Origin of the sequence: Streptomyces sp. NPDC053750, from assembly GCF_044544295.1 — a bacterium.
In the GTDB taxonomy this organism is placed as follows: domain Bacteria; phylum Actinomycetota; class Actinomycetes; order Streptomycetales; family Streptomycetaceae; genus Streptomyces.
Genome location: NZ_JBITXB010000012.1, coordinates 112,955 through 288,583 on the forward strand (window position 1 = coordinate 112,955; position 175,629 = coordinate 288,583).

General features: G+C 71.8%; 159 protein-coding genes, 8 tRNA genes and 2 pseudogenes. 116 read left to right on the top strand and 53 right to left on the bottom strand.

Annotation, left to right across the window (positions count from 1 at the left end; genetic code table 11):
- Positions 1-2 precede the first annotated feature (2 nt).
- Positions 3-896 (bottom strand): DMT family transporter, encoded by an 894-nt coding sequence (locus tag ACIGO6_RS29425; protein WP_399881583.1) that lies wholly within the window; start codon positions 894-896, stop codon positions 3-5.
- Positions 897-965: 69 nt separating this feature from the next.
- On the opposite strand from ACIGO6_RS29425, the gene ACIGO6_RS29430 reads away from it, so the two are divergent.
- Positions 966-1,298 carry a hypothetical protein gene (locus ACIGO6_RS29430; protein ID WP_399881585.1) on the top strand — a complete coding sequence of 111 codons (333 nt, stop codon included), beginning with the start codon at positions 966-968 and terminating at the stop codon, positions 1,296-1,298.
- On the opposite strand, the gene ACIGO6_RS29435 is transcribed toward ACIGO6_RS29430, so the two are convergent.
- Entirely contained in the window at positions 1,295-2,692 is a 1,398-nt protein-coding gene (locus ACIGO6_RS29435; RefSeq protein ID WP_073730971.1) for a GntP family permease, read from the bottom strand. The two genes, ACIGO6_RS29430 and ACIGO6_RS29435, sit on opposite strands and share 4 nt — an antisense overlap.
- 99 nt (positions 2,693-2,791) lie before the next feature.
- Positions 2,792-3,328: a gluconokinase gene (locus ACIGO6_RS29440; protein WP_399881587.1), complete on the bottom strand. Its 537-nt coding sequence runs from the start codon at positions 3,326-3,328 to the stop codon at positions 2,792-2,794.
- Positions 3,329-3,465: 137 nt separating this feature from the next.
- Between ACIGO6_RS29440 and ACIGO6_RS29445 the strand changes: the two genes are divergently transcribed.
- Entirely contained in the window at positions 3,466-4,167 is a 702-nt protein-coding gene (locus ACIGO6_RS29445; protein WP_399881589.1) for a FadR/GntR family transcriptional regulator, read from the top strand.
- A 17-nt stretch (positions 4,168-4,184) separates the two neighbouring features.
- On the opposite strand, the gene ACIGO6_RS29450 is transcribed toward ACIGO6_RS29445, so the two are convergent.
- On the bottom strand, positions 4,185-4,568 hold the full coding sequence (locus ACIGO6_RS29450) for a YchJ family protein (RefSeq protein WP_399881873.1): 384 nt from the start codon (positions 4,566-4,568) through the stop codon (positions 4,185-4,187).
- 60 nt (positions 4,569-4,628) lie between these two features.
- Positions 4,629-4,716: transfer RNA gene (locus tag ACIGO6_RS29455), tRNA-Leu, on the bottom strand.
- Positions 4,717-4,889: 173 nt separating this feature from the next.
- Here ACIGO6_RS29455 and ACIGO6_RS29460 point away from each other — a divergent pair.
- The 3 genes from ACIGO6_RS29460 to ACIGO6_RS29470 all read left to right on the top strand — a co-directional run bounded on the left by ACIGO6_RS29460 (position 4,890) and on the right by ACIGO6_RS29470 (position 7,556).
- Entirely contained in the window at positions 4,890-6,215 is a 1,326-nt protein-coding gene (locus tag ACIGO6_RS29460) for a M20/M25/M40 family metallo-hydrolase (protein ID WP_399881591.1), read from the top strand.
- Positions 6,216-6,355: 140 nt separating this feature from the next.
- Positions 6,356-6,589, top strand: a complete 234-nt coding sequence (gene chpH, locus ACIGO6_RS29465; protein ID WP_399881593.1) for a chaplin ChpH — start codon at positions 6,356-6,358, stop codon at positions 6,587-6,589.
- Between the two features lie 229 nt (positions 6,590-6,818).
- A complete protein-coding gene (locus ACIGO6_RS29470) occupies positions 6,819-7,556 on the top strand; it encodes a chaplin family protein (protein ID WP_399881595.1) in 738 nt (245 codons plus the stop codon).
- A 58-nt stretch (positions 7,557-7,614) separates the two neighbouring features.
- Here ACIGO6_RS29470 and ACIGO6_RS29475 read toward each other — a convergent pair whose 3' ends face one another.
- Positions 7,615-7,803, bottom strand: coding sequence for a DUF5703 family protein (locus tag ACIGO6_RS29475; RefSeq protein ID WP_122617339.1), 189 nt, complete (start codon positions 7,801-7,803; stop codon positions 7,615-7,617).
- Between the two features lie 47 nt (positions 7,804-7,850).
- Here ACIGO6_RS29475 and ACIGO6_RS29480 point away from each other — a divergent pair, with 47 nt between their 5' ends.
- Positions 7,851-8,531, top strand: a complete 681-nt coding sequence (locus ACIGO6_RS29480) for a hypothetical protein (RefSeq protein ID WP_399881597.1) — start codon at positions 7,851-7,853, stop codon at positions 8,529-8,531.
- A 29-nt stretch (positions 8,532-8,560) separates the two neighbouring features.
- On the opposite strand, the gene ACIGO6_RS29485 is transcribed toward ACIGO6_RS29480, so the two are convergent.
- Complete coding sequence (locus ACIGO6_RS29485; protein WP_399881599.1) at positions 8,561-11,134, bottom strand: helix-hairpin-helix domain-containing protein; 2,574 nt, start codon at positions 11,132-11,134, stop codon at positions 8,561-8,563.
- On the bottom strand, positions 11,131-12,117 hold the full coding sequence (locus ACIGO6_RS29490; RefSeq protein WP_399881601.1) for an aldo/keto reductase: 987 nt from the start codon (positions 12,115-12,117) through the stop codon (positions 11,131-11,133). Before ACIGO6_RS29490 ends, ACIGO6_RS29485 begins: the two co-directional genes overlap by 4 nt.
- 111 nt (positions 12,118-12,228) lie before the next feature.
- Between ACIGO6_RS29490 and ACIGO6_RS29495 the strand changes: the two genes are divergently transcribed.
- Both ACIGO6_RS29495 and ACIGO6_RS29500 read left to right on the top strand, forming a co-directional pair.
- Positions 12,229-13,284 (top strand): LLM class F420-dependent oxidoreductase, encoded by a 1,056-nt coding sequence (locus ACIGO6_RS29495; protein ID WP_399881603.1) that lies wholly within the window; start codon positions 12,229-12,231, stop codon positions 13,282-13,284.
- Between the two features lie 245 nt (positions 13,285-13,529).
- Positions 13,530-14,327 (top strand): ferritin-like domain-containing protein, encoded by a 798-nt coding sequence (locus ACIGO6_RS29500; protein WP_399881605.1) that lies wholly within the window; start codon positions 13,530-13,532, stop codon positions 14,325-14,327.
- On the opposite strand, the gene corA is transcribed toward ACIGO6_RS29500, so the two are convergent.
- On the bottom strand, positions 14,305-15,294 hold the full coding sequence (gene corA, locus ACIGO6_RS29505; protein WP_399881607.1) for a magnesium/cobalt transporter CorA: 990 nt from the start codon (positions 15,292-15,294) through the stop codon (positions 14,305-14,307). The genes ACIGO6_RS29500 and corA overlap by 23 nt on opposite strands.
- Before the next feature lie 61 nt (positions 15,295-15,355).
- On the opposite strand from corA, the gene ACIGO6_RS29510 reads away from it, so the two are divergent.
- From ACIGO6_RS29510 to mshC, 4 genes are all read left to right on the top strand, one after another.
- On the top strand, positions 15,356-16,042 hold the full coding sequence (locus ACIGO6_RS29510) for a histidine phosphatase family protein (protein WP_399881609.1): 687 nt from the start codon (positions 15,356-15,358) through the stop codon (positions 16,040-16,042).
- 86 nt (positions 16,043-16,128) lie between these two features.
- Entirely contained in the window at positions 16,129-16,719 is a 591-nt protein-coding gene (locus tag ACIGO6_RS29515; protein WP_399881611.1) for a DUF3090 domain-containing protein, read from the top strand.
- Positions 16,683-17,513 carry an SCO1664 family protein gene (locus tag ACIGO6_RS29520; protein WP_399881613.1) on the top strand — a complete coding sequence of 277 codons (831 nt, stop codon included), beginning with the start codon at positions 16,683-16,685 and terminating at the stop codon, positions 17,511-17,513. The genes ACIGO6_RS29515 and ACIGO6_RS29520 overlap by 37 nt, the downstream gene beginning before the upstream one ends.
- A gap of 113 nt (positions 17,514-17,626) precedes the next feature.
- Positions 17,627-18,856 (top strand): cysteine--1-D-myo-inosityl 2-amino-2-deoxy-alpha-D-glucopyranoside ligase, encoded by a 1,230-nt coding sequence (gene mshC / locus ACIGO6_RS29525; RefSeq protein ID WP_399881615.1) that lies wholly within the window; start codon positions 17,627-17,629, stop codon positions 18,854-18,856.
- A 64-nt stretch (positions 18,857-18,920) separates the two neighbouring features.
- On the opposite strand, the gene parJ is transcribed toward mshC, so the two are convergent.
- The 6 genes from parJ to ACIGO6_RS29555 all read right to left on the bottom strand — a co-directional run bounded on the left by parJ (position 18,921) and on the right by ACIGO6_RS29555 (position 25,986).
- Positions 18,921-19,913, bottom strand: coding sequence for a filament polymerization regulator ParJ (gene parJ, locus ACIGO6_RS29530; protein ID WP_399881617.1), 993 nt, complete (start codon positions 19,911-19,913; stop codon positions 18,921-18,923).
- 153 nt (positions 19,914-20,066) lie between these two features.
- Positions 20,067-20,738 carry a FadR/GntR family transcriptional regulator gene (locus ACIGO6_RS29535; RefSeq protein ID WP_399881619.1) on the bottom strand — a complete coding sequence of 224 codons (672 nt, stop codon included), beginning with the start codon at positions 20,736-20,738 and terminating at the stop codon, positions 20,067-20,069.
- Between the two features lie 88 nt (positions 20,739-20,826).
- Positions 20,827-22,443, bottom strand: coding sequence for an FAD-dependent oxidoreductase (locus ACIGO6_RS29540; RefSeq protein ID WP_399881621.1), 1,617 nt, complete (start codon positions 22,441-22,443; stop codon positions 20,827-20,829).
- A gap of 8 nt (positions 22,444-22,451) precedes the next feature.
- On the bottom strand, positions 22,452-23,990 hold the full coding sequence (gene glpK / locus ACIGO6_RS29545) for a glycerol kinase GlpK (protein ID WP_399881623.1): 1,539 nt from the start codon (positions 23,988-23,990) through the stop codon (positions 22,452-22,454).
- Positions 23,991-24,074: 84 nt separating this feature from the next.
- The gene (locus ACIGO6_RS29550) at positions 24,075-24,869 is read right to left on the bottom strand and encodes an MIP/aquaporin family protein (RefSeq protein ID WP_399881625.1); all 795 of its coding nucleotides are present in this window, start codon (positions 24,867-24,869) and stop codon (positions 24,075-24,077) included.
- Positions 24,870-25,221: 352 nt separating this feature from the next.
- A complete protein-coding gene (locus ACIGO6_RS29555) occupies positions 25,222-25,986 on the bottom strand; it encodes an IclR family transcriptional regulator (protein WP_399881627.1) in 765 nt (254 codons plus the stop codon).
- A gap of 340 nt (positions 25,987-26,326) precedes the next feature.
- Between ACIGO6_RS29555 and metH the strand changes: the two genes are divergently transcribed.
- From metH to ACIGO6_RS29570, 3 genes are all read left to right on the top strand, one after another.
- Positions 26,327-29,839: a methionine synthase gene (gene metH / locus ACIGO6_RS29560; RefSeq protein WP_399881629.1), complete on the top strand. Its 3,513-nt coding sequence runs from the start codon at positions 26,327-26,329 to the stop codon at positions 29,837-29,839.
- A 137-nt stretch (positions 29,840-29,976) separates the two neighbouring features.
- Complete coding sequence (locus ACIGO6_RS29565; protein ID WP_399881631.1) at positions 29,977-30,678, top strand: HAD family hydrolase; 702 nt, start codon at positions 29,977-29,979, stop codon at positions 30,676-30,678.
- 445 nt (positions 30,679-31,123) lie between these two features.
- Positions 31,124-32,725, top strand: coding sequence for an ABC transporter substrate-binding protein (locus ACIGO6_RS29570; protein WP_399881633.1), 1,602 nt, complete (start codon positions 31,124-31,126; stop codon positions 32,723-32,725).
- Positions 32,726-32,820: 95 nt separating this feature from the next.
- On the opposite strand, the gene ACIGO6_RS29575 is transcribed toward ACIGO6_RS29570, so the two are convergent.
- Both ACIGO6_RS29575 and ACIGO6_RS29580 read right to left on the bottom strand, forming a co-directional pair.
- Positions 32,821-33,492 carry a response regulator gene (locus ACIGO6_RS29575; RefSeq protein WP_399881635.1) on the bottom strand — a complete coding sequence of 224 codons (672 nt, stop codon included), beginning with the start codon at positions 33,490-33,492 and terminating at the stop codon, positions 32,821-32,823.
- A 14-nt stretch (positions 33,493-33,506) separates the two neighbouring features.
- On the bottom strand, positions 33,507-34,487 hold the full coding sequence (locus tag ACIGO6_RS29580) for a RecB family exonuclease (protein WP_399881637.1): 981 nt from the start codon (positions 34,485-34,487) through the stop codon (positions 33,507-33,509).
- Positions 34,488-34,661: 174 nt separating this feature from the next.
- On the opposite strand from ACIGO6_RS29580, the gene ACIGO6_RS29585 reads away from it, so the two are divergent.
- From ACIGO6_RS29585 to ACIGO6_RS29595, 3 genes are all read left to right on the top strand, one after another.
- Positions 34,662-36,170, top strand: a complete 1,509-nt coding sequence (locus ACIGO6_RS29585; protein WP_399881639.1) for a site-2 protease family protein — start codon at positions 34,662-34,664, stop codon at positions 36,168-36,170.
- Between the two features lie 67 nt (positions 36,171-36,237).
- Entirely contained in the window at positions 36,238-37,140 is a 903-nt protein-coding gene (locus ACIGO6_RS29590) for a tRNA (adenine-N1)-methyltransferase (protein ID WP_399881641.1), read from the top strand.
- A gap of 192 nt (positions 37,141-37,332) precedes the next feature.
- Positions 37,333-37,911: a hypothetical protein gene (locus ACIGO6_RS29595; protein WP_399881643.1), complete on the top strand. Its 579-nt coding sequence runs from the start codon at positions 37,333-37,335 to the stop codon at positions 37,909-37,911.
- An 86-nt stretch (positions 37,912-37,997) separates the two neighbouring features.
- On the opposite strand, the gene ACIGO6_RS29600 is transcribed toward ACIGO6_RS29595, so the two are convergent.
- Positions 37,998-38,303: a ferredoxin gene (locus ACIGO6_RS29600; RefSeq protein ID WP_399881875.1), complete on the bottom strand. Its 306-nt coding sequence runs from the start codon at positions 38,301-38,303 to the stop codon at positions 37,998-38,000.
- A gap of 246 nt (positions 38,304-38,549) precedes the next feature.
- On the opposite strand from ACIGO6_RS29600, the gene arc reads away from it, so the two are divergent.
- The 6 genes from arc to prcA all read left to right on the top strand — a co-directional run bounded on the left by arc (position 38,550) and on the right by prcA (position 44,614).
- A complete protein-coding gene (arc, locus tag ACIGO6_RS29605; RefSeq protein ID WP_399881645.1) occupies positions 38,550-40,316 on the top strand; it encodes a proteasome ATPase in 1,767 nt (588 codons plus the stop codon).
- A gap of 232 nt (positions 40,317-40,548) precedes the next feature.
- On the top strand, positions 40,549-42,060 hold the full coding sequence (gene dop, locus ACIGO6_RS29610; protein WP_399881647.1) for a depupylase/deamidase Dop: 1,512 nt from the start codon (positions 40,549-40,551) through the stop codon (positions 42,058-42,060).
- A gap of 178 nt (positions 42,061-42,238) precedes the next feature.
- Positions 42,239-42,457: a ubiquitin-like protein Pup gene (locus ACIGO6_RS29615; RefSeq protein ID WP_053128307.1), complete on the top strand. Its 219-nt coding sequence runs from the start codon at positions 42,239-42,241 to the stop codon at positions 42,455-42,457.
- A gap of 309 nt (positions 42,458-42,766) precedes the next feature.
- Positions 42,767-43,000, top strand: coding sequence for an endonuclease VII domain-containing protein (locus tag ACIGO6_RS29620; RefSeq protein WP_399881649.1), 234 nt, complete (start codon positions 42,767-42,769; stop codon positions 42,998-43,000).
- Positions 42,952-43,797 (top strand): proteasome subunit beta, encoded by an 846-nt coding sequence (gene prcB, locus ACIGO6_RS29625; protein WP_399881651.1) that lies wholly within the window; start codon positions 42,952-42,954, stop codon positions 43,795-43,797. Before ACIGO6_RS29620 ends, prcB begins: the two co-directional genes overlap by 49 nt.
- A 64-nt stretch (positions 43,798-43,861) precedes the next feature.
- Positions 43,862-44,614, top strand: coding sequence for a proteasome subunit alpha (gene prcA / locus ACIGO6_RS29630; protein ID WP_399881653.1), 753 nt, complete (start codon positions 43,862-43,864; stop codon positions 44,612-44,614).
- A gap of 58 nt (positions 44,615-44,672) precedes the next feature.
- On the opposite strand, the gene ACIGO6_RS29635 is transcribed toward prcA, so the two are convergent.
- Positions 44,673-45,683 (bottom strand): LacI family DNA-binding transcriptional regulator, encoded by a 1,011-nt coding sequence (locus ACIGO6_RS29635; RefSeq protein WP_399881655.1) that lies wholly within the window; start codon positions 45,681-45,683, stop codon positions 44,673-44,675.
- Between the two features lie 150 nt (positions 45,684-45,833).
- On the opposite strand from ACIGO6_RS29635, the pseudogene ACIGO6_RS29640 reads away from it, so the two are divergent.
- The 16 genes and pseudogenes from ACIGO6_RS29640 to ACIGO6_RS29715 all read left to right on the top strand — a co-directional run.
- Positions 45,834-46,988, top strand: a pseudogene (locus ACIGO6_RS29640) (MFS transporter); the annotation flags it as partial.
- A gap of 9 nt (positions 46,989-46,997) precedes the next feature.
- Entirely contained in the window at positions 46,998-48,359 is a 1,362-nt protein-coding gene (gene pafA, locus ACIGO6_RS29645; protein WP_055416065.1) for a Pup--protein ligase, read from the top strand.
- Positions 48,360-48,518: 159 nt separating this feature from the next.
- Positions 48,519-49,517 carry an FKBP-type peptidyl-prolyl cis-trans isomerase gene (locus ACIGO6_RS29650; RefSeq protein WP_399881658.1) on the top strand — a complete coding sequence of 333 codons (999 nt, stop codon included), beginning with the start codon at positions 48,519-48,521 and terminating at the stop codon, positions 49,515-49,517.
- 60 nt (positions 49,518-49,577) lie between these two features.
- Positions 49,578-49,949 (top strand): FKBP-type peptidyl-prolyl cis-trans isomerase, encoded by a 372-nt coding sequence (locus ACIGO6_RS29655; protein WP_399881660.1) that lies wholly within the window; start codon positions 49,578-49,580, stop codon positions 49,947-49,949.
- Between the two features lie 184 nt (positions 49,950-50,133).
- Positions 50,134-51,087, top strand: coding sequence for a helix-turn-helix transcriptional regulator (locus ACIGO6_RS29660; RefSeq protein ID WP_399881662.1), 954 nt, complete (start codon positions 50,134-50,136; stop codon positions 51,085-51,087).
- Between the two features lie 18 nt (positions 51,088-51,105).
- A complete protein-coding gene (locus tag ACIGO6_RS29665) occupies positions 51,106-52,161 on the top strand; it encodes a helix-turn-helix transcriptional regulator (RefSeq protein ID WP_399881664.1) in 1,056 nt (351 codons plus the stop codon).
- A 29-nt stretch (positions 52,162-52,190) separates the two neighbouring features.
- Entirely contained in the window at positions 52,191-52,451 is a 261-nt protein-coding gene (locus tag ACIGO6_RS29670; RefSeq protein ID WP_399881666.1) for a hypothetical protein, read from the top strand.
- Positions 52,452-52,461: 10 nt separating this feature from the next.
- Positions 52,462-52,665 (top strand): hypothetical protein, encoded by a 204-nt coding sequence (locus tag ACIGO6_RS29675; protein WP_399881668.1) that lies wholly within the window; start codon positions 52,462-52,464, stop codon positions 52,663-52,665.
- Positions 52,666-52,942: 277 nt separating this feature from the next.
- Positions 52,943-53,230: a Sec-independent protein translocase subunit TatA gene (gene tatA / locus ACIGO6_RS29680; protein ID WP_217141429.1), complete on the top strand. Its 288-nt coding sequence runs from the start codon at positions 52,943-52,945 to the stop codon at positions 53,228-53,230.
- 47 nt (positions 53,231-53,277) lie between these two features.
- Positions 53,278-54,228 carry a twin-arginine translocase subunit TatC gene (gene tatC, locus ACIGO6_RS29685; RefSeq protein ID WP_399881670.1) on the top strand — a complete coding sequence of 317 codons (951 nt, stop codon included), beginning with the start codon at positions 53,278-53,280 and terminating at the stop codon, positions 54,226-54,228.
- A 79-nt stretch (positions 54,229-54,307) separates the two neighbouring features.
- Positions 54,308-57,160, top strand: a complete 2,853-nt coding sequence (locus ACIGO6_RS29690; RefSeq protein WP_399881672.1) for a DEAD/DEAH box helicase — start codon at positions 54,308-54,310, stop codon at positions 57,158-57,160.
- 338 nt (positions 57,161-57,498) lie between these two features.
- Positions 57,499-59,118 carry a sensor histidine kinase gene (locus ACIGO6_RS29695; RefSeq protein ID WP_399881674.1) on the top strand — a complete coding sequence of 540 codons (1,620 nt, stop codon included), beginning with the start codon at positions 57,499-57,501 and terminating at the stop codon, positions 59,116-59,118.
- A 26-nt stretch (positions 59,119-59,144) separates the two neighbouring features.
- Positions 59,145-59,522, top strand: coding sequence for a roadblock/LC7 domain-containing protein (locus tag ACIGO6_RS29700; RefSeq protein ID WP_399881877.1), 378 nt, complete (start codon positions 59,145-59,147; stop codon positions 59,520-59,522).
- Complete coding sequence (locus tag ACIGO6_RS29705; RefSeq protein WP_399881676.1) at positions 59,519-59,935, top strand: DUF742 domain-containing protein; 417 nt, start codon at positions 59,519-59,521, stop codon at positions 59,933-59,935. Before ACIGO6_RS29700 ends, ACIGO6_RS29705 begins: the two co-directional genes overlap by 4 nt.
- Positions 59,916-60,536, top strand: coding sequence for a GTP-binding protein (locus ACIGO6_RS29710; protein ID WP_399881678.1), 621 nt, complete (start codon positions 59,916-59,918; stop codon positions 60,534-60,536). Before ACIGO6_RS29705 ends, ACIGO6_RS29710 begins: the two co-directional genes overlap by 20 nt.
- A gap of 61 nt (positions 60,537-60,597) precedes the next feature.
- Positions 60,598-62,118, top strand: coding sequence for a cytochrome P450 (locus tag ACIGO6_RS29715; RefSeq protein WP_399881680.1), 1,521 nt, complete (start codon positions 60,598-60,600; stop codon positions 62,116-62,118).
- On the opposite strand, the gene ACIGO6_RS29720 is transcribed toward ACIGO6_RS29715, so the two are convergent.
- The gene (locus ACIGO6_RS29720) at positions 62,119-63,093 is read right to left on the bottom strand and encodes an RluA family pseudouridine synthase (RefSeq protein ID WP_399881682.1); all 975 of its coding nucleotides are present in this window, start codon (positions 63,091-63,093) and stop codon (positions 62,119-62,121) included.
- A gap of 89 nt (positions 63,094-63,182) precedes the next feature.
- On the opposite strand from ACIGO6_RS29720, the gene ACIGO6_RS29725 reads away from it, so the two are divergent.
- A complete protein-coding gene (locus ACIGO6_RS29725; protein WP_399881684.1) occupies positions 63,183-63,764 on the top strand; it encodes a GNAT family N-acetyltransferase in 582 nt (193 codons plus the stop codon).
- 189 nt (positions 63,765-63,953) lie between these two features.
- Here the strand turns inward: ACIGO6_RS29725 and ACIGO6_RS29730 are convergent, their stop codons facing one another.
- Positions 63,954-64,796: a siderophore-interacting protein gene (locus ACIGO6_RS29730; protein ID WP_399881686.1), complete on the bottom strand. Its 843-nt coding sequence runs from the start codon at positions 64,794-64,796 to the stop codon at positions 63,954-63,956.
- Positions 64,797-64,971: 175 nt separating this feature from the next.
- A complete protein-coding gene (locus tag ACIGO6_RS29735; RefSeq protein WP_399881879.1) occupies positions 64,972-65,892 on the bottom strand; it encodes a 5'-3' exonuclease H3TH domain-containing protein in 921 nt (306 codons plus the stop codon).
- 194 nt (positions 65,893-66,086) lie between these two features.
- Between ACIGO6_RS29735 and ACIGO6_RS29740 the strand changes: the two genes are divergently transcribed.
- From ACIGO6_RS29740 to ACIGO6_RS29755, 4 genes are all read left to right on the top strand, one after another.
- On the top strand, positions 66,087-67,175 hold the full coding sequence (locus ACIGO6_RS29740) for a glycine betaine/L-proline ABC transporter ATP-binding protein (RefSeq protein WP_399881688.1): 1,089 nt from the start codon (positions 66,087-66,089) through the stop codon (positions 67,173-67,175).
- The gene (locus ACIGO6_RS29745; protein WP_399881690.1) at positions 67,168-69,783 is read left to right on the top strand and encodes an ABC transporter permease/substrate binding protein; all 2,616 of its coding nucleotides are present in this window, start codon (positions 67,168-67,170) and stop codon (positions 69,781-69,783) included. Before ACIGO6_RS29740 ends, ACIGO6_RS29745 begins: the two co-directional genes overlap by 8 nt.
- 406 nt (positions 69,784-70,189) lie before the next feature.
- Positions 70,190-70,759, top strand: coding sequence for a helix-turn-helix domain-containing protein (locus tag ACIGO6_RS29750; RefSeq protein ID WP_399881692.1), 570 nt, complete (start codon positions 70,190-70,192; stop codon positions 70,757-70,759).
- Positions 70,756-71,475, top strand: coding sequence for a helical backbone metal receptor (locus ACIGO6_RS29755; RefSeq protein WP_399881694.1), 720 nt, complete (start codon positions 70,756-70,758; stop codon positions 71,473-71,475). Before ACIGO6_RS29750 ends, ACIGO6_RS29755 begins: the two co-directional genes overlap by 4 nt.
- Here the strand turns inward: ACIGO6_RS29755 and ACIGO6_RS29760 are convergent.
- On the bottom strand, positions 71,402-72,559 hold the full coding sequence (locus ACIGO6_RS29760) for a TDT family transporter (protein WP_399881696.1): 1,158 nt from the start codon (positions 72,557-72,559) through the stop codon (positions 71,402-71,404). The two genes, ACIGO6_RS29755 and ACIGO6_RS29760, sit on opposite strands and share 74 nt — an antisense overlap.
- Before the next feature lie 70 nt (positions 72,560-72,629).
- On the opposite strand from ACIGO6_RS29760, the gene ACIGO6_RS29765 reads away from it, so the two are divergent.
- Positions 72,630-73,598: a LysR family transcriptional regulator gene (locus tag ACIGO6_RS29765; RefSeq protein ID WP_399881698.1), complete on the top strand. Its 969-nt coding sequence runs from the start codon at positions 72,630-72,632 to the stop codon at positions 73,596-73,598.
- 638 nt (positions 73,599-74,236) lie between these two features.
- Here ACIGO6_RS29765 and ACIGO6_RS29770 read toward each other — a convergent pair.
- Both ACIGO6_RS29770 and ACIGO6_RS29775 read right to left on the bottom strand, forming a co-directional pair.
- On the bottom strand, positions 74,237-74,929 hold the full coding sequence (locus tag ACIGO6_RS29770) for a gamma-glutamyl-gamma-aminobutyrate hydrolase family protein (protein WP_399881700.1): 693 nt from the start codon (positions 74,927-74,929) through the stop codon (positions 74,237-74,239).
- Between the two features lie 79 nt (positions 74,930-75,008).
- Positions 75,009-75,743, bottom strand: a complete 735-nt coding sequence (locus ACIGO6_RS29775; RefSeq protein WP_399881702.1) for a FadR/GntR family transcriptional regulator — start codon at positions 75,741-75,743, stop codon at positions 75,009-75,011.
- A gap of 73 nt (positions 75,744-75,816) precedes the next feature.
- Here ACIGO6_RS29775 and glnA4 point away from each other — a divergent pair, with 73 nt between their 5' ends.
- Genes glnA4 through ACIGO6_RS29795 form a run of 4 tightly spaced genes read left to right on the top strand, consistent with a single transcriptional unit; the run spans position 75,817 to position 80,445 of the window.
- Entirely contained in the window at positions 75,817-77,181 is a 1,365-nt protein-coding gene (gene glnA4, locus ACIGO6_RS29780; protein ID WP_399881704.1) for a gamma-glutamylethanolamide synthetase GlnA4, read from the top strand.
- An 8-nt stretch (positions 77,182-77,189) separates the two neighbouring features.
- Complete coding sequence (locus ACIGO6_RS29785) at positions 77,190-78,581, top strand: aldehyde dehydrogenase family protein (RefSeq protein ID WP_399881706.1); 1,392 nt, start codon at positions 77,190-77,192, stop codon at positions 78,579-78,581.
- A gap of 6 nt (positions 78,582-78,587) precedes the next feature.
- Positions 78,588-79,370, top strand: coding sequence for a 3-oxoacyl-ACP reductase (locus ACIGO6_RS29790; protein WP_399881708.1), 783 nt, complete (start codon positions 78,588-78,590; stop codon positions 79,368-79,370).
- A 37-nt stretch (positions 79,371-79,407) separates the two neighbouring features.
- Positions 79,408-80,445, top strand: coding sequence for a DUF2510 domain-containing protein (locus tag ACIGO6_RS29795; RefSeq protein ID WP_399881881.1), 1,038 nt, complete (start codon positions 79,408-79,410; stop codon positions 80,443-80,445).
- A 23-nt stretch (positions 80,446-80,468) separates the two neighbouring features.
- On the opposite strand, the gene ACIGO6_RS29800 is transcribed toward ACIGO6_RS29795, so the two are convergent.
- A complete protein-coding gene (locus tag ACIGO6_RS29800) occupies positions 80,469-81,671 on the bottom strand; it encodes an amino acid deaminase/aldolase (protein WP_399881710.1) in 1,203 nt (400 codons plus the stop codon).
- A 285-nt stretch (positions 81,672-81,956) separates the two neighbouring features.
- On the opposite strand from ACIGO6_RS29800, the gene ACIGO6_RS29805 reads away from it, so the two are divergent.
- Together ACIGO6_RS29805 and mycP are read left to right on the top strand one after the other, a co-directional pair.
- Positions 81,957-83,687 (top strand): hypothetical protein, encoded by a 1,731-nt coding sequence (locus ACIGO6_RS29805; RefSeq protein ID WP_399881712.1) that lies wholly within the window; start codon positions 81,957-81,959, stop codon positions 83,685-83,687.
- Positions 83,684-84,862 (top strand): type VII secretion-associated serine protease mycosin, encoded by a 1,179-nt coding sequence (mycP, locus tag ACIGO6_RS29810; RefSeq protein WP_399881714.1) that lies wholly within the window; start codon positions 83,684-83,686, stop codon positions 84,860-84,862. The genes ACIGO6_RS29805 and mycP overlap by 4 nt, the downstream gene beginning before the upstream one ends.
- Here the strand turns inward: mycP and ACIGO6_RS29815 are convergent.
- Positions 84,847-85,593: a serine hydrolase gene (locus ACIGO6_RS29815; RefSeq protein WP_399881883.1), complete on the bottom strand. Its 747-nt coding sequence runs from the start codon at positions 85,591-85,593 to the stop codon at positions 84,847-84,849. The two genes, mycP and ACIGO6_RS29815, sit on opposite strands and share 16 nt — an antisense overlap.
- 159 nt (positions 85,594-85,752) lie before the next feature.
- On the opposite strand from ACIGO6_RS29815, the gene ACIGO6_RS29820 reads away from it, so the two are divergent.
- Positions 85,753-86,496 carry an SseB family protein gene (locus tag ACIGO6_RS29820; protein ID WP_399881716.1) on the top strand — a complete coding sequence of 248 codons (744 nt, stop codon included), beginning with the start codon at positions 85,753-85,755 and terminating at the stop codon, positions 86,494-86,496.
- Here the strand turns inward: ACIGO6_RS29820 and ACIGO6_RS29825 are convergent.
- Positions 86,487-86,843: a DUF1844 domain-containing protein gene (locus ACIGO6_RS29825; RefSeq protein WP_399881718.1), complete on the bottom strand. Its 357-nt coding sequence runs from the start codon at positions 86,841-86,843 to the stop codon at positions 86,487-86,489. The two genes, ACIGO6_RS29820 and ACIGO6_RS29825, sit on opposite strands and share 10 nt — an antisense overlap.
- Before the next feature lie 398 nt (positions 86,844-87,241).
- Here ACIGO6_RS29825 and infC point away from each other — a divergent pair, with 398 nt between their 5' ends.
- The 9 genes from infC (at position 87,242) to ACIGO6_RS29870 (ending at position 97,072) form a co-directional block, all read left to right on the top strand.
- On the top strand, positions 87,242-87,895 hold the full coding sequence (gene infC / locus ACIGO6_RS29830; RefSeq protein ID WP_399881885.1) for a translation initiation factor IF-3: 654 nt from the start codon (positions 87,242-87,244) through the stop codon (positions 87,893-87,895).
- Positions 87,896-88,005: 110 nt separating this feature from the next.
- Positions 88,006-88,200: a 50S ribosomal protein L35 gene (gene rpmI, locus ACIGO6_RS29835; protein ID WP_003977225.1), complete on the top strand. Its 195-nt coding sequence runs from the start codon at positions 88,006-88,008 to the stop codon at positions 88,198-88,200.
- Positions 88,201-88,297: 97 nt separating this feature from the next.
- Complete coding sequence (gene rplT / locus ACIGO6_RS29840; protein ID WP_003977226.1) at positions 88,298-88,681, top strand: 50S ribosomal protein L20; 384 nt, start codon at positions 88,298-88,300, stop codon at positions 88,679-88,681.
- Between the two features lie 182 nt (positions 88,682-88,863).
- Positions 88,864-89,712, top strand: coding sequence for a TrmH family RNA methyltransferase (locus tag ACIGO6_RS29845; RefSeq protein WP_399881721.1), 849 nt, complete (start codon positions 88,864-88,866; stop codon positions 89,710-89,712).
- Positions 89,713-89,762: 50 nt separating this feature from the next.
- Complete coding sequence (locus ACIGO6_RS29850) at positions 89,763-90,902, top strand: ATP-binding protein (RefSeq protein WP_399881723.1); 1,140 nt, start codon at positions 89,763-89,765, stop codon at positions 90,900-90,902.
- Positions 90,903-91,071: 169 nt separating this feature from the next.
- The gene (gene pheS / locus ACIGO6_RS29855) at positions 91,072-92,193 is read left to right on the top strand and encodes a phenylalanine--tRNA ligase subunit alpha (RefSeq protein WP_399881725.1); all 1,122 of its coding nucleotides are present in this window, start codon (positions 91,072-91,074) and stop codon (positions 92,191-92,193) included.
- Entirely contained in the window at positions 92,193-94,706 is a 2,514-nt protein-coding gene (gene pheT / locus ACIGO6_RS29860; RefSeq protein ID WP_399881727.1) for a phenylalanine--tRNA ligase subunit beta, read from the top strand. The genes pheS and pheT overlap by 1 nt, the downstream gene beginning before the upstream one ends.
- Positions 94,707-95,048: 342 nt before the next feature.
- Positions 95,049-96,389, top strand: a complete 1,341-nt coding sequence (locus ACIGO6_RS29865; protein ID WP_399881729.1) for a transcriptional regulator — start codon at positions 95,049-95,051, stop codon at positions 96,387-96,389.
- Between the two features lie 119 nt (positions 96,390-96,508).
- A complete protein-coding gene (locus tag ACIGO6_RS29870; protein WP_399881731.1) occupies positions 96,509-97,072 on the top strand; it encodes an NUDIX hydrolase in 564 nt (187 codons plus the stop codon).
- A gap of 14 nt (positions 97,073-97,086) precedes the next feature.
- On the opposite strand, the gene ACIGO6_RS29875 is transcribed toward ACIGO6_RS29870, so the two are convergent.
- A complete protein-coding gene (locus ACIGO6_RS29875) occupies positions 97,087-100,230 on the bottom strand; it encodes a tetratricopeptide repeat protein (protein ID WP_399881733.1) in 3,144 nt (1,047 codons plus the stop codon).
- A 96-nt stretch (positions 100,231-100,326) separates the two neighbouring features.
- On the opposite strand from ACIGO6_RS29875, the gene ACIGO6_RS29880 reads away from it, so the two are divergent.
- The gene (locus ACIGO6_RS29880; RefSeq protein WP_399881735.1) at positions 100,327-101,232 is read left to right on the top strand and encodes a hypothetical protein; all 906 of its coding nucleotides are present in this window, start codon (positions 100,327-100,329) and stop codon (positions 101,230-101,232) included.
- A gap of 53 nt (positions 101,233-101,285) precedes the next feature.
- On the opposite strand, the gene ACIGO6_RS29885 is transcribed toward ACIGO6_RS29880, so the two are convergent.
- Positions 101,286-102,158: a 3-hydroxybutyryl-CoA dehydrogenase gene (locus ACIGO6_RS29885; RefSeq protein ID WP_399881737.1), complete on the bottom strand. Its 873-nt coding sequence runs from the start codon at positions 102,156-102,158 to the stop codon at positions 101,286-101,288.
- A gap of 173 nt (positions 102,159-102,331) precedes the next feature.
- Between ACIGO6_RS29885 and ACIGO6_RS29890 the strand changes: the two genes are divergently transcribed.
- Positions 102,332-103,609: a glycoside hydrolase family 10 protein gene (locus ACIGO6_RS29890; protein ID WP_399881739.1), complete on the top strand. Its 1,278-nt coding sequence runs from the start codon at positions 102,332-102,334 to the stop codon at positions 103,607-103,609.
- Between the two features lies 1 nt (position 103,610).
- On the opposite strand, the gene ACIGO6_RS29895 is transcribed toward ACIGO6_RS29890, so the two are convergent.
- Positions 103,611-103,805 carry a DUF1918 domain-containing protein gene (locus ACIGO6_RS29895; protein ID WP_399881741.1) on the bottom strand — a complete coding sequence of 65 codons (195 nt, stop codon included), beginning with the start codon at positions 103,803-103,805 and terminating at the stop codon, positions 103,611-103,613.
- A 39-nt stretch (positions 103,806-103,844) separates the two neighbouring features.
- Complete coding sequence (locus ACIGO6_RS29900) at positions 103,845-104,771, bottom strand: DMT family transporter (RefSeq protein WP_399881743.1); 927 nt, start codon at positions 104,769-104,771, stop codon at positions 103,845-103,847.
- Here ACIGO6_RS29900 and ACIGO6_RS29905 point away from each other — a divergent pair.
- The 3 genes from ACIGO6_RS29905 (at position 104,770) to ACIGO6_RS29915 (ending at position 107,371) form a co-directional block, all read left to right on the top strand.
- The gene (locus tag ACIGO6_RS29905; RefSeq protein ID WP_399881745.1) at positions 104,770-106,209 is read left to right on the top strand and encodes a PLP-dependent aminotransferase family protein; all 1,440 of its coding nucleotides are present in this window, start codon (positions 104,770-104,772) and stop codon (positions 106,207-106,209) included. The two genes, ACIGO6_RS29900 and ACIGO6_RS29905, sit on opposite strands and share 2 nt — an antisense overlap.
- A gap of 69 nt (positions 106,210-106,278) precedes the next feature.
- Complete coding sequence (locus ACIGO6_RS29910; protein ID WP_399881747.1) at positions 106,279-106,719, top strand: GNAT family N-acetyltransferase; 441 nt, start codon at positions 106,279-106,281, stop codon at positions 106,717-106,719.
- Between the two features lie 73 nt (positions 106,720-106,792).
- Entirely contained in the window at positions 106,793-107,371 is a 579-nt protein-coding gene (locus ACIGO6_RS29915) for a histidine phosphatase family protein (RefSeq protein WP_399881749.1), read from the top strand.
- On the opposite strand, the gene ACIGO6_RS29920 is transcribed toward ACIGO6_RS29915, so the two are convergent.
- Positions 107,368-107,820 carry a DUF6314 family protein gene (locus tag ACIGO6_RS29920; RefSeq protein WP_399881751.1) on the bottom strand — a complete coding sequence of 151 codons (453 nt, stop codon included), beginning with the start codon at positions 107,818-107,820 and terminating at the stop codon, positions 107,368-107,370. The genes ACIGO6_RS29915 and ACIGO6_RS29920 overlap by 4 nt on opposite strands.
- Positions 107,821-107,958: 138 nt before the next feature.
- Between ACIGO6_RS29920 and ACIGO6_RS29925 the strand changes: the two genes are divergently transcribed.
- The 6 genes from ACIGO6_RS29925 (at position 107,959) to ACIGO6_RS29950 (ending at position 115,410) form a co-directional block, all read left to right on the top strand.
- Complete coding sequence (locus tag ACIGO6_RS29925) at positions 107,959-110,445, top strand: alpha-L-arabinofuranosidase C-terminal domain-containing protein (RefSeq protein ID WP_399881753.1); 2,487 nt, start codon at positions 107,959-107,961, stop codon at positions 110,443-110,445.
- A gap of 125 nt (positions 110,446-110,570) precedes the next feature.
- Positions 110,571-111,599, top strand: a complete 1,029-nt coding sequence (gene argC, locus ACIGO6_RS29930) for an N-acetyl-gamma-glutamyl-phosphate reductase (protein ID WP_399881755.1) — start codon at positions 110,571-110,573, stop codon at positions 111,597-111,599.
- On the top strand, positions 111,596-112,747 hold the full coding sequence (argJ, locus tag ACIGO6_RS29935) for a bifunctional glutamate N-acetyltransferase/amino-acid acetyltransferase ArgJ (protein WP_399881757.1): 1,152 nt from the start codon (positions 111,596-111,598) through the stop codon (positions 112,745-112,747). Before argC ends, argJ begins: the two co-directional genes overlap by 4 nt.
- Positions 112,744-113,661, top strand: coding sequence for an acetylglutamate kinase (gene argB / locus ACIGO6_RS29940; RefSeq protein WP_399881759.1), 918 nt, complete (start codon positions 112,744-112,746; stop codon positions 113,659-113,661). The genes argJ and argB overlap by 4 nt, the downstream gene beginning before the upstream one ends.
- Positions 113,658-114,863 carry an acetylornithine transaminase gene (locus tag ACIGO6_RS29945; protein WP_399881761.1) on the top strand — a complete coding sequence of 402 codons (1,206 nt, stop codon included), beginning with the start codon at positions 113,658-113,660 and terminating at the stop codon, positions 114,861-114,863. Before argB ends, ACIGO6_RS29945 begins: the two co-directional genes overlap by 4 nt.
- Positions 114,864-114,870: 7 nt before the next feature.
- The gene (locus ACIGO6_RS29950) at positions 114,871-115,410 is read left to right on the top strand and encodes an arginine repressor (protein ID WP_399881763.1); all 540 of its coding nucleotides are present in this window, start codon (positions 114,871-114,873) and stop codon (positions 115,408-115,410) included.
- A 215-nt stretch (positions 115,411-115,625) separates the two neighbouring features.
- Here the strand turns inward: ACIGO6_RS29950 and ACIGO6_RS29955 are convergent, their stop codons facing one another.
- The 5 genes from ACIGO6_RS29955 to ACIGO6_RS29975 form a co-directional block, all read right to left on the bottom strand.
- Complete coding sequence (locus ACIGO6_RS29955) at positions 115,626-116,369, bottom strand: FAD:protein FMN transferase (RefSeq protein ID WP_399881887.1); 744 nt, start codon at positions 116,367-116,369, stop codon at positions 115,626-115,628.
- 55 nt (positions 116,370-116,424) lie between these two features.
- A complete protein-coding gene (locus ACIGO6_RS29960) occupies positions 116,425-117,201 on the bottom strand; it encodes an FMN-binding protein (RefSeq protein WP_399881765.1) in 777 nt (258 codons plus the stop codon).
- 27 nt (positions 117,202-117,228) lie between these two features.
- Positions 117,229-118,566 carry a ferric reductase-like transmembrane domain-containing protein gene (locus ACIGO6_RS29965; protein ID WP_399881889.1) on the bottom strand — a complete coding sequence of 446 codons (1,338 nt, stop codon included), beginning with the start codon at positions 118,564-118,566 and terminating at the stop codon, positions 117,229-117,231.
- A gap of 153 nt (positions 118,567-118,719) precedes the next feature.
- A complete protein-coding gene (locus ACIGO6_RS29970) occupies positions 118,720-119,427 on the bottom strand; it encodes a L,D-transpeptidase (RefSeq protein WP_399881767.1) in 708 nt (235 codons plus the stop codon).
- Positions 119,428-119,430: 3 nt separating this feature from the next.
- On the bottom strand, positions 119,431-120,018 hold the full coding sequence (locus ACIGO6_RS29975; protein ID WP_399881769.1) for a pyridoxamine 5'-phosphate oxidase family protein: 588 nt from the start codon (positions 120,016-120,018) through the stop codon (positions 119,431-119,433).
- Between the two features lie 118 nt (positions 120,019-120,136).
- Here ACIGO6_RS29975 and argH point away from each other — a divergent pair, with 118 nt between their 5' ends.
- The 4 genes from argH (at position 120,137) to ACIGO6_RS29995 (ending at position 124,778) form a co-directional block, all read left to right on the top strand.
- Positions 120,137-121,564, top strand: a complete 1,428-nt coding sequence (gene argH, locus ACIGO6_RS29980) for an argininosuccinate lyase (RefSeq protein WP_399881771.1) — start codon at positions 120,137-120,139, stop codon at positions 121,562-121,564.
- Positions 121,565-121,637: 73 nt separating this feature from the next.
- On the top strand, positions 121,638-122,609 hold the full coding sequence (locus tag ACIGO6_RS29985; protein ID WP_399881773.1) for an aldo/keto reductase: 972 nt from the start codon (positions 121,638-121,640) through the stop codon (positions 122,607-122,609).
- 87 nt (positions 122,610-122,696) lie between these two features.
- On the top strand, positions 122,697-123,242 hold the full coding sequence (locus ACIGO6_RS29990; protein ID WP_399881775.1) for a TetR/AcrR family transcriptional regulator: 546 nt from the start codon (positions 122,697-122,699) through the stop codon (positions 123,240-123,242).
- Positions 123,243-123,245: 3 nt separating this feature from the next.
- Positions 123,246-124,778: an MFS transporter gene (locus ACIGO6_RS29995; RefSeq protein ID WP_399881777.1), complete on the top strand. Its 1,533-nt coding sequence runs from the start codon at positions 123,246-123,248 to the stop codon at positions 124,776-124,778.
- A gap of 114 nt (positions 124,779-124,892) precedes the next feature.
- Here ACIGO6_RS29995 and ACIGO6_RS30000 read toward each other — a convergent pair.
- A pseudogene (locus tag ACIGO6_RS30000) lies at positions 124,893-125,637 on the bottom strand (lysophospholipid acyltransferase family protein).
- Between the two features lie 446 nt (positions 125,638-126,083).
- Here ACIGO6_RS30000 and ACIGO6_RS30005 point away from each other — a divergent pair.
- The 3 genes from ACIGO6_RS30005 (at position 126,084) to ACIGO6_RS30015 (ending at position 128,384) form a co-directional block, all read left to right on the top strand.
- The gene (locus ACIGO6_RS30005; RefSeq protein ID WP_399881779.1) at positions 126,084-127,259 is read left to right on the top strand and encodes a glycerophosphodiester phosphodiesterase; all 1,176 of its coding nucleotides are present in this window, start codon (positions 126,084-126,086) and stop codon (positions 127,257-127,259) included.
- Between the two features lie 74 nt (positions 127,260-127,333).
- A complete protein-coding gene (locus ACIGO6_RS30010) occupies positions 127,334-127,828 on the top strand; it encodes a sigma-70 family RNA polymerase sigma factor (protein WP_399881781.1) in 495 nt (164 codons plus the stop codon).
- 58 nt (positions 127,829-127,886) lie between these two features.
- Positions 127,887-128,384: a GNAT family N-acetyltransferase gene (locus ACIGO6_RS30015; RefSeq protein ID WP_399881891.1), complete on the top strand. Its 498-nt coding sequence runs from the start codon at positions 127,887-127,889 to the stop codon at positions 128,382-128,384.
- Positions 128,385-128,403: 19 nt separating this feature from the next.
- Here ACIGO6_RS30015 and ACIGO6_RS30020 read toward each other — a convergent pair whose 3' ends face one another.
- The gene (locus tag ACIGO6_RS30020) at positions 128,404-128,820 is read right to left on the bottom strand and encodes a hypothetical protein (RefSeq protein ID WP_399881783.1); all 417 of its coding nucleotides are present in this window, start codon (positions 128,818-128,820) and stop codon (positions 128,404-128,406) included.
- A gap of 1 nt (position 128,821) precedes the next feature.
- Entirely contained in the window at positions 128,822-129,181 is a 360-nt protein-coding gene (locus ACIGO6_RS30025; protein WP_399881785.1) for a hypothetical protein, read from the bottom strand.
- Positions 129,182-129,813: 632 nt separating this feature from the next.
- On the opposite strand from ACIGO6_RS30025, the gene ACIGO6_RS30030 reads away from it, so the two are divergent.
- From ACIGO6_RS30030 to ACIGO6_RS30065, 8 genes are all read left to right on the top strand, one after another.
- Positions 129,814-130,872, top strand: a complete 1,059-nt coding sequence (locus ACIGO6_RS30030; protein ID WP_399881787.1) for a methionine ABC transporter ATP-binding protein — start codon at positions 129,814-129,816, stop codon at positions 130,870-130,872.
- Entirely contained in the window at positions 130,869-131,606 is a 738-nt protein-coding gene (locus tag ACIGO6_RS30035) for a methionine ABC transporter permease (protein ID WP_399881789.1), read from the top strand. Before ACIGO6_RS30030 ends, ACIGO6_RS30035 begins: the two co-directional genes overlap by 4 nt.
- 74 nt (positions 131,607-131,680) lie before the next feature.
- Positions 131,681-132,508: a MetQ/NlpA family ABC transporter substrate-binding protein gene (locus ACIGO6_RS30040; RefSeq protein WP_399881791.1), complete on the top strand. Its 828-nt coding sequence runs from the start codon at positions 131,681-131,683 to the stop codon at positions 132,506-132,508.
- 141 nt (positions 132,509-132,649) lie between these two features.
- Positions 132,650-133,288, top strand: a complete 639-nt coding sequence (locus tag ACIGO6_RS30045) for a GNAT family N-acetyltransferase (protein WP_399881793.1) — start codon at positions 132,650-132,652, stop codon at positions 133,286-133,288.
- Positions 133,289-133,409: 121 nt separating this feature from the next.
- Entirely contained in the window at positions 133,410-134,630 is a 1,221-nt protein-coding gene (cbiE, locus tag ACIGO6_RS30050) for a precorrin-6y C5,15-methyltransferase (decarboxylating) subunit CbiE (RefSeq protein WP_399881795.1), read from the top strand.
- Positions 134,631-134,974: 344 nt separating this feature from the next.
- Complete coding sequence (gene cobT, locus ACIGO6_RS30055; protein WP_399881797.1) at positions 134,975-138,835, top strand: nicotinate-nucleotide--dimethylbenzimidazole phosphoribosyltransferase; 3,861 nt, start codon at positions 134,975-134,977, stop codon at positions 138,833-138,835.
- A 176-nt stretch (positions 138,836-139,011) separates the two neighbouring features.
- Positions 139,012-140,247: a uroporphyrinogen-III C-methyltransferase gene (gene cobA, locus ACIGO6_RS30060; protein ID WP_399881799.1), complete on the top strand. Its 1,236-nt coding sequence runs from the start codon at positions 139,012-139,014 to the stop codon at positions 140,245-140,247.
- A 1-nt stretch (position 140,248) separates the two neighbouring features.
- A complete protein-coding gene (locus ACIGO6_RS30065; RefSeq protein WP_399881801.1) occupies positions 140,249-141,067 on the top strand; it encodes a TrmH family RNA methyltransferase in 819 nt (272 codons plus the stop codon).
- Between the two features lie 58 nt (positions 141,068-141,125).
- Here the strand turns inward: ACIGO6_RS30065 and ACIGO6_RS30070 are convergent, their stop codons facing one another.
- Positions 141,126-142,592, bottom strand: coding sequence for a protein kinase (locus ACIGO6_RS30070; RefSeq protein WP_399881894.1), 1,467 nt, complete (start codon positions 142,590-142,592; stop codon positions 141,126-141,128).
- Between the two features lie 589 nt (positions 142,593-143,181).
- Here ACIGO6_RS30070 and ACIGO6_RS30075 point away from each other — a divergent pair.
- From ACIGO6_RS30075 to ACIGO6_RS30085, 3 genes are all read left to right on the top strand, one after another.
- A complete protein-coding gene (locus ACIGO6_RS30075) occupies positions 143,182-143,364 on the top strand; it encodes a hypothetical protein (RefSeq protein ID WP_399881803.1) in 183 nt (60 codons plus the stop codon).
- Between the two features lie 179 nt (positions 143,365-143,543).
- On the top strand, positions 143,544-144,473 hold the full coding sequence (locus ACIGO6_RS30080) for a phosphotransferase family protein (RefSeq protein ID WP_399881805.1): 930 nt from the start codon (positions 143,544-143,546) through the stop codon (positions 144,471-144,473).
- A gap of 101 nt (positions 144,474-144,574) precedes the next feature.
- On the top strand, positions 144,575-144,874 hold the full coding sequence (locus tag ACIGO6_RS30085) for a zf-TFIIB domain-containing protein (RefSeq protein WP_399881807.1): 300 nt from the start codon (positions 144,575-144,577) through the stop codon (positions 144,872-144,874).
- 54 nt (positions 144,875-144,928) lie between these two features.
- Here the strand turns inward: ACIGO6_RS30085 and ACIGO6_RS30090 are convergent.
- The 5 genes from ACIGO6_RS30090 to ACIGO6_RS30110 all read right to left on the bottom strand — a co-directional run bounded on the left by ACIGO6_RS30090 (position 144,929) and on the right by ACIGO6_RS30110 (position 145,398).
- Positions 144,929-145,000: transfer RNA gene (locus tag ACIGO6_RS30090), tRNA-Val, on the bottom strand.
- 33 nt (positions 145,001-145,033) lie between these two features.
- Positions 145,034-145,105: transfer RNA gene (locus tag ACIGO6_RS30095), tRNA-Val, on the bottom strand.
- 35 nt (positions 145,106-145,140) lie between these two features.
- A tRNA-Val gene (locus ACIGO6_RS30100) sits at positions 145,141-145,212 on the bottom strand.
- A 1-nt stretch (position 145,213) separates the two neighbouring features.
- Positions 145,214-145,287 (bottom strand) — tRNA-Cys (locus ACIGO6_RS30105).
- A gap of 38 nt (positions 145,288-145,325) precedes the next feature.
- Positions 145,326-145,398, bottom strand: a tRNA-Gly gene (locus ACIGO6_RS30110).
- A 177-nt stretch (positions 145,399-145,575) separates the two neighbouring features.
- Between ACIGO6_RS30110 and ACIGO6_RS30115 the strand changes: the two genes are divergently transcribed.
- The 3 genes from ACIGO6_RS30115 (at position 145,576) to ACIGO6_RS30125 (ending at position 148,375) form a co-directional block, all read left to right on the top strand.
- The gene (locus tag ACIGO6_RS30115) at positions 145,576-146,628 is read left to right on the top strand and encodes a chorismate-binding protein (protein WP_399881809.1); all 1,053 of its coding nucleotides are present in this window, start codon (positions 145,576-145,578) and stop codon (positions 146,626-146,628) included.
- Positions 146,625-147,446 (top strand): aminotransferase class IV, encoded by an 822-nt coding sequence (locus tag ACIGO6_RS30120; RefSeq protein ID WP_399881811.1) that lies wholly within the window; start codon positions 146,625-146,627, stop codon positions 147,444-147,446. Before ACIGO6_RS30115 ends, ACIGO6_RS30120 begins: the two co-directional genes overlap by 4 nt.
- Before the next feature lie 74 nt (positions 147,447-147,520).
- Positions 147,521-148,375: a GNAT family N-acetyltransferase gene (locus tag ACIGO6_RS30125; protein ID WP_399881813.1), complete on the top strand. Its 855-nt coding sequence runs from the start codon at positions 147,521-147,523 to the stop codon at positions 148,373-148,375.
- Positions 148,376-148,446: 71 nt separating this feature from the next.
- Here the strand turns inward: ACIGO6_RS30125 and ACIGO6_RS30130 are convergent, their stop codons facing one another.
- Positions 148,447-148,971 carry a DsbA family protein gene (locus tag ACIGO6_RS30130; protein WP_399881815.1) on the bottom strand — a complete coding sequence of 175 codons (525 nt, stop codon included), beginning with the start codon at positions 148,969-148,971 and terminating at the stop codon, positions 148,447-148,449.
- Positions 148,972-149,135: 164 nt separating this feature from the next.
- Here ACIGO6_RS30130 and ACIGO6_RS30135 point away from each other — a divergent pair, with 164 nt between their 5' ends.
- A complete protein-coding gene (locus ACIGO6_RS30135) occupies positions 149,136-149,591 on the top strand; it encodes a hypothetical protein (protein ID WP_399881817.1) in 456 nt (151 codons plus the stop codon).
- Between the two features lie 123 nt (positions 149,592-149,714).
- Complete coding sequence (locus ACIGO6_RS30140) at positions 149,715-149,894, top strand: hypothetical protein (RefSeq protein ID WP_399881819.1); 180 nt, start codon at positions 149,715-149,717, stop codon at positions 149,892-149,894.
- A gap of 82 nt (positions 149,895-149,976) precedes the next feature.
- Here ACIGO6_RS30140 and ACIGO6_RS30145 read toward each other — a convergent pair whose 3' ends face one another.
- Complete coding sequence (locus ACIGO6_RS30145; RefSeq protein ID WP_399881821.1) at positions 149,977-150,537, bottom strand: CGNR zinc finger domain-containing protein; 561 nt, start codon at positions 150,535-150,537, stop codon at positions 149,977-149,979.
- A 288-nt stretch (positions 150,538-150,825) separates the two neighbouring features.
- A complete protein-coding gene (locus ACIGO6_RS30150; RefSeq protein ID WP_004002642.1) occupies positions 150,826-151,239 on the bottom strand; it encodes an SsgA family sporulation/cell division regulator in 414 nt (137 codons plus the stop codon).
- A gap of 191 nt (positions 151,240-151,430) precedes the next feature.
- On the opposite strand from ACIGO6_RS30150, the gene ACIGO6_RS30155 reads away from it, so the two are divergent.
- The 9 genes from ACIGO6_RS30155 to ACIGO6_RS30195 all read left to right on the top strand — a co-directional run bounded on the left by ACIGO6_RS30155 (position 151,431) and on the right by ACIGO6_RS30195 (position 159,688).
- The gene (locus ACIGO6_RS30155; protein WP_399881823.1) at positions 151,431-151,886 is read left to right on the top strand and encodes a TIGR02611 family protein; all 456 of its coding nucleotides are present in this window, start codon (positions 151,431-151,433) and stop codon (positions 151,884-151,886) included.
- Between the two features lie 79 nt (positions 151,887-151,965).
- Positions 151,966-152,037: transfer RNA gene (locus tag ACIGO6_RS30160), tRNA-Val, on the top strand.
- Positions 152,038-152,404: 367 nt separating this feature from the next.
- Positions 152,405-153,706: an ABC transporter substrate-binding protein gene (locus ACIGO6_RS30165; RefSeq protein ID WP_399881825.1), complete on the top strand. Its 1,302-nt coding sequence runs from the start codon at positions 152,405-152,407 to the stop codon at positions 153,704-153,706.
- Entirely contained in the window at positions 153,706-154,707 is a 1,002-nt protein-coding gene (locus tag ACIGO6_RS30170) for a carbohydrate ABC transporter permease (protein ID WP_399881827.1), read from the top strand. The genes ACIGO6_RS30165 and ACIGO6_RS30170 overlap by 1 nt, the downstream gene beginning before the upstream one ends.
- Positions 154,704-155,597 carry a carbohydrate ABC transporter permease gene (locus tag ACIGO6_RS30175; protein WP_399881829.1) on the top strand — a complete coding sequence of 298 codons (894 nt, stop codon included), beginning with the start codon at positions 154,704-154,706 and terminating at the stop codon, positions 155,595-155,597. Before ACIGO6_RS30170 ends, ACIGO6_RS30175 begins: the two co-directional genes overlap by 4 nt.
- A gap of 12 nt (positions 155,598-155,609) precedes the next feature.
- The gene (locus tag ACIGO6_RS30180) at positions 155,610-156,209 is read left to right on the top strand and encodes a hypothetical protein (RefSeq protein WP_399881831.1); all 600 of its coding nucleotides are present in this window, start codon (positions 155,610-155,612) and stop codon (positions 156,207-156,209) included.
- 146 nt (positions 156,210-156,355) lie between these two features.
- On the top strand, positions 156,356-159,091 hold the full coding sequence (locus ACIGO6_RS30185; protein WP_399881833.1) for a Tat pathway signal sequence domain protein: 2,736 nt from the start codon (positions 156,356-156,358) through the stop codon (positions 159,089-159,091).
- 39 nt (positions 159,092-159,130) lie between these two features.
- A complete protein-coding gene (locus ACIGO6_RS30190; RefSeq protein WP_399881835.1) occupies positions 159,131-159,577 on the top strand; it encodes an SRPBCC family protein in 447 nt (148 codons plus the stop codon).
- A gap of 39 nt (positions 159,578-159,616) precedes the next feature.
- Positions 159,617-159,688: transfer RNA gene (locus ACIGO6_RS30195), tRNA-Val, on the top strand.
- 55 nt (positions 159,689-159,743) lie between these two features.
- On the opposite strand, the gene ACIGO6_RS30200 is transcribed toward ACIGO6_RS30195, so the two are convergent.
- Positions 159,744-160,469, bottom strand: a complete 726-nt coding sequence (locus ACIGO6_RS30200; RefSeq protein WP_399881837.1) for a 3'-5' exonuclease — start codon at positions 160,467-160,469, stop codon at positions 159,744-159,746.
- A gap of 171 nt (positions 160,470-160,640) precedes the next feature.
- Between ACIGO6_RS30200 and ACIGO6_RS30205 the strand changes: the two genes are divergently transcribed.
- From ACIGO6_RS30205 to ACIGO6_RS30220, 4 genes are all read left to right on the top strand, one after another.
- A complete protein-coding gene (locus ACIGO6_RS30205; RefSeq protein ID WP_399881839.1) occupies positions 160,641-161,207 on the top strand; it encodes a DUF4365 domain-containing protein in 567 nt (188 codons plus the stop codon).
- Positions 161,204-162,466, top strand: coding sequence for a hypothetical protein (locus tag ACIGO6_RS30210; protein WP_399881841.1), 1,263 nt, complete (start codon positions 161,204-161,206; stop codon positions 162,464-162,466). Before ACIGO6_RS30205 ends, ACIGO6_RS30210 begins: the two co-directional genes overlap by 4 nt.
- A 118-nt stretch (positions 162,467-162,584) precedes the next feature.
- Positions 162,585-164,561: a threonine--tRNA ligase gene (gene thrS / locus ACIGO6_RS30215; RefSeq protein ID WP_399881843.1), complete on the top strand. Its 1,977-nt coding sequence runs from the start codon at positions 162,585-162,587 to the stop codon at positions 164,559-164,561.
- A gap of 87 nt (positions 164,562-164,648) precedes the next feature.
- The gene (locus tag ACIGO6_RS30220) at positions 164,649-165,197 is read left to right on the top strand and encodes an HIT family protein (protein WP_399881845.1); all 549 of its coding nucleotides are present in this window, start codon (positions 164,649-164,651) and stop codon (positions 165,195-165,197) included.
- Positions 165,198-165,326: 129 nt separating this feature from the next.
- On the opposite strand, the gene ACIGO6_RS30225 is transcribed toward ACIGO6_RS30220, so the two are convergent.
- Positions 165,327-166,988: a hypothetical protein gene (locus ACIGO6_RS30225; protein ID WP_399881847.1), complete on the bottom strand. Its 1,662-nt coding sequence runs from the start codon at positions 166,986-166,988 to the stop codon at positions 165,327-165,329.
- A 215-nt stretch (positions 166,989-167,203) separates the two neighbouring features.
- The gene (locus ACIGO6_RS30230; RefSeq protein ID WP_399881849.1) at positions 167,204-169,399 is read right to left on the bottom strand and encodes an elongation factor G-like protein EF-G2; all 2,196 of its coding nucleotides are present in this window, start codon (positions 169,397-169,399) and stop codon (positions 167,204-167,206) included.
- Between the two features lie 208 nt (positions 169,400-169,607).
- Here ACIGO6_RS30230 and pgsA point away from each other — a divergent pair, with 208 nt between their 5' ends.
- The 7 genes from pgsA (at position 169,608) to ACIGO6_RS30265 (ending at position 175,482) form a co-directional block, all read left to right on the top strand.
- A complete protein-coding gene (pgsA, locus tag ACIGO6_RS30235) occupies positions 169,608-170,333 on the top strand; it encodes a phosphatidylinositol phosphate synthase (protein ID WP_399881896.1) in 726 nt (241 codons plus the stop codon).
- Positions 170,330-171,259 (top strand): phosphatidylinositol mannoside acyltransferase, encoded by a 930-nt coding sequence (locus ACIGO6_RS30240; protein ID WP_399881851.1) that lies wholly within the window; start codon positions 170,330-170,332, stop codon positions 171,257-171,259. Before pgsA ends, ACIGO6_RS30240 begins: the two co-directional genes overlap by 4 nt.
- Positions 171,256-172,419 (top strand): glycosyltransferase family 4 protein, encoded by a 1,164-nt coding sequence (locus tag ACIGO6_RS30245; RefSeq protein WP_399881853.1) that lies wholly within the window; start codon positions 171,256-171,258, stop codon positions 172,417-172,419. The genes ACIGO6_RS30240 and ACIGO6_RS30245 overlap by 4 nt, the downstream gene beginning before the upstream one ends.
- Before the next feature lie 63 nt (positions 172,420-172,482).
- Positions 172,483-173,025: a hypothetical protein gene (locus ACIGO6_RS30250; protein WP_399881855.1), complete on the top strand. Its 543-nt coding sequence runs from the start codon at positions 172,483-172,485 to the stop codon at positions 173,023-173,025.
- 124 nt (positions 173,026-173,149) lie between these two features.
- Positions 173,150-174,061 (top strand): pyridoxal 5'-phosphate synthase lyase subunit PdxS, encoded by a 912-nt coding sequence (pdxS, locus tag ACIGO6_RS30255; RefSeq protein ID WP_399881857.1) that lies wholly within the window; start codon positions 173,150-173,152, stop codon positions 174,059-174,061.
- Between the two features lie 12 nt (positions 174,062-174,073).
- Positions 174,074-174,682 (top strand): pyridoxal 5'-phosphate synthase glutaminase subunit PdxT, encoded by a 609-nt coding sequence (pdxT, locus tag ACIGO6_RS30260; RefSeq protein WP_399881859.1) that lies wholly within the window; start codon positions 174,074-174,076, stop codon positions 174,680-174,682.
- A gap of 47 nt (positions 174,683-174,729) precedes the next feature.
- Positions 174,730-175,482 carry a YebC/PmpR family DNA-binding transcriptional regulator gene (locus ACIGO6_RS30265; RefSeq protein ID WP_399881861.1) on the top strand — a complete coding sequence of 251 codons (753 nt, stop codon included), beginning with the start codon at positions 174,730-174,732 and terminating at the stop codon, positions 175,480-175,482.
- Positions 175,483-175,629 lie beyond the last annotated feature (147 nt).

The window sequence follows — 175,629 nt, forward strand, 5'->3', positions numbered from 1 at the left end:
GGTCAGCGCCGCTGCAGGGCCCGATCGTGCCCGCTCTCGCCCGTGCCCTGCGGCATCGCCGGGTGCAGGCCCAGCAGGACGACGCCCGTCACCGCCGCCGCGAGCCCGCCCGCCGCCCATGCCAGCGCCCCGGCGTCGGTCCGCAGCCGGTCGCCGAGGAAACCGACCCCGCACGCGATGCCCGCGAGCGGCTGGGTGGCCGTCAGGGCGGGCAGCGACCTGCGCAGCGGGGCCGTCTCGAAGGCGCTCTGGACCAGGACCAGCCCGGTGACGCCCAGCACCACCACCGCGTACGGCTCCCAGCCGGTCAGCAGTTCCGCCGGGCCGCCCGCGGTGAAGCGCCGGCCGCTGACCCGGGTCAGCGCGTCCTGTACCCCGTACACCAGCCCCGCGGCCAGTGCCAGCAGCGTAGGGCCCCAGGTCAGCCGGAGACGCCCGGCGCACGCCGTGAGCAGCAGGGCCAGCCCGAGCATCACCCCGATGAGCAGCCAGTGACGCACCGGGTCGGTCACCGCGCTGCCCCCACGCGGCTCACCCGCCACGATGAACGCGCTGACCCCGCCCGCGAGCAGCGCGAGCCCCGCCCAGCCCTGGCGACCCAGCGGTTGCCGGGTCTGCACACGGGAGAGGGCCAGGGCGAAGAGGAGGTGCGTGGCCAGCAGGGGCTCGACGAGGGTGATCTCGCCGCCGGCCAGCGCGACCGCGCCCATCACCATCCCGGCCACCATCAGCGCCGTCCCGTACAGCCAGCGCGGCACCCGTACGAGGTCCAGCAGGAGGCGGGGCGAGAGGAAGTCGCCCAGCGGAGCGCGCTGAGCGGCGTTCTGCTGGAGGACGAAACCGCAGCCCAAGCAGCACGCGGCGCTCACGGCGAGGACCAGAACCAGAACCGACACGCTGCGTACCTCGATCGTCAGTCGGGCCACGGGTGCGTAGGAGCCGACTCTAAGCGCGCTGGGGCCGGGGTGCCGGGTGAGTGCCGCATCCGGGTCTCCGGGCTGCTCGCCACCTGCGCCGACCTCGAGGTCGCCTGGTGGACACCGGCGCTGCCGGCCGTGCTCGCGGTCGGCACGCTGGGACGGCTGAAGATCGACGTCGACGCGCGCGTGCTGGGCGTGCTGCTGCTCATCGAGGTCGTACGGGTCGTCGCCATCGACGCCGCCGACACCCGCCCGTGCATGCCGAGACGGCCCGCCCCCTCCTGGAGGAGAGGGCGGGCCGTCGTCGTCGTATCCCTGGGCGTCGGGGCGTACTCCTGGATCACCAGACCGTACTCCTGGACGACCAGGCGTCCCTAGATGACCAGTGAGAGGAGCAGGACCAGAGCGCCCGCGACCACCGAGATGATCGTCTCCATGACGGACCAGGTCTTGATGGTCTGGCCGACGTTCAGGCCGAAGTACTCCTTCACCAGCCAGAAGCCGGCGTCGTTCACATGGCTGAAGAACAGCGAGCCGGCGCCGATGGCGAGAACCAGCAGGGCGGCGTGGGTCGTCGACATGTCGGCCGCGAGCGGGGCGACCAGACCGGCCGCCGAGACGGTCGCCACTGTCGCCGAACCGGTCGCCAGCCGGATCGCCACCGCGATCAGCCAGGCCAGCAGCAGCGCCGGGATCGACCAGTCCTCGGAGATCTCCAGGATCATCTGGCCCACACCGGAGTCGATGAGCGTCTGCTTGAAGCCGCCGCCCGCGCCGACGATCAGCAGGATGCCCGCGATGGGCGCCAGGCCCTTCTCGACCAGGCCCGAGAGGCGGTCCTTGCCGAAGCCGGCCGGGCGCAGCAGCGTGAAGATGCCGACGATCACGGCGGCGAGCAGGGCGATCAGCGGGTTGCCGATGACGTCGAAGGTGCGCTGCACCACGTTGTCCGGGTCGTCGATGACGATGTCGACGAGCGCCTTGGCCAGCATCAGCACGACCGGCAGCAGGATCGTCGCCAGGGTGGCGCCGAAGCCGGGACGCTTCTCCAGCTCCTCGGAGGCGCGCTGCGGGATCATGCGGTCGGGAGCGGGAACGTCCACCCAGCGGGCCGCGTACTTCGAGAACAGCGGACCGGCGATGATCACCGTCGGGATGGCGATCAGGACACCCAGCGCGAGCGTGACACCGAGGTTGGCGCCCAGCGCGTCGATCGCGACCAGCGGGCCGGGGTGCGGCGGGACCAGACCGTGCATCACGGACAGACCGGCCAGCGCCGGGATGCCGATCCGCATCAGGGAGTAGTTGCCGCGCTTGGCGACCATCAGCACGACCGGGATCAGCAGCACGATGCCGACCTCGAAGAACAGCGGCAGTCCGATGACCGAGGCGATCAGCACCATCGTCCACGGCATCGAACGAGGCGTGGCCTTGGCGAGGATGGTGTCCACGATCTGGTCGGCGCCGCCCGAGTCGGCGAGCATCTTGCCGAGGATCGCGCCGAGGGCGATCAGGACGCCGACGCCCGCCACGGTGGAGCCGAGGCCGGCGGTGAAGCTGGTGATGACCTTGTCCAGCGGCGCCCCGGCGAACGCGCCGAGCGCCAGTGACCCGATGGTCAGCGACAGGAAGGCATGCAGCTTGAACTTGGTGATGAGCAGGACGATGACGGCGATGCCCAACAGCACGGCGATGCCCAGCTGGGCGTGGCCGGCCGAGGTGATCGGCTCGACGGTGTCCGCTGCCAGCATCTCGACGCTGAGTCTGGTCACGGTGATTCCCTTGCGGTGATGGGGATGCGGGGGAGACGGGACCGTGCACACCGGTGGGCGTGGCACGGCCCCGGGGGAGGTCGTGGGGGGTGTACGGGACTACCGGGTCACGGGGCCGGGTTCGGGGAGGGCCTTCAGGGCCTGAACCGCCCGTTCGGTGATCTCCTCGGGGCTGCCGGCGACGTCCACCGCGACCCCCGCCTCGTCCTGCTCCAACGGCTGGAGCGTGGCGAACTGGGAGTCGAGCAGGGCCGTCGGCATGAAGTGCCCCTGGCGGTGCGACATCCGGTCCTCGATCAGCTCGCGGCTGCCCGTGAGATGCACGAAGACGACACCGGGAGCGGCGGCCCGCAGCCGGTCGCGGTAGGACCGCTTCAGGGCCGAGCTGCTCACCACCCCGCCGAGACCCGCCCGCCCGTGCGCCCAGCCGCCGATGGCGTCCAGCCACGGCCAGCGGTCCTCGTCGGTGAGCGGGGTGCCGGCCGTCATCTTGGCGATGTTGGCCGGCGGGTGGAAGTCGTCGCCCTCGGCGTAGGGAACGCCGAGCCGGGCCGCGAGCAGGGGGCCGATGGTGGTCTTCCCGGTGCCCGCTACGCCCATGACCACGACGACATGGGGGGTGTGCAGTTGCTGCATCGCACTCTCGCTGTCTGCTGTCTTCGTCGACACGTGATGTCGACGCAACTGAAACCCATTAGGTACGACGAATTCAAGAGTCTGTGACATATAAGTCTGACTTTTTCTTCCCGTGACCTGCCCCGTACGCTGAGTGCATGAGCACACCGGGCCGGGGGCTGCACGGCCGCGTACTGGACACCCTCGGCCCCGCGATCACAGCGGGCGAGTATCCGGCGGGCAGCGTCCTGCGCACCGACGAGATGGCACAGCGCTTCGAGGTGTCGCGCTCCGTGATGCGCGAGGCGGTCCGGGTGCTGGAGTCCATGCACCTGGTCGAGTCGCGCCGCCGCGTCGGCGTGACCGTCCTGCCCGAATGCGAGTGGAACGTCTACGACCCCCAGGTCATCCGCTGGCGCCTGGCCGGCTCCGAGCGCCCGCGGCAGCTGCGCTCTCTGACCGTGCTGCGCTCGGCGATCGAACCGGTGGCCGCGGGGCTGGCCGCGCGCCTCGCCACGCCGGAACAGTGCGCCGAGCTGACCGAGTGCGCGCTCGGCATGGTCGCCAACTCACGCGGTCACCAGCTGGAGGGGTACCTCTTCCACGACGTGGCCTTCCACCGCGTCATCCTGACCGCCTCCGGCAACGAGATGTTCGCCCGCCTGGGCAGCGTCGTCGCCGAGGTCCTGGCCGGCCGTACGCACCACGCCGTGATGTTCGAGGACCCCGACCCGGCCGCCGTCACCCTGCACGTCCAGGTGGCCGAGGCGGTGCGCGCACGCGACGCCGAGCGCGCCGAACGGCTGACCCGGGAGATCACGGTCGGGGCGCTGCAGGAACTGGACATCCTGGCGCCGTAGGACCCCGTCCGGCGCTCCTACGCCAGGAACTCCCCGTCGACGTACACCCACGCACCGTCGACCCGCTCGAAGCGGCTCCGCTCGTGCAGCGAGCCCCCGCGGTAGGACGCCCGGAAGGTCACGGTCCCGGCGGCGTGGAAGGCGGACCCCTCGGTCGTGTCCAGGATCTCCAGACCGGTCCACCGCATGCCCGGGTCGAGGTTCAGTTGGGCCGGCCGCGTCCGCGGATGCCAGGTGCGCAGCAGATAGCCCGCGTCCAGACGCACGAAGGCGCTGTACCGCGAGCGCATCAGGGCCTCGGCGGTCGGCGCGGCGGCGGCACCGGAGTGGAATCGGCCGCAGCACTTCTCGTACGGCTCGGACAGCCCGCACGGGCAGGGACGCGTGGTCATGGCGGCCATTGTGCCCGCTGCGCGCATGGTTGGGAAAGCAGAAGACCCCTGCTCAGCAGGGGTCTCAGCTGGTGTCCGAGGGGGGACTTGAACCCCCACGCCCGATAAAGGGCACTAGCACCTCAAGCTAGCGCGTCTGCCATTCCGCCACCCGGACAAGGTGTCTGTCGTGCGGGGCGTTGCCCGCGGCGACGACGTAAACATTACCAGGCTTTCCAGGGTGGCCGATCACCCCCTCCTTGGGCGCCGACGACCGGAGGGGGAGGATGAGGGGTACCGACCAGCACTGACACCAGCAGTGACTTCAGCAGCGACCGCGGGAGGAAGCACGTGAGCGAGTCGGACACGGCCAGGAGCGTCACCGGCGAGGACGAGGTCGTCGACCTCTGCCGCGAGCTGATCCGGATCGACACCAGCAACTACGGCGACCACTCGGGTCCGGGCGAGCGCAAGGCGGCCGAGTACGTCGCCGAGAAGCTCGCCGAAGTGGGACTCGAGCCGCAGATCTTCGAGTCCCACCCGGGACGCGCGTCCACGGTGGCCCGGATCGAGGGCGAGGACCCGTCCCGGCCCGCGCTCCTCATCCACGGGCACACCGACGTCGTCCCCGCCAACGCGGACGACTGGACCCACCACCCGTTCTCCGGCGAGATCGCCGACGGGTGCGTGTGGGGGCGCGGCGCGGTCGACATGAAGGACATGGACGCGATGACCCTCGCGGTCGTCCGCGACCGGCTGCGCAGCGGGCGCAAGCCGCCGCGCGACATCGTGCTGGCGTTCCTCGCGGACGAGGAGGCCGGCGGGACGTACGGCGCCAAGCACCTGGTGCACAAGCACCCGGAGCTGTTCGAGGGCGTGAGCGAGGCGATCGGCGAGGTCGGCGGGTTCTCCTTCACGGTCAACGAGAAGCTGCGGCTCTACCTCGTCGAGACCGCCGAGAAGGGCATGCACTGGATGCGGCTCACCGTGGACGGCACGGCGGGCCACGGCTCGATGACCAACGACGACAACGCGATCACGGAGCTGTGCGAGGCCGTGGCGCGACTCGGGCGGCACAAGTGGCCGGTCAGGGTCACCAAGACCGTACGGGCGTTCCTGGACGAGCTGTCCGACGCGCTCGGCACCGAGCTCGACCCCGAGAACATGGAGGAGACGCTCGCCAAGCTCGGTGGCATCGCCCGCATGATCGGCACGACGCTGCGCAACTCGGCGGCGCCCACCATGCTCGGCGCCGGCTACAAGGTCAATGTGATCCCCGGCCAGGCCACCGCGCACGTCGACGGACGGTTCCTGCCCGGCTACGAGGAAGAGTTCCTCGCCGACCTCGACCGCATCCTCGGCCCGCGCGTCAGGCGGGAGGACGTGCACGCCGACAAGGCGCTGGAGACCGACTTCGACGGCAGGCTCGTCGACGCCATGCAGACCGCCCTGCGCGCCGAGGACCCGATCGCGCGGGCGGTGCCGTACATGCTCTCCGGCGGCACCGACGCCAAGTCCTTCGACGACCTCGGCATCCGCTGCTTCGGCTTCGCGCCGCTCAAGCTGCCGCCGGAGCTGGACTTCGCGGGCATGTTCCACGGGGTGGACGAGCGCGTGCCGGTGGAGGGGCTGCAGTTCGGGGTACGGGTGCTCGACCGCTTCATCGACGCGTCCTGAACTCGCCGGAATTCGGCCGCGCGTACGGGACGCGACCTGGAAGGGTGAATACGCTCATAAGCTCGTAGCCTCATTACTCCCTCCTCGTTACAAGTGATGCGATCAGCAACCTGGATCGCTTTTGCCAACTAGGAGGAATAATGCTCAAGAAGGTCGTAGCCGTCGTGGCGGCCACCGGTGGTCTGGTTCTCGCGGGCGCGGGCATGGCCGCCGCGGACTCCGGTGCCCAGGGTGCCGCCGTGCACTCGCCCGGCATCGTTTCCGGCAACGTCGTGCAGGTGCCCGTTCACGTCCCGGTGAACGCCTGCGGCAACACGATCTCCGTGATCGGCCTGCTGAACCCCGCCTTCGGCAACACCTGCGTCAACAAGTGACGTTGAGCCTCGCCCCATGAGGTCCTGAGTCCGCCGGCCCCGGAGCGCGCGCCACGCGCTCCGGGGCCGGCGGCCTTCCAGGGACCCCGGGCGGGGAAGCGACGGCAACTCGGAATTCTCGGCATTCTCCGCACTCGGGAATCGCCGTACTCGGGATTCTCCGTACTCCGGAATCGCCCTACTCGGGCTTCCCGGTACCACGGACCAGGGCAAGGCAGGGATTCAGGAAATGCGACAGGTCACCCGCAAGGGCCTGATGACGATGGCGGCGGCCACCGGCGTGATCGCCGCCGCGGGCGGCGCCGCCCACGCGGATTCGGGGGCGCACGGCTCGAGTTCGAATTCACCCGGCGTACTGTCCGGCAACACGGTTCAGGCGCCGGTGCACGTGCCCGTGAACGTCTGCGGCAACACCGTCGACGTCGTCGGCATCCTCAACCCGGCGATGGGCAACGCGTGCGCCAACCAGGGCGGCGGATCGTCCGGCGGACAGGGCGACTCCGGGAGCCACGACGGCTCCCACGCGGGCTCGCACGCCGACGGGCACGCCACCGACTCGTCCGGGGTCGGCTCCGGCAATCATGTCGAGGTGCCGGTCCATGTGCCGGTGAACGTGTGCGGCAACAGCATCGACATCATCGGCGCCCTCAACCCGACCACCGGCAACGACTGCGCCAACGCAGGCGGCGGGGATCACCCCACCCCGCCCGGCGGCGACCATGAGACGCCGCCCGGTAACCCCGGAAACCCCGGGGAGCCGGACAACCCGGGCGGCCCCGGCGACGAGACGCCGGGCGGCTCCTCGCACGTCAACCAGCCGGGCGCCCAGACCGTCGCCCAGCCGCGGGGCGACGCCCAGCTCGCCCGTACCGGCAGCGACCTGCCCCTGGGCCTCGCCCTGCCGGTGGGCGCGGGCGCGCTGCTCGCGGGCACGGTGCTCTACCGCAAGGCGCGCGCCTCGGCGTGACGCGGCGAGACCGGCACACGCAGCGGGCCCCGCATCGGCGGGGCCCGCTCCGTTTCCGTCACCAGGTGGCGCGTACCTGGCGGATGATCCGCCGGCGCAGCCGCACCTTGCGGCTGCCGTCGCGCAGCAGGGTCAGGCGGTACAACTCCCAGTGTCCGTACTCGGCGTGTTCGGTCAGCAGACGTGTCGTCTCCTTGCGGGTGACCCCGCGCGGCACGTACACGTCGACAAATTCGTATTCCGGCATCGAATCTATTGTGCGGGCTGGGGCCCGGTACGGATAGCGTCTGCACTATGTCTGATGCTGCGCAGCCCACCGCTGCCGAGGTACGCGCCGCCGCCGAGGCGGTCAAGACAGCGCTCGACCGCCACCTGGCCGCGGTCGAACACAGGTCGGGGGAGGACGACCCGACCGTCTACGAGGCGTTCAACGAGCTGGCCGCGGCCGCGGAGGCGTACGACGAACTGCTCTACGACCGGTACGACGAAGTCACCCCCTTCGAGATTCCCGGGGCGGAGGACACCCTCCCGCCGTACACGGGCCCCGAGGAGCCGAACGCGCTGAGCGTCCTGATCCGCCGTGACTACGCCGTGGCCGAGCCGCAGCGGCTGATGGCCCAGGCCCGGCGGATCGAGGCCGCGGACGACGAGGGGGCGGGAGCGGACGCCTCGGCCACGGTCCACGGGGCGCTCGGCATCCTGTTCGGCGAGTTCGAGGCGGACGAGATCGCCTCCCGGCACAAGGAGTTCGGCCTGGAGGAGGCCGACTCCACACTCTGGGTGACGGCCGCGGACGAGCCCGCCGACCCCGGCGAGTGGCTGGAGGCCCCGTTCGAGCAGGTCGATCCGCAACGGGTGGTCTGCCGCTTCGACGTGAGCACGGTGTTCGACGACGAGTTCGAGGACGACATCGAGGACATCGAGGACGACGTCGACGACGACGGTGCGCCGGCGCGGCTGGAGGCCGATCGCTGAGGCCGGGGTGACGGAGCGGGGTGCCCGGATCAGTCGGCGGCAGGCACCTGCGGGGCGAGCAGCACCGGCAGCCGGGTCGTGCGCGGCTTGGCCGGAACCTCGGCCACGGCACGCGGCAGTGCCTGCTCCACACCGTGCACCACGGACAGATGGCGGGCGGCCCGGCCGAACGCCGTGTAGACCCAAGGACGGCTGAGGGACTGCGCGGCATCCCCGGGCAGGACCACGACCACCGCGGGCCACCGGCCGCCCACCGCCTGGTGCGCGGTCAGCGCCCATCCGTGCCGTACGGACTGCTCCACCCGCTCCTTCGGTACGACGACGGTCTCGCCCGCGCACGACAGGTGCAGCCCGTCGGCATCGGCCTTCACCACCCGGCCCGGCAGGGTACGGCCCGGCGCGGGGGAGTAGGCGACCCGGTCGCCGGGGTCGAAGCCGCCGAACCGGCCGGGGCCCGGGTTCAGCCGCTCCTTCAGCGCCGCGTTGAGCGCGCGGGTGCCGGCCGCGCCGCCGTGGCCCGGCGTGATCACCTGGGTCTCCTCGGCGGGGACGCCGATCGCGCGCGGCACCGAGTCCGCGACGAGCTGGACGGTGCGGTGCACGGCCTCGCCCGCGTCCCGCACCGGCACGATCACGACCTCCTTGCCGGGGGCCTCCACCTGGCCGAGCTCTCCGATGCCGACGCCGGAGACCAGTTCGCCGAGGGGGCCGGGGTCGGGGCGCCGTGAGGCGATCTGGGGGCAGATCCGAGCCGCCAGCAGATCCGCGAAGACCCGCCCGGGTCCGGCGGACCACAGCACCGACGGATCCCCGGCCAGCACCAGCCGTGCCCCGTCCGGCAGCGACTCCGCCAGCAGGGCGCCCGTCTCGACGTCCAGCTGCGGCGCGTCGGGCACGACGAGCAGATCGAGGTCCAGCGCTCCGTCGGCGTCCCGTCCGGGCCCCGCGGTCCCGGCCAGCAGCCCGGCGACGGTGGCGACGGCGGGGCCCTCCGGAACAGAGCCGTCCGCACCGCTGTCGCCCGGTGTGCCGGAGTCCGGGTCCGGCTCGGGCGTCCGGTTGCCCAGCAGGGCGGCGAAGCGGTCCCGGCCGAGCGCGCCGGGCGCGGCGGCCCAGGCACGCAGACCGAGGACGTGCGCGGCGTGCAGCAGGGCTGCCGGCTCGGCCAGGGACGCCTCCCCACCGGTGTGCAGGACCAGCCCGTGCTCGGCGACCGCGCGGATCAGGTCGCCGGCGGAACCCTGCGCGGAGGCGGCCACCCGCTCCCAGTCCGCCACGGAACCGCCCTGCTTCGGCGTCGAGACGACCAGCCGGGCCAGCGCGTCGGCGAGGCTCTCCTCCGCGAGCGCGTACCGCTCCAGGCCGACCAGCACCCGGACCGGGCGCTCCTCGCCCTCACCCTCCTCCTCGTCCGCTCCGGCCGCCGGACTCGGGCTCGGCGTGCGGACCCCGGGCTCCTCCAGGGCGTCCTGGAAGGCCAGCGCCTCGGCCTCGGCGAGCGTGCTCTGTACGGCGGCGTCGGGGTCCGGCACGCCCCGCTGGGCCAGCGCGGCCGTGAGCCGAGGCAGTTCGACGGCCGTGTGCCCGGCCAGGGCCGCCTGCTCCAGCAGCCACACGGTGACCGCACGGCCGCGACGTTCGTCGTCCGGACCGCATTCCGCGCCGAGCAGCGCCCGGGCGAACCCGTCGGCCTGCTCCGGCCGGACCCCGCCGACCCGGAGCAGCTGCCAGGGGTCCGCGCGCAGCGCGTCCTGCGCGCCCTCGCCGAGCAACGCGGCGGTCTGCGGTGCGAGCGACTCGGGGGCGCCGCCCTCGGCCAGCACGCGGCCCACGGCCTGGACGGTCTCGGGCGCCGGTCCCGCGTGCACGACGGAGGGCTCGGCCGGCGCCGGCTGTGGCCGCCGCACCGGCTCGGGGGCGGGACGGCGCGGCGGGGGTGCGGAGTCGCCGAAGACCGTGGCCGCCGGCTTCGCGCCGCTCTCCACGGCCCGCACGGCGGCGAGCAGGTCGGCCGCCGTGCCGCTGAGCTTGCCCCCGGCGTCGATCGGTGCCTGCTTCTCCGCCTTCCGGCGCTCGATCCGCTCCCGCTCGACCCGCTGAGCAGCCAGCTCGGCCTCAGCCTCGGAGGCCTGAGCCGCCGCGCCGTCAGTTGCGGCGCCGTCGCCCGCCGTCTCGTCGTCCGCCGCACGGTCGTCCGCCGTGTCGTCGCCCGTCATGGCGGCCGGCGCCGTGTCGTCGTCCGCCGCGCGGTCGCTCGCCGAGCCGTCTGCCGCCGAGCCGTCTGCCGCCGAGCCGTCTGCCGCCGAGCCGGCGGCCTCCGTGCCTTCGTCGGCAGGTTGCTCGGTCTTCCCGTCGTCCACCGGGTCGGCGGCCCCCGCGCCCTCGCTGCCCGGCTGCCCTGCCTCGGCGGCCTGAGCGCCCGGGGCCGCACCGGCCTCCTCGGCCGTACCGTCGCCCTCCGGACCGGCGACGTCGTCCCGGGTCTCCCGGCCCGGCTGCCGCGCCCCGGCGGGCGCCTCGTCCTCGGCGGCGCCCGGCGTCCCCGGCCCGGCGTCCACGGCGTCCGTGGGGTCCTCAGAGGCGGCCTCGGGCTCCGTGCTCACAGCGTGCTCCAGTCGTGATCGGGATAGCGGTGCACGGGCGTCGACACATCGTCGAGCGCCCGGCAGATCTCGTCAGGAAGACTAAGGGTCTCCACTGACAACGCCGCCGTGAGCTGCTGCGCAGTGCGCGCGCCGACGATCGGGGCGACCACCCCGGGCCGGTCCCGCACCCACGCCAGCGCCACCTGCAGCGGCGTCACCGCCAGCCCGTCCGCCGCCGTCGCCACCGCTTCCACGATGTGGCCGGCCGTGTCGTCGAGGTAGGGCGCGACGAACGGCGCCAGGTGCTCCGAGGCACCCCGCGAGTCCGACGGCGTCGCGTCCCCCCGGTACTTGCCGGTCAGTACCCCGCGGCCCAGCGGCGAGGAGGGCAGCAGACCGACGCCCAGGTCCAGCGCGGCCGGCAGCACCTCGCGCTCGATGCCCCGCTGGAGCAGCGAGTACTCCATCTGCGTACTCGCCACCCGGTTCCGTACGCCCGGCGCCGCCAGCTGCCAGGTCGCCGCCTTGGCCAGCTGCCAGCCGCAGAAGTTGGACACCCCCGCGTAGCGGGCCCGGCCGCTGCTCACCGCCACGTCGAGGGCGTGCAGCGTCTCCTCCAGCGGAGTGTCCGGGTCGAAGGCGTGCAGGTGCCACACGTCGACGTGGTCCGTGCCGAGGCGGGCCAGCGAGGCGTCCAGCGCGGAGAGCAGATGGGCGCGCGAACCGTCGAAGCGGCGGTCGGGGTCCGGCACGCTGCCGGCCTTGGTCGAGATCACCAGGTCCCGGCGCGGCACCAGGCCCTCCATGAGCCGGCCGAGGAGATACTCGGCCTCCCCGTCGCCGTACACGTCCGCGGTGTCGACGAGGGTCCCGCCCGCTTCCCAGAAGGTCTTCAAGAGGTCGGCGGCGTCGTGCTCGTCGGTGTCCCGGCCCCAGGTCAGGGTACCGAGACCGATGCGGGACACGCGCAGGCCGGTGCGGCCGAGATGCCTCTGCTCCATGAACGCCGACATTACTGGCCACGGCTTGCCCTGTGGGGGCCTGTGGACAACCGATTTCGGCACGCTAAGGTCGGCCCAACGGACGTTACTGATCGGTAAGGGGAATCGGCCATGCAGCTCGGGATCAACCTCGGCTACTGGGGTGCCGGAATGGACGCGGACAACCTGGCCGTCGCACAGGAGGCCGACCGGCTCGGGTACGCCGTCTGCTGGGCCGCCGAGGCCTACGGCTCCGACGCGGCCACCGTGCTCACCTGGGTCGCCGCACAGACCGAGCGCATCGACGTCGGCTCGGCCATCTTCCAGATCCCGGCCCGCCAGCCCGCGATGACCGCGATGACGGCGGCCACCCTGGACTCCCTCTCCAAGGGCCGCTTCCGCCTCGGCCTCGGCGTCTCCGGCCCCCAGGTCTCCGAGGGCTGGTACGGCGTCAAGTTCGACAAGCCGCTCGCCCGCACCCGCGAGTACGTCGAGATCGTGCGCAAGGCGATGACCCGGGAACGCCTCTCCTACGAGGGACAGCACTGGACGCTGCCGCTGCCCGGCGGCCCCGGCAAGCCGATCAAGCTGACCGTGCACCCGGAGCGCGAGCACATCCCGCTGTACATCGCCGCGATCGGCCCGAAGAACCTGGAGCAGACCGGCGAGATCGCCGACGGCGCCCTGCTGATCTTCCCCTCCGCCGAACACCTGGAGGACACCGCGATCGGGCACCTGCGTGCCGGACGCGAGAAGGCCGGCAGGACCCTCGACGGCTTCGACGTCTGCCCGACCCTGCCGCTCGCCCTCGGCGACGACAAGGACGTCACCACGCTCGCCGACACCTTCCGCCCCTACACCGCCCTCTACGTCGGCGGCATGGGCAGCCGCAAGCAGAACTTCTACAACCAGCTCGCCCAGCGCATGGGGTACGAGCGGGAGGCCGCCGAGATCCAGGACAAGTACCTGTCGGGCGACAAGCAGGGCGCCGCGGCCGCCGTACCCCACGACCTGATCGACAAGACCACGCTGCTCGGCTCCGTCGACCGCATCGCGGACCGCATGAAGGCCTATGCCGCGGCCGGTGTCACCACGCTGACCCTCGCCCCCGCGGGCTTCACCCTGGACGAGCGGATCGCCGCGCTCCGCGCCGGCACCGACGCCCTGGAGCGCGCCGGGCTGGCTTAGGGCCTGTCCGGCCTGTCGTAGGTCTCTGCGGCCGTGGTGGGGGCTCGGGGGTCTACCCCGCCACGGCCGTCACGGGAACAACGCCCCCGCGCGCGTGTGGTTACGCCTCCTCGTGCCGGTGGTCGTCCGTCTTTTGGCGGAATTGGGCGCCGTACCTGTTGCCGAGCCTCGCCTCCCGCACTTGACTCGTTCTTTGCGGAGTCTGCGGAACCTGCGGAACTTGCAGAGGCAGAGAGGTGCCACCGATGCTTTCGGCCAAGAGTCTGTTCCAGGAGATCGTCGACAACGACGAGTCGTTCCGTCTCTTCTGCTCCATCGCGGCCAGCGGAGAGTCGCAGGGCGGCTGGGAGAACGCGCGCATCGCCGCCCTGGTGCCGGAGAGCGAGCGCGCCCTCGCCCCCCGGATCACCCGGCACGGCGCGGACGAGGACAAGCACGGACGGATCTTCAACGCCCTGCTGAAGAAGCGCGGACTGGAACCCGTCGAGGTGCCCCCCGAGACCGACTACACCATGCTCCTGGAGCGGCGCGGCATCGGACTGGCGCACGAGAAGCTCAAGGCCGAGCAGCCCCTCACGGTGCGGGACATCATCACCTACCTCGCCCACAGCAGGGTCACCGAGCAGCGCGCCGCCGAGCAGATGGCGATGCTCCGCACCCACTTCGCGGACCACCCGGACCTGGGCCGGGCCGTCCGGATGATCTCCGCCGACGAGGACAACCACCTCGCCTACTCCCACGAGGAGCTGCTGCGCTTCGCCGCCGCCGGGCACGGCCGGTACATCCAGTCGACCCTGCGTGCATGCGCGCTCGCCGAGATCCGCGTCCACCGGGACGTCAGCCTCGCGGTGATGGCCCACATGGGGCGCGTCCTCGGCTGGCCGAGGCACCGGTCGGCGCTGCTCGCGGCGGGCATCCGCGCGGTCTACGCCTACGAGCGGCTCGGAGGCTGGCGCCGCATGGTGACGCTGCGGATGCCCGAACGACGCGACGCGCTCGGCGGACCGGACACCGCGACACCTACAGCCAGCCCCGGCGTTTGAACTGCCGGAACAGCAGGACCTCCAGAACGGCCATCAGCACGATGACCGCCGGGTAGCCCCATGCGTGGCGCAGCTCCGGCATGTGCTCGAAGTTCATCCCGTAGACCCCCGCGATCATCGTGGGGACCGCCGCCATGGCCGCCCACGCGGAGATCTTCCGCATGTCGTCGTTCTGCCGGACGCCGGTCTGCGCCAGATGCGCCGCCAGGATGTCCGAGATCAGCCGGTCCAGGCCCTCCACCGACTCGTTCACGCGCGTGAGGTGGTCGTTGACGTCCCGGAAGAACGGCCGCGCCTTCTCGTTCACGAACGGCACCCCGGCGCCGAACGCCCCCGACAGGCGGGCCAGGGGCGGCGCCAGCGGACCGGTGGCCCGGCGGAACTCCAGGACCTGCCGCTTGAAGGTGTAGATCCGGGACGCGGTGTGCCGCGAGCCGCCGCCGTCCGGTGAGAAGACCTCGGCCTCCAGCTCCTCCAGGTCGTTCTGCAGCTCGACCGCCACGTCCAGATAGTGGTCGACCGTGGCGTCGGCTATCGCGTACAGCACCGACGTCGGACCCTTGCCGAGCAGCTCCGGCTCGTGCTCCAGGCGCTGCCGTACGGCCTTCAGCGGCGAACCCTCGCCGTGCCGGACGACGACCACGAAGGAGTCGCCCAGGAACAGCATGAGCTCGCCGGAGGAGACGGCGTCGCTGTCCGGCTCGTAGACCACCGGCTTGAGGACGACGAAGAGCGAGTCGTCGTACACCTCCAGCTTGGGCCGCTGGTGCGCCTTCAGGGCGTCCTCCACGGCCAGCGGGTGCAGCCGGAACTCCTCGGTGACCAGGTCGAACTCCTCCTCCGTGGGCTCGTACAGCCCGATCCACACGAACCCGCCCGCACTCCGCGCCTCGTCGACCGCGTCGGAGAAGTCGTCGGGCCCGTCCGTGCGGCGCCCGTCCCGGTAGATGGCACAGTCCACGATCACCGAACGCATTCTCCCCTCGCCCCGGCGCCCTCGCACCGTGTCGTACCCCTACCCTGGCCGCATGCCCACGCTGATCCTGGTTAGGCACGGACGTTCCACCGCCAACACCGAGGGGCTGCTCGCCGGCTGGACGCCCGGCGTCGCCCTCGACGAACGCGGGGCCGCACAGGCCGCCGCGCTGCCCGGGCGGCTCGCCGGCCTGCCGCTCTCCGAGATCGTCACCAGCCCGCTGCAGCGCTGCCAGGAGACGATCCGCCCGCTGCTGGACGCCCGGCCCGAGCTGCGCCCGCACACCGACGAACGGATCGGGGAGTGCCACTACGGCGACTGGTCCGGCCGCAAGCTCGCCGAGCTCAAGGACGAACCCCTGATGGAGGTGGTGCAGGCGCACCCCTCCGCCGCGGCGTTCCCCGGAGGCGAGTCGATGCGCGCGATGCAGACCCGCGCCGCCGAAGCGGTACGCGAGTGGAACGCGCGCGTGGAGCGCGACCACGGCGCCGACGCCGTGTACCTCATGTGCTCCCACGGCGACATCATCAAGTCCCTCGTCGCGGACGCGCTCGGCCTCCACCTCGACCTCTTCCAGCGGATCTCCGTCGAACCGTGCTCCGTCACGGCGATCCGCTACACCCGCCTGCGGCCCTACCTCGTCCGCCTCGGCGACACCGGTGACTTCGCCGCCCTGGCCCCGCACGAGGAGCCCACGGGCGACGACGCCCCGGTCGGTGGTGGTGCGGGCGCACCGTGATCGTCGCCCGCAGTAGGGTGAAGCGATCGCAGCAGTGCCCAGCCCCCCCGCCTTCCGCTTCTTACGACTTCTCATGGAGACAGGACGTGTCCCGTCAGGTGTTCCTCTACGACCAACCGGAACGTTTCGTGGCCGGTACGGTCGGACTGCCCGGGCGGCGTACGTTCTTCCTCCAGGCTTCCGCCGGCTCCCGGGTGACCAGCGTGGCCCTGGAGAAGACCCAGGTCGCCGCTCTCGCCGAGCGCATGGACGAGCTCCTCGACGAGGTCGTACGGCGCAGCGGCGGCAGCCCCGTCGTCCCCGCCATGGCCCCCACGGAGACCGTCGACACGGCCCCGCTGGACACCCCCGTCGAGGAGGAGTTCCGGGTCGGCACGATGGCACTGGCCTGGGACGGCGAGGACCAGCGCATGATCGTCGAGGCGCAGGCCCTCGTGGAGCTGGACGCCGAGTCCGAGGAGGACCTGGCGGAGGCCGAGGAGCGGCTGCTCCAGGACGAGGAGAACGGCCCCCCGATGCTCCGCGTCAGGCTCACCGGCGCGCAGGCCAGGGCCTTCGCCAAGCGCGCCCTCGACGTCGTCAACGCCGGGCGGCCGCCGTGCCCGCTGTGCAGCCTCCCGCTCGACCCGGAAGGACACGTATGTCCGCGCCAGAACGGATACCGCCGCGGAGCGTGACCACCGACGCGGCGGCCGCCGAACTGCTCGCCCTGGGCGAGCTGACCGTGCGCGGACGCATCCGTGACGCCTCCAACGCCGCGCTGTACTGCACGGTGACGCACGAGGGACGCGAGGCGGCCTGCATCTACAAGCCGGTCGCCGGGGAGCGCCCCCTGTGGGACTTCCCCGACGGCAACCTCGCCCGGCGCGAGGTCGCCGCCTACGAGGTCTCCGAGGCGACCGGCTGGGGCCTCGTCCCGCCCACCGTGCTGCGCGACGGGCCGTACGGCGAGGGCATGTGCCAGCTGTGGATCGAGGCGGTGCCCGGGACGGAACTGCTCGCCCTGGTGGACGAGGAGGAACCCGGCCCCGGCTGGAAGGCGATCGCCTTCGCCGAGGTCGGAGAGGGCCGCACCGCGCTCCTCGTGCACGCCGACGACGAGCGGCTGCGCCGGCTCGCGGTCCTGGACGCCGTACTCAACAACGCCGACCGCAAGGGCGGCCACCTGCTGCCCGGCGGCGACGAACGGCTGTACGGCATCGACCACGGGGTCACCTTCCACGCCGAGAACAAGCTGCGGACCCTGCTGTGGGGCTGGGCGGGCGACCCGCTCACCGCGGAGGCCCTGACGGTGCTCGACGTCCTCCAGGAGGCACTGAAGGACGGCGGGGCCCTGGCGATCCGGCTCGCGCCCCTCATCACCCCCGCCGAACTCGACGCCACCCGCGCGCGTGTCGACGCCCTGCTGGCGTCCGGCAGGCACCCGGAACCCGGCGGGGAGTGGCCCGCCATCCCCTGGCCGCCGGTCTAGGGGCTGTCCGGGGCCCGACCAGCACGACGGCCGGTGTCGCGCAAGAGTGCCTCACCGGCCATCCGGCCCGGTCCGGTTCGTGTACGGAACATCCGTCCGGTTACGCTCATGACATGCATGCCTGGCCCGCTTCCGAGGTCCCCGCCCTGCCTGGTCAGGGCCGCGACCTGAGGATCCACGACACCGCCACCGGCGGCCCGGTCACCCTCGACCCCGGTCCCGTCGCCCGTATCTACGTCTGCGGCATCACTCCGTACGACGCCACCCACATGGGGCACGCGGCGACCTACAACGCGTTCGACCTCGTGCAGCGCGTGTGGCTCGACACCAAGCGGCAGGTCCATTACGTCCAGAACGTCACCGACGTCGACGACCCACTGCTCGAACGGGCCGTGCGCGACGGCGTCGACTGGACCGCCCTCGCGGAGAAGGAGACCGCCCTCTTCCGCGAGGACATGACGGCACTGCGCATGCTCCCGCCGCGGCACTACATAGGCGCCGTGGAGGCCATACCCGGCATCGTCCCGCTCGTCGAGCGGCTCCGCGACGCCGGCGCCGCCTACGAGCTCGAGGGCGACATCTACTTCTCCGTCGAGTCCGACCCGCACTTCGGCCAGGTCTCCCGCCTCGACGCCGCCGCCATGCGGCTCCTGTCCGCCGAGCGCGGCGGCGACCCGGACCGGCCGGGCAAGAAGAACCCGCTCGACCCGATGCTGTGGATGGCGGCCCGCGACGGCGAGCCCAGCTGGGACGGCGGCTCCCTCGGTCGCGGGCGTCCCGGCTGGCACATCGAGTGCGTGGCCATCGCCCTGGACCACCTCGGCATGGGCTTCGACGTCCAGGGCGGCGGCTCCGACCTCGCCTTCCCGCACCACGAGATGGGCGCCTCGCACGCCCAGGTGCTCACCGGCGAGTTCCCCATGGCCAAGGCGTACGTCCACGCCGGCATGGTCGGTCTCGACGGCGAGAAGATGTCCAAGTCCAAGGGCAACCTGGTCTTCGTCTCGCAGCTGCGGCGCGACGGCGTCGACCCGGCCGCCATCCGCCTCACGCTGCTCGCCCACCACTACCGCTCCGACTGGGAGTGGACCGACCAGGTGCTGCGCGACGCCGTCGCCCGGCTGGAGCGCTGGCGCGCCGCCGTGTCCCGGCCCGACGGCCCGTCCGCCGAGGCCCTCGTCGAGGAGATCCGCGAGGCCCTCGCGGGCGACCTGGACTCCCCGGCCGCGCTCGACGCCGTCGACCGCTGGGCCGCGCTCCAGCAGGAGACCGGCGGCACGGACACCGGCGCCCCCGGCGTCGTCTCCCGCGCGGTCGACGCGCTGCTGGGCGTCGCGCTCTAGACGAACGCTCCGGACACGGGTGAGGGGCGCTTCCTCAGGGAAGCGCCCCTCACCCGCGTCCGGCTCAGTCCTCCGACGACTCCTCGTCGTCCCCGCCCGCCTTCGGCGGCTTCGGCGGTCGGGTCCGGCCGCTCGGGTTGTCCCGCAGATACGGCGTCCCGGGCGTACCGTCGCCGCCGTCCGCCGTGGCGTGTCCTCCCGGCCCTCCCGGCCCGGATCCGTCCCGGCGCCGCAGATACCGCTCGAACTCGCGGGCGATCGCCTCGCCCGACGCCTCCGGAAGCTCCGCGGTGTCCCGGGCCTCCTCCAGCGACTGGACGTACTCGGCGACCTCGCTGTCCTCGGCGGCCAGCTGGTCCACGCCCACCTGCCAGGCACGCGCGTCCTCGGGCAGCTCGCCCAGCGGGATGCGCACGTCGATCAGATCCTCGAGCCGGTTCAGAAGGGCCAGCGTGGCCTTCGGGTTGGGCGGCTGCGACACGTAGTGCGGCACCGCGGCCCACAGGGAGACGGCCGGTACGCCCGCGTGCGTGCACGCCTCCTGGAGGATGCCGACGATGCCCGTGGGCCCCTCGTACTTGGTCTCCTCCAGGTTCATGCGCCGGGCCAGGTCGGCGTCCGACGTCGTGCCGCTGATCGGGACCGGCCGGGTGTGCGGCGTGTCGCCCAGCAGGGCGCCCAGGACGACCACCAGCTCGACGCCCAGCTCGTGGGCGAAGCCGAGCAGCTCGTTGCAGAAGGAGCGCCAGCGCATGGACGGTTCGATACCGCGGACGAGGACGAGGTCGCGCGGTTTGTCGCCGCCGACCCGGACCACCGACAGCCTGGTCGTCGGCCATGTGATCTTGCGGACGCCGTCCTCCATGAACACCGTGGGACGGTTGACCTGGAAGTCGTAGTAGTCCTCGGCGTCCAGCGCGGCGAACACCTCGCCCTTCCACTCCCGGTCGAGATGCGCGACCGCGGTGGAGGCGGCGTCGCCGGCGTCGTTCCAGCCCTCGAACGCGGCCACCATGACCGGGTCGACCAGCTCGGGTACCCCCTCGAGCTCGATCACCCAGTGCCTCCTTCCGACGTGCCCTCGCGTACCCCCCAACCTTACGGCGTGCCGAGGGGCCGCCCGCAGCCCCCTTGCGCGGGGGAGTGAACGGATCACTGCCCCGTTCCCGGGGGTCGGACACCCGTCGCCCATGCCGGATCGGACGGTGGATCAGAGGGTGGAGCGCAGCCACTGCTCCACGGAAGCGATGTGCACCGTCGCCCAGGAACGCGCCGCCTCCGCGTCCCGGTCGCGCAGCGCGCCGAGAATCGCCCGGTGCTCGTGCAGCGTGCGGCCGACCGCGTCCTCCTGGGTCAGGCCGCGCCAGACACGGGCCCGGGTGGTCGTGCCGGAGAGACTGTCGAGGAGGGAACAGAGCACCGAGTTGCCGGAGGCACCCACGATGCCGCGGTGGAACTCCAGATCCCCGGCGACCAGCTCCTCAACCGACGGCTCGGCGCCCAGGGCGTCCAACTGGGCGCCGAGCGCGTCCAGTTCCCGGTCGCTGATCCGGGAGGCCGCCATCGCTGTCGCGGCCGGCTCCAGGATGCGGCGCACGGCGAGGAACTCCAGCACGGTGTCGTCGCGGTGGAAGTCGACGACGAAGCTGACGGCCTCCAGCAGGAGTTGCGGGTCCAGACTGCTGACGTAGGTGCCGTCGCCCTGCCGCACCTCCAGAATACGGATCAGCGACAGGGCGCGTACGGCCTCGCGCAGGGAGTTGCGGGACAGCCCGAGGCCGGCGGCGAGTTCGCTCTCCTTGGGCAGCCGGTCGCCGGGCCGCAGCGTGCCGGAGACGATCATGTCCTTGATCTTCCCGATCGCCTCGTCGGTGACCGCCACGGCCGACCTCCCTGTGTTCCCGGGATGCCGCTCAGACATCCGATGTATCCCCCCCCCCATTATGGGGGCGCCAGGAAGGACGCAGGCCCTACTTCTTGTCGAGCAGGTCCTGCACCTTCGCGCGGACGTCGTCCGTGGCCAGGCCGCGGATCGTCAGCGTCGTCCGCCGGCGCAGCACGTCGTCAGCCGTCTCGGCCCACTCGTGGTCCCGGGCCCACACGACCTGCGCCCAGATCTCCGGGGCGTCCGGGTGGACGCGCTCGGCGAGCTCCGGGCTCTCGTTCGCGATCCGGGCGATGTCGAAGGCCAGCGAACCGTAGTGGGTGGCCAGGTGCTTGGCGGTGTCCGCCGCCATGCGCGGGCCGGGCGCCGGGCCGTCCACCAGCAGCCGGTGGGCGACCGCACGCGGGTTGGCGACGCCGGGCAGCGGCAGCTTCTTCGGCAGCGAGGAGATCGGCTCGAAGTCGTCGCCGAGCGGGTGGCCCGGGAGCGCCTCCAGCTTCTTCATGACCGTGCGGCCGATGTGGCGGAAGGTGGTCCACTTGCCGCCCGCGACGGACAGCATGCCGCCCCGGCCCTCGGTCACGACCGTCTCGCGCTTGGCCTTCGCGGTGTCGCCGGGGCCGCCCGGCAGCACGCGCAGACCCGCGAACGAGTACGTGATGAGGTCCCGGTCGAGCTGCTGGTCGCGGATGGAGAACGCGGCCTCGTCGAGGATCTGGGCTATGTCCTTGTCGTTGACCGCGACGTCCGCCGGGTCGCCCTCGAACTCCTCGTCGGTCGTGCCGAGCAGCAGCATGTCCTCCCAGGGGAGGGCGAAGGTGATCCGGTACTTGTCGATCGGGGTCGCCAGCGCCGCCTTCCAGGGCGCGGTGCGCTTGAGGACCAGGTGCGCGCCCTTCGACAGGCGGATGGAGGGCGCCGCGTTGGGGTCCTCCATGCGGCGCAGGTGGTCGACCCAGGGGCCGGTGGCGTTGAGCACCAGGCGGGCGTCGACCCCGAACTCGTCGCCGGTCAGCCGGTCCTTCAGCTCGGCACCGGTCACCCGGCCCCTGGTGAACCGCAGGCCGGTCACTTCGGCGTGGTTGAGGACGACCGCGCCCGAGTCGACCGCCGCGCGGACGGTCATCAGCGCCATGCGGGCGTCGTTCATCTGGTCGTCGCCGTACACGGCCACGGCCTTGAGGTTGTCGGTGCGCAGCTCCGGCACGTCCTGCGCGGCCTTGGCCGGGGAGAGCAGGTGGCCGACGCCGTCACCGAAGGCCGACAGAGCCGAGTACGCGAAGACACCGGCTCCCAGCTTCGCCGCGCCGTGCGGCCCGCCCTTGTACACGGGGAGGTAGAACGTGAGCGGGTTCGCCAGGTGGGGGGCCACCTGGCGGGAGACCGCACGGCGCTCGAAGTGGTTCTCCGCCACCAGCTTCACCGCGCCGGTCTGCAGGTAGCGCAGACCGCCGTGGAGCAGCTTGGAGGAGGCGGAGGAGGTGGCGCCGGCGAAGTCGCCGGCGTCGACCACGGCCACCCTGAGGCCGGACTGCGCGGCGTGCCAGGCGGTGGAGATGCCCAGGATGCCGCCGCCGATCACGAGAAGGTCGTACGACGCCTTGGAGAGCTGCTCCCGGGTCTCGGCCCGGCTCGGGTTCGAGCCGGAGGCCGGGTGCGTCCCCAGGGCAGGCACGGACTGCAGGGTGGACTGAGTGGTCATTGCGGTTCTTACTCCTCGTCCTCGAGCCAGCCCATGGTCCGCTCGACGGCCTTGAGCCAGCTCTTGTACTCACGGTCGCGGGTCTCCGCGTCCATGCGGGGGGTCCACTCGGCGGCCCGCCGCCAGTTGGCGCGCAGGTCGTCGGTGCTGTTCCAGAAGCCGACGGCGAGACCGGCGGCGTAGGCGGCGCCGAGGCAGGTGGTCTCGGCGACCATCGGGCGCACCACCGGGGCGTCCAGGAAGTCCGAGAGCGTCTGCATCAGCAGATTGTTGGAGGTCATGCCGCCGTCGACCTTGAGGGCGGTCAGCTCCACGCCGGAGTCCTTCGTCATGGCGTCCGCGATCTCCCGCGTCTGCCAGGCGGTGGCCTCCAGGACGGCGCGCGCGAGGTGCGCCTTGGTGACGTACCGGGTCAGGCCGGCGATCACACCGCGGGCGTCGGAGCGCCAGTACGGAGCGAACAGGCCGGAGAAGGCCGGGACGAAGTAGGCGCCGCCGTTGTCCTCGACCGTCAGGGCGAGGGTCTCGATCTCGGCGGCGGTGGAGATCAGGCCCATCTGGTCGCGCATCCACTGCACCAGCGAACCGGTGACGGCGATCGAGCCCTCCAGGGCGTAGACCGTGTCCTGGTCGCCGATCTTGTAGCCGACCGTGGTCAGCAGGCCCGAGTAGGAGTTGATGATCTTGTCGCCGGTGTTCATCACCATGAAGGTGCCGGTGCCGTACGTCGACTTGGTCTCGCCCTCGGAGAAGCAGGTCTGGCCGAACAGGGCCGCCTGCTGGTCACCGAGCGCGGAGGCGACGGGGATGCCGCCGAGCAGCTCGCCCAGCCTGCCGCCCTTGATCTCGCCGTAGACCTCGGCGGAGGAGCGGATCTCGGGAAGCATCTGGAGCGGCACGCCGATCGACTCGGCGATCTTCTCGTCCCACTGCATGGTGTGCAGGTTCATCAGCATGGTGCGGGAGGCGTTGGTGACGTCGGTGACGTGCCTGCCGCCGTCGACGCCGCCCGTCAGGTTCCAGATGACCCAGGTGTCCATCGTGCCGAAGAGCAGGTCGCCCGCCTCGGCGCGCTCGCGCAGGCCCTCGACGTTGTCGAGCAGCCAGCGGGCCTTGGGACCGGCGAAGTAGGAGGCGAGAGGAAGGCCGGTCTCGCGGCGGAAACGGTCCTGCCCGACATTGCGGCCGAGCTCCCGGCACAGGGCGTCGGTGCGGGTGTCCTGCCAGACGATGGCGTTGTGGACCGGCTCACCGGTGTTCTTGTCCCAGACGAGGGTGGTCTCGCGCTGGTTGGTGATGCCGATGGCCTTGATGTCGTCGCGGGTGATGCCCGCCTTCTCGACCGCCCCGGCGACGACCTCCTGGACGTTGGTCCAGATCTCGGTGGCGTTGTGCTCGACCCAGCCCGGCTTGGGGAAGATCTGCTCGTGCTCCTTCTGGTCGACGGAGACGATGCGCCCGTCGCGGTCGAAGACGATGCAGCGCGAAGAGGTCGTGCCCTGGTCGATGGCGGCGATGAAGGGGCCTGCGGTGTGGGCGTCGGTCACTGTGTGCTCCTGGGTTCCGTGGTGGGGTGGCTGGTGCCTACGGCGCGTGTTCTGCGGCTCGATGATGGCCGAGCGGAGGCCCGCTCAGGCGAACGCGACGTTGTAGACACCTCCGGCGATCGCACCGCCGATCAGCGGACCGACGACCGGGATCCAGGCGTAGGCCCAGTCGGAGCCGCCCTTGTTGGGCAGGGGCAGCAGGGCGTGCACGATGCGCGGGCCGAGGTCGCGGACCGGGTTGATCGCGTAGCCCGTCGGACCACCGAGGGACAGACCGATCGAGACCACCACGAACGAGGTGATCAGGGCGCCCAGGATGCCCAGGCCGTTGCCCTCGTCGTTCAGACCCTGGGTCAGGATGGCGAGCAGCAGGACGAAGGTGCCGATGATCTCGGTGGCGAGGTTCTGGACCGTGTGCCGGATCTCGGGGCCGGTGGAGAAGACGCCCAGGACGGGGCCGGCGCCCTTCTCCTGCGCCTCGACGGACTTGGCCGTCGTGTCCTGCGCACCCGGACCGCCGACGATCTCGCGGTCGGTGAGGTGGGCCTGGAACTGGCCGTAGTAGGCGATCCACACCAGGACCGCGCCGATCATGGCGCCGAGGAACTGGCCCGCGAAGTAGACCGGGACGTTGCTCCAGTCGCTGTCCTTGATCGCGATGCCGACCGTCACGGCCGGGTTGAGGTGGGCGCCGGAGAGCGGCGAGGAGATGTACGCCGCCGTCATGACGGCGAAGCCCCACCCGAAGGCGATGGCGAGCCAGCCGGCGTTGCGCGCCTTGGAGGCCTTGAGCGTCACGGCGGCACACACGCCGCCGCCGAGCAGGATGAGTATGGCGGTACCGATGGTCTCGCCGATGAAGATGTCGGAGCTGGACACCCGCGACTCCTTTGTCCTTCGTCCAGGGGAAGCCGAACCCCCGGGTCCCTCCGGGTGTTCCGGCGCCCTCGGTGTGAGAGCGATGGCGGCCCTTGGCGTTGTCACACTCTAACGCGTATTGCCGGTAGGTGTTCGACAATGCCGACCGATGGACGCGAGTCTCGCTTCGGCGTCACGCGTGCGTCAAGAGCTCTGTTATCGAAAGCACGATCGTTATTGATCGGCGCGAACTATCGATCATCGATCACGAGCGTTCACCGATCACCGATCCCGATCCTCGGGGCGGCGGAACGTCGAAGGCCGGAACGCCCATCGGCGTTCCGGCCCCTACCCGCTCCCCGTGTGACCCCGGCTAGAACCGCCCGGCGCCCAGGTCCCGCGACACCGCGCGGGCGCAGTCCCGCACCGCCGCCACCAGCTCCGGCCGCAGCTCGCCGTCCCGGCACAGCCGCTCCACGGCGCCGGTGATGCCGACCGCGCCGACCGGCATGCGGCGCCGGTCGTGGATCGGGGCGGCGATGGACGCGACGCCCTCCCAGGTCTCCTCCACGTCGCACGCGTACCCACGCGCGCGCGTGATGTCCAGGATGTGTTCGAACCCCTCCGGCTCGCAGACGGTCCGGTCCGTGTACGCCTTGCGCTCGGCCTCCAACGCCTCGCTGTGCGCCACCGGGTCGTACGCCGACAGCACCTTGCCCAGCGCCGTGGAGTGCAGCGGCTGCATGGCCCCGATCTCCAGGACCTGCCGGCTGTCGTCGGGCCGGAACACGTGGTGCACGATCAGGACGCCCTGTTGGTGCAGGACACCGAGATGGACGCTCTCGCCGCTGGACCGCGCGAGGTCGTCCGTCCACACCAGGGCGCGCGCCCGCAGCTCGTGCACGTCGAGGTAGGTCGTGCCCAGGCGCAGCAGTTCGGCGCCCAGCTGGTAGCGCCCGGAGGCCTCGTCCTGCTCGACGAAGCCCTCCTGCTGGAGGGTGCGCAGGATGCCGTGCGCCGTGCCCTTGGCCAGGCCGAGCGACGAGGCGATGTCCGACAGGCCGAGCCGCCGCTCGCCGCCCGCGAGCAGGCGCAGCATCGCGGCCGCCCGTTCGAGCGACTGGATGTTCCGTGCCATCGACGTACTGCCTCCGTCCCCTTCGACTGCCGACCTCGGCGTCGCTGACGTCGTTCGGCAATGCCGAACACTACCGGTCCATGCCGACCTCCCGCCAATGGTCGGCGGGCAACTGTTGCACTTGCCCGTGCTCCCGCCGGGGTCAGGGCCGCCCCGCCCGCCGGCCGAGCCGCCGCCCGGGACCGAACGGCCGCCGGACCCGTCCGTGTGGTGGACGCCCCCGACCATCGGTCCGCGCTCCCGGCTACCCTGGCGGCGTGCGTTCTCTCCGGGGACGTTCCGTGCGAGCGGTCCCGGACAGCGCAAAGCCGACAGCCGTCGCATCCTAGGGAGCCCCTTCATGGCCTCGTCGCCGTCCACCCCGTCCGCCGACACCAGGACCCGTGTGTCCGCCCTCCGCGAGGCACTCGCCACCCGAGTGGTGGTGGCCGACGGGGCGATGGGCACCATGCTCCAGGCGCAGAACCCCTCACTGGACGACTTCCAGCAGCTGGAGGGGTGCAACGAGGTACTGAACCTGACCCGCCCCGACATCGTCCGCTCGGTCCACGCGGAGTACTTCGCCGCCGGCGTCGACTGCGTCGAGACGAACACGTTCGGCGCCAACCACTCCGCCCTCGGCGAGTACGACATCCCCGAGCGCGTCCACGAGCTGTCCGAGGCCGGTGCCCGCGTCGCCCGCGAGGTCGCCGACGAGTTCGCCGCCCAGGACGGCCGGCAGCGCTGGGTGCTCGGCTCCATGGGCCCCGGCACCAAGCTCCCCACGCTCGGCCACGCCCCGTACACCACCCTGCGTGACGCCTATCAGCGCAACGCCGAGGGACTGGTCGCCGGCGGCGCCGACGCGCTCCTGGTGGAGACCACCCAGGACCTGCTGCAGACCAAGGCCGGCGTGCTCGGTGCCCGGCGTGCCCTGGACGCCCTGGGCCTCGACCTCCCGGTGATCGTGTCCGTGACGGTGGAGACGACGGGCACCATGCTCCTCGGCTCGGAGATCGGCGCCGCGCTGACCGCGCTGGAGCCCCTCGGCATCGACATGATCGGCCTGAACTGCGCGACCGGCCCCGCCGAGATGAGCGAGCACCTGCGCTACCTGGCCCGCCACTCCCGCGTCCCCCTGTCGTGCATGCCCAACGCCGGCCTGCCCGTCCTGACCAAGGACGGCGCCCACTACCCGCTGACCGCGCCCGAGCTCGCCGACGCCCAGGAGACCTTCGTCCGCGAGTACGGCCTGTCCCTGGTGGGCGGCTGCTGCGGCACCACCCCCGAGCACCTGCGCCAGGTCGTGGAGCGGGTCCGCGGCACCGCCCCGACCGAGCGCGAACCGCGCCCCGAGCCGGGCGCCGCCTCGCTCTACCAGAGCGTGCCGTTCCGGCAGGACACGTCGTACCTGGCGATCGGCGAGCGCACCAACGCCAACGGCTCGAAGAAGTTCCGCGAGGCCATGCTGGACGGCCGCTGGGACGACTGCGTCGAGATGGCCCGCGACCAGATCCGCGAGGGCGCGCACATGCTCGACCTGTGCGTGGACTACGTCGGCCGCGACGGCGTCGCCGACATGGAGGAGCTCGCCGGACGGTTCGCGACCGCCTCGACGCTGCCGATCGTGCTGGACTCCACCGAGGTCGACGTCATCCGCGCCGGGCTGGAGAAGCTGGGCGGCCGAGCGGTGATCAACTCGGTGAACTACGAGGACGGCGCCGGCCCCGAGTCCCGGTTCGCGCGCGTCACACAGCTGGCGCGCGAGCACGGCGCCGCGCTGATCGCGCTGACCATCGACGAGGAGGGCCAGGCCCGCACCGCCGAGAAGAAGGTCGAGATCGCCGAACGCCTGATCGAGGACCTGACCGGCAACTGGGGCATCCACGAGTCCGACATCCTCGTCGACTGCCTGACCTTCACCATCTGCACCGGCCAGGAGGAGTCCCGCAAGGACGGCGTCGCCACCATCGAGGGCATCCGCGAACTCAAGCGGCGCCACCCGGACGTCCAGACCACCCTCGGCCTGTCGAACATCTCGTTCGGCCTCAACCCGGCCGCCCGCATCCTGCTCAACTCCGTCTTCCTCGACGAGTGCGTCAAGGCCGGACTGGACTCGGCGATCGTGCACGCGAGCAAGATCCTGCCGATCGCCCGCTTCGACGAGGAGCAGGTCACCACCGCCCTCGACCTGATCTACGACCGCCGCCGCGAGGGCTACGACCCGCTGCAGAAGCTGATGGCCCTCTTCGAGGGCGCCACCGCCAAGTCGCTGCGGGCCTCCAAGGCCGAGGAACTGGCCGCCCTGCCGCTGGAGGAACGCCTCAAGCGCCGCATCATCGACGGCGAGAAGAACGGCCTGGAGCGGGACCTGGACGAGGCCCTCCAGGAGCGTCCGGCCCTCGACATCGTCAACGAGACCCTGCTCGACGGCATGAAGGTCGTCGGCGAACTGTTCGGCTCCGGCCAGATGCAGCTGCCGTTCGTGCTCCAGTCCGCCGAGGTCATGAAGACCGCGGTGGCCCACCTGGAACCGCACATGGAGAAGACCGACGACGAGGGCAAGGGCACCATCGTGCTGGCCACCGTCCGCGGCGACGTCCACGACATCGGCAAGAACCTCGTCGACATCATCCTGTCCAACAACGGCTACACCGTCGTCAACCTCGGCATCAAGCAGCCCGTCTCCGCCATCCTCGAAGCGGCCGACGAGTACAAGGCCGACGTCATCGGCATGTCCGGACTCCTGGTCAAGTCCACGGTGATCATGAAGGAGAACCTGGAGGAGCTCAACCAGCGCAAGCTGGCCGCCGACTACCCGGTGATCCTCGGCGGCGCCGCCCTCACCCGCGCCTACGTCGAGCAGGACCTGCACGAGATCTACGACGGCGAGGTCCGCTACGCCCGCGACGCCTTCGAGGGCCTGCGCCTGATGGACGCGCTGATCGGCATCAAGCGGGGCGTGCCCGGCGCCAAGCTGCCCGAGCTGCGCCAGCGCCGGGTCCGCGCGGCCACCGTGGAGATCGAGGACCGGCCCGAGGAGGGCCACGTCCGCTCCGACGTCGCCACCGACAACCCCGTCCCCACCCCGCCCTTCAGCGGCACCCGCGTCGTCAAGGGCATCCAGCTCAAGGAGTACGCCTCCTGGCTCGACGAGGGCGCCCTCTTCAAGGGCCAGTGGGGCCTGAAGCAGGCCCGTACCGGCGAGGGACCCACGTACGAGGAGCTCGTCGAGTCCGAGGGCCGGCCCCGGCTGCGCGGGCTGCTGGACCGCCTCCAGACGGAGAACCTGCTCGAGGCGGCCGTGGTCTACGGCTACTTCCCCTGCGTCTCCAAGGACGACGACCTGATCGTCCTCGACGAGGCCGGCAACGAGCGCACCCGCTTCACCTTCCCGCGCCAGCGGCGCGGCCGGCGCCTGTGCCTGGCCGACTTCTTCCGCCCGGAGGAGTCCGGCGAGGTCGACGTGGTCGGCTTCCAGGTCGTCACCGTCGGCTCCCGCATCGGCGAGGAGACGGCCCGGATGTTCGAGGCCAACGCCTACCGCGACTACCTCGAACTGCACGGCCTGTCCGTGCAGCTCGCCGAGGCCCTCGCCGAGTACTGGCACGCGCGCGTGCGCTCCGAACTCGGCTTCGCCGGGGAGGACCCCGCCGACATGGAGGACATGTTCGCCCTGAAGTACCGGGGCGCCCGCTTCTCCCTCGGCTACGGCGCCTGCCCCGACCTGGAGGACCGCGCCAAGATCGCCGACCTGCTCCAGCCGGAACGCATCGGCGTCCACCTCTCGGAGGAGTTCCAGCTCCACCCGGAGCAGTCCACCGACGCCATCGTGATCCACCACCCGGAGGCGAAGTACTTCAACGCCCGCTGAGGCCGCCGCGGGCCCCTCCACGGGGCTCCGGCGTCACACCAGGCGTTCTGGTCCCGCACGACGTACACTGGTCGGTCCACCGCAGGCCGGTTCCCCTCGTGGGAACCGGCCTGATCGTCCCTCAAGGAGGTATGTGGATGACCAGTACGGTCCCCGCGCTCGGAACCCGTACGGCCGAAGGCTCCGCCCTGCAGGCCGTGCTCCTCGACATGGACGGCACCCTGGTGGACACCGAGGGCTTCTGGTGGGACGTCGAGGTGGAGGTCTTCGCCTCCCTCGGCCACACCCTCGACGACTCCTGGCGCCACGTGGTCGTCGGCGGCCCCATGAGCCGCAGCGCCGGATTCCTGATCGAGGTGACCGGGGCCGACATCTCGCTCGCCGAACTCAGCGTGCTGCTCAACGACGGCTTCGAAGAGCGCATCGACCGCGCTCTGCCGCTCATGCCGGGAGCCGCCCGGCTGCTCGCCGAGCTGTCGACGCACGAGATCCCCACCGCCCTGGTCTCCGCCTCGCACCGGCGCATCATCGACCGCGTCCTGACCTCGCTGGGCGCCCAGCACTTCGGCCTCACCATCGCCGGCGACGAGGTGCCGCGCACCAAGCCCCACCCGGACCCCTACCTGCTCGCCGCGGCCGGACTCGGCGCCGACCCCGCCCGCTGCGCCGTCGTCGAGGACACCGCCACCGGGGTCGCCGCCGCGGAGGCCGCCGGCTGCCACGTCGTGGCCGTGCCCTCGGTCGCCCCCATCACCCCGGCAGCGCGCCGAACCGTGGTCGGCTCGCTGGAAGAGGTCGACCTGACATTTCTGCGCGGCCTGATGACACAAATGCCCTAGGTGTTCACCCAGCGTGCAGCGGCGTTAGCGCGGTAATTCGGGAACGGCCGTCCGGGACAACACCGGGGGCGCGGGCGGAGGAATTCCCGCCCCCTTCGGACGGCCCGAATACGGTGGCCCCCGACCGTCGCCGCATGTGACGTTCCCCACGTTCCCGGGGGTCGACAAGGTGGCGCGGGCGTGCTGCCGCATGCCCGGCGAACGTTGTCGAGGTGACCTTGTGTCCTGATTGGTGAAACGCTGCACCAATCCTTCCACTGTCGGGTTTTCGGTGTGTCCACACCCGGTTTCGCTCCGTGATGAGCCCTCAACTCCGGTGGCTGCGAACCCCCGTGCGGGCGCGGACTAATCTCGTCGCGAGAACATCAGGCCACTACCCCCGTGATCCGCCGCGACACCCCTGCATGCCGGATACACGGACCGACAGCTCTGGAGAAACTCGAGCATGAACCGCAAGACTTTGGTGCTGCCGGCCGCCGTCGGCCTGCTCGCGCCGGTACTCGCCGCCTGCGGCGGGTCCGACGGTGGCAGCGGCGGGGACGCGATCGTCGTCGGCACCACGGACCGGTTCAGCGTGTCGAAGGAAGCGCCCGCGCCCCTCGACCCCGCGTACGCCTACGACGTCGGCCTGTGGAACGTCCTGCGACAGACCACGCAGACCCTCATGGTGCAGCCTCGCGGCGACGGCGAACCCGTGCCGGAGGCCGCCGAGAAGTGCGGGTTCACCGACACCGGCAACGAGCGGTACGCGTGCACCCTGCGTGACGGTCTGAAGTTCGCCAACGGCGACCCGATCACCGCCGAGGACGTCAAGTACTCCATCGAGCGCGCCCTGACCATCAAGGACGACAGCGGTGTGTTCACCCTGCTGTCGACCGTCGACACCGTCGAGACGCAGGGCGACCGCGAGGTCATCTTCCACCTCAACACGGCGGACGCGACCTTCCCGTACAAGCTGTCCACCCCGGTCGCCGGCATCGTCAACCCCGACGACTACCCCAAGGACAAGCTGCGCGCCGGCTGGGAACTGGACGGCTCCGGCCCGTACACCATGAAGGCCGAGGTCAAGGACGACGAGCTCACCAAGGCCGTGTTCACCAAGAACCCCGACTACAAGGGGAGTCTGAAGGTGAACAACGACAAGGTCGAGATGGTCTTCTTCGACGACGCCGAGTCCATGGGCAAGGCGATCGAGAAGGGCGACATCGACGTGATGACCCGCGCGATGACGCCGGACCAGATCCAGAAGCTCTCCAACGCCACGGACAGCGACGTCGACCTGATCGAGCTGGGTGGCCTCGAGATCCGCTACCTGGCCTTCAACACGGCCGCACCCACGGTCAAGGACAAGGCCGTCCGCAAGGCGATGGCCCAGCTCATCAACCGCAGCCAACTCGTCTCCGAGGTGTACGGCTCCCAGGCCGAGCCGCTCTACTCGATGGTTCCGGCCAGCATCACGGGCCACTCCAACTCGTTCTTCAACAAGTACGGCGACCCGAGCGTGAGCAAGGCCAAGAGCCTGCTCGAGGACGCGAACATCAGTACGCCGGTGAAGCTGACCCTGTACTACACGACCGACCACTACGGCGCCGCGACCAAGCAGGAGTTCGAGCAGCTGCAGAAGCAGCTGAACGACAGCGGTCTGTTCCAGGTCGAGATCGAGGGAGTGCCCTGGGACAAGTTCCAACCGGCGCAGCGAAAGGGCGAGTACGGCGTCTTCGGCATGGGCTGGTTCCCCGACTTCCCGGACGCCGACAGCTTCAGCGCGCCGTTCCTCGACAAGGACAACTTCCTCAACAACGGGTACGTCAACCCGGAGATCATCAACACCCTGATCCCCGAGTCCCGTGGCGAGGCCGACCGGCTCTCCGCCGTGGACAGTCTCACCGAGATCCAGGACATCACCGCCGACGACGCCCCGCTCATCCCGCTGTGGCAGGGCAAGCAGTACGTCGCCACCCGCGACGACATCACGGGCACGGCCTACGTCCTCAACTCCTCCTCGACGCTCCAGCTCTGGGAGCTGGGCCGCGGAGTCAGCGGCTGACGCCACCCGACACCACACGAAGGGCGCCCTCCTCCGACAGGAAGAGGGCGCCCTTCGGGGTTCGCGGCGCCTGAGCCGGCGCGGAACGCAGCGGCCTACTGCGCGCCGGGACGGACCAGGCCGCTCTCGTACGCGTACACCGCGGCCTGCACCCGGTCGCGCAGACCCAGCTTGGTCAGCACATGCCCCACATGCGTCTTCACGGTGGTCTCGCTGACGAACAGGTCGGCGGCGATCTCCGCGTTGGACAACCCGCGGGCCACCAGCTTCAGCACCTCCACCTCACGCTCGGTCAGCGTGTGCAGAGTGTCCGGCACCGGCTCGTCCCCCGACGGCAGATGCGTGGCGTACTTGTCGAGCAGCCGCCGGGTGATGCTCGGCGCGAGCATCGCCTCCCCGCCCGCGACGACACGGATCGCCTGCACCAGTTCGTTCGCCGGAGCGTCCTTCAGCAGGAACCCGCTGGCCCCCGCCTTCAACGCCTCCACCACATACTCGTCGAGGTCGAAGGTGGTCAGCACCAGCACCTTCGCCGGACCGTCCCGCTCAGGTCCGGTGATCTGCCGGGTCGCCTCCACACCGTCCATCCGCGGCATGCGGATGTCCATCAGCACCACATCGGGCTGCAACGCCCGCACCTGGTCGAGCGCCTGAAGGCCGTCTCCGGCCTCGCCGACGACCGCGAGGTCCTGCTCCGCCTCCAGAATCATCCGGAAGCCCGTGCGCAGCAGCGGCTGGTCGTCGACCAGTAGGACGCGGATGGCCACGTAAGTCTCCTTCGCTAGTCCGGTCCCATTCTGCCCTGCTCACCGGCACCGGATTCGGCCGCCCTCACCGGCAGCGGATAGGGCGGGGGAGTGCCGCCGAACTCCGGACAGTGCGCCTGGTGGTCGCACCAGCCGCACAGCTTGGTCGGACGCGGCCGCCAGTCACCCGTCTCGGTCGCCAGCCGGATGGCCTCCCACACCGCCAGCAGCTTGCGCTCCACCCGCTCCAGGTCGGCGAGGACCGGGTCGTACGTGAGCACGTCACCGCTGCCGAGATACACCAGCTGCAGACGCCGCGGGACGACCTTCTTCAGCCGCCACACCACCAGCGCGTAGAACTTCATCTGGAACAACGCACCCTCGGCATACTGCGGCCGGGGCGCCTTGCCCGTCTTGTAGTCGACGATCCGCACCTCGCCCGTCGGCGCCACGTCGACCCGGTCGATGATGCCGCGCAGCCGCAGCCCGGAATCCAGATCCGCCTCGACGAACAGCTCCCGCTCGGCCGGCTCCAGCCGGCTCGGATCCTCCAGGGTGAACCAGCGCTCGACCAGCCGCTCCGCCTCGGCGAGCCACTGCGCCAGCCGCTCGCCCCGCGGATCGTCCGCGAACAGCTCACCGACCTCCGGCCTGCTCTCCCGCAGCCGGTCCCACTGGCCCGGGATCAGCGCCTTCGCCCGCGGCGCCGTGCGCTCGGCCGCCGGGGCGTCGAAGAGCCGCTCGAGCACCGCATGCACCAGAGTGCCCCGGGTCGCCGCCTCACTCGGCTTCTCCGGCAGCCGGTCGATCACCCGGAACCGGTACAGCAGCGGGCACTGCATGAAGTCGCCGGCCCGGGACGGGGAGAGCGAGGCGGGCGCCACGGCGACGGGCACCGGCGCGGGGGCCGCGCCTGCGGCGGCCGCCTCACCCGGCACGTCCCCCTGCTCCACCGTCGCCGCCGGTCGCGCGGGCCCGCCGGCGCCCTCCGCGACATCCTCCGTGCTCGTCTCCATGCCCACAGACCTTACGGCCCACCACTGACAGTGACCCAGCCCGCGGCCGTCACCCGTGCGACGGAAGGGAAGCACAGGGGTGCCGGGGCGGAACGGGCCGCGACGGACGCATACCATCGACAGCAGACCCTCCCGTCCGGCAGGCGCGGGAGACGCTTCGAACGAGGGGACACCGTGGACGTGAGCGGCGGGAGCGGGCACCCGCGGTCCGGCAACGACGAGTCGGCCGAGCCCCGGGCAGAACCCACGACCCCGGCCACCGGCCCCGCACACCCGGGACCCGCGGACTCCGGTCCGCCCGAGGAACGACCCGCGGACCGCCCCCCGACACCGGGGGAGGAGACCGGCAACAACACCGCGGACCACGCCACCCCGGCCGGCCCCGCCCCCTCGGACCCGGCCACCGGCAGCGACCACCGGGCCCACCCGCCCGCGGAAACCACGCCCAGCACCCCCGACCGGACCCGCGCCGACGCCCACGCGTCCACCGGACCCGGCACCGGCCCGGGACGCCCGCCGCAGCGCCGCCCCGAACCCGGCGGCGGGCTCCTCATGGGAAAGCCCTTCGGCGTCCCCGTGTACGTCGCGCCCAGCTGGTTCCTCGTCGCCGCCCTGATCACCTGGGTGTTCGGCGGCCAGCTCGACCGCGTACTGCCCGAGCTGGGCGCCGCCCGCTACCTGGTCTCCCTCTTCTTCGCCGTCGCCTTCTACGCCTCCGTCCTCGTCCACGAGCTCGCCCACACCGTCGCCGCCCTCCGCTTCAAACTCCCGGTCCGCCGCATCCAGCTCCAGTTCTTCGGCGGCGTCTCCGAGATCGAGAAGGAGGCCGAAACCCCCGGCCGCGAATTCGTGCTGGCCTTCGTCGGCCCCCTCCTCTCCCTCGTCCTCGCCGGCGTCTTCTACCTGGCGCTGCTGCCCGTCGAACCCGGCACCGTCCCCGGCGTCCTCCTGGCCGGCCTGATGATCTCCAACCTCATCGTGGCCGCCTTCAACCTGCTCCCCGGCCTCCCCCTCGACGGCGGTCGGATGCTCCGCGCCGTCGTCTGGAAAATCACCGGCAAACCCATGCACGGCACCATCGCCGCAGCCTGGGTCGGCCGGGCCCTCGCCGTCTCCGTCCTGATCGGCCTCCCCCTGCTCACCCAGTCCGGCGCCCTCGGCACCGACGCCGTGGACAACGTCGGCATGGACACCGTCATGGACGCCCTGCTCGCCGCCATCCTCGCGGCGATCATCTGGACCGGAGCCGGAAACAGCCTCCGCATGGCCCGCCTGCGCGAACACCTCCCCGAACTGCGCGCCCGCGCCCTCACCCGACGCGCCGTCCCCGTCCCCGCCGACACCCCGCTCTCCGAAGCCCTGCGCCGTGCCAACGCCTCGGGAGCCCGCGCCCTCGTCGTCGTCGACAGCGACGGCGTACCCGTCTCCCTGGTCCGCGAGGCCGCCATCGTCGGCGTACCCGAGCACCGCCGCCCCTGGGTCCCGGTCAGCACCCTCGCCCAGGACCTCACCGACGGCATGCGCGTCTCCGCAGAACTGACCGGCGAAGAGCTCCTCGACGCCCTGCGCGCCAACCCGGCGACCGAATACCTGGTCGTCGAGGAGACCGGCGAGATCTACGGCGTCCTGTCCGCGGCCGACGTCGAGCGCGCCTTCGTCCAGGCCATGGCACGACCCAGCTGAACCCGCCCACCCCCGCCCCGCCCCCGCGCCGGTAAAGTCCCCGCCAGGAAACCGGTAGGCTGGTCACATGTCCGAACCGACCGGTGCCGCCCGCAGGCGCGGGCCCTTCAAGGTCGGGGACCAGGTTCAGCTGACCGACCCCAAGGGCCGCCACTACACGTTCACGCTCGAGGCCGGGAAGAACTTCCACACCCACAAGGGTTCCTTCCCCCACGACGAACTGATCGGTGCTCCCGAGGGCAGCGTTGTCCGCACCACCGGGAACGTCGCCTACCTCGCGCTGCGCCCCCTGCTCCCCGACTACGTCCTGTCCATGCCCCGCGGGGCAGCCGTCGTCTACCCGAAGGACGCGGGGCAGATCCTCGCCTTCGCCGACATCTTCCCCGGCGCACGCGTCGTGGAAGCCGGCGTGGGCTCCGGCTCCCTCAGCAGCTTCCTGCTGCGCGCCATCGGCGACCAGGGCATGCTGCACTCCTACGAGCGCCGCGAGGACTTCGCCGAGATCGCCCGGCAGAACGTGGAGCGCTACTTCGGCGGCCCCCACCCCGCGTGGCAGCTCACCGTCGGCGACCTCCAGGACAACCTGTCCGACACCGACGTCGACCGCGTCATCCTCGACATGCTCGCCCCCTGGGAGTGCCTGGACGTCGTCAAGAAGGCCCTCGTGCCCGGCGGCATCCTGTGCTGCTACGTGGCCACCACCACCCAGCTCGCCCGGACCGTCGAGTCCATCCGCGAGATCGGCTGCTTCAACGAGCCGACCTCCTGGGAGACGATGATCCGCAACTGGCACGTGGAAGGCCTCGCCGTCCGCCCCGACCACCGCATGATCGGCCACACCGGCTTCCTGCTCACCGCCCGCCGCCTCGCCGACGGCGTCGAGCCGCCCATGCGCCGCCGCCGCCCCGCCAAGGGCGCCTACGGCGAGGACTACGAAGGCCCCAACGCCGGCGGAGGCTCCGGCCGCTGAGACGGCCCCGCACCGCACACAACGTACAGGCGCCGTGGTGGAGTTCCCGAACGCTCTCGGGAACTCCACCACGGCGCCTTCGCGTTACCGGAAACCCCACGGACCGCCCACCCCGCCGTTCCCCCGCACTGTGACGTGTGGCACGATGCAGGCCACCCCCCGCCGGCACAGCCCTCACAGGAGACACTCCTCGTGCAGCACCCCGCCGTTCCGGACCTGTCGCACACGCACACCCGCCCGATCCACTGGGTCGCCACCGCCACGGCCCTCGCCGCAGTGGTGGCACTGTCCTCGGTCCTGCAGCCCGACGCCGCGACAGCCGCGCAGAGCGCCGCCCCCTCACCCAGGAACGCCCCCGCACAGACCGCACCGCCCGACCCGGCAGCCGTCACGTTCCCCCTGGAATGCGGCCCCGTCCAAGCGGTCGTGCAGAAGAAGGCCTCCGGCGACCTCGACGGAGACGGCCGGCCCGAGACAGTCGCCGTCGTGCACTGCGACGCACCCATGGGCACCCCGCCCGACGGCGTGTACGTCATCACGCACGACACCGACGCCGGCAAGCCCCGCGTCGTCGCCACCCTCGTCGACCCCAAGGACCGCAAGACCGTCACCGACTTCTCCGTGCACGACGGCGCCGTCCTCGCCACGCTCCTCGGCTACTCGTCGACCGACGTGCCCAGTTGCTGCCCCGACGTCACCGACGACGCGAAGTGGCAGTGGAAGAACGGCACGTTCGTCCGTGACACGCCCTCACAGGCACGGACCGTGTGACCGGCACCCCTGTGACGGATGAGGCGACGCGCCCTGTGACGCATCGCACATCGGTCACTCAGCGTGCGGATTGAGTCACAGTTGGGTCACTCTGCGTCCGGACCGTAGACCTCGGTCCTGTCCGAAACTCGACGCACATGGATGCACTCGCCCGGACACTCCCTCGCGGAGTCGACCACATCCGTGAGAAGCGGCAACGGCACGGGCGTTGCCGCCCCCTCGGCCTGCAAAAGCTCGTTGTCCGCGCCCTTCACGTAGGCCAGACCATCGATGTCCAGCTCGAACACCTCCGGCGCGTACTGGGCACAGATGCCGTCACCCGTACACAGATCCTGGTCGATCCAGACCTCCAGTGCCTCACCGACGACCGAGGCCTCCTGCTGCACGCTCATCTCTCCTGCCGTTTCCTGCGCCGAGCAGGTCCGGGAATCCGGCCAGCTCCGACGGGTGTTGAACACTTCGACCCTACCTTCGCCTGGGTTCCATCCACGTTCCGTGGGTATTCCCCTGGCGTGAGGGAGAGCGCAAGGGTGAAGATCGGACACACCCCGACCGTCTTTGTGATCTAGGGGTTTCAATCGACACCCACCCAGGTAGGGTCTGGAAGCGTCCAGCTCCCCTTGGAGGAGGTGAGGACCGTGGCAGCCCACGACGACGACATGAACCGCGGCATCCGCCCGGGACGCGGGTCCGAGGACCCGGCCGGGCAGGTCGCCTATCTTGAGCAGGAGATCGCCGTCCTGCGACGCAAGCTCGCCGACTCTCCGCGGCACACGAGAATTCTCGAAGAGCGGATCGTCGAGCTGCAGACCAACCTGGCCGGCGTATCCGCCCAGAACGAGCGACTCGCCAACACACTCCGCGAGGCCCGAGACCAGATCGTGGCCCTCAAGGAAGAGGTCGACCGGCTGGCCCAGCCGCCCGCCGGCTTCGGCGTCTTCCTGCAGGCCAACGAGGACGGCACCGCCGACATCTTCACCGGCGGCCGCAAACTCCGGGTCAACGTCAGCCCCAGCGTCGAGCTCGACGAGCTCCGACGCGGCCAGGAAGTGATGCTCAACGAAGCACTCAACGTGGTCGAGGCCATGGAGTACGAGAGCGTCGGCGACATCGTCACCCTCAAGGAGATCCTCGAGGACGGCGAGCGCGCCCTGGTCCTCGGGCACACCGACGAGGAGAGGGTGGTACGCCTCGCCGAACCACTGCGCGGCATCAACATCCGACCCGGCGACGCACTCCTGCTCGAACCCCGCTCCGGCTACGTCTACGAGGTCGTCCCCAAGAGCGAGGTCGAGGAACTCGTCCTCGAAGAGGTCCCCGACATCGGCTACGAGCAGATCGGCGGCCTCGGCGGACAGATCGAAGCCATCCGCGACGCGGTCGAGCTCCCGTACCTCTACCCCGACCTCTTCCGCGAGCACGAGCTGCGCCCGCCCAAGGGCGTCCTGCTCTACGGGCCCCCCGGATGCGGCAAGACACTCATCGCCAAGGCCGTCGCCAACTCACTGGCCAAGAAGGTCGCCGAAGTGACCGGCCAGGCCGCCGGCAAGAGCTTCTTCCTCAACATCAAGGGCCCCGAGCTGCTCAACAAGTACGTCGGCGAGACCGAGCGGCAGATCCGCCTGGTCTTCCAGCGGGCCCGGGAGAAGGCCAGCGAGGGCACCCCCGTCATCGTCTTCTTCGACGAAATGGAATCCCTCTTCCGCACCCGCGGCTCCGGCGTCAGCTCGGACGTGGAGAACACCATCGTCCCCCAGCTCCTCGCCGAGATCGACGGCGTGGAAGGCCTGCAGAACGTGGTCGTGATCGGCGCCTCCAACCGCGAGGACATGATCGACCCCGCCATCCTGCGCCCCGGCCGGCTCGACGTGAAGATCAAGATCGAGCGCCCCGACGCCGAAGCCGCCAAGGACATCTTCGGCAAGTACCTCACCGAGCGCCTCCCCCTCCACGTCGAAGACCTCTCGGAACACGACAAGGACAAGGCGGCCACCGTCCAGAGCATGATCCAGACGGCGGTGGAACAGATGTACGCCGAAACCGAGGAAAACCGCTTCCTGGAAGTCACCTACGCCAACGGCGACAAGGAAGTCCTCTACTTCAAGGACTTCAATTCCGGCGCCATGATCGAAAACATCGTGGGCCGCGCCAAGAAAATGGCGATCAAGGACTTCCTCGAGAAGAACCAGAAGGGGCTCCGCGTCTCCCACCTCCTCCAGGCCTGCGTGGACGAGTTCAAGGAGAACGAGGACCTGCCCAACACCACCAACCCGGACGACTGGGCCCGGATCTCCGGAAAGAAGGGCGAACGGATCGTCTACATTCGCACCCTCGTCACCGGAAAGCAGGGCGCGGACACCGGACGCTCCATCGACACGGTGGCAAACACCGGTCAGTACCTGTAAAAGGCGGGGCGGCTGCGGGTGCCCTCACCGGGTACCCGCAGCCGACTGTTTTCCGGAGCCCCGACTGGAGCAAGGCAATGCCGCAAATGATCTCCCCACCAGCGCAAAGGCGTTCTAGGCTCTTCCGTACCGCCGAGTCGCGCAGTGCGGGGACGGGCACCGCACACGCATCGGAGCGCCAGCGGTACTTGAGCGGCGCCCACCACGGGCACCGCCGGGCAAGGAGGGCCGCATGACCGTACGGCGAGTAATGGGCATCGAGACGGAGTACGGAATCTCCGTCCCCGGCCACCCGAACGCCAATGCCATGCTCACCTCGTCCCAGATCGTCAACGCCTACGCGGCGGCGATGCACCGGGCCCGCCGGGCCCGCTGGGACTTCGAGGAGGAGAACCCGCTGCGGGACGCGCGAGGCTTCGACCTCGCCCGTGAGGCCGCCGACTCCAGCCAGCTCACCGACGAGGACATCGGCCTCGCCAACGTGATCCTCACCAACGGAGCACGGCTCTACGTCGACCACGCCCACCCCGAGTACAGCGCTCCGGAGGTCACCAACCCGCGGGACGCCGTCCTGTGGGACAAAGCCGGCGAACGCATCATGGCCGAGGCCGCCGAGCGGGCCGCACAGCTCCCCGGCGCCCAGCCCATCCACCTCTACAAGAACAACACCGACAACAAGGGCGCCTCCTACGGCACCCACGAGAACTACCTGATGAAGCGGGAAACCGCCTTCTCGGACATCGTGCGCCACCTGACGCCCTTCTTCGTCTCCCGCCAGGTCATCACCGGCGCCGGCCGCGTCGGCATCGGCCAGGACGGACACGAACACGGCTTCCAGCTCAGCCAGCGCGCCGACTACTTCGAGGTCGAGGTCGGGCTGGAGACCACGCTGAAGCGGCCGATCATCAACACGCGGGACGAACCGCACGCGGACGCGGAGAAGTACCGCCGCCTCCACGTGATCATCGGCGACGCGAACCTGTCGGAGATCTCGACCTACCTCAAGCTGGGCACGACCGCCCTGGTCCTGTCGATGATCGAGGACGGATTCATCGCCGTCGACCTCGCCGTGGACCAGCCGGTGCGCACCCTCCACCAGGTCTCGCACGACCCGACGCTCAAGCGCCTGGTCACCCTGCGCAGCGGCCGGACACTCACCGCGGTCCAGCTGCAGATGGAGTACTACGAGCTGGCCCGCAAGTACGTGGAGGAACGCTACGGCGCGGACGCCGACGACCAGACCAAGGACGTCCTGGGCCGCTGGGAGGACACGCTCAACCGGCTCGAGAACGACCCGATGAGCCTCGCCGGCGAACTGGACTGGGTCGCCAAGCGCGAGCTCATGGAGGGCTACCGGCGCCGGGACAACCTGGACTGGGACGCCGCCCGGCTGCACCTGGTCGACCTCCAGTACGCCGACGTACGGCCCGACAAGGGCCTGTACAACCGGCTGGTGCACCGCGGCCGCATCAAGCGGCTGCTGGACGAGCAGGAGGTCGAGCGGGCCCGCACGAAGCCGCCGGAGGACACCCGGGCGTACTTCCGCGGGCGCTGCCTGGAGCAGTACGCGGACGATGTCGCAGCGGCCTCCTGGGACTCGGTGATCTTCGATCTGCCGGGCCGGGACTCGCTCCAGCGGGTGCCAACCCTGGAACCGCTTCGCGGAACGCGTAATCACGTCAAGGAGCTCCTGGACCGCTGCCGCACCGCGGAGGACCTGGTCAGGGTCCTGTCCGGGGGGTGACAGTACCGAGCGGGTACACGGAGGAGACCGCCGGACAGGGTGCAAAGTCACCGGGTCCGGGAACCATCGAGATGGCCCCCGTACGTTGGAGAAACTGCGGGGCCGATGTCGGACCCGGCTTGTAGGGTCTGATCTTGACCGAGCAATTGTGTCGGGCGAACCGAGCGGGGTGAGGGTTATGGCGACCAAGGACACCGGCGGCGGGCAGCAGAAGGCCACGCGTTCCACCGAGGAGGTCGAGGAGCAGGCGCAGGACGCGCAGGCCTCCGAGGACCTCAAGGAGCGCCAGGAGAAACTCAACGACGACGTGGACTCCGTCCTGGACGAGATCGACGATGTGCTCGAGGAGAATGCCGAGGACTTCGTGCGTTCCTTCGTTCAAAAGGGTGGGCAGTAAGCCCATTTCTCCTTCGAATCGAAGGTTGACGGCGGGCTCCGTGGGTGATGGCCTTCAGGCGTACTGCCGGGAGTGCTCCGCGGAGCACTCCCGGCAGGCGGCCAAGGGGCGGGCCGTGCGCGAGTGCCTGTCCCGCCGGGGCGCAAGCACTGCCGGGGCTGCGGCGAGGTGAAGCCTCATGGCGAGTGGCCACGCACGGCCAGTGCGCCCGATGGCCTTGCGAGCCGCTGCAAGGCCTGCAAGGCGGCCACTGATCCGGCAGGTCACCTTCGCCGGAAGTACGGCCTCATTGAAGCCCAGCGTGCCGAGATGGTGGCCACTCAGGCGGGGCTCTGCGTGATCTGTCTCAAGGCTCCTGCCGTTCAGGTGGATCACTGCCACAAGACGGGTAGGGTCCGTGGCGTACTGTGCTTCAACTGCAATTCCGGCCTCGGCCTGTTGAGGGATGCCCCCGACGTGATGAACCGAGCTGCCGACTACCTGGAAGGAAACGCGTGGAAGCCAACACTCGTAGCACCGGGCGTCTACCAGCTGCCTTCCTGACGCCGGGATCCTCCTCCTTCATGGACTTCCTCGGTGAGCACCAGCCGGAGCTGCTCCCGGGCAACCGGCAGCTGCCGCCCGTGCAGGGTGTGATCGAGGCGCCGCACGGCACGACGATCGTGGCGGTCACGTTCCCGGGTGGTGTCGTTCTCGCCGGTGACCGGCGGGCCACCATGGGTAACGTGATCGCGCAGCGGGACATCGAGAAGGTCTTCCCGGCCGACGAGTACTCGGCGGTGGGTATCGCCGGTACGGCGGGGCTGGCCGTGGAGATGGTGAAGCTGTTCCAGCTGGAGCTGGAGCACTTCGAGAAGGTCGAGGGGGCCCAGCTGTCCCTGGAGGGCAAGGCGAACCGCCTGTCCACGATGATCCGGTCGAACCTGGGCATGGCGATGCAGGGCCTGGCCGTGGTGCCGTTGTTCGCCGGGTACGACGTGGACCGCGGCATCGGGCGCATCTTCTCGTACGACGTGACGGGTGGGCGGTCCGAGGAGAAGAACTTCGCGACCACGGGGTCGGGGTCGGTCTTCGCGCGCGGTGCGATGAAGAAGCTCTTCCGTGACGATCTGAGCGAGGAGCAGGCCACGACGCTCGTGGTCCAGGCGCTGTACGACGCGGCGGACGACGATTCGGCGACCGGTGGTCCCGATGTCGCGCGCCGGATCTATCCGATCATCACTGTGATCACCGAGGACGGCTTCCGCCGGCTGTCCGAGGACGAGTCCTCGGAGCTCGCCCGCTCGGTTCTGGAGCGGCGGCTGGAGCAGCCCGACGGCCCGCGGGCCGCGCTGCTGTAGCGGGCGGGTTGTTGTGTTGAGGGCAGGTGGTCCAGTGACTTCGACAGAAAGGGACGGGTAACCGGTGTCGACGCCGTTCTATGTCTCACCCCAGCAGGCGATGGCGGACCGGGCGGAGTACGCCCGTAAGGGCATCGCCCGTGGCCGCAGCCTGGTCGTGCTGCAGTATGCCGACGGCATCGTGTTCGTCGGCGAGAACCCGTCCCGTGCGCTGCACAAGTTCAGCGAGATCTACGACCGGATCGGCTTCGCGGCCGCCGGTAAGTACAACGAGTACGAGAACCTGCGGATCGGTGGGGTGCGGTACGCCGACCTGCGGGGTTACACCTATGACCGTGACGATGTGACCGCCCGGGGTCTGGCCAACGTCTATGCGCAGACGCTGGGCACGATCTTCTCCAGCCAGGCCGAGAAGCCGTACGAGGTGGAGCTGGTTGTCGCCGAGGTCGGTGACAGTGCCGACGGTGACCAGATCTACCGGTTGCCGCACGACGGCTCGATCGTGGACGAGCACGGGTCGGTCGCTGTCGGGGGCAACGCGGAGCAGATCAGCGGGTATCTGGATCAGCGGCATCGGGACGACATGACGTTGTCCGAGGCGCTGAAGCTCGCGGTGCAGGCGTTGTCGCGTGACACGAACGGCAGCGAGCGGGAGATTCCGGCGGAGCGGCTGGAGGTGGCCGTGCTGGACCGCACGCGTCCGCAGAAGCGGAAGTTCAAGCGGATCGTGGGGGGTCAGTTGTCGCGGCTGCTGGCTTCGGGTGGCGCCGAGGTGTCCCTGGAGGACGGCGAGGACGAGGGCAAGGACGGGGCGTAGCGCGTCCCGTCACCCGCCTCCGGGCCCGCACCCGTGTCGGGTGCGGGCCCGGAGGCGTTCAGCGTGGTGGGGCTGTGGAGCCGCGGATCACGAGGTGCACGGGGATGTCGCCCTCCTCGGGGGGCCGGCCGTCCAGGACGGCCAGTAGGGCTCGCATGCCGTGTTCGCCGAAGCGTTCCGCGTCGAGGCGGACCGTCGTGAGTTCGGGGTCGATGGCGGTGGCGAGGCCGAGGTCGTCCAGGCCGGTGATCGAGAGGTCGTCGGGGATGCGCAGTCCGACGCGGCGGGCTGCCTTGTAGGCACCGGCTGCGAGTTTGTCGTCGTCGCAGACCAGTGCCGTGGGCCGGGGTCCGGGGGCGGCGAGCGCGGCTTCCGTGGCGGTCCTGGCGCCCTCGATCGAGATGGGGGCGTGGATGGTGCTCAGCTCGGTGCCGGGGACGGCGGCCAGCCGTGTGGCCAGTTCGCGGGCGCGTACTTCGAAGGTCCAGGACGGGACGTCTGCCGCGAGATGGAGGAAGCGGCGGTGGCCCAGGGACAGCAGGTGCTCGGCGACCTGGCGGATGCCGTCGGCGATGTCGAGGTTGACGGTCGCGGCGCCGAGGCTGCCCTCGGGGTCGCTGTCCAGCATGACCAGGGGGAGCTGGTCGCCCCGGATGGCTGTGAGGGCGTCGGCCGCCATGGAGGAGGCGATGACGCCGTCGAGGGCGGCCTGTGCGGAGGCGAAGGGGTCTCTGGCGGGGCCGATGCCTTCGGGGGAGGGGTAGAGGACCACGCCGAAGCCGTGTTCGGCGGCGACTCGTGCGGCGCCCGTGTAGACCTCGGCGAAGAACTCCGTGGTCAGTGCGGGGACGACGAGGAGCACCGTGCGGGTGTGGCCGAGGCGGAGGTTGCGGGCGGCGAGGTTGGGGCGGTAGCCCAGTTCGTGTGCGGCCTGGCGGACGCGCTGGGCCGTGGGTTCGGACACCCGGCCGCGCCATTTGTCGCCGAGTACCAGGGAGACCGCGGCCTGGGAGACGCCGGCGGCCTGGGCGACGTCCCGGCTGGTGGGGCGGGTGCTGCCTCGTGCCACCGTTGGCCTGCTCTCTTGTCTGGACGCGTAGTCAGGCGACATGGTACGTATGACGGCGGTAGTTATACGTAAAACGTCGCTGGTTCGTTCCAGGCCGGTTCGGTCGGGGCTGGTTCGTTCCGGGGCGCTTCACTCCAGAGAGAGGGGTGGGTCGTGTTCGTGCGGGCCGAGGGCGGCTCGTACAGCCTGGCGGGGGCGCTCGCGGCCGTGTACGGGGTCGCCAACGCCGTGGGGCAGCCCGTGCTGGGCCGGCTCGTGGATCTGCACGGGCAGCCACGGGTGCAGTTGCCGGCCGCGGTGCTGTCGGGGCTGGCGATGACGCTGTTCGCCTTCGTCGGTACCGGGGCGGTCGCCCTCGCGTACGTGGCGGTGGGGGCCGCGGGGCTGTTCACGCCGCCGCTGGAGGGCGGTCTGCGGGCGTTGTGGCCCAGTGTGCTCCCCAAGGAGGACCAGGTGCACACGGCGTATGCCATGGACGCCGTGGCGCAGGAGGTGATGTTCACGGTCGGGCCGCTGCTGGTCACGGTGTGTGTGTCGCTGTGGTCGCCCCAGGTGGCGCTGCTCGTGCTGAACGCGGTGGGTGTGCTGGGTGCGCTGTCCGTGGTCGTGTCGCCGCCTTCGCGTGCGTGGCGGTCGGCGCCGCGCGAGGCGCACTGGCTGGGCGCGTTGCGTTCGTCCGGGCTGCTGGCGCTGCTGGGGGCGTTTCTGTTCATCGGGATGGCGCTCGGGTCGATCACCGTGGCGTCGGTGCCGTATGCCGACGAGCACGGCGGCGACGCCGTCTACGGCTGGCTGATGGCGGCGCTGGGTCTCGGCGCGCTGGTGGGGGGTGCCGTGTACGGGGCCCGGCAGTGGGCGGGTGACCCGGCGCGGCGACTGCGGGTGCTCGTGGCGCTGCTGGCGGTGTGTTACCTGCCGTTGACGCTGATGCCGGGGGCGGTGGCGATGGTGCTGCTGACCGTGCTGGCGGGTGTCTTCCTGGCGCCGTGCATCGCCTGCGCGTTCGTGCTGGTCGACGTGCACGCGCCGCGGGGCACGGTGACGGAGGCGTTCTCGTGGCTGGTGACGACGTTCACCGTGGGTGCGTCGGTGGGAACGGGCCTGGCCGGGCCGGTCGTCGAGCACGGCGGGGCGTTGTGGGGCTTTGTGCTGCCCGGGGCGGCGGGGGCGGTGTCGTTGCTCGTGCTGGCGTGCACCGGGCGGGTCCTTGCAGCTCCCGCCCGGGAGGCGGTGGTTGCGGCTTCATCGGAAAATGATCCAAACCGTGCCGTCGAACCCCGTTTCAGTTCGGGTCATCAGGCGTAATGTTCAGTCATGGACCGCCGCATTTTCGGGCTGGAGAACGAGTACGGCGTCACGTGCACGTTCAGGGGACAGCGCCGCCTGTCGCCTGACGAGGTGGCGCGGTACCTCTTCCGCCGTGTCGTGTCATGGGGCCGTAGCAGCAATGTCTTTCTGCGCAACGGGGCCCGCCTCTATCTCGACGTGGGATCACATCCGGAATACGCGACACCCGAATGTGACAACGTGATCGAACTCGTCACCCACGACAAGGCGGGCGAGCGCATTCTCGAGGGACTCCTGGTGGACGCCGAACGACGCCTGCACGAGGAGGGAATCGCGGGCGACGTCTACCTCTTCAAGAACAACACCGATTCCGCCGGCAACTCCTACGGCTGTCACGAGAATTACCTGGTGGCCCGGCACGGGGAGTTCTCGCGGCTCGCGGACATCCTCATTCCGTTCCTGGTGACGAGGCAGTTGCTGTGCGGTGCCGGCAAGGTGCTGCAGACGCCGCGCGGTGCCGTGTACTGCGTCAGCCAGCGGGCCGAGCACATCTGGGAGGGCGTCTCCTCGGCGACCACCCGCTCCCGGCCCATCATCAACACCCGCGACGAGCCGCATGCCGACGCCGAGCGTTATCGGCGTCTGCATGTCATCGTGGGCGACTCGAACATGTCCGAGACGACCATGCTGCTCAAGGTCGGTGCCACCGACCTGGTGCTGCGCATGATCGAGGCGGGCACGGTGATGCGCGACCTCACCCTGGAGAACCCGATCCGGGCGATCCGTGAGGTCAGCCATGACATCACCGGGCGGCGCAAGGTGCGTCTGGCCAGTGGCCGGGAGGCGTCCGCGCTGGAGGTGCAGCGGGAGTACTACGAGAAGGCCGTGGACTTCTGCGAGCGCCGCGGCATCCGTACCGGCACCGTCGAGCGGGTGCTGGAGCTGTGGGGCCGCACGCTGGACGCGATCGAGGCGGAGGATCTCGACCGCATCGACACCGAGATCGACTGGGTCATGAAGTACAAGCTGCTGGAGCGGTACCGGGCCAAGCACAACATGACCATGTCGCATCCGCGGGTCGCGCAGATAGACCTCGCCTACCACGACATCCACCGTCGTCGTGGCCTGTACTACCTGCTGGAGAAGAAGGGCCAGGCCGCCCGGGTCGCCAACGACTTGAAGATCTTCGAGGGCAAGTCCGTGCCGCCGCAGACGACTCGGGCGCGGCTGCGCGGTGACTTCATCCGGCGTGCTCAGGAGCAGCGCCGGGACTTCACCGTGGACTGGGTGCATCTCAAGCTCAACGACCAGGCTCAGCGCACCGTGTTGTGCAAGGACCCGTTCCGTTCGGTGGACGACCGGGTGGAGAAGCTGATCGCCGGGATGTGACCGGGATGTGAGCCGTCGAGGTGAGACACGCGCTTCCGCGCGAAAGGGCGGAACGCCACACGGGCACCGTACGTTATCCGTACGGTGCCCTTCTCACGCCGTAGAGTTGCGCGCACGCCATCCAGCAAGACCGACCGACACCGATACGAGGCCCCCACCGTGCGCCGACGCTCACTCCTCATCGCAGTTCCCGCCGGACTGGTCACGCTCGCCGCATGCGGTGACGACGACTCCGGTTCGGACGTCGCCGGTGACCCGGAGACGCCCGAGGCGTCGGCCACGTCCGCGCCGCCGCCGAAGATCGTCGACGGTCCGCTGCCGGCGATCACGGCGGGGACGAAGTTCGGCGAGAAGCCGACCGTGGCCAAGGGCAGCGGTGATCCGTCCAAGGACCTGGCGGTGAAGACGGTCATCGCGGGCGGCGGCAAGGCGGTCGCCGAGAACGACTTCGTCGTGGCGAACTACCTGGGCCAGATCTGGGCCAGCGCGAAGGTCTTCGACAATTCCTACGACCGCAAGACCCCGCTGGTCATCCAGCTCGCCCAGGGCAGCATCATCGACGGCTGGCGGTACGCGCTCACGGGGAAGAAGACCGGCAGCCGCGTCCAGTTCTCCGTGCCGCCCACCTGGGGTTACGGCGAGCAGGGCAACGAGGAGGCGGGCATCAAGGGCTCCGACACGCTCGTCTTCGTGGTCGACGTCCAGGACACCTTCAGCACCAAGAGCTCCGCCAAGGGCAAGGCGGTTCCCCAGGACGACGCCAAGCTGCCCAAGGTCGGAACGAACACCGACGGCGCGGCGCCTTCCATCGAGGTGCCGAAGGCCGACGCGCCGAAGAAGCTCGTGGCGAACTACGTCCTGGAGGGTGACGGCGCCGAGGTCGGTGCCCAGGACAGCGTGCTGGTGCAGTACAAGGGCGTGGTGTGGGACAGCGGCAAGGAGTTCGACTCGACGTACGGCAGGAAGCAGCTGACGTCGTTCTCGCTCCAGCAGGTCGTCAAGGGCTGGTCGCAGGGCCTGACCGGCAAGAAGGTCGGCAGCCGCGTCCTCATCGTCATCCCGCCGGACCTCGGTTACGGCGACAACCCGCCGCAGGGCAGCGGCATCGAGAAGGATTCGACGCTGGTGTTCTCGGTGGACATCCTGGCGAAGATGTGACGCCTGGGAGATGTAAGACTTGGGCCGTTGCCTTTCCGTAGACAAGCAGGAGCTGAACACGTGAGCATCGACAAGCCCGAGATCGACTTCCCGGGTGGCGAGCCCCCGGCGGACCTCGAGATCAAGGACATCTGGGAGGGCGACGGCGCCGTTGCGCAGGCGGGTCAGACCGTCACCGTGCACTACGTGGGTGTCGCCTTCAGCACGGGTGAGGAGTTCGACGCCAGCTGGAACCGCGGTACGCCGTTCCGCTTCCCGCTGGGTGGCGGCCGTGTCATCGCGGGCTGGGACCAGGGCGTGCAGGGCATGAAGGTCGGTGGCCGGCGCCAGCTGACCATCCCGGCCCACCTCGCCTACGGCAACCAGAGCCCGACCCCGGCGATCAAGCCCGGCGAGACGCTGATCTTCGTGGTCGACCTCCTCGGAGTCTGATCGACGCACGAAGTCCGAAGTCCGGTCGCCGCCCGGTCGCAGTTCGAGCGGAGTCCGAACGGACAGTGATCAGAGCCGGTCACCTGGGGTCCATGCCTGTCCGGGCATGGGCCCTCGGCTTTTGCCACGCCACCGCGGGGCGGTACGGTCATCCGTCGTAAGCACCATAGGGAGAAGGGCGTCGATGGCCATTGCCAAGGCCGAGCGGCTGATGAACCTGGCGCTGTGTCTGCTCGGGACGCGGCGGCCACTCAGCAAGCGTGAGCTGCGCCAGTCCATTGAGGCCTATCTGGAAGCGGGCTCCGACGACTCCTTCAACCGCATGTTCGAGCGGGACAAGGACGATCTGAGGGAGCTCGGGCTGGTCATCGAGACCGTCGAGGGCCTCGACGGCGAGGTCGGCTATCTGGCCCGCCGCGACAGCAACCGTCTGCCGCCCATCACCCTGGACGCCGAGGAGGCCGCCGCGCTCGGGCTAGCCGCCAAGGTGTGGCAGCAGGCCCGCCTGGCCGGTGCCGCGAGCGGCGCGCTGCAGAAGCTGCGCGCGGCCGGGCTGCCGGAGGACGTCGACCCGTACGAGGCGCACAGCGCGCTGGAGCCGCGGATCCCGGTGCACGAGGCGGCCTTCGAACCGCTGATGCTGGCCTGCCGCGACCGGCGCCCCGTCGTCTTCGACTACCGCAAGGCCAACGCCGCACAGCCCGAGCCGCGGCACGTCGAGCCGTGGGCACTGGAGTGCTGGCGCGGCCACTGGTACCTGGCCGGATTCGACCGGGACCGCGGGGCCGAGCGGGTCTTCAGGCTGTCGCGGATCACCGGCAGGGTGCGTTCGCGCGGTGCGCGGTTCACGGCCCCCGTGCCCGACGTCGTCACCGTCCGCGAGACGGTGGCGAGCTGGGCCGGGGAGACCGCCGACCGTTCCGCGCGGATCCGGCTGCGCACGGGCGCGGGCTACCCCCTTCGGGCGAAGGCCTCCGCCGTGCGGGAACTGGGTGACGGCTGGGACGAGTTGGAGATTCCGTACGGGCACGGCCTGGACGCCTGGCTGGTGGAGTTCGGGCCGGACGTGGTGGTCGTGGAACCCGCGGAGCTGCGTGCGGACGTGGTGGACCGGCTGCGTGCCGTCGCCAAGGGCTGAGGGGGAGCGGACAACACAGTGGCAGGCAAACCGGTCAGGCCCGTGAACGCCATCGACCAGACCCGGCGGATGCTGTCCTTGGTGACGTATCTGCGCGAGCGCCCCGGCGCCCGGGTCGAGGACGTGGCGCGCGCCTTCGGCATCACCGAGGACGAGCTGGTCTCCGACCTCGACGTGCTGCCCATGTGCGGCACCAGCTTCCGCGGCGGCGATCTCCTCGACATCGACACCGACGGCGAGCGCATCTGGTGGCACAACCCGGCCGCCCTGGGCGCGGAGGCCGCCGAGCCGCTCCGGCTGGCCGCCGACGAGGCCACGGCACTGCTCGTCGCCGCGCGGGCCGTGGCGACCCTGCCCGGGCTGCGCGAGAGCGACCGGCAGGCGCTGCTGCGGGCGACCGCCAAGGTGGAGACCGCGGCGGGCGAGGCCGCGGGCGCCAGCTCGCGCCTGTCCGTCACCTTCGAGTCCGAGGGCGGCGTCTTCGCCGACGTCGACCGGGCGATCTCGGAGCGCCGCCGGTTGTGGATCCGCTACTACTCGCCGGCCCGCGACGAGGTCACCGAGCGAGAGATCGACCCCATCCGCCTCGTCAGCGTGGGGCACACGTACGTGGAGGCCTGGTGCCGTCGCTCCGAGGCCCGGCGCACCTTCCGGCTGGACCGGGTCGCCGAGATCCGGATCCTGGACGAGCCGTCCGCGCCGCCCGAGGTGGAGCTGCGGGACCTGTCGGAGGGGCTGGTGCAGCCCGCCGCCGAGGATCCCGAGGTCGTCGTCGAGGTCGGTCCGGGCGGGCGCTGGGTCGCCGAGTACTACCCGCACGACAGCGCGGACGAGCTGGCCGACGGCGGGCTGCGCATCACGCTGCGCACCCCCGACCCGGCGTCCCTGCGGCGGCTGGCGCTGCGGCTCGGGCGTGACGGGCGGATCGTCTCCCCGCCCGAGCTCGCCGACAGCGCCCGGCAGGCGGCCCGCGAGGCGCTCGCGGCGTACGACGGCATCGAGGCGGCCGGGGCCGGCACGGCGGGCGGCGGGCCGGGCGACGGGCGGCACGACGGGCAGGAGCGAGGACTGTGAGCGAGTCGGCGGCGTCAGGGGGGCCGGGCATGACGGCGGCGACCGCCTTCGCCGGCATGCGACGCGTGTCGCCGGTCGTCTTCAGGGCGGGCTGCCCGGACTGCCGCGGCCGTTTCGAGCTCGCCGCGAGCGCCCTGCGCCTGGCCATCGGTGCGACGAGCCGCACCACGTTCTACTCGTTCACGTGCCCCGAGTGCGGGTCCGCCGTCCGCAAGCCGGCGGGGGAGCGGGTCGTGGAGCTGCTCACGGGCGGCGGGGTCAGGACCCTGCGGCTGCACTCCACCGTCTAGGCTCGTCGTCATGTTCTGGCCGATGTTCGCGGTTGCCGTGGGTTTTCTGGGTCTCGCCGTTCTCGCGGTGCTCGCCGTGCGGGTGTTCGTCGAGGCGCAGCGCCTGGGCCGGCAGGTGACGGACTCGGCCCGCAGGATCAGCCGGGCCGCGGAGGACCTGGAGCGCGCCACCGAGAGCGCCGCCCGCGCCGCCCGAGCCGTGGACACGCTGTGAACGCCGGAAGCAGCCGCCGGACTCTGTGCATGACCTGACGGGTCGCTGTGAGATGCGTTTTGGGGCACTTCGCCCTGTCACCTCACGGTCTCGTGACGGTACGCTGCTGGTCGCGGCCAGGAAAACGAGGCCCGGCCGCGAACGGGAGTACGCACAGGGATTGCCTCACGTTTACCCCTGAGCGTTACGATCGCTGCACAAGACGATCGATCGGACGTATGTCCGACCGGTCGGACAGCACCCCCACCCAGCCGCCTCGGTGAGAAGGTAAAGACTTATGTTCGGAAGGCTCGGCGCCCCCGAGATCATTCTCATCCTCGTCGTCATCATCCTGCTGTTCGGCGCGAAGAAGCTTCCGGACATGGCGCGGTCGCTCGGCAAGTCCGCCCGCATCCTCAAGAGCGAGGCGAAGGCGATGAAGAGCGAGAGCAAGTCCGACGACGCCGCCCCGGCCGATCCGCCCCACCCCGAGCAGGCCGCGAACCAGCGCACCATCCAGGCCGCCCCCGGCGACGTGACCAGCTCCCGGCCGGTCACCGAGCCGACGGACACGACCAAGCGCTGACGCAGGGCCGGTGACCACCGGCCCGCCGCACGAGATGGGAACGTGGGTTGCTGAAGCCTGCCCGCAACAAGGAGAAGGATCCCGAGGGGCGGATGCCGCTCGCGGAGCACCTTCGTGAGCTCCGCAACCGGCTCGCGAAGGCGCTGCTGGCCATCGTCGTCATCACGGTGGCCGCCGCCTTCTTCTATCAGGAGATCATCAACTTCCTCACCGAGCCGATCCTCGAGTCGGTCGGCTGTGAGAAGTCGTTCGCGGAGCTGGCCGAGTCGACGGCCGGCTCGGAGCCGTGCGCGCAGATCACCATCAACGGTCTGCTCGGCCCCTTCACCCTGGCGCTGAAGGTGTCCCTGACCGCCGGTGTCGTGCTGGCCTCGCCGGTCTGGCTCTACCAGCTGTGGGCGTTCGTCGCCCCGGGGCTGCACAGGAACGAGAAGAAGTACGCCTACGCGTTCGTCGCCACCGGCGCCCCGCTGTTCCTCATCGGCGCCTACTTCGCCTACGCGGTGCTGCCCACCTCCGCGAAGGTGCTGATCGAGTTCACCCCGAGCGACGTCGACAACCTGCTGCCGCTGGACGAGCTGCTCGACCTCGTCACCCGCATGGTGATCGTCTTCGGTCTCTCCTTCGAGCTGCCGCTGCTGCTGGTGATGCTCAATCTCACCGGAGTGCTGACCGGCAAGCGGATGCTCGGCTGGTGGCGCGCGATGATCATGGGCATCACGCTGTTCGCGGCCATCGCCACGCCCAGCACCGACCCCCTGACCATGGTCATGCTGGCCGGCCCGATCTGGGTCCTGTACTTCGGCGCCGTCGCCGTCTCCCTGCTGAACGACCGCCGCAGATCCCGCCGCGAGGCCCTCGAGCCCGACGACGACGAGGCGTCCGACCTGGACCTCACCCCCGAGGACATCGGCGAGATCGAGCCCGTGACCACCGCCCGCGCCCTGCCCGAGCAGGCCACGAAGGACCGGGTCAACGGCTACGACGACGTGACCTGAGGGTCACCGGGGCGGTGACGGCAGGCGTCGCCGCCCCACGGAACCACGGCACGGAACCACCGCACGGCCGATCCCGATAATGATCGTCCGGTTGTCAGTGCGGCCCGGTACGCTCGAAAGCACGATGACAGAGGATCTCTCTCCGGCCGAGCGGTACGCGGCAGCCCGTCAGCGCGCTGCCGAGCAGGCCACCGCGCTCGCCTCCTTCCGCGAGATGTACGACTTCGGCCTCGACCCCTTCCAGATCGAGGCCTGCCAGGCACTCGAGGCCGGCAAGGGCGTGCTGGTGGCCGCGCCCACCGGCTCCGGCAAGACGATCGTCGGCGAGTTCGCCGTCCACCTCGCCCTCCAGCAGGGCAAGAAGTGCTTCTACACGACACCCATCAAGGCGCTGTCGAACCAGAAGTACGCCGACCTGTGCCGCCGATACGGCGCGGCCAAGGTGGGCCTGCTCACCGGCGACAACAGCGTGAACTCCGACGCCCCGGTGATCGTGATGACCACCGAGGTCCTGCGGAACATGCTGTACGCCGGCTCACAGACCCTCCTCGGCCTGGGCTACGTGGTGATGGACGAGGTGCACTACCTCTCCGACCGCTTCCGCGGCGCCGTCTGGGAAGAGGTGATCATCCACCTCCCCGAGTCGGTGACCCTGGTGTCCCTGTCGGCGACCGTGTCCAACGCGGAGGAGTTCGGCGACTGGCTGGACACCGTCCGCGGCGACACCCAGGTGATCGTCTCCGAGCACCGGCCGGTGCCGCTGTTCCAGCACGTGCTGGCCGGGCGCCGGATGTACGACCTGTTCGAGGAGGGCGAGGGCCACAAGAAGGCCGTCAACCCCGACCTCACGCGCATGGCGCGCATGGAGGCGAGCCGCCCGTCCTACCAGGACCGCAGGCGCGGCCGTGCCATGAAGGAGGCCGACCGGGAGCGGGAGCGCCGACAGCGCTCCCGCATCTGGACGCCGAGCAGGCCGGAGGTCATCGAGCGGCTCGACGCCGAGGGGCTGCTGCCCGCGATCACCTTCATCTTCAGCCGCGCCGCCTGTGAGGCCGCCGTGCAGCAGTGCCTGTACGCCGGGCTCCGGCTCAATGACGAGGACGCCCGGGCAAGGGTGCGCTCCCTGGTCGAGGAGCGCACCGCCTCCATCCCGACCGAGGACCTGCACGTCCTGGGCTACTACGAGTGGCTCGAGGGCCTGGAGCGGGGCATCGCGGCCCACCACGCGGGCATGCTGCCGACGTTCAAGGAGGTCGTCGAGGAGCTGTTCGTGCGCGGGCTGGTCAAGGCCGTCTTCGCGACCGAGACCCTCGCCCTCGGCATCAACATGCCGGCCCGTTCCGTGGTGCTGGAGAAGCTGGTCAAGTGGAACGGCGAGCAGCACGCCGACATCACCCCCGGCGAGTACACCCAGCTCACCGGCCGGGCCGGACGCCGCGGGATCGACGTCGAGGGCCACGCCGTCGTGCTGTGGCAGCGCGCCATGAACCCCGAGCACCTCGCGGGACTGGCCGGCACGCGCACGTACCCGCTGCGCTCCAGCTTCAAGCCGTCGTACAACATGGCGGTCAACCTGGTCGAGCAGTTCGGGCGGCACCGCTCGCGGGAGCTGCTGGAGACGTCGTTCGCGCAGTTCCAGGCGGACAAGTCGGTCGTCGGGATCTCCCGGCAGGTGCAGCGCAACGAGGAGGGGCTCGAGGGCTACAAGGCCTCCATGACCTGCCACCTCGGCGACTTCGACGAGTACGCGGGCCTGCGTCGCCAGCTGAAGGACCGCGAGACCGAGCTGGCCCGGCAGGGCGCCCACCAGCGGCGCGCCGAGGCCGCCGTGGCCCTGGAGAAGCTGAAGCCGGGCGACGTCATCCACGTCCCCACCGGCAAGTACGCGGGCCTCGCGCTGGTGCTGGACCCGGGCCTGCCCGCCGGCCGGTCCAACGGCCACCGGGGCTTCGAGCACCACGACGGGCCGCGCCCGCTGGTGCTGACCGCCGAGCGGCAGGTCAAGCGGCTGGCGTCGATGGACTTCCCGGTGCCGGTCGAGGCGCTGGAGCGGATGCGGATCCCGAAGTCCTTCAATCCGCGCTCGCCCCAGTCCCGCCGCGACCTGGCCTCCGCGCTGCGCACCAAGGCGGGGCACATCCCGCCGGAGCGGGCCCGCAAGAAGCGCTCCCAGGCCGCCGACGACCGGGAGATCGCCCGGCTGCGCAAGGCCATCCGCGCCCACCCCTGCCACGGCTGCGACGACCGCGAGGACCACGCCCGCTGGGCCGAGCGCTACCACCGGCTGCTGCGCGACACCTCGCAGCTGGAGCGCCGCATCGAGGGCCGGACGAACACCATCGCCCGCACCTTCGACCGGATCGTCGCGCTGCTGACGGAGCTGGACTACCTGCGCGGCGACGAGGTCACCGAGCACGGCAAGCGCCTCGCGCGGCTCTACGGCGAGCTGGACCTGCTCGCCAGCGAGTGTCTGCGCGAGGGCGTCTGGGAGGGGCTGTCCCCGGCCGAGCTCGCCGCCTGCGTCTCGGCACTGGTCTACGAGTCCCGGGTCGCCGACGACGCCATGGCGCCGAAGCTGCCCTCGGGCAGGGCCAAGGCCGCGCTCGGCGAGACGGTCCGCATCTGGGGCCGCCTCGACGCCCTGGAGGAGGACTTCCGGATCAGCCAGACCGAGGGAGTCGGCCAGCGCGAGCCCGACCTCGGCTTCGCCTGGGCGGCGTACATGTGGGCGTCCGGCAAGGGCCTCGACGAGGTGCTGCGCGAGGCGGAGATGCCGGCCGGTGACTTCGTACGCTGGTGCAAGCAGGTGATCGACGTCCTCGGCCAGATCGCGGCCGCCGCGCCCACCGACGGCTCGACCGTTCCGAAGAACGCGCGCAAGGCGGTCGACGCACTGCTGCGCGGGGTGGTCGCCTACTCGTCCGTGGGCTAGCCCCCCACGTCCCAGAGGCCCGGCGGCACCCCGCCGGGCCTCTGTCATTCGCTCATGACGGTGAGTCACTCACGCCAGCCCGTGCGCACCTACTAAGAGTGTTCGAATGGTGTCTTAGCGTGTAAATGAGCCCGACCATACTCCACTTCCCAGGCCCGTCTCAGGTGCTTGCCGAATATGACACGGCGATGATCCGCTCGGACTAGGCTCGCCCGCAGCGCACCGAGTTGAGGTGGATTCGCGTATTTGTTTCCAATGCGCCGAATATCCCGACAACTCACTGACATACCCCGCTGCAAGCTCCCCCATCCCAGCCGATTCGTTTTCAGAGGGCCTACATGGTGAGTGTTGATTCCCCTCCAGGTCGCCGTGAACTTCCCTACGCGCGAACGCTGTTGCTGCCGGCCGTACTGATGGCCGCGGTCACCGGGGCCGCCGTCGCCCTCGTGACGGAACCGGCCCGGCTCGCCGTCGCCCTGTGCGGCACCGTCGCCACGCTCCTGGTGATCGCCGCGGCGGCCGAAGCGGTACGCCGCGGCCGTATCCTGCGGGCCCTGCGCGTCGAGCACGCCCGTCACAGTGCGTATCTGGAACGCCGGGTCGCCGGCCACCACGAGGAAATGGTCCACCTCGGCGCCGAGGTCCTGCCGAAGGTGCTGGATTACCTGCGCCGGGGCAACACCCCCGCGGAGACGATGCGTCACCTCGGTGACATCGACCCCTCGTACACCGCCCTCGGCGAGCCGCAGCGCAGGCTGATCCGCATGGTGTGCGAGATCGTCGACCACCAGGACGCCATGCGTGAGTCCGCCGAGCGTTCCTTCGTCGACATCGCCCGCCGCGTCCAGGCGATCGTCCATCAGCAGAACAAGGAACTGCGAGAGATGGAGGAGGACCACGGCCGCAACCCCGAGGTCTTCGACGACCTTCTGCGCATCGACCACGGCACCGCGCTGATCGGCCGCCTCGCCGACTCCATCTCCGTCATCGGCGGTGGCCGCCCCGGCCGCCAGTGGCCCAACCCGGTCGCCCTCTACAGCGTGCTGCGCGGCGCCATGTCGCGGATCCTGCAGTACCGCCGGATCAACCTGGCCTCCATCGCCAAGGTCAACATCAAGGGCACCGCGGTCGAGCCGGTCATCCACGCCGCGGCGGAACTCCTCGACAACGCCACCCGCTACTCGCCGCCCGGCTCCAAGGTGCACGTCACCGCGACCGAGGTGCAGAGCGGCGTGTGCATCGAGATCGAGGACGCCGGCGTCAGCCTCAGCGAGGAGTCCCGCGCCCGCATCGAGGGCCTGCTGGAGGACGCCAAACGCGGCACGGACGTGCAGGACCTCAGCCAGCACCCGCGTCTCGGCCTGTCCGTCGTCGGCCGGCTGTGCACGCAGTACGGCATGGACGTGGCCCTGCGCGCCTCCGCGTACGGCGGGGTCCGGGCCATCCTCATCGTCCCGAGCAACATGACGACCACCGAGCCCGGCGTCGGACTCGCCCACGGCATCGGCGCCACCTCGATCCCCACCCCCGGCCCCGACGCCCTCCCCGGTCCCGAGCGCCGGCCCAAGAAGCGCCGCCCCACCAGTCCCCGCATCCCGGCCACGGTCTCCCTGGAGGACGACGTTCCCGAGGTCACCGAGTGGACGGCGGGCGGCCTGCCGCAACGCCGCAGCCGGGTCAAGATGCCGCTCAGCCAGCGGCTCGCCGAACAGGCGGCCTGGGAACGCGAGGAGGCCGAGCGCGAGGCCCGCGAGGCGGCCGAACGCGCCCGCAACGGCATCCCGGCGGTCACGGCACCGGAGCCCGAGAGCGAGAAGACCGAGCAACTCCCGCCGGGGCACTGGATCGGCGCCTTCTGGGAGGGCCTCAAGCAGCATCCGGGCATCACCCAAGCCCACCAGCAGTCCAGCAGTGAGCCGGCCCACGCCCCGGCAGACGACGAGGGGAACCTCAAGTGATCGAGCAGCAAGGCAAGTTCGACTGGATGCTCCAGGATCTCTACGACGGCGTCCCGGGCATCGAGATGATCGTGGTGCTCTCCGCCGACGGCCTGCGCATCGCCCGCTACTCCGGTGACCCGGACGCCGCCGACCGGGTCGCCGCCGCCTGCGCGGGCCTGCAGAGCCTGGCCGGAGCCGTCTCCCAGGAAATCCCCACCAGCGACGGCGACATGAAGATGGTCCTCATCGAGATGAACGGCGGCTACTTCTACCTGATGGCCGCCGGTCCCAACGCCTACCTCGCCGTGCTCTCCGACGTGCGGTGCGAGCCTGGCCGGATGGGACTCAGCATGGCCGACCTGGTCGCCCGGATCGGCCCCCATCTGACCAGTCCCGCGCGGCGCAACGGGCAGACCGTATGACTCCTCCGCAGCGCCAGAGGCGAACTCCCGGTCAGGAACCGCCCGCCGCGGCCGACTCCGCCGGTCCGGCCCCCAAGGAAGGCGAGATCAGCAACCCCGAGCGGCTGTTCGTCATCGGCGGGGACGGAGGAGGCGAGCGCGCCGACCTCGACCTGGTCACGCTGATCGTGGCCCGCGCCGACCCGCCCGTGTCCGCCACCCCGGAACAGGCGGCCCTGCTGCGGCTGTGCGCCGCACCCCTGTCCGTGGCCGAACTGTCGGCCTATCTGAGCCTGCCGTTCAGCGTGGTGACCGTGCTGCTCACCGACCTCCTGGCGACCGAACTGGTGCAGGCCCGCGCCCCGATCGTCCGCCAGAAGGTCGCCGACCGAACCCTCCTCGAAGCGGTGATGCATGGACTTCAAAAACTCTGACACGATCCCGGGCCCACGGACCGAGGACCGGCTGCCGCAGACGGCAGAGGCCGCCGTGAAGATCGTCATCGTGGGCGGCTTCGGGGTCGGCAAGACCACTATGGTCGGCTCGGTCAGCGAGATCAGGCCGCTGACCACCGAGGAGACGATGACCCAGGCCGGCATCGGCGTCGACGACAACTACGGTTCCGCGTCCAAGACGGCCACCACGGTCGCCATGGACTTCGGCCGCATCAGCATCACCGACCAGCTGGTGCTGTACCTGTTCGGCACGCCCGGCCAGGAGCGCTTCTGGTTCCTGTGGAACGGCCTGTTCGAGGGCGCGCTCGGTGCGGTGGTCCTCGTCGACACCCGCCGTCTGGAGGTCAGCTTCGACGTCATGGGGCGGCTGGAGGAACGCGGCGTGCCGTTCGTGGTCGCCGTCAACTCCTTCCCCGACGCCCCCCGATACCCCGTCGCGGAGCTGCGGACGGCACTCGACCTGCCCGAGGAGATCCCCATCCTCGACTGCGACGTCCGGCGCCGGGCCTCCAGCCGGGACGTCCTGATGACGCTGATGCGCTTCCTGCACTCCCTCGCCATGAAGGGCGCGCTCACCTGACCCGGCGCGGCCGCCCCCGACCCCACACCCCTGACCCACACTTCTGTTGCGGAGCGACACTGTGACGCCTGAACGCCACTCCCTGACCGGAACGGGCGACCCCCTGCTCGATCCACCGCCCGGCTGCCCCGCGCACGGCCTCGGACCCGGTGGACTGCACCGGCTGCACGAGGCGGAGGACCTGGACGAGCTCTACGAGAAGCTGCGCGCGCAGCACGGACCGGTGGCGCCGGCGCTGCTCCACGACGACGTACCGATCTGGGTGGTCCTCGGGCACGCCGAGAACCTGCACATGGTGAGCACGCCCGCCCAGTTCTGCCGCGACAGCCGCACCTGGACCCCGCTCACCGAGGGCATGGTCAAGCCCGACCACCCGCTCATGCCGCACATCGCCTGGCAGCCCATCTGCTCCCACGCCGAGGGCGACGAACACAAGCGGCTGCGCGGCGCGGTCACCGCCGCCATGTCCGACATCGACTTCCGGGAGCTGCGCCGGCACATCAAGCGGTACACCCAGCGCATCGTCAACCGGTTCTGCGAGGAGGGACGCGCCGACCTCGTCGGCCAGTTCGCCGAGCACCTGCCCATGGGCGTGATGTGCCACCTCCTCGGCATGCCGGACGAGTACAGCGACCGGATGGTGGAGGCCGCCCGCGACACGCTCAAGGGCACCGAGACGGCGATCGCCAGTCACGCCTTCGTCATGGAGGCCCTGGGACGGCTCACCGCCGCCCGCCGGGCCAACCCCGAGGACGACATCGCGGGCCGCCTCGTCACCCACCCCGCCGGCCTCACCGACGACGAGGTCAGGGAGCACCTGCGGGTGGTCCTCCTGGCCGCCTACGAGGCGACCGTCAACCTCATCGGCAACGTGCTGCGCGTGGTGCTCACCGACCCCGGATTCCGGGCGCAGCTCAGCGGCGGCCAGATGACGGTGCCCGAGGCGGTCGAGCAGTCCCTGTGGGACGAGCCGCCGTTCAGCACCGTCTTCGCCTACTTCGCCAAACAGGAGACGGAACTGGGCGGTCAGCGCATCCGCGCCGGCGACGGGCTGCTGCTCGGCATCGCACCGGGCAACGTCGACCCGCGCATCCGCCCCGACCTGGCCGCCAGTATGCAGGGCAACCGTGCCCACCTCGCCTTCGGCGGCGGCCCGCACGAGTGTCCCGGCCAGGACATCGGGCGTGCCATCGCCGACGCCGGCATCGACGCGCTGCTGATGCGGCTGCCGGACGTCCGGCTCGACTGCGACGAGGACGAACTGCGGTGGCGTTCGTCGATCGCGTCGCGGCACCTGGTGGAGCTGCCGGTGCGGTTCGAACCCAAGGCGCAGCAGGAGGTGACCCAGCAGCCGCGCCACGCGCCGGCCGAGCCGCTGCGCGCCGACTGGCACGTCGGCATGCCGCGGACCGCCCCGCGGACTCCGCCCGCCCCGTCGGTCGCGCCCGCCCCGTCGGTCCCGTCGGTCGCGCCGGAGACCGTGTCGCCGACGGCCGCGCGGCCCCAACACGTGCCGGGACCGGACCGGCCGCGTCCTAGCGGTGTCTGGCAGCGGTTCCTGCTCTGGTGGCGCGGCTACTAGTCACCGCACCCGGGAGCCGGCCCAGTCCTCGTACGCCGACCAGGCGTCGAGGGACCGTGTGCTGCGGAACCGGTGCTCGCGCCCCGTGACCGGATCGGTGAACCCCAGTTCCCGTGCCAGCAGTTGCAGCGGGCGCCGGAAGTCACCGGGCGGCACCGCGGCGGCCACCTCGGGGTAGAGGGGGTCGCCGAGGATCGGCACGCCGAGCGAGTTCATGTGGACGCGCAGCTGGTGGGTCTGGCCGGTGCGCGGCACCAGCCGGTAGCGTCCCAGCCCCGGTCCGGGCCCCGGGCCGGGGCGGTGGGTGATCAGCTCGACGCGGCTCACGGCGTTGGGCTCGCCCGCCACCTCCCGGGCGGCCAGCACCCCGCGTTCCTTCAGGATCCGGCTGCTCACGGTCCGGGGCAGGGCGAGCGCGGGATCGTACGGGGCGACGGCCTCGTACTCCTTGCGTACCCGTCGGTCGCCGAACAGCGTCTGGTACGCGCCGCGCTCCTCGGGGCGCACCGTGAACAGGACCAGTCCGGCGGTGAGCCGGTCCAGTCGGTGCGCGGCGCCGAGCGCCGGGATGCCCAGCTCCCGGCGGAGCCGGGCGAGCGCGGTCTCGGTGACATGGCCGCCGCGCGGGGTGGTGGCCAGGAAGTGCGGCTTGTCGGCGACGACGATGTGCTCGTCGCGGTACACGATCTCCAGCGGGAAGGGCACCGGGACCTCGGCGGGCAGCTCGCGGTGGAACCACACGAACATGCCGGGCTCGTACGGCGCGTCCCCCGGTACGGCCCGTCCGTCCGCCCCGACGACCAGCCCGGCGTCGAACATGCCGTCGACCACGCCGGCGCCCGCGCCGGACAGCCGCTCCACCAGGTGTTCCCGCACCGTGGACCACGGTCCGGCCACGGGCAGCCGTACCCGCACCGCGTCGATGCCGTCGCGCTGCGGGAGGGGTGAGGGCGGGGGAGGGGTACGGCGTCTCATCACCCGCCAGCGTAGCCAGCGGACCGGGCGGGGGACGCCGGCGGAAAACCGCTGGGCCGTCGGCCTGCGCGTTGGCAGGATGCGGGGGCATGCCCTATCTGACGCGCCCCGTACTTCCCGCGGGCACCCTCTCCCGCGCCCCGCAGCCCACGATCGCCACCGGCGACGGGCTGCTGCTGCGCCCCTGGCGGGCCGAGGACGCCCCGGCCGTCCATGCGGCCTTCCAGGACCCGGTGATGCACCAGTGGCACGTGCGCGCCGCCGACTCCGAGGAGGAGGTGCGCGGCTGGATCGCCGACTGGCAGCAGGCCTGGGAACAGGAGCGGAGCGTGCAGTGGGCCGTCGCCGACGCGGCCGACGACCGGCTGCTCGGCCGGGTCGCGCTGCGGGAGATCCTGCTCGGCGACGGAGTGGCCGAGGTGGCGTACTGGACCACGGCGGCAGCGCGCGGCCGGGGCGTCGCCGCCCGCGCCACGACCGCACTCGCCCACTGGGCCCTCGACGAGACCGGCTTCCAGCGACTGGAACTCCACCACTCCGTCGCCAACCCGGCCTCCTGCCGGGTCGCCCAGAAGACCGGCTTCGCCCTGGAGGGCACGAAGCGCAGCGCGGCCCTGCACCCCGACGGTTGGCACGACATGCACCTCCACGCGCGCGTACGCGGCGACTGAGGCGAGGTGCGCGGTCACCCTCCGGGTGTCCAGGCGGCCGGCGCCCGCCGGGGCCCGTCCGGCGGATCAGGCCGCAGGCAAGCGGCGGTATGTCATCGTCGCAGGTGAGCGGGGTCTGGTGCGTCCAGCTGCAAGGCGGAGGAGGGCGGCAACATATGGGGGCCACTCCCGCGCGAGCGAAGCCGAGCCCTAGGCGGCCGGCGCGTCCTCCTGCTCCGCCTCGATGCGCGCGTTCCACTCCCGCTTCGACGCCTGCCAGCCGTCCTCGTTGTGGCCGAGGCGCCAGTAGCCGGAGATCGAGAGGTCCTCGCGGGGGATCGAGCGCTCCACCCGCAGGAGCGCCCGCAGCTCCTTCACACAGGCCGCCTCGCCGTGCACGAACGCGTGCACCCGGCCCTCGGGGAAGTCCAGGGCGCGCACGGCCTCGACCAGGGCCTCACCGGCCGGCCGGTCACCGCGGTGCAGCCAGACGACCTCGACGTCGGAGTCGATCTTCTGCTCCTCCTGGGGCCCGGCGACCTCGACGAAGGCGAACGCGCGGGCGCCGGCGGGCAGCGCCTCCAGGGAACGGGCGATCGCGGGCAGTGCGCTTTCGTCACCGGCGAGCAGGTGCCAGTCGGCGGTGGGATCGGGGGCGTAGGCGCCACCGGGGCCCATGAAGCGGACGGTCTCGCCCGGCTGGACGCGCTGCGCCCAGGGGCCGGCCAGTCCCTCGTCACCGTGGATCACGAAGTCCAGCGTCAGCTCGCGGTGCTCGGCGTCCCACTGGCGCACCGTGTACGTCCGGGTCACCGGCCACTGCTCGCGGGGGAACTCCTCGCGGATCCGCTCCATGTCGAAGGGCTCCGGATAGGTCGCGCCTCCGGCGGGGAAGAGCAGCTTCACGTAGTGGTCGGTGCAGGTGTCCGCCGAGAACGCGGAGAGTTCCTCACCGCCGAGGACCACGCGCTGCATGTGCGGGGTGAGCCGCTCGGTGCGGACGACCTGCGCGGTGTGCGGCTTGCGCGGCTTGCGTCCCGGACGGTCTGCCATGACGGCCTCCCTGCTCCCTGCGTGCGGGTTCCATGACCCAGGTCCACTGACTTAGGTTTACCTAAGTTAGCATCCCCGCCCCACTTGTCGCGTCAGTACGGCTTCCCCTCGCCGGGGCTCCGATGCGCCGCGCCGCGCAGGCATTGCTTGCCCGGACGGCGCGGCTCGGGCCGGCTCAGGCGGTGCCGGTGCGGGCGGTGAGCGTCGTCAGCAGCCGCTGCAGTGATCCGCCCAGGCCGTAGCGGGCCGCCAGTCCGTCCAGCGTCGCGGCGTCGCGCGGGGCGTGCGGCAGCGCGGTGTCGACGTCCGGCAGTGGGACGTCGTCGGCGACCCGGACGACCTTCGGGGCGACCGCGAGGTAGGGCCGGGCCTCGGTCAGCCGCTTGCGCTGCGAGGGCGTGAGCTTCGCCTTCGGGTCGTCGACGGCGGCCTGGATCCCGGCCAGGTCGCCGAACTCCGCGAGGAGCTTGGCGGCCGTCTTCTCGCCGATGCCCGCCACGCCCGGCAGTCCGTCGCTCGGGTCGCCCCGCAGCAGCGCCAGATCGGCGTACCCGCGGCCGTCGACGCCGTACTTCTCGCGCAGCGCGGCCTCGTCGGTGAGGTGCAGCGTGCCGACGCCCTTGACCGGGTAGAGCACGCGCACGCCACGGCTGTCGTCGACGAGCTGGTACAGGTCCCGGTCGCCGGTGACGATGTCGACCGGGCCGGCCGCGCGCGCGGTGTAGGTGCCGATGACGTCGTCCGCCTCGTAGCCGGCCACGCCGACGCGGGCGATGCCGAGCGCGTCCAGGACGGCCTCGATGACCGGCACCTGCGGCGAGAGCGTGTCGGGGATCTCCTCCTCGTCGGGGCCCGCGGGGCGCTCCTCGGCGACGCGGTGCGCCTTGTAGGAGGGGATCAGCTCCACCCGCCAGTGCGGGCGCCAGTCGGCGTCCATGCAGGCGACCAGGTGGTCGGGCCGGTGGTCCTTCAACAGGCGGTCGATGAAGTCGAGGAGTCCGCGCACGGCGTTCACCGGGGTGCCGTCGGGCGCCTTCACGGAGTCCGGTACGCCGAAGTAGGCGCGGAAGTAGAGGGAGGCGGTGTCGAGAAGCATCAGTCGTCCGGTCACGCCTCGCATCATGCCGCAGGTCATGTGGTCGGGTGAGGGAGGGTGTGTGAACTGGATCACTTAAATGTTTGACGCATAAAGATCAGGGCAGGCGCGCACCCGGGTCGAAGCTGGTTGATGCATTCAACTGTTAGCAAGGCTTCGTTTCCCGGTCCCTGTTCCCGATCCAAGAGGTAAGCGTGTCAGCCAGGCTAGAGGCCGAGAACCTGTACAAGGTCTTCGGTAGAAAACCGGACCAGGCGGTCGAACGACTGCGCAAGGGAGCCAACCGGGAGGAACTGCGCGCCGACGGCATCACGGCCGCCGTCATCGACGCGTCCTTCGCCGTGGAGCCCGGCGAGATCTTCGTGGTCATGGGGCTGTCCGGGTCCGGCAAGTCCACGCTGCTGCGCATGCTCAACGGTCTGCTGGAGCCGACCGCCGGGCACGTCCGCTTCGGCGGCGAGGACCTCACCGAGATCAGTGAGCGCCAGCTGCGCGAGGTCCGCTCCAAGAAGATCAGCATGGTCTTCCAGCACTTCGCGCTCTTCCCGCACCGCAGCGTCCGTGACAACGCTGCCTACGGTCTTGAAGTGCAGGGCGTGCCCCGCGCCGAGCGCGAACGCCGCGCCGACGAGGCGCTCGCCCTGTGCGGCCTGGCCGGCTGGGAGAAGTCCTGGCCCGACGAGCTGTCCGGCGGCATGCAGCAGCGTGTGGGCCTGGCCCGCGCGCTGGCCACCGACGCCGACCTGCTGCTCATGGACGAGTCCTTCAGCGCGCTGGACCCGCTGATCCGCCGCGACATGCAGGACCAGCTGATCGAGCTGCAGAAGACCCTGAAGAAGACCATCGTCTTCATCACCCACGACCTCAACGAGGCCATGCGCCTGGGCGACCGCATCGCCGTCATGCGCGACGGCGAGATCGTGCAGATAGGCACGGCGCAGGACATCCTCATACGTCCCGCCAACGACTACGTCGCCTCCTTCACCCAGGACGTCGACCGCTCCCGTGTGCTCACCGCCGGAGCCGTCATGGAGACCGAACTGCGCGGCGACGAGGCCGACTGCGCCTGCGAGACGGCGACGCCCGAGACCCCGTTCACCGAGCTGTGCGCGATCAGCGCCCGCGTGCCGCACGCCGTGGCGGTCGTCGACGGCGAGGGCGGCCTCGTGGGCGTGGTGCCCTCGCGCCGTCTCATCGGCTTCCTGGGCGACGAGCAGGCCGACGCCGGCACCTGCGACTCCCCGCGCGACAAGGGCCCCGAGAAGGTGATGGCCCGTGCCTAGGATTCCGCTCGGCGACTGGGTCAACAACGCCGTCGACTGGCTGCTCGAACACGTCGCGTGGCTCTTCGACTTCCTGAAGACCGTCTTCACCGGCACCTACGACGGCATCAACGCCGTCCTCCAGGCGCCCGAACCGCTGCTCCTCGTCGGCATCTTCGCGGTCATCGCCTTCTGGCTGCGCGGCACGCTCGCCGGTGTTCTCACCTTCCTCGGATTCGCGTTCATCGTCTCCATGGAGCTGTGGGAGAACGCGATGATCACCCTGGCGCTGGTGCTCGTCGCGACCATCATCGCGCTGGTCGTCGCGGTGCCCGTGGGCATCTGGGCGGCCCGCTCCGACCGGGTCAGCGGCATCGTCCGGCCCGTGCTGGACTTCATGCAGACGCTGCCCGCGATGATCTACCTCATCCCGGCGATCCTGTTCTTCGGCACCGGCGCCTCCGCGGGCATCGTCGCCACCCTGATCTTCGCGCTCGCCCCGGGCGTGCGCATGACCGAGCTGGGCATCCGCCAGGTCGACAAGGAGCTCGTCGAGGCCGCCGAGGCCTTCGGCACCACCCCCCGCAACACCCTGCTGCGCGTCCAGCTCCCGCTGGCGCTGCCCACGGTGATGGCGGGCGTCAACCAGGTCATCATGCTCGGCCTGTCCATGGCCGCGATCGCCGGCATGGTCGGCACCGGCGGCCTCGGCGGCGACGTCAACGAGGCCATCGGCCAGCTCAACGTCGGCCTCGGCTCCGAGTCCGGCGTGGCCATCGTGATCCTCGCGATCTACCTGGACCGCATGACCAGCGCCCTGGGCACCCAGGTCTCGCCGCTCGGTCGGCGCGCCGCCGCCAAGGCCCGCAGCATGGGCGGCCTGAAGATCTGGTCCTACCGGCCGCGCCCGCAGGTCGCCATGGTCGGCGTCGTGATCCTGGCGCTGGTGGCCGGCGGCATGGGCATGTTCGGCGGCTCCGGCGACGCCAAGAACGTCGCCGACGGCAAGAACGTCGGCCAGGGCAAGCAGGTCACCCTCGGCTACGTCCCGTGGGACGAGGGCGTCGCCTCCACCTTCCTGTGGAAGGAGATCCTCGAACAGCGCGGCTACGAGGTGGAGGCCAAGCAGTTCGACGCCGGGCCGCTCTACACCTCCCTCGCGCAGGGCGACATCGACATCGTCACCAACTCCTGGCTGCCGACCACCCACGAGCAGTACTGGCAGAAGTACGGCGACCGGCTCGACGACCTCGGCTCCTGGTACGACGAGACGTCGCTGGAGCTGACCGTCCCCGCGTACATGAAGGACGTCAACTCGCTGGCGGACCTCAAGGGCAAGGCCGACCTCTTCGGTGGCAAGATCACCGGCATCGAGGCCAGCGCCGGTGAGATGGCCCTGCTGAAGAGCAAGGTGCTGGGGGAGTACGGCCTCGACAAGGAGTACAAGGTCGTCGACAGCTCCACCCCGGCGATGCTGGCCGAGCTGAAGCGGGCCATGAGCAAGAAGGAACCGATCGTCGTCACGCTTTGGTCCCCGCACTGGGCGTACAACGACCTCGACCTGAAGAAGCTCGAGGACCCCAAGGGCGCCTGGGGCGAGGGCGACGGCGTGCACACGCTGTCCCGCAAGGGCTTCGCCGGCGACGACCCCGCCGTCGCCCGGTGGCTGAAGGACTTCGAGCTCACCGAGAAGCAGCTCACCAGCCTCGAGGCCGAGATCAACAAGGCCGGCAAGGGCAAGCAGCAGGACGCCGTCCGTGCCTGGCTGAACGACAACCCGGGCGTCGTCGACAAGCTGGCCCCGGTCGAGGGCGGCTCCGGTGACACCCCCGCCGAGGCCAAGCGGCCCGTGGACGTGGCCTGGTTCCCCTGGGACGAGGACATCGCCGTCACCTACCTGTGGAAGAACGTCCTCGAGCGGCGCGGCTACAAGCTGAACCTGAAGCAGATGGACGTCGGCCCGGTCTACACCGGCCTGGCCTCCGGCGACCTCGACCTCAACTTCGACGCCTGGCTGCCCCACGCCCAGAAGAACTACTGGGAGAAGAACAAGGACAACCTCACCGACCTGGGCACCTGGTACGAGCCGACCTCACTGGAGATCGCCGTCCCCTCGTACGTGAAGGACGTCAAGTCCCTCGCGGACCTCAAGGGCAAGGCCGACCTCTTCGACGGCAGGATCATCGGCATCGAGCCCGGCACCGGTGAGATGCAGTTGCTCAAGAACGAGGTCATGCCGGGCTACGGCCTGGAGGACGAGTACGAGGTCGTCGACGGCTCCACGCCGGCGATGCTGGCCGAGCTCAAGCGCGCCCTGGCCAAGAAGGAGCCGGTCGCGGTCACGCTCTGGTCGCCGCACTGGGCGTACAGCGAGTACGAGCTGACCAAGTTGAAGGACCCGAAGAAGGCCTTCGGTGAGGGCAACACGATCCGCACCATCTCCAGCAAGAAGTTCCCCGAGCAGTATCCGCAGCTCACCAAGTGGATCAAGGGCTTCCACATGAGCGAGGACGAGCTCGGCACCCTGGAGGCCGAGATCAAGAACCGCGGTCAGGGCCACGAGGAGGAAGCCGTCGCGGCCTGGCTGGAGGAGCACCCGGACATGGTCGAACGGATGACCCCGCAGTAGTACGAGCAGTACGGTCGGTTCCCCGAGGGGTGGGCCGGTCGCGCCCGTTGACGGCGCGGCCCGGCCCACCCCTCGGGTCGTCCTCGGTGGGGACACGGTAAGGATCCGGACAACCACGGAGCGCCAAGCCCCCGCCTGAGCCTCGGGTACCGGGGCGGGACGGACGGGTGGGAACATGGAGTGCGGTCCACGCCTTGAACCGGTGAGGTGTCCGGCGTGGTGGACGGGGTGGCCGTCCGTTGGCGAGAAATGTGAGGTCCCGGCCACCGCACCGTGACGTCGATGTGACGGCCGCATGAAACGGTTTGCCGAACATGCGTAGGGTGCAGAGAACTCATCAGGAGGACGGCGCCCGGGGGCGGGTGCCGCGGCGGTACGGCGACGAGTGAAGGAGGGAGCCGGAGCGATGGGCGACCACAAAGATCAGCACCTTCGGGTGGGCGCGGCCGTACGGCGGCGGCGCCGGGCCCTCGAGCTCACCCTCGCCGTAGTGTCCGAGCGCAGCGGTCTGTCCGTGCCCTTCCTGAGCCAGATCGAGAACGACCGGGCGCGGCCCAGCCAGACCTCCCTGGAGAAGGTCGCCGACGCCCTGCGCACCACCGCCGTGGAGCTGCTGGCCGCCGCCGACCCCGCGTGCAGCGTGGACGTGGTCCGCGCCGAGGACCCGGACCCGGAGCTGGCCCCCCAGGTGCGCTCCCTGGTGCGCGGACACCACCAGATGCACGCCTCGGAGTTCACCGGCGACCACGACGCGGGCCGGGAACTGCAGTACCGCAACGACCAGTTGATGTACGTCGCCGAGGGAGCCGTGGAGATCGAGGCCGAGGGCCGCGCCTACCGGCTGGGGCGTGGCGACACGCTGTACCTCACCGGCGGGGTGCGGCACCGCTGGCGGGCCACGGTGCCCGACACCCGGCTCGTCGTGGTCGCCGTCGCCGAGCACATCGAGGCGGTCCGTGACCGGCCACGCCGGTGAGGGTCGTTTCGCTCGTCCCGTCGCTGACCGAGGCCGTGGCCGTGACGGTCCCCGGTGCCCTGGTCGGCGCCACCGACTGGTGCACGCACCCCGCCGGCCTCGACGTCGTACGCGTCGGCGGCACGAAGAACCCCGCCGTCGAGCGGGTCCTCTCCCTCGCCCCCGACCTGGTGGTCGCCAACGAGGAGGAGAACCGCGCCCCCGATCTGGACGCCCTGCGCGCGGCGGGCGTCGAGGTGCTGGTCACCGAGGTGCGTACCGTGCCGCAGGCCTTCACCGAGCTGGCCCGGGTGCTGGCGGCCTGCGGCGCGGCGTCCCGGCCCCGGTGGCTGGACGAGGCGGAGGCGGCCTGGTCGGCCCTGCCGTCCGCCGAGCCGCGCCGCACGGCCGTCGTACCGATCTGGCGCAGACCCTGGATGGTGCTGGGCCGGGACACCTTCGCGGGCGACGTACTGGCCCGCCTCGGCGTCGACCACCTGTACGCCGGGCACGCCGAGCGCTATCCGAAGATCCCGGTCGAGGAACTGCGGGCGGCCCGCCCGGACATCGTGGTCCTGCCGGACGAGCCGTACCGCTTCACCGCCGACGACGGGCCGGAGGGCTTCCCGGGTCTGCCCTGCGCCCTCGTCGACGGGCGCTGCCTCACGTGGTACGGGCCGTCGCTGGGTGAGGCGCCCCGGGTGCTGGGCGCGGCCCTGCGAGCAGCGCACCGCTGACCACGCCGCGCGCGGTGTGCACGGCGGCCACCGCCCAGGCGACGACGAGGACGGCGTACAGCAGGACGCCGAGTCCGTCGTAGGCGGCGAGGCCCGTGTGCCGGGCCAGCGCCTCGGCGCCGGTGACACAGGTGCCCACCGGGAAGGTGAACGACCACCACGTCATCGAGAAGCCCATGCCCGCCCGCCGGGCCCGGACGACGTGCGCGACGGCGAGGCACAGCCACATCAGGGCGAAGCCCATCACGGGCACGCCGTACAGCACGGCGAGCACCCCGAAGCCCTCGGCGTAGGGGCCCGGTACGACCCCCGGGGCCACGTCCGCGAACTTTCCCACCGCGGTCGTCGACTGCCCGAGCGGGCCGAGCACCAGGAACAGCGACGGGGTGAGCGCGAGCGGGAGCGGGCCGCCGGTGAGCAGCCGGCCGAAGATCACCGGCAGCGTCACCAGGGTCGCGAGCAGACTCACCCCGAACAGGGCGACACAGGCGAGCAGCAGCGTCTCGCGGGGCTGCCCCGGCGGGAGATGGGGGACCAGCAGCGGACCGACGGCCGCGGACACCATCGGCGCGACCAGCGGAAGCAGCCACACGGGAGACGCCTGCCCAGGCTCTATTCGGTGGCGTACGGCCATCAGGTACGGCACGGCGACCGCCGCCGCGAGTCCGACGACCGTACCGGCGGTGAACAGCACGGCGTCGAGGGCGACCGCGGCCGGTGTGCCGATCCAGTCCCGGCCGAGGGACACGGCGCCGCCGCCGACGGCCAGCAGCGCCATCGACAGACAGCCGTAGAACGGGGCCGCCGCCGGGTCGAGCAGATGGGCGCGGGCCTGGTCGCGGTGGTGGCGCCAGTGCAGGGACCGGGCCACGAGCAGGACGGCGAGCAGGACGAGGGACAACGCCCAGACCGTGGTGCAGACGGCGCGCAGCCCGGGCACGTGCCCCGGCAGCGTCGCGCCCGCGGTGCCGACGATGGCGGTGCCCATGACGCAGGCGTACCAGTTCGGCCCGAGATGACGGACGGCCGGGACGCGACGGGGCGGGGCGGCGGCGGGGGACAGGGGCTGGGCTGCGGTGACCATGCGACCACGGTCCCGGTGGCCGAAGGCCCTGACCAGGGATCATGTTCCTATGAGGGCATAAGCTGGAGTTATGAGCAGCAGTGCGGGTGGTACGGGCGGTGCGGGCAGGACGGAGGGCGGTCAGGACACACCGGGGCGGCAGGTGGCGGGTTCGCTGGCGCACCGGGTTCCGGATCTCGGCGCCATGGAGTTGCTGCTGGCGGTGGCGCGCCTCGGCAGTCTCGGCGGGGCTGCCCGCGAGCTGGGCATCACCCAGCCGGCCGCCAGCAGCCGCATCCGCTCGATGGAACGCCAGCTGGGGGTCGCCCTGGTGGACCGCTCACCGCGGGGGTCCCGGCTCACCGACGCCGGCGCACTGGTCACGGACTGGGCCCGCCGGATCGTGGAGGCGGCCGAGGCGTTCGACGCGGGTGCGCAGGCGCTGCGGGACCGGCGGGACTCGCGGCTGCGGGTGGCGGCGAGCATGACGATCGCCGAGTATCTGCTGCCGGGCTGGCTGGTCGCCCTCCGCGGCCAGCTGCCGGACACCGCGGTGTCGCTGCTCGCCGGGAACTCCGCGGCGGTGGCGGAGCGTCTGCTGTCCGGCGAGGCCGACCTGGGGTTCGTGGAGGGGGTCAGCGTTCCGTCGGGCCTCGACTCGGCCGTCATCGCCCACGACCGGCTGATCGTCGTGGCCGCACCGGGGCACCCGTGGGCCCGTCGCCGACGTCCGCTCGCCGCGGCAGAACTGGCGGCGACCCCGCTCATCCTGCGGGAGAAGGGCTCCGGAACCCGGCAGGTCCTCGACGCGGCGCTGGGCGGACTGGCCCGCCCCCTGATCGAACTGTCCTCGACCACGGCGGTGAAGGCGGCGGCCGTGGGCGGCGCCGGCCCCTCCGTCCTCAGCGAACTCGCCGTCGGCGAGGAGCTGGCGACCCGGCGCCTGGTGAGCGTCCCGGTGGCCGACGTCGCCCTCGCCCGCGACCTGCGGGCGGTATGGCCAACGGGCCACCGCCCGACGGGCCCGGCCCGCCAACTCCTCTCCCTGACCCGAGCCTGACCCTGCCCGCGGCTCCGCCCGGGCCGGGTGACCTCGTCGTTCGCCCCCGGGGCTGTTCGTGCGGACTGCGCCGGGGGCGGATGGCGTCGTCCGGGCCCGGACGCTGATCGCGCCGCCCGCGCCGGGAGCTGGTCGCGTCGCCCACCGGAGCTGCCGTGCGAGGGCGCCGTTTCTCGAACCTCGCGCCCAGCGCGCACCGGCTCTCGCCCGCAGCAGCGTCGCCGCCGCCTCCTCCACGGTCGGGGCCGCCCCGGTCGCGGCGCCGGCCGTCGGCGGAGGGCGGGGCGGTCGTCATACGCGTCCCGGCTGCCGAACGTACCCGCCCTGCTCACCAGCCCCGTCGCTTTCCGTCGGCCGGGCGTGGCGGCTGTCGCCGCTGACCGGAGCCCCGGCCCACGGGCCGACGCTCCGCCTGCGCACCCGCACACGCGTCCCTGCTCACCCGCCGCGTCGCTTCCCTCCCGGACGGGCGCGGCGGCTGTGGTCGCTGGACGGCCCCGTGCCGCCCGCCGAGGCTCGGCCCGCAGCCGCCCGCAGCCGCCCGCAGCCGCCCGCAGCCGCCCGCAGCCGCCCGCACGCGCCCCCGCTCACCCCGCCGCGTCGCCTCCCCGCGCGCCGGGCCGGGCGTCAGGTTCCGGTCAGTCCGGTGTCGATGCGTCGACCAGGGCTCGCATCACCCGTACGTCCTCGCCCATCTCCGGGTGCCACTGCACGCCGAGGACCCAGCCGGGGGCGGACGGCAGTTCCAGGGCCTCCACCGTGCCGTCCGCCGCGTGGGCCGACGGGACCAGGCCCGTGCCCAGCCGGTCCACCGCCTGGTGGTGGTACGTCGGCACGAACGTCTCCTCGGGCACGACACCGGCGTACAGCGTCCCCGGTACCGGCTTGACCGGGTGGCCGCCGAACACGCCGACCACCTCGGCGTGGCCCTCGATGTGCTGGACGAGGGTGCCGCCCAGGGCGACGTTCAGCAGCTGCATGCCCCGGCAGACGCCCAGCAGCGGGAGGTGTGCGTCCAGGGCCGCCTCGATGAGCGCCAGCTCCCAGGTGTCCCTGGCCCGGGCCGGCGGGCCGGTGCGCGGTCCGGGCTCGGCGCCGTAGCGGACCGGCTCGACGTCGGGGCCGCCCGCGATCACGAGCCCGTCCAGGCGGGCGACGGTCGCCGCGGCGTGCTCCGGCACGTCGGGCGGCAGCATCGCGGCCAGCCCGCCGGCCCGCTGCACGAGCCGCGGATACCCGGCCGGCAGCAACGCCGCATCCAGCTCCCACACGCCCCAGCGCGCCCCGGACTCCAGGTACGTACTGACGCCGATCAGCGGCCTGTCCGTCATGCGACCTCCGACCTCCCGTCGTAGCCGGTAATGGCGCTTCCCCATACCTTTGCCGCACCACGCCATGCCGGCAACCCGCTCACGCCAGAAACCCGCGCAGCAGCGCCGCCGTCCCCGCGCAGTGCTCCCGCATGATCTCCCGCGCCCCGTCCGCGTCCCCGTCGAGCACGGCCTCCACGAGCGCGGTGTGCTGCCGCTGCGAGTGCTCCAGGTTGCGCACCAGCAGGGGGATGCAGTCCAGCAGGCCGTTCACCGTCGCCCGTACGCGCGCGTACTGCGCGGTCAGCGTCGGCGAGCCGCACAGCTCGGCGATCGCCAGGTGCAGCATCGTGTCGAGCCGCCGGTACTCCGCCAGCGGCGCGTCGTGCGTGCCCTCCAGCGCCGTGCGCAGCCGCGCCGCCCGCCCGTCCGTCAGCCCGTGCGCCGCGCACAGCCCGGCCGCGCCCACCTCCAGCACCTCCCGGAAGCGCAGCACGTCCTCGAGGTCCACCCCGGCGATCCGGCGCCGCAGCTCGACCTCCCCGCCGGCGTCCGGGCGCGGCAGCACGAACGTGCCCCCGTACCGGCCGCGCCGGGCCTCCACCAGCCCCTGGTCCTGGAGCACCCGCAGCACCTCGCGCAGCGTCACCCGGCTGATCCGCAGCCGCTCCGCCAGCTCCCGCTCCGAGGGCAGCCGCTCACCGGCGGGCACCAGGCCCAGCCTGACGACCTGGAGGATCTGCTCCAGCGCCTCCTCGAAGCCGTTCCCCGCCCGCACCGGCCGCAGCACCGGCGTGAGCCGGTCCGGCGCATTCCCCGCGGTGTGCTCCGGCATGCGGCCGCGCCCCCTTCCCAAGCAATGGTTCCCAGCAATACCTTATGGTCCCCGGCCAGAAGGAGCCCTCCCCGTGGCAGACCGCACACCCCCGCTCGGTGTCGAGGAACTGCACGCAGCCGTCGCGGGCGGCGAGATCGACACCGTCGTCCTGGCCTTCCCCGACATGCAGGGCCGCCTCCAGGGCAAGCGGTTCGCCGCGCGCTTCTTCCTCGACGAGGTCCTGAGACACGGCACCGAGGGCTGCAACTACCTCCTCGCCGTCGACGCCGACATGAACACCGTCGACGGCTACGCGATGTCCTCCTGGGACCGCGGCTACGGCGACTTCGCCCTGCACACCGACCCGGCCACCCTGCGCCGCCTGCCGTGGCACGAGGGCACCGCGATGGTCTTCGCCGACCTCGCCTGGGAGGACGGCTCCCCGGTGCTCGCCGCACCCCGGCAGATCCTGCGCCGCCAGCTCGAACGCCTCGCCGGACACGGGTACACCGCCCAGGTCGGCACGGAGCTGGAGTTCATCGTCTTCCGGGACACCTACGAACAGGCCTGGGACGCCAACTACCAGGGCCTGACCCCCGCCAACCAGTACAACGTCGACTACTCGGTCCTCGGCACCGGCCGCGTCGAACCCCTGCTGCGCCGCATCCGCAACGAGATGGCCGGCGCCGGCCTCACCGTCGAGTCCGCCAAGGGCGAGTGCAACCCCGGCCAGCACGAGATCGCCTTCCGCTACGACGAGGCCCTGGTCACCTGCGACCAGCACGCCGTCTACAAGACCGGCGCCAAGGAGATCGCCGCCCAGGAGGGCATGTCGCTCACCTTCATGGCCAAGTACAACGAGCGCGAGGGCAACTCCTGCCACATCCACCTCTCGCTCGCGGACGCCGACGGCCGCAGCGTCATGGCCAGCGGCCACAAGGGCGGCATGTCGAAGGTCATGCGCCACTTCCTCGCCGGTCAGCTCGTCGCCCTGCGCGAGTTCTCCCTCCTGTACGCCCCGCACATCAACTCCTACAAGCGGTTCCAGCCCGGCTCCTTCGCCCCCACCGCCGTCGCCTGGGGCCACGACAACCGCACCTGCGCCCTGCGCGTCGTCGGCCACGGACGCTCCCTGCGCTTCGAGAACCGGCTCCCCGGCGGCGACGTCAACCCGTATCTCGCGGTGGCCGGCATGGTGGCGGCCGGTCTGCACGGCGTCGAGCAGCGCCTGGAGCTGCCCGAGCCCTGCCCCGGCAACGCCTACGCCGCCGACTTCGCGCACGTCCCCACCACCCTGCGCGAGGCCGCCGAGCTCTGGGAGAACAGCACCCTCGCCAAGGCCGCCTTCGGGGACGAGGTCGTCGCCCACTACCGCAACATGGCGCGCGTCGAACTCGACGCCTGCGACGCCGCGGTCACGGACTGGGAGCTGCGCCGCTCCTTCGAACGCATGTGAGGCCCCACGTGTCCCATGAGCCGCATGAACTGCGCGTACTGAACCCCGCCACCGAAGAGGTCCTCGCCACCGTCCCCGCCGCCTCGGCCGCCGACGTCGACGCCGCCGTCGTACGGGCCGCACGGGCGCAGGAGCGCTGGGCGGCGCTCGCCCCCGGCGACCGTGCCCGGCTGCTGCGCCGGTTCGCCGCGGCGGTGGACGCGCACCTGGAGGAACTGGCGCTGCTGGAGGTCCGGGAGGCCGGACACACCGTCGGCAACGCCCGCTGGGAGGCCGGCAACGTCCGCGACCTGCTCGACTACGCCGCCGGGGGAGTGGAGCGGCTCACCGGACGTCAGATCCCGGTCGCCGGCGGCCTGGACGTGACCGTCCTCGAACCCCTCGGCGTCGTCGGCGTCATCGCGCCCTGGAACTTCCCGATGCCGATCGCGGCCTGGGGCACGGCACCGGCGCTCGCGGCGGGCAACGCGGTCCTCCTCAAGCCCGCCGAGACCACCCCGCTGACCGCGCTGCGGCTGGCCGCACTCGCCCTGGAGGCCGGCCTGCCCGAAGGCCTGTTCCAGGTGCTGCCCGGGCACGGGCCCGTCGCGGGCGACGCTCTCGTCGAGCACCCCGGCGTCGCGAAGATCGTCTTCACCGGGTCGACCACCGTGGGCCGACAGGTGGCGGCCAAGGGCGCCGCCCTCCTCAAGCCCGTCACCCTGGAACTCGGCGGCAAGAGCCCCAACATCGTCTTCGCCGACGCGGACATCGAGGCCGCGGCAGCCGCCACGCCGATGTCCTTCCTCGACAACTCCGGCCAGGACTGCTGCGCCCGCACCCGCATCCTCGTCCAGCGCACCGTGTACGACCGCTTCCTCGCCCTCCTGGCCCCCGCGATCGAGGCCGTCCGCGTCGGCGACCCGGCCGACGACGGCACCGACATGGGACCGCTGATCTCCCGCGCCCAACTGGACCGCGTCCGCTCCTACGTCCCCGCCGACGCCGACGGCATCCGAGGCAAGGCACCCGAGGGCGGCCCCGGCCACTGGTTCCCGCCCACCGTCCTCACCGGCGTCGACCCGCACGCGCGCGTGGCCGTCGAGGAGGTCTTCGGCCCCGTCGCCGTCGTCCTGCCCTTCGAGGACGAGGCCGACGCGATCCGCCTGGCCAACGCCACCGACTACGGTCTGTCCGGCTCGCTCTGGACGCGGGACGTCGGCCGCGCCCTGCGCGTCTCCCGAGCGGTGCGGGCCGGCAACCTGTCCGTCAACTCCCACTCCAGCGTCCGCTACTGGACGCCGTTCGGCGGGTTCAAGCAGTCCGGCCTCGGCCGCGAACTCGGCCCGGACGCGCTGACCGCCTTCACCGAGACCAAGAACGTCTTCATCAGCAACGTCTCGCCGAGCACGGAGGCCTAGCCACTCATGACCGAGGACATCATCTGCCGCCGCCTGGTCGGCCGTACCGCCGTCGTCACCGGGGCCGGCAGCGGCATCGGCCTCGCCTCCGCCCGCCGGCTCGCCGCCGAGGGCGCGCACGTCGTCTGCGGCGACGTCGACGAGACCCGGGGCAAGGCGGCGGCCGAGGAGACCGGCGGCATCTTCGTCGAGGCCGACGTCACCGAACCCGAGCAGGTCGAGGCACTGTTCGCGGCGGCGTACGACACCTACGGCAGCGTCGACGTCGCGTTCAACAACGCCGGGATCTCGCCGCCCGACGACGACTCCATCCTGGAGACCGGCCTGGAGGCCTGGAAGCGCGTCCAGGAGGTCAACCTGACCTCCGTCTACCTGTGCTGCAAGGCCGCCATCCCGTACATGCGCCGCCAGGGCAGGGGCTCGATCATCAACACGGCGTCCTTCGTGGCCCGGATGGGCGCCGCCACCAGCCAGATCTCGTACACCGCCTCCAAGGGCGGCGTCCTCGCCATGTCCCGCGAGCTGGGCGTGCAGTTCGCGCGGGAGGGCATCCGCGTCAACGCCCTGTGCCCCGGGCCGGTCAACACCCCGCTCCTGCAGGAGCTGTTCGCCAAGGACCCGGAGCGGGCCGCGCGCCGCCTCGTCCACATCCCGGTCGGGCGGTTCGCCGAGGCGACGGAGATCGCCGCCGCCGTCGCCTTCCTGGCCAGCGACGACTCCTCGTTCGTGAACGCCACCGACTTCCTGGTGGACGGCGGGATCTCGGGGGCGTACGTCACACCGCTGTAGATCACCGCGGGCGGCGCCCTACAGTGCCGGAATGAGCATGACGCCTCCACCCGGCTGGTACCGCGATCCGTCGGGCCCGCACCAGGAACGCTGGTGGGACGGCACGGCCTGGACCGAGCACCGGCGCGCCCCCGAAACCGCCGGGTACGGGGCGGCCCCGCCCCCGATGCAGCAGCCGATGCAGCAGGCGGCGCCTCAGCCGGTGCAGCAGCCGGTGCCCCATATGCAGCCCGGCCAGCCGTCGACCGTGCCGCTGTTCACGGGCGGCGGCCCCGGGCAGCGGCAGCCGGGCGCGGGGGGCGGGCGCGGGAAGGCCGTCGCCCTCGTCACCGCCGCGGCCGTGCTCGTCGCGGCGATCGTCACCGGCGTGTTCGTCCTCGGCGAGGACGACGGCACCGGACCGCAGACGCAGACTCCGCCGGCCACGGCGACCGCCCCCGACCCCGCGCCGACGAGTGGCGCACCGGCCCCCTCGCCGACCGCGTCCGAGTCCCCCGCCGGCGTCCCGGACGTGGTCGAGGACCAGCTCAACGGCATCACCTTCCCGCTGCCGGACGGCTGGATCCCGCCGAAGTACGTCGCCGAGGACGACGTCATGATGATCACCGACGGCACCTACGACTGCCCCGCCGACGGCAGCGTCTGCCGGCACGGCCTCGTCATCTCCCGCACCGTCACGGCGAACGCCGAGTCCTCCCCGAAGACCCTCGCCGAGCAGGACATCGAGGACGCGGCCGACGACGCCTACGACCGCGACCTCGTCGGCAACCAGCCCTTCGGCGGCATCGAGTCCCACGAGGAGGTGGGGGCCGGGCCGGTCGCCGTCGCCGGACGTGCCGGGTACTACGTGCGCTGGCGGGTGAAGACGGCCAAGGGACCAGGCGGCTACGTCCAGTCGATGGTGTTCCCCTCGACCGTCGGCACCGAGTCCCCGATCCTCGTCCGCTACGTCTTCGACGCCGGTGCGGACGGACCGCCGCTCGCCGAGATGGACCGGATCACCAAGGGCATCCGGCCCGTCGGCGACGCGGACACGGGCGGCGGCGTGGGCAGCGGCCTCGGCCCGACGCAGTGAGCCGCCGGAGGAAGAGCGAGCCGCTAGAGAAAGGTGCGGCCCTCACCGCGGTACGTCGGCACCGTCGCCGTCACCGTGTCCCCCTCCACCAGGTGCAGCGCGTCGAACCGCTCGCACAGCTCACCGGCCTTGGCGTGCCGGAACCACACCTTGTCGCCGATGAGCAGGTCGTCGGCGGGCGAGCCGAGCAGCGGCGTCTGGACCTCGCCGGCGCCCTCCTGGGGGTCGTAGCGCAGCCCCTCGGGCAGATACGGCACCGGCAGGCGGTCGGCGCCGGCCGCGCCGGAGGCCGGGTAGCCGCCGCCGAGGACCGTCACGGCCCCGACCCCGGGGCGCCGTACGACGGGCTGCGCGAACAGCGCCGCCGGACGCCCGCTGAACGACGTGTAGTTGTCGAAGAGCCGCGGCACGTACAGCCCGGACCCGGCGGCGATCTCCGTGACCGCGTCCTCGGCGGCGGTGTGCTGCACGCTGCCCGTGCCGCCGCCGTTGACGAACTCCAGGCCCGGCACCACGGCCCGGACCGCCCGCACCACCGCGGCACGCCGCTCGGCGAGCTCCCGGCGGGCGGCGGCCTGCATCAGCCGCACGGCACGCGACCGGAACGGACGCCCCGCCACCGCGTCGCCGACCCCGGCGACATGCCCCTCGTACGCCATGATGCCGACGACCTCGAACCCCGGCCGGCGGGCCACCGCGCGGGCCAGATCGGCGACCTCGGCGGGGGAGTGCAGCGGCGAGCGCCGGGCCCCGACCCGCACCCGCCCGCCGAGCAACTTCAGCGAGGTGTCGAGCTCCAGGCAGACCCGTACGACTTCCCGGCCGCCGTCGCGTGCCGCGTCGAGGAGGTCCAGCTGCGCAGGGTCGTCGATCATCACGGTCACGGCGGAGGCGAGCTTGGGGTCGGCGGCCAGCTCCGCGTACCCGGCGCGGTCCGCCGACGGATAGGCGAGCAGTACGTCCTCGAAACCGGAGCGGGCCAGCCACAGCGACTCGGCCAGGGTGAACGACATGACGCCCGCGAAACCCTCCTTGGCCAGGACCCGTTCGAGCAGCGCACGGCAGCGCACGGACTTGCTGGCGACCCGGATCGGCTTGCCGCCGGCCCGGCGGACCAGGTCGTCCGCGTTGGCGTCGAAGGCCTCCAGGTCCACGATGGCCACGGGGGCGTCCAGATGGGCGGTGGCCCGGTCGTAACGGGCCCGGTCGGCGGCGCGCGGAGTCATGGACGCAGCCTGCCAGACAGGATTACCGCAGGGTAGGGGGACGTTCCGGGCCAATGCCGCGGGCCCGCGGACTGGTTCCCCGCCGGGCCGGGGCACGCCGTAGAGTGACGCGCACGCACGGCGGTACGGCCCCGGCGGCCGGACCCCGGGGGCCGCGCCGGGATGGCGGTCCTCTCGTGCGGGTATGCGTGCCCGGGACGGACCGTTCCGCGCCGGGCCGGGGCAGGAGACCACATCACCGGCCCGCGCCGGAGAAACGGCCCGGTCCCGAGGAAACGGGGGAGCATGAGCACGGAAGCACGCCGCGCCCCCCTCCCCCCACACCCCCCGACTCCACCCCACCCCGCCGCCCCGCCGCACCCCGAGAGCCAGCCGCGCCTCGGTGGTGCGCCGCGCTTCGAGGAGCCGGCCGGCCCCGGTGGGGTGTCCCGTGCGGACGGTCCGCCGCGTCCCGACGTGGCGCCGGGCGCCGGCGGATCGCCGCGGCGTGACGTCCTGGCCGGTGCCGCCGTGCCGCCCCGGCCCGGTGTCCCGCCGCGTCCTGCCCAGGCGCCGGCGGCACGCGGCGCCGACGCGGCCGCGTCGGACCGGCGTCCGCCGGCGACGCGGAACCCGGACCGGAACAGTGAGCCGGCCCGGGACCGGGAAGGAGACGCCGGTACGGGGTATGGCATGCGGCGGGCCGAGGGGCCGTCGGACGACCGGACGTCGGGGGAGCAGAGCCCCGCCGAGGACGACGGCCGCCGTGCCTACCCACGCTTCCGGCTCACCCGTACCCACAGCAGCGCCTCCGCCACCGACCCCGCGCCCCCACCCCCGCGCGCCTCCGCCCGCTTTCCCGACGCCCCGCCGACCGTCGGCCGCGAGGCGTCGGGCGACAGCGGTGCGTCGCAGGCGGACCGCCCGGCCGCGCCGGCCGCACACGGTACGGGCGCCCCCGCGCAGCCCCCGCGAGAGCGCACCGCGGCGCACGTACCGCCCCACCGCCCCGGAGTCCCCGCGGAGACCCCGTCGGAGACGACCACGCGCCTGCGCCCGATCCCGGCGGAACAGGAACAGGAGCAGGAGCCCGAGCACGAGCCGGAGCAGACGTCGCGCACGCAACGGACGGCCGGCCCCGCGGACGCCCCCGTCCCCGCCGCTCCCGACCCCGCCCTGTCCTGGAGTGCCCCCACGGCGCCCGGCGCCGGCCGGCCCCTCGTGTCGTTCGGGGCGCCCGAGGGATACGACGAGCACGCCCGGCCACGCCCCCTCGGTGGGCGTCTGCGGCGTCCCCAGGCCGTCGCCGCCGCCGTCTGCCTCGTGCTCGGGCTGGGACTCGTCACCGGCGCCGTCACCGGCAGCTGGCTCGCCGGGGACTCCGGGGACGCCGACGCGCGCAGCGCCTTCACCGCGGCCGGGGACCTGTGGCACAGCGTGCCGGTCGACCGGCTGTTCCCACCCACCGTGCAGGGCCGGGGCGCCGGCCCCGGCGGCGCCGACCGCACCTGGACGCGGGTCGCCGTCGCCCCGGACAGCGGCTGCGAGGGCGCCTTCGACCCGCTGCTCGCCAAGGTCGTCGACCCGGTGGGCTGCCGGCGCCTGCTGCGCGCCACCTACACCGACGCCACCCGCAGCCACGTCACCACCGTCGGCCTGCTCTTCGCCAAGGCCGACGCCGCCGCCATGACCTCGCTGGCGGGCCGGTTCGAGAAGGAGGGCCTGGGCCGCCGCGACGACCTCATGCCCCTGCCGTACGCCGCGAAGGCCACCGTCGCTGCCGAGTTCGGCGCCGATCAGCGGGCCTCGTGGACGGTCTCCGTCCTCACCGACGCGCCCGTCGTCGTCTACGCCGTCTCCGGCTGGGCCGACGGCCGCACCGTCGACGATCCCCAGCCCGCCGAGGAGGCCATGGAGGCCGGCGCCTCCTCCGCACCCGCCCAGGCCGGCCTCGGCCACGAGGCGCAGGGCCTCGCCGACCGCGTCGAACGCGCCCTGCGCAAGAACGTCGGCCCGGCCACGGAGCACCCGTCGTGAACGCCCCCCACCGCCGCCGCGCAGGCGCCCTGAGCCTGTTCCTCGCCGCCGCCCTCGTCCTCGCCCCGGCGCCCGCCGCGCACGCCGACGGCATCCGCGCCCAGCAGTGGGCCCTGGACGCCATGCACACCCAGGAGGCGTGGCGCACCACCAAGGGCGCCGGCGTCACCGTCGCCGTCCTGGACACCGGCGTCGAGGCCGACCACCCGGACCTGGCCGGCAACGTCCTCACCGGCAAGGACCTGGTCGGCTTCGGCGCGAGCGAGGGCGACCGCGCCTGGGCCCGGCACGGCACCGCCATGGCCGGCATCATCGCCGCCCACGGCCACGGCGCCGACAACACCGAGGGCGTCATGGGCATCGCCCCGGAGGCGAAGATCCTGCCCGTCCGCGTGATCCTGGAGGACGGCGACCCCTCCCGCGCCAAGGCCCGCAAGACCCGCGGCAACGCCCTCGCCGAGGGCATCCGCTGGGCCGCCGACCACGGCGCCGACATCATCAACCTCTCCCTCGGCGACGACTCCGCCTCCGCCCACCCCGAGCCCGCCGAGGACGAGGCCATCCAGTACGCCCTGAAGAAGGGCGTGGTCGTCGTCGCCTCGGCCGGCAACGGCGGCGAGCTGGGCGACCACGTCTCCTACCCGGCCGCCTACCCGGGCGTCATCGCCGCGACCGCCGTCGACCGCTACGGCACCCGCGCCTCGTTCTCCACCCGCCGCTGGTACGCCACGGTCAGCGCCCCCGGCGTCGACGTGATCATCGCCGACCCCGACCACCGGTACTACGAGGGCTGGGGCACCAGCGCCGCCTCCGCCTTCGTCTCCGGTGCCGCGGCCCTGGTGAAGTCGGCCCACCCGGACCTCACCCCGGCCCAGGTCAAGAAGCTCCTGGAGGACACGGCCCGCAACGCCCCCGCCGAGGGCCGCGACGACTCCCGCGGCTTCGGCTTCGTCGACCCCGCCGCCGCCATCGAGGCCGCCGCACGTCTGAAGCCGGAGGGCCTGAAGGCGGCGGCGTACGGCGAGGAGTACTTCGGCTCCGGCCCGGACGCCCCCGCCTCCGACGACGGGCCCTCGGCCTGGGCGGCGCCGCTGGCCGGCGGCGCGGGCGGCGTCCTGATGGTCGCCGCCGTGGTCCTGTGGCGGGGCCGTCGCGAACGCTACGACGACTTCTGACCGCGGAGAGCGGGCCCGCCGCCGGCACCGCCCCGGGCGGCGCACACGGACACCGCCGCCCGCGCCACCTCCTCGGTCAGCGCGATCCCCGCCGCCAGGGTCGCGCTGCCCCGCGACACCACCGCCACCAGGTGGTCGCGACCGTCCGACGGGACCCGCCCGATGCTGTTGACCACCCACAGCCCGGTGGTGCTGCGGCGCAGCCAGCCGTTTTTCAGCGCCCACCCCGAGCCGTCGTGGCCGTCGGCCGCCGCCGACACCCCCCACCGCTGTCCGTCGGCGATCCGCCCCATCAGCCCCCGCACATACGTCCGCGAGGCCTCGCTCAGCCCGGAACCGTCCGCCACGAACACCTGGCGCAACAGCGCGACCTGATCGGCGGCCGTGGTCCGGGTGAGCCCCCACAGCCCGCCGTCGCCGCCCCGCGTCCGCGTGAGCCCGAAGCGCGCGTTCGCGGCGTCGAGCCCGTCCGCCGCCCCGATCGCCCGCCACAGCGCCGACGCCGAGTCGTTGTCACTGTTCGTGATCATGGCCACGGCGTACGACCTCTCGGCCGCGGTCGGCGCGCGCCCCGCGTCCTGCGCCTGGAGCAGCAGCGCCGCCAGGATGCCGACCTTCACGATGCTCGCCGTGTCGAAGACACCCGCGCCGTACGAGGCGCTCGCGCCGGAGTCCGTGTCGAGCACCGCCACCGACACCTCGGCCCCGTCCGCCACGGTCACCGACTCCATGGCCGCGGCCAGCAGCGCGTCACGGTCCACGTCCGGCCCCACCGTCCCCACCGATGCCTCCCCGCCCGCGGCTGCCGAGACCGACGACGATACGGCGCCGCCCCCGTCCTCGTGGGGCCCGCGACGAGCTGCTCACACCCTGGATTAAGGTCGGGGACCGTGGCGAACAAGAACATCCCCGACTCCGGCTACTCCGACGACGACGGCTCCGCCGACCCCCGGCTGAGCGCCGCGCTCGCCGCCTGGGCCGAGGACCGCACCGCCCTGGCACCGGTGCTGGAGGCGCTCAAGGGCGCCCGACTGCTGGTGCCCGTCGTGGCCGTCCTCGGCGAGGTGGAGGAGGACGAGAACGGGCTGCGCCGCGAGAAGACCAGCGACATGGCCGTACCGACCCTCAAGGCCGGCGACCGCACCGCGCTGCCCGCCTTCACGTCCACCGAGTCGCTCGCCCGCTGGGACCCCGGGGCCCGCCCCGTCGCCGTACCCGTGCACCAGGCGCTGCAGGCCGCCGCGCACGAGAAGGCGGACACGGTCGTACTGGACCTGGCGGGGCCGGTGCCGTTCGAGCTGACCGGAGCGGTGCTGCTGGCGCTGGCCGAGGGCCGTACGTCGATCGATCCGCTCGCCGACCCGGCCGTCGCCGAGGCCGTACGCGCCGCCCTGGCCGCCGAGCCCGCCGTACTCCGGGCCCACCTCGGGCCGGGCCGCGCGGACGGCACCCTGGCGCTGGTCCTGGATCCCGGGGCCGACCCGGCCACGGCCGCCCGCGCCGTCGCCGAGCGCCTGGCCGCCGACGAGACACTGAGGGCCCGCCTGGTGCGCGGCCTCGACCTGGCACTGCTGCCGGCCGGGGCGACGCCGCCGGGCGAGCCCTTGTACGTCAGGGGACAGGGTCAGCCGTAGATCGCTCCCGTGTACTTCTCGCCCGGCCCCTGGCCCGGCTCGTCCGGGATCAGCGAGGCCTCGCGGAAGGCCAGCTGGAGCGACTTCAGGCCGTCGCGCAGGGGGGCCGCGTGGAACGAGCTGATCTCGGTGGCGCTCGCGTCGAGCAGACCGGCCAGCGCGTGCACCAGCTTGCGGGCCTCGTCCAGGTCCTTGTGCGCGTCACCCTCCTCGGTCAGGCCCAGCTTCACGGCGGCGGCGCTCATCAGGTTGACGGCGACCGTGACGATCACCTCGACCGCGGGGACCTCGGCGATGTCGCGGGTCATGGCGTCGAAGTCGGGCGTCTCAGGAGGGGTCTCACTCATGCCGCCCACGATAGGCGCAGGGCGGCCGGTGGCCGTACCCGGCCCGGTCGCGGTCCCGGTTAGCCCTTCCCCTGCCGAGCTGCTAACCTTGTGTAACGACCGGTCGGACACGCACGCCCCACGGCTGCGAGCCCGGCCCACAAGTGGAGGCTCCGAACTCCCACCTGGCCGTCCTCAGGACGGCGGGTCACCGGTCAGGCGGTCCCGTCCCAGCGGCGGCGACCAGCCCGAAATCGCGCCCCGCGATCACACCGCGGCGGTGCTCCGGTAGCAGTTCCAGGAGCCCCGCCTGTGATCGTCCGGGGCATTTTTGTTGCGCCGGCGCGGTTAGGTCTATCGAACACAGACGTTACGCGGCTGTCCGCCAGACCGTCGCGTGGTGCTACCGAGGAGGATCCATCAGCGCCGAGCCCCGCATCAACGACCGGATTCGCGTTCCCGAGGTGCGACTTGTCGGTCCCAGCGGCGAGCAGGTCGGGATTGTCCCGCTTGCCAAGGCCCTGGAGCTTGCGCAGGAGTACGACCTCGACCTCGTCGAGGTCGCGGCGAACGCCCGTCCGCCCGTGTGCAAGCTCATGGACTACGGGAAGTTCAAGTACGAGTCGGCCATGAAGGCCCGTGAGGCGCGCAAGAACCAGGCGCACACGGTCATCAAGGAGATGAAGCTCCGGCCGAAGATCGACCCGCACGACTATGACACCAAGAAGGGTCACGTCGTCCGGTTCCTCAAGCAGGGCGACAAGGTCAAGATCACGATCATGTTCCGTGGTCGCGAGCAGTCCCGGCCGGAGCTCGGCTACCGACTGCTGCAGCGTCTCGCGGAGGACGTGGCCGACCTCGGGTTCGTCGAGTCGAACCCGAAGCAGGACGGCCGAAACATGATCATGGTTCTCGGTCCGCACAAGAAGAAGACCGAGGCGATGGCCGAGGCTCGCCAGGCGCAGGAAGCCCGCAAGGCGGAGGCGAAGGCCAACCCCGGCCGCTCGCAGAACGCTGCGGACGGCGACGCCGTGAACGCCGAGGCTCCGGCCGAGGCTTCCGCCGAGGCGTGACTCCGGGGGACGCCAGTCCCCAGGACGTAACCGATACAAGAGCGACGCTCCACCGTGCCCGGTTTCGCGACCGGGCATCGGAGCGCCACCGACGAGGAGAGAACGGCGCTATGCCGAAGAACAAGTCGCACAGCGGTGCCAGCAAGCGCTTCAAGATCACCGGCTCCGGCAAGGTGCTCCGTGAGCGCGCCGGCAAGCGCCACCTGCTCGAGCACAAGTCGTCCCGCGTGACGCGTCGCCTCACCGGCAACGCCGAGATGGCCCCGGGCGACGCCGCGAAGATCAAGAAGCTTCTCGGCAAGTGACGTACGGGCGCCACTGAGCGCCGTACGGCAGGACCGGGACCCATTCGACACCGGGCCGTGTGAGCACCACCGCGGCCCCGCTACAAGGAGTTAAAAAGTGGCACGCGTCAAGCGGGCAGTCAACGCCCACAAGAAGCGCCGGGCGATCCTCGAGCAGGCCTCCGGCTACCGCGGTCAGCGTTCGCGCCTGTACCGCAAGGCCAAGGAGCAGGTCACCCACTCGCTGGTCTACAACTACAACGACCGCAAGAAGCGCAAGGGTGACTTCCGCCAGCTGTGGATCCAGCGCATCAACGCCGCTGCCCGCGCCAACGGCATCACGTACAACCGCTTCATCCAGGGCCTGAAGGCCGCCAACGTCGAGGTCGACCGCAAGATCCTCGCCGAGCTGGCCGTCAACGACCCGAACGCGTTCGCCGCGCTCGTCGAGGTCGCGCAGAAGGCGCTGCCGAGCGATGTGAACGCGCCGAAGGCGGCGTGACGCTGCGCCGGCTTGAGCCGTAGTTGAAGGGACCCGCAGGCTTGGAGCCTGCGGGTCCCTTCGATTGCCCGCTGCCTTGGCCCGTCGTTCGGCTGCGGAGCCGTCGTGGCTGGTCGCGCAGTTCCCCGCGCCCCTGAAGGGGCGCTTCAGCCCGCGTTGATTTAGTTGTGAAGGTGAGAAGAGTGCGCCCCGCCGCCCCCGAGTTGATCTCCCCCCGGTCTCCCCGTGTCGCTGCCGCTCGGCGGCTTGGTAAGCGGAACTTCCGGGGGAAGGAGCGGCTGTTTCTGGCCGAGGGGCCGCAGGCCGTGCGGGAGGCCGCCGCGTACGGGGAGACGCTCGTCGAGCTGTTCGCCACGGTCGAGGCCGCCGAGCGGTACGCCGACATCGTCGGGGCCGCTCGTGACGTGGGCGCCCGGGTGCACCTCGCCGCCGACGCGGTGATCGAGGACATCTCCACCACCGTCACCCCGCAGGGGCTGGTCGGGGTCTGCCGGTTCCTGGACACGCCGTTCGAGGAGATCCTCGCCGCCCGGCCCAAGCTGGTCGCCGTCCTCGCGCACGTCCGCGACCCCGGCAACGCCGGCACCGTGCTGCGCTGCGCCGACGCCGCCGGCGCCGAGGCCGTCGTGCTCACCGACGCCTCCGTCGACCTGTACAACCCCAAGGCCGTACGCGCCTCCGTCGGCTCCCTGTTCCACCTGCCGGTCGCCGTCGGCGTACCCGTCGAGCGGGCCGTCGCCGGTCTCAGGGACGCCGGGGTCCGCGTCCTCGCCGCCGACGGTGCGGGCGAGCACGACCTCGACGCCGAGCTGGACGCCGGCACCATGGGCGGCCCCACCGCCTGGGTCTTCGGCAACGAGGCCTGGGGGCTGCCGGAGGAGACCCGCGCCCTCACCGACGCCGTCCTGCGCGTCCCGATCCACGGCAAGGCGGAGAGCCTGAACCTGGCCACCGCCGCAGCCGTATGTCTCTACGCGTCGGCACGTGCACAGCGCGCCGCCGGAGGCTGCCGCTCCGTCACCGAGAGCTAGTAGGGTGACCTGCCCAAGGCCCCTGCGCGGCTGAGAGGTGGGACACGGGGATGAGCGTCGGCACGAGCAGCGCGCCGGGAGCACGGGGGGCGGCGCGTCCGCCCGCGCCCCGCAGCCCCGGTGATCGCGTCGACCTCGGCATCGACCCCGACGAGCTGCCCGAGGGGCTCGTCGTCGCGGACGAGCGGGGCCGCGTCATCTGTTTCAACGCGGCCGCCGCGCGCATCACCGCCGTCCCCGCCGCCGACGCCTTCGGCCGGCCGTTGGAGAAGGTGCTGCCGTTGGAAGATCTCGAGGGCCGGCGCTGGTGGCAGCTGACCGACCCCTACGGCGGGCTCGCCATCCGCGTGCGCCAGCCCGAGCGCAACCTGCTGCTCCCCGGCGGACGGGAGGTCCTCGTCTCCGCCCGTTACGTCCGCACCGAGCGCCTCGGCCCCGTCCACCGCGTCGTCGTCACCCTGCGCGACACCGAGGCCCGCCGCCGCACCGAGCGCAGCCACGCCGAGCTGATCGCCACCGTCGCCCACGAGCTGCGCTCGCCGCTCACCTCCGTCAAGGGGTTCACCGCCACGCTGCTGGCCAAGTGGGAGCGGTTCACCGACGACCAGAAGCGGCTGATGCTGGAGACCGTCGATGCCGACGCCGACCGCGTCACCCGCCTCATCGCCGAGCTGCTGGACATCTCCCGGATCGACTCGGGCCGGCTGGAGGTGCGCCGCCAGCCCGTCGACATCGGCGCCGCCGTCGGCCGCCACATCCAGGCCTACGTCGCCGCCGGCCAGGAGGCCGACCGCTTCCTGCTCCGCCTCGGCCGGCCGCTGCCCGACCTGTGGGCGGACCCCGACAAGATCGACCAGGTGCTGAGCAACCTCATCGAAAATGCCGTGCGGCACGGCGAGGGAACCGTCACCATTGACGTCACGCCCACGGCGTCCCCCCGCGAAGGGGAGGACACCGGCACGTCGGTCACGGTGAGCGACGAGGGGGCCGGCATCCCGGAGGAGTCCATGAACCGCGTCTTCACCCGCTTCTGGCGGGGCAGCAAGCGCGGTGGCACCGGCCTCGGGCTGTACATCGTCAAGGGCATCGTCGAAGCTCACGGCGGCACCATCACGGTCGGCCGCGCCCCCGGCGGCGGCGCCGAGTTCCGATTTACGTTGCCCGTGGCGGCACCGGCCTACCTCACCTGAGGATCACCTCGGAGGGCCTGCGACCCCACGGGCGTAATCCGCGTTCCACAGCCCCGTTAGACTCGGTCTTTGGCACCTTTGCGTCCAGATCCGCAGACGAAGCGTCCCCGCCCCGTCTCCGGACCGTAGACGGGGCGTTCCAGCCAGCCAATCGGAAGCACGGGAAGAGATGTCGGCACCGAATAAGTCGTACGACCCTGTCGAGGTCGAGGCGTTGAAACCGGAAGAGATCGAGCGCATGCGGGACGAGGCGCTCGCCGCCTTCGCCGCCGCGGACTCCCTCGACGCGCTCCAGGAGGCCAAGGTCGCCCACACCGGCGGCACCTCCCCGCTGGCGCTGGCCAACCGCGAGATCGGCGCCCTGCCCCCGCACGCCAAGGCCGAGGCCGGCAAGCGCGTGGGCATGGCCCGGGGCGCCGTCAACAAGGCCCTCGCCGCCCGCCAGACCGAGCTGGAGGCCGAGCGCGACGCCCGGGTGCTGGTCGAGGAGGCGGTGGACGTCACGCTGCCCTACGACCGTGTACCGGCCGGCGCCCGCCACCCGCTCACCACGCTCTCCGAGCGCATCGAGGACATCTTCGTGGCCATGGGCTACGAGGTCGCCGAGGGCCCCGAGGTCGAGGCCGAGTGGTTCAACTTCGACGCCCTCAACATCGGCCCGGACCACCCGGCCCGCGGCGAGGCCGACACGTTCTTCGTGCAAGGCCCGAAGGGCGGCTCCGGGTCCGGCGTCGTGCTGCGCACCCACACCTCGCCCGTGCAGATCCGCTCCGCGCTCGACCGTGAGCTGCCGGTCTACGTGATCTGCCCCGGCCGGGTGTACCGCACCGACGAGCTGGACGCCACGCACACCCCGGTCTTCCACCAGGTCGAGCTGCTCGCCATCGACGAGGGCCTGACCATGGCGGACCTCAAGGGCACCCTGGACCACATGGTCCAGTCGCTGTTCGGCGCGGAGATGAAGACCCGGCTGCGGCCGAACTTCTTCCCCTTCACCGAGCCGTCCGCCGAGATGGACATGCTCTGCTACGTCTGCAAGGGCGCGTCCGTCGGCAACCCCGACCGGTCCTGCCGCACCTGCTCCAGCGAGGGCTGGATCGAGCTCGGCGGCTGCGGCATGGTCAACCCGCGGGTGCTCACCGCCTGCGGCGTCGACCCGGAGAAGTACAGCGGCTTCGCCTTCGGGTTCGGCATCGAGCGGATGCTGATGTTCCGCCACAACGTCGAGGACATGCGAGACATGGTCGAGGGTGACGTGCGCTTCACCCGGCCGTTCGGGATGGAGATCTGATGCGGGTCCCGCTTTCTTGGCTGCGGGAGTACGTCGACCTGCCGGCCACGCAGACCGGCCGCGACGTCCAGGCCAAGCTCATTTCGGCCGGGCTCGAGGTCGAGACCGTCGAGCACCTCGGCGCCGACCTCAAGGGTCCCCTCGTCGTCGGCCAGGTGCTGACCATCGAGGAGCTCGAGGGCTTCAAGAAGCCGATCCGCTTCTGCACCGTCGACGTCGGCCGGGCGAACGGCACCGGTGAGCCCCAGGAGATCGTCTGCGGCGCGCGCAACTTCGCCGTCGGCGACAAGGTCGTCGTGGTCCTCCCCGGCGCCACCCTGCCGGGCGGCTTCTCGATCAGCGCCCGCAAGACCTACGGCAAGACCTCCCACGGCATGATCTGCTCCGGCGACGAGCTGGGCATGGGCGACGACGGCACGCACGGCATCATCGTGCTGCCGCCGGAGACCGAGGTCGGCAAGGACGCCATCGAGCTCCTCGAGCTGGTCGACGAGGTCCTGGACATCGCCGTCACCGCCAACCGCGGCGACTGCCTGTCCATCCGCGGCGTCGCCCGCGAGACCGCCATCGCCTACGGCCTGCCGCTGCGCGACCCGGCCCTGCTCGACGTGCCCGGCCCGAACGCCTTCGGCCACCCGGTGAAGATCGCCGACCCCGCCGGCTGCGACCGTTTCACCGCCCGCACGGTGACCGGCCTCAGCGCCGAGGCGCGCTCCCCGATCTGGCTCCAGCGGCGCCTCCAGAAGGTCGGCATGCGCCCGATCTCGCTCGCCGTCGACGTCACCAACTACGTGATGATGGAGCTCGGCCAGCCGCTGCACGCCTACGACCGCTCGCTGGTCCAGGGCACCATCGGCGTCCGCCGGGCCGAGGAGGGCGAGAAGATCGTCACCCTCGACGGCGTCGAGCGGAAGCTGCACGCCGAGGACCTGGTCATCACCGACGACCGCGGCCCGATCGGGCTCGCCGGTGTCATGGGCGGCGCCAACACCGAGATCGCGGACCACAGCGACACCGAGAACGCGACGAGCGACGTGGTGATCGAGGCCGCCCACTTCGACCAGGTGTCCGTCGCACGCACCGCCCGTCGGCACAAGCTGTCCTCCGAGGCCTCCCGCCGCTTCGAGCGCGGCGTCGACCCGCAGGCCGCGGCGGCAGCCGCCCAGCGCACCGTCGACCTGCTCGTGCTGCTCGCGGGCGGCACCGCCGAGGCCGGCGTCACCGAGATCAGCGCCCCGTCCGCGCCGCGCACCATCGCCATGCCCGCCGACCACCCGGACAAGGTCGCGGGCGTGACCTACGGCCGCGAGAACGTCGTACGCCGCCTCCAGGAGGTCGGCTGCGACGTGTACGGGCAGGACGAGCTGATCGTCACCGTCCCGTCCTGGCGGCCCGACCTCACCGACCCGAACGACCTGGCCGAAGAGGTCATCCGCCTGGAGGGCTACGAGAACCTGCCCTCCACGCTGCCCAGGCCCCCGGCGGGCCGCGGCCTGACCTCCCGGCAGCGGCTGCACCGCAGGGTCGGCCGGGCGCTGGCCGGTGCCGGTTACGTCGAGGCGCCGAACTACCCGTTCGTCAGCGAGCAGGTCTTCGACCAGCTCGGCCTGGACGCCGACGACCCGGCCCGCCGCGTCGTCAAGCTGGTCAACCCGCTCAGCGACGAGGAGCCCGCGCTGCGGACCTCGCTGCTGCCGGGCCTGCTCGGCGCGCTGCGCCGCAACGACGGCCGGGGCTCGCACGACCTGGCCCTCTTCGAGACCGGCCTGGTCTTCCACCCGCGCGACGAGCAGCGCATCGCCGCCAACCTGCCCGTCGACCGGCGGCCCGACGCGGACGACCTCGCCGCGCTGGACGCCGCGCTGCCCGACCAGCCGCGGCACGTCGCCGTCGTCCTGGCCGGCGCCCGCGAGCAGGCCGGCTGGTGGGGCAAGGGCCGTCCGGCCGACTGGGCCGACGCGGTCGAGGCGGGGCGCCTCGTGGCACGGGAGGCCGGAGCCGAGCTGACCCTCCGCAAGGGTCAGTACGGGCCGTGGCACCCCGGTCGCTGTGCCGAGCTGACCGTCACGGTCGACGGCACGGAGCGGGTCGTCGGGCACGCGGGTGAGCTGCACCCGCGGGTGCTCAAGGCGCTCGGTCTGCCCGCGCGCACCTGTGCGATGGAGCTGGACCTCGACGCCGTGGCGCGGGTCGGCGACGACACCCCGCAGGCGCCGGGCATCTCCACGTTCCCGGTCGCCACGCAGGACGTCGCCCTGGTCGTCGACGCGTTCGTACCGGCGGCGGAGGTCGAGGCCGCGCTGCGCGACGGTGCGGGTGAACTGCTGGAGTCCATCCGGCTGTTCGACGTCTACGACAACGCGGAGCAGCTGGGTGAGGGGCGCAAGTCCCTGGCGTACGCGCTGCGCTTCCGCGCGGGGGACCGGACGCTGACGGTCGACGAGGCGTCGGCTGCGCGGGATGCGGCGGTTGCCCTTGCGGGCGAGCGGGTCGGAGCGGTGCTGCGTAGTTAGCGGTGCGCCCGAGGGGCGGGGGGTTCTGCCGGTCGGCGGCTGCGGGTGGTCGGTGGCTGGTCGCGCAGTTCCCCGCGCCCCTGCGGCTCCGCCGCGGCCGGCGGAGCCGTCCGCCCCGCCACGGAGTGTCGGGCAGGCAGCTGGGCGGACGGCGTGGAACGGGCCGCCGCACTGTACGAGGGGGAGCCGGCGGCCCGGCCGGCCTCTTTCGAGGCAGTTCAGTCAACCGGCCCGGAACTCTCCGCGACAGCGCGCACACGATACGGAAGCGCGTACTTCGTTCACACCCCGTGTGAAGACCGACGCACTACGCTGTCGGCACCGAGTCACCGGGGGGCACCCATGCAGCCCAACACCCTGCTCGACGCGATCCTCGACGAGGCCGGGATCTCGCACGCGGGACTGGCCGCGCACGTCAATCAGGCGGGCCGCCGACGGGGGCTCTCGCTCAGGTACGAACACACCGCCGTCGCCCGGTGGTTGAAGGGGCAGCGCCCCCGCGGCCAGGTGCCCGACCTGATCTGCGAGGTCCTCGCCCACCGGCTGCACCGGCCCGTCACCCTCGACGACATCGGCCTCGGCGTGTCCGGCGAACCGGCCGCCCCGCACAGCGGCTCACTGTCCGGGTTCGTCGAACGCGCGACCGCCCTGTGGCGCTCCGACCAGCAACGGCGACCGCACATCCTGGGCGCCCCCGCGCTCACCGGCACGCCGGCCGTGATGCCGGTGTGGGAGTGGGAGAACCCGCCCGAGGACGTGGACGTCTCCCGCGGCGGCCGGCATCGGGTCACCCCGGCCGACCTGGAGCTCCTCCGGTGCGCGCGCACCCACTACGAGCAGATGTACCGCAAGGCCGGCGGCATCGCGACGCGCGTGCGCATCGTCGGTTTCCTCAACTCCGAGGCCGCCCCGCTGCTGCGCGGCGGCTACACGGACGCCACCGGACGCCAGCTCCACCGGGCCACCGGCGGCCTGGTGGCCGTCGCCGGCATCTGCGCGTACGACTCCGACGCGCACGGCCTCGCCCAGCGCTACTTCCACCAGGCGCTCAGACTCGCGAAGGCCAGCGGCGACCGGGGACTGGGCGCCTACGTCATCGCGCTGCTGGTCAACCAGGCGCTGTTCCTGCGGGAGTACCGCCAGGCCGTCGCCTTCGCCGAGGCCGCGCTGCGCACCGCCGGCCGGCACATCACCCCGGCGCTCGCCTCCGATCTGTACGCGATGCAGGCGAAGGCGTACGCCCACCTCGGCGACGGCACGAGCGCCCTGTCCTGCATCCGCCGGGCCGAGCAGGCCGCCGAACGCATCCGGCGCGGATACGAACCCGACGAGACCGGCTACGTCCAGCCCGGCCTGGTCAACGTCCAGGTGGCCGAGGCGCTGCTCAGCCTCGGCGAACTCGCGGCGGCCGGGGAGCACGCCGCGGCGGCCGTCGACACCCCCGCGCACGACCGGGGCCGCGTGCACCGGCTCGCCATGCTCAGCACGATCGAACTGCGCCGCGGCAACGCCGACAAGGCGGTCGCCACCGCGGTGCAGATGGCCGAACAGGCCCGGGGAATGGAGTCGCAGCGGCTGCGGGACAGACTCCGCGCGGTACGCGAGCACCTGGTGCGCAGCGGGTGCGCGGGCACGGCCGAGGCCGCCGAACTCATCGACGGGGCCCTGCGCGTACCGCTCTAGCCCGCCCGTCCCTCCGGGGACACTGCGCCGTCGCTGCTCCACGAGCGGCCGTCGTGCGCCTGCTGTCGGGCCGCTCCTGCTGCGATATTGCCACCTACTCAAAGAAGGGTGGCAGAACCGTGCAGTGGACCAAACAGAACGAACAAAATGTGTACTCAAATCGCTGGTTCAGCGTCAATCTCGCCGACGTCGAGCTACCGGACGGGCGGCACCTCGACCACTTCCTCATACGGATGCGCCCCGTCGCCGTGGCCACGGTCGTGAACGAGGCGGGCGAGGTCCTCCTGCTGTGGCGGCACCGCTTCATCACCGACAGCTGGGGCTGGGAACTCGCGGCCGGTGTCGTCGAGGACGGCGAGGACGTCGCGACGGCGGCGGCCAGGGAACTGGAGGAGGAGACCGGCTGGCGGCCGGGACCGCTGCACCACCTGATGACCGTGGAGCCGTCCAACGGACTCACCGACGCCCGGCACCACATCTACTGGGCCGAGCAGGGCACGTACGTCGGACACCCCGTGGACGACTTCGAGTCGGACCGCCGGGAGTGGGTCCCCCTCAAGCTCGTCCCCGACCTGGTCGCCCGCGGAGAGGTCCCGGCCGCCAACATGGCGGCCGCGTTACTGCTGCTGCACCACCTCAGGCTCGGGCAGGACAGCCCACCCCGCCCCGGTGACGGCGCCTGACGCGTTCCGCCCGGTCAGCCGCCCAGCAGTCCGTCCAGTTCCTTTCGCGCCTCGTGCGTGTCCCGGTGCTCCTCGCCGAGGACCCGTGCACGGTCGGCGACGACCTCGCGGAGCAGGGCCACCGCCGACTCGACCTCCCCCAGCCGCGCCAGCGTCCGGGCCCGGCCGAACCTCGTCGTGATGACCTCCGGGTGCTCGGGGTTGGCGTAGCGCGCGAGCCGCTGCTCCAGCAGGACGTCCAGTTCGGCGAGTGCCGTGACCGGGTCTCCGAGCTCGGCCTTCAGCAGGGCGATGTTGTAGCGGGTGATCATGACGGCCGGGTGGGTGTCGCCGAGTACCTCCCGCTGGTCGCGGAGCACCTCCTCGTGCAGTGGCAGCGCGCCCGCGGCGTCACCCAGCTCCCATGTGAACCGCGCGGTGTTCAGCCGGACCAGGAAGGTGTTCGGGTGGTACGCGCCGCGGAGCCGGGTGACGAGCGGCAGCAGCTCGGCGTAGCCGTCGAGCGCCTCCTGGAGTCGCCCCGACTCGCCCAGGAACTTGCAGATGTTCATCCGGCTGAACACCACCTGCTCGTGCTCCTCGCCGAACGCCTCGATCCGGTCCCGCAGGAGCTCGGCGTGCAGCTCCAGGGCCTGGTCGTAGCGGCCCAGCATGCCGTGCCAGTAGGCGATGTAGTGCCGCTCCTCCAGGACGGCCACGTGCGTCGGGCTCAGCGCGCGTTCCAGGTCGGGCAGCAGCTCCTCGTGCAGCCGCAGCCCCTCCTCCCGGGCACCGCCGCGCCCCGTCCAGTACGCGATGTGGTGCCGGGTGTCCAGGGTGCGCGGGTCGTCGGGGCCGAGGAGACGCTCCTGGTCGGTGAGCACCTCCCGGTGCAGGGCCACGGCCTCGGCGAAGTCACCCGTCTCGCCGGTCGCGTAGGCGATGCGGGAGCGGGTCTCGAGCAGCTCGGGATCGTCCGCGTCGAGCACCCGCAGCTGGTCCGGCAGCAGCTCGCGGTACAGCTCGCGGGCCCGCCCGTACGCCCCGGACTTGCTCGTCCAGTACGCCGTGCGGGCCCGGGCGCGCAGGGTCGCCGGCGCGTCCGCGCCGAGGTGCTCCCCGAGGCGCTCGGCCCAGCTCGCCCAGCGGGCCCGGTTCACCGTCGCCTCCGGTGCGGCGCGCAGCTCCAGGCTCGCCAGGAGCCGCTCGTACAGCGCCGCGGCGGCGTCCTCGTCGGGCGCGGCGAGAGCCGCCTGCCACAGGTGCTCGGGCTCGGCCTGCTCGGCGTAGCGGTGCAGAGGGTCGTCGGGCGTGTGCTGTTCCATGGGAGCCATGATCTCCAGCGCGTCGCAGAGCGCGCGATGCCCCTCCACCAGGTCCTGCTCCTGCGCCACGTACTCGAGGAGGGACGGGTGGTACACGCCGAGCAGTTCGGTGCCCGACGGGTCGGGCGAGCGGACCATGAGGCCGTCGAGGAGACGCAGCACCAGGCCGACCGCCTCCTCGTCGGCCGGGCCGCCCAGTTCCCCGGCAGCCCGGGAGAGCAGGGGCCGGGGCAGGGTCATGCCGGGGCCGGAGGCGGCGACGACGAGCAGGACCGGGTCGAGCCAGGCGGAGGCGCCGTGCGAGGAGGCCTGGTCGCGAAGCGGGACCAGCGTCCTGTCGTAGGCGTCCGCCAGTCCCTCAGCGACCTCGGACGACTCGGACGGGCCGGCATCGGCCAGGACCTTCGTGATCTGCCAGTTCCCGTCCCGCCGGGCGAGGATCACCTGCTGGGCGTCCTCCGGTACCCGTCGGGCCCGAAGATAGGCGCGCATGTTCCGGTCGTCGGGCACCGGGACCGGCAGCTGCTGCCAGTCCTCGGGCAGCGCCACCCACTCCTGGACCGTGGTCACCACGCCGAACCACTCCGGTGCCGCCTCCCGCAGCGCCGTGAGCTCCGTGAACAGCGCGGCGCGGCTCGTGGCGTCCTTCACCTGGTCGAGGCCGTCCACGACCACGCGCACCGGCTCACGCGCCTCCATCAGGCCGAGCGGCCCTGCCACCTCCGCGACCGTGCTCGGCAGCAGCGTGCGCTGCGCCTGGGGGACCCGTGCCCGGTACGCCGTACGCGCGGTGTCGAAACCCGGCAGGTACCTGCGGAGCTGACGGGCCATCTGCTGGACGGCCGTCCCGGACGTCCACGCGGCGTCGCTGAGCCGCACGACGGCGCACACCGTCGCGGCGGTGTCCGCCTCGCCCTCGGGCAGCAGCTCGGGACGGGCGAGCGCGGTGGCGATCGTCGTCTTGCCCGTGCCCATGGCGCCGACCACGGCCACGAGCCGGTTCAGGCGGACGAGCCGGGCGATCCGGGCCAGTTCCGCGGGCGGCTGGAAGTGGCGCAGGGCGGGCACCAGAACCTGTTGGTCGGGAGAACCGGCCAGCACGCTCAGCTTTTGGTCGTGCGCCACGTTGCGGGCGATCCACGCCGTCGACGGGGCTGCCTGGCGCGCGCCCTTGCCCCCGTCGAACGAGACCGCCTGCGGAATCTGACGCCGGAGCAGCGTCTGGACCCTCAGGCGTACCGCCTTCGTCTCCAGGAACGGGTCGAGCCGGATGTCCCCGTGGCGGACGAGTCGGGTGAGCATCCGCGAGAACTGCAGGTCGTAGGAGACCCGGTCGTTGGAGGAGGTCAGCACCTCGACCGTGCGGCCGGCCTGCATGGCGGAGCCGAGCCAGCCCTCGGCCGCGGCCAGGAGGGCGTGGCCGGAGAAGCACCCGTCGACCACCAGGGTCAGCTCCGGCACGCCCCCGTACCGCTTGGTCATCCGGCCGACCTCGCCGGGCAGGTCGAAGGCCGTCTCCGGGCCGGGCGCGGCCGGTGTGGAGCTGATCGGGAAGAGGAAATCGCCCCCGTGGAGGTGAAACCCGTGGCCGAGGAACCCGAGCAGCAGGGAGGCACGCGCCGCCTGCGCCTCCCGGAACGCCTCCTCCACGGCATCGGTCACCTCGGACACCGTCCGCGGGTTCAGCAGCAGCCCGTCACCGTGCGCGGGAGCGAACGAACCACGCTTCGGGTCCAGTAACAGCTCCGTCAACTCGTGTGCGTACGGCTCCAGTCGGACCAGCCGGTCCTCCTCCTTCCGCTCGCGGACGTCCCAGTGGGACGCGACCACAAGAGATCTGCGCGCAGCTGTCATGCGCGCATTATGGCTGTGCCCGGGCACGGGGAACCACCGCCCAGGTCCCACGCGTTGGGGTGGCGAACGACGACAGCACGGGCGACGGGGAGACGCATGGCAGAGCTGGTCATGGTGCACGGCATCGGACCCGAGTACGAGACCGAGCAGCGGCTGCGGGAGGACTGGACGCGGACCCTCGCGCGCACGCTGCGGGACAACGGCCGCGCCGAGGCGGCCGACCGCATCGAGGGCGGGGCGGTGACGGTCGACATGGCCTACTACCGCCACCTGTACCAGGACTATGCGCCCCGCGGCGACTTCGACGTACGGCTGCCCGCCCCGATCGCGGCCACCGGCGAGGAGGTCGCCGTGGACATCGTCGACAACATCCGCCGACACGCCTCCGATCCCGACGACAGGGACGAGGCCGCCGACGCGCTGGAGGAGCTGACCGTCGAGGTCGGCCCCGAACAGGGGCCGTTGGAGCCGCTGCGCATGCTCGTGTCGATCATGGGAGGGCTCGGCCCCATCGCCCGCTCCGGGTTCGCCGCGCTGTGCAGCACCGGAGCGTTCCACCTCGGGCAGGTGGCCGCTTACCTGGACGACGAGCGGGTCCGGGAAGGCGCCATCGAGGCCGTGCTGTCCCGAGTGACCCCCGACACCAAGGCCGTTGTGGCCCACTCGCTCGGCACCGTCGTCGCCTACGAGGCGCTGCACCGGCTCGACCAGCCGCTGCCGCTGCTGGTCACCTTCGGATCGCCTCTCGGGCTGCGCTCGATCATCCGCGGGCGGCTGCGCCCGCAGCCGCTGCGCTCACCGGCCCACCTCAAGCGCTGGGTGAACGTTGCCGACCGCGACGACTTCATCGTCGCCACGCTGAGGCTGCACAAGCTCTTCCCCAAGGACGATGCCGTGCTCGAACGCACCCGGCGGGTCGGCAACCGCGACTTCGACCCCCACGCGGCGACGGAGTACCTCAGCCACTGGGAGACGGTGGAGCCGCTCGCCGAGCTGCTCTGAACGGTCGGGCGCCGGTCCGACGGGGCCGGCGCCTCAGTGCGCAGTCGGGTGCGTCAGCCGTACGTGTAGAAGCCCGACCCCGTCTTGCGGCCCAGCCGGCCCGCGTCGACCATGCGCTGGAGCAGCGGGGGAGCGGCGTACAGCGGCTCCTTGTACTCCTCGTACATCGAGTACGCGACGGAGGCGACCGTGTCCAGGCCGATCAGGTCGGCCAGCTTCAGCGGACCCATCGGGTGGGCGCAGCCCATCTCCATGCCGTTGTCGATGTCCTCGCGGCTGGCGATGCCCGACTCGAACATCCGGATCGCGGAGAGCAGGTAGGGAATCAGCAGCGCGTTGACCACGAAGCCGGAGCGGTCCTGGGCGCGGATGGCGTGCTTGCCGAGCACCTTCTCCGTGAACAGCTGGGCCCGGCTCAGCGTGCCCTCGGAGGTGGTGAGCGCCGGGATCAGCTCGACGAGCTGCTGCACCGGGGCCGGGTTGAAGAAGTGGATGCCGATGACGTGGTCCGGTCGCGAGGTGGCGACCGCCAGCTTCACCAGCGGGATCGAGGAGGTGTTGGAGGCCAGGATCGCGTCCGGCCGGGTCACGACCTGGTCGAGCACCTGGAAGATCTCGGTCTTGACCTGCTCGTTCTCGACGACGGCCTCGATCACCAGATCACGGTCGGCGAACTCGCCGAGGTCGGTGGTGAAGCTCAGGCGCGCCTGCGTCGCGTCCCGCTCCTCCTCGGTGATCTTGCCGCGCTCGGCGGCCTTGGTCAGCGAGTTGTACAGCCGGGTGCGGCCGATCTCCAGAGCCTCGCCGGTGGTCTCGGCGACCATCACCTCCAGACCGGAGCGGGCGCACACCTCGGCGATGCCCGCTCCCATCTGACCGCAGCCCACCACGCCGACGCGTGTGATATCTCCCGAGATGCCGGTCACATCGTCCCTTTCGCTGATCCACGGCTGTCGCAGCAGGCCGGGGTTTCCGGCGCCTGCTCCGATCGTGCACGTTACCCCCGAATGGCCACGGATCCGTCCTCAGGGTCGGGCATGCTGAGGGGCCGTACACGATCCGTGACCCCGCGGATCCGCAGCGTTCAGGAGGTCTTCGCATGGGCCGTGTCTCGCGCCGTGCCTTCGCGGTGGCGGCGTTCTCGGCGTTGACCATGGCGCCCGGGGCGTCGGCGGCACCGGTTCCGTCGGGTGCACCGGCCCCGTCGGCACTCCGGGGCCCCCTCGCGCCACCGCCCTCGCGCCGGGCCGTCACCGAGATGCGGGGCATGTGGCTGGCCACGGTCGCCAACCGCGACTGGCCCAGCCGCGCGGGGCTGCGGGCCTCCGAACAGCGCGCGGAGCTGGTCGAGCACCTCGACACGGCGGTCCGGCGCCGCCTCAACACGGTGATCTTCCAGGTGCGGCCCACCGCCGACGCGCTGTGGCCGTCGGCGTACGAGCCGTGGTCGCAGTACCTGTCCGGCAGCCAGGGCCGCGACCCGGGCTGGGACCCGCTGGGCACGGCGGTGAAGGAGGCCCACGCCCGCGGACTGCAGCTGCACGCCTGGTTCAACCCGTACCGCGTCGCCACGCACGACGACCCGGCCCGCCTGGTGCCCTCCCACCCGGCACGCAAGCACCCGGCGTGGGTGGTGCCGTACGGCGGGAAGCTCTACTACGACCCGGGTCTGCCCGAGGTCCGGGCCTTCGTCCAGGACGCGATGATGGACGCGGTGGAGAAGTACGCCGTGGACGGCGTCCACTTCGACGACTACTTCTACCCCTATCCGGTGGCGGGCCACAGCTTCGACGACGCCGGGACGTACCGCGCCCACGGCGCACGTTTCTCCAGCAGGGCCGCCTGGCGGCGGAACAACATCGACCTGCTCGTGCGGGAGACGGCGGCTCGCGTCAGGAAGATCCGGCCGGCCGCCCGCTTCGGGATCAGCCCCTTCGGGGTGTGGCGCAACGCGGCCACCGACAAGCGGGGCTCGGACACCCGGGCGGGCGTGCAGACGTACGACGACCTGTACGCGGACACCCGCACCTGGGTCCGCAAGGGCTGGATCGACTACATCGTGCCGCAGCTGTACTGGAACATCGGCCTGGCCGCCGCCGACTACGCCGAGCTGCTGCCCTGGTGGGCCGAGGTGGCCAGGGGCAGCCGGACCCGGCTGTACGTGGGCGAGGCGCTGTACAAGGCCGGTGACCCGGCGCAGCCCGCCGCCTGGCAGGACCCCGCGGAACTCTCCCGGCACCTCACGCTCGCCCACCGGCACCCGGAGGTGCGCGGGCACGTCTTCTTCTCCGCGAAGGACGTCGCCGAGGACCGGTCCGGAGCGATGGCGCGGGTGGCCGCCGACCACTACGCGCGGCCGGCCGACACCTCGCGCTGAGCTACAGCTGGGTCTCCTTGTGCCGGATCTCGGTGTCGGGGCCGGGCGAGCACACGCCCTCGTGCCCATCCTCGAACCGGACCCGGTACGGGGGAGCGCCCTTCTCGCCCATGACTTCGACGATTTCCCCGACCTTGTCGTGCTCACCGACCACCCGGCCGTGCTGGACCAGCTGGTCGCCCTTGGTTGCGTGCATCCGTGAGCCTCCTCACCTGTGTGCCGCGCTGTGTGCCGCTCAGCCCCGGGCCCGCTGGGTGACCGCGATGCACACCAGTACCGCCGCGGCCGTCAGCGGAGCGGCCACCGTCAGGTGCTCGCCCAGGAGAAGTACCGACCACACCAGTGTGAGCAGCGGCTGGGCCAGCTGCAACTGGCTGGCCTTCGGGATGCCGATGGCCGCCATGCCCCGGTACCAGACGACCAGGCCGAGGAACTGCGAGCCCGCCGCCACCCACAGCAGCCCGGTCACGCTGTGCGCCGTCAGCTGCACCGGCTCGAAGGACAGGGCGACGGCGGCCATCGGCACCGTCAGCGGCAGGCACAGTGCCAGCGCCCACCCGATGACCTGCCAGCCCGGCATCACCCGGGCCAGCCGGCCGCCCTCGGTGTAGCCGGCCGCGCACACCAGCAGCGCCCCGAAGAGATATGCGTCGGCCGAGGTCAGGGCCCCGCCGCTCTGCTGCACCGTGAAGGCGAGCACGGCCGCCGCGCCCGCCAGGGCCGCGATCCAGAAGGTGCGCGACGGGCGGGTGCCGATGCGCAGGGCGGACAGCAGCGCGGTGGTCAGCGGCAGCAGGCCGACCACGACGGCGGCGTGCGCGGTGGTCGAGGTCTGCAGGGCGAGCGTGGTCAGCAACGGGAAGCCGAGGACCACCCCCGCGCCCACCACCGCGATCCCGAACCAGTGGCGCCGCTCGGGCAACGGCACCCTCAGCGCCAGCAGACAGCCGCCGGCGATCACCGCGGCGAGGATGCTGCGCACGGCGATCAGGGTCCAGGGGCCGAAGCCCTCCAGGCCCCAGGCGGTGGCGGGGAAGGTGAGGGAGAAGGCGACGACCCCCAGCCCGGCCTGGAGGGTGCCGGAGGACGGACCGCCGACTGTCGTGACCGGACCGCCGACCGCTATCCCGGACGATGCGGTAGCGCTACTCTGTGCTCTCATGCAAGAGCGTAGCAGTGTTGCTGACCTGGCGAGCCGGCTCCGGCTGGAGCTCGACCGCTACTCACCCGGAGGAAAGCTCCCGTCCAGCCGGGCCCTTGTCGAACGCTTCCGGGTGAGTCCGGTGACCGTCTCCCGCGCCCTGGCGCAGCTGGCCGCCGAGGGGCTGGTGGTCACCCGGCCCGGAGCCGGGGCCTTCCGCGCCGAGTCGCGGCCCGTGGCCGTGCCCGCCGGGGACACCTCCTGGCAGGAGGTCGCGCTGAGCGCCGACGGCGCCGCCGACCTCGTACCGCGCTCGGTGGACGCCTCCGGGGTCCTCGTCTCGCTGGCCGCCCCGCCGCCCGGCGTCGTGGAGTTCAACGGCGGCTATCTGCATCCCTCGCTGCAACCGGAACGGGCGATGGCCGCGGCCCTGTCCCGGGCCGGGCGGCGGCCCGGCGCGTGGGGCCGGCCGCCGATGGAGGGCCTGCCGGAGCTGCGGGAGTGGTTCGCGCGCAGCATCGGCGGGGCCATCACCTCGGCGGAGGTGCTGGTCACCGCGGGCGGCCAGTCCGCGCTGACCACCGCCCTGCGTGCCCTCGCCCCGCCCGGCGCCCCCGTGCTCGTCGAGTCACCGACGTACCCCGGGATGCTGGCCATCGCACGGGCGGCCGGCCTGCGCCCGGTGCCGGTCCCCGTGGACGCGGACGGAGTCCGGCCCGCCCTGCTCGCCGACGCCTTCCGCGCGACCGGCGCCCGCGTCTTCGTCTGCCAGCCCCTGTTCCAGAACCCGACCGGCGCGGTACTCGCCCCCGAGCGGCGCGGCGAGGTGCTGCGCATCGCCCGCGCGGCCGGTGCCTTCGTCGTCGAGGACGACTTCGTCCGCCGGCTCGTGCACGAGGACGCGGGTCCGCTGCCCGCCCCGCTCGCCGCCGACGACCCGGACGGCGTGGTCGTCCACGTCTGCTCGCTGACCAAGGCGACCTCGCCCAGCTTCCGGGTCAGCGCCCTGGCAGCACGCGGGCCGGTGCTGGAGCGGCTGCGGGCCATCCAGGTCGTCGACACCTTCTTCGTGCCACGGCCCCTGCAGGAGGCGGCGCTGGAACTCGTCGGCTCACCCGCCTGGCCACGTCATCTGCGGGCGGTCTCCGCGGAGTTGAAGGCCCGCCGGGACGCGATGACCTCCGCGCTGCGGCTGCACCTGCCCGAGCTGTCGCTGCCCCACGTGCCGTCGGGCGGCTACCACCTGTGGCCGCGCCTGCCCGACGGCACCGACGAGACCGCCCTCACCTCGGCGGCCCTGCGCGCGGGCGTCGCGATCACACCGGGCCGCCCGTACTTCAGCGCCGAACCCCCGGCCGCCCACCTCCGGCTGAGCTTCGCGGCGGTCGCGGGCGTCGGGGAGATCGCGGAAGGCGTACGGCGCCTGTGCACGGCCTGTGCCGAGGTGTGGGGCGGCTGACGCGGGCGGCCGAGCGGCCGGGCGGTTATCCGGTCGACGGGGTACCGGCGGCCCTGCGAGCATCCCCGCATGACGGACACACCGAGCCTGCCCGAGGGCTACGAGATCTCCACCGACCCGGACCGGATCGACGCCGCGCGCGTGCACCACTGGCTCGCAACCGACGCGTACTGGGCTCTCGGACGGCCCCGCGAGAAGCAGGACCGGGCGATCGAGGGCTCGCTCAACTTCGGGGTGTACGAGGCGATGACGGGACAGCAGGTGGCCTACGCCCGGGTGATCACCGACCGGGCGACCTTCGCCTGGCTGTGCGACGTGTACGTCGACTCGTCGGTGCGCGGCAAGGGCCTCGGAACGGCGCTGGTCGCGGCCGTGCGCGAGCACCTGCGGCCGTACGGACTGCGCCGCATCCTGCTCGCCACGCACGACGCGCACGGCGTCTACGAGAAGCTCGGTTTCGCGGCGCTGGAGCGGCCGGACCAGTGGATGGCGTTCGCCTTCGGTCGGTGAGCCCCGGCGCACCGTGGGTGACCCACAGGTAACACCTCTTGACCTGCGAACCCTTGCGCAGCACCATCACCGCATGGCGCTTCGGGTCACGTTCGTCGCGGCTGCGCGCAGCTCTCCGCTGCTCGCGGAGCGCTTCGAGGACGACCGGCCGCTGGACCAGGCAGGCTGGGACGAGGTGCTGCGCGCGGCGGGCGACCTGCTGCCGCTCGCGGGGGCCGAGTTGCGCTACTGCTCGCCCACCCCTCGCAGCCGCGCCACCGGGGACGCCCTGGGCTACGCGTCGCTGATGCAACTCGCCCTGCGCGACTGCGACATGGGACGCTGGCGCGGGCTGACGCTGGGCGAGGCCATGGCCCGCGAACCGGCGGCCGTGGACGCCTGGCTGGCCGACCCGCGGTCCAACCCGCACGGCGGGGAGTCGCTGCTGGACTTCATCACCCGGGTCGGCGGCTGGCTCGACACCCGGCCCGGCGGGGACGGCGACCGCATCGTCGCCGTGGCCGAGCCCTCGGTGATCCGGGCCGCGCTGGTGTACGCCCTGAAGGCACCGCCCGCGACGTACTGGAACCTGGACGTCCGCCCCCTGTCGACCACCACCGTCACGGGCCGCGCGGGCCGCTGGAACCTGCGCTTCGAAGGGGCGCCTGCCTAGGAACCAGGCGACTCGCGGCGGTAGTCCGTCGTGAGTACCAGGTCCTTGGCCGGGCCGCCCACCCGCCACACCGTCCGCCAGTGGTCCGCGTCCCGGACGGTGAACTCGCCCCGGTAGAGGTCGGCGGCGCACGGGTGGTCGGCCACATGGTGCCCCGAGCTCAGGTCCAGGCCGTGGAAGGGCCGGCCGTCCGCGAAGCGCACGTCGGCGGTGCCCGGCGCGGACCCCGGTTCGTAGCGCAGCGTGCGCTCGGCGGGGCGGGTCACGCCCTGCCAGGTGAAGGCGCCGGACTCCCGGCTCAGCAGCGCGCCACCCGGGAGCGCGTCGAACGCCGTGCTTCCCTCGAAGCGGCCCTCGGCCCCGCTCGCCAGGTCCCGCACCGACCGCTCGGTGCGCCACCGGCCCGCGAGATACGCCAGCACGTCGGGCACCGGCCACAACTCGCCCATTTCCACCTGCTTTCCGCCCCCGGCCCACGGGTTGCTGCGCGACCCATTGACGCGCCCGCACCCCCTCCCTATCTTGCCGTTCGAAGTGCTGACCAACGTCCGATATTTCGAACGACTAGCGAGAGCCGCGGAGTATCCATGTCACGCGCCATGTCACGCACCCGCTGGAGACTCGGTCTCAGCGTCACCGTCCTCCTGACCGCCTCGGCCCTGCTGCCGTCGCCGGTGCACGCGGAGGCCGCCGCCGACTACACGATCACCGTCGACCCGACCGCCGAGGGCGCCGCGATCGACGACACGATGTACGGCGTCTTCTACGAGGACATCAACCGGGCCGCCGACGGCGGCCTGTACGCCGAGCTCGTGCAGAACCGGTCCTTCGAGTACTCCACCGCCGACAACGCCTCGTACACGCCGCTCACCTCCTGGACCGCCGACGGCACGGCCGAGGTGGTGAACGACGACGGCCGCCTCCACGAGCGCAACCGCAACTACCTCTCCCTGGGCGCCGGTTCCTCCGTCGCCAACGCCGGCTACAACACCGGTATCGCCGTGCAGAAGGGCAAGAAGTACGACTTCTCGGTGTGGACCCGCGCCGAGAACGGCACCACCCTCACCGTCACCCTCCAGGACGCCGCGGGCCCGCTCGCGAAGGTCCGCCAGGTGGCCGCGCAGGGGAAGTGGCGCAAGTACACCGCCACCTTCACGGCGACCCGCACCAGCAACCGGGGCCGACTCGCCGTGGCCACCACCGCACCGGCCGCCCTCGACATGGTCTCGCTCTTCCCCCGCGACACCTACAAGGGTCAGCCGGGCGGCCTGCGCAAGGACCTCGCCGAGAAGATCGCGGCCCTGAAACCGGGCTTCCTGCGCTTCCCCGGCGGCTGCCTGGTCAACACCGGCTCCATGGAGGACTACAGCGCGGACTCCGGCTGGCAGCGCAAGCGGTCCTACCAGTGGAAGGACACCATCGGCCCGGTCGAGCAGCGCGCCACCAACGCCAACTTCTGGGGCTACAACCAGAGCTACGGCCTCGGCTACTACGAGTACTTCCGCTTCGCCGAGGACATCGGCGCCATGCCGCTGCCCGTCGTGCCCGCCCTGGTCACCGGCTGCGGCCAGAACAAGGCCACCGACGACGACGCGCTGCTGAAGCGGCACATCCAGGACACCCTGGACCTCATCGAGTTCGCCAACGGGCCGCGCACCAGCGAGTGGGGCGCCAAGCGCGCCGAGATGGGCCACCCGAAGCCCTTCCACCTCACCCACATCGGCGTCGGCAACGAGGAGAACCTCCCCCGGGAGTTCATGGCGCGCTTCAAGGAGTTCCGTGCCGCGATCGAGGCCGAGTACCCGGACATCACCGTCGTCTCCAACTCCGGCCCGGACGACTCCGGCACCACCTTCGACACCGCCTGGCAGCTGAACCGCGAGGCCGGCGTCGAGATGGTCGACGAGCACTACTACAACAGCCCCCAGTGGTTCCTCCAGAACAACGACCGCTACGACTCGTACGACAGGAACGGCCCCAAGGTCTTCCTCGGCGAGTACGCCTCCCAGGGCAACGCCTGGAAGAACGCGCTGTCCGAGGCCGCCTTCATGACCGGCCTGGAGCGCAACGCGGACGTCGTCAAGCTCGCCTCCTACGCCCCGCTGCTCGCCAACGAGGACTACGTGCAGTGGAGCCCGGACATGATCTGGTTCAACAACCACGCGTCCTGGAACTCGGCCAACTACGAGGTCCAGAAGCTCTTCATGAACAACACCGGCGACCAGGTCGTCCCCTCGACGGCGACCGGCACCCCGGACGTCAGCGGTCCCATCACCGGCGCCGTCGGCCTGTCGACCTGGGCGACCAGCGCGGCGTACGACGACGTGAAGGTGACGTCGGCCGACGGGAAGACCCTGCTGACCGACGACTTCTCCGGTGACGCGTCGCAGTGGACCCACGCCGGCGCCGGCAGCTGGGCCGTCCAGGACGGCGCGTACGTCCAGACGGACGCCGCAGCCGAGAACACCCTGGTCACGGCCGGCGACCCGGCCTGGCAGAACTACGACCTGCACGTGAAGGCCACCAAGAAGTCCGGCAAGGAGGGCTTCCTAGTCGCCTTCGGCGTCAAGGACACCGGCAACTACTACTGGTGGAACCTTGGCGGCTGGAACAACACCCAGTCCGCCGTCGAGCAGGCCTCGGACGGCGGCAAGTCGACGCTCCTGTCCAAGGCCGGGTCGATCGAGACGGGCCGCGCCTACGACATCGACATCAAGGTGCGGGGCCGCCAGGTGACCCTCTACCTCGACGGCAAGGAGTGGGGCAGCTTCACCGACGACAAGCCGGCCGAGCCCTTCCGCCAGATCGTCACCGAGGACGCGCGCACCGGCGAGCTGATCGTCAAGGTCGTCAACGCCCAGGACGCCCCGGCTCGCACGGCTGTGGACCTCGGCGGCGCCAAGGTCGCCTCCAAGGCCCGGGTCACGACACTGGCCGCCGACCAGGACGCGGTCAACACCGGGACGGACACGCCGGTCACCCCGGTGACCTCGACCTTCTCGGGGGTGGCGAGCACGTTCAAGTACACCTTCCCGGCGAACTCGGTCACCTTCCTGCGGATCAAGCAGCGCTAGCCCACCCCGACGGGCCCGGTGCCGGCCTCGCCTGCGTGCGAGGCCGGTCCGGGCCCTGCTCCGTACCCGATTGCATAAACGTGCAGCGATACGTATAGTCATGCCATCGAGGAGGAGGATTTTCCATGGCGGTACGTGCGGCGGTGGCCGGAGCGAGTGGGTATGCGGGCGGTGAGCTGCTGCGTCTGCTCCTCGCGCACCCCGAGGTCGAGATCGGCGCCCTGACCGGCAACACCAACGCGGGGCAGCGCCTCGGTGCGCTCCAGCCGCATCTGCTGCCGCTGGCCGACCGCGTCCTGGAGCCGACGACCCCCGAGGTCCTCGCGGGGCACGAGGTCGTCTTCCTCGCGCTGCCGCACGGGCAGTCCGCCGCCGTCGCCGAGCAGCTCGGCCCGGACGTGCTGGTCGTGGACATGGGTGCCGACTTCCGGCTCAAGGACGCCGCCGACTGGGAGGCGTTCTACGGCTCCCCGCACGCCGGCACCTGGCCCTACGGCCTTCCCGAACTGCCGGGTGCCCGCTCTGCGCTGGAGGGGTCCAAGCGCGTCGCGGTGCCCGGTTGCTACCCGACCGCCGTGTCCCTGGCGCTCTTCCCGGCCTACGCCGCCTCGCTCGCCGAGCCCGAGGCCGTGATCGTCGCCGCCTCCGGCACCTCCGGAGCGGGCAAGGCGGCCAAGCCGCACCTGCTGGGCAGCGAGGTCATGGGCTCCATGTCGCCGTACGGCGTCGGCGGCGGCCACCGGCACACCCCCGAGATGATGCAGAACCTCGGCGCGGTCGCCGGCGAGCCGGTCTCCGTCTCCTTCACCCCGACCCTGGCGCCGATGCCCCGGGGCATCCTCGCCACGTGCACCGCCAAGGCGAAGCCCGGCGTCACCGCGGAGTCCGTCCGCGCCGCCTACGAAAAGGCCTTCGCCGACGAGCCCTTCGTGCACCTGCTGCCCGAGGGCCAGTGGCCCGCGACCGCGTCCGTCTACGGTTCCAACGCCGTATCGATCCAGGTCGCGTACGACGCCGCGGCGGGCCGCATCATCGCCATCAGCGCCATCGACAACCTGGCCAAGGGCACCGCGGGCGCTGCCGTACAGAGCATGAACATCGCCCTGGGTCTCGACGAGACCACCGGACTGACGACGATCGGAGTTGCGCCGTGAGTGTGACGGCAGCAAAGGGATTCACGGCGGCGGGCATCGCCGCCGGGATCAAGTCGAACGGCAACCCCGACCTGGCCCTCGTGGTCAACACCGGCCCCCGCCGCGCCGCCGCGGGCGTCTTCACCTCCAACCGCGTCAAGGCCGCGCCGGTCCTCTGGTCCGAGCAGGTACTCAGGAGCGGGCAGCTGTCCGCCGTCGTCCTCAACTCCGGCGGGGCCAACGCCTGCACCGGCCCCAAGGGCTTCCAGGACACCCACGCGACCGCCGAGAAGGCCGCCGAGGTGCTGGGGACGGGTGCCGGAGAGGTCGCCGTCTGCTCCACCGGACTCATCGGCGTACTGCTTCCCATGGACAAGCTGCTGCCGGGCGTCGAGACCGCCGCCGGTCAGCTGTCCGAGCACGGTGGTGAGAAGGCCGCCATCGCCATCAAGACCACCGACACCGTGCACAAGACGTCCGTCGTCACCAAGGACGGCTGGACCGTCGGCGGCATGGCCAAGGGCGCGGGCATGCTCGCCCCGGGCCTCGCCACCATGCTCGTCGTGATCACCACCGACGCCGACCTGGAGACCGAGGCCCTGGACCGCGCCCTGCGCGCCGCCACCCGCGTCACCTTCGACCGGGTCGACTCCGACGGCTGCATGTCCACCAACGACACCGTGCTGCTGCTGGCCTCCGGCGCTTCCGGCATCACCCCGGAGTACGACGCCTTCGCCGAGGCCGTCCGCACCGTCTGCGACGACCTCGGACAGCAGCTCATCCGCGACGCCGAGGGCGCCAGCAAGGACATCAAGGTCGAGGTCGTGAACGCCGCGAGCGAGGACGACGCCGTCCAGGTGGGCCGCACCATCGCCCGCAACAACCTCCTCAAGTGCGCCATCCACGGCGAGGATCCCAACTGGGGCCGCGTGCTCTCCGCGATCGGCACCACGACCGCCGTCTTCGAGCCGGACCGGCTGAACGTCGCCATCAACGGCGTCTGGGTCTGCAAGAACGGCGGCGTCGGCGAGGACCGCGAGCTGGTCGACATGCGCTACCGCGAGGTCCACATCGTCGCCGACCTCGCCGCCGGCGACGCCACCGCCACCATCTGGACCAACGACCTCACCGCCGACTACGTCCACGAGAACAGCGCGTACTCCTCATGAGCAACGGACCCACGCGGAAGCACACCGCGCTCCCCAAGGCCCAGATCCTCATCGAGGCGCTGCCCTGGCTGACCCGGCACCACGGCAAGACCGTCGTCATCAAGTTCGGCGGCAACGCCATGATCGACGAGGACCTGAAGGCCGCCTTCGCCCAGGACGTCGTCTTCCTGCGCCACGCCGGCCTCAAGCCCGTCGTCGTGCACGGCGGCGGCCCGCAGATCAGCGCCGCGCTCGACAAGCACGGCATCGTCAGCGAGTTCAAGGCCGGCCTGCGCGTCACCACCGAGGACGCCATGGACGTCGTACGGATGGTGCTGGCCGGACAGGTACAGCGCGAGCTGGTCGGGCTGCTCAACCAGCACGGACCGCTCGCCGTCGGCCTCACCGGCGAGGACGCGCACACCATCACCGCCACCAGGCACCAGCCGGAGATCGACGGCGAGCTCGTCGACATCGGCCGGGTCGGTGAGATCACCGAGATCGACACCGGCGCCATCGAGGCGCTGCTCGCCGACGGCCGGATCCCGGTCGTCTCGTCGATCGCCCGCTCCCAGGACGATCACCATGTCTACAACGTCAATGCTGATACGGCGGCTGCGGCACTCGCTGCGGCGCTCGGCGCCGAGACTCTCATGGTCCTCACCGACGTCGAGGGCCTGTACGAGGACTGGCCGAACTCCGACGAGGTGATCAGCCGCCTCACCGCCGCCCAGCTGGAGAAGCTGCTGCCCGAGCTGTCCAGCGGCATGGTGCCGAAGATGGAGGGCTGCCTGCACGCCGTGCGGGGCGGCGTCACCACCGCCCGCGTCATCGACGGCCGGGTCCAGCACTCGATCCTGCTGGAGATCTTCACCGACGAAGGCATCGGCACGATGGTCGTGCCGGACGCACAGGACGCACAGGGGGAGTCGTGAGCAACGCAGAGCTGACGGAGCGGTGGCAGGGCGCGCTCATGAACAACTACGGCACTCCGCGCCTGCCCCTGGTACGCGGCGAGGGCGCCCGGCTCTGGGACGCCGACGGCAAGGAGTACCTCGACTTCGTCGGCGGCATCGCGGTCAACGCGCTCGGCCACGCCCACCCGGCGGTGGTCGAGGCGGTGAGCCGGCAGATCGCCTCCCTCGGCCACGTCTCCAACCTCTTCATCGCCGAGCCGCCCGTCGTCCTCGCCGAACGGCTGCTCCAGCGCTTCGGCCGCGACGGCAAGGTCTACTTCTGCAACTCCGGCGCCGAGGCCAACGAGGGCGCCTTCAAGATCGGTCGGCTGACCGGGCGGCCGCACATGGTCGCCACCGACGGCGGGTTCCACGGCCGCACCATGGGCGCGCTGGCGCTCACCGGCCAGCCCGGCAAGCAGGCACCCTTCCTGCCGCTGCCCGGCGACGTCACGCACGTGCCGTACGGCGACGCACAGGCGCTGGCCGCCGCGGTCACCGAGGAGACGGCGCTGGTGATCATCGAGCCGATCCAGGGCGAGAACGGCGTCGTCGTGCCGCCCCCCGGCTATCTGAAGGCGGCCCGGGCCATCACCGCCGCCACCGGCGCGCTCCTCGTCCTGGACGAGGTGCAGACCGGCATCGGCCGGACCGGGCACTGGTTCGAGTACCAGGCCCACGAGGGTGTCCTGCCGGACGTCGTCACCCTCGCCAAGGGCCTCGGCGGGGGACTGCCGCTGGGCGCGACGGCCGCCTTCGGACGCGCCGCCGAACTGCTCCAACCGGGCCAGCACGGCACGACGTTCGGCGGCAACCCGGTCGCCTGCGCCGCCGGACTCGCCGTCCTCGACACCATCGCGGACGACGGGCTGCTGGAGAACGTCAAGCGGCAGAGCGAGAAGATCCGCGGCGGCGTCGAGGCTCTCGGCCACCCGTTGGTCGCCCATGTCCGGGGCGCGGGACTCCTGCTGGGTATCGTGCTCACCGAGCCGCTCGCGCCCAAGGTGCAGCAGGCGGCTCAGGACGCCGGAATCCTGGTGAACGCGCCCGCACCCGATGTCGTACGGCTGATGCCGCCGCTGAACCTCGGCGACGACGTGGTGGACGCGTTCCTCGGGGCACTGCCCGGCATCCTTGACCAGGCCCACGCGGCCCACGGGGACGGACGATCCGGAGAATGAGACGACGATGAGTCAGGCGCAGGAGCACGAGCAGACGGCGGGGCCTGCCCTGCCGCAGACCCGCACCGCACGCCACCGCCGGATCGTGGACATCCTCAACCGGCAGGCGGTGCGCTCGCAGAGCCAGTTGGCGAAGCTGCTCGCCGACGACGGGCTGAGCGTCACCCAGGCGACGCTCTCCCGGGATCTGGACGAGCTGAACGCGGTGAAGATCCGCAACACCGACGGCGACCTCATCTACGCGGTGCCCAGCGAGGGCGGTTTCCGCACCCCGCGGGCGCCGCTCGGTGAGTCGGCCAAGGAGGAGCGGATGCGGCGGCTCTCCGCGGAGCTGCTGATCTCCGCGGAGGCGTCGGCGAACCTCGTGGTCCTGCGGACCCCTCCGGGGGCGGCGCAGTTCCTCGCCTCGGCGATCGACCAGGCGGAGCTGCACGACATCCTGGGCACGATCGCGGGCGACGACACGTTGTTGCTGATCAGCAGGGAGCCCACGGGCGGGCAGGCGCTGGCGGACCACTTGCTGCGCCTGGCGCAGAACGGCAGCTGAAGGGGGCGGTGCGGTGACCTGCCGACTGCGGCCGCGTCGTGGCCGGTCGCGCAGTTCCCCGCGCCCCTAGGGGGTTGCAGGGAGGCCGGCCACAACGGCACCCGCCCGCAGCTGCGGGCAGTCGTGCCGCTGGGGCGGCACGGGTCCCCCCGCTCGAGCGAAGCCGAGAGTGGGGGAGACACCCCGCCAACGCGGGGTAAGTGCAACGCCCTGCCTCAGCCCAGACGCGCCGCCAGCCCCCCGGTGCACCGCACCTCGTCCCCCGCAGTCACCAACAGCGCCTCGACCCCGTCGAGGGACTCCAGCCACCGCAATCCCTCCCGCGCCCCCATCGCGAACGCCGCCGTGGCCCAGCAGTCCGCCCACGTCAGCCGGGGCGCCACCACCGTGACGGACAAAAGGTCGGTCACCGCGGAGCGCCCCGTGCGCGGATCGACGACGTGCGCGCCCCGCTCGGCGGAGCCGGACGTCGCCACGGCCAACTCCGCCGCCCCCGCCGCCGAGACGACCGCCGCGAGCCCGCCCGGCCGCAGCGGGTCCGACACCCCGACCCGCCACGGCCGCGCCGCACCCGGCGTCCCGAGCAACTGCACGTCCCCGCCGCCGTTGACGCTGACGCCGCTCGCACCGGCGACCACCGCCGCGATCCGCCGCGCGGCACGCTCCACGGCCCAGCCCTTGACGATGCCGGTCGGATCGAGCCGTCCCTCGTACCGCGTGCTGAACCAGCCGTCGCTCACCCGCTCCGCCTCGGCCGCCAGCTCCAGCACCTCGGCGACGTCCGGCGCGCACGCGTCGACGGTCAGCTCCCCGCGCGCCAGCCGGGACACCTCGCTGCCGTCCCGGTACGTGCTGAACACCTCGTCGGCCCGGTGCAGTCCGGCGACCGCCTCGTCCAGCGCCGCCCGGACAGCCATGGGTTCCCCGCCGCGGACGTCGAAGGAGAAGACGGTCCCCATCGCCTCCTCCACGTGACGCACCGCGGCGGGAGCCTGTGCGGACCCGGCCCCGGTGTCAGCCACCGGCCCGGTCCAGCGCCGACTGGAGGGACTGCTGGTACCCGGCGCTGGTGTAGGTGGCGCCCGAGACCGCGTCGATGTCGGCGCTCCCGGCCGCGACGGCGGCCCGGTTGAGTTCGGGAACGGCGTCGGCGGTGATCTGGTCGCTGCGGCCGCCCTGGGGCGCCTGGAGGGCCTCGGCGCCGGTGATCTTCCCGCCGCTCACGGTCACCCGGACCTGCACGGGGCCGTACTGGGTCTGCGCGGCGTCACCGGTGAGCACCTGCGTGCCCTGCCCGGCGCCGGCGCCCTCTCCGGCGGCTCCGGAGCCGGGGTCGGACTCGGCCGTCGCGGCCGCCTTGTCGAGGGCCGACTGGAGCGACTTCGCGTACCCGGCGCTGGTGTAGGTGGCGCCCGAGACCGCGTCGATGTCGGCGCTCCCGGCCGCGACGGCGGCCCGGTTGAGCTTGGGTACGGCGTCGGCGGTGACCTGGTCGCTCTGGCCGCCCTTGGGCGCCTGCACGGCCTCGGCCCTGGTGATCTTCCCGCCGCTCATCGTGAGCCGGACCTGCACGGGCCCGTACTGGGTACGGGCCGCGTCGCCCGTGACCGTGCCGGCCCCGGCGTCCCGGCCGCCCTGCGGCGACTGCGCGGCCACGGGCGGAGCCGCGCCGCCCGCCGCCGAGGCGGAGCCCGGGTCGGACGCCGGTTTCAGCGACAGCAGCAGCACGATCCCGGACACGGTCGCGGCGCCGGCGAGCACGGCACGCCGAACGGGGTGGCTTTTCCTCATCTGTCCTGGACTCCTGATGTCCGTCGCTCACATCTCGAACGACTCGTGGTGGATACGGCGTGCGGGGACGCCCGCCCCGCGCAGTGCCTCGTACACCGACTGCGCGAAGCCGGGCGGCCCGCACAGGAAGACGTCGTGGCGCTCGACGTCCGGGATCTTGCGGGCCAGGGTCTCCGCGGAGATGTCCGGACGCTCCCCGTCCGGGCTGTTGACCGCGTACATCAGCCGGGCCCCGCGCTCGTCCGCGATGCCGGCCAGCTCGTCCCAGAGCGCCAGGTCCTGCGTGCTGTTGGCCCGGTAGAGCAGCGTGATGTCGCCGGAGGCGCCGGGCAGCGTCTCGAAGAGGGCCCGCATCGGCGTGATCCCGACCCCGCCCGCCACCAGCAGCACCTTGCCGCGGCTGCGGCGCTGCGCGGTCAGGGCGCCGTACGGACCCTCCGCCCACACCCGCGTACCGGGCTCCAGCTCGCGCAGCCGGGCGCTGTGGTCGCCGATCGCCTTCACGGTGATCCGCAGCATCTCCGGTCGCGGCGCCGCCGACAGCGAGTACGGGTGGGAGCTGAACCGCATCCCCGGCGCCAGGAACCGCCAGCGGAAGAACTGCCCCGCCTCCGCGCCCATCCGGTGCAGCCTGCGACCGCCGATCAGCACCGACACGATCCCGGGCGTCTCCTCGATCACCGCCTCCACCCGCATCCGGTGCCGCAGGTTGAGGCGGAGGGGCGTCAGGATCCGGTACCAGAGCACCAGCGCGGTCACCGATCCGTACAGCACGTACCAGACGGTCCTGGCGAGCGGCTCGACGGCGAAGTCGTTGCCGGTGGTCAACTGGTGCCAGAAGGTCAGGAACACCGCCACGTACGTCAGCAGATGCACGTGGTACCAGGCGTCGTACGGGATCCTGCGGCGGACCGGGCCGGCCGACAGCAGCCCGATGAGGACCAGGAGGCCGGTGCCGACGGCGGCCTTGCCCATGTCCGGCAGCTGGTTCACCGAGTCGATCGTCTGCTGCACGATGTCGCCGAGACCCTTGCCCGCCTGCGCGGCGTACCCCCACATGATCAGGAAGACGTGGGCCAGGACCAGGCAGAGGGTGTAGCGGCCGGTCAGGGCGTGCCAGCGGGCGACCCGGTCGGACCCCACCCGCCGCTCCAGGGCCGGTACCCGGGCCATCTGGAGCACCACCAGGGCCATGAGGTACCCGGCGAGCAGCCCGGTGATCCGGCCCGCGCCCAGGATCCTGCCGGTGTCGTCGGAGATGGCGGGCGTGTTGCGCCACCACAGCCACAACACGCCCGCCGCGCCCGCCCACACGGCGAGCAGCAACGGGACGGCGGGGGAGCGGCGGGGACGGATGCGCCGCATCGTCTGACGGCGGGCGGCGCGGCCGCCTGCGAGCGTGGTGGACGTGGTGGTCACGGTTCCTCCGGGGACTTGACCCTTGGCCCACAGATACGTGCCGCACCACCCGAGCGTTCAGCCCACCCGCTGTTCGGTCGGGCTGTTCCGCCACGCCGTTCAATAGCGCGTGATCACCGTCGCCCCGCCCGAGGTGCCGATCGCGATGTGCGGCCGGGCGACCGGGTCGGCCCACCGCAGGATGCGGCGCATCGCCTCCGCCGGCACCGACACGCAACCGGCCGTCGCTCCGCGCCCGTTGACGTGCAGGAAGATGCCCGCACCGCGCCCGCGCACCGGGCGGTGGTAGTTGAAGCCGACGACCAGGGCGTGTGCGTACTGCGCCGTGTAGGTGATCAGGTGCTCGGCCTCGGCGGCGCGGCAGTCCGCGGGGCGCGGTTCGGTCCAGCGGTTGTAGGAGCGGGAGGCGGTGTCCTGGCACCACCAGGAGTGCCGCCGCACGGGCCGGTAGCGGTACGCCGTCCCGCGCGGCGCCGCCTTGATGCCGAAGGCGTAGGGCAGGTCGTACAGCCCGGTGGGGGTGGTGTTCGTGCCCTGGCGGCGCGTCTTCCCGTCGGCCAGTCCGCCGGCCCCGAAGCGGGCGGCGGCGGAACCGGCCTTCACCCAGCTGCCGCCCCGCCGGTCCCACCACGTGACCGTGCCCGTCGTCGAGCCGGTCCCCGGTGCGACCGCGGTGATCAACTGGGTGCCGCCGCCGGTGTTCGCCATCCGGGCGGGCAGCGGCCGGGGAGCGGGCCGCTCGGCGGGCGCGGCACCGAGCGCGAGGAGGGACACGGAGACGAGGGCGACGACGACACCGGGGCGCATGCCTCAGACGGTAGAAGGGGGCAGCGGCAACGGCAGCCCGGGAAGGCCGTCCAGGCTCGTGGCGATGTGCTCCTTCTTGGTGAAGTACGCGTTGAGCGAGGCGTCGTCCTCGCGTGCGAACCGCTTGGCGTGCAGGTCCCGGTCGGACTCGTAGGCCATGAAGGGGACGCCGTAGCCGCAGGTGTCGCGGATGAGTTCGGCCGTGACGACGATGATCGCGCGGAGCCCGTGCGCGGTGGTGTCGATGTCCGGGAAGTGGGTGAGCAGCTCCGAAAAGCGCGGGTCGTCGCGGAAGACCGGCTCGCCGCGGCCGTGCACCCGGACGATGTTCGGCGGGCCCTGGAAGGCGCACCACATCAGGGTGATCCGCCCGTTCTCCCGCAGGTGGGCGACGGTCTCGGCGTTGGATCCTGCGAAGTCGAGGTAGGCCACGGTGAGTTCGTCGAGCACGGCGAACGAGCCCGTGAGGCCCTTGGGGGAGAGGTTGATCGTGCCGTCGGCGGTCAGCGGAGCGGTGGCGGTGAAGAAGAGGGGCTGCGCCTCGATGAACGAGCGGAGTCTGCCGTCTATGCGTTCATAAGTCTTTCCCATGTCTAACGATTATGGAGCAGGGGGCGCGGTGGATCACGCCAACCTGCGAGATTGACGAATCATGCAGAGTTCTGCATACTCATGCATGCCAGTGATTGCACGGTGAGGAGCGACACAAGTGAGCAGCAACAGCGGTGACGTACGGCTCTGGGGCGGCCGTTTCGCCGACGGTCCCGCCGAGGCCCTGGCGAAGCTGTCCGCGTCCGTCCACTTCGACTGGCGGCTCGCGCCCTACGACATCGCCGGTTCGCGTGCCCACGCGCGCGTGCTGCACAAGGCCGGGCTGCTCACCGAGGACGAGCTGACCCGGATGATCGCCGGGCTCGACCAGCTGGAAGCGGACGTGGCGTCCGGCGACTTCGTCGGCACCATCGCCGACGAGGACGTCCACACCGCCCTGGAGCGCGGCCTGCTGGAGCGGCTCGGCCCGGACCTCGGCGGCAAGCTCCGCGCCGGCCGGTCCCGGAACGACCAGGTCGCGACCCTCTTCCGCATGTACCTGCGGGACCACGCCCGCGCCGTCGGCGGCCTGATCGCCGACCTCCAGGACGCGCTGATCGGCCTCGCCGAGGCCCACCCGGACGTGGCGATGCCCGGCCGCACCCACCTCCAGCACGCCCAGCCGGTGCTCTTCGCCCACCACGTCCTCGCCCACGTCCAGGCGCTGGGCCGGGACGCGGAGCGGCTGCGCCAGTGGGACACGCGTACGGCCGTGTCGCCGTACGGGTCGGGGGCGCTCGCGGGCAGCAGCCTCGGCCTCGACCCGGAGGCGGTCGCCAAGGACCTCGGCTTCGAGCACGGCAGTGCCGGCAACTCCATCGACGGCACGGCGTCGCGCGACTTCGTCGCCGAGTTCGCCTTCATCACCGCGATGATCGGGGTCAACGTCTCCCGGATCGCCGAGGAGATCATCATCTGGAACACGAAGGAGTTCTCCTTCGTGACGCTCCACGACGCGTTCTCCACCGGCTCGTCGATCATGCCGCAGAAGAAGAACCCGGACATCGCCGAGCTGGCCCGCGGCAAGTCCGGCCGCCTGATCGGCAACCTCACCGGCCTGATGGCCACGCTCAAGGCCCTCCCCCTCGCGTACAACCGCGACCTCCAGGAGGACAAGGAGCCGGTCTTCGACTCCATCGACCAGCTGGAGATCCTGCTCCCGGCCTTCACCGGCATGATGGCCACCCTCACCGTGCACCGCGAGCGCATGGAGGAGCTGGCTCCGGCCGGGTTCTCCCTCGCCACCGACATCGCCGAGTGGCTGGTCAGGCAGGGCGTGCCGTTCCGCGTCGCGCACGAGGTGGCCGGCGAGTGCGTGAAGGTCGCCGAGGCCGAGGGCAAGGAGCTGGACGAGCTGACCGACGAGCAGTTCGCCAAGATCTCCGCCCACCTCACCCCCGAGGTCCGCTCGGTGCTCAACGTCCCCGGCGCCCTCGCCTCCCGCGACGGCCGCGGCGGTACGGCACCCCGCGCGGTCGCCGTCCAGCTCGCCGAGGTGAAGGCGGACGTGGCCGGCCAGCACGCCTGGGCGAACGCGAAGAAGTAGCAGCCGGTGTGCCCGAGGGGCATCGCGGTTACGTTGGTCACGAGCCTCAGCAGCCGACCGAACGGAGCCCGCGATGCCCTTCGCCCGCCTGGCCTCGGCGACGACCCCCACCTGCCACATCGGCCTGGGTCTCGCCGCCGTCGGCCGCCCCGGCTACATCAACCTCGGCCGTGACCGGGACCTGCCGGCCGACCGCAGCGTCGAGGCGATGCGCGAGCGCACCTACGACCTCCTCGACGCCGCCTACGCGCAGGGCGTCCGTTACTTCGACGCGGCGCGCTCCTACGGCCGCTCGGAGGAGTTCCTCGCCGGCTGGCTGCGGGACCGTCCCGACGTCGACGACGTGGTCGTCGGCAGCAAGTGGGGCTACACCTACACGGCCGACTGGTCGGCCGACGCCGAGCAGCACGAGGTCAAGGACCACGGCGTCGCGACGTACGAGCGCCAGCGCGCCGAGACCGACGCCCTGCTCGGCGACCGGCTGGACCTCTACCAGATCCACTCGCTGACCCCGGACAGCCCGGCCCTGACCGACAAGGACCTGCACGCGAGGCTGGCCGAGGCCGCCGCGCGGGGGGTCACCGTCGGCTTCTCCACCAGCGGCCCCGCCCAGGCCGACACCATCCGCGCCGCGCTCGCGGTGACCGTCGACGGCGAGCCCCTCTTCCGTACCGTCCAGTCGACGTACAACCTGCTGGAGACCTCCGCCGCGCCCGCGCTGGCCGAGGCGCACGAGGCCGGGCTCACCGTGATCGTCAAGGAGGGCATGGCCAACGGGCGTCTCGCCGAGCCCCACGCGCCCGACGCCCTGAAGGCCGTGTCGGAGGAGACGGCCCTGGGCTGCGACGCGGTCGCCCTCGCGCTGGTCCTCCGGCAGCCCTGGGCCGGCGTCGTCCTCTCCGGCGCGGCGACCGTGAACCAGCTCGGCTCGAACCTGCACGCCGCCGTCGTCGACCTCGACGACGACCAGGTGGCGCGTCTCGGCGTGCTCGTCGAGGACCCCGACGACTACTGGGAGCGGCGCGGACAGCTGCCCTGGCACTGAGTCCGGAGAACCGTGAAGCACCCCGAGTGATGAGTCACGCATGCCCAGCATGAGACAAAGATGTCTCATGTGGGTTACTGTTGTCTCATGGCTGTAGATCGTGAACTGGTGCTGCGGAGCGCCGCGGCCCTGCTGACCCGCAAGGCCACCGCGACCATGGACGAGGTCGCCAGGGCGGCCGGGGTCAGCCGGGCCACGCTGCACCGGCACTTCGCGGGCCGCGACGCCCTCGTCCGGGCCCTGGAGTCGCTCGGTCTCGCCGAGTGCGAGGCGGCCCTGGACGCCGCCCGTCCCGACGACGGGCCGGCGGCCGAGGCGCTGCGCCGGCTCGTCCGCGAGATCGAGCCCGCCGCTGCCCTGCTCGCCTTCCTCTACAGCGAGAACCAGCTGTTCGAGGGCGAACAGCAGAACGAGGGCTGGGCCCGCCTCGACGCCCGCCTCACCGCGCTGTTCCGCCGGGGCCAGGAGAGCGGTGAGTTCCGTATCGACCTCACCCCGACCTGGCTCACCGAGGCGCTGTACGGCCTGCTGGCCTCCGGCGCCTGGGCCGTGACCGAGGGCCGCCTGGCCCGCAACGACTTCACCCGCATGATCGTCGAGCTGCTGCTCGGCGGCGCACTTCGGAGAGAGTGAACCATGACCCGCACCCTGCAGTCGGCGCAGACGACCGAGGCGGTGAAGCGCCCCGGCCGCTGGCTGGCGCTGTCCGTCCTCGTGCTGGCCGTACTGCTGGTGGCCGTCGACGCGACCGTGCTCGGTCTCGCGACCCCCTACATCAGTGAGGACCTCGCGCCGTCCGGCACCCAGCTGCTCTGGATCGGCGACGTCTACTCCTTCGTCATCGCCGGTCTGCTCGTCACCATGGGCAGCCTCGGCGACCGCATCGGACGCAAGCGGATCCTGCTGATCGGCGCCACGGCATTCGGCGCGATATCCGTCCTCAACGCCTACGCGTCCACGCCCGAGCTGATGATCGTCGCCCGGGCCCTGCTCGGCGTCGCGGGCGCCACCCTGATGCCCGCCACCCTCGCCCTGATCCGCAACCTCTTCCACGACCCGCGCGAACGCAGCCTCGCCGTCGGCATCTGGGGCGCCGCGGCCTCGGCCGGTGCGGCGGTCGGCCCGGTCGTCGGCGGCTTCCTGCTGGAGCACTTCTGGTGGGGCTCGGTCTTCCTGATCAACCTGCCCGTGATGGCCGTCCTGGTCGTCGTCGGCGTCAAGCTGCTGCCGGAGTCCCGCAATCCGAACCCGGGCCCGTGGGACCTGCTCAGCGTCGTCCTCTCCCTGGTCGGAATGGTCGGCGTGGTGTACGCCGTCAAGGAGACCGCCGCGCACGGGTTCGCGTGGGTCACCCTCGCCGTGGGCCTGCTGGGCGCCGCCGCGCTCTACGGCTTCGTGCGCCGTCAGCTGACCATGCCGGTCCCGCTGCTGGACATGCGGCTGTTCCGCAGCCGCGGCTTCAGCGGCGCGGTCCTGGCCGACCTGCTGACCATCCTGGGCCTGTCCGGGCTGGTGTTCTTCCTCTCCCAGTACCTGCAACTGGTCCAGGGCAGGCGGCCGTTCGAAGCGGGCCTGGCCGAACTGCCCGCCGCGATCGGCGCGGTGGTCGCGGGTCTGATCGCGGGCCGCGTGGCCCGGCGCTTCTCGGTGCGTGCGGTGGTCGCCGGCGGACTCGCCGCCGTCGGTCTCGCGCTCGCCGCGCTGACCGTCGTCGAGCAGAACACCGGCTACCCGCTGCTGGGCGTGGTCCTGCTGGTCGTCGGCGTCGGTGCCGGGTTCTCGTTCACCGTCACCGCCGACGTGATCCTCTCCAGCGTGCCGGGCGAGCAGGCGGGCGCCGCCTCCGCGGTCTCCGAGACGGCGTACGAACTCGGCGCCGCCCTCGGCATCGCCGTGCTCGGCTCGATCGTGACCGGTGTCTACCGCGACTTCACCGGCCCGGTCGGCACCCCGGACGCGGCGCACGAGTCACTGGGCGGTGCGGTGGAGGCCGCCTCCGGGCTGCCGGCCCCCACGGGCGAGGCGCTGCTGGACGCCGCCCGACAGGCCTTCGTCGACGGCCTGGCCGTCGCGGCGGGTGTCGGCGCGGCCGTCCTCCTGGCGGCCGCCGCGGCATCCTGGTTCCTGCTGCGCGGCCAGCGCCTGGAGGACGGGGTGGAGCACCCGTAACAGCGCGGCCGGTGTCCGCGGGCGCTCGTGAGAACGCCCGACCGGGGTGCCCGGCGAACACACGGACGGCGGGCCGCTCGAGAAGCGGCCCGCCGTCCGTGTGTCCGCGCGGCGTTACGCCGCCTTGGCCTTGCTCGCGTACATGTCCACGTACTCCTGGCCGGACAGCCGCATGACCTCGGTCATCACGGAGTCGGTCACGGCCCGCAGGACGTAGCGGTCGCGGTCCATGCCCTCGTAGCGGGAGAACTCCATCGCCTCGCCGAAGCGGACGGTGACCTTGCCCGGCCGGGGCAGGCCCGCGCCGCCCGGCTGGAGCTTGTCGGTGCCGATCACGGCGAACGGGACGACGGGGGCGCCGGTCATCAGGGTGAGCCGGGCGATGCCGGTGCGGCCGCGGTAGAGGCGGCCGTCGGGGGAGCGGGTGCCCTCCGGGTAGATGGCGAAGACCTTGCCCTCGTCCAGTACCCGGCGCCCCGTCATCAGCGCCGCGACCCCGCCCCGGCCGCCGTCCCGGTCGACCGGGATCATGCCGACGCCGGTGAAGAACCAGGCCATCAGCCGCCCCTTGAGGCCCTTGCCGGTGACGTACTCGTCCTTGCCGATGAAGAAGACCTGCCGGTCGCACTTCAGGGGCATGATCACCGAGTCGATGAAGGTGAGATGGTTGCCGGCCAGGATCACCGGACCGTCGCCCGGGATGTTCTCCACGCCCTCCACCTGTGGGCGGAACATCAGGCGCATGATCGGGCCGAGCACTGCCTTGATGAGCGCGAAGCGGGACAACGGGTCCTCCGGTGTCGGGGATGCGGTATGAGTCTGTGCAGGTGAGGACATTACTCGCGGCCGCGGGGGTCACGCACGTCGGGTCACCCGGGTCTTACGCAGTGTTGACGTGCGTTCACCTGCGGTGCAGGGGTGTTGCGCGGCCGTAACACCCACTCGGGATGTGAGGCAGGTCGCGTCCGCGGGGACCGGCGTCGTCGGTCCCGGGGGGTGCGGACACGGCCCGGATCGAAGCACGCGCGACCCGCGGACCGCGTGAGGCGCGCCGCCGGACACGCGCCGCCGACCCCTGTGCACCACGGCCGGCCTCGCGGGCCACTACGACGACCACGACCACTGAACCGGGTACCCCGGCCGGCCGCCCCGAAGCCGACGACACGTCAGACATCCCACCCCACCGGCCCCTCCACGCCCATACGACATCACCACGCACCCGCGTGTTCCGCCCGAGGTCTCCCATTGGTCATGTACGCGCCCCTACGATCGGCCCGCACCGACGGTCAACGGCAGGAGGCCCTGATGGGAACGCAGGAGTCGGACGAGCAGGCGGGCGGCACCGGACGGCGGGCGCTCCTCGGAGCAGCGGTGCTCGGCGCCGGCGGAGCCGTACTCGGCCTGTCCGGCACGGCGAGAGCCGCCGACGCCCGGCACGGCGGCGGACACGGCGGCGGCGTGAAGAGCCTGCCGGTCCCGACCGTCATCGGTCACCGCGGCGCCAGCGGCTACCGGCCCGAGCACACCTTCGGCGCCTACGAACTCGCCCTCGACATGGGCGCCGACATCGTCGAGGCCGGCGACCTGGTCCCCACCAAGGACGGTCACCTGGTCTGCCGGCACGAGCCGGAGATCGGCGGCACCACGGACGTCGCCGACCACCCCGAGTTCGCCGACCGCAAGCGCACGAAGTCGCTCGACGGCGTCTCCGTCACCGGCTGGTTCACCGAGGACTTCACGCTCGCCGAGCTCAAGACGCTCCGCGCCACCGAGCGCATCCCGGCCAACCGCCCCCACAACACCCTCTACGACGGCCGCTGGGAGATCCCCACCTTCGAAGAGGTGCTGCGCTGGCAGAACGAGCAGACCCGCAGGCGCGGCAAGCAGGTCTGGATCTATCCCGAGCTCAAGCACCCCACCTACTTCCGGGGGCTGGGCCTGGGCACGGAGGAGCGTCTCGCGCGGCTGCTGCGCAAGTACGGCAAGAACCGGAAGAACTCGCCCGTCATCATCCAGTCCTTCGAGCCCACCAGTATCCAGCGGATGAGCAGGCTCGTCGACAACCCCCTCGCCGTCCTGCTGTCCGGCGCCAAGAGCCGCCCCTGGGACTTCGTCGAGACCGGCGACCCGCGCACGACGGCCGACCTCATCACGCCGAAGGGCCTCGAGGAGATCGCCTCCTACGCGCAGGGCATCGGCCCGACCCTGGACCTGATCATCCCGAAGGACTCCGCCGGCCGGCTCACCGAGCCGACCACGCTGGTCCGCGACGCGCACCGCGCGGGCCTGATCCTGCACCCGTACACCCTGCGCAACGAAAACCCCTTCCTGCCCGCGGACTTCCGCAAGGGCAGCGACCCCGACGCCTACGGCGACGTCTTCGGCGCGTTCAGGACGTACTTCGCCACCGGTATCGACGGCGTCTTCACCGACCACCCGGACACCGGACTGCTGGCCCGCGAGGACTTCGTCAACAGCTGAGCGCACGACCCCGGTTGGGGTGACCTTCGGCCGTCCGGGCAACCCGCCGCCCGGGCGGCCGCGTCGATCCGCATATGACGCACGACCTGGTCACCCTCCTGCGCCCCCTGCTCACCGCCGAGGCCTCGGCCGAGGCATATGCCTCCGGAGCCGAGGCCGGCGACCTGGAACAGGCGGTCTGGCTGCGCCTCCTGGAACGCCTGGAGGTCGACGGCCCGCCCCACGACCCGCACCGCTGGCTGCGCAGCGCCGTCCGCACCGAGGCGCGCCGCACCCGCCGCACGGCCCGCGACGAGCGGCCGTACGCGACCGAACCGGCCGGCGCCACCGACCACGAGCCCGAGCACCTCGCACTCGCCGCGGCCCGTCGGCGCGCCCTGCGCGACGCGGTGCGCCGGCTGCCCGGCCGCTGCCCCCGGCTCATGGAGGCCCTGCTGTCGCCCGAGGACCTCACATACCGGGAAATCGCGGGGGAGTTGGGTATCTCACAAGGCAGTCTTGGCCCGGAACGTTCCCGATGTCTGGGATGTCTACGGCGATTGCTCGCGCCGGAGGTTGCGGCCCGCTGAGGACGGGGATAGGAGTGGGGGACCCACAGGTGATCAGGTGAGCGGGAGGCATGCGCACATGGGCATGAGCGTGACCATCTCGGCGGCGACCGAGCAGGATGCCGAGCAGATCTTCCGGCTGCAGTACCTCTGCTTCCAGAGCGAGGCGGCGCTGTACGGCAACTACCGCATCGACCCGCTCGTCCAGACCCTCGACTCCGTGCGCGAGGAGGTCGCCGCCGACTGCGTCTTCGTGGCGCGGCTCGGCGACGAGGTCGTCGGCTCGGTGCGCGGGCGGGTGACCGAGGACGGGGCCGCGTCCATCGGCAAACTGTGCGTCCACCCCCGCCTCCAGGGGCACGGCATCGGAGCCCGCCTGCTGCGCGCCGCCGAGTCCGCGCTCGCCGGGGAGCGCGGCGCCAAGCGCTTCCGCCTGCACACCGGGCACCGCAGCGAGAGCAACCTGCGGCTGTACCGGCGGGTCGGCTACGAGACGGTGGGGACCGCCGAGGGCACGGACGGCGTACCCATGATCGTCCTGGAGAAGCCGGCCGGGACCTACGCGACCACGGCCTGAGCGCCCGCCGGACAGGCCCTCAAGCGGTGCGGGCCCGGCGCAGCCAGTACAGCGCCGTCAGCGGAAGCAGCACCGGGATGAACAGGTATCCCATCCCGAAGTCCGACCACACGGTCGCGTCGGGGAAGGCGGACGGATCGGCCAGCGTCCAGGTGCCGACCGCGAGGACGCCCACGAGCTCGGCGGCGCAGCACACCAGCGCCGCCTTGCGGGCCCTCTCGCCGCCGCGCACCAGCGTGTACGTGATGAAGCCGTAGACGACGCCCGCGAGGGCCGACAGCGTGTAGGCGAGCGGGGCCCGGTCGAACTCGGTCGCGATCTGGTACGCGGACCGCGACACGGCGCCGACGACCATCACCCCGTACAGCCACACCAGCAGGATGCCGGGGCCGCCGATCAACCGCTTACGGGCCGGCTTCTCCTGCGTGGCCACCATCTCAGCCTCCCCAGATGTCATAGAGCCGCACCTCGAGGACGGCGAGGACGACACCGCCGGCGGCGACCGTCACCGAACCCCAGCGGGTGCGCTCGGCCAGCGACATGAACCCGGCCGCCGGGACACAGGCGAAGGCGCCCAGCAGATACGCCACGAAGATCGTGGTGCCCTGCTCCGGCTCCTCGCCCCGCGCCAGCTGCACGATCCCGACCACCAGCTGGATCAGCGCCAGCAGCGAGACCACGGCCATGCCGATGAAGTGCCAGTCCTTCGTCGGCTGGTCACGGTAGGCCGCCCAGCCGCACCAGGCGGCCAGCAGCAGCGCGGTGACGCCGGTCACCAGCATCAGGACGTCAAGCATGGCAGCGACCCTATTACGCCCGAAAAGCCGCGCCGCGCCCGACCCCGCCCGGCCACGGGATCACCGTGCTGCCCGGGCGGGCCGGTACGACCATCGTGGTGTTGGCCACAGCACCCGGGCCGACGAGCTCGACGCCCACCTGGTGGTCACCCACCCTCCGGCCTTGTCCGTACTGGTCACCCGCAGTCTCCGTCAGGGGATGGAACCGCGCCCCCGTGTCCGGTCACCGTCCACCGCTGTCCAGCATCCGGACACCGGTGGCCGGCCGGGACCGCCGGTCTGCTTTACTGATCGCATGAGCACGACGAGCGACCGCACCCGCGCGACCGAGGCGACGAAGACGCCCGGTGCTCGTTGTATGCCTCGTCGTACGTGTCGAATGTGCGCCTTCTAGAGGGCCCCTGCACCACCTGAGCCTCGCGCCCCGAAGCGAGCGCCGCTCGAGTCCGCCACCGCGCCCCGCGCACGCGGCCGAGCCACGCCCCGCGCACACGTTTCTCCCCGGTCCCGCGGTTGCACGCCACCGTGAGAACCGTGCCGCGTTCCGAAGGTCCCCCGAGAACCCCGAAGAACAACGCCCCGTGCCCGGCGCCCACACCCGCGCCGCGCACTCGACAGTGACGGAAACCCACGTGATCACCACATCGGGCCTCACGAAGGTCTATCGCTCACGAGGCCGCGAGGTCACCGCCCTCGACGGCGTCGACCTGCACGTCCGCGAGGGCGAGGTGTACGGCGTCATCGGCCAGTCCGGCGCCGGCAAGTCCTCCCTCATCCGCTGCGTCAACCTCCTGGAGCGCCCCACCTCCGGCACGGTCACCGTCGCCGGCCAGGACCTGACCGCGCTGGCCGGCCGCGGCCCCCGCGCGGGCCGGGAACTGCGGCAGGCGCGCAGCCGTATCGGCATGGTGTTCCAGCACTTCAACCTGCTGTCCTCGCGGACCGTGCAGGACAACGTCGAACTGCCCCTGGAGATCCTCGGCAGGTCCGGGAAGGAACGTTCCCGCAAGGCGCTGGAGCTGCTCGACCTGGTCGGTCTCGCCGACAAGGCCAAGGCCTACCCCGCCCAGCTCTCCGGCGGTCAGAAGCAACGCGTCGGCATCGCCCGCGCCCTGGCCGGCGACCCCAAGGTCCTGCTCTCCGACGAGGCCACCAGCGCCCTCGACCCGGAGACCACCCGCTCCATACTCCAGCTGCTGCGCGACCTCAACCGGCAGCTCGGGCTGACCGTCCTGCTCATCACCCACGAGATGGACGTCGTCAAGAGCATCTGCGACTCGGCCGCCCTCATGGACCGGGGCCGCATCGTCGAGTCCGGCACGGTCGGCGAGCTCCTCGCCACGCCGGGCTCCGAACTGGCCGCCGCGCTCTTCCCCGTCGGTGGCGAGGCGTCCGGTGACGACCGCACCGTCCTGGACGTCACCTTCCACGGCGAGGCCGCCACCCAGCCCGTCATCTCCCAGCTCTCCCGCACCTACAACATCGACATATCGATCCTCGGCGCCGCCATCGACACCGTCGGCGGCCTCCAGGTCGGCCGGATGCGCATCGAACTGCCCGGCCGCTACGAGGACAACGTCGTGCCCGTCGGCTTCCTGCGCGAACAGGGCCTGCAGATCGACGTGGTGAACGCGACGCCGGACGAGACGCCGGACGAGCCGTCCCTGCTGGTGAAGGAAGGTGCCAAGTGACCTGGTCCGAGATGCAGCCGCTGCTGGAGCAGGCGTCCTGGGAGACCCTGATCATGGTCGGCTGGTCCACCCTGATCGCCGTGGTGGCCGGGCTCCCGCTCGGTGTGCTCCTCGTCCTCACCGACAAGGGCGGCCTGCTGCAGAACGTCGTGGTCAACAAGGTCATCGGCCAGATCGTGAACATCGGCCGCTCGATGCCGTTCATCATCCTCATGGTCGCGCTGATGAGCTTCACGCGCTGGGTCACCGGTACGACCATCGGCAGCGAGGCCGCGATCGTGCCGCTCGCCATCGGCGGCATCCCGTTCTTCGCGCGGCTCGTCGAGACCGCCGTCCGCGAGGTCGACGGAGGACTCGTCGAGGCCGTCCAGTCCATGGGCGGCAACACCTGGACCATCGTCCGCAAGGTCCTGGTCCCCGAGGCGCTTCCGTCGCTGATCGCCAGCACCACCACCACGATCATCGCCCTCATCGGCTACTCGGCCATGGCCGGCACCGTCGGCGGCGGCGGCCTCGGCGACCTCGCCGTCCGCTACGGATACCAGCGCTTCGAGACCGGCCTGATGTGGATCACCGTCGCGCTCCTCGCCGTCGCCATCTCGCTCATCCAGTTCGCCGGCGACTACGCGGCCCGCACCCTGCACCGCCGCGGCGGACGCGGAGGCGCCGCACCCCGGCTCCGGCTGCTCAAGGCCAAGGAGCCCGCGGCGGCCGACGTGAGCAAGGCCGCCTGACCCGCTCCCCCCCCCCGAAGACTCCCCGTACCTACCCAAGACGGGGTCGCACCACCTCAGGAAAGGCACTTTTCGTGCGTAACACCGCCAAGATCACCACCGCCGTCCTCGCCGCCGGAGCCCTCACCCTCGGACTCTCCGCCTGCGGCGCGGACAAGGACTCCGCCTCCGACACCTCCGGCCCGCTGGTCGTCGCCGCGACGCCCCTCCCGCACGCCGAGATCCTCAACTACGTCAAGGACAACCTGGCGAAGAAGGAGGGCCTCGACCTGGAGGTCAAGGAGTTCACCGACTACGTCACGCCGAACACGGCGACGGAGGACGGCTCGGTGGGCGCCAACTACTTTCAGACCGAGCCCTACCTCGCGGACTTCAACAAGAAGAACGGCACCCACCTGAAGTCCGTCGCCTCCGTGCACCTGGAGCCGCTCGGCCTCTACTCCAAGAAGGCGGACAAGGTCGGCGACCTGAAGAACGGCGCGACCATCGCCCTGCCCAACGACACCGTCACCGAGGCCCGCGCCCTGCAGCTGCTCGCCTCGGAGGGGCTGCTCACCCTCAAGGACGGCGCCGGCAACTCGGCCACGACCGCCGACATCACCAAGAACCCGAAGAACCTCAAGTTCAAGGAGCTGGAGGCGGCCCAGACCCCGCGTTCCCTGAACGACGTCGACGCGGCGGTCATCAACGGCAACTACGCCCTGGAGGCGGACCTCAAGCCGGCGAAGGACGCCCTCGTCCTGGAGTCCGCCGAGAACAACCCGAACGTCAACCTCCTCGTCGTCAAGGAGGGCCAGGAGGACGACCCGCGGGTGAAGAAGCTCGCCAAGCTCCTCACCTCGCCCGAGGTGAAGAAGTTCATCGAGGACAACTACTCCGGGTCCGTGCTCCCCTCCTTCTGATCCTTCTGATCCGAACCCCGCGTCACCCACCGGGTCCGCTCCGTGCCCACGGAGCGGACCCGGTGGTGTGGTTGCATGCCTGCATGCTGCATGCTGGGCAGTTCGACAGGCCCTGACGGTTTCACAGTTACGGAGCGGCGCATGACGAGCACCTTCCCCAACATCTCCATCAGCACGGAGCGGTTGGTGCTGCGCCCCCTCGACGAGGACGACGTTCCCGCCCTCGCCGCCATGATGAACGACGAGCAGGTCGCCGCGTGGACCCACGTCCCGCAGCCCTTCACCGAGCAGGGCGCCCGCACCTGGATCAGCGAGTACGCCCCCGCCGAACGCACGGCCGGCCGGGGACTCGACCTCGCCGTCACCGAGTTCCTCACCCAGCGCCTGGTCGGCATCGTCCAGCTGACCAAGACCAACTGGCACGTACGGTCCACCGAACTGTCGTACATCGTCGCCCCCTGGGCGCGCGGCGAGGGCTACGCCTCCGAAGCGGCGCTCGCCACCGCCCAGTGGCTCTTCGGCGACCAGAAGTTCGAACGCGTCGAGCTGCGCACCGCGGCCGACAACACCGCCTCCCAGCAGGTCGCCCAGAAGATCGGCTGCATCAGCGAGGGCGTCCTGCGCAACGCCTGTATAGCGCGCGTACGCACCGACGACGGCGTCTGGACCGACGTACGCACCGATTTCATCGTGTGGAGCCTGCTGCCCGAGGACATCGAGGGCGCGGCCGGGCAACTGACCGACAACGGCGGTTTCACCACCTACACAGACTGGAACTGATCCTCCGGGACCGGACTGCGCCACCACCCGCCCCCCAGGCCGCACCAGGTACCCTCACAGGGCGCGCCGCGAACGGTTCCGCGACCACCACGACCTGCGAAAACCCTGGAGACTGACGACGATGGCCGACCGGGTCACGGTGATCGGCTGGGACGGTTCGCCGCTGACCGCCGCGGCACGCTCCGCCCTCGGCGCCGCCACCCTCGTGGCCGGCGCCGCCCACCACCTGGCACTTCCCGAAGTACCGCCCGCCGCCGAACGCATCCGTCTCGGCAGCGTCGCCCTCGCCGCCCGCCGCATCGCCGCCCACCGCGGCACGACGGTCGTCCTCGCCGACGGCGACCCCGGCTTCTTCGGCGTCGTACGGACCCTGCGCGCCCCCGAGTACGGCCTCGAGGTCGAAGTCGTCCCGGCCGTCTCCTCCGTGGCCGCCGCCTTCGCCCGCGCCGGTATGCCCTGGGACGACGCCCATGTGGTCGTCGCCCACCCGCGCACCCTGCGACGCGCGGTGAACGTATGCCGGGCCCACACCAAGGTCGCGGTCCTCACCTCCCCGGGCGCCGGCCCCGCCGAACTCGGCCTGCTGATGGAGGGCGTCCACCGCACCTTCGTCATCTGCGAGGAACTGGGCACCGCACGCGAACAGGTCAGCGTCGTCACCTCCGACAAGGCCGCCGACCACACCTGGCGCGATCCGAACGTCGTCATCGTCGTCGGCGGGACCGTCGGCCCCGGTGTCACGACCGACGGCGCCGGATGGATCGCCGGCCGCGACCCCTCCGCCGGACCACGCGGCTGGGCGCTGCCCGCCGAGGCGTACGGCGGCGGGCTCGGCGAGGGCGAGACCGACCTGCTCCGCACGACCCAACTCGCCCGGCTCGGACCGCGCCTCGGCGACCTCGTGTGGGACATCGGCTGCGGCAGCGGCGCCTTCGCCACCGAGGCCGCCCGCGGCGGCGCGGCAGTCATCGCCGTCGACCGCGACCCGGACGCCTGCGCCCGCACCGAGGCCGTCGCACGCCACTTCGGAATCCAGCTCCAGATCGTGCGCGGCACCGCCCCGCACGTCCTGGAGGACCTTCCCGAACCGGACGTCGTCCGTATCGGCGGCGGGGGAGCGGCCGTGGTCTCCGCGGTCGCCGACCGGCGCCCGCAGCGGATCGTCGCGCACGCGGCCACCCGCGACGCGGCCGAACTCGTCGGCAGGGACCTGACGGAGCACGGCTACCGGGTCGAGTGCGCGCTGCTGCAGTCCGTCGGACTCGACACCCGCGCCTGGACCGAGACGGAGCGGAGCGTCGCGTTCCTGCTCAGCGGGGTACTCCCGGACCGTGCCCCGTGATCGGGTTGTCATACCGCCCGGGGTAGGCTGGCGGATTGTTGTACCGCACTCGGACAACCGGCGTTTCGCCGGTCAATGTCCGTAAAAACCGCCTGTTACGGGCTGAGTGTGGTACGGCAGAACCGGGGGGCCGCGCAACGTGGCGCAGTCCACAGCGGCCCGTCGCGGATCAAGCTGTCGTGACGGGGAAACGGCCGCGACAATGCCACTCAATGGCTTTGTCGTCTTTTCCGGCGGGTCGTTCGTGCCGCTGGGCACGCACGCTCGTTCTTCACTACGGGGCGGTCGGTGCGCCGTCCCGGGCGTGGTCGTAGAAGCACTAACCGATGGGCGAGGGGTTACGCATGACCGACACCGGCCAGATCCCGGGCGAGGGGCTGCCGGAGAACGCAGGCATGGTGGAGCAGCCGGGCGTCCCCGCACCCGGCGCGTACACCTACCTCTCCGAGACCACCGCCGAGGACGAGGACCTGCTGCTTCTGCCGGGAGCCCAGAGCGCGTGGGGCAACGAGGTCGCGCCACCCGCGCCGGAGCCGGTCGTCGAGACCGTGCACCAGCCGGGTCCGCACGAGTTGTCCGGCCGCGACAGCGGCTCGGTCGACCTCGGTGGAGTCCGTCTGCCCGACCCGACGCCGGCGCCCGAGCCGGCGGCCGCCCCGGTACCGCCGCGCAGGCCCCTGCACCTCGGTCCGCCGATCCCCGACACCTCCGCGAGCCCGGTCCGTTCCCTCGCCGACCGCGGTCCCGCCGACATGCCGGTACGGCACGCCGGCCCGCCGACCGCCGGACCCGAGTACCTCGACGTCCCGCAGGCCGCCGCGATGCCTTCGCAGGCGGCGGCGCCCTGGGGTGCGCAGGCGGCGACGCGGGCACCGGTGGGCGCGGGAGCGGCGGCTGCCGAAACGGTTGTTCCGGCACCCGGACAGGCATCCGGTCAGGCGCCCGAGGCGGTGGGTGCGGCCCAGGCGCTCGTGACCCGCGTGGCGACGGAGGCCGTCGCGGCACGGGCCGGCGAGGCCGACGCGTCCGGGGAACCGGGCGAGACCGGACCCTCGGCTGCGGACGCCCCGGCCGAGGCCGTGGTCGGTGACGCCGACGGTGGCGACGCCGTGCCGGGCGGCGAGGTGCCGTACGGTCCCGGGGCGCCGGTCGTCGGTGACGGTGAGCAAGCTCCCGTGGCCGAGGCTGCGGTCGCCGAGGGTGGCGTGCCCGTACCGGAGGCGATCCCGGGAACCGAGGCCGACGGTGCCTCGGCCGTGCCGCCCACCCCGGAGCCCGACGCGGGACAGGTCGCCGAGCCCGCCACGACGTCTGCCGCGCCGGTTCCGGCCCCGGAGGACGTCATCTCCGAGCCCGAGCCTGCCCAGGAGGGCACCGAGCAGCCTGCGCCGGAGGAACCTCGATCGCCCGAGGCCACCGAGGCACACGCACCCGAGCCCGCCCAGACCCCGCAGGCGCCCACGGCGGAGCCCGCCCTGAGCGTCGTCGAGCCCGTCGAGCCCGTCGAAGCCGTCGAGCCGGTCCAGGCCACCGGCGTGGCCGACGGTGAGCCCGTCCAGGCCGCCGACCCGGCCCAGGCCCCCGCGCCCCAGCAGGTCCCGTTCCCCGAAGCGCCCGCATCCCTCGCCGCCGAGGCACCCGAGGCACCTGCGGCACAGACGGCCGTCGAGGCACCCGCACCCGTCGAGACGCCGGCACCCGAGGCCACCGCACCGGAGCCGTCCGCGGAGACTCCGGCCGCCGCCGGGCAGCCCGTACCCGCGCCGCAAGCAGACGCAGCGCCGCAGCCGGACCCGGAGCCCGTGCCGGAAGCGGCCGTTCAGTCGCAGCCGGACGCGCAGCCCGTGCCGGAAGCGGCCGTTCAGTCGCAGCCGGACGCGCAGCCCGTGCCGGAAGCCGACGTACAGCCGCAGCCGGACCCGCACCCCGTGGCGCAGGCGGCCGCACCCCAGCCGGCCGTTCAGCCCGAACCCGCGGCCGAACCCGCCCCTGCCCCCCGGCCCGAGTCCGCCCCGCACGCGGACCACCCCCGGCCCGCACAGGGCCCGCAGTCCCTCGTGCCCGCCGACGTTCCGCAGGAGGCGGACGCCGCCCACGGGGAGCCGGAGCCCGTGCCCATGGCGGCCGACGCGGCGCCGGCCGAGCCGGACCACCCCCGGCCCGCGGACGTCCCCGCCGCCACGGAGCCCCACCCCGACGACTCCCTCGGCCAGTTCGTGCCGGTCGACGGCGGCCAGGTGCCCACCACCCCGCACCTCGCACCCACTCCCCCCGAGGCCCTCACCCTCCCCCTGGAGGAGGCAGCCCCGACCCCGGACGCGGCCACCGCGGTCCCCGCCCCCCGCGAGGCCGACCCCGAGCTCGTCCAGAACGCCGACGACCTGGACACCCACGGCGCCGGCCGGCCGGACGACGAGGAGCAGGACGAGGAGCAGGCGGACCAGGCACCCCCGGAAGCACGCCGGTCCACCGGCCCGGCCGCCCCCGCCTACGCCGACGCCGAGCGCGAGGCCGTCCTGAAGGTCATGCGCGAACGCCGTGACATCCGCAACGGCTTCCGCAGCGACCCCATCCCCCACGAGGTGCTGCTCCGCGTCCTGGAGGCGGCCCACACCGCGCCCTCCGTGGGCCACTCGCAGCCCTGGGACTTCGTCGTCATCCGCTCCGCCGACACCCGCCGCGCGATGCACGAACTGGCGATGCGTCAGCGCGACGCGTACGCGAAGTCGCTGCCCAAGGGCCGGGCCAAGCAGTTCAAGGAACTGAAGATCGAGGCCATCCTCGACACCCCGGTCAACATCGTCGTCACCGCCGACCCGACCCGCGGCGGCCGCCACACCCTCGGCCGCCACACCCAGCCGCAGATGGCGCCGTACTCCTCCGCGCTCGCCGTCGAGAACCTCTGGCTCGCGGCCCGCGCCGAGGGCCTCGGCGTCGGCTGGGTCAGCTTCTTCGACGAGCGCGAGATGGTCCGCGCCCTCGGCCTGCCCGAGCACCTGGACGTCGTCGCCTACCTGTGCGTCGGATACGTCGACGAGTTCCCGGACGAGCCCGAGCTGATGCAGGCCGGCTGGTCCAAGCGCCGCCCACTGTCCTGGGTGGTCCACGAGGAGACGTACGGGCGCCGCGCCCTGCCCGGAGAGGAACCGCACGACCTGCTCGCCGAGACCGTCGCCCAGATCCGCCCGCTCGACGCCAAGGCACTCGGCGAGGCCTGGGAGCGCCAGAAGCGCATGACCAAGCCGGCCGGCGCGCTCGGCATGCTGGAGATCATCTCCGCCCAGCTGTCCGGCCTGTCCCGCCAGTGCCCGCCGCCGATCCCGGAGCCCGCCGCCGTCGCGGTCTTCGCCGGCGACCACGGCGTGCACGCCCAGGGCGTCACCCCCTGGCCGCAGGAGGTCACCGCCCAGATGGTGGCCAACTTCCTGGGCGGGGGAGCGGTCTGCAACGCCTTCGCCACCCAGGTCGGCGCCGAGGTGTGTGTCGTGGACGTCGGTGTCGCCACCGACCTGCCCGCGACACCCGGCCTGCTGCCCCGCAAGGTCCGTGCGGGCACGTCGGACATGACGACCGGCCCGGCGATGACCCGCGAGGAGGCCAAGCAGGCGATCGAGGTCGGCATCGAGACCGCCCGCGACCTGGTGGCGGCCGGCAACAAGGCGCTGCTCACCGGCGAGATGGGCATCGCGAACACCACCGCGTCCGCCGCGCTCATCTCCGTCTTCACCGGCGCCGACCCGGCCGAGGTCACCGGCCGCGGCACCGGCATCAACGACGAGACGCTGGCCCGCAAGACCGAGGTCGTCCGCCGCGCCCTCGAACTCCACCAGCCGGACCCGGCCGACCCCATCGGCGTCCTCGCCGCGATCGGCGGCTTCGAGCACGCGGCCATGGTCGGCCTGCTGCTCGGCGGCGCGTCGCTGCGTACGCCGGTGCTCCTGGACGGCGTCAGCGCGGGCGCCGCCGCCCTGGTGGCCCGGGCGATCGCGCCGGAGGTCCTCGCCGCCTGCATCGCCGGTCACCGCAGCGCCGAGCCCGGCCATGTCGCCGCGCTCAACAAGCTGGGCCTGCGCCCGCTGGTCGACCTCGACCTCCGCCTCGGCGAGGGCACCGGCGCACTGCTGGCCCTGCCGATGGTGCAGAGCACCGCCCGGGCGATGCACGAGGTGGCGACGTTCGACTCGGCGGGCGTCACCGAGAAGTAAGCCCCCCGGCGGGGGAGGGGTGGTCGGCGATCCGTCGCCGCCGCCCCACCCCGCCGTACTCTGGACCGACCTCGTGCCGCCGCCGCACGTCTCTTAGAATCCGCACGTATCCCCACGTCAGGGCCGCTCCATCGCCGCAGCGCCCACCGCATCGCCAGGACGAGGAGCCCACCCTCATGGCCGAACACCCCGCCTACCCCGTAGGCCTCCGCCTCACCGGCCGTCGCGTGGTCGTCCTCGGCGGCGGACAGGTCGCCCAGCGCCGCCTGCCCGCCCTCATCGCGGCGGGCGCCGACATCCGCCTCGTGTCCCCGGAGGCGACCCCGTCCGTCGAGGCCATGGCGGACGCGGGCGAGATCGCCTGGGAGAAGCGTCCGTACGCGGAAGGCGACCTCGCGGACGCCTGGTACGCCCTGATCGCCACCGGCGACAGCGAGGCCAACGCGGCCGCCTCCGCCGAGGCCGAGCGACACCGCGTGTGGTGCGTCCGCTCCGACGACGCCGACAAGGCCACGGCCTGGACCCCGGCGACCGGCCACAGCGAGGGCGTCACCGTCGCCGTACTCACCACCAACGCCCGCGGCCGCGACCCCCGCCACACCGCCGCCATCCGCGACGCGGTCGTGGAGGGCCTGCGCGACGGCACCCTCGTCGCTCCGCACCACCGCACCCGCACCGCCGGCGTCGCCCTGGTCGGCGGAGGCCCCGGCGACCCGGACCTGATCACCGTCCGGGGCCGCCGCCTGCTCGCCGAGGCCGACGTCGTCATCGCCGACCGGCTCGGCCCGCGCGACCTGCTCGCCGAGCTGCCGCCGCACGTCGAGGTCATCGACGCGGCGAAGATCCCGTACGGCCGTTTCATGGCCCAGGAGGCCATCAACAACGCGCTGATCGAGCACGCCAAGCAGGGCAAGGCGGTCGTACGCCTGAAGGGCGGCGACCCGTTCGTCTTCGGCCGGGGCATGGAGGAGGCGCAGGCGCTCGCCGAGGCGGGCATCCCCTGCACGGTCGTCCCCGGCATCTCCAGCTCCATCTCGGTCCCCGGCGCGGCGGGCATCCCGGTCACCCACCGGGGCGTCGCCCACGAGTTCACCGTCGTCAGCGGCCATGTCGCCCCCGACGACGAGCGCTCCCTGGTCGACTGGCCGTCCCTCGCCAAACTCACCGGCACGCTCGTGATCCTCATGGGCGTCGACAAGATCGGCAAGATCGCCGAGACCCTCGTCGCACACGGCAAGGCCCCCGGGACCCCGGTCGCCCTCGTCCAGGAGGGCACGACGGCCGCCCAGCGCCGCGTCGACGCGACCCTCGCCACCGTCGCCGAGACGGTCGTCGCGCAGGAGGTCAAGCCGCCCGCCGTCATCGTCGTCGGCGAGGTCGTCGGCGTCGGCCCGCACGGGACGGGTGCGTGACGTGGCCGACCTCCTCACGATCCACGACCCCGACGACCCGCGCCTGCACGACTACACCGGCCTGACCGACGTCGAACTGCGCCGCCGACGCGAACCGGCCGAGGGCCTGTTCATCGCCGAGGGCGAGAAGGTCATCCGGCGGGCAGCCGAAGCGGGCTACGCGATGCGCTCGATGCTGCTCTCCGCGAAGTGGGTCGACACCATGCGCGACATCATCGAGGAGGCCCCCGCCCCGGTGTACGTCGTCGATCCGGCCCTCGCCGAACGGGTCACCGGCTATCACGTGCACCGCGGAGCGCTCGCCTCCATGCAGCGCAAGCCGCTGCCGACGGCGGCCGACCTCCTGACGACCGCCCGCCGCGTCGTCGTCATGGAGTCGGTCAACGACCACACCAACATCGGCGCGATCTTCCGCTCCGCCGCCGCCCTCGGCATGGACGCGGTCCTGCTCTCCCCGGACTGTGCGGACCCCCTGTACCGGCGCAGCGTGAAGGTCTCGATGGGCGCGGTCTTCTCCGTGCCGTACGCCCGCCTCGACACCTGGCCGGCCGGACTGGAGACGGTCCGCGAGGCGGGCTTCACCCTCCTCGCCCTCACCCCCGACGAGCGGGCCAAGGCCCTCGACGAGGTCGCCCCGCACCGGATGGACCGGGTGGCCCTGATGCTCGGCGCCGAGGGCGACGGCCTGACCCGCCGCGCCCTGACGGCCTCCGACGCATGGGTCCGCATCCCGATGTCCCACGGCGTCGACTCCCTGAACGTGGGCGCGGCGGCAGCGGTCGCCTTCTACGCGGTGACGACGGGCCGACCTCCGGCGTAATACCGCCCCGACGGGCGCCCTACACCCTGGAGGTCTGCCGTCCCGGACTTCCGGGACCCTAGGGAGACTCGGGAGTCCCGAAAGCCCCTGGATCCCCCGGAGCCCCGGCACCGTCGCTCCGTACGCCCACCTGCTCCCGCTGCTGCTGCATCCGTACGCCGTCCCGGTCGTCGCCGAGGCCCCGCGACGGACCCTGGCAACCCTGCGCCGCGGCGATGCCCAGGGCGACCAGCAGCGTCACGACCACGAACACGAACAGGCGCTGCCGCAGCAGCCGCGGGTTGGCGGGCCGGCGCCAACGGGTGCCCGTGGTCCTCGGCGCCGTACGACCGGCGCCGCCGCGCGGCGCGGGCCGGCCGCCGCTGTCGCCCCGGGAGCCGCTGCGGCCGGTGGTGCTGCGGGAGGTGGGCGTGGGCCGCGCCCCCGACCGGGCGCCCGCTCCACTGCCGCGCGCGGCGCCGCCACCCCGCGCGGCCGACCCGTTGCGCGACGGCGTGCCGCCGCGCGAGGAACCGCCGCCGCGGGCGGGCGACGGACCCCGGGAGCCCGACGTGCTCCGCGGCGCGGGGGTACCCGGCGCGCCCTGCTGTCCCTGCGGACGCCGCTGAGCACGCTCCGGATAGGTGTCGGCGAGCCGCCCCGTGGGCCGGTCCGCCTCCCCGCTGCGCGGCGCCGGCGGCCGTACGTCGCCCAGACCCTGCGCCTCACGGGCGGCGATCTCCTTGAGCCGCAGCGACAGCTGCAGCGTGCTGGGGCGCTCCTCGGGGTCCTTGGCCAGGCACGCCCGCACGAGCGGCGCCAGGGCGTCGGGGACGCCGTGCAGCTGGGCCTCCTCGTGCACCACGCGGTACAGCATCACCTCGGAACTGCCGTGTCCGAAGGGCGAGTCGCCCATCGAGGAGTACGCCAGTGTGGCGCCGAGCGAGAAGACGTCCGTGGCCGGGGTGACCGCCGCCCCGCGCACCTGCTCCGGCGCGAGGAACCCCGGGGAGCCGACCGCGGTGCCCACGTGCGTGAGCGTCGAGGCGCCCGTCGCCCAGGCGATGCCGAAGTCGATGATCCGCGGCCCCTTCGGGGACAGCAGGATGTTCGACGGCTTCAGGTCCCGGTGCACCACCCCGGCCTCGTGCACCGCGACCAGTCCCTCGGACAGGGCGGCACCGACGGCGGCGACGTCCGCCGCGCTGAGCGGACCCCCGTCGACAACCTTGTCGTGCAGGGAGGGGCCGGGCACGTACTGCGTGGCGAACCAGGGCCGGTCCGCCTCCAGGTCCGCGGCGACCAGCCGCGCGGTGCAGCCGCCGCGGATGCGCCGGGCCGCCGAGACCTCGCGGGCGAACCGCGAGCGGAACTCCTGGTCCTCGGCCAGATCCGGCCGGATGACCTTCAGCGCGACCCGCTGCCCCTTCTTGTCGGAGCCGAGGTAGACCACGCCCATTCCACCCGCGCCGAGTCGCCTGTGAAGCCTGAACGAGCCGACGACGCGCGGGTCCTCGCGCCTCAGGCGCATCATCGCCATGTTCATCCCCGCTGCCCGGTCCCTGTGACGTGCCACAGCTTACGTTTCCACGGCCGCCCGCGCGCAGAGGCCGCGCCCTCTCGAGGCGATGGATTGTCGGTACGGGGTGGGAGAGTTGAGGCGAGGTCAGGGAACGCGTGCCGCCGTCGCCCCCGAGCCGCCGGTGATCCCAACCGGCCGTCGAGGGCGAGGGGTTGGGACGGGGGCGGGCGATCGCGCGGAGAAGGCCGGGGAGGCCGGTGGGACGGCCCGCGACCGGGCGAGGGTGACGGGCCGGCCAGGACGCCGGGCGGCGGCAGCGGTGCGCAGGGAAGCCACACCGTGAGCGAAGTCACCGGACACCCCTGGTGAAACCGGGTCGTGGCGGACACCCCCTCCGGGATGTCCCCGAGACGCGGGACCCGGTCTCCACCCAGGGGAGTACAGCGCAGGTCGTGGCTCATCCTCCGGGAGGCCCGGCAATCGGTACGAGGGCATGACGTCCGACGGTCGCCCGACGCATAGATTTGAGGTCAAGCGGCGGGTGCAGCACTCGTCCCCCGAGGTCAGACGCCCGCCGCTGCCCAAGACAACGGAATCGGTCAGGAGAGGGACCATGGCCCAGACGGTATTGCGAACGCTGGTCCGCACACGCGATGACCGCCGTCAGGGACGCCGCCACCCCCTGGTGGCGACGATCATGGCCCTGCCCCTGGCGGCCCTGCTCCTCCTCGTCTTCGACGGGTGGGAGACAGTGGCCACACAGGCGTCGTCCGTGGGTGTGATGCTGGGGCGCTGAGCGGCGACCCCAGGCCCGGAAGAGCGGTCCGGGCGGGGACATCCATCCATGAAACCCCGTGGGGACGGGGGTGCGGCGGACGGCAAAATGCCGGCGCAGCTGGGGAGCTGCGCCGGCATTGCTTTTGTCCCGAGGGCCGACGGAACGGCGCGGGCAAGCGCCTGCGTACCCTCACCCCCGTGACACCGGACCCCCTGCTGACCGTCCTGACCGCCCGCGTCAGGGAGGCGGCCCACGCCCGCTCCCGGACCTGCCCCTGCGGCGCGGCCACCCTCGCCGACCGTCCCGACGCCACCGTCGTCCGGCACGCCGGCCTCGTCGCCAAGGCCCACGCGGCCGACGCCGACCCCGCCGAGCTGGCCCTCCGTGTCACCGCCGCCGCCCGGCTCCCCGGGATTCTCCTGCCCCCGCTCGGCCGGCCGCCCGTCACCCTGCACGGTCGACTCGTCACCTACTGGCCGTACGGCACCCCCGTGGACCCGCACGACCCGGACGCGGCGCCCTGGGAGGCCGCGGCGACCCTTCTCGCCCGCCTCCACACCACCCCGGCCCCCACCGCCGTGCCGCCCATGCGCGGCCCCGTGAAGGCGGCGCAAGCCGTCGCCCGCCTCCGGGCCACCGCCCCGGACCACCCCGCCACCCCTCCCGTACTGCGGGCCTGGGCCGCCCTCCCCGCCTGGGCCCGCGGCGAGGCGGCCATGCCGGACACGACGACCCTCTGCCACGGCGACCTCCACCTCGGCCAACTCGTCCGCCACCCCGCCCCCGAAGGCCCCTGGCTGCTGATAGACGTCGACGACCTGGGCACCGGCGTCCCGGCCTGGGACCTGGCCCGCCCGGCTGCCTGGTACGCCTGCGGGCTGCTCCCGCCCGACGAGTGGCACCGCTTCCTGAGCGCCTACCGCGCCACCGGTGGTCCGGCCGTCCCCTCCGACGGCGACCCCTGGCCCGCGCTGGACGTCCCCGCGCGCACCCTCACCGCGCAGACCGCCGCCCGGGCCGTCACCAAGGCGGTCGCGGCGGACCGCCCCCTGGACGAGGTGGAGCAGTCACTGGTCGACGCGTGCGCGCGCATGGCCTCCATCAGTCCTTCAGCCCCCCACGCCTGAGCCGAAGTTCCGCGAAGTAGGGTGCAACCGATCCGCAGCCGGACAGAGTCTGTCCAGGCGATACGCGAAGCAGGACCGACCGGCGAGGAGTTGAGCCGACCATGCAGTGCCCCAAGTGCCACGCACCGATGCACACCTACAACCGCAACGGCGTTCAGATCGAGCAGTGCAGCGGCTGCCGCGGGATCTTTCTCGACTACGGCGAGCTGGAGTCGCTGACCCGCCTGGAGGCCCAGTGGTCCCAGCAGGCTCCGCCCGCCCCGCCCGCCGCCCCGCAGGCGTACCCGGCCGCTCAGGCTCCCGCCTGGGGCGCCCCGCACGGCGGCGGCCACGGCCACGGCCACGGCCACTACGGTCACCACCGTCAGAAGAGCTTCGGGCGCATGCTCTTCTCCAGCTGACCCGCACACGACGAAGCCCCCGGCCGTACGAGACGGCCGGGGGCTTCGGTGGTGTGGACGATACTGGGATTGAACCAGTGACCTCTTCCGTGTCAGGGAAGCGCTCTCCCGCTGAGCTAATCGTCCTCGGATACTGCGAGGGGTACTGCGAGTGCTGCGTGCGCGATACTGGGATTGAACCAGTGACCTCTTCCGTGTCAGGGAAGCGCTCTCCCGCTGAGCTAATCGCGCGGGGATCCTTGCGGATCAAGGTCCTTGCGGACCAGTGGACGATACTGGGATTGAACCAGTGACCTCTTCCGTGTCAGGGAAGCGCTCTCCCGCTGAGCTAATCGTCCTTGGAGGTGGAGACGGGATTTGAACCCGTGTAGACGGCTTTGCAGGCCGTTGCCTCGCCTCTCGGCCACTCCACCAGGAGTGTAGAGGGCCCGGGAGGCCCCCTGTTCCTGCGAGCGGACGACGAGGCTCGAACTCGCGACCTCAACCTTGGCAAGGTTGCGCTCTACCAACTGAGCTACGTCCGCCTGTCGGTTCGGTCCGCTTGCGCGTCCCGGCGACGTGATGAACTCTAGCGGATTCCGCTGCCAGTACAAAAACGCGTTTGTGCAGCGTGCTGCGGTGCCTTTCCTCGCGGACCTGCTCAGCGCACCCGGAAGGACACGTTCGGGGCACCTGTAGGACACCGGCCTAAACTCGGCCATGTGCTCGACCTCCCTCCCCTCGCCCGCTTCGGTGACCGTCTCGCCACCGGTCTCCTCGACGTCACGAGCGATCCCGCCGCCCTCGAATCCGGGGGCTTCTGGGCCGTCTGCGCCACCTTCGAAGGCCACCTGACCTGCGCACGCTTCGCCGACGTGCGGACCCGGCCGGTACCGGCGCCCGCGCCGGGCAGCTGGCGGGGACCGGCCGTCGACGACTGGGCGTCCTCCCTCGACCGCACCGCGTACACGGCGGCCGTACGGCGCATCCGCGCGCACATAGCCGCCGGCGAGGTCTACCAGGCCAACCTCTGCCGGGTGCTCTCGGCGCCCGTCGCCCCCGACGCCGACGTGGACGCGCTCACCGCCCTGCTGGCCCGCGGCAACCCGGCGCCGTACGCGGGAACGATCCGGCTGCCCCGGCACGGCGTCGAGATCGCCACCGCGTCACCCGAGCTCTTCCTGCGCCGGGACGGCCGGGTCGTCGAGTCCGGGCCGATCAAGGGAACCGGGCGGACCGAGGCCGACCTGCTGGAGAAGGACTACGCCGAGAACGTGATGATCGTGGACCTCGTGCGCAACGACATCGGGCGGGTCTGCGCCACGGGCACCGTGACGGTGCCCGACCTGTGCGCCGTCGAGAAGCACCCGGGGCTCGTGCACCTGGTGTCGACGGTACGCGGAGAGCTGCGTGCGGCCGCCGGCTGGCCGGAGCTGCTCGACGCCGCGTTTCCCCCCGGATCCGTCACCGGCGCGCCCAAGTCGAGCGCCCTGCGGATCATCGACGCCCTGGAGACCGCGCCCCGGGGCCCGTACTGCGGAGGCATCGGCTGGGTGGACGCCGACCGGGGTGTGGGCGAGCTGGCCGTCGGCATCCGTACCTTCTGGATCGACCGGGCGGCCGGGCTGCTGCGCTTCGGCACCGGCGCCGGAATCACCTGGGGGTCCGACCCCGAGGGGGAGTGGCGGGAGACCGAACTGAAGGCGTCCCGGCTGCTCGCGGTAGCGTCGGGGGCGTACGAGGCGAACGGACGTGGAGAGGCGCTACCGACGTGAAGATCTGGCTCGACGGCGGGCTGCAGGACATCGAGTCCGCCCGCGTCTCCGTCCTCGACCACGGGCTGACCGTGGGCGACGGCATCTTCGAGACGGTGAAGGCGGTGGACGGCAGGCCGTTCGCCCTGACCCGGCACCTCGACCGGCTGACCCGGTCGGCCCGCGGCCTCGGCCTGCCCGACCCCGACCTCGACGAGGTCCGCCGTGCCTGCGCCGCCGTCATGGAGGCCAACCCCATGCCGCTGGGCCGGCTCCGCATCACCTACACCGGCGGCCACGGCCCGCTCGGCTCCGACCGCGGCGAGCACGGCCCGACCCTCGTCGTCGCCCTCGGCGAGACCGGCCGCCGCCCCGACTCCACGGCCGTGATCACCGTGCCCTGGACCCGCAACGAGCGCGGCGCGCTCACCGGCCTGAAGACCACGTCCTACGCCGAGAACGTCGTCGCCCTCGCCCGCGCCCGCGAACGGCACGCCTCCGAGGCCCTGTTCGGCAACACGGTGGGGCAGCTGTGCGAGGGGACGGGCTCCAACGTCTTCGTCGTCCTCGACGGCGAGATCCACACCCCGCCGGTCGCCTCCGGCTGCCTCGCCGGGATCACCCGCGCCCTGGCCGTGGAGTGGACCGGCGCCCGCGAGACCGATCTCCCGCTGGACGTACTGGAGCGCGCCGACGAGGTCTTCCTGACCTCCACGCTGCGGGACGTGCAGGCCGTGCACCGCGTCGACGACCGTGAACTGCCGGGCGCCCCCGGACCGGTGACCGCCAAGGCCATGCGGATCTTCGAGGAACGGTCCGGGGACGACCTCGATCCGTGACCGCGGACGTCCGGCAGCGGATCGCCGCGGATATTCGGCTGCCCTCCGCGTGCCAGGCGGGTAGAACACCCGTGATGACCACCACCCTGCGGCCGACCGAGCCGCTTCAGCGCGCGGCCGACGGGACGCGTTCACGCCGCTACCAGGTGTGCGTGAACAGCCGTCCCGTCGGCGCGATACACCTCGGCACCTCGCCCGTCTTCGGCGACTCGGTGGCCGTGATCCACGAACTCCGCATCGACGAACCCGACCGCCGGCGCGGCCGGGGAACGGTGGCCGCACTCGCCGCCGAGGAGGTGGTGCGCGGCTGGGGCTGCCGGCGGATCGAAGCGAGCGTCGTCGCCGATGTCGCCGCCGACGCCGACTCCGCCGCCGATGTCGAGGCGGGCTCGCGGCTCGCGCAGGCGCTCGGCTACGTCCTGCGCACCCGTGGCATGACCAAGCCGCTCGGCGACACCCCGCCCGTCCTGCCCGCGGGCAGCAGCGCGCGGCCCATGACACCGGACGAGTTCGCCGCCTGGCAGCTCAGCGCGTCGGAGCAGTACGCCCGTACCTGGATGGAGCGGGGGGTGCCCGAGGCCGAGGCCTGCGCGAAGGCGCGCCGGGATCACGAAACGCTCCTGCCGCGGGGCCTGGACAGCGAGGACACGCTGTTCAGCGTGTTGGAGCACGACGGGGAACGGGTCGGCGTCCTGTGGCTCGCGCTGCGCGAGGACCGGGCCTACGTCTTCGACGTCGAGACCGACGCGGCCCATCGGGGCCGGGGACACGGCCGCACGCTGATGCTGCTGGCCGAGGCCCGGGCGATCGACGCCGGCCGCCGGCTGATCGGCCTCAACGTCTTCGCGGGGAACACACCGGCCGAGCGGCTCTACGCGTCACTGGGCTACGGGACCACGCGGTACAGCTTCTACAAGACGCTGCTCTGAGGGCAGTGGGGGATGCGCCGGGGCCGGCCCCCTGACCGGCCCTCGGCCCAGTCGTCGGCTCGTGTGTCGGCTCAGTCCCCCTGTTCGGCCAGCAGCCGGTCCGCGATCTCCTCGATGCGCTCGCGCAGCCCCTCCTGGCTCTTGCCGCCGTCGAGACGCTCACCGCCGATCACATACGTCGGGGTGCCGGTCACGCCGATCGCCTTGCCCTCGGCCTGGTCGGCGTCGACGACCAGGATGTGCCGGCCGTCGATCAGCGCCGTGTCGAACTCCTCCGCGTCCAGGCCCAGCCCCCCGGCCACCTCGACCAGGAAGGGTTCTCCCTTACGGTCCAGCTCCGCGACCCGGTCCAGCACGGCCTCGACGTACGGCCACCCCTGCCCCTGGGCCACGGCCTCCTCGGCGGCCTGCGCGGCGGCGAAGGCGTGCTTGTGCTTCTCCAGCGGGAAGTGCCGCAGCCGGATTTCCAGGCGGTCGCCGTAGCGGGCGCGCAGGGCCCGGAGGTCGTCCAGGGCGGTGTGGCAGTCCGGGCACTGGAGCTCGCACCAGACGTCGAGGACGGGCGCGGCGTGACGGGCGGGGGAGGAGTCGCTCATGACGACCAGTCTCCCAGCTCACGCCGGTCACCGGGACCTGGGGAGGAGCCGACCCCGAGATCTCCCTGATCTCGGGCTCGGGGCATGGCCTCGTGGGGTGGGAACGGTGCAGGATGGAAGGGACGAAGTACTCGTGCCCGACCGAGCCCAGCCTGGAGGACCGGATGATTGCCGAGACCGTCTGCTCCGCGGTGTCCGCGGCAGGCCTGGGCATCGCGGCGGTCACCGCGTACCGCAGGCGTTTTCTGACGGCGGCCCGCATCGCCGCCTACTCGCTCGTCCCGGTCGGCCTGGTGATGACCGGGATCGTCGAGTGGCTGGCCGACACGGCCTTCAGCCCGGTGGCCTGGGCCGGCTTCGCGGTGCTGGGCGTGTCCTGGTTGTTGTTCATGACCACACGCACCGTGGAGCGCCGTCGCGGCGGCACCCGCAAGGAGCGCAAGGAGGCCCGGGCCGCCGCCCGGCGCGGCGCGGTGGCACCGGAGGCGTCGTCGCCCTCCCTCACCCAGGGGTCCCGCCCGGCGTCCCAGCCCCGGCCCACGTCCCGTCCCGCCGGTACGTCCCGCGGTGAGGACGACTTCAGCGACATCGAGGCCATCCTGAAGAAGCACGGCATATGAAGACACGACGCGTTCGGGAATGATCACAATCCGGAACCGACCTCGCGGAATTCAATGAACTCCCGGTCGTTACGGGCGTGTTGATCGCAGTGGCCCGGTGCGCTGCGTCATGATCGCGGCGAGATGCCGGACACCACTCAGCTGGATGCACAGCTGAAAACGAGACAGAGCGAAACCGCGCCAACGCAGGACGAGCCGCGCGGCTGCCTCTTCGCCCTTTCCCAGCCACCGCTCATGATCTTCCTTGCGGTGATCGGGTGTCTGCTGCTCATGGCTTCGTTGCACGATCTGCTGTTGCTGTGAGCCGTACCCGCGCTCCCCGGCGCCACCCGCCGGGGGCCGCGTCGCGACCGACATCTCGGCCCACCGGTGCGGAAGGACTCCGTCAGCCGGCCGCCTCCTTGCGGCGTGCCCGGTACGCGGCCACGTGCAAGCGGTTTCCGCATGTGCGGCTGTCGCAGTACCGCCGCGAGCGGTTGCGGGAGAGGTCGACGAAGGCGCGCCGGCAGTCGGGGGCCTCGCACCGCCGCAGTCGTTCCTGTTCCCCGGCGACCACGAAGAAGGCCAGGGCCATGCCGCAGTCGGCGGCCAGATGGTCCGCCACGGAGGCGCCGGGTGCGAAGTAGTGGATGTGCCAGTCGTAGCCGTCGTGGTCGGTGAGCCGGGGGGTGGTTCCGGCAGCGGCTACCAGGTCGTTGATCAGTCCGGCCGCGGTACGGGCCTCCGGGGCCGCGAAGACCGCCGCGAACCGTCCGCGGATCTTGCGCACCGCCGAGAGGTCGAGCTCGGAGAGTACGCCGACGTCGCTGATTTCGTGCGTTCCCACAAATTGCTGGAGGGCCGCGACGTCCGGCAGTCCGTCCGGCGCCGATTCGTCCTCCGGCACGGTGTTCACCAGATCCACCACGGTGTCGAGGGCGCACCGGGTGTCGTGGGTGATCAGCACATTCGCTCCCTGGCCTGGGGTCGGGCGGGCGCCCGCCGATGCTGGCCGATGGTAGTGGCTCCCGCGGCGGCCGGACCGGCCCCGATCCGGGCCCGGCTCGTACAACGGTGCCGGGCCGGTCCAGGTTCCCGGCGGGCGGCGCGGGAGCACCGGAGAGGACGCGCACGCGCACGGCGCCGCCCCGCGGAGGTCCGCGGCTGCGACGCCGGTGTGTGCCGTATGCGGTTGTCCGGGCCCGTGCCGTCACCCCGAGTCGACGGCGACGGGCGGCTTCACGGCGCCCTCGCCCTAGCTTTCCGCCAGGATGTGCGAGAGCTCCTGATCGAGATCGAAATGCCGGTGTTCCGTGCCGGGGGGCACGGCGGCGTCTGTGCGCTTCAGGAAGGACTCCAGAGCCCGCGCCGGGGCCTCGAGCAGTGCCTCGCCCTCTGGGGAGCTCAGAGCGATGCACACGACGCCCTGGCCATGACTGCGGGACGGCCAGACCCGGACGTCGCCGGTGCCGGTGGGGCGGTGGAGACCTTCGGCGAGGAGGTCGCGGGCGAACACCCACTCGACGGTTTCCTCGGCTCCGGTGTGGAAGGTGGCGTGCACGGCGTAGGGGTCGGCCGTGTCGTACCGCAGGCCTGCGGGGACAGGCAGGGAGGACTCGCTCGACACAACGAGGCGCAGGTGCAGCTCGCAGCTGACCGTGGTGTTCATAAGCGCCAGGGCCTTTCGCTCAGTGTGCGCTCGGGGATTCGCACGTCGGCGAAATCGACATGCCACCTACGGTGCCGTTGTAAACCCCTCTGAGTGTTTTGCGTGTGTTTACGTAACTCTTCCGGCCGAGAGATCGGCTCCGTAGTGCGTCCATTCCGGTGACAGGTTTCGCTCCGGTAGTGTTTGGCCGTATGAACACGGGGAGTAACAAGCCCGGCGAGGCGGCCGTGGCGGCTGACCGTACGGGGACGGACGAGACCGCCACGGCCGAGCGTGCGCTCGGGTCGCGGGCACCGGAATTCATCAAGGCACGCCGAGCCCTGCACGTGAGCTGGCAGGTCGGCGTCTTCATCGTCGGACTGGCGGTCGTCCTGGCCGGCGCCGCCATGCTGGTCCTGCCGGGGCCGGGCTGGGTCGTGATCTTCGGCGGCATGGCGATCTGGGCGACCGAGTTCGTCTGGGCCCAGTTGGTGCTGCGCTGGACCAAGCGCAAGGTCACCGAGGCGGCCCAGCGTGCCCTCGACCCCAAGGTGCGGCGTCGGAACATCATTCTGACCTCGATCGGCGTGGTGATCATCGCTGTGCTGGCCGGGATCTATCTGTGGAAGTTCGGCCTCCAGCTGCCCTGGAAGATCAAGGACCAGTGATCTGCGGCGGGGGTGCGGCGGTCCGGCCCCCGCTGGTCACGGGCACCCCCTGACATGGGGTAATGTTCTTCCTGCGTCCGGGCGATTAGCTCAGTGGGAGAGCGCTTCGTTCACACCGAAGAGGTCACTGGTTCGAACCCAGTATCGCCCACCGGATCATCAGGCGGCCCGGCTCACGATCGTGAGCCGGGCCGCTTCGTCGTGTGAGGGCGTGCGGTGCGCCCGGTGGTCGCTCCAGTCGTTCCGCTTCCGTCCGTCTTCATCCAACCGTGACCTTCCGGGGCGCGCGCTCCGGCGGGCTCGCCGCTGTTCGGCCGGTCGGTCACCACCGTTTCGACCTGCGGGTTTTCGGCCTCTGTCGACCAGGAGGCGAAGGGTGGCCCTCCGTGTCGGACGCCCCTCGCGCCCATGAATTCCTGTCCGAGTCATTGACGCGCCCCGGGGCCCTCCGTAACTTGTGCCAGCAAGCGCTTACTTGAAACGATTCATGAGCGGAACAACGTCGCGGGGAGGCTCGTATGCAGCAGGGCGGGAATGCGGAGAGGCAGACCGGGAGGCGCACGATCCTCAAAGCGGCGGGGGCCTCGCTGGCCGTCGCGGGGCTGGGGGCGACGGCCACCGCGTGCGGCGGAGGCAGCGGCTCGGGAGACGGGACGGTGACGATCCGTTACTCCTGGTGGGGCGCTCAGGACCGGGCCGAACGCATCAACAAGACCATCGCGCTCTTCGAGAAGAAGTACCCGAAGATCAAGGTCAAGACCGACTTCCAGCCGTACGGAGACTTCTGGAAGAAGTTCAACACGCAGGCCTCCGGCGGGAATCCGCCGGACGTCTTCCAGAATGCGATCGGATTTCTGCGGAAATACGACGCGAAGAATGTCCTGCTCGACCTGAGTGAGCAGGTCAAGGCCGGCAACCTCTCGATGGACGGATTCCGCGCGGGACTGGAGAAGTTCGGCGAGATCGACGGCAAGCTCCTCGGTGTGCCCGTCGGTTCGAACTCGATGGCCCTGGTCATCGACAAGCCCGTCTACACCCGTGTCGGCGTCAAGGCCGAACAGGGCTGGACGTGGGACGACTTCGACGAGGCGATGACGAAGATCCGCGACAAGACGGGCCGGGCCGGCGACAGCGGCATGTACGGCGTCATGTACCTGTACGACCTGTACCTCCGCCAGAACGGCAAGGCCTTCTTCACCGAGGACGGACTCGGTTTCACCGAGGCGGACCTGACCCAGTGGTGGACCAAGGCGGACAAGGGCGTGAAGTCCGGCCTTGTCGCCGACCCGAAGAAGGTCGTCCAGGTGAAGCCCAAGTCGGCGGTCGCCGCGGAGCTCGCGGGCAGCGAGTTCACCTGGGACAACTTCACCGTCCGCTACACCTCCGAGGGCAAGAGCGAGTACGGTCTCGCGCCCATCCCGACCACGGACGGCAAGAAGACCGGCCAGTACCTCGGCTCCCTGATGCTGAGCGCCTCCAAGCGCACCCAGCACCCCAAGGAGGTCGCCCAGTTCATCGACTTCATGGTCCACGACCCCGAGGTCGCCAAGATCATGGGCTACGACCGCGGCGTCCCCACGACGCAGGTGCAGTACGACGCCTACCAGCCGACCGACCCGGTCGACAAGGCGATCGCCGCCTACGAGCAGTCCCTCGTCGACGCGGGCGTCCTGGAGCCCATCACCCCGCACCCCAACGGTGCCGACATCTGTGAGGCGGCGTTCCTGCGCATCGCCGAGGAGATGGGGCTGGGCGAGCGGTCCGTCGAGGACGCCGTCAAGCAGTTCTTCACCGAGTCGAAGACGGCTCTCGCCGGCTGATGGGAAGCGCCGTGACACACGCCCCTGCGATGGAGGGCCTGGCCAAGGGCTCCGAGCCGCGGCACGGTCCGGTGAAGTCCCCGCGCCCCGCCGAGCTGAAGCGGCGGGGCCGCAGGGAGAACCTGGCCGGCTACCTCTTCATGTCCCCCTGGATCGCCGGATTCCTGCTGCTGACCGCGGGTCCGATGATCGCCTCGCTGTACTTCGCGTTCACCGACTACAACCTGTTCGACGCGCCCCAGTGGATCGGCCTGGGCAACTTCTCCGAGATGTTCGGCGACCCGCGCTGGCGCCACTCGGTCGAGGTCACGCTGTGGTACGTCGTCGTCGGTACGCCGATCAAGCTGATCGCCGCCCTCGGAGTGGCGCTGCTGCTGGCGCAGAAGCGACGCGGCCAGGCCTTCTACCGGGCGGCCTTCTACGCGCCGTCGCTGATCGGTGCGAGCGTGTCCGTCGCCGTCGTGTGGAAGGCGATCTTCTCGGACGACGCGGTCGTCGACCGCACGCAGAAGCTCTTCGGGATCGACGTCGGCGGCTGGACCGGCGACCCGGACCTGATCATCTACAGCCTGGTGGCGCTCACCGTCTGGCAGTTCGGCGCCCCCATGGTCATCTTCCTGGCCGGCCTCAAGCAGGTGCCGCGCGAGCTGTACGAGGCGGCGAACGTCGACGGGGCGAGCAAGCTGCGGCAGTTCTGGAACATCACCCTGCCGATGATTTCCCCCGTCCTCTTCTTCAACGTCCTGCTGGAGACCATCCACTCCTTCCAGATCTTCAGCTCGGCCTACATCGTGGGCGGCGGCGCGGGAGGCAACGCCTGCGGGCCCGCGGACGGCTCCATGGTCTACACCTGTTATCTGTACGTCCAGGGCTTCGAGAACAGCCGGATGGGCCTGGCCTCGGCCATGGCGTGGATGCTGCTCGTCGCGGTCGCCCTGGTCACCGCGGTGCTGTTCTGGTCCCAGAAGCGCTGGGTGCACTACGAGGAGGGCGGCCGATGAGCGCACAGGCCACCGACGTCACGCCGGCCCCGTCCACGCGGGCGGCCGCGCTGCGGCGCAGACTGCCCGGGTCGCTCGCCTGGCACATCGGATCGCTCGCGATCCTGGCGGTCATCCTCTACCCGGTGATCTGGGTGATCGGCGCCTCGTTCAAGGAGAGCGGCGACATCGTCGGCAGCCTGGACCTCTTCCCGGGCGACCCGATCACCGACAACTACAGCCGGCTGGCCGACGGCATCGCGGACATCCCGATCTCCACGTTCTTCGTGAACTCGCTGTTCCTCGCGGTGGGTTCGGTGGTCGGCATCGTGCTGTCCTGCTCGCTGACGGCCTATGCCTTCGCGAAGATCAGGTTCGCCGGCCGCAACCTGCTGTTCACGCTGATGATCGGGACGCTGCTGCTGCCGTACCACGTCCTGCTCATCCCGCAGTACGTGCTGTTCCGCAACATGGACATGATCAACACGTACACGCCGCTGCTGCTGGGCAAGTACCTCGCCACGGAGGCGTTCTTCGTCTTCCTGATGCTGCAGTTCATGCGCAATCTGCCGAAGGAGCTCGACGAGGCCGCCCGCCTCGACGGCTGCGGGCACTTCCGCATCTACTGGTCGATCGTGCTCCCGCTGTGCCGCCCGGCCCTGATCACCAGCGCGATCTTCACGTTCATCAACTCCTGGAACGACTTCATGGGCCCGCTGATCTACCTCAACGAGCCCGACAAGTACACCGTCTCGCTGGGTCTGAAGATGTTCGTCGACCAGGAGGGCCTCGCCGACTACGGCGGCATGATCGCCATGTCGCTGGTCGCGCTGCTGCCCGTCCTCGCCTTCTTCCTGGCCTTCCAGCGCTACCTGATCGACGGTATGGCGACGTCCGGTCTGAAGGGCTGAGGTGGACCGATCATGACCGAGGTGCGTGCGAAGGCCCGTACGGAGCGCGGTGAGTCACGGCTGGCCGAGGGGTTCGCCCTGTTCGCCGAGTGCCTGCTCACCGGAGTGTGGATCGCGGTGGCCTCGCTGCCGCTGGTCACCTACCCCGCCGCCTTCGCGGCCGGCGCGCGGCACCTCGGGCGCCGGCTCGCGCACGAGCGCGGCGGCTGGCGGGAGTTCGCGGCCGACTTCCGGGCGGCGGCGCGCCGCGGGTGGCTCGTCGGGGTCGCCGGGTGGGCCGCCCTGGCCGCGGTGTGGGTCGACGTGCAGGCCGTGCGCAGCGGTCTGCCGGGCGGCCCCCTCGTGGGCGCCGTCGGAGTGTTCGCCCTGATCGGCGCGACCGTGGCCGGGCTGCGCGCCGCGGCGGCCTGGGGGCCCGGCGCCTCCTGGCGGTCGCTGCTCGCGCAGGCCGGCCGCCGCACCGTGCTCGACCCGGCCGGCTCCTTCCTGGTCGTCGGCGGGCTGGCCGTGGTGGTCTGCTCCGCGTGGTTCAGCGCGCCGCTGGCGGTCGCCGTCCTGGGCGCCGTCGCGGCGGCTGCCGTCGCAGTGGAGGAGCGCTACCGGCGCCGCTGACGGGCGGCGCCCCCCCGCACCAAGGTCGGCGCCCCGGCGCCGCACCTCGCTCTGTCATGCCCCTGACATGACGTTCAGCCCTGTCACCCCCTGCCCTTGGCACCTTGACACCCCCCTGCATCCGCACGGAACGGAAAGGAAAGGCCATGTCCCCCATCCCTCGCAGGTCCCTGCTCAAGGCGGCCGCCGTCGCCGGAGCCGCCGCCCAGTTCAGCTGGGCACTGGGCGCGAAGAACGCGCAGGCCGCCCCCGCGGCCAAGGACGGCGACGCCGACCCCGTCACCCTGACCTGGCTGGAGGACGGTGGCCTCGGCGCCGCCCCCGGCTCCACCGTCGGCGTCCCCTGGCCCAAGGGCACCTACCAGGACGACCAGCAGTTCGCCGTCACGGATGCCGACGGCAAGGCCGTACCCGTGCAGTCCTGGCCGCTCGCGTACTGGCCGGACGGCTCCCTGAAGTGGACCGCGCACGCCGTCGGCTCCGGCAACGGCAAGCTCACCCTGGCCGCCGGCACCCCCGCCGCGCCCCAGAAGAAGGTCACCGTCGCCCAGCGCGGCGGCACCATCGACATATCGACCGGCGTCATCACCGCCAGAATCGGCACATCGGGATCAACCCTGATCAAGTCGGTCACCCGGGGCTCCACCGAAATCGCGAAGAACGGCCGCCTCGTGCTGCTGCGTCAGCCCGAGATCGAGGACGGCGACCAGGGCGCGGTCAAGTACGAGCGCTTCGACGGCCGGATCGACGAGGTGAAGGTCGAGCAGGAGGGCCCGGTCCGCGCCGTCGTCCGCATCGACGGCAAGCACCGCAAGGGCGACCGCAGCTGGCTGCCGTTCTCCATCCGCCTCTACTTCTACGCGGGCGCCGACTCCTTCCGCATGGTGCACACCATCACGTTCGACGGGAAGCAGGAGCCCGGCAAGGCGAGCGGCGACTTCATCCGCGGCCTCGGCATCCGCTTCACCGTGCCCATGCGCGACGAGTCCTACGACCGTCACATCCGCATCGGCGGCGAGGGCACCGGCCTGCTCCGCGAGGCCGTCAAGGGCATCACCGGACTGCGCCGCGACCCGGGCGCCGCCGTGCAGGCCGCGCAGTTCGCCGGCGAGAAACTGCCCGACCCCGCCACGTGGGACCAGCGGGTGACCACCCGCCTCCAGTACATCCCCGAGTGGGGCGACTACAGCCTCTCCCAGCTCTCCGCCGACGGCTTCACCGTGCGCAAGCGCACCAAGAAGGGCCACGGCTGGATCGGCGCCGGCGGCGGACGGCGCGCCTCCGGCTTCGGCTACGTCGGCGGCGTGAGCGGCGGCCTCTCCTTCGGACTGCGCGACTTCTGGGAGAAGTTCCCCGCCCAGCTCGACATCCGCGACGCCCACACCGACGAGGCCGAGGTCACCCTCTGGCTCTGGTCACCCGAGGCCCAGCCCATGGACCTGCGCTTCTACCACGACGGCATGGGCCAGGACACCTTCCCCGAGCAGATCGAGGGCCTCAACATCACCTACGAGGACTACGAGCCCGGCTTCGGCACCCCCTACGGCATCGCCCGCACCTCGGAACTGCTGTTCTGGGCCAACGCGGCCACCCCGAGCGCCGACACACTCGCCGAACAGGTCGAGGCCGTACGCGTCCTGCCCCAGCTGGCCGCCCCGCCCAAGCAGCTCATCAAGGCCAAGGTCTTCGGCCCCGGCCTCTACTCCGAGCCCGACCGCTCCACGCCCGCCAAGGCCAAGATCGAGGACCACCTCGACTTCCTCTTCACCTACTACAAGGACCAGGTGGAGCAGCGCCGTTGGTACGGCTTCTGGGACTACGGCGACATCATGCACACCTACGACACCGCCCGGCACCAGTGGCGCTACGACATCGGCGGCTACGCCTGGGACAACTCCGAGCTCTCCCCGGACCTCTGGCTCTGGTACGCCTACCTGCGCTCCGGCCGCGCCGACATCTTCCGCTTCGCCGAGGCCATGACCCGCCACACCGGCGAGGTCGATGTCTACCACCTGGGCGAATGGGCCGGCCTCGGCACCCGCCACGGCGTCCAGCACTACGCCGACAGCGCCAAGCAGCAGCGCATCGCCAACACCACCTACCGCCGCTTCTACTACTTCCTCACCGCCGACGAACGCGTCGGCGACCTCATGCACGCCAATGTCGACTCCGACGAGACCTTCCTCGTCCTCGACCCCATCCGCAAGATCCGCACCGAGCCCTACACCCCCGACCGCAACGCGCTGTCGGTCGGCTTCGGCACCGACTGGAGCGGCCTGGTCTCGGCGTGGCTGACCGAGTGGGAACGCAAGGGCCCCAAGTGGGAGAAGGCCAAGGCCCGCGTGCTCTCCACCATGGAGACCATCGCCGCCCAGCCCAACGGCTTCGTCCAGGGCAGCGGCCTGTACGACCTGGACACCGGGAAGTTCGCGATCGCCGACGCCCCGAAGGTCGAGGTCTCCCACCTGTCGGCCGTCTTCGGCCTGAACGAACTGTGCGCGGAGCTGATCGACCTGGTCGACATGCCGAAGTTCAACGAGGCGTACTACGACTACTGCCGCTACTTCAACGCCTCCAAGACCGAACAGGCGGCCCGGTACGGCAGCAACTTCGGCAGCCTGATCCTCTTCCAGGGCCACTCGCGCCTCGACGCCTACGCGGCCGTACGGACCGGGGACGCGAAGCTCGCCACGCGCGCGTGGGACAAGTTCTACAACTCCGACGGCTACAAGGAGTCCGCGCCCTGGAAGACGGAGAAGGTGAGCGGTCCCACCGCGCTGGTGCCCGGCAGCGAGGCGACCTGGGTGTCCACCAACGACACCGCGCTCTACGGTCTCGCCGCCATCGAGAACCTGGCACTCCTGGGGGACAGGATGCCGTAGCCCGCAGGTGAGGGACGCGGGTACGGGCACACTCCACAGGTGGACTGGAACCATTACCGATTCCGCAGCCTGTGGGCCCTGCCCGCACCCGCCCCGGACGTCTACCGCTCGCTGGAACGGATCGAGGACTACCCCCGCTGGTGGCCCCAGGTGCGCGAGGTCACCCGGCTCGACGACACCAGCGGGGTCGTGCGGTTCCGCTCCCTCCTCCCGTACGACCTGACCGCCACCCTGCGGGAGGGACGGCGCGACCCGGCGGCGGGTGTGCTGGAGGTCACGCTGAGCGGCGACATGGAGGGCTGGGCGCGCTGGGCCGTCACCCGGCGCGGCTCCGGCGCCCTCGCCCGCTACGACCAGGAGGTCGAGGTGCGCAAGCCACTGCTGCGCCGCCTCGCCGTGCCGGGGCGTCCCCTGTTCCGGGCCAACCACCGGCTGATGATGCGGGCGGGGCGGCGCGGACTGGCGTCCCACCTGGAAGCAGTTTGATGGAAACGCGCGGAGGCCTGTATTGTTCAGTGCGTTCCCGGGCGATTAGCTCAGTGGGAGAGCGCTTCGTTCACACCGAAGAGGTCACTGGTTCGAACCCAGTATCGCCCACCGGGAAAAGCCGGTCCGTCGCACGACGGACCGGCTTCTTCATGTGCCCGTGCGCTCACGCCGCCGCCGGCAGGTCCGGCCGCAGGGGCCAGGCCGGGTCCACCGCCTCCTCCGTCCCGTTGAGCGCGAACCACGCCTGCAGCCCCCGGGCCTGCCCCGCGTGCCACACCGCCTGGAGCGTGTGCAGCTCGGCGGGGGAGAGGCGCTCCAGCCGTCCCTGGAAACGGCGCCCCACCGCCCGTACGACCTCCAGCGCGGCCTGCGCGTCGGCCGCCGCGTCGTGCGCGCCCTCCAGTTCGACCCCGTAGTGCGCGCACAGGTCGGTGAGGGTGCGGCGGCCCTTGCGGTACCGGTCGAGGTGCTTGTCGAGCACCCGCGGATCCAGGACGTGCAGCGACTTCCGCTCCAGCCAGCGGCCGAGCGAAGAGGCGCGGTGCCGGCGCAACTCCCGGTCCAGCAGCGTCAGGTCGAACGGCGCGTTCATCACCACGAGCGGCCGCCCGGCACGGGCCTGCTCGGCGAGCGCCTCGGCTATTTCCCACATCACCGGCGCCGGCCAGCGGCCGAGGCGCTGCAGATGTTCCTCCGTCAGCCCGTGCACCGCCGTCGCCGCCTGCGGCACCGGCACCCCCGGGTTCACCAGCCACCGGGTCACCCGCGGCCTGAGGCCCGCGGCGTCCTGGACGACAAGCGCGGCCGACACGATCCGGTCGGTCTCGACGTCCACGCCCGTCGTCTCCGTGTCGAAAGCCGCCAGCGGCCCCTCGAACCAGCTCGTCATAGGGCACTCAACTCCTCGTCCCGCCACGGCAGCTGACGCGCCGTCCTCTGTCCCGGTTCGGTGATACCCGGGCTGTTTGCGACGTACGCCGGAAGGAGACAACAGGAGTACGGGTCTCTGCAGTTCAGCGACCCGCAGCGGGGACACACCAGTTCTGGAAGGCTGTTGGTCATGGCCATAGCGCAGCCCGAACGGGGCGGGCTGCTGCCCGAGCGCACGGCGCCCACACGCGGCTCACTCGCCACCACCGCCTGCATGGAGACCCTGCAGGTCGGCTACCTCCACGCGGTCGCCGCGGCGGCGGGCTGCTCACTCTCCCAGCCCTTCCCGGACAACGGCATCGACTGGCACGTCAGCCACAGCGCCCCCGGGCACACGGTCGACGACGAGGTCACCATCAAGGTGCAGCTCAAGGCGACGTACCAGATCCCGCCGAGCCCGCCCGGCCGCTTCTTCTCCTTCACGCTCGACAACGACCACCTGGCGAAGCTCGCCCGCACCCCGGTCTCGGTGCACAAGATCCTCGTCGTGATGATCGTCCCCCGGTCCCGGGACCAGTGGCTGCGCGCCGGCCACGACCGGCTCGACCTCAGGCACTGCTGCTACTGGACCAACCTCGCCGGACACCCGGTCACCGGCCGGCGACGCACCACCGTGCGGATACCGACCGCGCGTGTCTTCGACGACCGGGCGCTGTGCGAGATCATGACGCGGGTCGGGACGGGAGGGAAACCATGACGCACCGCCCGACCGGCGAGCCCCTGCGCGCCTTACGGCCACATCCGGCCCACGCCTCCGGTGATGCCGTCGGCGGCCCACCCGGGCCGGGCACCGTCGACCCGGCCGTGCTGACCGCCCTGCTCCACCGGCACGGCTGGCAACGGCGCGGCGGCGCCCCCGGACGCTACGGCCGCTGGACCCCGCCCGGCCCGGACGCTGGCACCACCAGCCTGCTGGTGCCCGTCAGCCGTGCCTTCCCCGACAGCGACGACCTGCTCGGCGAGGCGCTGGTCGCCCTGTCCCGCAGCGGGATGCCCGCCGCCCGCGAGATCCTCGTCTCCCTCGCCGTACCGAGCGACGAGATCCGCTGGGGGCGCGACGTACCGGCCGGGCCCGGCGACATCGCCTCCTGGACCGTCGAGGAACAGCTGCGCTCCGCCGCCCGCCGGATGCTCCTCGCCGGAGCGCTCGCCACACGCGCGCGTGCCGGCTACTACGGTGCCCGGCACCGGCGTGCCGCCACCGCGGCCCTGCAGAACGTCCTGGTCGGCCCCGCCCCCGGCGGCCGCCGGCTCACGGCGTTCGTGCCCGTCTCCACCGGCCGCCCCCTCGCCGTCCGCCTCCACCAGGCCCTCTTCGCCGCCCGCGAGGCCGTCGACTACCGCCGGGCCACCGGCGGTATGGAGGCCTTCGACGCGGCCGTCGCGGCGGGCGTCAGCCACGAACTCACCGAGGCGCTCGTCGCCCTGGTCCGGGGCACGGAGGGCGCGCGCATCGCCGTCGACTGGGCCCCGGCCGCCGGTGTCCCCGACGGCTGCGCCGGCCTCGCGGAACCCGTCGAGTTCTCGCCCGGCGACCTGCCCGCCCTGCGCGAGGCCGCCGCCCGCTACCTGCGCGCGGAGCCCTCGATGCCGGTGCGGATCACCGGCACCGTCGTCCGCATGCGCCGCACCGGGCCGCGCGGCGCGGGCACCGTACGGCTGCGCGTGCTGGCCGGCGCGGAGGTCACGCAGGTGCGCATCACGCTGGACGAGGAGGCCTACCGGATCGCCGGGCACGCCCACCTCGTCGGGCTGCCGGTGCGGGTCCTCGGCCGGCTCGAGAGCCGGGGCGGGTTCCGCCGGCTGACCGGCGCCTGCGAGATCGCGCCCGTGCAGGTCGACGACGCGGAGCGGGACCGGCTGCTGAAGGCGGTCCAGGAGCACGTGGAGGTGGCGGCCTTCTTCGAGGAGACCTGCGGAGGCGACGGCGAGGACGGCGAGGACGGCGAGGACTGAGCACGGGGACCGGCCGCGGGGAACGATTTCGCGGTCGACGGGCCCGGGTCGGTACGATCGCCCTCATGCGTGCGCTCCGGTATGGCGCCGCAGCCCCACCTTCAGTCAGGAGAGACCGGTGTCAGACGTCCGTGTGATCATCCAACGCGATTCCGAGCGGGAAGAACGCGTGGTGACGACGGGCACCACGGCCGCCGAGCTCTTCGCCGGCCAGCGCTCGATCGTCGCGGCGCGTGTGGCCGGTGAGCTCAAGGACCTCGCCTACGAGGTCAAGGACGGCGAGACCGTCGAGGGCGTCGAGATCTCCTCCGAGGACGGCCTGAACATCCTGCGCCACTCCACCGCGCACGTCATGGCGCAGGCCGTGCAGGAGCTGTTCCCCGAGGCCAAGCTGGGCATCGGCCCGCCCGTCAAGGACGGCTTCTACTACGACTTCGACGTGGAGAAGCCCTTCCACCCCGATGACCTCAAGGCCATCGAGAAGAAGATGCAGGAGATCCAGAAGCGCGGGCAGCGCTTCTCGCGCCGCGTCGTCACCGACGACGAGGCTCGCGAGGAGCTCGCCGACGAGCCGTACAAGCTGGAGCTGATCGGCCTCAAGGGCTCCGCCTCGCACGACGACGGCGCGGACGTCGAGGTCGGCGCCGGCGAGCTGACGATCTACGACAACCTGGACGCCAAGACCGGCGACCTGTGCTGGAAGGACCTCTGCCGGGGTCCCCACCTGCCCACCACCCGGAACATCCCGGCGTTCAAGCTCATGCGCAACGCCGCCGCCTACTGGCGCGGCAGCGAGAAGAACCCGATGCTCCAGCGCATCTACGGCACCGCCTGGCCGACCAAGGACGAGCTGAAGGCGCACCTGGAGTTCCTCGCCGAGGCCGAGAAGCGCGACCACCGCAAGCTCGGCAGCGAGCTGGACCTGTTCTCCATCCCGGAGCAGATCGGCTCCGGCCTCGCCGTCTTCCACCCCAAGGGCGGCATCATCCGCCGGGTCATGGAGGACTACTCGCGGCGCCGCCACGAGGAGGAGGGCTACGAGTTCGTCTACACCCCGCACGCGACGAAGGGGAAGCTCTTCGAGACCTCGGGCCACCTGGACTGGTACGCCGACGGCATGTACCCGCCCATGCAGCTCGACGAGGGCGTGGACTACTACCTCAAGCCCATGAACTGCCCGATGCACAACCTGATCTTCGACGCGCGCGGGCGTTCCTACCGTGAACTGCCGCTGCGCCTGTTCGAGTTCGGCACCGTGTACCGGTACGAGAAGTCGGGCGTCGTGCACGGCCTGACCCGGGCCCGCGGCTTCACGCAGGACGACGCGCACATCTACTGCACCCGCGAGCAGATGTCGGAGGAGCTCGACAAGACGCTCACCTTCGTCCTGAACCTGCTGCGCGACTACGGCCTGACCGACTTCTACCTGGAGCTGTCCACCAAGGACCCGGAGAAGTTCGTCGGCTCGGACGAGGCCTGGGAAGAGGCCACCGAGACGCTGCGCCAGGTCGCCGAGAAGCAGAACCTGGAGCTCGTGGCGGACCCGGGCGGCGCCGCGTTCTACGGCCCGAAGATCTCCGTCCAGGCCAAGGACGCCATCGGCCGCACCTGGCAGATGTCGACCATCCAGCTCGACTTCAACCTGCCCGAGCGCTTCGACCTGGAGTACACGGCGGCGGACGGCACCAAGACCCGCCCGGTCATGATCCACCGCGCGCTGTTCGGCTCCATCGAGCGCTTCTTCGCGGTGCTCCTGGAGCACTACGCGGGTGCCTTCCCGGCCTGGCTGGCGCCGGTGCAGGCGATCGGCATCCCGATCGGCGACGCGCACGTCGAGTACCTGGAGAAGTTCGCGGCGGCGGCTCGCAAGCAGGGCCTGCGCGTCGAGGTCGACTCCTCCTCCGACCGGATGCAGAAGAAGATCCGCAACGCCCAGAAGCAGAAGGTCCCCTTCATGGTCATCGCGGGCGACGAGGACATGGCGAACGGTGCCGTCTCCTTCCGCTACCGCGACGGCTCCCAGGAGAACGGCATCCCCGTCGACGAGGCGATCGCCAAGATCGCCAAGGTCGTCGAGGAGCGGGTGCAGGTCTGATCGCAGGGTTCGACAGTCCGTGACGGGCCCCCGGGAGATCTCGGGGGCCTTTCCCGGTCGTCGCACGCGACGCCATATGCTGCACGCATGACGAGTGAGCCGGAGCAGCAGTTGGGAGTGGGGACGCAGGACGCGTTCCAGCGCCTGTGGACGCCCCACCGGATGGCCTACATCCAGGGCGAGAACAAGCCGAGCGGCCCCGGCGCCGACGACGGCTGCCCCTTCTGCTCGATCCCGGCCAAGTCCGACGAGGACGGGCTGGTCGTCCGGCGCGGTGAGCACGTGTACGCGGTGCTCAACCTGTACCCGTACAACGGCGGCCACCTGATGACCGTGCCGTACCGCCACGTCGCCGACTACACCGACCTGACCGACGCGGAGACCGCCGAGCTCGCCGAGCTGACCAAGCAGGCGATGACGGCACTGCGTACCGCCTCCGGCGCCCACGGCTTCAACATCGGCATGAACCAGGGCACGGTCGCCGGCGCGGGCATCGCCGCCCACCTCCACCAGCACATCGTGCCCCGCTGGGGCGGCGACACGAACTTCATGCCGGTCGTCGGCCATACGAAGGTGCTGCCGCAGCTGCTGGGCGACACCCGCAAGATGCTGGCGGAATCCTGGCCGACGGGCTGATCTGCGGCGGACGCCCGCATCGACCAGCCCGTCCGGCGTCCGAGGATGAGGCCGCTGAGGCCGATGCGGGGTCCGGGGCGCAGTCCCCGGCGACGGTCACGCCAACCCTGCCGCGCGACCGCCGGAGGCCTACGCGTTGTAGAGGTCGGCCTTGCCCGGCGTCGGGTCCTGTACCGCCGTGCTGAGGAAGGCCGACCGGGTGCCGAACTTCTCCGTGTCCGCGCCGTTCTCCTCCAGTACCTTGATCGCGGCGGAGTGCACCACCCGCAGTACCGGCGCCGCCGCCCGCAGCGCGTCGTCGGCCATGAAGCGGTGCCGCCACGGCTGGTCCGCCCACGCGTGCCGCAGTCCGAACGGCTCCGGCAGCCCGATCGTGCCGCCCAGCCAGTTCAGCAGCGGCGGGTACCAGGTGAGGGGGGCGCGGACGGCGAGCCGTACCACCTCGTTGGCGGTGACCAGCGGGAGCATCACCTTGCGGGTCTCCCACGGCTTGAACGACTTGGCGACCTCCTTGGAGGGGGCCTCCGGCTTGGTGGTGAAGAGCGGATTCACCGGACCCAGCGCGTGGCCGGTGACCTCGATGCGCAGGGTCTCGTGCAGCACGGTCACCGTGATCAGCATGGTGATGACCAACTGACCGTCCCACAGCGTCCACTGGACGCCCAGGTAGTGCCGGTCACCGGCGCCGAACTGCTGCTTGTTGCAGATGTCCTGTATCGCATGGGGCTTGACCTGGTACGCCTCGACGTCCGTGCCCTCCGGGCGGGACACCGCCTTGGCGTTCTCGCCGATCGGCGTCACGACCCAGTGCCGTATGGACGGCTTCGGGAAACCGCCGGTGTTCAGCGGGCCGCGCTCCAGCATGCGCAGCTGGTCGTGGATCGACCGGACGACGTCCCAGCTGCGGAAGGGGTGGATCTCCCGGGCCGGGTCGGCCGGCACCAGGTTCTCGGCGAGCTGCCAGCTGCCCCAGCGCGTGCCCATCCCGAGTATGCCCTTGGGACCGGCGTAGAAGACGGAGTTGGACTGCTGCTCGGCGCCGAGCTTGGCCAGGGACTGGCGCAGCTGCTCGGCCGCGGTCTCGCCCGGGTTGCTGGGCACCGCCTCCGGCACCTTGGCGCCGACGCCGCTGCCCGACAGGAGGCCGTCCCAGCGCTCCCGCAGGTCCTTCGCGGTGCCCTCGCAGATCCGCTTGGCCCAGAACCAGCCGATGACGGGCATCACGACCGCCGCACGCGCGTACCAGGCCCAGAAGCCGGAGAAGGGCATCTTGACCAGGAACAGCACGGCCAGCGCGGCGATCGCCACGAGGACGGCGGTGCCCAGCGCCCCGGCCTGCTTGTTCTCCGCCTTGGAGACGGTGGTGCGGATCTGGAAGCCGAGCAGCCAGACCAGCATGCCGGGCAGGAACAGCAGGCCGCACAGCACGATCACCGTGGACAGCCGGGCGTCGCGCGCCTTGCGGATGCCGTTGGCCGCCAGGCAGTGCTCGACGACCACCTGCGGCTCGGCCCCGAAGGACTGGATGAGGGGCTTGCGGTCGCTGCCCAGCATGCGGTCGGCCACCGCGCGGGAGAAGGCCTCGCCGAGGTTGGGACGGAAGATCGTGGCCCAGGACCGGCCGGCGTTGAGGGTCGTCTGGTGCCACTCGTTGTCGGCCTTCTTGATCTCCTTCAACTCGCTGTCGCGGTAGGCGGCCGAGGCCAGCGCGAAGGTGGCCGTCTGCCCCCCGCCGTCCGTACGCGGCACCTGCGGTCCGAAGAAGTCCGCGTAACCGCCGTCAACGGTCATTCCCGCCCCCGATCGCCACCACTGTCGCTCCTGCGGGCCTTCCCGACTTCCCTGCCCCGCACACCTGTTGATCAGGTCATCAGCGTATCCGCCAGGACCGACATGCGTCACCGGACGCCCAAAGGCGCCCGCACGTGCGCGGGTTGCCCGCGAGGTGCGCCGTCGTACGCCGGGGACGCGCCGCCCGCGCGGGGTCCCCGGCGTACGAGGTGCCGCTACGAGGCCCGCGCCTCCTCGCGCAGCCGTTCCGCGATCTGCGGGGGCATCGGTTCGTGCCGCGCGTAGCGGCGGTCGAAGCGGGCGGTGCCGTGCGAGAGGGAGCGCAGGTCCACGGCGTACCGGCCGATCTCGATCTCGGGTACCTCGGCCCGGATCACGGTCCGTCCGCCGTTGGTCTGCTCGGTGCCGAGAACCTTGCCGCGCCGCCCGGACAGGTCGCTCATCACGGCGCCCACGTAGTCGTCGCCGACCAGGACGCTCACCTCGGCCACCGGCTCCAGCAGATGGATCCTGGCCTCGGCGGCCGCCTCCCGCAGCGCGAGCGCGCCGGCCGTCTGGAAGGCGGCGTCGGAGGAGTCCACCGAGTGCGCCTTGCCGTCGAGCAGTGTGACGCGGACGTCGATCAGCGGATGGCCGGCGGCGACGCCCTTGGCGGCCTGCGCGCGTACGCCCTTCTCGACGGACGGGATGAACTGGCGGGGCACCGCGCCGCCGACCACCTTGTCCACGAACTCGATGCCCGAGCCGCCGGGCAGCGGCTCCACCTCGATCTCGCAGATGGCGTACTGGCCGTGCCCGCCGGACTGCTTGACGTGCCGTCCCCGCCCGGCCGCCCGGTTCCCGAAGGTCTCGCGCAGGGAGACCCGGTGGGGCACGACGTCGACCTGGACGCCGTAGCGGCTGCGCAGCCGTTCCAGCGCGACGTCGGCGTGGGCCTCGCCCAGGCACCACAGGACCACCTGGTGGGTGTCCTGGTTCTGCTCCAGGCGCATGGTCGGGTCCTCGGCGACCAGTCGCGCCAGCCCCTGGGAGAGCTTGTCCTCGTCGGGTTTGCTGTGTGCCTGGATGGCGAGCGGCAGCAGCGGGTCGGGCATCTCCCACGGGGCCATCAGCAGCGGGTCGTCCTTGGCCGAGAGTGTGTCCCCGGTCTCCGCGCGGCTCAGCTTGGCCACGCATGCGAGGTCGCCCGCGATCACGTGCGAGACCGGCCGCTGCTGTTTGCCGAACGGGGTCGACAGGGTGCCGATCCGCTCGTCGACGTCGTGGTCCTCGTGCCCCCGGTCGGCCAGCCCGTGCCCGGAGACGTGCACCGTCTGGTCGGCGCGCAGGGTGCCGGAGAATAGGCGGACCAGTGAGATCCGGCCGACGTACGGGTCGGAGGAGGTCTTCACGACCTCCGCGACCAGAGCCTCGTCGGGGTCGCACTTCCGCAGCTCGCGGGCGGCGCCCTCGGGGGTGGTCACCCGGGGTGCCTCCCGCTCCAGGGGCGTCGGGAAGCCGCGCGTGATCAGCTCCAGCAGCTCGACGGTGCCCAGTCCCTGCCGGGCGTCCTCGGCGGCGGGGGCGGCCGCGAGGACGGGGTGGAACACGCCCCGTGCCACGGCCCGCTCCAGGTCCTCGATGAGGGTCTTGACATCGACCGGTTCGCCGCCCAGATAGCGCTCCATGAGGGTCTCGTCCTCGCTCTCCGAGATGATCCCCTCGATGAGCACGCCGCGGGCCTCGTCGATCAGCGGCAGCTGGTCCTCGCCCGGCTCGGACTCCTTGCGTTCGCCGGAGGCGTAGTCGAACAGCTTCTGCGACAGCAGCCCGATCAGCCCCGTCACGGGTGCGTGCCCGTCGGGGGCCTGCGGTCCGTGCAGCGGCAGGTAGAGCGGGAGCACGGCGTCGGGATCGTCGCCGCCGAAGGCCTCCGCACAGATCCGCGTCATCTCCTCGAAGTCCGCGCGGGCGGACTCCAGGTGCGTGATCACGATGGCGCGCGGCATGCCGACGGCGGCGCACTCCTCCCACACCATGCGGGTCGAGCCGTCCACCCCGTCGGAGGCCGAGACGACGAAGAGGGCCGCGTCCGCCGCGCGCAGACCGGCCCTCAGCTCGCCGACGAAGTCGGCGTACCCGGGAGTGTCCAGGAGGTTGATCTTGATGCCGTCCCATTCGACCGGCACCAGGGAGAGCTGTACGGAGCGATGCTGCCGGTGCTCCATCTCGTCGTAGTCCGAGACGCAGCCGCCGTCCTCCACGCGGCCCGCCCGGTTCACTGCTCCCGCGGTCAGCGCGAGAGCTTCCACCAGAGTCGTCTTGCCCGCTCCGGAGTGGCCGACCAGCACCACATTCCGTACGGACGTGGGGTGGTCGGCCGCCGTTGCCCTTCCGGCGGCTCCAGGATGGGTGTGTGCCTTGTCGCCCATGTCCTTGCCTCCCGTGCACGGTGAGGTCACTGTGGGCGCGGACACGCGGGACCCGCGTGCACTGGCGGCTCCGGCGACGCCCGCGGTCCTTCGAGCTTTCCACTCCCGTCACGCCGCGTCCATACGACGGTGGGGATCCCGCCCCTCACCGGCCGCTCACCGGGGGGCCCGGGTGCCCGTCCGTCACCCACGCGCGCGCGTGACTACGATGGGCCAGCCGGTGGCCAGCAGGGGCCGCGCGGCCACACCGACCGTCGGGAAGGCCATGCTGAACAAGTACGCGCGTGCATTCTTCACGCGTGTCCTCACACCGTTCGCCGCGTTTCTCATCCGCCGGGGGGTCAGCCCCGACACGGTCACGCTCCTCGGCACCGCCGGCGTCGTCGCGGGTGCGCTGGTCTTCTACCCCAGGGGTGAGTTCTTCTGGGGCACGGTGGTGATCACGCTCTTCGTCTTCTCCGACCTCGTCGACGGGAACATGGCCCGCCAGCTCGGCCGCTCCAGCCGCTGGGGCGCCTTCCTGGACTCCACGCTGGACCGGGTCGCCGACGGCGCGATCTTCGGCGGTTTCGCCCTCTGGTACGCGGGCGGCGGAGACGACAACGTGCTGTGCGCCGTGTCGATCTTCTGCCTTGCCAGCGGCCAGGTGGTGTCCTACACCAAGGCGCGCGGCGAGTCGATCGGCCTGCCGGTCGCCGTCAACGGGCTGGTCGAGCGCGCCGAGCGCCTCGTCGTCTCCCTGGTCGCGGCCGGTCTCGCGGGCCTGCACACGTTCGGCGTGCCCGGCATCCAGTACCTGCTGCCGGTCGCCCTGTGGATCGTCGCCGTCGGCAGCCTCGTCACGCTCGTCCAGCGCGTCGTCACGGTCCGCCGGGAATCCGCCGAGGCGGACGCCGCCGCGCAGGAGAGCCAGGGCACCGAGGCGGCGAAGTGAGCGCTCAGGAGCGGCTGGCCGACGCGCTGTACGGCGCCGGCTGGAGCACCGTGAAGAAGCTCCCCGAGCCGGTCGCCGTCCGCCTCGGCCGTACCGTCGCCGACCTCGCCTGGAAGCAGCGCGGTACGGGCGTACGGCGGCTGGAGAGCAACTACGCGCGCGTGGTGCCCGGCGCGAGCCCGGAGCGGCTCGCCGCGCTCTCGCGTGCGGGCATGCGCTCGTACCTGCGGTACTGGATGGAGTCCTTCCGCCTCCCGGCGTGGAGCAGCGAACGGATCAGGACGGGCTTCGCGGCCAAGGACCTGCACCATCTGACCGACGGCATGGACGCGGGCAGGGGCGTGGTCCTCGCCCTCCCGCACCTGGCCAACTGGGACCTCGCCGGCGCCTGGGTCACCACCAAGCTCGGCATCCCCTTCACGACGGTCGCCGAACGCCTCAAGCCGGAGACGCTCTACGACCGCTTCGTCGCCTACCGCGAGGGCCTCGGCATGGAGGTCCTGCCGCACAGCGGCGGCACCGCCTTCGGCACGCTGGCCCGGCGGCTGCGCGACGGCGGCCTGGTCTGCCTGGTCGCCGACCGCGATCTGTCCGCCTCCGGCGTGGAGGTCGACTTCTTCGGCGAGACGGCCCGCATGCCGGCCGGTCCCGCCCTGCTGGCCCAGCAGACCGGCGCCCTGCTCCTGCCGGTGACGCTCTGGTACGACGACTCGCCGGTCATGAAGGGCCGGGTGCATCCGCCGGTCGAGGTGCCCGAGTCGGGTACCCGGGCCGAGAAGACGTCCGTCATGACACAGGCGCTGGCCGATGCCTTCGCCACGGGGATCGCCGAGCACCCGGAGGACTGGCACATGCTGCAGCGCTTGTGGCTGAAGGACCTCGACCCGGCCAAGGCGCCCGGGTCCCGGGGGCAGGGCGCCTCGTGAAGATCGGCATCGTGTGCCCGTACTCGTGGGACGTGCCGGGCGGCGTCCAGTTCCACATCCGGGACCTGGCCGAGTACTTCCTCCGCCTCGGCCACGAGGTGTCCGTCCTGGCCCCCGCCGACGACGACACCCCCCTGCCCCCGTACGTCGTCTCCGCGGGCCGCGCGGTGCCGGTGCCGTACAACGGCTCGGTGGCCCGCCTGAACTTCGGCTTCCTGTCGGCGGCCCGGGTGCGGCGCTGGCTGCACGAGGGCGCCTTCGACGTCATCCACATCCACGAGCCGACCTCGCCCTCGCTCGGCCTGCTCACCTGCTGGGCCGCGCAGGGCCCGATCGTGGCCACCTTCCACACGTCCAACCCGCGCTCCCGCGCGATGATCGCCGCGTACTCCATCCTCCAGGCCGCCCTGGAGAAGATCAGCGCCCGGATCGCGGTGAGCGAGTACGCCCGCCGCACCCTCGTCGAGCACCTGGGCGGGGACGCGGTCGTCATCCCCAACGGCGTCGACGTCGACTTCTTCGCCGACGCCGAGCCCGAGCCGGAGTGGCAGGGCGACACGATCGGCTTCATGGGGCGCATCGACGAGCCGCGCAAGGGCCTGCCGGTGCTGATGCGGGCCCTGCCGAGGATCCTCGCGGCCCGCCCGGAGACCCGGCTGCTGGTCGCCGGGCGCGGCGACGAGGAGGAGGCCGTGGAGAGCCTGCCCAGGGAGCTGCGCTCCCGGGTGGAGTTCCTCGGCATGATCAGCGACGAGGACAAGGCCCGCTTCCTGCGCAGCGTCGACCTGTACGTCGCCCCCAACACCGGCGGCGAGAGCTTCGGCATCATCCTTGTCGAGGCCCTGTCGGCGGGCGCCCCCGTGCTCGCCTCCGACCTGGACGCCTTCGCCCAGGTGCTCGACCAGGGGGCGGCCGGTGAACTGTTCCCCAACGAGGACGCCGACGCGCTGGCCGAGGCGGCGGTACGGCTGCTGGCGGACCCGGAGCGCCGGGCCGCGCTGCGGGAGCGGGGCAGCGCCCACGTACGGCGCTTCGACTGGTCCACGGTCGGTGCGGACATCCTGTCGGTCTACGAGACGGTGACGGCGGGTGCCGCGGCGGTGGCCACGGACGACCGCGCGACGGGTCTGAGGGCACGTTTCGGACTGGCGCGGGACTGAGCGCCGGGCCCCGGGGGGCATCGGGATTCCCGGCCCCACCGGGGTTGACTAGGGTTGCGGTCCGTGACCGCAACTCTCATCTGGATCCTGGTCGTCCTCGTGGCCGTCGGCCTGTACCTGAGCTGGACGGCGGGGCGGCTGGACCGGCTGCACGCCCGGATCGACGCCGCCCGTGCCGCACTCGACGCGCAGTTGCTGCGCAGGGCGTCCGTGGCCCAGGAACTGGCCACCTCCGGGGTCCTCGATCCGGCCGCCTCGATCGTCCTGTACGAGGCCGCGCACGCCGCCCGGCAGTCGGAGGAGGAGCAGCGGGAGGTCGCCGAGAGCGAGCTGAGCCAGGCCCTGCGCGCCGTGCTCGCCGATTCCCAGCAGGTCGACGCGCTCCGCGCGGCGCCCGGGGGAGAGGAGGCGGCCCACGAGCTGGCCGAGGCCGTGCGGCGCGTTCCGATGGCCCGGCGCTTCCACAACGACGCCGTGGGAGCCGCGCGCAGGCTGCGCGAGCACCGCAAGGTCCGCTGGTTCCGCCTCGCCGGACACGCCCCCTTCCCGCTGGCCTTCGAGATGGACGACGAGCCGCCGACGGCCCTGGTGGAGCGGGCCGCGTAGGGCGCCCTCGGCGGACCTGGCGCCGAAAACGATCCACCGCCTTCCCATTGGCCCTTGCTGTGGCCTGGTCCGCTCGCGTTTCCTCAGTGCTGCACCAACCCCCTCTCCCCTCAGTGAGGTACCCGTGTCCAGCACGTTCTCCGAAAACCAGGCCCCCGAGACCGGCACCGCCCGCGTGAAGCGCGGCATGGCGGAGCAGCTCAAGGGTGGCGTGATCATGGACGTCGTCACGCCGGAGCAGGCGAAGATCGCGGAGGACGCGGGCGCCGTCGCCGTCATGGCCCTCGAGCGGGTTCCGGCCGACATCCGCAAGGACGGCGGCGTGGCCCGCATGTCCGACCCGGACATGATCGAGGGCATCATCAACGCGGTCTCCATCCCCGTGATGGCCAAGTCCCGTATCGGCCACTTCGTCGAGGCCCAGGTGCTGCAGTCGCTCGGCGTCGACTACATCGACGAGTCCGAGGTCCTCACCCCGGCCGACGAGGTCAACCACTCGGACAAGTGGGCCTTCACCACCCCCTTCGTGTGCGGTGCCACCAACCTGGGCGAGGCCCTGCGCCGCATCGCCGAGGGCGCCGCGATGATCCGCTCCAAGGGCGAGGCCGGCACCGGCAACGTCGTCGAGGCCGTCCGCCACCTGCGCCAGATCAAGAACGAGATCGCCCGGCTGCGCGGCTACGACAACAACGAGCTGTACGCCGCCGCCAAGGACCTGCGCGCCCCCTACGAGCTGGTGAAGGAGGTCGCCGAGCTGGGCAAGCTCCCGGTGGTGCTCTTCTCCGCCGGTGGCGTCGCCACCCCGGCCGACGCCGCGCTCATGCGCCAGCTCGGCGCCGAGGGCGTCTTCGTGGGCTCCGGCATCTTCAAGTCCGGTGACCCGGCCAAGCGCGCCGCCGCCATCGTGAAGGCGACCACCTTCTACGACGACCCGAAGATCATCGCGGACGCGTCCCGCAACCTCGGCGAGGCCATGGTCGGCATCAACTGCGACACCCTCCCCGAGACCGAGCGCTACGCCAACCGCGGCTGGTAAGGCACCGATCCCATGAGTGACACCCCCGTCATCGGCGTCCTGGCCCTCCAGGGCGACGTACGGGAGCACCTCGTCGCCCTGGCCGCGGCCGACGCCGTGGCCAGGCCGGTGAGGCGTCCCGAAGAACTCGCCGAGGTCGACGGCCTGGTCATCCCCGGCGGCGAGTCCACCACCATCTCGAAACTGGCCGTCCTCTTCGGAGTGATGGAGCCCCTGCGCGCGCGCGTGCGGGACGGTCTGCCCGTCTACGGCACCTGCGCCGGCATGATCATGCTGGCCGACAAGATCCTCGACCCGCGCTCCGGGCAGGAGACGGTCGGTGGCATCGACATGATCGTGCGCCGCAACGCCTTCGGACGGCAGAACGAGTCCTTCGAGGCGGCCGTCGGCGTCGAGGGCGTCGAGGGCGGTCCCGTGGAGGGCGTCTTCATCCGTGCCCCCTGGGTGGAGTCCGTGGGCGCCACCGCCGAGGTGCTCGCCGAACACGACGGTCACATCGTCGCGGTCCGCCAGGGCAACGCGCTGGCCACCTCGTTCCACCCGGAGCTGACCGGCGACCACCGGGTGCACCGCCTCTTCGCCGACATGGTGCGCGCGAACGGGGTGGCGGAGTCCTTGTAGGATTCCTGCGTTCGTTCAAAGACGGGTTACGCGAAGGAGACAGGCAGATGTCCGGCCACTCTAAATGGGCCACGACGAAGCACAAGAAGGCCGTCATCGATGCCAAGCGCGGCAAGCTCTTCGCGAAGCTGATCAAGAACATCGAGGTCGCGGCCCGCATGGGCGGTGCCGACATCGACGGCAACCCGACGCTGTACGACGCCATCCAGAAGGCGAAGAAGCAGTCGGTGCCGAACAAGAACATCGACTCCGCGGTCAAGCGCGGCGCCGGCCTGGAGGCCGGTGGCGCCGACTACGAGACGATCATGTACGAGGGTTACGGTCCGAACGGTGTCGCGGTGCTCATCGAGTGCCTCACCGACAACCGCAACCGCGCCGCCTCCGACGTCCGCGTCGCCATGACCCGCAACGGCGGCTCCATGGCCGACCCGGGCTCGGTGTCGTACCTGTTCAACCGCAAGGGCGTCGTGATCGTCCCCAAGGGCGAGCTGGGCGAGGACGACGTCCTCGGCGCCGTCCTGGACGCGGGCGCCGAGGAGGTCAACGACCTCGGCGAGTCCTTCGAGGTCCTCAGCGAGGCCACCGACCTGGTCGCGGTTCGCACCGCCCTCCAGGAGGCCGGCATCGACTACGAGTCCGCCGACGCCAACTTCGTCCCGACCATGCAGGTCGAGCTGGACGAGGAGGGTGCCCGGAAGATCTTCAAGCTGATCGACGCCCTGGAGGACAGCGACGACGTGCAGAACGTCTTCGCCAACTTCGACGTGAGCGACGAGATCATGGAGAAGGTCGACGCGTAACGCGTTCACTGGCTCAGCGGGCCGACGGGACACACCCCGTCGGCCCGCAGCTTTGATGCTCCTATTGCTGTCAAGCGGCTTGAAGCCAGTCGCGGTAGGCGTGGGTGAGGTCGTCGTCCCTGCTGAGTCCTCGTTCGAGTCTGGAGA

Bases quoted from the DNA above. Each gene is read 5' to 3' on its own strand.
- ACIGO6_RS29440 (WP_399881587.1), bottom strand. From the start codon at position 3,328: ATGCAGCAACTGCACACCCCCCATGTCGTCGTGGTCATGGGCGTAGCG.
- ACIGO6_RS29445 (WP_399881589.1), top strand. From the start codon at position 3,466: ATGAGCACACCGGGCCGGGGGCTGCACGGCCGCGTACTGGACACCCTC.
- ACIGO6_RS29450 (WP_399881873.1), bottom strand. From the start codon at position 4,568: ATGGCCGCCATGACCACGCGTCCCTGCCCGTGCGGGCTGTCCGAGCCG.
- chpH (WP_399881593.1), top strand. From the start codon at position 6,356: ATGCTCAAGAAGGTCGTAGCCGTCGTGGCGGCCACCGGTGGTCTGGTT.
- ACIGO6_RS29470 (WP_399881595.1), top strand. From the start codon at position 6,819: ATGCGACAGGTCACCCGCAAGGGCCTGATGACGATGGCGGCGGCCACC.
- ACIGO6_RS29475 (WP_122617339.1), bottom strand. From the start codon at position 7,803: ATGCCGGAATACGAATTTGTCGACGTGTACGTGCCGCGCGGGGTCACC.
- ACIGO6_RS29480 (WP_399881597.1), top strand. From the start codon at position 7,851: ATGTCTGATGCTGCGCAGCCCACCGCTGCCGAGGTACGCGCCGCCGCC.
- ACIGO6_RS29490 (WP_399881601.1), bottom strand. From the start codon at position 12,117: ATGGAGCAGAGGCATCTCGGCCGCACCGGCCTGCGCGTGTCCCGCATC.
- ACIGO6_RS29495 (WP_399881603.1), top strand. From the start codon at position 12,229: ATGCAGCTCGGGATCAACCTCGGCTACTGGGGTGCCGGAATGGACGCG.
- ACIGO6_RS29500 (WP_399881605.1), top strand. From the start codon at position 13,530: ATGCTTTCGGCCAAGAGTCTGTTCCAGGAGATCGTCGACAACGACGAG.
- ACIGO6_RS29510 (WP_399881609.1), top strand. From the start codon at position 15,356: ATGCCCACGCTGATCCTGGTTAGGCACGGACGTTCCACCGCCAACACC.
- ACIGO6_RS29520 (WP_399881613.1), top strand. From the start codon at position 16,683: ATGTCCGCGCCAGAACGGATACCGCCGCGGAGCGTGACCACCGACGCG.
- mshC (WP_399881615.1), top strand. From the start codon at position 17,627: ATGCATGCCTGGCCCGCTTCCGAGGTCCCCGCCCTGCCTGGTCAGGGC.
- ACIGO6_RS29540 (WP_399881621.1), bottom strand. From the start codon at position 22,443: ATGACCACTCAGTCCACCCTGCAGTCCGTGCCTGCCCTGGGGACGCAC.
- ACIGO6_RS29555 (WP_399881627.1), bottom strand. From the start codon at position 25,986: ATGGCACGGAACATCCAGTCGCTCGAACGGGCGGCCGCGATGCTGCGC.
- metH (WP_399881629.1), top strand. From the start codon at position 26,327: ATGGCCTCGTCGCCGTCCACCCCGTCCGCCGACACCAGGACCCGTGTG.
- ACIGO6_RS29565 (WP_399881631.1), top strand. From the start codon at position 29,977: ATGACCAGTACGGTCCCCGCGCTCGGAACCCGTACGGCCGAAGGCTCC.
- ACIGO6_RS29570 (WP_399881633.1), top strand. From the start codon at position 31,124: ATGAACCGCAAGACTTTGGTGCTGCCGGCCGCCGTCGGCCTGCTCGCG.
- ACIGO6_RS29580 (WP_399881637.1), bottom strand. From the start codon at position 34,487: ATGGAGACGAGCACGGAGGATGTCGCGGAGGGCGCCGGCGGGCCCGCG.
- ACIGO6_RS29590 (WP_399881641.1), top strand. From the start codon at position 36,238: ATGTCCGAACCGACCGGTGCCGCCCGCAGGCGCGGGCCCTTCAAGGTC.
- ACIGO6_RS29600 (WP_399881875.1), bottom strand. From the start codon at position 38,303: ATGAGCGTGCAGCAGGAGGCCTCGGTCGTCGGTGAGGCACTGGAGGTC.
- dop (WP_399881647.1), top strand. From the start codon at position 40,549: ATGACCGTACGGCGAGTAATGGGCATCGAGACGGAGTACGGAATCTCC.
- ACIGO6_RS29615 (WP_053128307.1), top strand. From the start codon at position 42,239: ATGGCGACCAAGGACACCGGCGGCGGGCAGCAGAAGGCCACGCGTTCC.
- ACIGO6_RS29620 (WP_399881649.1), top strand. From the start codon at position 42,767: ATGGTGGCCACTCAGGCGGGGCTCTGCGTGATCTGTCTCAAGGCTCCT.
- pafA (WP_055416065.1), top strand. From the start codon at position 46,998: ATGGACCGCCGCATTTTCGGGCTGGAGAACGAGTACGGCGTCACGTGC.
- ACIGO6_RS29660 (WP_399881662.1), top strand. From the start codon at position 50,134: ATGGCCATTGCCAAGGCCGAGCGGCTGATGAACCTGGCGCTGTGTCTG.
- ACIGO6_RS29670 (WP_399881666.1), top strand. From the start codon at position 52,191: ATGACGGCGGCGACCGCCTTCGCCGGCATGCGACGCGTGTCGCCGGTC.
- ACIGO6_RS29675 (WP_399881668.1), top strand. From the start codon at position 52,462: ATGTTCTGGCCGATGTTCGCGGTTGCCGTGGGTTTTCTGGGTCTCGCC.
- tatA (WP_217141429.1), top strand. From the start codon at position 52,943: ATGTTCGGAAGGCTCGGCGCCCCCGAGATCATTCTCATCCTCGTCGTC.
- ACIGO6_RS29690 (WP_399881672.1), top strand. From the start codon at position 54,308: ATGATCGTCCGGTTGTCAGTGCGGCCCGGTACGCTCGAAAGCACGATG.
- ACIGO6_RS29695 (WP_399881674.1), top strand. From the start codon at position 57,499: ATGGTGAGTGTTGATTCCCCTCCAGGTCGCCGTGAACTTCCCTACGCG.
- ACIGO6_RS29700 (WP_399881877.1), top strand. From the start codon at position 59,145: ATGCTCCAGGATCTCTACGACGGCGTCCCGGGCATCGAGATGATCGTG.
- ACIGO6_RS29705 (WP_399881676.1), top strand. From the start codon at position 59,519: ATGACTCCTCCGCAGCGCCAGAGGCGAACTCCCGGTCAGGAACCGCCC.
- ACIGO6_RS29710 (WP_399881678.1), top strand. From the start codon at position 59,916: ATGGACTTCAAAAACTCTGACACGATCCCGGGCCCACGGACCGAGGAC.
- ACIGO6_RS29720 (WP_399881682.1), bottom strand. From the start codon at position 63,093: ATGAGACGCCGTACCCCTCCCCCGCCCTCACCCCTCCCGCAGCGCGAC.
- ACIGO6_RS29725 (WP_399881684.1), top strand. From the start codon at position 63,183: ATGCCCTATCTGACGCGCCCCGTACTTCCCGCGGGCACCCTCTCCCGC.
- ACIGO6_RS29730 (WP_399881686.1), bottom strand. From the start codon at position 64,796: ATGGCAGACCGTCCGGGACGCAAGCCGCGCAAGCCGCACACCGCGCAG.
- ACIGO6_RS29735 (WP_399881879.1), bottom strand. From the start codon at position 65,892: ATGCTTCTCGACACCGCCTCCCTCTACTTCCGCGCCTACTTCGGCGTA.
- ACIGO6_RS29750 (WP_399881692.1), top strand. From the start codon at position 70,190: ATGGGCGACCACAAAGATCAGCACCTTCGGGTGGGCGCGGCCGTACGG.
- ACIGO6_RS29760 (WP_399881696.1), bottom strand. From the start codon at position 72,559: ATGGTCACCGCAGCCCAGCCCCTGTCCCCCGCCGCCGCCCCGCCCCGT.
- ACIGO6_RS29765 (WP_399881698.1), top strand. From the start codon at position 72,630: ATGAGCAGCAGTGCGGGTGGTACGGGCGGTGCGGGCAGGACGGAGGGC.
- ACIGO6_RS29770 (WP_399881700.1), bottom strand. From the start codon at position 74,929: ATGACGGACAGGCCGCTGATCGGCGTCAGTACGTACCTGGAGTCCGGG.
- ACIGO6_RS29775 (WP_399881702.1), bottom strand. From the start codon at position 75,743: ATGCCGGAGCACACCGCGGGGAATGCGCCGGACCGGCTCACGCCGGTG.
- ACIGO6_RS29790 (WP_399881708.1), top strand. From the start codon at position 78,588: ATGACCGAGGACATCATCTGCCGCCGCCTGGTCGGCCGTACCGCCGTC.
- ACIGO6_RS29795 (WP_399881881.1), top strand. From the start codon at position 79,408: ATGACGCCTCCACCCGGCTGGTACCGCGATCCGTCGGGCCCGCACCAG.
- ACIGO6_RS29800 (WP_399881710.1), bottom strand. From the start codon at position 81,671: ATGACTCCGCGCGCCGCCGACCGGGCCCGTTACGACCGGGCCACCGCC.
- ACIGO6_RS29805 (WP_399881712.1), top strand. From the start codon at position 81,957: ATGAGCACGGAAGCACGCCGCGCCCCCCTCCCCCCACACCCCCCGACT.
- ACIGO6_RS29815 (WP_399881883.1), bottom strand. From the start codon at position 85,593: ATGGAGTCGGTGACCGTGGCGGACGGGGCCGAGGTGTCGGTGGCGGTG.
- ACIGO6_RS29825 (WP_399881718.1), bottom strand. From the start codon at position 86,843: ATGAGTGAGACCCCTCCTGAGACGCCCGACTTCGACGCCATGACCCGC.
- rpmI (WP_003977225.1), top strand. From the start codon at position 88,006: ATGCCGAAGAACAAGTCGCACAGCGGTGCCAGCAAGCGCTTCAAGATC.
- ACIGO6_RS29850 (WP_399881723.1), top strand. From the start codon at position 89,763: ATGAGCGTCGGCACGAGCAGCGCGCCGGGAGCACGGGGGGCGGCGCGT.
- pheS (WP_399881725.1), top strand. From the start codon at position 91,072: ATGTCGGCACCGAATAAGTCGTACGACCCTGTCGAGGTCGAGGCGTTG.
- pheT (WP_399881727.1), top strand. From the start codon at position 92,193: ATGCGGGTCCCGCTTTCTTGGCTGCGGGAGTACGTCGACCTGCCGGCC.
- ACIGO6_RS29865 (WP_399881729.1), top strand. From the start codon at position 95,049: ATGCAGCCCAACACCCTGCTCGACGCGATCCTCGACGAGGCCGGGATC.
- ACIGO6_RS29875 (WP_399881733.1), bottom strand. From the start codon at position 100,230: ATGACAGCTGCGCGCAGATCTCTTGTGGTCGCGTCCCACTGGGACGTC.
- ACIGO6_RS29880 (WP_399881735.1), top strand. From the start codon at position 100,327: ATGGCAGAGCTGGTCATGGTGCACGGCATCGGACCCGAGTACGAGACC.
- ACIGO6_RS29890 (WP_399881739.1), top strand. From the start codon at position 102,332: ATGGGCCGTGTCTCGCGCCGTGCCTTCGCGGTGGCGGCGTTCTCGGCG.
- ACIGO6_RS29895 (WP_399881741.1), bottom strand. From the start codon at position 103,805: ATGCACGCAACCAAGGGCGACCAGCTGGTCCAGCACGGCCGGGTGGTC.
- ACIGO6_RS29905 (WP_399881745.1), top strand. From the start codon at position 104,770: ATGCAAGAGCGTAGCAGTGTTGCTGACCTGGCGAGCCGGCTCCGGCTG.
- ACIGO6_RS29900 (WP_399881743.1), bottom strand. From the start codon at position 104,771: ATGAGAGCACAGAGTAGCGCTACCGCATCGTCCGGGATAGCGGTCGGC.
- ACIGO6_RS29910 (WP_399881747.1), top strand. From the start codon at position 106,279: ATGACGGACACACCGAGCCTGCCCGAGGGCTACGAGATCTCCACCGAC.
- ACIGO6_RS29915 (WP_399881749.1), top strand. From the start codon at position 106,793: ATGGCGCTTCGGGTCACGTTCGTCGCGGCTGCGCGCAGCTCTCCGCTG.
- ACIGO6_RS29920 (WP_399881751.1), bottom strand. From the start codon at position 107,820: ATGGGCGAGTTGTGGCCGGTGCCCGACGTGCTGGCGTATCTCGCGGGC.
- ACIGO6_RS29925 (WP_399881753.1), top strand. From the start codon at position 107,959: ATGTCACGCGCCATGTCACGCACCCGCTGGAGACTCGGTCTCAGCGTC.
- argC (WP_399881755.1), top strand. From the start codon at position 110,571: ATGGCGGTACGTGCGGCGGTGGCCGGAGCGAGTGGGTATGCGGGCGGT.
- argB (WP_399881759.1), top strand. From the start codon at position 112,744: ATGAGCAACGGACCCACGCGGAAGCACACCGCGCTCCCCAAGGCCCAG.
- ACIGO6_RS29950 (WP_399881763.1), top strand. From the start codon at position 114,871: ATGAGTCAGGCGCAGGAGCACGAGCAGACGGCGGGGCCTGCCCTGCCG.
- ACIGO6_RS29955 (WP_399881887.1), bottom strand. From the start codon at position 116,369: ATGGGGACCGTCTTCTCCTTCGACGTCCGCGGCGGGGAACCCATGGCT.
- ACIGO6_RS29960 (WP_399881765.1), bottom strand. From the start codon at position 117,201: ATGAGGAAAAGCCACCCCGTTCGGCGTGCCGTGCTCGCCGGCGCCGCG.
- ACIGO6_RS29965 (WP_399881889.1), bottom strand. From the start codon at position 118,566: ATGCGGCGCATCCGTCCCCGCCGCTCCCCCGCCGTCCCGTTGCTGCTC.
- ACIGO6_RS29970 (WP_399881767.1), bottom strand. From the start codon at position 119,427: ATGCGCCCCGGTGTCGTCGTCGCCCTCGTCTCCGTGTCCCTCCTCGCG.
- ACIGO6_RS29975 (WP_399881769.1), bottom strand. From the start codon at position 120,018: ATGGGAAAGACTTATGAACGCATAGACGGCAGACTCCGCTCGTTCATC.
- ACIGO6_RS29985 (WP_399881773.1), top strand. From the start codon at position 121,638: ATGCCCTTCGCCCGCCTGGCCTCGGCGACGACCCCCACCTGCCACATC.
- ACIGO6_RS29990 (WP_399881775.1), top strand. From the start codon at position 122,697: ATGGCTGTAGATCGTGAACTGGTGCTGCGGAGCGCCGCGGCCCTGCTG.
- ACIGO6_RS29995 (WP_399881777.1), top strand. From the start codon at position 123,246: ATGACCCGCACCCTGCAGTCGGCGCAGACGACCGAGGCGGTGAAGCGC.
- ACIGO6_RS30005 (WP_399881779.1), top strand. From the start codon at position 126,084: ATGGGAACGCAGGAGTCGGACGAGCAGGCGGGCGGCACCGGACGGCGG.
- ACIGO6_RS30010 (WP_399881781.1), top strand. From the start codon at position 127,334: ATGACGCACGACCTGGTCACCCTCCTGCGCCCCCTGCTCACCGCCGAG.
- ACIGO6_RS30015 (WP_399881891.1), top strand. From the start codon at position 127,887: ATGGGCATGAGCGTGACCATCTCGGCGGCGACCGAGCAGGATGCCGAG.
- ACIGO6_RS30020 (WP_399881783.1), bottom strand. From the start codon at position 128,820: ATGGTGGCCACGCAGGAGAAGCCGGCCCGTAAGCGGTTGATCGGCGGC.
- ACIGO6_RS30025 (WP_399881785.1), bottom strand. From the start codon at position 129,181: ATGCTTGACGTCCTGATGCTGGTGACCGGCGTCACCGCGCTGCTGCTG.
- ACIGO6_RS30045 (WP_399881793.1), top strand. From the start codon at position 132,650: ATGACGAGCACCTTCCCCAACATCTCCATCAGCACGGAGCGGTTGGTG.
- cbiE (WP_399881795.1), top strand. From the start codon at position 133,410: ATGGCCGACCGGGTCACGGTGATCGGCTGGGACGGTTCGCCGCTGACC.
- cobT (WP_399881797.1), top strand. From the start codon at position 134,975: ATGACCGACACCGGCCAGATCCCGGGCGAGGGGCTGCCGGAGAACGCA.
- cobA (WP_399881799.1), top strand. From the start codon at position 139,012: ATGGCCGAACACCCCGCCTACCCCGTAGGCCTCCGCCTCACCGGCCGT.
- ACIGO6_RS30070 (WP_399881894.1), bottom strand. From the start codon at position 142,592: ATGAACATGGCGATGATGCGCCTGAGGCGCGAGGACCCGCGCGTCGTC.
- ACIGO6_RS30075 (WP_399881803.1), top strand. From the start codon at position 143,182: ATGGCCCAGACGGTATTGCGAACGCTGGTCCGCACACGCGATGACCGC.
- ACIGO6_RS30085 (WP_399881807.1), top strand. From the start codon at position 144,575: ATGCAGTGCCCCAAGTGCCACGCACCGATGCACACCTACAACCGCAAC.
- ACIGO6_RS30125 (WP_399881813.1), top strand. From the start codon at position 147,521: ATGACCACCACCCTGCGGCCGACCGAGCCGCTTCAGCGCGCGGCCGAC.
- ACIGO6_RS30130 (WP_399881815.1), bottom strand. From the start codon at position 148,971: ATGAGCGACTCCTCCCCCGCCCGTCACGCCGCGCCCGTCCTCGACGTC.
- ACIGO6_RS30135 (WP_399881817.1), top strand. From the start codon at position 149,136: ATGATTGCCGAGACCGTCTGCTCCGCGGTGTCCGCGGCAGGCCTGGGC.
- ACIGO6_RS30140 (WP_399881819.1), top strand. From the start codon at position 149,715: ATGCCGGACACCACTCAGCTGGATGCACAGCTGAAAACGAGACAGAGC.
- ACIGO6_RS30150 (WP_004002642.1), bottom strand. From the start codon at position 151,239: ATGAACACCACGGTCAGCTGCGAGCTGCACCTGCGCCTCGTTGTGTCG.
- ACIGO6_RS30155 (WP_399881823.1), top strand. From the start codon at position 151,431: ATGAACACGGGGAGTAACAAGCCCGGCGAGGCGGCCGTGGCGGCTGAC.
- ACIGO6_RS30165 (WP_399881825.1), top strand. From the start codon at position 152,405: ATGCAGCAGGGCGGGAATGCGGAGAGGCAGACCGGGAGGCGCACGATC.
- ACIGO6_RS30170 (WP_399881827.1), top strand. From the start codon at position 153,706: ATGGGAAGCGCCGTGACACACGCCCCTGCGATGGAGGGCCTGGCCAAG.
- ACIGO6_RS30175 (WP_399881829.1), top strand. From the start codon at position 154,704: ATGAGCGCACAGGCCACCGACGTCACGCCGGCCCCGTCCACGCGGGCG.
- ACIGO6_RS30180 (WP_399881831.1), top strand. From the start codon at position 155,610: ATGACCGAGGTGCGTGCGAAGGCCCGTACGGAGCGCGGTGAGTCACGG.
- ACIGO6_RS30185 (WP_399881833.1), top strand. From the start codon at position 156,356: ATGTCCCCCATCCCTCGCAGGTCCCTGCTCAAGGCGGCCGCCGTCGCC.
- ACIGO6_RS30200 (WP_399881837.1), bottom strand. From the start codon at position 160,469: ATGACGAGCTGGTTCGAGGGGCCGCTGGCGGCTTTCGACACGGAGACG.
- ACIGO6_RS30205 (WP_399881839.1), top strand. From the start codon at position 160,641: ATGGCCATAGCGCAGCCCGAACGGGGCGGGCTGCTGCCCGAGCGCACG.
- ACIGO6_RS30210 (WP_399881841.1), top strand. From the start codon at position 161,204: ATGACGCACCGCCCGACCGGCGAGCCCCTGCGCGCCTTACGGCCACAT.
- ACIGO6_RS30220 (WP_399881845.1), top strand. From the start codon at position 164,649: ATGACGAGTGAGCCGGAGCAGCAGTTGGGAGTGGGGACGCAGGACGCG.
- ACIGO6_RS30225 (WP_399881847.1), bottom strand. From the start codon at position 166,988: ATGACCGTTGACGGCGGTTACGCGGACTTCTTCGGACCGCAGGTGCCG.
- ACIGO6_RS30230 (WP_399881849.1), bottom strand. From the start codon at position 169,399: ATGGGCGACAAGGCACACACCCATCCTGGAGCCGCCGGAAGGGCAACG.
- pgsA (WP_399881896.1), top strand. From the start codon at position 169,608: ATGGGCCAGCCGGTGGCCAGCAGGGGCCGCGCGGCCACACCGACCGTC.
- pdxT (WP_399881859.1), top strand. From the start codon at position 174,074: ATGAGTGACACCCCCGTCATCGGCGTCCTGGCCCTCCAGGGCGACGTA.
- ACIGO6_RS30265 (WP_399881861.1), top strand. From the start codon at position 174,730: ATGTCCGGCCACTCTAAATGGGCCACGACGAAGCACAAGAAGGCCGTC.